Here is a 227,600-nt window from a genome sequence, read left to right as displayed (position 1 = left end):
TGCGCCCGGTCTGATCGGTTCAATGAAGGATGCCATCGCTGCTGCACCAACAGTGCCGGTCGCGTCCATCACGCCCGCGCTGCCTGTGGCCGCCCCAGGAACGATCATCTGCATGGGTCTGAACTATACGGATCACATCAAAGAGGGCGGCTACGACATTCCCGAGTACCCGACGCTCTTTATGCGCGGCAGAAACTCGATTATGGCAGCCGGACAACCGATGGTACGCCCCAGTTGTTCAGAAACGCTCGATTACGAAGCGGAACTGATGCTGATCATCGGCAAACGCGGCAGGCACATCTCCGAGGCCGACGCGCTGGATCACGTTTTCGGATACACCGTTTTCAATGACGGATCGGTGCGCGAATACCAACGCAAGAGTGTGCAGTGGACACCCGGCAAAAACTTTGACGACACCGGTGCTGTCGGCCCCTTTACGGTGACGCCTGATGACCTGCCCGCCGGGGCATCGGGTCTGAAAATTGAGAGCCGTGTGGGCTCGGAAATCCTGCAAAGCTCCAATACGTCCAATATGATCTGGAATGTGGCACAGGTGCTGGCGACCATCTCGGAGTACACCACGCTGGAGCCCGGCGACCTTGTTGCGATGGGCACACCACCCGGTGTGGGCCACGCAAAAGAGCCAGGGCCGCGCTGGCTGATCCCCGGAGAAACCGTCGAAATCGAGATCGAGGGGATCGGCATCTGTGCAAGCCCGGTTGTTGATGAAAAGGTCGCGGCAGAATGAACGCTGCAACCGGCAAAGAGCTGGACGAACTGCGGGCGCAGGCGCAGCAGGCGCACCGCGATCTGCACCAGCGGATTGCCAGACTGTCTGACGATGCGATTGACCTGATCCTGCGGGAAGCCAGATCGCATTACGCCTGGAAGGATACCCCCGTTCCAGAGGCGCTGCTGGAGGAGATCTACGAGATCACGATCAGTGGCGCGACCAGCATGAACAGTCTGCCCGCGCGTTTCGTCTTCGTAAAAAGCGCCGAAGGAAAAGAGCGGCTGGCCAGATCGCTCAAACCCCAGAACGTCCCTAAAATGAAGGACGCGCCGGTCACCGCGATCATCGCGCACGATCTGGATTTCTGGAAAGAGCTGCCCTTCACCTTTCCCCATGACGACCGCAGGCATCTGTTTGAGGGCAAAGACAGCTATATTCAGGACACGGCGTTCCGCAATGGTACGCTGCAGGGCGCGTATTTTATGATTGCCGCCCGGGCCGTCGGGCTGGACGTCGGGGCCATGTCCGGCTTTTCGAATGCTGTCGTGGACGAGGAGTTCTTTGCCGGCACGACCCTGAAATCAAACTTTCTGTGCAACATCGGCTATGCCGACGAAACCGCCCTGTTCCAGAAACTGCCGCGTTTTTCGTTCGCGCAGGCCTGCAGTTACGCCTGAGGAGAGAGTGTCATGGCCATCCGGATGAAATCCGTCGTCACCTATAAAACGACAGCCATCTGCACGTCACATGCCCGCACAGACATTCCTGTACGGGATCTGGAAGTTGTCATCGACGAACCGCTGGAGCGCGGCGGCACCAATATGGGCCCAACCCCGACCGAGGCTGCGATGACAGCCCTGATCGCCTGCACCAATGTCATCGGCCACAAGAACGCGCACCGCCTTGGCGTCGATCTGGGATCCGTCACCATCAGCGCAGACTGCAAATTCGACCGTCGCGGCGTCCTCATGGAGGAAGAGATCGACGTGCCGTTCCCGGCCATTACGCTCACCGTAAACTGCGACACACCCGCCAGTCAGCAAGAGCTGGACCGCGTCGGCGCGGAAACATCAAAATACTGCGCCATCGCAAAGCTGTTTGAGGCAGCAGGCACGGATCTGACCGTCAACTGGGTGAAGAGCGGCTGAATACATTCAATAAAGGCCAAAAGGCCTGACTTTCTGGGAGGAAAAAACATGAAAAACCGGACCAAAGGCAACCTGCTGGGTGCCCTGCTTGCCACTGCATTAACTCTGCCCGCAGCGGCCCAGGAAACGATCTCTGCTGTGGTGATTGATGGCTACCCGGACCGTGCACTGTGGGTAAAGGAATTCACAAATTTCTTTATTCCTGAAGTGGACAGGCGTCTGGCCGAAAGCGGCAACTACAAAATGAGCTGGCAGGAAAACTATGGCGGATCGATCGTCAAACCCAAAGGCGTGCTGGAAGGTGTGCAGCTGGGTCTGGGGGATATCGGGATCGTCACGACCATTTTCCACTCGTCCAAACTGCCCAGCCAGGGGATTTCCGGCTCCACGCCGTTTGTTGCCTCCGATGCCCGCGCCATAGCCAAAGCGGTAGACGAGATTGCGCGTGAATTCCCTGCGATGAACAATGAATTTGCTGCTCAGAACCAGGTATATCTGGCCACGGGCGTTGTGCTGGATACCTATCAGCTTTTCTGCACCGATGAGGTCTCATCCGTTGCGGACCTGGAGGGCAAGAAAATCGCCGGTGCGGGCCTGAACCTGCGCTATCTGGAGGGCATCAAGGATGCGGCAGGGGTCCGCGGTGGTCTGACCGACTTTTACAATATGCTTCAGACCGGTCTGGTGGATTGCGGCATGCTCTGGCCTGAAGCGGCCAAGACTTTCAAAATCGCTGAAGTCGCTCCCTATATGCTGAAGGCAGATCTTGGCGCGGTAAACTCCAAGACAATTACCGTAAACGCGGACTACTGGGCGGGGCTGCCCGACGAGGTCAGGGACGTGCTCAGGGCTGTGGCCATCGATTACCGCGACCACGTGGCCGGCATTGCTATGGACCGTGCCGAAGCATCGCGCGCGGCCTATGTGGAACAGGGTGGCACAGTGGTCGAGGTTTCAGCCGAAGACCGCGCGGCCTGGGCCAACGCCATGCCCAATGTGGCACAGGAATGGGCAGCGAACCTGAATGAACGGGGCGAACAGGGCAGCGAAATGTTGTCTGCCTATCTCGGCAAACTGGAAGCTGCAGGTTTTACCGGGGTCCGTGACTGGACGGCGCAGTAAGATCCTGGTGACCCGGGAAAGGGCAAAGCAATGCTGAAGACCATCGTCTCTGTCCTGTCCCGGGTTGCCAATACGCTGGCCATTGCCGCCAATGCCCTGGGCACTCTGGTTGTTCTCGCCCTTGTGGCCATTCTGAATGTCGACGTGATCGCACGCGGGTTGTTTTCGGCACCGCTCAAAGGCACCTATGAAATCGTGCAGTTTTCGGTGGTGCTGATCGTCTTTTTGCAACTTGCCGACGTGGTGCGTGTGGACAGGTTGACCCGGTCGGACGGTTTTCTCAATCTGTTGCATAGCCGGAGGCCGGGCCTGACGGCTTCATTGCGACGGATCATCAACGCTCTGTCTGCTGTTTTCATGGGCCTGATTGCCTACATCACCTTCCCTGAATTTCTGCATATGTGGCAAACACAGGACTACTTTGGCGTGCCCGGACTGTTCACACTGCCCTGGTGGCCGGTGAAGCTGGTCATTACGGTGGGGACAACGCTGGCCTGTGCGATCTTTGTGCTCAAAGTGATCACCGCCCAGGACCGTCCCCGGCTGATCCGAACGCCAGAACACGACGGGCCGCGCTGATGACGCCGATTGAAATTGGCCTGATCTCGGTCATCGCGATTGTTTTTCTGATCTATTCGGGCGTCTACATTCCCGTCGCGCTGGGGATGGTTTCCTTTGTGTCGATCTGGCTGATGCGCGACAACTTCACCCTGGCGCTGAACCTGCTCAAGGTCGCTGTAGGCGACAGCGCCATGGAGTACAGCTTTGCCACGATACCGCTCTTTACCTTTATGGGGCTGATTGTCTCAAAGGCTGGTCTGGGGCGGGACATTTACGAGGTCATGACCATGCGGTTTCGCAAGGTCAAAGGCGGCATCGGCATGGCGACCGTTGGCGCAAACGCCGTTTTTGCGGCCGTGACAGGCTCCTCGATCGCCTCGGCATCGGTGTTCACCAAAGTGTCCGTACCCCAGATGATGGCACAGGACTATAACCCCCGCTTTGCCGTGGGCGTGGTCGCCGGATCATCGGTTCTGGGGATGATCATCCCACCCTCTGCCATGCTGATCATCTATTCCTTTGTGGCCGAACAATCCGTGGGTGACATGTTCCTTGCGGGTGTGATCCCCGGTATTCTGCTCGCCATTGCCTATGTCGGTGCCATCTGGTTCATGGGACGTTTCACGCCTGCCTTCGTGGGGGGCCGCGTTGTCGGGGACACCGAATGGATGACAGGTCGCGAAATCGCGTCCAAGACCCTGCCCACCGTCTTTCTGATCACGGTGGTTCTGGGCGGCATCTATACCGGCTGGCTCACCGCGGTGGAGGCCGGGGCGGCGGGCGGACTTGTTGCCCTTGTGATTGCGCTTTTTCGCAAATCGATGTCGCCCAGGGCGTTTTGGGAGGCCCTGCTGGAAACCGGCCATATCACGGCGGCCATTCTGTTCCTGATCACTGCCGCATCCATCTACAGCCGCATGCTGGGGCTGGCCGGCCTGCCAAACCAGCTGCAGGATCTGCTGGCAGGCAATGCGGCGTCGTTCTGGTCAATCATGTTGCTGTATGTCCTGCTGATGCTGTTTCTGGGCACGCTTCTGGACACGGCCTCGATCATCCTGATCGTCGTGCCGCTTTTTCTGCCACTGGCCGAGGCGCTGGATATGTCGCTGATCTGGTTTGGCATCATCACTGTTGTTGGCGCAGAGATCGGGCTGCTGACGCCCCCGCTGGGCATTTCGTGTTTCGTGATCAAATCCACGATCAACGACGACCGCATTTCCCTCAAGGACGTTTTCATGGGCGCCCTGCCCTTTGCAATTGTCATGCTCATCGTCCTGTTCATTCTGATTGAATTCCCGATCCTCAGCCTCGCTCTGATCTAAGGAGACGCCCCATGCGCAGCGTAACAAAAGACAACATCACCGATGTTTTCATGAGCTACCTCTCGGCGGACACAGACCCCCGGACGCGCGAGATCATGGGTTCGCTGGTCAGACACATGCACGACTTTGCGCGCGAAACGAACCTGACCCATGACGAATGGCGCGCGGGCATTGCATTTCTCGAAGGCTGTGCCGCGATTGAAAGCGAGGACCGGCACGAATTTGTCCTGGCATCGGACGTGCTGGGGATGTCGTCTCTGGTCGACATGCTGCATTCACGCGATGACGCCACCAGCTCTTCGGTTCTGGGACCGTTCCATGTGTCGGGGGCTCCGGCCCTGCCCTTTGGCGGCGACATGAAACGTCATTTCGGCGGGCCCGTTCTGCTTGCCGAAGGAACAATCCGGGACACAGACGGCGCGCCGATCCCGGGTGCGGAAATCGATATCTGGCAAACAGCACCCAACGGGCTTTATGCCAGTCAGGACGCCGAGCAGGATACGTTTTCGTTCCATGGTCTGATGACGGTCGGCGCGGATGGCCGCTATGCCTTTACCACTGTAAAACCGGTCGAATACACCGTGCCGTCAGACGGCCCCGTGGGCGACATCCTGCGGTCCTGCGGGCGGCATCCATGGCGCCCGTCGCATCTGCACTACATCGTCAAGGCGCCGGGCTTCAGGTCACTGGTCACCGAGATTTTCCCCGATGATGATCCCTATCTGGACGAGGATACGGTCTTTGGTGTGCGGAACGATCTGGTGATGAAATATACCGAACGCGCCCCTTCGGAGTTTCCCGAAGGCATGGCCCTGTCCGGCAGCATCACAGAGCCCTTTCTGCACGTAGAGTTCGACGTGACGCTCGCCCGCGACACCTGATCCCTTTGGCGCGGGCGGCACCGTTTCGTATACATTCCCGGTCACCAGAGCTGCATGGCCTTAATGCAGCACCCGGGCTGGTATGCCCCAGGATGCAATTGTTTTGCTGTGGCACAACACCGGATTTTGCGTGCCGGATGATACTGCGTTAGTCTTTTTCTGAATCAGTTTTTTTGATCCACCCCTTTGTTAATTTTATTTGGAAAGTTCCTTTATGGCCAGGACCACCTCCCGCAAAACCACGCGTAAAAAGACCACAGGGAAGACTGCATCTGAACCCCCCAGAACACTCGATGCAGCGCCGAAACTGGGAGACCGGATTCTGAATGTACAACGGGACGTAACCGACCTGCGCGACCGTCTTTACCAGCCTGCACTGCTTGATCTGTCGCTCACGCTGGAGCCTCCGCAGCCCACCGAAAGCCCCATACGGGATCAGGGTGGCGAAGGTTCGTGCACAGGTTTTGCACTGTCCAGCGCCATTACGCTGATGAATATCCAGCGGCACCGGCGTCTGGACCCGGCAGCAGCTGTGCCGACAACAAGTCCGCGCATGCTGTATGAAATGGCCAAGATACACGACGAATGGCCCGGCGAGGAGTACGAGGGTTCAAGCATTCGCGCCGCGCTCAAGGGGTTTTACCATCACGGTGCCTGCAGTGACGATGTGGCCCCCTACAAAGACGGCGAAAAGAACTGGCACCTGCGTGTCAGCCACGCGAGGGATGCGCGCAAGCTTGGCCTTGGCGCCTATTACCGTCTGCGCCCTGAGATCATCGATTACCACGCGGCGCTGAACGAGGTCGGTGTGATCTATGTCTCTGCAAAAATTCACCGTGGCTGGCAAAAGCCCTCTTATGACGGTGTCAAAGGCGACATCAAACCCTCGCACCTGACCGAGGGTGGCCATGCGTTTATTATTGTGGGCTATGATGCTGCGGGCTTTCTTATTCAGAACTCGTGGGGCGAGGACTGGGGCGGCTTTGACGGACGTCCCGGAATAGCCCGATGGCGGTACGAGGACTGGTCAGCAACGGTCATGGATGCCTGGGTGCTGCGCCTGTCAGTGCCGACGCCCGATGCATTTGATCTGACGGTTGCAGCACCCGCACCCGAAACCGAAAGCCTGTTTGGCAAACACAGCGTCCGGGCCCCAAAGTCAGAAGATATCGTCGGGCATATCATTCATCTGGACGATGGAAAGCTTGTCGGGACAGGGAAATACCCCACGCCGCTGACGACCATCCGGGAAACTGCCGATTTTCTGGCCGATGAAACCCAGACGGCGGACCGTGATTACCGGCATCTGATATTTTACGCGCATGGCGGTCTGAACGGGTCTGCGACATCCGCCAACCGTGTGCGCAAGATGAAGGAAGTCTTCAAGCGCAACGGCATCTACCCTGTGCACATCATGTGGGAGACCGGCTTTTTTGAATCGCTGACGGATGTGATTTTTAATTCCAAACGCCGGGCCGAGGCGCGGGTGGGCAGTGTATCCGACATCTGGGATCGCGCGCTGGAGAGTATTGCGCGGGGTCCGGGTACCGCAATCTGGCGGGACATGAAATGGGATGCGTCCCAGAGCTTCAAACCGGGCGGCGGTGGGCGCAAAGCGATCAGCACTTTGCTGCAGGGCAACGCCAAACGATCGAAGCCGCTGAAGGTTCATCTTGTCGGGCACAGCGCAGGCTCGATCCTGCTGGCCCGTATGCTCGATGCGATGGACAGCATGAACCCTTTGTCAGTGCCGGTCAGTTCCTGCTCGCTCATGGCGCCCGCCTGTACGCACGACCTCTTCCTCAGGAGCATTCTGCCCCGGGTGGGCAAAAACGATGGCGCCGGCAGTGTCTCCATGCTGGAGCAGTATAATCTGATCGATCAGCGCGAACGTGACGACGTCGTCGGACCCTACCGTAAATCGCTGCTCTATTTCGTCTCGAATGCCTTTGAGGATCAGCACAGGATGCCCCTGCTTGGCATGGAGACATTCCAGGACAGGCTGCCGGAGCAAAAAGGCTACTCGGTGCACTATGCAGGACGCGCGGCCTCGGTCACCAACAGCGAGACGCATGGCGGTTTTGACAATGACCGCAAGACGATGAACAGCATCCTGGAAAGTATTCTGGGCGACAAGCCTTCGCCTGCCAAAGGGTTTCAGCCGGAGGACGTCACAGGATACTGACGTTGTTCTGGCAGGCCAGGGCATTTCTGTGCGTCCGGCTCGCCGGGGCACTGAATGGTCATGGCATGCCCCGCGCTGGCGGGGGGCGACTCTGGGATGTTCGCCCGTTGCGGGAAAAATCTGTATCCAAAGCGGAATAGGCTGGTATCGTCCGGGAACAGAACAGACGACCTCTCTGAAAGGAGCCCCCTTTGGCCAGCATTTCCGGTCTCACCCGTTCCGCACTGCAGAGCAGACTACTGCCCCGGCTGATCTCTCTGATTGTTGCTGTGGCCATTGCCACCCCTGCCGTTGCGTGGAAGCCGACAACCCATGTGTTCATCGCTGAGCTTGCAGCGCGGGATGCGCTGGACGACGGGCATGTTGAAATCGCCGACCTGGAGACCGGAGAGGTGCGGAAATATCCCGTATCCGCACAGACACTGGAGGCGCTGGACAAAGGACGCGCTTACTACCGCGCCGGTGTTCTGGGCCCTGACGCCTACCCCGACATGGCCACGGGGCAGCAGTATATTCACCCCGAACAGCGCCTGTCGCTGGTCCGGGACGGCTCTTCGCGGTGGATCAGTTATATCTGGGACCAGTTCAGCAAAAACACCAACGAGCGGGCTTTCCGCCTGGGTTTCATCACACATGTCGCGGGTGACGTTTATGGGCACAGTTTCGTAAACCACTTCTCAGGCGCGCCCTTTACCTTTGATCCCGCGGACAATGCGATCCGCCACGTGGTCCTCGAAGGGTACATCGACAAACGCTTTCCGTCCGACCAGTTTGACACATCGGTCTTCCGGACGTCCATCCGCGGGCTGGAAGGTAAAATCTATAAAACAATGGTCGACGCCCGGCCAGGAACCCGGCTCGACAAAGAGTTGCTGCCAGCCTCCAGCCCGGCCGCCAGGCTCTCTGTGCCGCGCATTTTTTCGACGATGCGGCGGCAGCTGGATAAGGATATCAAGGCCTACTACAGCAAGAAAAAGCGTATCGAGAAAGCGATCAAAGACTGTGACTGGCTGGACTTTTCATGCTCCAAAACCTTTCTGGCCGGACAGCTTACAGCGCATGTGACGGCAAACGCCCTGCAAACGACCTACAAGGAATACTGGGTCCGTGACATTGACAGCGGGCTCAAAGCCTGGCCCGGCGTCAGCCACCAGGTTGCGCTGGCGCTGTTTTTCAATCCGGAGCGCAAAGCAGACACTGACAAGGCGGACGAAATCCTGACCGAGTATGTCGAGCTGCACCTGCTTTCTATGGCAGGCGCCCCTGATTTCATCGGTCTGAGCGCGCGCGCGATCGGCAGGATCATCGATGCAATCACCCCGGAGTTTCTGCTGGCCCCGATCAGAAAACTCAAAGAGAACCTTCTCGACACAATACTTGTCAGCGCCACAGGCATGACGAAAAACGAGCTCAAAGGCTATCTGACCCAACCGGACCGGTATTTTGACACCGCAATGCAATCCGGGAAAACGGGCGAAAAGGTCACGCTGGCCCGCTTCAACCGTGAATACCTGAAGATACAGGACACCGGCTACAATGACCCCGCAGAACGTTTCGCGGTCGACGAAGTACCTGCGATCTACAACACCCTTGTCCTGAACAAGCTGCTTTTGCTGGAGCCCGGCGTGGTCAATCAGGTGATTGCTGATCTGGGGGGGTCTGGCCGGGTGCGCAATGAAAACATCATGCTGGGATGGGTGGGAACGCTCGACGGCTCCCGGCAGTGGCGCAAGGGTATGGTCGCCGGAGACGACTGCGACACCTACAAACGGCTCTTTTACCTGTTGCCCCGCGACAGCTGCGCGCGCTGACATCTGACCGGGGCGTCTCAGTCTTTTTGCTGCGCGTCCCGGATCAGGGCGGCAAGCCGGTAAAATCCGTGCGCCATTTTTGTGTAGGGCATCAACAGGAAAAAACTCAGCACAGACCCCAGATGAAGCGCCAGCAAAACTGTCAGTGCAGGCGTGGCACCAAATGCATAAAGCGCCAGACCGCTGGCGGCCACAAAACCCAGAAGCGCGATAAATGCGGTGTCTGCACCATATGTCGTTTTGTCCGACAGATCGCCCGACGCCAGATGCCTCAGCCGCATCATCCAGACACATCCCGCTGTCAGCAGGACGCCACCCGACACACCAAAGAGCTTGGGCAGCGACAGCGGGCCGTAAGGCGCGGGCATGCTGAAACCATAGTGCATGACGGTCCCCGCACTGGTCGACGCAAAGCACAGCAGAAATCCGTACATCACGGCATGATGCGCCCATCGGCGCGCATGGGTGAACTGTTCTTCCTGCTCAAAGTTGCAGCCGTCGCCGTGCCCGCCTTTGAGGTTTCGCATCCGGCCCGCGTGACCCAGGGCCTCCTGCAGATGTGCAAGGGAAATCCGCGTACCGCCGACGTCATGCCAGTACCTGCGCAACCCAAAGGCCACTGCCATCAGTGGCAGCACAAATGCCGGGGCAAAGACGGCGACCATCGCGTTGTGCGACAGCACCGCATAAAACCCCGCACCGCCCCCGGCAGGCACCGACTTTGCCAGCAGAAAGATCAGCGCGAACCCCAGCACCGTCAGAACAACAGTGGCTGCAGCATGGCGGAAAAAGAGCGATGCGACCGGTGCGGGCCAGGCATATGCTGTCCAGCTTTCCGTGCGGACCTCTGCCAGCGCGCGCGGCAGGTTAAGGGCAAACTCGTGCGGTTCCGTGTACTGGCAGGCATAATAACACCCCCGGCAGTTATGACACAGACTGGCAATCTGCGTGATGTCTGCATCGGCAAAAGCACGCAGTCGCGTGATGGCCGGAAAGGCAGAACAGTAGCCTTCGCAGTAGCGGCATGCATTGCAGATCTGCAACTGCCGACGCGCTTCTTCCATAACCTCAGCTGACATAAGCCGCGGCCTCCCTGCCTGCAATTTGTCCAAAAACCGTGCCGATCGTCATGCCAAAACCCGCCAGATATCCCTGCCCCAGAATAGAGCCCGCCATGATTTCACCAGCGGCCCACAGGTTATCCATCCGCCCTGCTGGCCCTGTGACCCTGGCCGTCTCGTCCACTTTCAGGCCCAGGTACGTAAAGGTGACGCCGGGGCGCAGAGAGTAGCCGTAAAATGGTGGCTCACTGATCGGCCGCGCCCAGTTGCTTTTGGGCGGGACAAGGTCCCGCGTGGACAGACCATCCAGCTCAGTAGGGTGAAAATCGCCTTTCCGGCAGGCCGCGTTAAAGGCCGTGATCGTCTCCTCCAGGCGGTCCGCGGGCAGGCCCATCTGACTGGCCAGGTCTTCTATCGTGTCGGCCTGCACCGGGGGAAACACAGACGGCATAAAGAGCGCGCGCGAGGTCGCATCAATAATGGCATACCCTACCTGATCGGGCTGGGCGGCCACCAGCCGCCCCCAGATCGCATAGCGCTTTGGCCAGACGTCTTCACCTTCGTCATAAAACCGCTCTCCGTGTTTGTTCACCACAACCGAAAACGGAACGCAGTCCAGACGGGTCACAATACCGCCGTCGAATTTTGGCGCGCGTCCGTCGATTGCAACCGCGTGACACTGGGTCGGATCGCCAACGCTTTGGATGCCCTGATCCAGCAGATCGCGCAGCACCACGCCACGGTTATAGGGTGTCCCCCGGATCAGGAAGTTGCGGGCAGCAGGCCCCCAGGCGCGCGCCAGCCAGTCCGTATCTGCCTGAAACCCACCGGACGCCACAACAACTGCACCCGGTGTGAACACCTGTTCCTGGCCCTGCAGGGTCGCGCATACTTCTGTGATGCGGCCGCCGGTAACAGACAGATGGGTGACCTCGGCCTCGTACCCCACGTCGATGCCCGCGGCCTCTGCCCTGCCGTAGTAGGCGTTCACCAGCGCTTTGCCCCCGCCCAGAAAAAACGCGTTTGTGCGCGACAATGACAGCGTACCCGAAAGCGAGGGCTGAAAACGGACACCATGGGCCTGCATCCAGGCATAGGCTTCTTGCGACGCATGGATCGCAAGACGGGCCAGGTCGGCATCCGTATTGCCTGCCGTCACTTTCAGCAGGTCGTCGAAGTACTCCTCTGCGTCATAGGTGCCAGTCAGGACACCCATCGGACCCGCATGCATGCACCGGAAATTCCGTGTGTGCCGGGAGTTTCCGCCGCGGTACGGGCGGGGGGCCGCCTCCAGTACCGTCACCGATGCGCCGGTGGCACGCGCCGTCAGCGCAGCCGTCATGGCCGCATTGCCACCACCGACCACCAGCACATCCGGCTGAAGCAGAGATTTTTCAGTTTTTGACATGTCCGTTCCAAATCGATAGTCTTTCTTGTATCCAATCGGATACAAAAGGCAAGGTTTATGTCAGAAACCACCAGATCCAGCGGCCAGGCGGCATATGACGCCCTGCTTGCGGCACTGCGCAACGGTACTTTCCAGCCCGGGGCGCGGCTGCGTGAAGAAGAAGTGGGCGAGCAACTGGGACTGTCACGTACGCCTGTGCGCGAAGCTCTGCGCAGACTGGAAAGTGACGGGATCGTGGAACACAGGCCCCGGATCGGCGCTGTGATCCGGTCGCTGGGTCATACCGAAATTGTGGAGCTCTATGAAATGCGCCTGGTTCTGGAGCGGACAGCTGCCGAAATGGCCGCAAAACATGGAGCCGATGCAGAATTTGATGCGCTTGATGCACTGAATGACAGGATCGAGGCAGAACGGAGCAATCCCGCCCTGGGTGCCGCCATAAACCAGGATTTTCACCGGGGTCTTTACCTTGCAGGGCGCAACCGGTTCCTGATGGAGGCCGCAAGGGCGCTCAACAATTCTCTGCTTTTGCTCGGGCCAACCACCTATACCGATCCCGAACGGATAGACGTTGTGGTCCGCCAGCACCGTGCCATCATTGATGCCCTGCGCGCCGGAGATGCCGAGGCCGCCGGTGCAGCAGCAGAGGCGCATCTGAAAACATCCCTGCAGCACCGACTGAAAAGCTCTCTGGCGTGATCAGGGTCGGACGTACCTTTCTTATCGCAGCTGCCGGTGTTGCGCTGTTCAAAGTGACGCAGATACCGCTGCCCTGGTTGCTGGGGCCGATCTTTGCATGCCTCGCCGCAGCGCTTGCAGGCGTGCCGCTGGGCGGCGTCAAAATCATGAACGACGGCATGCGCACCGTTCTGGGCGTTGCCGTAGGTGCGACGCTGACGCCGCCGGTTCTGGCCAGTTTTCCGGCCATGTGGCCAACACTTCTCATGGTGCCCGCGATGGTCGCGATGATCGGCCTGATCGGGGTGCCCTATTTTCAGCGGTTCTGCGGCTACAGTTTTCCGACGGCATATTATGCGACAATGCCTGGTGGGCTGCAGGACATGCTTGTGTTCGGCGAGGAGGCCGGCGCGAATGTGCGCACGCTCAGTCTCGTGCACGCGACCCGGGTGCTGGTGATTGTCGTGGCGCTGCCGTTTCTGCTGCGGGGCATCTGGGAGGCAGACCTGTCCAATCCGCCCGGCGCGCCCGCCTCAACGGTTCCGGTGCAGGAGCTTTTGCTGATGGTGTTCTGCGCAATCGCAGGGTGGCGGGGGGCAAAATGGGCCGGCATGTTCGGTGCCTCGATCCTGGGTCCGCTGATCCTGACGGCTGCCGTCACCCTGGCGGGCGGGTTGCACAACCGGCCCCCGGCCGAGGCCATCTGGGCCGCTCAGTTCTTTATCGGAATGGGCATCGGCACCAAATACGCCGGTATCACGATGAACGAGGTGCGCCGCGACATCGTCGCCGGAATCGGCTTCTGCGTTATTCTGATCCTGCTGACCCTCATGTTTGTCGAGGTGATCTATGCCTTTGGTCTGGCGCCGGGGATGGAGGCGATTTTATCCTTTGCACCCGGCGGTCAGGCCGAACTGACAGTGCTTGCCCTGATCGTGGGCGCCGATGTCGCCTTTGTCGTGGCGCACCATGTCCTGCGTATTTTCGTCGTTATTCTGGGTGCACCTCTGGCCGCACGGATGTTCAGTCCAGAACCTCCGGATTGATCATGTGGATCGGCGCACCCTGCGCAAAGGCATTGATCTGCGTGAAGATATCCGTGAACTGCATGTCAAACTCGTCCTCGGTCACATAGCCGATATGGGGTGTTGGCAGGACATTGGCATGGGTCAGCAGCGGGTGTGTGCTGTCTCGCATCGGCTCCGTCTCGAAAACGTCCACAGCTGCAAAAATCCGCCCCAGGGCAATCTCCTCTTCCAGCGCGCCCGGCGCCACCAGACCCGCACGTGATGTATTCACCAGCAACGCCCCCGGCTGCATCGCGGCGAGGTCCGCCGCCGAAATGATCCCCCGCGTTGCAGGTTTCAGGCGCACGTGCAGGCTGACCACATCCGAGGTTGCGAAAAACGTGTCACGGTCTGCCGGGACCGTTTCACCAGCCGCCAGCGCCCGGGCACGCCCATCGTCCGAGCCCCACCACTGCACCTGCATCCCGATCGCCCGCGCATAACCGGCAACTGCCTGGCCGATACGCCCGTACCCATAAAGGCCCAGCGTTCGCCCCCGCAGGGTGCGCCCGACACCCGCCTGCCATGTGCCTGCCCGGACAGAGGCGACCTGCTGCGGGAGCTGGCGAAAACTGGCCAGGATCAGTGCCAGCGTCATTTCGGCAGCGGCAAAAGACGGTGTGTCCGAGTGCATGTTCGAGCACAGCAAAACCCCGTTCCGGGTACAGGCATCCACATCCACATGCGGATAGACCGACCGCTGCGAAATCAGTCTCAGGTTCGGCAACTGATCCAGAAGTGGCGCGCCGATGGTGGTTCTTTCCCGAAAGAGGACAAGCGCCTGCGCCTCCTGAACCCGGGCCGCCAGCCTGTCCGGGTCTGGTTCGTGGTCTGTCCAGACGGTGACATCATGATCTTTGAGCAGGTCAAAACAGGGCAGGTTCCGCAGCGTGTCGAACCAGTCATCCAGAATGTGAACTTTCACCGGCTTTCCGGTCCGATACCGGGTTCCAGGGCGCGCGGTGTTGCGACAAACTGCGGGCTGTCCAGAACACGCAGGGCTTCGGCAACTGATCCGCGCTGCCCGATCAGATAGTTATACTGCGCATCACAGCCCGAAACCGGTGTCGGATAGCTGCGCAACTCGTTTGTGATGGCTGTCCGCGCAGACAACAATGCCTGCCTGGCCTGCTCAAGGGTGACTTCTACACTCATAAAGGTCTCCTTTCGCCATAATTGTATACAACAGTATACCGAATTTCCACTTCTATTTTCCGACCCCTGCTGAGGGTACAAAAACCTCGCCCGACGCCAGTTTTCGGGCCGTGCGGGTCAACCCGGCAGAGATCACCTCAAAGCTGTCCCCGTCGATCCGGTAGTCCATCACAACATCCAGCAGCCCCATCGGGTGTTCGAGGCGCAGATTAACCGGCCCCCGGTCAGGAAAATCTGCAATGCCCGCGCCGACAGTGCCAGGACACAAAAGACATGCGGACAGACACTGGGAACCTGTAACAGCGAGACTGGGGTGACAGTTGGCCGGCATAAAGTAGCGCGTCAGAGCGGTTCCCCCCGCGATGGGCGGTGCGAGCAGTCCGAACTTGGGTGTGACCGATGCCGAGACATCCCCCATGCCCATCATGCGGCCCGCCTGCTGCCGGATTGCCTCCATCCGCGCATAGAATTCCCGGTTTTCGTCGAGCTCCGCTGCAGTCTCTGAGCCGGTCAGCCCAAAGTCTGCCGCACGGGCGATCACCATCGGCATCGCAACGTCCATACAGCTGACGTCGATCCCATCGATGACATCTGTGCGGTTCCCGGTCGGAAAGAGCGCGCCGGTTGCTCCACCCGTTACATCCATAAACATCAGGGCGACCGGGGAGGCTGTGCCTGGCACACCGTCAATAGCAGTCTCGCCATCATAGACCACGCCGCCGGGAGAGGTTCTGACCTTAGAGATGACACGCGCGCCCGTGTTGACGGCCCGGATGCGCACTTCGGTCTCCTCACTGGTTGCCGCAACCAGGCCCATCTCAAGCGCTGCCGGGCCGACTCCCACCAGAATATTCCCGCAGGTCGGCTTAAAGTCCACCTGGCGGTTTTCGACACCGACCTGGGCAAAGAAATAATCCACATCCGCCCAATCGTCCGGGGAGGCAGAGAGCATCGCGACCTTGGTCGTGACAGCCGCACCGCCACCGATGCCGTCGATGTTGAGCGGATGCCCGGAGCCCAGCATCGCCACCAGCACCTCTGCCAGGGCATCGCGGTCCTGGGGCAGATCGGCACGGTTCATGTAGGGGCCGCGCGACGTCCCCCCGCGCATGAACAAAAACGGGATAGCAGCCTGTGTCATGGGCATTCCTTTTCGATCATCCTGGCCTGCAATCTGCCCGCCACCGGACTACCCAAGCGGCCAGGGCAGCGTTGTGACTTCCTGCAGCAGACCTGCCGGGAAATCACGGTTCAGCAGCCCCGCCATAGAGCAGATAAAGGCGATGCCAGCTGCCGTATAGCCCGCCGCAAACACCGTACTGCGACCTGCCCTGAAGCGGATAAAGGCAAAGAGGAAGATCGCCAGTGCAAGCACAAAGCCCATGAGTGCCGTCATGATCAGAAGTGCTGCAAACCAGGCGAGCGTGGACCACAGGCCAAACCGGCTGTCCTCTTCTTGCTCTCTGTCGGCAAACAGCGCGTGGGTTTCGGGCCGGATCATCATCTGCACCAGCAGGATGACACATCCGACAATGGCAACACCGGACACAAAGCGCGGGAAAACCCTGTCTGCCGCGGCGTAGTCCGGGATCATCGCCGCATTGGTGAAGGCCACCAGCAGATAGCCCAGCACAACCAGCAGAAAGATCAGCGGCGCACGTTTCGATCCGCTCTCGACCGCACCCTCTGCCATGATGGTTTTCGCCTGGCGCAAACCAACGACGACAGAAATGACGGTGATGATGATCAGGACAATAACAATGGGCGAAAAGATGTAGTCGATCCCGTCCTCGAAACTCTTGCGGAACCGCGACTGTGCGATCTGAACGGCCTGGTTGGCATAGGTCTCTGCCGGGTTGGACAGAACAAACCCGATAAGAAACGCCGGACGCGACCAGTCAAACCGGCGCATCATGATGCCCAGCAGACCGATTGCGAAAAGAGCGACCAGATCCATGATATCCTGCCCGGACTGGAAGGCCGCAAAGGCGATGATCATAAAGAGAAAAGGTGCCAGCAGCGAGAAAGGGATCGTGGTAAGACGCGCGATACCGCCCGAGGCCGCAATACAGATCAGCGTGCCGACGACATTGGCAAGCGCCAGCAGCCAGACGATGGCATAGGTGATATCGAGGTTGTTTTTGAGCATCGAGGGCCCGACTTCGATGTTGCCCGACCCGAGCAGGGCAATCGCCCCGATAAAGATCGCCATGGAGCCTGAGCCCGGGATGCCGAACAGAAGCGTGGGCACAAGACCACCACCCTCTTTGGCGTTGTTCGAGCTTTCCGGCCCGATCACGCCGCGCACTTCACCCTGGCCGAATTTCGATTTGTCTTTCGTGGTCTGCACCGCGTGGCCATAGGCGATCCAGTCGACGACCGACCCGCCCAGACCGGGAATGACGCCAACGATGACACCGATAATGGAACAGCGCACCGACAGCCAGATATTGGCAAACCAGTCACGCACACCGGCAGACCAGCCGCCGCCCAGCGGTTTGCGGTCAGAAATGGCTCTGTCCTTGCGCAGCAGTGCCACGATTTCGGGAATGGCAAAGATGCCAAGGCCGACGATGACGAGCTTGAGGCCATCGACAAGGTAGGGCATGTCATAGGTCGCCATGCGCAGCTCGCCCGCGCTGTCGCCCTCGCCGATGGTTCCGATCATCATGCCAAGGCCCGCAGCGGCAATGCCTTTGATCGCGACACGGCCTGCAAGAATACCAACCATCGACAGACCGAAAATGGTGATCATCAACAGCTCGGGCGTGCGGAATTCCAGCACAATGGGCCGCGCAATCAGGATGAAAACCGTCAGGAACATGGCCCCGACCAGCCCGCCGAAAAGCGAAGAAGCAAAGGCAGCAGACAATGCCCGGGCAGCCTCGCCTTTTTTGGCCATGGGGAAGCCGTCCAGAACGGTTGCCTGGCTGGCCGATGACCCGGGTATCCCCATGAGAACAGAAGCAAATGTGTCCGAGGTGGGCACAACGGCCACCATACCGATCATCAGGGCCAGACCCAGCACCGGGTCCATACCGAACATGAAGGGCAGCAACAATGACAGCCCCGCAATGCCGCCAAGCCCGGGGAAAACCCCGATACACAGGCCCATGACCACCCCGAGGACCAGATATCCCAGAACGATCGGTTGCAGTATCAGGCCCGCAGCGTCGGACAGCGCAGGCAGGGCGACCGAGATCACTTCCATCACATCAGCTTTCTGTCAGAAAAGAAAACCCCGGCGTCGTTCTGACGCCGGGGATCATTGGCTCAGTTCAGCGAAACGCCATAGCGTTCCTGGAGCCAGCCTGTGACAAAGTCTTTGGCTGCCTGAGGCACCTGAGTGGCCGACGCCAGCGCACCGGTGGCGGCCTCTCCTGTCATCTGCGGGTATTTGCCCAGACGCCCGCCAGAGATTTCTGCGAAATCCGCGCGTGCCTTCACAGCTTCAAAAGCGGCTGTGTAGGTAACTTTGGCATCCTCAGAGGCACCTGCGGGCAGGAACACCATCTTTTGTGCGGGGAAACCTGCAATAAAGAAGGCCTTCCAGGCATCCCACTGCTCGCCGCTTGTTTCGCAGCCTTCTGTCGCCTCGCAAACCTCTTTGAACGTCGGCATGTCCGGGAATGTCGGGTCGCGGACGATGTTACCATCTGCGTCCAGTGCGCCCCATGACATCATCGGCACAGCTGTACCGTCTTCGACCAGAGGCGTCACACCTTTCAGGTACGAAGAAGACGTCTGATAATCGATGTTCGCCTCGCCGCGTTCAAACATCAGACGGCCGTCACCACGACCCTTGATGCCGAACACAGGCTCGACATTCAGACCCAGCATTTCCCAGGCCAGCAGCGGCACAAGGTCAAGACGGGTCGCGCCCTGGCTGCCATAGATGAAATCTGTCTCGCGCAGGGCAGAGGCATCCATCCCATCCATCTGACCGGCCAGATCCGGCGGCAGATAGGCGACACCGCCCGTGCCGGACGCCAGAACCACTTCCCAGTCGTTGTATTCATAACGCACCCGCGGGTCGCCCAGCAGATACGGGAACTGTGTAGAGCCGGAAGATCCGAAAATCAGCGTGCCTTCGCTGTCTTCGTACTTTTGCTCCTGGAACCAGTTCGCACCCTTTGTCGAGCCCGCGCCCGGCATGAACTTGACCACAACGGTCGGATTGCCCGGCAGTGCTTCGCTCAGCAAAGGTGCATAAAAGTTGGCCCATTTGGCGGATCCGCCCGTTTCAGAGAATGGAATGACCCATTCTACTGTCTTGCCGGACAGGTCGATGCCGTGACCGCCTGCGGTGGCGCCTGATGCCAGCCCTGCTGCCGCTGCCGCGACAAGACCCATCGCCACGCGGCGCGTGGTTTTCGAAATTCCCATGTTTTCCTCCCATGTAACGTGAACAGATGTCGTTCACGCCCCGTTTTCTGAGCAGGTGATTCCTGCTTCGGTGCCTCTTTGTGCCCCAGGAAGCTTGCATCAAGCCTTCATCAGGGAAAAAATACCTCATGCGGATCACACTGGTCGAAGACAACACAAGCCTGCGCAAAGGCATTACCTACCGGCTGGAGGACGACGGACATTCTGTCGATGCACTGTCGGACGGTTTGCAGGCGTCCGATTTTCTGCGGCAGGAAGACAGTGATCTGGTCATTCTGGATATTAACCTTCCGGGTCAGAGCGGGCTGGATGTATTGCACGGCATGCGCCGGCGGGATGATCCGCGCCCGGTGATCCTGCTCACAGCCCGGTCGGGCACCGAGGACCGTGTGCGGGGCCTTGATGCCGGCGCAGATGACTATCTGGTCAAACCCTTTGCTATGGATGAACTGGCCGCGCGGGTGCGGGCCCTGGCACGGCGCCGGCAAGCGGCCCCACAGCGCAGCATTCCGCTGGGAGACCTCACGCTGGGGCTGGAACCGCTGCAGCTGACCTCAGGCGAAGGCGCCGTTGAAGTGCCGCGCCGCGAACTCAGTGTTCTGGAGGCGCTGGCCGCGGCACAGGGCAGCGCGGTCAGCAAGGACCAGCTGCTGGATCACGTCTATGGCACGGGCAGCGAGACCGACGAGCGGGTCATCGAGGTCTACGTCTCGCGGCTGCGCAAGCGGCTGGCCAGGTATGATCTGCGGATCTCGGTGCAGCGGGGCATAGGTTACGCGCTCGAGCTGCCCGAATGAACCGCAGTATCTCTCTGCGGGTCCGCCTGACCGCAATCATTCTGCTGCCGCTGATGACCCTCGCCGTTCTCGCCGGTCTGTGGCAGCTCGGGAATGCCCGCCGTACCGCCGCAGAGGTGTTCGACCGCGGGCTTCTGTCCGCAGCGCTTGCCGTGGCCAATGACGTCGCCATCTCTGAGGGGGACGCGCTGTCGCCGCGGACCAGCGACATTCTCGAAAGCACGTCCGGCGGGCCCGTGTTCTATCATGTGTATGCCCCGGATGGCGTCATCGTGGCAGGCTATGCCACCCCGCCGGTGGGCATCCCCACGGACAGAAGTGAGGCCGCCCGGCCCGCATATTTCAACGCGATGTACCTCGGGCGTTCGGTCAGCGGCGTGCGCGTTCAGAACCGTACCGAAATCGATGGGTTCGCGGGTATCTTCACAACAACGGTCTGGCAGGACAGCGCGCTGCGGGCCGCTTTTGTGCGTGATCTCGTCATGCGCTCGTTCATCGCGATCTCGACGCTGATCCTGTCGCTGGGTCTGATCGTCTGGTTTGGCGTCAGACTGGGCCTGCGCCCGCTGCTTGACCTGGAAAATGCCATAGGTGCGCGGTCGGGCAGTGATCTCTCGCCGATCCGCCGGGCGGTCCCGACCGAAGTCGGTGGTATTGTCGCGACCCTGAACCGGTTGCTGGGCCAGGTATCCCAGACGATGGCGGCACAATCGGAATTCATCGGAAACGCTGCGCACCAGCTGCGCAATCCCATTGCCGGTGTGCTGTCGCTGGCAGAGGCCGTGGTTGCGGCCAGTGACAAGCGACAGGCCACCGCCCGGGCCGGGGATCTGCTGGAAGCAACACGTCACCTGGCGGATCTCAGTCAGAAGCTGCTGATGCTGGAGCGTGCTGAATCGCTGACGCCGCAGGCCGCGTTCGAGGAGATTGACCTTGGCGCTGAACTGGCCGGCTGGGTCGAAGCCGCAAAGGCCGGTATGCCGCCGGGGGTCACTCTCAGCTGGGAAGCCGACAAAGATAACCCATGGGTTACCGGTGACGTCACCATGCTGCGCGAGGCTTTGTCCAATCTGGTGGACAACGCCTTGCTGCACGCAGGCCCGGATCTGACCACCATCCGGGTCAGCGTGCGCCGCGAGGACGGGCAGACTGTCTTATCCGTCCACGACAACGGACGGGGGTTGTCTGAGCAGGACCTCTCCCGCGCCATGCAGCGTTTCGTCCAGGTCTCGGAGACCTCCGTCAACGGCCTGGGCCTGTCGATCGCGGAAGCGGTGGCCAAAGGCCATGGCGGGGAATTCAGGCTGTCCACGAGCGGTGGCGGCGGGCTGACGGCGTCCCTGCACCTGCCCACCCGGGGCGCGGGCTGACATCCAGAGGCAGCACCGGCGGCTTTGCGGTCACTTCGTCAGGCTTGACAGTTGCGAGTGATTTGCATTTACAAGAAGCAGCCTTATGTCTTCTGAAAGGAGACTGCTGATGCTGACAAAAACGTTTTCACATTCCATTGCCGCCGGCCTCATCGCTCTGTGCGCGAATACGGCACTGGCGGATGAAAAAATGAAGGTCGTAACGACCTTTACCGTGCTTGCGGATATGGCTGCCAATGTCGCGGGCGATGCGGCCGAGGTTGTGTCGGTCACAAAGCCAGGCGCGGAAATTCATGGCTATGAGCCGACACCGCGCGACATTGTCCGTGCCTCGGACGCTGATCTTATTCTTTGGAACGGGATGAACCTGGAACTGTGGTTCGAGCAGTTTCTGTCCAATATGAAAGACGTGCCCTCTGCCACGCTGACTGAGGGCATCGAGCCCGTTTCCATCGCATCGGGCAGCTATGAGGGTAAACCGAACCCCCATGCCTGGATGGGTCTCGACAATGCGCTGATCTATATCGACAACATCCTGAAGGCGTTCAGCGCACAGGACCCCGATAACGCTGCCATCTATCAAGCCAACGCCGAAGCCTATAAGGCACAGCTGCGCGAAACGATTGCCCCGCTGCGGCAGGCCGTGGCAGCCATCCCGGAGGAAAAGCGCTGGCTTGTGACCTGTGAGGGCGCGTTCAGCTATCTTGCCCGCGACTTCGGCCTCAAAGAACTGTACCTCTGGCCCATGAACGCGGACCGTGTCGGCACACCGCAACAGGTCCGGGCGGTGATTGACGGGGTCCGGGAAAACGATATCCCCGTCGTTTTTTGTGAGAGCACAGTGAACACCGCACCCGCTGAACAGGTCGCGCGTGAGACCGGTGCATCGTTCGGTGGTGTGCTTTATGTAGACAGCCTGAGCGCCGCCGACGGGCCGGTGCCGACCTATCTCGATCTGCTGACTGTGACCGCTCAAACCGTTGCCGACGGCCTGACCGCTGCCGCCGAATGACGCCTGACCCCTGGGAGCCGACATGCACACAGAACCCGATGTGACCACGATGCAGGCGACAGCGGTGCCGCCCGCCCCGGGCATATGTGCACGCGATGTGACGGTCACATACCGCAACGGGCACACGGCCCTGTGGAATGCGAGCTTTGAGATACCGCGTGGCACGGTGACGGCCCTGGTCGGTGTGAATGGTGCCGGCAAGTCGACACTGTTCAAAGCGGTTATGGGATTTGTGCCCGCAGCAAGCGGCCAGATCGAAATCCTTGGCCTGACCGTGCGCGAGGCTTTGCGCCGGAACCTTGTCGCCTATGTCCCCCAGTCCGAAGAGGTTGACTGGGCCTTTCCGGTGCTGGTCGAGGACGTGGTGATGATGGGCCGGTACGGGCACATGGGGTTTCTGCGCAGGCCGGGTCCGGCGGATCACGCCGCCGTCGACGAGGCCCTGGCCCGCGTGAGCATGCAGGAGTTTCGCCACCGGCAGATCGGTGAGTTGTCGGGGGGCCAGCGCAAACGGGTCTTTCTGGCCCGCTCGCTTGCTCAGGATGGCCAGGTCATTCTGCTGGATGAACCGTTCACCGGGGTCGACGTGAAAACCGAAGAACAGATCATCTCCCTGCTGCGTGAATTGCGGGACGAGGGGCGCGTAATGCTGGTGTCGACGCACAACCTCGGTTCGGTGCCTGAATTTTGTGACCGCACGATCCTGGTGAAAGGCACTGTTCTGGGGCATGGCCCGACCGACACCACCTTTACCCGCGAAAACCTGGAAAAGGCCTTTGGCGGTGTGCTGCGCCACTTTACCCTCGGTGGTACAACCCTGCATGACGATGACGATGGTCGTCAGGTCACCATTCTGACCGACGATGAACGGCCCTTTGTGCAATACGGCGAAAAAACACAGCGGACCGAGGACCGGTCGTGATCGAGACGCTGTGGGAGCCGTTCACCTACGGGTACATGACCAGGGCGATGTGGGTCTCTGCCCTGGTTGGCGGGGTCTGCGCCTTTCTCTCTGCCTATCTGATGCTGAAAGGATGGTCGCTGATCGGCGATGCGCTGTCCCATTCGGTCGTACCCGGTGTCGCGGGCGCCTACATCCTGGGGCTGCCCTTTGCGCTGGGTGCTTTCATTGCCGGCGGGCTTGCCGCGGGTGCGATGCTGTTTCTGTCTGAACGGTCCGGGCTGAAACCCGATGTCATTATCGGTCTGATTTTCACGTCCTTCTTCGGGCTGGGACTGTTCATCGTGTCAATCAATCCGATGGCCGTCTCGGTCCAGACGATCACCATGGGCAATATTCTGGCCATCACACCGCAGGACACACTGCAACTGGCCATCATCGGCTTTGTCTCGCTGGCGGTGCTTCTGACGCGCTGGAAAGATCTGATGGTCACCTTTTTTGACGAAAACCACGCCCGGACAATTGGCCTGAACCCGGGCAGGCTCAAGGCGATGTTCTTTGTTCTGCTGTCCGCCAGTGTTGTTGCCGCAATGCAGACGGTCGGGGCTTTTCTTGTCATCGCCATGGTCGTGACGCCGGGGGCCACAGCCTATCTGCTGTGCGACCGGTTTCCGCGCCTGATTGTGGTGTCGGTGATCATCGGATCCGTGACGTCGTTCTTTGGTGCCTATATCAGCTATTTTCTCGATGGTGCGACCGGTGGCATCATCGTCACCCTGCAGACGCTGATCTTTCTGACGGCATTTCTGCTGGCCCCGAAACACGGGCTGCTGGCCAGCCGCCGCCGGGCCCGTTCGGCTGTGACGGCGGATCGCGCGGACGCGCTGCAGGAGGCCGGGTGATGGACGTGCTGCTCCAGCCTTTCACCTTTGCCTTTATGCAGAACGCCTTTCTGATCGGGCTGATCATCTCTGTGCCGACGGCGCTGTTGTCGTGTTTTCTGGTGCTCAAAGGCTGGGCGCTGATGGGGGACGCCGTCAGCCATGCTGTGCTGCCCGGGATCGTTCTGGCGTATATTCTCGGGCTTCCCCTGCTCATCGGAGCCTTTGTCGCGGGAATGATCTGCGCGGTTGCCAGCGGCTGGCTGGCAGACAACAGCCGGGTCAGGCAGGACACGGTGATGGGCGTTGTATTCTCGGGCATGTTCGGGCTTGGGATCGTGCTTTATGTGGCGGTCGAGACGAGCATACATCTCGATCACGTGCTTTTCGGCAACATGCTGGGCATCGAAGGCCACGAAATCAGAACGGCTGGCATTATCTCCATCCTTGTGGGGGGAGCACTTGTTCTGAAATGGAAAGACCTGCTGCTGCACAGTTTTGACCCCGCCCAGGCCCGCGCTGCGGGGTTGCCGGTATACTGGCTGCACTACGGTCTGCTGGCGGCCATGTCTCTCACGATTGTCGCGACACTCTCGGCCACGGGTCTTATTCTCGCCATCGGTCTGCTGATCGCGCCCGGGGCAATCGCCTTCCTGCTGGTGCGGCAGTTCTCGACCATGCTCTGGGTTTCGGTGTTGATCTGTGCGGGTTCAATGGTCGCCGGAACCTACCTGAGCTTTTTTATCGACAGCGCCCCTGCACCCACAATCGTTCTGATCATGACGTTTGTTTTTGTTCTGGCATTTGTGCGCCGCATCCTGCTGACACGGCGCAACTCTGCTCAGAAAGTCGCGGCTGGTCACACCGGCTGACGCCGGGGAGAAAAGGCAACCGCTCGTGGACCCTGGCGCCACTGTCACTGGCCGGTTACCAGAACAGGGGCGATGCAGTCTGTGACGCCGATTTCATAATCAGATGCCGGGCGTGGCCGCCATCCCAGCATTTATCACCAGTGAATCCGCGCAGCCTGCGATGTTCCTGATTGCGCTGCCAGGGCCCGCGCCACAGCCCTTCAAGCCAGCACGACCGCGACGCCCTCCTGCCACGACTGTGTCGCCGCGTCGGCGAGCATCTGGGCGCGCAATCCGTCGTGAATATCCGGCGTCATGGCCGAGCCGTTTGTGACCGCATCCACAAAGCTGGCCATTTCCGCGCGGTATGCGGCTTCGTAGCGTTCCAGGAAGAAATACCGGGCGGGTGCGGTGCGGAAACCCGTCTCTGTCGCGGCTTCGACATTGTTTTCAAGAATGTTTGAAGCCCGCAACAGACCCTTTGCGCCATGCACTTCGACCCGCTGATCATAGCCATAAACCGCACGGCGCGAATTGCTGATCTGACAGATTTTACCGCTGGCCGTGGTCAGGGTGACCGCGGCTGTGTCCACGTCGCCGGCCGCACCGATTTCCGGATTTACCAGCGCGCTGCCAACCGCAAAGACCTGCACCGGCTCTTCGCCCAGCAAAAAGCGCGCCATATCCAGATCGTGGATCATCATGTCGCGGAAAATACCGCCTGAGCTGCGGATATAGCTGATCGGTGGCGGGGCCGGATCGCGCGACAGGATGGTGATCAGTTCCGGCTCTCCGATTTCTCCGGCGGCTAGGCGCGCCTGCAGATCGGCAAAACCGGGATCAAACCGCCGGTTGAACGCCGTCATGAACGGCACGCCTGCGGCCTCGACGGCTCTGATGCAGTCGCGGATGCGGTCTGCAGACATGTCCACCGGCTTTTCACAAAAGATTGCCTTTCCAGCCGCGGCAGCCGCGTGGATGAGATCGTAATGCGTATCCGTAGGGGTGCCTATGACGACGGCGTCGGCATCTCCCGTATCGATCAGCGCTTCACTGCTCATCACTGACGCACCGGTTTCAGCGGCGAGGGCCTCTGCTGCAGCGGGAACGGCGTCTGAGACGGCGGCAACCCTTGCACCACTCAGGCGCAAAATTGTGCGGGCGTGCACCTGACCGATGCGGCCACAGCCCAGCAATCCAATGTTCAGCACTGGTTTTCTCCCTTAAATCCGGCAAGGACCCGGCGCGTGGCCGCAACAAGCGGATCATGCGTGTCCCTGAGAATGGTCACACGGTCAAACCGCGCAGGGTCACTGTTGACCGCATCCCGCAGTGCCGCGCCAAAAGCCATGCGCAGCTCGGTTCCGACGTTGAACTTGCAGATGGCGGAACCACGCGCCAGCGCGCGGCGCTGTTCCAGCGGAACACCGGACCCCCCGTGGATCACCAGAGGCACGTCTGTCAGCTGCTCGATGGCTCGGATGCGCGGCTCATCCAGACCGCCTTCTTTGTTTTCCTGCAGATGCACGTTTCCGGCGGACACTGCCATCGCATCCACACCTGTCCCGGTCGCAAAACGCGCGGCTTCTGCAGGGTCGGTGCCTGCGGATGCCTCGCCACCTGAATACCCGACAAAACCGATCTCGCCCTCGCAGGAGATACCGGCGGCATGCGCCATATCGGCAATCGCCTTTGTCTGCGCGATGTTCTCTTCAAGCGGCAGACGCGAGCCGTCAAACATCAGGGATGTAAACCCGCTGTCCAGCGCCTCTTTGCACTCGTCAAAAGTATAGCCGTGGTCCAGATGGGCTACGACCGGCACGGAGGCGTTTTCCGCCAGGTGGCGGAACATCGCGCCCAGAACCGGCAGAGGTGTGTGCGCCCGACAGGACGGCCCTGCCTGCAGGATCACGGGCACATTCTCAGCCTCGGCAGCGGCGACATAGGCCCGCATATCTTCCCAGCCCAGCGTGACAAGACCTGCCACGGCATATCCGTCCCGCAGAGCGGGTTGCAGCACGTCTGCCAGCGTCGCGATCGTCATTTGAACTTGGCCACCATGTCCTTGATGCCCGGAATGGTTTCGACCTGATACGCATGGGTCGGCTGGAAAAACTGCACCAGGCTGCGTTGTGACAGGCCGCCCAGAATGGTGAAATAATACATCTCGTACCCCGGCATCACCGCGCAGGGGTGATAGCCTTTGTCGATGCAGATCGTGGAGCCGTCCATCAGCTGGTAAGCGTCTCCTGGTTTGCCCTCTTCACGCTGGAGAATCTGGACGCCGGAGCCATGGTTCGGGCGGAACCTGAAGTTATAGGTCTCGTCATGGCGCGTCTCGTGGGGGAGATTGTCGGTATCGTGTTTGTGCGCGGGAAAGCCGGACCAGCCGCCCTGCCCCACAGTAAAGAGTTCCGAGACCAGCAGCCTGCCCACCTTGTCGTGCTGCTTTTGCCCCAGAATATGTTTGATTTTGCGGTGCGTTTTGGTGTCATCGGACCCGTATTGCACTTTGTCGAGCTCTGCCACGCGCACGTCAAAAGGCTCCAGTACCTTATCGTATTTTGCACCGGCGATGAAGGTTTCGGTGTCATCTGAAACACAGGCAATCCGGACTTTGGCGCCCACGGGAACGTAGACGCCCTCCGGCTCGCCGTCCCATACATCCGTGCCCCGGTTGCCGAGTGCCGAAAAGGACACACCTTCGACTTCGACATCTACTGTTCCGGTCGCAGGAACGATGCAGGTCTCATAGCCCGGCACCTGGTATTCAAAGCTCTGACCTTTTGTCAGTTTGACAATGTTGAAGTAGTTCAGCGGGACCGTCGGATCCTCTGCATCCACAATCGGTTTGTTCTGGTTGTCATGGGGCGCGATATGCATTGGGATCTCCTCCTCAGGGCTCTGTTGGGCCGGGATGCGATTTCAGAAACTCTTCCAGTTCATCGGGAAAAGGCATGGCGGGGGCGCAGCCGGGGCGTGCGACAACGATGGAAGCACAGGCGGAACCGCGCAGCACGGCCTCTTTCATGGGGCGGCCCTCGGACAGTGACGCAAGGAATCCGGCCATAAAGCTGTCGCCCGCCCCGGTCGGTTTGACGGCCTCAACCGGATAAATTCCGGTCGGTATCTCATCGCCACCGGCAAAGGTGACAGCACCTTCGGGGCCTTTTTTATAGATCACGATCTGCGCGGACGACCGGGCGAGCGCGCGTGCTTTTGCCAGACCCTTGTCTATGTGCCCGGCCATAAATCCGAATTCTTCATCGTTGCCGACAATGATGTCTGCCATGGCGCCGGCACGGCTCAGAACCTCTTCGGCCACCTGTGGGGACGGCCAGGAATAGGGGCGGTAATCCACGTCGAAAATAATGGGCAGACCAGCTTTGTGCGCCAGTTCAAAGGCACGGAACGCCGCGCTGCGCGACGGCTCGGCGGCAAATACGGTGCCAGCGGTGATCAATGCGCCATATGCGCTGTAATCCACGGCCTCGACATCCGCGACGGACATCTGAAAATCGGCCGCGTTGTTGCGGTAGATGACGGACTGGTGCTCCTCTACCCGCGTCTCATAGACAGCCAGTGACGTGCGGTATTCGCCGGTCACGCGTTTTACATACCGCCGGTCAACACCGTAGTGATCGAGCTGCCCCTCGCAATACCACCCCACCGCGTCATCGGACACGGATGTGACCAGAGCAGCAGAGCAGCCGAATTTGCAAAGACCCGCCGCGATGTTAGCGGACGATCCGCCCATGCCAACGCGCATTTCGGTCGCCTCACGCACACGGGTGCCCGGCGGGTCCGGGAAAAAGTCCATCCCGACACGGCCCACAACGACAAAGTTACGTTTTTCCAGCGCAGCCTGCAGCATCACACGCCTTTCCGCTGGCGCACGCGCGCGCTTTCCCATTCTTCATGCGCGGCGCGGACTTTCTCTGATGTGGAGGTATGCGGCGTGCCGCACTCCCACCAGGTGTGGCCTTCGGTCGTCCAGCCTTCGTAGGCATCAACCTTCATCACGATGACAGAGGTTTTATCCGCAGCCTGCGCCCGTTTAAAGGCCTCGCCCAGCTCTGCCGGGTTGGCAACGGTTTCTGCGTTGGCCCCCATCGCGGCGGCATGGGCCTCAAAGTCTACGCCGAAAGCTTCCGGCACGGTGGGCGCATCCGCGATCAGGTTGTTAAAGCTTTCGTTGCCGGTGTTGTTCTGCAGCTTGTTGATTACGGCAAAACCGCCGTTGTCGAGTACAAGAATGATCAGTTTCTTGCGCGTCAGAACAGATGAATAAATGTCCGAATTCATCATCAGGTATGAGCCGTCTCCGACGAACACGACCGTATCCCTGTCAGGTTCCCGTTCGGACTGTGCAATCCGCGCCCCCCAGGCGCCCGAAATCTCATACCCCATGCAGGAAAACCCGAACTCCACATCAACGGTTCCGGCATCCAGTGTACGCCAGTTCGCAGTGACCTCTGCGGGCAGGCCACCCGCTGCCGCAACCATACGGTCCCGTTTGTGGCAGAGTGCGTTCACAACACCGATGGCCTGCGCGTAAGAGTTGGGGCGGTTGTCTCCATACGAGACGTTTTCAGCAACATAAGAATCCCAGACGGCGCGGTGCGACTGTGCCTTGCTGACCCAGCTTTCCGGCGCGCTGTATCCGGACAAGGCCGCCGCCAGGGCCTGCATCCCCACCTTTGCGTCGCCGACCACAGGCAACGACAGGTGTTTGCCTGCATCGTGGCGCGCCGCATTCAGCGAAACAAACCGCGCCTCTTTGCTGAAGGCGGTCCAGGATCCGGTTGTGAAATCCTGCAGGCGTGTGCCCACGGCCAGGATCACATCAGCTTCTGCCGCTATTGCGTTGGCGCTGTCCGAACCGGTGACCCCGACAGGGCCGATGTTCAGTGGATGCGTGGCAAGCAGATTGGCACGCCCGGCAATAGTTTCCACGACGGGGATGCGGTGCGTTTCTGCGAGGTTTTTCAGCTCGTCCACAGCGCGGGAGTACTGGATGCCGCCGCCTGCGATGATCATCGGTCGCTGCGCGGTCCGAAGAAGGGCCACCGCGTCACTGATCTCGTTTTCATCCGGCATCTGCCGCCGGATACGGTGCACCCGTTTTTCAAAAAACTCATCGGGGTAGTCGTATGTCCAGCCCTGGACATCCTGTGGCAGGCCAATGAACGCAGGGCCGCAGTCTCCGGGGTCGAGCATTGTGGCGAGTGCCGCTGGCAGCGACTGGATCACCTGTGCGGGGTGCATGATCCTGTCCCAGTAACGGCTCACCGGTTTGAAGGCGTCGTTCACACCGAATGTGGGGTCGTTGAAATTCTCCATCTGCTGCAGCACCGGGTCTGGCAGACGCGTGGCATAGGTGTCCCCGCACAAAAGCAACATGGGCAGGCGGTTGGCATGGGCCAGGGCCGCAGAGGTGACCAGGTTCGACGTGCCCGGCCCGGCAGACGCCGTGCAGAACATGAACCGCTGGCGCAGCCACTGCTTTGCATAGCCGGCGGCAGCAAAACCCATGCTCTGCTCGTTCTGTCCCCGGTACAGCGGCAGCGCGTCGCGCACGTTGTAGAGCGCCTCTCCCAGACAGGTCACATTGCCATGACCAAAGATGCCGAAACCGCCGCCGCAAACGCGCAGTTCCTCGCCGTCAATTTCAATATACTGGTTTTCAAGCCACCGGATAATGGCCTGTGCGGTCGTCAGGGTGAGAGTGTTCTGGCTGGTCATTCTCAGAGCGGTCCTTCGGGCGATTTCGGATGAGACCCATTTCGCGTCTTGCGCTGTTCAGAATCCCACGATACAAATTTTGCAACCGGTTGCAAACTGATTTTCCTGAAGGTAGCGGACGTGGCAGAAATCGGAATTGGCATTCTGGGCGGCGGATACATGGGCAAAGCCCATTCTGTCGCCATGTCGGCGGTGGGCGCGGTGTTTAATACAGCTTTGCGTCCACGGCTCGAGATGATTTGCGCCAGCACGCCGCAAAGCGCGGAACGGTACCGCGCAGCCTATGGTTTTGCGCGCGGAACAGACGACTGGCGGATTATGGTGAATGACCCGCATGTTGATGCTATTGTTATTGCCACGCCGCAGGAAACACATCGCGACATCGCTCTGGCCGCCTTTGATCTGGGCAAGCCTGTGTTTTGCGAAAAGCCTCTGGGCGCGTCTCTCGCGGACAGCCGCGACATGACTGCTGCCGCCGAGCAGGCGGGCGTGGCAAACATGACAGGCTTCAACTACATCCGTACGCCGGCAAGTCAGTACGCACGTCAATTGATTGCAAACGGTGACATCGGCGACATCACGTGGTTTCGCGGCGAGCACACCGAAGACTTTCTGGCGGACCCGGAAACGCCGGCAAGCTGGCGCACATCAGGCGACGCCAACGGCACGATGGGGGATCTCGCCCCTCATATGATCAACGCAGCACTTGCCCTGATCGGCCCGGTGACCTGCCTGATCAGTGAGGTCGAAACGGTCCATGCCACGCGGCCCGGCGGCACAGTGGACAACGATGATCATGCGCAGATGATGTGCCGGTTTGAGAATGGCGCAATGGGCCAGATGTATTTCAGCCGGATATCAACGGGGCGTAAGATGGGCTATGCCTATGAAATCACGGGTACAAAGGGCGCCATACGGTTCGATCAGGAAGACCAGAACGCACTCTGGCTGTACCGCGCAGAAGGTCCTGAGGCGACACGCGGATTTGTCAGAATTCTGACCGGGCCTGCGCATCCGGACTATGAACCCTTTTGCCAGGGACCGGGGCACGGCACGGGCTATCAGGACCAGATCATCATTGAGGCACGGGATTTTCTGCAGTCCATCGAGACCGGAGAACCGGTCTGGCCTACGTTCCGCGACGGGATGGAAGTGAACCGCATCGTCGCTGCAGCCATGGCCTCCTCCCGCGATAAAACCTGGAAAGACGTTTCCGCCTTCTGACTCTGTAAAAGGGATCCACTATGACTATCCGTATTGGCAATGCGCCCTGCTCCTGGGGCGTTGAATTTGCGGACGATCCGCGCAATCCCACATGGCAGTCTGTGCTGAATGACTGTGCGGCGGCAGGGTACAAGGGAATCGAACTGGGGCCCGTCGGCTTTATGCCCGAAGATCCGGCTGTACTGGGGGACGCACTCGCGGAAAAAGACCTTGAGCTCATTGGCGGTGTTGTTTTTCGCCCGTTCCACGACCCGAATGCCTGGGACGATGTGATGGATGGTTCGGTGCGCACCTGTAAAGCACTGGCCGCCCATGGCGCAAAGCACCTTGTCCTGATCGATTCCATTTCGGACCGCCGCGCGCCGACGGCCGGGCGGGCGGGTGAAGCCGAACAGATGGACGCATCTGAATGGGCGGCTTACCGTGACCGGATCGCACAGATTGCGCGGATGGGTACCGAAGAATACGGGCTGACGGTTGGCATTCATGCGCATGCTGCGGGCTTCATGGACTTTGAGCCGGAGCTGGAAAGGCTTCTCAACGAAGTGGAGGAGAACATCCTCAGGATCTGCTTTGATACAGGGCATCATTCCTATGCAGGTTTCGACCCCGTCGCCTTTATGAAACGCCACATCGGCCGCATTTCATACATGCACTTCAAGGATATAGATCCGGTGGTAAAGGCAGATGTGATTGCAAAGCGCACCGGGTTTTATGACGCCTGCGGCCAGGGCATTTTCTGCAACCTTGGTCAGGGCGATGTTGATTTCCCGGCTGTGCGCCAGGTTCTGCTGGATGCAGGATTTGAAGGCTGGTGCACTGTGGAGCAGGATTGCGATCCGACGCTTGACCCTGATCCGGTCGGCGACGCGCGCGCGAACCGCGAGTACCTTGAATCCATTGGCTTTAACTAAAGGACTGCTCCCATGGCAAAACTGAACTGGGGTATGATCGGCGGCGGCGAAGGCAGTCAGATCGGGCCGGCGCATCGCCTCGGCGCACAGGCGGACGGCAACTTTGTTCTTGCGGCTGGCGCGCTCGATGTGGATGCCAAAAAAGGCAAAGCCTATGCGCAGTCTCTGGGTGTAGCTGCGGACAGAGCCTATGCAAACTGGCAGGAAATGCTGGAGGGTGAGAAGAACCGCGACGACCGGGTCGATCTGGTAACGGTTGCCACGCCCAACTCGACACATTTCGAGATTACCAAAGCCTTTCTCGAGGCTGGCTTTAACGTGCTGTGCGAAAAGCCGATGACCATGACGGTTGAAGAGGGCGAGGAAATCGTCAGAACCGCCGCGGCATCCGGCAGGATCTGTACGGTCAACTATTGCTATTCCGCCTACCCGATGGTGCGCGAAATGCGCCAGATGGTTGAGACCGGACAGATCGGCAAAGTACGCCTGATCGTGACAAATTTCAGCCACGGGCATCATGGTGACGCCACAGATGCAGACAATCCGCGCGTGCGCTGGCGGTATGATCCTAGCATGGCAGGCGTGTCAGGCCAGTTTGCGGACTGCGGCATTCATGCCCTGCATATGGCAGGCTTTATCGCCGGTGACGAAGTGACAACGCTCTCCGCCGACTTTGCCTCGACCATCCCTGGCCGTGAGCTGGAAGACGATGCGATGGTCAATTTCCGCATGGCCGGCGGCACCGTCGGGCGGCTCTGGTCCTCTTCTGTTGCGATTGGTCGCCAGCATGGCTTTGACATCCAGGTCTTTGGCGAAACCGGCGGGATGCGATGGGCCTCTGAACAACCAAACCAGGTGTTCTACACGCCTTTGGGTGGCCGCACACAGATCATGGAAAAGGGCGAGGCAGGGCTGTCCGATGAAGCCGCACGTCTGAGCCGGGTGGCCATTGCACACCCCGAAGGTTTCCCCCTGGCTGTGGCGAATATCTACGTCGATCTGGCCGCTGCAATCCGGGGAGAGGCACGTCCTGCCCTGCCCACAGCCGAAGACGGCCTGCGGTCCATGGCAGCGGTCTATGCGGCCGTGGAGTCGGCCAGAGCGGACGGTGCCTGGGTGGATGCGCGACCGCCAATGCTGCGGTGATTGCGGGATTGGTTGATCAGCTGTGCGGGACAAAGCGAATTGAATGGACTTTCCGCTGAACGGCGGTTTCTCATACGCACGTAGTCGAAATCGGCTATACCTCGGCACAGCTCAGTTGTTCGGAATGCGGGAGGTTGCCATGGCTAAGAAAGAAATCGCCAACCTGATTGAAACGTATCTCCTTGCGTGGAATTCTCGCGACTTTGAAAAGATGGCTTCGCTCTTCTCTGAGCCTGCCACTTACATTGGTCCAAGCGGCAATCTTCACATTCCAAGCAAGGACGCGCTTATTTCGAAGCTGCGGCAGCAGTTTTTTGCACTCGAAGCTGAAGGTTTCGACCATACCGAGATTGAGGAAGTCGTCGTTACTATTTGCAACGAGCATGCGGCATTGGCGGAACTCAAGAACCTGCGACGACTTAAATCTGATGGCTCGGAAATCGCTGCAATCGACGCTCTGTACATCTGTGTGCTGGTGGAGGGAAGTTGGCGGCTCAGTGTTGCGATGGCTGGAGATTGCGGCTGGAATGACAAAAACGCATTGGCTGTCTGAGCCCGCACGTCTATACGAGGATGCTCCAAAAACAGCCGCTTCAGTCACACTCATGGCATTGATTTGACCGAACGCGTTGTCCTGTACCAGGAAGCTCTGGAAACAACCCAGTTTGAGCTTGGCGCATTTTGAGAGCTGGTAAAGGAATCATGCATTCATACCGGCCGCAGCATCGGACAATTCGGGCTCCAGACGGACATTCAGGCGATCAAAAACCTAACGGCCTGAGCGTCCCGCGCTCGACAATCGAACAGGGGAAAATCCGCGCTTCCGGGTAGCGGTCCGGCTCGTCCAGCATGGCCACCATCAGCTCTATGGATGAGTTTACGATCTGGCGTATCGGCTGGTGTATCGTGGTCAGGTCAATGTTCTGCCACCCGGCCATTTCCATGTCGTTCAGCCCGATCAGACCAATGTCCCCGGGCACCGAGAGACCACTTTCAGAAATCGCAGACAGGACCCCGATAGAAAGAACGTCATCCCCGCAAAAGTAAGCTTCGGCAGGTTTCGATCCAAGCAGCCGCATCATTTCGGCCCGGCCCGCATTGAATGAATACGCTTCGGCAAAACTGTGCGACAGGGTCAGTCCGCGCACCTTTTCCAGCTCGCTCATGAACCCCGAGAACCGGTCCTGCGTGGAGGTTGCGTTCTGCGGCCCGCCCAGAAACCCGATCCGCTTGTACCCTCTTTCGACCAGCGTGCGCGCGGCCATCCGACCGCATTCAACGTTATCAATACCAACAACATGCACCTGCGGCGTACTGGAATGGCGCCCGAAACTGTGCACGACGGGCACACCCGCATCCCGGAAAGCTTTTGCAAACTCGGGCGACAGGGTCGAGGACGCAACAACGGCACCGTCGACAGAATACTGCCGCAACATGCGCACGGAAGCTTCCGGATCTGTTTCGTCCGACAGATTGACCAGCAGTGGCCTCAGGCCCCGGTCCTGCAGGCCACGGGTAAAGAGATCAAAGACCTGCAGAAAAATCGGGTTGTGAAAGTTGTTAGATATCAGACCAATGAGTTTTGTCCGGCCGGTTGTCAGCGAAGACGCAAGTGCGTTTGGGCTGTAGCCCAGATCCCGCGCCGCTTTCTCAACCTTGCGCCGCATCTTTTCGGAAACCGATGCGCCATCTGTAAACGTGCGTGAAACCGCAGATCTTGAGACGCCGGCGCGCTCTGCGACTTCTTTCAGAGTTATGGCCATAGTCAGAAAAATCCCGGCCCGTATGGGCGGCCTCAAAGCACAGTTTGCACAGAGTATGAAATCGACTGAGTATTTTTGCAACCGGTTGCAAAGTAAATTCTACTGTGCTTAAGTCGACTCACAGAGGTGGCACAGGCCACTCTTTTGCCATGAAAACGGTGAAACCCGGGAGGAAACACATGACATCACTGATGAACAAGCTGGTGCTTGCGACGGCCATTGTTGCCGCACCTTTTATGACAGCACAGACCGCTGCGGCCGAAGGTGAGAAGTACATTCTCGTCAGCCACGCGCCTGACAGCGACACATGGTGGAACACCATCAAGAACGGTATTGCGCTGGCAGGCGAGCAGGTTGGCGCCGATGTTGAATACCGCAACCCGCCCACAGGCGACATCGCCGACATGGCGCGCATCATTGACCAGGCCGCGGCTTCGGGGCCCGATGGTATCATCACCACACTGGCTGACTTTGACGTGCTCAAAGGCCCGATCCAGAACGCTGTGGACCAGGGTATCGACGTGATCATCATGAACACCGGCACGCCTGAACAGGCACGTGAGGTCGGCGCTCTGATGTATGTGGGCCAGCCCGAGTATGACGCCGGCTTTGCCGCTGGTCTGCGGGCCAAAGGCGAAGGGGTGACAAACTTCCTTTGTGTGAACCACGCGATCCAGCAGCCGACAGTTGGTGAGCGCTGCCGCGGTTACGCGGATGGGCTTGGCATCGATCTTGGTGATGCAATGATGGACAGCGGCACAGACCCGTCGGAAATCAAAAACAAGGTTCTGGCCTATCTCTCTGCCAACCCTGACGTTGACGGCATCCTGACGCTGGGCCCGGTTTCTGCCGACCCGACAATTGCAGCACTGCAGGAAAACGGTATGGCTGGTGACATCCATTTCGGTACCTTCGACCTGGGTGAAGAAATCGTCAAAGGCATCAAGGCCGGCACCATCAACTGGGGCATCGACCAGCAGCCCTTCCTGCAGGCCTATATGCCTGTGGTAATCCTGGCCAACTGGGACCGCTACGGCGTTCTGCCCGGCAACAACATCAACTCCGGCCCTGGTTTCGTGACCAAGGACGGCCTGACCAAAGTTGAAGAGTTCGCCGGCGAATACCGCTGATATCCGAACTTTAAGGGGCGGCCTTCTCAACATGAGGGCCGCCCTTTTTTTCTCATTCTGCAAGCCGGGGGACACGCTATGGCAGATACAACCGATACCGATGAACGAATAAAGGAGATATCTCCTTTGCGGCAGGCGCTGATACGGCCCGAACTGGGTGGTATCGTTGGCACTGTCGCGGTTTTCACTCTTTTCGCGCTCTTTGCTTTCGACAGCGGCATGTTCAACAGCCAGGGGGTGATGAACTGGACGATCGTTTCAGCTCAGTTCATGATCATTGCCGTCGGTGCCTGTCTGCTGATGATCTCGGGCGAGTTCGACCTGAGCGTGGGATCCATGATCGGCTTCGCCGGGATGATGATCGCGGTCTTTGGCGTTGTTCTGGCCTGGCCCATGTGGATCGCCATCATCATCACGTTTGTGATCTGCTGCGCACTCGGCGCTCTGAACGGCTTTATTGTCGTCCGGACCGGGCTGCCCAGCTTTATTGTCACGCTTGCGTTTCTGTTCATCCTGCGCGGCTTTACGATCTACATCCCACAGACCATCGAACGCAAAACCATCATTGGCGGCATCCGCGATGCAGCCGAGGGCGACTGGCTTGCACCGGTTTTTGGCGGAAAAATCGGTCAGCCGCTGTTTCAGTGGCTCGGCGATGCGGGCATTATCGGTGTCTTTGAGCGTGGCTCCCGCGCCGGGCAACCCGTCGTAGATGGCATTCCCATGCTGATCATCTGGGCGCTTGTTCTGATTGTGTTCGGGCATATTCTGCTGACGCGCACGCGGTTTGGGAACTGGATCTTTGCATCCGGCGGCGATGCAGAAGCTGCACGTAATTCCGGTGTTCCTGTGAACAAGGTCAAGATTCTGATGTTCACGTTCACGGCGTTCTGCGCCACGGTTTTTGCCGTCTGCCAGGTCATGGAGTTCGGCTCTGCCGGGGCCGACCGGGGCTTGCTCAAGGAATTTGAGGCGATCATCGCGGTGGTCATCGGCGGCGCGCTGCTGACCGGCGGATACGGCTCTGTTATCGGTGCCGCTCTGGGTGCACTGATCTTTGGCGTGGTCCAGCAGGGTCTTTTCTTTGCCGGTGTGGAGAGCTCTCTTTTCCGGGTGTTTCTCGGGGTGATCCTTCTCTTTGCGGTGATCCTGAACACCTACATCCGCCGCATCATTACGGGGGAGCGCTGATATGGCTGATCCGATCATTCAGATGAAAGACATCGAAAAACACTTTGGCAGCGTTATCGCGCTGGCAGGTGTTTCGGTCGACGTCTTTGCCGGCGAGTGCCACTGCTTGCTGGGCGACAATGGCGCGGGCAAGTCGACCTTTATCAAAACCATGTCCGGTGTGCACAAACCGACCCACGGGGAGATTATCTTCGAGGGCAGACCACTCGACTTTGCCGACCCCCGGGACGCAATTGCAGCTGGCATCGCGACTGTTCACCAGCACCTGGCGATGATCCCGCTGATGTCTGTCAGCCGCAACTTTTTCATGGGGAACGAACCTTTGAAGAAGGTCGCAGGCATCAGCTTTTTCGACCATGACTATGCCAATCGGGTCACCATGGAAGAGATGCGGAAAATGGGGATTAACCTGCGCGGGCCCGACCAGGCGGTCGGCACACTGTCCGGCGGTGAACGCCAGACCGTCGCGATTGCACGTGCTGTTCATTTCGGTGCCAAGGTTCTGATCCTCGATGAGCCGACATCAGCGCTGGGTGTGCGCCAGACGTCCAACGTTCTGGCCACAATTGACAAGGTGCGCAAACAAGGCATTGCGGTGGTGTTCATCACGCACAATGTTCGTCATGCCATGGCCGTCGGAGACCGCTTTACGGTGCTGAACCGTGGCAAGACCCTGGGCACTGCAGAGCGTGGCGATATCACGCCCGAAGAACTGCAGGACATGATGGCCGGTGGCCAGGAGATGGCGACCCTGGAGGGCAGCCTGGGCGGCACCGTCTGAAAACGTCCCGTCGCCTCACGGCAGGCGGCGGGCATCCATCTGGTCCAGACGGTCGGCAAAAGTATCCGCGTCCAGGTCTTCTTCCAATGCCTGGTGAAAGAATGCCTGCTGCGTCTGCGGCGCGAGCCCGCCTGACGGTGGGTCCAGGTCCAGATTTGTGGGGAAAGAATAACCCTCTGCAACCGCAGCAATCGCCGCAGCACGCTCCGCGACGGACAGCGTACCGTTTACTGCAGCGTTGCTGATGTGCGGATACAAAAGCTTGCACATCGACGTCCGGTCCACCGTCTCCATTGCGCGCCCGAAGGGAGACGATATCTGCAACAGGTTTGCCAGTCTGTGAATATCAGACGAGATGTTTGCGCCCGCCGCATGGAAAAGCGCAGGGCTGAAGAAGAGTGCGTCCCCTTTTTCAAGCGGCAGCTGGACGCTGTTTTCCTCAAAGTACGCCCGGAAGTCTTCCAGTCGCCATGCGGCATAGCCCGGCAGATATGCCTGTGAAAACGGCAGCAGCCTGGTCGGTCCGCTTTCAACCGGCATGTCCATATGCGCGACGGCCCCCTGCAGCGTCAGTACCGGCGACAGTGCGTGTACATGCGCGGGGAACGCCGCACTGACCTCTGATGTCTGAAACCCAAGGTGATAGTCGCGATGTGCAAGCTGTGCTGCACCACCGGGATGAACAAGGTTCACCTGGGCCGTCATCTGGTACCCTTTGCCCAGCCAGGCCTCGCAGACAGCATCAATGCCCGGGCTTGCAAAGCAATGCATGAAGGTTTCGGGGTCGCGCTCACACAGCTTTTGCAGAGCATTCCAGATCCTGTCGTTTGCACCCGAGGCCGCGAAATGATCCGCGCCTTCGCCGCCGGCACTTTTTTCCGCCGCGATAATCTCTTCAAAGACCTGTGACGCCCGATCAAGCGCCCCGCTGTTTCGACAAGCGCCGCGCAAAACCAGCACGCCGGGTCCCGTCAGCAATATCCCGGCCCATTCCGCCATGAGCTGCGCGCGCGTCTTTTCATCCGCCAGATCAGCGGAGATATCATGCATCTGATAGACCGGGATGTTCTTCAGGATTTCCGCGGCGCGCGGGGCCTGTTCCGGTGTCGTTTCCTGAGCTGTCAGCGCTTTGAGATCATCCAGATTGCAGTCTTCCGGCGCGAAGTATCCCGGCTGTGCCGATACGCTGTCTTTCATTTTCAGATCTCCTGTTGCCCACAAGTTTGAACCGGGAAACCGTGACTTGGCAATTGCATAATGACCATTGGGAGTTTTATCTGAGGTGCCGCTTCACAGCACAGAATGTGGGTTGCCTTCTGGCCCTGTGAGGATCGTGATTTCTGCCTGCCCACAGTCTGCAACGGTTAAGCAACCCGAAAGATCGCGCTTTGGCATCCGGGCCGTAAGTGAACCACCGTCAACCAGCTGCCGCCGGCCCCCTCCGCACCGCATCCAGCCGTTGCAGATCATGTTCAGAGGGTTCGGCACCGGAGAGACAGAGCAGATATTGCCGTGCGCGGCCAATACGGGTTTCCCAGTCTTCTTTATGATCCAGGGCATCATACCCGATTTGCGTGAAATACAGGATACGCGCCCGAACCTCGGCCTCTTCGCCGGGATACCCAAAACCTGTAAACATCTTTGTCAGCGCTTCAAGCCGCCGGTTGTCTGACTGATCGAGCAGCGCACGGACAGACCCCGATCTGCGCGCCCAGTCCCGCACCGCGAAATCCAGACGGGTGTCAAAACGCCCCTTGCCAATCCAGGAGGCGAACACATTCACAATAGCCGACGTAATTGTATCCGCAGGTTCTGATGCACTGTCGACAATGGCTTTGGTGTTTGTGCTGCGCCAGTACTCCAGAAGATCGTCCAGAAGGTCTGCGCGGCTTTCAAAGTGCCAGTAGAAACTGGAGCGCGACGTTTCCAGTTTGGCCGACAACACCAGTACTTTCACGTTTTCTTCCCCCTCAGAAATCAGCGTATCCAGGGCAATTCTGATCCAGTCCTCTTTTGTATATCTTCTGGAACCGCGCCCGCTTTCTGATTTCTGGTTGTCGGCCATAATATTCTCCGTGCCTGCGCCGCCGGGCCGTAACGCGGGCTCCGGATGAGTCTCTGACTGGCGTGGAACGCAGGCAAAGAACGTGTCCTTTGCATATCAATCAGGATCGGGAAACTGTGCAACCCCACTCCACAGAGCATTGTTCCAAAGAACGGGCGCGATGATTCTCTAGCCCCGCGTCCCGGGTCGCAAAATTGCCTTATTCCAATTGCGGTTCCGGCGGGCTGCCCGTTGCGGTGTTTCGCGTTGGTTAACAATGAACGCAATTACGGCTGTTCTACAGCGTTCAGGCAACAAGTTCTGGTAAAAAGTGCTTAAAATCATATGGATCATGCTGTGGTGGCAATCCTGAGCGGCCTCACTTTCAACAATTTTCCTGCTTACGTTTCAATCAATCGAATATCGCGGGGGCGGTAGTGAAAGAGAGTTAAGTGATGCTGCGTGCGTGCACAGAAACGAAAGAGCTGAACCGGCAGGCGACTGTTGGCAGGATCTCTGCCTTCCGCAAAGAAGAAGAAGGAACGGTGACGATTTTCGCCACCTTCATGATTATCATGATGCTCATGGTCTGCGGCATTGCTGTTGACCTGATGCAAAATGAAATGATGCGCACCCGGGTTCAGAACACACTCGACCGCGCGATCCTTGCGGCGTCAGACCTTGATCAGCCACTGCCACCAGACGAGGTCGTAGACGACTATTTCGCCAAGGCCGGCATGACAGAATTCCTGGACGATGTTCAGATCACGCCCGGTGCCCATCTGCCTGCGACCAACTACAGAATTGTTGCGGCGACGGCCCGCACGCGGACTCCTGCGATTTATATGGCTATGACGGGGACAGACTCCCTGCCGGTTTACACCACCGGTATGGCCGAGGAAGTCATTGAGAAAACAGAGATTTCACTCGTCCTCGACATCTCGGGCTCCATGCGATTCGACGACCGCATCGGCAAGCTGCGGGTAGCCGCAAATGAGTTCCTCGCTGCCGTTCTGGATGGCCAGGCAGGCACCACAACATCGATCAACGTGATTCCCTATGCCGGACAGACCAACCCCGGGCCCATCGTGTTCAACCGCGCCGGAGGCGTTCAGTTTGCCGATACGATCACCGTGAACGGCGAGGAGCAGCCTTATGGCGGCGACGTGACCAATGAATATACCGACGACAACGGCGATACCGTAACCGAAACCAGCTACGTGTCTTACAACGACCGGTCAGCCTGTCTCGAACTGGACAGCAGCGACTTTAACAACATCGATCTGCCGTCGGGCGGATACGATCAGACTCCGCATTTCATGAACTGGGCAATCGATGCCCCCACGATGGACTGGGGATGGTGCCCGCTGAACAATACCGCCATCCAGTATGCGCAGAACAATCTGGGCAATCTGCAGGCATTCATCAACACCATGCGCCTGCATGATGGCACGGGCACGCACTATGGCATGAAGTATGCCGCCGCGCTGCTCAACCCGACGTCCAACTCGACCTTCCGGGCGCTGGAGACAGCAAACCTGGTGCCACCACAGTTCGCTGACCGGCCTGCACCCTTTACAGACACGGATACCCGCAAATTCATCGTGCTGATGACAGATGGTAAAATCACCAGCCAGCTGCGTCCGAAAGATCCCAATCATGAACTGAACCCGACCAAACACCTTGGTGCACGTTCGTCAGACCGCGAGACGATCTCCAGCGGCAGTACCAATATCAACCGCTTCTATTCGATGTGCGACAAGGCCAAGGCTCAGGGAATTGTAATCTACACCATCGCCTTTGAAGCACCGAGCGCCGCCGTTACCCAGATGCGCAACTGCGCGACGACCCCGGCATTCTCGTACAATGTGCAGGGTGTGGAGATTGCAACGGCGTTCAAGTCCATCGCCCGCCAGATCAACGAACTGAGGCTGACCCAATGATACAGCGAACCCTTACCTTTCTGAGGTCGTTCAGAAAAAAGGAAGACGGTCAGGTAGCGATCGAATTCGTGCTGCTGGTGCCGATCCTCTTCACGGCCTTCCTGTCATCCGTAGAACTTGGCATGTATTCCATGCGTCAGATGTGGCTCGACCGCGGCCTCGATATCGCTGTGCGCCAGGTGCGGCTGAACACAGGGGCAGTGCCTTCGCATGACGCGCTGAAACTGGTGATCTGCAACAATGCCGGGTTCATCCCCGACTGCACCGACAGCCTGAAGCTGGAGATGATCGTCGTTGACCCGCGCAACTACGTTGGTCTGGACGCCGATGTTGACTGCGTTGACCGGTCCGAACCGATCACCAGCGCGGATCCGCCCAACTATCAGACAGGACAGGAGCATGACCTGATGCTGCTGCGCGCCTGCGTGAAATTTGATCCCATCTTTCCGACCACCGGTCTTGGTTTTCACTATGTCAAAGACAACGCCGGACAGGCCAAAATGATGGCAACGTCGGCCTTTGTACAGGAGCCGGGTGTATGATGACCACAGTGAGAACCCTGTCCGCATTCCTTAGACGGTTCCGCCGCGCAGAGGACGGCAACGTGGCCATCGAAGCGATGATCATTCTGCCGCTGGTCTTCTGGGCCTATCTGGGAATGTTCTCGATCTTTGACGCCTACCGCCAATACACAAACAACCAAAAAGCCACATACACGATCTCTGACATGATTTCGCGCCAGGCAACCCCGCTGGATGCAGGCTTCCTGGACGGCGCGCGGGACCTGTTTGACGAACTTACCCGTGCGGTTGGCGACTCGCACATGCGGGTGTCTGTTGTCCAGTACAATGGTAACGCCGGCGATTATGAAATCGTCTGGTCCCAGGTGCGCGGAGACTTCTTCCCGCTGACCACCACCAACGTTGCCGACTGGGACGAACGCCTGCCGGTCATGCCGCACAACGACCAGATTATCGTGGTAGAGACGAGCACAGAGTTCGACCCGCTGTTTGATCTGGGCCTGGCCAACCGTGACATCAACAACTTTGTCTTCACACGGCCACGCTATGCCAAGCAGCTCTGCTATGACGTGACCTGCGGGATTATCACGCCCTATGTTGTGACACAGACTGACATCGATTAAAGCGCCGGGCCGCCTTTGGGCGGCTCCTGGCTTTCCGGTCAGTACACGGCCTCAGGCTCTGGGTTTTTTCCGCTCCGGATCAACAAAGGGTACATCTGCCACGGTCGCGGTCAGCCGTTTCATGTGACCGTCCAGTTGACCGACCTCCAGAACCGTTCCGGTCCCAGCATGCTCGACCGCCAGCCGCGCCATGGCCACAGATGTCTGCAACAGCGGCGACCGTGTGGCTGAGGTAATCACACCGACCTGACGTTCGCCATTGAATACAGGACACCCTGCGGCCGGAACATCATCGCAGTCAAAAATCAACCCTCTGAGACTGCGCCGGGGGTCTTTTGCATTTCTCTCGAGGGCCGCACGTCCGCAGAACTGCTGCTTTCGGAAATCGACCGCGAACCCCAGCCCCGCTTCCAACGCATCAACACCGGGTGCAAACTCTGCGCCCGCGGCTGCCAGCCCCGCTTCAACGCGCAGCATTTCCAATGCGGCAGACCCCATTGGTTTCAGGCCGAACGCCTGCCCGGCATCCGTCAGCGCGTCCCAGATGGTCAACGCATCAGATTCAGCACAGAAAATCTCAAACCCCAGTTCGCCGGTGTACCCAGTACGGGTGAGCAGGAATGGTGCACCGTCGCGATCATTCAGGCGGGCAATTGTCGCGCCGAACCAGCGCAGGTGTTCCAGCCCGGGCACATTCGGTTGCGTAAAGACCAGTTTTTCCAAAAGACTGCGCGAACGGGGCCCCTGCAGCGCAAGGTTTGGCAGGGAATTTCGCAGATCATGTACCCTGACCTGATAGCCTGCCTCCCGGGCCATCCGTGTCAGCCAGCGCCCGCTTTCCTCTGAGCCGCAACACCAGCGGAAGAGCTGCTGGCCGAGGCGGAACAACGTCCCATCATCAATGACTTCGCCACTTTCGTCACAGATAAGCGCATAGGTCCCCCGCCAGACGGCGAGCCTGCTGATGTCACGCGTCAGCGCGCTCTGCATCAGACGTTCCGCATCCGGCCCGATGATGTCAAACTTTCGCAAACCGCTCATGTCCTGCAAGCTTACGGCGTCCCTGCAGGCCCAGTACTCTCCCAAAGTGCCATGGGCCGGAAAGCTGACAGGTGTCCACAGATCGCGGGCTGGTGCAAAGTGTTCTGTTTGCGGCGCCAGACGGGGATGGAAGGCGGACTCGCGGCTGATCAGCATCGGAGCGTCCTCTTTTGGCCTGTAGGCAACCGCCCGCTGGATACGGCTTTCGGGTCGGTAAATCCGCACGTGGACATCGGTCGGGTTCCATCCATTGATCGGGTCAATATCGTCCGGACAGGCGGTTGTGACGCACACCAGATCATCCATCGCTTCCATCGCAACATAGTCACCTGGCCGCGAATAGCTTTCTTCGGTCATCAGGTGGTGGTGCGGGTCAATCCAGGTATTCCAGAAGAAGTTTATCGCAGGCCAGGCCGTGCGTTTTTCCACGCCGAACTGCTCCAGAGCGTGCGAGATATTATCAGAACAGTTTACGTGACCTGGGAAGCCGCGTTCTTCGTATCCGCGCGCCGTACAGGCAAGTCCAAAGGTATCGTGACGCCCGCAGGTGTCCTGAATGACTTTCAGCATCGGCACCATATTCTGGTCAAAAAACTTGTCCGCGAGGCCCGGCCCCGGAAAGGCACGCCTGACCATGCTGCGTGTTGCCGTGGCATCGATCATATGCTCGCGGCCTATATCCAGCGACGCCGCGCGAAATGCCTGAAAATCAGAACACTGCTGTCCTTCCGCATCGATGATCTGCAACACTTCGCCGCGCCGCACCTCGTACCCGATGGCGCTGGCCCGGGGAACGGTGAACTCTTCGCGTATCTCGCCCAGCGGCTCTGGCAGCATCAGCGCTCCGGCTCCGGCAGACTGATGTGATACATGCACCGTTCCGCCACCTTCACCGGAAACCAGCGCATCCGCCTCGGCTGCGTGCAATATCCAGACGGAACAGGGTGCGGTGCACTTCAGCACGACAGGCTCTGGTTGGGGGGGTACATCAGTACAGTGAATGTGGCCGTTCAGACGGCCACCCTGAGACGCTATCCAGGCAACCAGTTCGGCCGTCTGTGTTACATCGGTACTTCTGATGTCCGCGCCAGCCAGTCCCAGAGCGGCGGAGGCATCAGCGCCCGTGTCATCAAAGGCTGCAACGGACACACCATCTCCACCCGTCAGATCCAGACTGAGCAGATCGCCTGTTTTGACGTTGATACGCTGAAGGTTTCGCGGCCCGACCAGGTAACTGCGTTTTCCGGCAGCGAGAGGAAACCCTGGGAAATGACGGCCGCCGCTCAGCTTTCCAACGTTTGAAAAGGCATGGATGATACTGTGATCGCTCACGACCGCTGTCTCCGGACGCCCCTTGCCGGGGCCTGTTTTAATCGTTCGGCCAAGTGGTTTCACATGTCAACAACTGTTGCGACAAAGGCATGCCGGACAGTGATTTTATGCAGTGCAACAGGCTATTCTGTTCCCCTGACAGAAAGGTTCCGCTCGGAACCGGTCAGCCACGCGGCCAGGGTTTTCGGGACATCGCCCGCCGGCAACCGCCCGGGACCTTTCAGGGCGCACTCCCAGACCAGTGCACAACGCCAGCCAGCCTGCTTGAGCGCCGCGAGCTGGCGCGCATCACGCTGTTGATTGCCTTCAATTTTTGATCGCCAGAACTCCGGCCGCGTTGCTGGCCACCTGAACATCGCACAGTCGTGCCCATGCCAGAAACAACCGTGCACGAAAATTACTGCATGATGTTTCGGCAAAACCAGGTCGGGCTTCCCTGGCAGTCTTTTGTCATGCAGCCTGAACCGGAAACCAAGAGCATGAAGCCCGCGCCGCACGATCAGTTCAGGCCGGGTATCGCGGGCACGGATGCGCGACATGTTTTTGCGGCGCACTTCTTTGGAATGGACATCTGCCACAGCAATCAGCTTTCCACCACCAGCGCCGCAACGGCAGGCATGAAATGCGGATGCATCAGTTTTGCAACGTCTGCGAACACCGGGACCGCCACGGAATTACCGAACTGGCGATATGCCTGTGTATCAGAAACTTCGATCCTGAAACTGTCGGGATATCCCATAAGACGCGCGCATTCGCGGGGCGTCAGGCGGCGCGGGTTTTCTCCGGCGGCCCTGCTGACAAGTATCTCGGAACCGTCTTTATAATAGCGCGCCGAAAGTGTGCGCGCGATATCCCCAGGGCCTACAAGCCCAAAGCCAAACCCGTTGCCCGCCGCCCGGTGTTTGGCCGCATAGGCCTGGAGATAAGCCCAGAGCTTGTCACTCAGAACATACTTTTGCGCAACCTGCGCCTGCGATCCTTGGGTAAAGGGGCCCTCGGGGTGTTCGGACCCGTCCTCAGGGTGCAGAATATCCCGCATCCTGTGCTGACCGCGGGGCGGCAATTGCAGATCATCAAAGCTGAAAGCTGTGGCTTCGCGGAAACCCACAATCACAATTCTTTCGCGGTGCTGCGGCAGGTAATGTGCGGCATCGATCACCCGGTAGTGCAGATCATAACCCAACTCGTTTTTCAGTTTGCGTCGAATGACATCGAAAGTTCGGCCACCGTCATGACTGGTCAGATTTTTCACATTCTCCAACAAGAATGCAGCGGGTCGGTGATGTTTCAGAATACGCAGCACATCAAAGAACAATGTTCCCTGGGTTTCATCACTGAACCCGTGCGCGCGCCCCAGGGCATTCTTTTTTGAAACCCCTGCAATCGAAAATGGCTGACAGGGAAACCCGGCAACCAGAACGTCGTGCCGTGGTATCTCATGGGCATCCACGGTCGTGATGTCACCCGCCAGCGGCCGGTTATCCCGGTAATTGGTCTGGTAAGTCTTCTGCGCGAACCGATCCCACTCGGACGTGAAAACGCATCTGCCGCCAACACTCTCCATTGCGCGTCGTAAACCGCCGATGCCTGCGAAAAGGTCAATGAAGGAGAAATCTGTATTCACCGGTTACCCGCCTGTTTGTTCTGAAGTCTTTGACTGGTCCTGCCACGCGGTGGTGCACCCCCGGTCGCCCGGCGCAGCCGCTCTGACCATAATGGGATTTGAGGCCCACGGCCAGGCCGATGCCTGCACTCTCATCTCGTACCACGCGTGTTTTCTGCATGCGCCACGCCCAGACAGCGCAGAAACTCCTGCGTTTTGCGGTCGGGCTCTGGTTGTTTGCGCGTAATGGCCGAAAACCTGCTGGCATAAGCAGAGTGCTCTGGCGCGATTGGCCGGACACTTTTGTTGGCGAGAAACGTTGCCGCAACATGATCCGCCAGGTACCCCAGATAACACCCGGACTGGATCAGCAGGGACAGAGCCTCTTCTTCCTGAACCCGCGCAGCACGGCGTAATCCAAGCTTTTGGCCCGCGATCAGGTTTGGCGAATTGAATCCAAAGCCCGCATATTTCCATGCACTCAGGTCCGGCACCTCATTGTCTGAAGGTGGATTGTCGAACAACGGGTGCCCCCTGCCGCAATAGAGGGTCATGAATTCATCATAAAGCGGCTGGTAAACGAGTGACGCCGACTTGCGATGTATCGGGACAATCGCAAGATCGAGAGATCCCTCCACGACCTGCGCCTCCAAAACGTTCGGCGCATGCAGTGCAATTTCGAGGGTCACTTCAGGTGCAGAACGATCAAACAGGCGGATCGCCTCGTCCAGATGCGCGTCGGGGTTTGTCGTGGACTGATCAAAAAGGCCAAGCCGCAGTGTGCCAGTGAGCGTCTGATGAATTTCATCAACTTCAGTTTGAAATCCGTCCAGGGAGCCGAGCAGTCGGCGCGCAGACAGCAGAACACGCTCTCCTTCCGCCGTCAGCGAAAATCCGGATGGCCCACGGTTGCAAAGCCGCAAACCCAGGCGCTGCTCAAGATCCGCGATATGCCTCGAAATGGTCGAGCGCCCGATGTTCAGCTCCAACTCGGATGCGGCGAAACCACCGCACTCTGTCACAGCGACAAAAATCCGGATCAATCGGATATCAACATCACCCAACCGTCTGAGCAGTGCGCGTTTCGCCAAACCAAGGTTTCCTTTTTATGAAACTATAGTAAGCAAAGTTTCCACTTATCAAACAGGATTAATGATATAGGCTGAATTGAGGAAGCAGTTGTTCCTTTATCAGCGGCGATGTGCTTCACTTGATTAAAAAATCTGCAATCCGGCACCGTACGCTGGGGAACTGTCAGAAAGCCAACAAGGAGAAGATAATAATGGCAATTGAACCACCACTAATGGATCTGCCGATCAAAACCGCCGACAAGGGGTTTTATCGGGGGTTCAGCGTCGACGTAACGGTCGTCAGTAAGGTCATCATCAGCGTACTCGTCGTCTGGTGTATCTTCTGGCCCACGCAATCAGGTCGCGTGCTCAGCGAGCTGAACAGTGTCATCCTCAAAAATGCTGCGGCATGGTACATCTGGACAGTTGCACTTTTCGTGATCGTCTGTATCGGGCTCGCCGTATGGCCTACTTCCGCTCGCATGAAGCTTGGCCTTGATGACGACAAGCCTGAGTTTTCAAATTTCTCGTGGTTTTCCATGATGTTCGGCGCCGGTATCGGCGTGGGCATGCTGACATGGGCCGTCGCGGAACCGGTGGCCCACTTCCAGAATAACCCACAGGTGATCCAGGGACTGGCGACAGCGGCAGGCGAAGACAACGTGCGAAACGCCTATGTCTGGTCCTTCCTGCACTGGGGTGCAGGTGCCTGGGCATGCTATGCTGTTATCGGTCTTGCACTTGCCTTTTTCAGCTACCGCCGTGGTCTTCCGCTGACGATCCGGTCGGCCCTGACACCCCTGTTCGGTCGGGCCCTGTCCGGCAAGCTGGGACACCTGATTGATATCGTAGCGGTCGTTGCCACCATCCTCGGCGTCGCACAGACACTGGGCTTTGGCGTTGATCAGTTTGTTGCGGGTCTGACCCGGATCGGCGTTCCCGGCCTGGTACACGCAGAGGGCGCGGTTGATGCGGCTGGTGCCAGCATCGCAGGTACGGTGAATTTCGTTGGTATCGTTGTCGCGCTGCTCTTTATCATGGGCGCCTCCACACTGTCGGCACTCTCAGGTGTTGGCAAAGGCATCAAGTGGCTGTCGAACATCAACATGGTTCTGTCAATTGTTCTGCTGGGCTTCTTCATCATCTTTGGGGCGACCTGGTTCGGTCTGACCGCGATGTTTGTGGGCCTGTGGGATTACCTGCTGGCGCTGCCGTGGCTGAGCTTTAACGTCTACCGCTCTGACGGCGTCGAAGGTTCAGAAGCCTTCCTGCTGGCACAGTGGCAGGGCTGGTGGCCTGTGTTCTACTGGGCCTGGTGGATTGCATTTGCACCATTTGTTGGTCTGTTCCTTGCGCGTATCTCGCGTGGTCGCAGCATCCGTGAATTCGTTCTGGGTGCGATGATCGTGCCTGGCCTGATGTGCATGGTGTGGTTCTCCTGGGCCGGTGGTACAGCCATCGATCTGGAACTGAACGGCGGTGCGAATGGGGTGATCTTTGATGCCGGAAACGGCGACAAGATTTTTGCGATGACAGAGTTCATGCTCGCGCCGATCGCAGAAATACTCTCCTGGGGTATGGCTGTTCTGATCGTGGTCCTTCTGATGACGTTCCTTGTTACGTCAGCTGACTCGGCTGTTCTGATCGTGAACACGATCAACGCAGCGGGTGATGAAGGCCCAAAAGCCCGTCCACACATCCTCTTCTGGGGTGCAGCACTCGGGCTTGTTGTCGGAGGTCTGCTGTTGTCCGGTGGGACATCCGCCATCCAGACAGCGATGGTGATCGGTGCGCTGCCCTTCTCGGTCGTTATGGTTCTGATGTGCGTGGCACTGATCAAAGCGATCTGGAATGACGGCCGCCGCGAAGCTGCCGGTGTTGCGACGCTTGCAGATGCAGAAGCCACACCTGCCGAGTAATCTCTGGCAGAAAAAAATGGCGGCCCGGGCGATGTTCCCGGGCCGTTTTTCGTGGGGCGTCTAAGACGTTTCGCCAGGACGGATCTGGACCGCCGTTTCGACAACAACGGCGTCTTTGCCAGCCGGATCGGCCAGCACATTGGTGATCAGGCCCCCGGCGGCAACACCGATATCGTAGGCAAACACATCCACGGTTGTCAGTGCAGGACAGGACACCGCCGCAATTTCAAAAGCGCCAAACCCCGTTATGGCAATATCACCCGGGACAGAAACACCGCGTCGCTGACATGCCGTCAATGCGCCGAAAGCCACCGTGTCAGAGACACAGACCAGCGCGTCAAATTCGGGCAAACGGTCGGCCATATCAGCCACCGCCTGTGCGCCTTCGGACATCGAAACCGGCGCAGGTCCGATGCTCAGAACCTCTACCGTGGGAAGACCCAGACGCTGAGCGGCCCCGATCACGCCCCGGCAGCGTTCTGCACCCCGTCGGTCACTCTCGCCTTCGGCACCGAGAAAGGCGAGGCGACGACGCCCTGAGGCGGCCAGTTGTTCCACAATGCCGGTCATGGCATCGGGGTTTGAGAAACCCACAGTGTGCTGCAACGGAGCTTCGGGCAGATCCCACATTTCCACCACGGGAATATCGCGTGCCCGCAACAAGGCACGGGTTCCCGGTGAGTGATGCCCACCGGTGAGGATGATGGCTTCGGGTTTGCGCTCGAGCAGTTGCCGAACGATGCGTTCTTCGGCGTCGACGGAATAGTTCGTACTTCCCAGCAGGATCTGTAGCCCTGTTTCGGACAGCACCTCTGTCAGTCCGCGATGCGTAGCCGCAAAGTTGGCATTGTCGATGGAGGGCAGCGTGACGGCCACAAAACCGCTCTTTTGCGCGCGGAATGCCTGAGCCGTCGTATCGTATACATATCCCAAGCGGTCAGCGGCGGCGCGGATCGTGTCGCGGGTTTTCTGGCTGACGGTACCATCTCCCCGCAAGGCGCGGGACACAGTCATCGGTGAAACCCCGACTTCGCGGGCCACGTCACGCATGGTTACAGGAGCCGTCAAACAGCCGCTCCATTTCCCCTGGCCCGTAAAAGGATCGGCCCCGTCACCCCGTGATCTCCTCTTTTGCGCCGCTGAAGAACTCCATGACGGCGGCCTGATCCTCGCCTCCCAGGCCAGCTGCCGTCAACATCCTGTGCACCTCGGCGCAGAGCGCGGTCATCGGCATTGACGTGCCGGTGGCCCGTGCCAGATCCTGTACTGCATTCAGGTCTTTGACCATATTATCGATCCGGCCGGTACGGCGATAATCTTTTGTTGCAAAGCGCGGCAGGTATTCCTGTAGCAAGGCGCTGTCTGCGCGTCCCCCTTTCAGAGCCTGCGGGATTTTTTCCGCATCCACTCCGGCATCGAGCGCCAGCTGGGTGGCTTCGGCCACCGCCAGAAATCCAAGTCCACAAAGTACCTGATTGATCAGTTTCGTTGTCTGTCCTGCCCCAGGCGGGCCCATATGAGTATAGTTGGATGCGACATGGCGGAGCGCTCGGTGCGCCTTTTCCACTGCCTCTGCCTCCCCGCCCGCCATCAGCGTCAAATCGCCGGTCAGGGCTTTGGGCGCGCCGCCTGACAAGGGGCTGTCCACCCACATCAATCCCTTTTCCGCGGCCCTTTCGGCCAGATCGCGCGTGGCATCCGGTGCGATGGATGACATGTCGATGATTACTGTACCGGGCCGCGCGCCCTCCGAAATACCGCCCGCGCCAAAGACAGCGCGATCCACAATATGTGCCGCATTCAGGCTGGTGATGACAAAGTCGGCCTCTGATGCCGCCACTGACGCGCTCGCCGCGGCAACTGCGCCTTTTTCCACAAGAACGGCGACCTTTTCTGCATCGAGGTCAAACACGGCAAGCTCGTTACCTGTTTCCAGCAACCGCGTGCCGATGGCACCCCCCATCGCGCCGGCACCTATCAGTGCGATCCGTTCGCTCATTCCTGTTCTCCAATTCGTCGATTTGCGGTCAGGTGTCTGCACCTATGGCTTCCAGCGCAGCGCCGGCAACTGCCAGGTCCTGATCCGGACTGCCTGACCCTACGCCGATACCACCCAGCAATACGCCGCCCATGCGAATGGGAAGCCCGCCACCAAGGCCGGTCATTTCACCTTTGGTCGCGGCGGCAATCGCAGGTCTGACCGCTTCGGGAATAGCGGTTGTAGCGCCCCCGATGGAAGCCGCTGTGCGTGCTTTTGAGCGCGCACTTTTTCGGCTGAGAAACTTGGCTCCGGTCATGCGGATTTCACCCAGCACCTCGCCGCTGGCATCAACGATGACGATGCACTGTGGCTGCTCGATCTCTTCGGCTTTGCGCACGCCTGCCTGAAGCATCGCGAGCACCCCGGCGTGGGTCAGAACCGTGCTTTGTGTTGTAAATGCCATCAGCGTGCACCGTTCACATTCAGATACACGGAATAAAGCGAGGTTGTGCCACAGATGAAAAGCCGGTTGAGTTTCGAACCGCCAAAGCAGACGTTTGCCACCATCTCGGGAATGAGAACCTTGCCGATCAGGTCGCCGCTGGCATTCAGGCAGTGCACCCCGTCAGCAGCCGAGGTCCAGATGCGCCCGTCACGATCAAAGCGGAAACCATCAAAAACGCCCGCCGTGCATTCCGCGATGATTTCGCCACCCGACAGCGTGTTGTCAGCCGCCACTGCATGCCGGCGGATATGTTTTGGGCCATCCGCATCATGTGTAATGCCCGTGTCCGCGATATAAAGCGCGCTTTCATCCGGCGAAAACGCCAGCCCGTTCGGTTTTACGTAGTCGTCGGCGACAATGCGGATGTCGCCGGTCGCCGGGTTCACACAATAGACGTGGCAGGCCCCGATTTCACTCTCCGCTCGGTCGCCTTCATAGTCCATGAGGATGCCGTAAGACGGGTCTGTGAACCAGATCGTACCATCCGATCTGACCACCACATCGTTCGGGGAATTCAGGCGTTTGCCTTCAAAACTGTCGGCGATCACTGTAACGCTGCCATCATGCTCTGTGCGCGTGATGCGCCGTGCAAGATGCTCGCAGGTGACCATACGCCCCTGTCCGTCGATGGTATTGCCGTTTGAGTTATTGGAAGGCTGGCGGAATACCGAAACCGATCCGTCGGTTTCGTCCCAGCGCATCATGCGGTTGTTGGGAATGTCTGACCAGACAAGGTATCTTCCGGCTGCAAACCAGACAGGGCCTTCTGACCACCGCGCGCCCGTCCAGAGGCGTTCGACCCTCGCATGACCAATCAGGCATTCGCCAAATTCCGGTGCCAGCTCTTCAAATCCTGTGCCCTCGATCACCCCGAACATCTCACTGTCTCCTTTGGCCGCACCGCGGAAAAACCCGCCGTGCGGCTATCGTTACAATAAAAAAGGCGCCGGTGCGACCGGCGCCTGATCCTGGTTCAGCGTTCAAGCGCGCCGACACCGGAGAAGCGGAAAGCTTCCTGTTCAAGAGCATCGATTTCATCGGCACTCATCTGATCATGTGCAACCGTGATGCGGCCCAGGAAGACGAGCGGAAGCTCTTCTGCACGGCCTTCGAGGTCAGCTTTGATGGCTTCTGCCGTGGCAGCACCAACATCATCGCCCATGCGCATTGGCGTTGCATCCAGCTCGCCGCGACGGATCGCGTCCAGCTCAAGACCGGTGCCGCCCCAGCCGGTGGAGAAGATCTCTTTCTCTTTGCCAACCGATACCTGCGCCTCAACGCTGCCCATCGCCATAGCGGTGTTGGCGTTGTGGATGATCTTGGCTTCGGGATAGGCCTGCAGAATCAGCGATGTGCCTTCAAAACCACCTTCACGCTGGTACTCGCCATAGTGCTCATAGACAGTGGTCCAGCCACCTTTTTCCTCAACACAGGCTTTGAAATCACCTGAACGCTGATTGTCCGTGATACCGGGAATGCCGCGGTTCATGGCCATTGTCACATCGTTGCCCAGACGGCCGAGCATATAGTCACACATGGTCAGCGCACCGGCGGCCGACGAGAAATCAAACCAGGCATCGGGCTGATTTTCCAGTTCTTTCATCGGTGTATGGAATGCCCAGACATAGGTGGCAAAGCCATCATTTCCGGACAGTTTGTCGATGTTGTCAGCCTGAATGGCGAGTTCTGACGGACCAAAGATCACATAGTCATACAGATCCGCGTCCTGTTCGACCTGGTTTGCATAAGTCGACTGCAGAGAATGCTCGATCTGGCGGCTGGCGAATTCTGTCGTCTCATAGGCGATGCCCAGCTGTTCGAGGCGTTTTGTCAGCGCCAGGTAGTTACGTGCCCAGAAATCCGACGTGTCTGCAGACGGATAAATCAAAGCAATCTGAACCGGATTATCCAGCGTCCCCGCATAGGGAACAGCATCTGCGCCGACCACGGCCTGCAGTGCTTCCAGTTTGCCCTCGGCGTTCACTTCGCCCGGTACCCAGTAGTCGCGGTCCGCGATGCCCGGCAGCTCTCTGAGCGGCAGTGTTGCATGGCCGTCGGCCCAGGCAATACCAGTCGCAGAAATCGTGGCGATCAGGCTGGTTGTCAGTAATTTTTTCATTGTAGTTCCTCCCTTTGAAAATTGCGGGGACATTGATGCAGCCGGGCTTGCACGCCCGGTTTGCACCACCCCGCGCGAACCGGATCAGCCGCTGGGTACGGGCTCTCCGGCCAGAAGCGTGCCAAGAGCCAGAAGGGCAATCAGCACACCAATTATCGCTGCAGAAAACCGCAGCATTTTTTGTCCATCCGGGGTCGACAGGCCTGCAAGCAGGCCTTTTGCCCCATCACGGTCTTTCTTTTGCATCCAGGTATACAGCGCGACCGAACTGACAATGACGACACCGGACGCGACCGACTGCCAGAAAAACTCGATGCGCAGTGTCACCAGGGCGTTGATCATCATCGAGAGCAGCAGAACACCAGCAAAGGAGCCGACCATCGAGGCGCGCCCGCCAAAGAGCGAGGTGCCGCCGACGACGACCGCCGCAATGACATGAAGGTTGAAGTAAGGTGCCGAGGTGGCCTGGATCGCATTGAGTTTACCTGTCAGCATCAGCCCCCCCAGCGCGGCGGCGGCACCCATCAGCACATAGGCATAGACCTTGTGACGGTTGACAGAGATGCCCGTCAGTTCCGCGGATTCAGGACTGGAGCCGATTGCGATCGTATACCGGCCAAAGTAGGTGCGCGTCAGCAGAAAGTACCCGCCGACCATCGTGGCAATACCAATGACGACCGGAATGGGTATAAACCCGGGAATCTGCCCGCGTCCGATATCAGTAATCAGATCCGGGAACCGCGCGAGCACGAGACCCTTGGCGATCACAAGCGCCAGCCCGCGATAGACCAGATCCATCGCCAGTGTGCCGATCAGGTCCGGCACCTTGAGGCGTGTAATGATCAGACCGTTGATCAGGCCCATCAGAGCCCCGAGCGTCAGAGCAATGGGCACAGCGACCCAAGCGGGGAAATCATACTGCTTGATCAGGAAAGCCATCAGAATACCCGAAAGCGCCGCAATCGAACCGATAGACAGATCGATGCCACGCTGAGTGATCACGAAGGTCATCGCCATCGCCATCGGCATATAGAGTGCTGCATCCAGCAGAATAAGGTTGAGATTGCTCAGGCGAAAATACCGGGCCGGTTCGACCACACCCATAAACAGCAGGATAGCGAGGATCATCACCATAGGGCCGATGATTGCGATATAGGGTTCCGCCCGGTCGGCAAAACTTCTGGGGCGTTGCGGGGCTGTATCTGTAGCGCTCATTATGCGGCCTCCTCGGCACCGACGATCAGTCCGAGGACTTCCTGCGTGTTGCTGTCTGCTGTTCTGACAACGCCGACCTGCCGGCCCCTGCGCTGAACGTGGATGCGGTCTGACACCTGGAAAACATCATCCAGAGAGTGACTGATCAGAATAACCGCCAGCCCCTGATCCCTCAGCGTTTCAATCAGCTTGAGTGTACGCGCCGTTTCCTGAGGACCAAGTGCGGCTGTCGGCTCGTCCATCACAAGAACGCGCAGCCCTTCCGAGTACACGGCCCGCGCAATTGCCACAGCCTGGCGCTGACCACCCGAGAGGCTTTCTGTTGCCGCGTCCAGTGACTTGAGGCGCACCCCAAGACGGTCCATCAGAACGCGCTCCGTTTCCGTACGCATCCGTTTGTTGTCCAGGATTGTCATGCCGAACACTTTTTTGGTGAGTTCATTACCCAGGAACATATTCGCCGCAGGATCGAGGTGATCCGCCAGAGCCAGGGTCTGATAGACCGCGTCAATGCCCTGCTCGATTGCCTCGGCATGACTGGCAAAGCTCACCTCCTGGCCATCAATCAGAATGCTGCCTTCTGTGGGCTGGTAAACGCCAGTGAGGATCTTGATCAGCGTGGATTTTCCGGCACCGTTGTCACCGACAATGGCCAGAACTTCACCCGCACGGGCGGTCAGGTCCACCTCTGAAAGGGCGGTAACGCCACCGAACCTTTTGGTGATCCTGCGCATCTCGACGAGGGGAGTCTCTGCCATCATGGCCTCCGGTTGGTTGTAAAAATTCGTTTGAAGGTGGGCGGCAGACCAGAAACCGGCCCGCCGCCCGGGGAGGGTTACTTGCCCCAGATGGCCGAATAGGCTTCGCGGTAAGGGCTGTCGGGATCAAAGGCGTTGCTGTCGCCCAGCTTGGCCAGACCTTCCTGCGTCACCAGAGCGGGTGCCGTGACATAACCCGAGCAGGCCTCGCCCTGGATGGCACGGTTCAGTTCGTCCACGAGTTGCCAGCCCTGCAGGTTCAGCGGCTCGGCCACTGTGATCGCCTGGTACTGCGCACCGCGGATCCGCTGGAACGCGGCCTCCGAACCATCACCGGCTGATCCGGCCTTGGGAGAGCCTTCGCCCTTGATACCAGCGGCAGCAAGTGCGGGGCCCATGAAGTCAAAGTACAGGTCATTGATCGCCAGCGCGTGCGTCCAGCTGTCACCATGCTTTTGCAAAAGACTTGTCGTCAGCGGGCCCATACGCGTTGAGGTATCTGCAATCGGCGTATCGACATATTCCAGAACCGTGCCACCCATGGCTTCGATGGTCTCTTTGATCCGGTCCGCCTTGTCGATGGCGATCTGATAGGTGCTGTCAGTAAAGATTACCGCACCGACTTTGTCGCCGCCGTCCTCCATCGCCCATTTGGCGGCAACCTCGGAAACTGTCATCGCGTCTGTTGAGACATTTGCAAATATTCCGCCCGGTGCGTCGCAGCCGATTTTTGGGCCGGAATGCCACGCAACCATTGGAATGTCGGCTGCAACGACACCTTCGAGTGCGGCCTGCTGCTCGACTGCGTCAAAACCGTTGATGATCAGACCGTCAGGCTGCAATGCCAGTGCCTGTCCAATCGCCGCTGTACGACCCTGCACCGACCCTGCTCCGTCGAGCACGCGTACTTCCCAGCCGATTGTTTCTGCGGCTTCTTCAACACCATTGGTCACGCCCAGAATGCCACCGTTTTTCAGGTCCGCCGCCAGTACCACGATCGTTTTGCTTTCGGCGGCTTTGGGCCCCGACGTTGGTCCGTCAAAGGCGGTTTCCGCGCTGACCGGCATGCCAAGAGCTGCCATCATTGCAGTTGCTGCCATTGTGTTCAGGAATGTTCTTTTCAGCATTTTTTCCTCCCAGAAGCTGATGATTTTCATTTCTTTGCAGCACCCTTACGGCGCTGCGCGTAGCCTGCGATGCCGATGGCAACCAACAGGGTAACGCCGTTAAAGAGTGGCTCGACCCAGAAGGATCCACCAAACTGCTGGATCCCGGAGATACCGACAGCAAGAATGGCAACACCAACAATGGTGCCCCAGACATTGACGCGTCCGGGCTTGATGGTTGTCGACCCAAGAAAGGCCCCCACCAGTGCGGGCAGCAGGAATTCAAGCCCGACCGACGCCTGACCAATCCGCAGTTTGGAGGCCAGCAGAACTCCGGCCAGTGCCGTCATTGCGCCGGACGTGGCAAAGGCCGCGATTACATATTTACGGGTCGGAATGCCGTTCAGCTGTGCCGCACGCTGGTTTGCACCGATGGCATAGAGATACCGTCCGACCGGGGTGTACTCGAGCACGATCCACATGATCAGCGTGATTGCGATCAGATAGTAGCCTGTGATCGGTATGCCGAAAACAAAGGTTGTGCTGAGTGCATAAAACCCGTCAGGCAGGACACCCACCATCTGCCGCCCGCCTGTGTGCCAGAGCGCCAGCGCATAAAGCACAGTGCCCGTGCCGAGCGTGGCAATAAAGCTGTCGATCCGCGCCACTTCGACAAGCAGACCGTTAAGAAAACCGGAAAGCGCGCCAAGCATCAGCACAATTGCGACAGCTATCGGCCAGGGCAAACCCATCATGGTCTGCAGGCTGATCGCAAGAATATGCCACAGCACGATCCCGTATCCGACCGTCAGATCAATGCGACCGGCCGCCATGGGGATCATCGCGCCCAGAGAAAGCAGCGCGATAATCGCTTTGTCAGAAATGATCGCCCGCAGGTTCAGCATTGTCGGAAAGGTATTCGGCAGCAGAACAGAGAACAGAATGATCAGAAAGGCCGTCAGAATAACGAGGCCATATACCGGCAAAAGACGCATAAGACGCTTGCCCGTACTCAGCCCTTTCATTTCTGCGCGCGTCGGCTCCAGTGCTCCGGATTCAAGCGATTGCATTTGTTTGCTCCTCCCCGGAGGCGATATTCCCGGCCGAAGCCGACTGGATAAGATTTTCGGTGGTCAGACGGCTGCCGGACAGCTCATCTACTATTGCACCCTGGCTGAACACGATCGCCCGGTGGCAGATCGTTGCGATTTCCTCGAAATCCGTCGAAACAACCAGGATGCCGATGCCTTCGGCAAGAGCGCGGTTGAGAAGCGCATAGATCTCGGCCTTGGCACCGACATCGACGCCTGCGGTAGGATCTTCGCACAGCAGCAGGCGCCTTTTGGTGGCCAGCCATCTTCCGATGACGACCTTTTGCTGATTTCCCCCCGACAGGGCTTCGATGGCCAGTGTCGGATCGTTCGGCGAAAGCCCCAGATCACTGCCGATCTCAGAGGCCTGCGCAGCCTCGCGTGCCGGCATCAGCAGGCTCAGCAGGCCCCGGCCAACTGCGGCAGGGTTCAGGAATGTGTTTTCCCGGATGGACAGGTTCATCGCTACGGATTCTTCGGTCCGGTCGCGCGCAACCAGCCCGATGCCAGACGTCAGTGCCGCCTGCGGGTTGCTCAGGTCCGGCGCGGTACCATTCAGACTGACCTGTCCGGAAAACGCGGCGAGGCCGAAGAGCGCGCGGGAAATTGCCTCGTGCCCCGCGCCGCGAAGCCCGACAAGCCCGACGATCTCATTCCGTTTGAGCGTAAATGAGAGCGGCCCGACAGAGCCCACACTGACGTTCTTCAGCTCAAGAATATCCGCGCCAGGTGCTTCCTCAGATTTCATCGTGGCGCGGGTTTTCCGGCCTACAATTTTCTGGACCAGCTCTTCGGGTGTTGTGTGCGCGATACTGCGCACGCCGACCATTGCGCCATCGCGCAGGACAGCAACACGGTCAGCAATCTGAAAAATCTCATCGAGGCGGTGACTGACATAAATCATCCCGACACCCCGTTCGCGCAAAGGGCGCAGTGCCGTAAAAAGCCGCTCAACCTCATCCGCCGGCAACGAGGCTGTCGGCTCGTCCAGCACCAGAAACTCGCTGTCCACTGCCAGAGCACGGGCAATCGCCACCAGTGATTTTTCCGTCCGCGTCAGGTCCTCCACACGCGTGGTCGGATCAAAAACACAGTCCACCTTTTTCAGGGCATCTGCTGCAAAAGTCTCCACCTCTGACCACCGGATCATGCCGCCTTTGCGCGAATAGCCTAGTGCCAGAGCAATGTTTTCCGCTACGGTCATCCATTCGATCAGACCGAGGTCCTGGTGGATAAACGCAACCTTCTGGCGCTCACCAAATCCTGCGGGGCGATGTGTATAGGGCCGGCCGTCAATCAGCACCTGCCCGCCGTCCGGTGCGTGAATGCCACCCAGCACTTTGATCAGCGTCGATTTGCCCGCGCCGTTCTCTCCCAGCAGCGCGACGATTTCGCCACGACCCACCGACAAAGACACATCTCTCAGGGCATAAGTGCCCCCAAAATGTTTGTCGATGCTGTCAAAGAACAGGCCCTGTTGCAGGTGGTCTGCCATGTTTCCTCCCCATGTGGCATTTGCCGCACCCCACGCCACAGGAGACTTGATGAAAATCTGCGTTACCCGTAACGTACGCCTATCGTCGTTCTGAAGAGCGGCATAAGTCAAGAAAAAAGTTACCGGTAACGCAACTCGCAGTAGTATGGTCGATAAACTGAATAAAAACAACAAAGTAAGCCTGGCAAAAGTGGCTCAGGCGGCGGGTGTTTCCAAGATGACCGCCAGCCGGGTTCTGCGCGGCGAAGGGGGGTACTCCGAAAAAACCAGGGTAAAGGTCATGACCCAGGTGGATGAGCTCGGGTACCTTCCGAATCGACTGGCCACTGTCTTTGCAGGCGACCAGTCTTCGACTTTTATCGGCGTTTCGATCCCCGATCTGGGCAATGAGGTTTTCGCCCAGGTACTCGAGGCCATCGACCGGAAACTGGGAAGCTTTGGCCATCAGACCGTACTTGGTCTGACCCAGCACACACAGGAAGAAGAAGAAAACTGGATCCGCACAGTTTTGTCATGGCAGCCGGCAGGACTCATCCTGACCGGACGTTATCATTCCGCCCGTGCGCTGGAAATGCTGCGAAACTCGGGCATACCGGTGGTTGAAATCTGGGATCTGAACTCCAGCCCGCTCGATATGAGCGTGGGCATCAACCACTTTGACTGCGGCTTTGAGATGGGGCGTTTTCTGGTGGGCTGCGGGTACCGGTCGCTGGGGTTTGTAGGTACATCCCACGACACCGCCAACGCGGCGACAGCCCGGCTCGAAGGTTTCACCAAAGCCGTGGAAAACGGGGGCGGAAAGGTTGTTCGCCAGCTTTGCCTTCATGATACAGCCGGGTTCTATCCCGGGTTTTATGGCACCGAGCAGTTGCTGGCGTCACAGCGCGACGTGGAATGTATCTTTTATCAGAACGACTCCATGGCTTTTGGCGGTCTGCAGTATTGCGACCAGCGAGGCATGCAGGTTCCGGACGATATCGGTATCGCTGGCTGGGGTGATCTGCCTGTCGCATCCGTTCTGAAAAAAAGACTGACGTCGATGCATGTTCCACATATCCGGCTGGGTCAGGCCGCAGCAGAACAGATGATCGCACGTTTGTCCGGTGAGCCGGTCGCCAGCACGCGGGACATCGGGTATCGCCTGATCCCGGGATCAACCGTCAGGCAGCGCTAGCGTTTGTACCGGTCTTCCGCCCGATAGTAATCCTCGAACCCCACCCGTCTGCGCAGCTCATCAAAAGGCATCAGGCCAGCGGTGTGATCCCGCCCTGCCTTCAGATCAGCCAGCGTTTCTGTCATTGCGCGCATTGCCGCAGACAGGCAGGCCAGCGGATAGGCTGCGACGGCAAATCCCAGCTTTTCTAGCTCTGACGGGGGCAGTATCGGCGTCTGCCCGCCCTCCAGCATATTCGCGACAGTGGGCACCGGCACTTCGGCACAGATTGTCCGCATCTCATCAACGTCAAAAGGTTCTTCGATAAACACGATGTCCGCGCCAAGCTCGGCAAAGGTCTGTGCCCGCGCGATGGCCTCGCCCAGACCGTGGTCGCGGCGTGCATCGGTCCTGGCCTTGATGAGAATGTCTGCCCTGCCCCGCGCCACGACCGCTGCCCGTATTCTGTCAAAGGCCTCTTCGCGATCGACCACAGCCTTGCGCGCCGTGTGACCACAGCGCTTGGGCGCAACCTGGTCCTCGATCATCACGCCTGCACAGCCTGCCCGGGCAAAGCCCTCGACTGTACGCTCGACATTCATCGGATTGCCGTAGCCCGTGTCACCGTCCACCATCATCGGAATGGTAATGCCTTCCATGACATTGCGGGCCTGGTCCAGAACCTCACCATAGCTCATCAGGCCAACGTCAGGCGCGCCGATCCGGCTCACCGAAGCAGAGAAGCCGGACAGAAATGTCAGCTCAAAACCAGCCTGCTCGACGAGCCGTGCAGAGATGCCATCAAAACAACAGGGCATCATGATCATCCCATCGCGGCGCAGCAGTTTTCTCAGCTGATCCGCCTGCGGGTTTGGGTGCTGTTGGGTCAAAGTCGGCTCCCTTTGGAAAATATCGCCCTTGTCTGCACTGCGGTAGCTTCAGGCGCTTTGTCATCCTGGCAGTAAAAATCCCGAATGTCAGTGCTGGCATGACGCGGGTATTGGCCCATACCGGGTTTACATCCGGACTGCTTCTGACGGACTGTACCGGTGAACAAGACACCCACAGGCATCCTATGCATCTTTTGCCCGGCACTCAGTTGCCTTCAGGGACAACAGCACCGCAATACAACCCGGAAAATCACGGGATTGGCATTGTCCATTTCGGACCCGGCGCGTTTCACAGAGCGCATCAGGCTGTGTACACCGACGATGTTCTGGCCCGGCACGGTGGAGACTGGCGGATCTGCGGTGTCAGCCTGCAAAGCACGCAGGGCGCAGATATTCTGAACCGTCAAAAGGGGCGGTACAGCCTGACAATCCGCGGGACGGAAAAGACAGAACGGCGGATCATTGCCAGTATTTCCCATGCGCTCGCCGCAACGCGCGGAAGTGAAGCTGCTCTGGATCTCCTGGCCGGCCCGTCGATCAGAATTGTCAGCATGACCGTCACAGAAAAGGCCTATGGTATCCTGGGCACCAGCGGAAAGGTCGATACGTCGCATCCTGCTGTCGCCGCAGACCTTCGGAACCCAAAGGACCCCCGCGGTCTGCTGGGCCTGCTCGTCGCGGGGTTTGCCCGGCGCAAGGCAGCCGGATTGCCACCCTTCACCGTACTGTGTTGTGACAATCTGCCGGAAAACGGTCGCCTGATTCGGGCCGGCGTGTTGGACTTTGCAAATCGCACTGATCCAAATCTCGCAGGCTGGATTGCTGAAAACGGTGCCTTCCCATCAACAATGGTAGACCGGATAACCCCAGCCGCGACCGATGCGTTTCTGGCCGAAACCGAAAAGCAGCTGGGGGCCCGCGATAGCGCGGCTACGCAAACCGAAGCTTTCACGCAGTGGGTTGTCGAAGACACCTTCTGCAACAGTCGCCCGCGCTGGGAAGATGCAGGCGTCCTGTTTGTTCCAGACGTCGCCCCGTATGAAAACATGAAGCTTCGGATGCTGAACGGTACGCACTCGCTTATTGCCTACACCGGGTTTCTGACCGGGAAAAAATACGTTCGCGATGTCATGCAGGATCCGGTGCTGCGGGCTTTGGCCCTGGCTCATATGAAAAACGCCGCCCTCACGCTGGCTGATCTGCCCGCTGTTGACTTTAAAACATACGCTGCCGAACTGTCGGATCGTTTTGATAATTCTGCCATTGCCCATGAAACCTGGCAGATCGCGATGGATGGCAGCCAGAAGATGCCTCAACGCATTTTCGCGCCGGCCACAGATGCACTGGAGGCCGGGCGGGCGTCTGCCACTTTCGCCGTCGCGACGGCTGCCTGGATGCGGTACTGTTTGGGCCATGCAAACGGCAGGGACCACGATCTGCGCGACCCGTTGGAAGCGGACCTGCTGACCATCACCAGAAAGGCCGGCAGCGACGCTGCACAGATATTCGATGGAATTGCCGGAATACCCCGACTGATGCCCAAAGTACTGGCCGGTTCGTCAGAATGGCGCGCAGATGTGGTCAGATATCTTGGCGCAATGCTTTCGGAAGGATGCGAACCGGCACTGGCGTCAGCGCTCAAAAATATTCGTACCTGATCCGATAAGCCGCTGCTGTTTGCAGCCAAGGGCTGAACCTTTTCCGCGCTGCGCGAGGCGGTTCAGGTCAACGCAATGGGCGACTTGCAAAAAATCGGCGCAGACATCACTGAATATCGGGCACCTTCTCTGTGAGCCAGGCGATAATCTCAGCTTCGCTTTGGTCAATATCCACTGTCAGTGCCTGTTCATCTGCCTGGGGCGGCTCGAGCGTGGCGAACTGGCTGTCCAATAAAGACAGTGGCATAAAATGCCCCTCCCGCGCTGACATGCGCGACGCGATCAGGTCACGGCTTCCCTCAAGGTGCAGGAAAACCACATCACCACCGGCCCCGTTGCGGATGATATCACGGTAGCTTCGTTTCAGCGCGGAACAGCCGATAACAACCGTATTCGGACCTTCCTGCATCCGTGCTGCAACAGCTTTCAGCCAGGGGGCGCGATCCTCATCCCGCAAGGGTTCCCCCCTGGCCATTTTTGCCACGTTTTCAGGCGGATGAAGATCATCACCATCCACAAAAAATGCCCCGATGGCTTCGGCAAAGCCCATCCCGACCGATGTTTTACCACAGCCCGAAACACCCATGACCACATAGTGGCGCATCGTCACAGAGAGGCCGTGATGCCACCGTCAACAAAAACGGTGGTTCCATTCACAAAGGACGAAGCGTCAGACGACAGGAAGATGCAGGTGCCCACCAGTTCCTCCACATTGCCCCAGCGTCCCGCGGGAGTGCGCTTTTCCAGCCAGGCAGAGAATTCAGGGTCGGCGACCAGTGCTGCGTTCAGCGGCGTGTCAAAATATCCCGGTGCCAGCCCGTTACACTGCAACCCGTATTTGGCCCAGTCCGTGGCCATACCTTTGGTCAGATTTGCCACAGCCCCTTTGGTCATGGTGTAGGGCGCAATACCCGGCCTGGCGAGAGCGGTCTGAACGGAGGCGATATTCACAATCTTACCCTTGCCACGGCTGATCATGTGCCGCGCACAGGCCTGCCCCACATGGAATACGCTGGCAATGTTGGTCTGCATGAGTCGCTCGAACGCATCCGCCGGGAAATCCTCAAGCGGCGTGCGGTGCTGCATGCCCGCGTTGTTCACCAGAATGTCGATGGCGCCAGTCTCTGCCTCGAAGCCGTCCACTGCCGCACGCACCGCGTCGTGATCTGTGGCATCAAACGGCAACCGATGAACGCCTTCACCCAGCGCATCAGCGGCGTCTGCGAGTTTCTTTTCGTCCCGGCCGTTCAGAACAATCTCGGCGCCCGCATCGCGAAGCCCGCGTGCAAGCGCATGGCCAATGCCCTGCGAAGAGCCGGTAATGAGCGCGCGGCGCCCGGTCAGATCAAACAAGCTCAGGCTCATATCAGGTCTCTTTCTGCTCGACTTTCAGGGTAGGGTCAATTTATGTTACCGTTAACAAAGCTTGTCAAGTGACCCGCCCGGGTCGCGCGCTGCAGCAAAGGAACTCTCATGAAATCGGTCGTCATCCATGCCCCGAAAGACCTGCGCATCGAAGAACAGAAAGCGCCGGAGCCGGGTCCGGGCGAGGTCGGCATTGCGGTCGCAGCGGGCGGGATCTGTGGCTCTGATCTGCACTATTATAATCACGGCGGTTTCGGCGCGATCCGCGTCAAGGAACCCATGGTTCTTGGTCACGAAGTCTCAGGGCATGTTTCTGCTTTGGGTGCTGGTGTCACCGGCCTCAGCATCGGCGATCTGGTGGCCGTATCCCCCTCCCGGCCTTGTTACATCTGCAAATTCTGTATCGAAGGCACCCACAATCACTGCCTGAACATGCGGTTTTATGGATCTGCCATGCCATTTCCACACATCCAAGGCGCTTTCAGCCAGCATCTGGTCGCGGACCCGCGGCAGTGCGCGCCCGCCGGGGACCTGAGTGCCGGAGAGGCCGCCATGGCGGAACCACTGGCCGTTTGCCTGCATGCGGCCGGCCAGGCCGGTGATCTGCTGGGCAAACGCGTTCTGGTCACCGGATGCGGGCCAATTGGTCTGCTGTGTATTCTGGTCGCACGGCGTGCCGGTGCCGCAGAGATTGTGGCAACGGATCTGACGGATTTCACACTTGGGATGGCCGCGCAGAACGGAGCCGACCGGGCGATCAATTCTGGCAGCGACCCTGAAGCACTGGCAGCATATGAAGCAGGCAAGGGGCATTTTGACGTTCTTTTTGAATGTACAGGCGTCGCGCAAGCCCTTGCAGCGGCGATCCCTGCCATGCGACCGCGCGGTGTAATTGTCCAGCTTGGGCTGGGGGGTGATATGACGCTGCCGGTCCAGGCACTGACAGCCAAAGAGCTGCAGTTGCGCGGATCTTTCCGCTTTCATGAAGAGTTCTTCACCGGTGTGGAGCTGATGCGCAAAGGACTAATCGATGTGAAACCGCTCATCACCCAGAGCATCGCGCTGGAAGATGCCGTTACCGCATTTGAGCTGGCCAGCGACCGCACCAAAGCCATGAAGGCCCAGATCACCTTTGCCTGACCACGCACAGTTCTGCGCTTCCCTCTTTCCCTTTTCTACTCCCGGCGCTTAAGGTCGGATAAATGCCCGAAACGCGTGACACAACGCGCGGAAAACACAGGAGACACCCTTTCATGACAAGCGAAATCGGCCTTATCGGCCTTGGAACAATGGGTGCGGCCCTGGCTCTGAATATTGCCGAAAAAGGGTTTGATATCGCCGTGTGGAACCGCACGACCCAGGTCACGCGCGACTTCGCGGACGGGGCGGGCGATCTGGCCAGTAAAATCACGCCAACCGAAAGCCTTGAGGATCTGGTGGCAGCTATTGCAGAGCCGCGCGCGATCATCCTCATGGTGCCCGCAGGCGATCCTGTCGATGCACAGATTGATGCGCTGCGGCCTCTGCTTGGTCCGGATGATCTGATTATTGACTGCGGCAACGCGAATTTTCATGACACAAACCGGCGCGCGCGCGAGGCCACCGGCCCCTTCCTTGGCGTCGGTGTGTCGGGTGGCGAAGAAGGGGCACGGCATGGCCCCGCTATCATGGGCGGCGGCAAACGGGCATACTGGGACCGTGTGGCGCATATTCTCGAAGCCATCAGTGCAAAATACGAAGGTACCCCCTGCGCCACCTGGATGGGCGAAGAAGGGGCGGGCCACTTTGTAAAAGCCGTGCACAACGGGATTGAATATGCCGATATGCAGATGATTGCCGAAGTTTACGGCATTCTGCGCGACGGTATGGGTATGCAGGCGGCTGAAACAGGCGCTGTTTTCGACCGCTGGAACGAAGGCGTTCTGCGCTCCTATCTGATCGAGATTTCAGGCAGGGTTGCCGGTGCTGTGGACGCGGCCACAGGTGGTCCGCTGCTTGATGTTATTGTGGATGCTGCCGGTCAGAAGGGCACAGGGCGCTGGACAGTTATTGAGGCGCAGCACCTCGCGGCGCCGATCCCCGCGATTGAGGCCGCCGTGGTTGCCCGCAATCTGTCGTCGCAACGCGACGCCCGTGCGGCGGGGGAGGCGCTTTTCGGCGCGGCACCCAATCCGCTGCCGGATGGTGCGCTCAGCGAGGAAACGCTTGAAAAGGCGATGATCGCCGGCAAAATTCTCTGCTATGCGCAGGGGTTCGCGATGATATCTGCGGCGTCAGAGGCCTTTGGCTGGGAACTGGCGTTGCCCGGCATTGCACGGGTCTGGCGCGAAGGGTGCATCATCCGCTCGGACATGCTGAACGATATGGCCGAGGCGCTGACCGAAGACCCCGCGCGGAATCTTATGTTCGCACCGCGCTTTGCCGGTCACCTTAAAGACAGCCATGACGCCCTGCGTCAGGTCGTGGCGCAGTCTGCGCTGCATGGTTTGCCGACACCCGCGCTGAGCTCGGGTCTGACCTATTTCGATGCCATGCGCACACACCGCGGCACAGCAAACATGATCCAGGGTCAGCGCGATTTCTTTGGCCTGCACGGGTTTGCCCGTCTGGATGATGGCAGCACGGGTCAGCACGGACCCTGGGCGCAGGGCTGAGCGGTCCGGCCCGGTGGATATCTGGGCACTGGTGGTGATGGCTTCAGCCGCTTTTCTGATGGCCGGCTGGATCAAGGGCATCGCGGGTATCGGGCTGCCAACCGCGGCCATTGCTTTTATGACGCTGTTCACCGACCCGCGCACCGCCATTGCCCTGGTGATGTTCCCGATGATCGGGTCCAATGCCTGGCAGCTGTGGCGGGGAGGCGAAATTCTCCGCACTGCCCAAAGATACTGGCTGTTCTCGGCGGTCCTGTTCTCGGGCGTGCTGGCAACAGCCTGGCTCACACAGGATGCGGGGGACCGGTTCCTGCTGGCCGCACTCGGGATTGTGATCCTCATTTTCGTCGGTGTCAGCTGGCGCAATATGGTCCCGCCCCTGCCCGACCGCTATGACCGGGCGGCCCAGTTCGTCTTTGGCATCTTTTCGGGTGTCATCGGAGGCATGACGGCAGCCTGGGGCCCACCGATGGCTATGTATCTGGCAACCCGTCAGGTTGATAAAGACGAGTTCATCCGGGCGACCGGCTTCATGATTTTCGTCGGCAGTCTTCCGCTGTGCTACGCGTATGCGCAGCTGGGCTTTCTGACTGGCCCTCTCAGCGGTGTGTCCATTGCCATGCTGGTGCCCGCAATCGCCGGTTTTTCACTGGGCGAAATTCTGCGACGCCGGCTGACGGGGCAGGGTTTTCGCAATGCGATCCTGATCATGTTCGTCTTTTTCGGGCTTAACCTTCTCAGACGTGCCATCTGGTACGATTGACGGGTCAGAAACAGGCCTGCAGCAGTTTGGTGGTGTTCCCGCGTGACATCTGTACCGGGTTTCCACCACAGCTGGGATCTTTCAGTGCGGCCTCAACCAGCACATCAATTTCCGGATCAGTTACCCCCAGCTCTGTCAGATTGGCCGGAATACCCAGCGCGGCGTTCAACTCGCCCACGTAAGCATAAAACCCATCAAACCCGCCCGAGATGCTCAGATAGTTCGCCGCCCGCGCAAGATGCCGCCGCACTTTTGGTTTGTTGAACATCAGGACCGGCTGCATCACCACCGCATTTGTCGTTCCGTGATGCGTGTGATGTACAGCGCCGATCGGGTGGCTGAGCGCGTGGATCGCACCCAGTCCTTTCTGGAAGGCGGTCGCCCCCATGGCTGCCGCAGACATCATATGCGCGCGGGCTTCGATGTCGGACCCGTCATTGAAGGCCCGCAGCAGGTTGTCCTTGACCAGCCGCATGCCTTCGAGGGCGATACCCTGTGACATCGGGTGATAGTGTGGCGAGCAGTAGGCTTCCAGGCAGTGCGCAAAGGCGTCCATACCCGTTCCGCCGGTGATCGCAGCGGGCATCCCAACGGTCAGTTCCGGATCGCAGATGACGACAACCGGCAGCATTTTCGGGTGGAATATGATTTTCTTTTCGTGGGTTTGAGAATTGGTGATGACACCCGCGCGACCCACTTCGGAGCCTGTCCCGGCCGTCGTTGGCACGGCAACCACCGGGGCGATGGCATCTGCATCGGCCCGCGTCCACCAGTCACCGATATCCTCAAAATCCCACAGCGGGCGCGACTGGCCGGCCATAAAGGCAATCACTTTCCCGGCATCCAGGCCAGAGCCCCCGCCAAAGGCGACAACACCGTCACATCCGCCTTCTTGATATGCGGCCACACCTTCATCGACATTCTGTTCTGTCGGATTTGGATCAACAGCAGAAAAGACCGCGCGACCAAGTCCGGCGGTCTCCAGCAAATCCAGCGTCTGTGCGGTGATCGGCAGACCAGCAAGTCCGCGGTCTGTGACCAGCAGCGGGCGGCTGATCCCGGCAACGGAACAGGCTTCCGCAATTTCAGATATACGATCTGCGCCAAAACGCACGGCAGTAGGATAAGACCAGTTGGCTGTCAGGGTCATTGGTGTTCTTTCCGCATTAAACAGGCGCGTCGCCCGGGGGGTGCCATGACCGATCTGTGACATCAGCCGCTGGCGCAGTACCTCTGGCATACTGCTCTGCCCGGGTGTCGGCAAGTGGGGTGCCACTGGGAAAATCCCGCATCGGTGCAGGCTTGCGCTTTGGCACAGCGTTGTAGTTAATGTCAGGCCACAACTGCACGGGAGGATACGAGGGGTGGACCACGCGGATCAAAGACCCATCAACGGTTTGTCGCATGTCAAAGGCGCAACGGATGAGCCTTTGCTGAACCTGACCCTTCCAGGTCTTTTGGCGCAGACGGCGGGGACGTACCCTGATCACCCTGCGGCAGTTTTCAGGGAGCAGAACATCCGCTGGAGTTACCGCGAGCTGGCCGCCCGGGTCGATCAGCTGGCTGCGGGCTTCAGGACACTCGGTATTGAAAAAGGCGACCGTGTGGGTATCTGGTCGCAGAACCGCGCAGAGTGGCTGCTGACCCAGTTTGCAACGGCGCGTATCGGTGCGATCCTTGTCTGTATCAATCCCGCATACCGCCTGTCAGAGCTGGAATACGCGCTGAACAAGGCCGGATGCTGTGCAATCATCACGGCCCGTCGTTTCCGCTCGTCCGACTACACAGGTATGATCGCGCAACTGGCACCAGAGCTTGCAGACGCCGAACCCGGCAGGCTGCGGTCCGAAAAGTTGCCTGCGCTGCGCAGCGTCATCGTGATGGGCGCCGATATACCGGCGGGTATGATTGGATTTGACCGGCTGTGCCGCGAAAACTCGGATGCCTCCGCCAGCGCGCTCGATGCGGTGACGGTCACTTTGGATCCACATGACCCCATCAATATTCAGTACACCTCCGGCACCACCGGCAGCCCCAAGGGCGCTTGTCTGACCCACCATAACATCGTCAACAACGCGCATTTCGTGACCCGCGCGCTGAAACTCACGCATCAGGACAGGTTGTGCATTCCTGTCCCCTTTTATCACTGCTTTGGCATGGTTATGGGCACCCTTGGCTGCGTAACCAAAGGGGCCACTATTGTTGTCCCGGGAGAGGCATTTGATCCGCGCGAAACACTGCACGCCGTATCAGAAGAAGCATGCACCGCCCTCTATGGCGTGCCCACCATGTTCGTGAACCAGCTGGCGTTGCCAGACTTCGCTGACTTCGATCTGTCGTCTCTGCGCACCGGTATCATGGCTGGCGCCCCCTGCCCGATGGAAGTCATGCGCCAGGTGCAGTCCCAAATGAACATGACCGGCGTCACCATCGCATACGGTATGACAGAGACGAGCCCCGTTTCCTTTCAGAGCAGCACTGATGATCCGCTGGAACAGCGCGTGTCGTCTGTCGGACGCATTCATCCGCATGTCGAAGTCCGCATTGTGGATGACGATGGCAACGTCGTTCCGGCGGGTGTTCAGGGTGAGCTGCAGACCCGTGGTTATTCCGTCATGACCGGATACTGGAACGACCCGGAAAAAACCGGACAAAGCATCGACGGCGAGGGCTGGATGCATACCGGGGATCTCGCCGTCATCGACCCCGATGGCTACTGTGCGATCACAGGCAGGCTCAAGGATATGATCCTCAGGGGCGGCGAAAATATCTACCCGCGCGAGATTGAAGAGTTCCTGTACACATATCCCGGTATCGCGCAGGCCCAGGTGTTCGGCATTCCGGATGACACATATGGCGAGATTGTCTGCGCCTGGATCGTCCCGCATAACGGCGCCGGAATTACCCCGGATGAGATCAGATCATGGTGTCGCGAGAACATCGCGCATTTCAAAGTACCGGCCCATATCTGCTTCCGGGACAGCCTGCCCATGACAGTCACGGGCAAACCGCAGAAATTTATCATGCGCGATCAGATGCTCGCAGAACTGTCAGCGCAATAAGGGCATTTTCCTGCGCGGCAGGGTCAGCCGCCTCATGCTCGTAGGGGATGAGGCGGGAATGACGTGCGGCACAACCGCGCCTCAGGATCCTGTGCGTCAGACAGCACCTTCGTATTCGCCACGTGCCGGGTATGCATTGGCGATCGCAAAGTCCAAGGCACCGACGAGTTCCGAAAAATGCGGGCGCACAAAGGGCATGGTCTGCACAGACCCGTAATAGAGCGTCTGTTCCGGTGTGATCATGAACAGACCAGGCTCGGAAAAAAGAGCGGGCTCTTCGATTCCAATCGATGTTTTGCCCCGGCTGGTCGAGATGTAGAGCCCGTATTCCCGTGCTTTCGCCAGAGACAGATCATAGGCCAACCGAAGCTCTTTGGCGCCTGTCTTGTCCGCCATCTCACGCGCACGTTCTTCGCCGTCTGAACTGACCGCGATGGTTTTGACACCACGTTCGGCGAAATCCGCTGTCCGCTTTTCCAGCTCCGCCAGATAGGTCGCGCAAAGCGGGCAATGCAGGCCACGATAAAAGCAGACCACTGTGCCCTTTTCCGATCCGTCCGCAGACAGATCAAAATCACCATGGTCGAGCGTGGGCAATTTCAGGTCGGGCACTTTCTGGCGCGGCATCAGCATGAGGTATTCCTTTGTTTTAATTGATGGGCGATGTGTGACACAGGCCCGGCGGCGAGGCCAGAGACGGCGTTTCACAAACCGTTGTGCAATGTGACACCCGGAGGATGTCGCGAACAGACATGCGGCGGGGCGTTTCTGCGCATCAGATGGCGGAAACCCGGCCCCGGAAAGGCTTTCTCTATGTCGTCCCAGTTCAGCAAAATCGCGCAGTTCATCTGTAACCCCGAAGTGCCGGACAGCGCGCGCGACAGGGTGGCTCTTTTGCTGACGGACACGCTCGGCGTGGCTGCGGGCGCAACGCATCTGCCTCCGTCGCGGATCGCCCGCACCGCTGCCGCGCGGTTCCACAGCGCAGGAACAACAGACGACAGCGCGCCCATGCTTTTTGACGGCCGGCGGGTTTCCGTTCCCGGGGCCGCCTATGCCGCAGCTACGCAGATCGACAACCTTGACGCCCATGACGGTTTTAACCCGGTCAAGGGCCACATCGGATGTGCCGTGGTGCCCGCGCTTTTTGCATTTGCCGAGGCACGGCCCGATCTGACCGTGCGCGCGGCGCTCGACATTCTGGCAATGTCTTACGAAATCAGCGCGCGGGCCGGATTGTCTCTGCATGCCAGTGTCACGGACTATCATACCTCCGGCGCATGGAACGCCCTTGGTGTGGCCGCTATCGGGTGCCGGCTGCGCGATGCCGGCGAAAAGCAGTTGCGCGAAGCACTGGGCATTGCCGAATTCCATGGCCCCCGCAGCCAGATGATGCGCGAAATCGCCACCCCAACGATGCTGCATGACGGCTCAGGTATGGGGGCTCTGACCGGTTCCATGGCCGCCTTTCTGGCGCTGGACGGTTTCGAGGGCGCGCCTGCGATCACATTAGAATCGCCGCAGGCAGCACCGTTCTGGACGGATTTGGGTGAGGTATGGACGCTGGAGCAGAACTATATCAAACCCTATCCTGTATGCCGCTGGGCTCATGCGCCGCTGGACGCGCTGCGCAGCATGATGCGTGCCAGGAACCTGTCGTCAGACGATATCCGTCATGTCACAGTGCGCACCTTTGCCGAAGGTGCCGCGCTGTTTTCTGGTGTGCCGGACACCACCGGCCAGGCGCAGTACTCCATGCATTTCGCGCTGTGTACACTCATGCGGTATGGCCATGTCGGGCCGGAACATATCTCCGGCGATGCGTTGCGGGATCATGATGTGATCTCTTTGATGGACCGCATAACCGTGCAGGAGGACGACGCGCACAATGCCCTGTTCCCCGCGCAGCGCACAGCCGAAGCTGAACTGACACTGTCCGATGGCACTATTCTGCACTCCGGGTTTACAGAAGCGCGCGGCGGACCGGACACCTGGATGAGCGAAGCAGAACATGAAGAAAAATTCATGGCCTTCTGCGCCCCGGTTACAGGTGACGGCCGCGCCCGCGACATCTGGAAAATGCGCACGGCGATGCTGGACGACAGCGACATGCCTTTCAGCCATCTTTCCGGGCTGGTGACACCAGCGGTGCCGGAAAGCATGTGACTGCCTGTATGCGCAAACCGGTTCTCGCGCCATTGGTCTGTCCCTGACGGCCAGGGCTGCGAACCTGCTTGCCCCGGTGCCTCTGGCACGGATATAGCCAAGGCAGCTTTCTCTGACACAGGCGCCTCGCTATGACCTTCGACCGTTCGATCAAAATTGCCCCTTCCATCCTCTCAGCTGATTTCGCAAATTTCGGTGCCGAATGTGAGGCGATCGAAGCCCAGGGGGCCGACTGGGTACATGTGGATGTCATGGACGGCCATTTTGTGCCGAACATCACATTCGGACCGGCCACATGCGCGGCGATCAGACCCCATATCAAAGGCGTCATGGACGTCCACCTGATGATTGCCCCGGTGGATCCCTACATCGAGGCCTTTGCCAGCGTCGGGGCAGACGTCATCACCGCACATGTCGAGGCCGGACCGCATATTCACCGCACCTTGCAGGCCATCCGGGGCGCAGGAGCAAAGGCGGGCATCGCCCTGAACCCCGGAACACCTGCCGAAGCAGTGTCCGAACTGCTTGAACTGACCGATCTGATCTGTGTGATGACTGTGAACCCTGGCTTCGGCGGGCAGAAATTTATCGCGTCACAGGTGGCGAAAGTGCAGCGCCTGCGCGCGATGATCGGCGACAGGCCGATCCACATTGAAATCGACGGCGGTGTCGATCCGGATACCGCACCGCTTGTTGCGCGCGCCGGTGCAGATGTCCTTGTCGCCGGGTCAGCTGTTTTCAGAGGCGGTTCTGTCAGCGACCCCGCACCTTACGGCCAGAACATCCGCGCCATTCGCGAGGCCGCAAACGGGGTCTGGACCTGAAGCCATCAGCGCAGACGGTCACCGAGTTCCTTCAGCAGCAGATGTTTCAGCAGTTTGCCTGTCGGCGCGGCAGGCAACTGTCGGGCGAACACGATCTGCGCCGGGCGCTTGTATCCGGACAGTCGCTGCCTGAGAAACTCCAGCAACTCAGCTTCGGTCAGCGTACTGCCCGACCCGGTCTGGACAAATGCGAGCACTTCCTCATCCCCTGCTGCGGCCCGACCGATCACTGCTGATTGCATAACCTCCGGGTGCTCATTGATCGCGGCTTCCACTTCCGGCGGGTACACGTTGAACCCGCCGTGGATGATCAGCTCTTTTGAACGGCTCAGAATATGAAGGCGTCCCTGGTCGTCCAGATGTCCAAGATCGCCGGTATGCAGCCAGCCTGCGCTGTCGATTACCCGGGCCGTTTCCTCGGGCAGACGATAATACCCGGGCGTCACATTCGGCCCGCGTACCAGAACTTCGCCCAGACCGTCGCCGCCGCCTGGCACAGTTTCGTCGATACGCACCTGTACGCCGGGCAAAGGCGGGCCGGTCGAAGTGTCGGCAGAGCCCGCCGGGTTGTCCGTGATGCTTACCCCCGCAGAGGTTTCTGTCATGCCATAGCCGTTCTGCAACGCCATGCCATAAAAGGCCTCGGCCTGGCGCTTCCAGTCCGGGTCCAGCGGTGCAGCACCGCTCGACGCGTAGCGCAGGGTGTCCGATCCCAGCCGGGTGTATCCCTGTCTGGCGGTGTAATGCATCAACAGCCCGTGCATCTGCGGCACCGCCGACAACAGGGTGATCCCCTCACCCAGCGCGCGGTACAGCCTGTCCACCTCAAAACGCGGTTCCAGCCGGACAGCAGCGCCAGCCGTGACGGCAGCCACAATGACAGACGTCAGACCAAACACATGTGTCACAGGCAGAACCCCGTAAATCAGGTCATCCGGCACCATTCTGCGGAGCCTCGCAGAGGCACCTCCGCCAAAAAGCAGGTTTTCATGGGTCAGCATCACCGCCTTGGGATCACCGGTCGTGCCCGTTGTGTAAAGAAGCACCGCCAGATCCGGATAATCATCCGGCGCACCCGGATGCATTCTTGCCAGATGCATCCCGCCAAAGGGTGATGGTGCTGGGACCGCGCCCAGATGCCCGGCATGTGCGCGGGCGTTTTCTGACACTGCCGTACTGAATAGAACGAGAGCCGGATCCGCGTGCGCCAGTACACGGGAAATCTCAGAGGCTGACTGCCGCGCGTTGACGGGCACCGCCGTGACACCACTGCACCAGCAGGAAAACAAAAGCGCTACGGCTTCGGCACAGTTTTCGATGATCAGCAGGGCCCTGTCGCCCCGGCGCACCCCCTGATCGCGCAACAGCGCGCATCCGGCGAGACTGAGCGCATCGAGATCGGCCCAGGTGAGTTTTGCGCCGGTGCTGTCCGTCAGCGCAATCGCATGCGGGCGCGCGGTGACCTGACTGGCCAGCAAATGTTCCAGCCGTTCCGTCACGCAAGGCGCTCTTGTGGCACGCGCCGGAAAACGCCGGTCGCTGTAGCAATCAGCCCGCCCTCCGCATCCGTCAGCGCGCCGGAGACAAACAGCAGTTTCCGCCCCCCGCCGGCAATCTGCCCGCGTGCCGTGACCCGGCCGCTGCGCGCGGGCGCCAAAAACTGCGTATTCAGTGACACAGTCAGAAAAGGGGCTTTGCCAGTATGGTCCACGGTCAGCGACGCCGTGGCACCACAGGCACTGTCCAGCAGCATGGTGGCAATACCTCCGTGCAGAACGGCATGGCGGTTCAGATGCTGCGGTCCGATATCAAGCCAGCAATGCGCCGAGGCGGGATCGGAAACATCAATGGCGTAGCCGGCCAGCCGTTGCGTGCCGGTTTCATCGAGGATCAGGGTTTCAGGCGGCGGTAAGGGCAATGAACCGCTCCAGATGATGATCTGTGTCCCCAAACCGGTGATCGGCCATGACGATTTGTCTGGCGAGGTGACCCAGACCATATTCTGCAGTCATGCCAATACCGCCGTGCATCTGAATGCTCTCTTCCGCGATCAGACGTCCGGTGCGCCCGATCAGGTTTTTGGCAGCAGAGGCATGAAGTTCACGGACATCCCGCGATGCTTCCAGATGACCCGCCGCGAGGATGACAGCCGAGCGGGCCTGTTCCAGTGCAATCATCATATCCGCCATGCGGTGTGCCAGCGCCTGAAAACTGCCAATGGGCCTGCCAAACTGTTTGCGCGTTGCCAGGTAGTCACGGGTGAGATCGGCTGCGCTGATCATCGCGCCCAGCGTTGCCGCACAGGTGGCCGTGATCGCAGCCGCCGTGACTTCCTCAAGCACCGGGAAGGCGGCTCCGGCGGGTCCCAGGCGTGCCGCTTCACTCACGAGCAGGTTTTCGATGCTGATTTCTGCCGCGCGCCCGCCCCCGACCAGGGCAAAATCGCGCATCACAATTCCGTCTGCGCCCGAGGGCACAAGAAACAGCGAGATCCCCTCTGATGCGTCAGCTGCGCCGTCTTCACGGGCAGAGATGATCAGAAAATCTGCTGCCTGCGCGTTGACCACAACCGATTTCTGTCCGTTCAGAACAATGCCGTCGCTTTGCGGGACGGCCCGAGCGGATACAAAGGACAGATCATACCGGCCGTCCGGTTCGGCATGCGCCAGCGCGATCTGGCAGGAGCCCTCCATAATCCCGGTAATCAGCTCTTTCTGGTTGCTGTCACCCAGACGGGACAGGAGCCCGCCACCCAGGATGCAGGTTTCAGTAACCGGAGCCGTCACCCCGGCGCGGCCAAGCTCCTCAAAAACGACGGCGATATCCGCACCCAGCCCGCCGAAACCACCGTCTTTCTCGGAAAAAAGAGCGGCAAAAACGCCCAGTTCCGCCAGACCTGACCATAGACCCGCATCATATCCCGGCGGGTATTGCGCCGCATTCTGCATCTGCGGTGAATGCCGGTCGCGCAGAAAACGCCGCAGACTGTCCTGCAGCATGACCCTTTCCTGGCTGAGGTCAAAATTCACTGTCCCGGCCCCTCAAGCGACTTTGCGATGATCTGCCGCTGAATTTCATTGCTGCCACCAAAGATCGACAGTTTGCGATTGTTGAAATACTGCGCCGCGACCGGTCCCGCATCGACCGGATCCGGCAGGCCAGAGTTGCTGCCGTCTAGCGCTTCAGACCCAAAGGGCATGGCATATACACCCGCCGCGCGGCGCGCGAGATCGTTGATCTCCTGGCGGATGATCGTTCCCTGCACTTTGAGCATCGAGCTTTCAACACCCGGTGCCTGCCCTGCTGCGGCACGCGAAACAATGCGCAGGCTGGTCGTGGCCATGGCCATCAGATCGATCTCTGCCTGCGCGACCCGTGCCGCAAAATGCGGGTTCTCGGACAGCGGTCTCCCGCCAGACCGGCTGTGCCGGGCAATGCGTTTCACTGCTTCGAGGCCTGCCTTGCTGAAGCCGACACCGGCAATATTGGTACGCTCATGGGTGAGCAGGAATTTCGCACAGGTCCAGCCCTTGTTCTCTTCACCCACCAGATTTTCAACCGGCACCCCGACGTCCCGGAACCAGACCTCGTTCACCTCGGCACTGCCATCCAGCAAAACAATAGGCCGCACCTCGACGCCCGGGCTGTTCATATCGATCAGCAGAAACGAAATACCTTCCTGCTGCTTGGCCGATCTGTCGGTGCGCACAAGGCAGAAAATCATGTTGGCGTGCTGCCCGAGGGTCGTCCAGGTTTTCTGGCCGTTTACGATGTACCTGTCCCCGTCCCGCTCCGCCGTTGTCCGGAGCGAGGCCAGATCAGACCCCGCGCCCGGCTCTGAATACCCCTGACACCACCAGTCTTCGCCGCTGAGGATACGCGGCAGCCAAAAGGCCTGCTGTTCGGGTGATCCGAATTTCTGCAGCACCGGCCCCAGCATCGACAACCCGAACGGAACGACGCGCGGTGCATGTGCCAGTGCGCATTCTTCTTCGAAAATATGACGCCGGACCGCATCCCAGGCGGCCCCGCCGTGTTCTTCCGGCCAGTTCGGCGCCAGCCAGCCGCGGGCGTTCAGTTTTGCATGCCACCCTTCGTGGTCCTGCTTTGACAGCTGTTTCCCAAGCCGCACATTTTCTGCCAGAGCGGGATCCAGTTCAGCGGCCAGAAACCCACGGACTTCGCTGCGAAAATTCTCTTCGTGCTCAGAGTAATTCAGATCCATCACTGTCTCTCCCGGGCGTTCATCCGCCCTCTTCAGCCTGCCTTGTTCAGATCATCAAAAGACCGGCCTTCGCGCACCAGTTTTTCCAGAAGCGGCGCGGGTTGCCAGAAGAAGTCATCCTCCCGGGCAAAGGTTTCGATATCCGCCAGAACGCTTTTCAGTCCTGTCATATCTGCCCATTTCAGCGGCCCGCCCCGGTACCGGGGAAAGCCGTAGCCCGCCAGCAAGACCATATCCACGTCCAGCGGGCGGCGCGCGATGCCTTCGCCCACAACTTTCGCCGCTTCATTGACCATCGCGGCCATGTACCGCCTTACGATTTCCTCTTCGGTAAAGGCGCGTGGGCGTATGCCGCGCTCCGCCCGCTCCGCCGCGATGATCTGCTCCAGATTCCTGTTGGGCGCACCGGCTCTCGACCCGGCCTCATAAACGTAGAAACCAGTTCCGGTTTTCTGGCCGAAATGCCCCGCCTCGCAGAGCACATCCGGATACCGGCCTACCCGTTCGCGTGCATCACGATCCGGCGCGCGCCGCTTCCGCATCGCCCAGCCGATATCCAGCCCCGCAAGGTCCGCCACGGCAAACGGACCCATCGCAAAACCAAAGCCTGTCAGCGCCTTGTCGATCTGCCAGGGGCTGGCGCCATCCAGCACCATGTGATCCGCTGCTGTCCGGTAGGTATTCAAAATCCGGTTTCCGATGAACCCATCACAGACGCCCGCCCGCACTGACGTCTTGCCCAGCGCCTTGCCCAGCGCAAATCCGGTCGCAACCACTTCGGGCGCTGTCTGATCAGTGACAACAACCTCCAGCAGCTTCATGACATGTGCGGGAGAGAAAAAATGCAGGCCGATCACGTCACCTGGCCGGTCTGTTACCGTCGCAATTTCGTCGATGTCGAGATAGGAGGTATTCGTCGCCAGTACCGCGCCCGGGCGACACACAGCTTCGAGCTGCGAAAACACCTGCTTTTTCACCTGCATATCTTCAAAAACAGCTTCGATCACCAGATCAACGTCAGAAAGATCGTCATAGGATGTTGTCAGCACCAGCCGGTCCTGAAGCATCCCGTCATACGCTGCCTCGCTGATTTTGCCGCGTTTCAGCGCGCCGGCCAGATTACCGGCGATACGCTCCTTTGCCGCAACAGCTGCCTGTTGTGACATCTCCAGTAGTGTAACCGTCAGCCCTGCAAGAAGCACCGCTGTCGCAATACCGGCCCCCATCGTCCCGCCGCCGATAACCGCAACGTGCCGGACATCGCGGGGTTCAACGCCTTTGAGTTCCGGCAGACTGCTGACCGCGCGTTCCGAGAAAAAAGCGTGGATCATGCCCTGGCGCTGATCCGTTTCCATCAGCTCACGGAACATACGCCGCTCTTCCTTCAGACCCTCGGCAAAGGGCAGTTCGGCACTCGCCTGAATGGCCCGCACAGCCTGCGCAGGAGAAATCTGCCCCCGTCCTTTGCGCAGTGTGGCAGCATATACGGCGTCCCAGTCCAGCGCGTCATGGGGAGGCATCCTGCTCACAGGGCGCGGGCCAAGACCTGCGGCAAGCAATTCGGTGATATAAGCGAGCCCCACAGCTTCCGGATCGCCTTCCCGGACTTCGTCCAGAATACCGAGCGTTCTGGCTTCATCAGCTCCAACATGACGCCCGGAAGTGATCAGATCGACCGCTGCAGCAGCGCCGGCAACGCGGGGCAGACGCTGTGTACCGCCAGCGCCGGGCAGCAGGCCCAGATGCACCTCAGGCAGGCCAACACGGGCTCCGGGCTGTGCGATGCGGTAATGCGCAGAAAGTGCGACTTCGAGGCCGCCGCCAAGACTGACCCCATGCATTGACGCAACAACCAGCAGCGCAGAGGCTTCTATCCGGTTGCACACATCCGGCAGATGCGGGGCCTGCGGCGGCTTGCCAAACTCTCTGATGTCAGCACCTGCGATGAACGTGCGACCATCCCCCACCAACAGCACAGCGCGCACGCCTTCATCTTTTTCTGCCTTTTCAAGACAGTCCAGCATACCCGCACGCACGGCCTGCCCCAGCGCGTTTACAGGCGGGTTGCAGATCCGGATGACTGCGGTGTCACCCTGGCGGTTGTATTGTACTTCTGCGGGCATCTGGTTTTCTCCCCTCTTCTACTTCCGGCCGGCGATCAGCGCAGCGCGCTGTCCCAACCGTCTTTCCAGCGCCTGAACGATGTCGCACAGGGCGGGTCCGATCTCTTTTTCCAGCCGGTCCTGCACAACACCCGACAACCCACCGCTGGCAAAGACCACAGGCGCGCCAAAAGCCTGAGCAAAAAACGGAACCCCGACCGCCCGGACAGGTCCGGAGCGGCGGTGCTCGCGCGGTGCAATGGTGAAGCCGCGCCGCAAAAGCTGCAAATGGCCATTTTCGCGAAAACCCCTCATCCCCGGCGTCGGTGCCATCGCCTCAAAACAGTCCTGGTTCAGCGCGGACAAAAAAGCCAGACCTGACGATGTACCCATCACGGGGATCCGATGTCCGGGACGCAGGCTGAGCACGGGGCCGGGAGACGGCTGCCAGATATGGGTCAGAACCATTTCCGCCCCATCGCAGACAGCAATTGCCGTCATCGTCTCCGTCTCGTCCGCCAGGAATTGCATCGCGCCCGCGACGGACTGAACAAAGGGCATAGACAGCGATGCCGCAGCCCCCAGAGCAACTGCAGCGGGTCCCGGAAAAAAGGGGCCGTTCCGTTCAGGCTGGCTCAGATATCCCAGTTTGCACAGCGTATAAGTCAGCCGGGAAACAGTTGGTTTGGGCAGCCCTGTGCGCTGCGCGATATCCGCGTGGTAGAGCGGATCATGCGACGTGTTAAATGCCTGTAGTACAGTGAGGCCCCGCGCCAGTGTGTTCGCGAACTTACGATCTGTGCCGTGCTCTTTCAATTATGCCACGCGCATCGCAGCAGCCCGGCGCGCGTCCTTGCGGCACATGCGCTGTCAGTCTTGCTGCAATGGATGTTCGCCCACATATGTTTCGCACAGTAAAACAGCCTGTGCGTCCGGACAAGCCTCTCACCGGCGGTAGATGAAACAGCGCCCGGGCACAGCGTCCTCTGGCAGATCAATCTCGGCCAGACTGTCAAAATACATCCGATCACTCGACACCATCAGACCACCCGGCGCCAGCAAAGGCTCGATCACCGGAGAAATGCGGCGCGCAAAGTCGTCGTTTTTCTGCGCATTGTGCCCGCCGAGGTCCGCATGGATCAGCGATGCACCATCCGGGAACCGCTGCGCGGCGGCAGGCAGCGTTTCAAAGACATCACCCAGCATCACCATGTCCTGAGGCGGCGTACTGTCAGGATGCGAAGCGATGGCGCGTTCAAATACAAATATTTTCCGGTCGGGCATGATTTGGCACATGTGGTGGTATGTCCGCCCGTTCCCCAACCCCAGTTCAAAAGCAGGCCCCGCAATGTTTTCAGTCAGGCGGGCGGCATGGTTCAGGCAGGCCCGCTGCGACACCATTCGGTTGATAAACAGGTCAAGACGGCTCATTTCCGGTCCTTTTTCAAATATTCATTCTTCAGATGCATGTTTCGGGCGAAAATTAACAGCACAAAGGTTCTCACGCTTCTGTGTGCTGGACCTCAGCGCCGGAATCGCGTTGACTGTCCCGAGGCGGGTTCAACACCCGCTTTTGTGTAACGCAAAAAGGAAGTGGCCGCCCTGTGAATACCCCACTGCTTGATGTCAAAAATCTGAGCATCGGCTTCGGGTCCGCAGCACCGGTGGTCCGGGATGTGAGCTTTTCGGTAATGCCCGGTGAAACGCTGGCGCTCGTCGGGGAAAGCGGTTCCGGGAAAACAATAACCTGCCGGTCTGTGCTGCGCATTCTGCCGGACGCGGCCCGCATCTCCACCGGTGAAATCACATTCGACTGTCAGGGAAAACCCCTTGATCTGCTGACATTGCCCGAACGGGGCATGCGCGGTATCCGGGGCAATCGCATATCGATGATTTTCCAGGAGCCCATGCGGTCGCTGTCACCGCTGCACAGGCTGGGCGACCAGGTGTCTGAGGTGTTGCGGCTGCACAGGGGCATGGCGGTCACCGAGGCAAAGGGCGAAGTGCTGGAGACGTTCGAACGCGTGGGCTTTCCCGACCCCGAACGGGTCTGGCGTTCGTATCCGTTCGAGATGTCCGGCGGCATGCGCCAGCGCGCCATGATTGCGATGGCCATGGTCGCCAGACCGGATCTGCTGATCGCGGACGAGCCGACAACAGCGCTTGATGTCACCACTCAGGCGCAGGTGCTGGGTCTGATCAAAGATCTGCAGCAGGACACTGGCATGGCCGTGATCCTTGTCACCCATGATCTGGGTGTTGTGGCAAACATGGCCGAAAGCGTCGTTGTGATGAACAAGGGCCAGGTGATGGAGCGCGGCCCCGCGGCGGCGGTTCTGGGCGACCCGGCACATGGGTACACCCAAAAGCTGTTTGCGGCCGCCCCGATGATCCCGGAAGTCGCAGCCCCTGCGCGGGCCGAAAACCATGATGATCTGATCCTGGACATGCGCAGCGTGACCAAGACCTACACCATGCGCGCCGGTGGCTGGCGTGCGCCGACGGTGATAACAGCCTGTCATGAGGTGGATCTGTCGCTGCAACGGGGCAAAACGCTGGCTGTTGTCGGCGAAAGCGGGTCGGGCAAAACAACATGCGCGCGCATCGCGCTCGGGGCAGAGGTGCCGGATGCTGGCAGCGAAGTGCTTTTCCGGGCCACAACCGACGCCGAACCGCTGAAAGTCCACGCGATGTCGCAAGGCGACCGTATTGCTTTTCAGCGCCAGGCCCAGATGGTGTTTCAGGACCCTTACTCCTCGCTGTCGCCGCGCATGCGTATCCAGCAGGCGCTGACCGAACCGATGGAAATTCACAAAATGGGCTCGCGGGCAGAGCGCCGTGAAAAAGCGGCCGAAATGCTGCGCTGGGTCGGATTGAACCCATCCATGCTGGGCCGCTATCCGCATGCTTTTTCGGGCGGGCAACGGCAGCGTCTTTCCATCGCGCGCGCGCTGACACTCGATCCGGTGTTGCTGGTCTGCGATGAGCCGACGTCTGCCCTCGATGTCTCCGTGCAGGAACAGATCCTCTCGCTGCTGGAGGATATCCGTGACGGGATGGGCCTGAGCTATCTGTTCATCAGCCACGATCTGGCGGTTGTTGCGCGCATTGCCGACGAGGTTGCCGTGATGCGGCAGGGTGTCGTCGTCGAACAGGCTCCGCCCGACACGCTGTTTTATAACCCGCGCCACCCCTACACGCGCGCGCTAATTGCCGCACAGCCCGAACCTGATGTGAACCGCCCGATCGATCTCGGTCTCGTCGCAAAGGGCGCAGGCTCACCCGCCTCGTGGCCGGAAGCTTTCCGGTTTGAAGGGGTGGCGGCTCCCGCGTTGACAGAGCTTGAACCCGGCCACAAGGTAAGGTGTCATGTATAAAACACTTCTGATCCCTCTGCTGTCCCTTTTGGTCAGTCTTGCGCCCCTGAACGCCTTTGCGGCTGCCCCCGAAGTACAGGAAAGCTCATTCTGGAGCAGCGAGGTGAACAACGGCAATATGCCGCCTGTCACCGAACGTCTGCCGCTCGATCCGCTGGTCGTTGATCTCGAAGCCAAGGGACGCAGCTATGGCATCCAGGGCGGCACGCTGCGCACGCTGGTTTCGCGGTCCAAGGACGTCCGCCAGATGGTTGTCTATGGCTATGCGCGGCTGGTGGGATATGATCACAACTACGACCTCTATCCGGATATTCTGCGGGATGTCACCGTTGAGGAGGGACGCAAATTCACCCTTCACCTCAGACGGGGTCACCGCTGGTCGGACGGCCATCCTTTTACCTCAGAGGACTTCCGCTACTACTGGGAAAACGTCGCTCTGAACCCCGAGCTGAGCCCTTCCGGCCCCTCGCAGAACCTGATTGTTGATGGCGTTCTGGCCGATGTGACGTTTCCGGACGCTCATACTGTTGTCATCGAATGGCCGACACCCAATGCGCAGTTTCTGCAACTGCTGGCACAGGCCAGCCCGTTCATTATTTATCGCCCTGCGCACTATCTCAAACAGTTCCATGCAGATTTCACCGACGCCAAAACGCTGAAAAAAGCGATCAAAAAGGCGCGTGTTCGGGGCTGGGCCGCACTGCACAATTCCAAAGACAACATGTACAAATTCGATAATCCGGCGCTGCCGACGCTGCAGCCCTGGCTGAACGCGTCGAATGCGAAATCGAGCCGGCACCTGTTTGTACGCAACCCCTATTATCACCGCATTGACGCCAATGGCGTGCAGCTGCCCTATATCGATGTGGTGGAAATGACGATCGTCGGGGGCGGGCTGATCGCGGCCAAGGCCAATGCCGGCGAGGTAGACCTCCAGGCGCGCGGCCTCGACTTTCCCGATATTTCCATTCTGAAAAAGGGCGAAACCGATGGTGCCGGTTATCGCACTCTGCTCTGGGCCAACGGCGCGGCCAATCAGATTACGATTTATCCAAACCTGAACTTTGCCGACCCGGTCTGGCAGGAGATCATCCGTGACCCCCGGTTCCGACGGGCGCTGAGCCTCGGGATCGACCGGCGGATGATCAACCGCGCGCTTTATTTCGGACTTGCCAAGGAGGGCGGCATGACCGCTCTGGCCAACAGCCCCTTCTTTGATCCGGCGAACCTGTTCAGGTGGTCGATTTACTACCCGGCCAAGGCCAACGCTCTGTTGGACGAGATGGGCCTGACCGAACGCACGCCGACGGGAATCCGCAAACTGCCGGATGGGCGGCCCATGGAATTCGTTATCGAAACCGCGGGCGAGCGGCAGGAAGTGGAAAACGCTCTGGCGATTGTCACCGACACATGGCGCGAGATCGGGATTAAACTGGTCATGCGGCCACTGGACCGCGACATTCTGCGCAACCGCGTCTATTCAGGCCTGAGCATGGCCGCAATCTGGTATGGCTGGGACAACGGTCTGCCCCAGGCCTATACACCACCTGAATATCTGGCACCCACACACCAGGAGTTCTTTGCCTGGCCGAAATGGGGTCAATACTATCAGACCGGCGGGGAACTGGGTGAGGCACCGGACATGCCAGCCGCAGAACGACTGATGCAGCTGAGCTGGGACTGGGACCATACAGACGACATTGCCCGGCGCGAAGACATCTGGCGGGAAATGCTGGAAATTCATGCAGACCAGCAGTTTGGCATAGGCATCCTGGCGGAAGCGCCTCAGCCGGTTGTTGTCTCGGACCGGCTGAGGAATGTACCGGAAGTTGCCAAATGGGCCTGGGATCCGGGCGCACATTTCGGAATTCACCGGATTGATGAGTTCTACTACGAAGACCCGTTCCAGCAGCTCACCCAATGATGTTTCTCAGATACGCCATCTACAGATTTATCACGATGCTGCTCACGCTCTGGGTCGTATCGATCCTGATATTTGTGATCATCAATCTGCCCCCGGGCGACTATCTGTCTAACCAGATCGCCGAGTTGCGCGCGACAGGCCAGGCCGAAGGTGTCGCAAAGGCGGAATTCCTGCGCACCGAATATGCGCTCGACCGCCCGATATGGGAACAATACCTGATTTGGGTTGGCATGGCGCCGGGTCCCCAGGGCTGGTACGGCCTCATCCAGGGCAATTTCGGCTGGTCCTTCGAATTTGACCGGCCCGTCAGTGAAATCGTCGGTGACGCCCTGTGGCTGACTGTTCTGGTCAACCTGGCGGCGGTTCTTTTTGTCTACATGGTCGCCCTGCCGCTTGGGGTAATCGCTGCTGCTAAATCCGAGACCTGGGTGGACTATACAGCCGCTTTCGTAGGCTATCTGGGTCTGGCGACGCCGAACTTCCTGCTCGCGCTGATCCTGTTTTACTATGGCAACAAATACTTTGATCTGCCCATCGGTGGCCTGATGTCACCCGAGTACGAGGGCGAGCCGATGTCCTGGGAAAAGGTCAGGTCAATTCTGGTGCATCTGATCGTACCCACCTTTGTGATCGGCACTTCGGGTGCGGCGGCAATGATGCAGCGTCTGCGGGCGAATATGCTGGATGAGCTGAGCAAACCCTATGTGGAAACGGCCAGGGCCAAGGGGCTTGGCCCCGCAAAGCTGCTGGCAAAGTACCCGCTGCGCATGGCCTTCAACCCCTTTGTTGCCGATATCGGCAACCTGCTGCCGGCGATGGTCTCTGGCTCTGTTCTGGTCTCTGTTGTTCTGGGTTTGCAGACGATCGGACCATCCCTGCTGACCGCTCTCAAATCGCAGGACCAGTTCCTTGCCGGCTTTGTTCTGATGTTCGTGGCGCTTCTGACACTGATTGGCACAATGATCTCTGACCTGCTGCTCGTTCTGCTGGATCCGCGCATCCGATACGGGGCCAGAGGATCATGAAGAAACTCCCCGATGGGCGCTGGGTCGATGAGGCCCCATGGTCTGATGATCAGGATCTGTCCGCTCTGGAACGCTCCGACATGGATGCCCCGAACTGGGTGCTCGTCTGGCGTAAATTCAAACGCCACCGGCTCGGGCTGATCTCGGGCATCTTCCTGTTTCTGAGTTACCTGATGCTGCCGGTTGCAGGGTTTATCGCCCCCTACACACCGAACGAGCGCAGCGCAGATTACCTTTACGCGCCACCCCAGTCGATCAACCTGTGGCACGAGGGCGAATTTGTCGGCCCCTTTGTCTATCCGACCACAGCCACGGCTGATCTGGTGAATTTCCGATGGTCCTACGAGACCGACACCACAAGGCCCGTGCCATTGCAGTTTTTCTGTGAAGGCGGCCAGTACAAACTCTTTGGTTTTATTCCCTCTGACACGCATCTTTTCTGCGCGTCCGAAGGGACAACGGTTTTCCTCTGGGGCTCCGACAGGCTGGGGCGGGATGTTTTCAGTCGCATTCTCTATGGTGCGCAACTGTCACTGACCGTCGGGCTGATCGGGATCAGCGTATCCTTTGTGCTGGGCATCTTTTTTGGGTCAATCGCAGGATATTTCGGCGGTAAAACCGACTGGCTCATCAACCGCGTGATCGAGATCCTGCGCTCGCTGCCGGAACTGCCGCTGTGGCTGGCACTCTCTGCCGCCGTGCCGTCCAACTGGGGTCCCGTCGCCGTTTTCTTTATCATTTCCATCATTCTGGGGATTCTCGACTGGCCGGGACTGGCAAGGGCGGTCCGAAGTAAGTTCCTCTCGCTCAGAGAGGAGGAATACGTACGCGCTGCTGAAATGATGGGGGCCAGACCAGGACGTGTGATCCGGCGGCATCTGCTGCCCAATTTCATGAGCCACCTGATCGCGTCAGCAACCCTGTCGATACCCGCGATGATCCTGGGCGAGACTGCGCTCAGCTTCCTCGGTCTTGGACTGCGCGCGCCTGCCGTGAGCTGGGGCGTGATGCTGAACGACGCGCAGAACCTGGCCAGCATCGAGATCTACCCCTGGACGGCAATCCCGATGCTGCCGATCATCTTTGTGGTTCTTGCTTTCAACTTCCTGGGCGATGGCCTGCGCGCCTCGCTTGATCCCTACAAGGACTGAGTGCGCAGGGACCCCGGTGTGTCATGTCCGGTGCACAAGGCGGCGCGCGAAGACCTGTCTGAGCTTTTCTCTCAGACCGGAAAGGACGGAAGAGAGCAGCGGATTTGCGCTTTTGCGTTTTTGCAATCCGACTTGCAATTCTGCAAAGTGTTCGCGTTCCTTTTGATATTCCGTGAGGGTCCCGTATGGGTTAGGCAGAGGCTGGATGAGGGGCATCATGGGCGTTCTCCTTTCAGGTATGTCCGGAACTTACTGCGCGGTGCCCCGGCTCATCAGTCCCTAAAATCACAGGTGGACTTTCAAAAATGAAAAGCGGCCCCGACTGGAATGACCTTGCCTACTTTTCTGCGGTTGCGCGGACCGGCGGGCTGACCCGCGCGGCTGCAGAACTTGGGGTCAGCGCTGCGACCCTCAGCCGCCGGATGAAGGCTTTTGAGGCGCGTCTGGGGCGCAGGCTCTTTCTGCATGGAAGTGACGGGTACAGGCTGGCGCCCGACGGGCACGCACTGGCACAGCAGACCCGCACAATGGAAGACGTCGCACGCCAGATCGATCTGTGGCAGGGCCAGGCCCAGGGGCCTGTCTGCGTGCGGATTTCAGCAGGGACATGGACGGCACATGACCTTGCAGAACATCTTTCAGACTTCTGGCAGGCCAGAGATCCCTGGTTGCCCGAGTTCATGTATTGTGATCGTGATCTGGACATCGCCCGGCGCGAGGTCGACATCGGCATCCGGAACCGTCGTCCGGATCAGCCATGGGTCGCCCGGCAGCAGATCGGAGAGGTCGATTATGTCGTTTATTCCGCCAGCGAAAACGTAACAGGCTGGATCGGCCCTGCATGGGATACAGCCGTAACACCCTCTCTGCGCTGGGTGCAGGGCCATCACGGCGCAGAGATCGTCACCAAGGTGAACAGCCCGCATCTGGCCTGTGCGCTCGCACGGGCCGGGGTCGGCCGTGTCGTTCTGCCGGTGTTCGTCGGTGACCGGTTGCCCGGGCTTGTCCGCCTGTCCGACCCGATTGACGAATTGCGCAGCGAACAGTGGCTGGTTTCCCATCATGAAGCCCGCAACCAGCCGCCCATCCGCGCAGCGCTCGACGCCATCGCCGGGTACCTGCACCAGCGACCCTAGGCTGCGTCAGCGGTCGTCACCGCCCTCATCGCCATCCAGCAGGTCTTCTTCGATCTGCGCCTGAGCCGCTGCGGTAACCGTCTTTTTGTCTTCTTCGGACAATTCATCGACCTTGCCGTCCGCCAGACGCACCGTGACTTCCTTGTGGGCAAATCTGATCCCTTCACGTTCAAAGAGGGCTCGGATTTCCTCGTAGACCTTTTTGCGCACCAGCCACTGGTCACCGGGCTTTGTCATGAATTTCACGCGGATGATCATCGCAGAATCCTGCATCTCGATCACGCCCTGCGATTTAAGCGGCTGAATGAAGTTATCTCCGATCACCGGATCGTCGAGCAGTTGCACGCCAAGCTTTTTGATAAGTTTGCGCACATGCTCAACATCCGTGTCGTAGGTCACCCGCAACGGCAGCTTCATGATGACCCAGTCGCGCGAATAGTTCGTCATCACCTGGATCTCGCCAAAGGGAATGGTGTGCAGCGCGCCCAGGTGGTGCCGCAGCTGGAACGAGCGAACCGAGATTTTCTCGACCGTACCTTTGACGCCGCCAATATCCAGGTATTCCCCTTTGCGGAACGCATCATCGAACAGAAAGAAACCGCCTGAAAAGATATCGCGTACCAGCGCCTGACTGCCGAAACCAACAGCAACACCGACAACACCCGCACCCGCAAAAAGCGGGCCGACATTCACGCCAAGCTCCAGCAGGATAATCAGCAGGATCGTTACCAGCAGCACAATCAGGATGAAGTTCCGGAACAACGGCAGCAGCGTCGCGAGCCGGCTGGCGCTGCTGCCGCCGCCCTCGTCGCCCAGCTCACCCTCTTCCATATCGCCCTGCTCTTCGCGGATCTTATTGTCGATCCAGATGCGGAAAACGTGATAGACAATATAGCCGAGGAACAGAATGACCATGATATCCAGCGCCTGGGTTGCCGCCGTTTCGACCATCTGCGCGCTGTCATTGTCCCAGATGTAGAAAAACGCATAGACGCCTGCGACAAAGGCGAGAATACCCGCAACCCTGCGCGCCAGCCCTTCGAAAGTGGTCAGCTCCTGGCGTGGCCTGATATCCTGTATCTGCGCAAAACCGGTATCCGTATGATCGGACGCTTCCGCCTCATCAGCGCCGGCGGGCCCATTGGCCTCGGCCTCGTTAAGGGCTCGCAACGCCCTGGCCCGGGCAAAACTGCGCTCAATCAGAAAGTTGATGACCCCATAGACAACAATGATCGACAACAGGATGAGGTATGCGCCACCGATGAGCGGAATGGAGGACGGATTGCCCAGAACCAGATCATAAGTCAGCTCTCCCCAGGCGAAGAGTACGTAAAATATCACCGCCGGTGCCCAGACCGTCGAGAGCGTCCTGACAAGCCAGCTGAGCTCGGTCACAGGTTTACCCTGCCGGATCGCGCTGGAGATCGCACGGCGGTTGACCAGCACCATCAGAATGTTCAGCAACACCACGGCCGCAGACAGAAGCGAGGACAGGAACGCATAGACATCATAGTTCAGCCCCAGTTCTCCGATCCACACACCGAACAGAATGGCGCAGATGTCGAATCCCGCCAGAGTGTAGAGCCAGCGGTGCAGGCTCTTTGCGTCCCGCGTGGTCAGTACAGGGATACGGTACTGAGCCATGTAGGGAGACAGAATCATCCGCCACAGCACTGCAGCAAACCGGCTCATGAAATAGGCCGCATTCACAATACTGGCCGTAAACTGGATTGCCGGGTCCTTGATCGGACCCCAGATTATGGCGCCAAGCACGTATGCGACTGCCATGGAGATCAGAATACCCACAACGCCCAGGACAAAGCGGAACACCAGCCAGGGCATCTTTTCAGAGTATCCCTGCGGATTTTCACGCGTGCGGGCCACCACCCAGCTCTTGGCGATCTTTGGCCCGTAGATGTAGCGCTCTACCGCGACACCGACCCCGAACAGCATCAGGGAAAAGATGACAACTTCGGCAAACACCCAGATTTCCCCGGTGGGGCTGGTTGCACGCAGAATATAGACGACCTCGTTAAAGGCATTCGGCAGATCAAGGATCCGTTCCACCAGCGCGGTACGGAACCGCACCACAGAGTCCTGCATTTTCATAAGGCCTGCGCCTTCAGGGGTTTCAGGCACTTCACTGGTTTTGTCGGGGGCAGATGTCAGAACGATTTCGCCGTCGGGTCCGATGACCACGACCCCGACACCGGCTTCTGCGGCCTGACGCATGATCTCGGACACACGTTCCGTTTCAGCTGTATCCGCACTGCCGCCACCTGCCACAGAAAAGAGAGAGCCGACACCCTGCGCCTGTGCCGTCCCACCGCCCGGCACTGCCCCCATGAGCAACGTCATCATGGTCAGGACAAGCAGGATGAAACGCATGTGTCTTACTTTCGGAAAACGGAGTGTCGCCCGGACGGTAGGCGAGCCCGGGAACCATTGCAATCGGACATCAATCGGCAACGTTCAACTCAGTCGTGTTTTGCACCCGCCGGAAATTTATGCCAGGAAGCTGAAAACGCGGCGCTGACCGTAGACGAACTACCCGGGGAACGGCCTATGCGCCCGACATTCAATCCGACAGCTGCGGAACTTACGGCTCCGTCAGGGCGATGCCAGTCATGAATATGCATGACACATCAGGCGCGCCTTCTGAGACAGGCAGAGCCCATAACAGCGACCGGCCGCGCCGCATTATGTTCTACAGCCACGACACCTTTGGTCTCGGGCATCTGCGGCGGTCGAGAGCGCTGGCCTCTGCACTGACGGCATCAGACCCCGGTACATCGGCGATTATTCTCACCGGCTCGCCGATTGCAGGGCGGTTCACCTTTCCCGAGCGCGTGGACCACGTGCGTCTGCCGGGCGTGTCAAAACTGCCGGACGGATCTTACGTCAGCCAGACGCTTGGGCTGAACATCGACGAGACGACAGCGCTGCGGTCCGGCCTTATCCAGACCGCGATTGAACAATATGACCCCGACCTGCTGATCGTGGACAAGGAACCAACAGGGTTTCGTGGCGAACTGCTTCCCACGCTCGAATGGCTTGCCGCACGGGGCACGACACGTTGCGTGCTGGGCCTGCGCGATGTTCTGGACGAGGCCGTTGTGCTGCGTGCCGAATGGGACCGGAAAGGCGCGATCGAGGCCACCGAACAGTTTTATGATGAGATCTGGGTGTATGGCCCCCGGTCCGTTTATGACCCGACACAGGGGCTGGACCTGTCGCCGGCAACACGAGCGCGCATCCACTGGACCGGATATCTGCGCCGCGAAATTACCGATGCTGCAGATACACCGGACAACCCCTATGTTCTGATCACGCCGGGCGGTGGCGGCGACGGCGAGGCCATGGTTGATCTGGTTCTTTCTGCATATGAAGCCGACCCGACGCTGCACCCCAACGCCATTCTGGTCTACGGCCCGTTTCTGTCGGGTGAAGTGCGCGATGCATTTGACGCGCGGGTCGCGGCATTGAACGGGCGCGTGGACGCCGTGGGTTTCGATGCCCGCATTGAAACGCTTTTTGCCGGTGCTCAGGGTGTTGTCTGCATGGGTGGCTACAATACTTTCTGCGAAGTCCTGTCTTTTGATCAGCGCGCTGTGATCGTGCCCCGTACTGTGCCACGGCTCGAGCAGTGGATCCGTGCTTCGCGCGCAGAAGAGCTTGGACTGGTACGGATGCTGGACGAAAACCGCGACGGCATGACCCCGGCATCCATGGTCCGGGCGATACGCAGACTGCCCTCGCAGAACAAACCTTCTGAGGCGGGCGCTGACGGCCTGCTGGACGGCCTTGAAGTGGTGGTGCGCCGTGCCGGAGCGCTGGTGACCAGCAAATGACACAAACCACAGGCGCGCCGCTCGCAGTGGTGGTGAAAGGCTGGCCACGTCTGTCCGAGACCTTCATTGCCCAGGAACTGGTTGCCCTTGAGGAAGCCGGTCTCTCCTTCGAGATCTGGTCCCTGCGCCACCCGACCGACACGAAAACCCATCCGCTGCACGACCGCTTGCAGGCACCGGTGCATTATCTGCCGGAATACCTGCGCGACGCGCCCCTGCGGGTGCTGCGTGGCTTTCTGAGTGCCACCCGTGCGCCGGGTTTCGCGGCTGCCTGGCGCATGATCCGTGCGGATTATGCACGGGACAAAACACCCAATCGTCTGCGCCGGTTCGGCCAGGCCTGCGTCATGGCGCGCGAGCTGCCCGACAGCACACTGGCGCTCTACGCACATTTTCTGCACACGCCATCGTCTGTCGCGCGCTATGCCGCCATCCTGCGCGGTCTGCCATGGTCCTTTTCTGCGCATGCCAAGGATATCTGGACCTCGCCGGACTGGGAGCTGCGCGAAAAGCTGTCAGCGCAGAGTTTCGGCGCGGCCTTTGGCGCGACCTGCACCGGTTTTGGCGCGGAACACCTCAAAGACCTGGCCGATACACCCGACCGGGTGGATCTGGTGTATCATGGTCTCGATCTGCAGCGGTTTCCCGATCCGCCCGATCGCAGCCATCGCTCGGCAGACGCGCCGCTGGCGCTGATGTCTGTCGGGCGTCTGGTCGAGAAAAAGGGTTTTGATCGCCTGATCGACGCTCTGGCACAGCTGCCGCCCGGGCTGAACTGGCACTGGACCCATATTGGTGGCGGCACTCTGGGGGAGGCGCTGCAAAAACAGGCGCAGGAACGCGGCGTTGCAGACCGGATCACCTGGCAGGGTGCCCGCGACCAGCCAGAGGTTATTGCGGCGATGCGCGCCGCTGATCTTTTTGTGCTGCCGAGCCGGATTGCAGAAGACGGGGACCGCGACGGCCTGCCCAATGTCCTGATGGAGGCGGCCAGCCAGAAACTGCCCATCCTGTCCACACCGGTTTCGGCCATACCGGAATTCATCCGGTCAGGTGTGCATGGCATTCTGACGGATGACGCGCCCGAGAGCATCGCCACAGCGATCAGAGCATTCGCAGAAGACCCACTGATGGGCCCCACACTGGCAGATAAAGCCTATGAACGGCTGGTACAGGATTTTCGCATGGAGCCCGGCATTGCGCATCTGGTGCGGCGTCTGCGCGCCATCATGGAACCGGGCGCGTGACACCCGTCGCCTTTTACGCGCCGATGAAACCGCCGACGCATCCTGTCGCGTCCGGCGACCGGACAATGGCACAGGGCCTGATGCGCGCGCTGGATCATGGCGGATACCGTGCCGGGCTGGCGTCAGATTTTCAGAGCCGGGACGGAAAGGGCTGCACGGATACGCAGATAGCCGTCATCGCCGCCGCCGAACGTGAGGCCGAACAGCTGGTTGCCAAAGGGCGGCGCGCAGGCTGGCAGGCCTGGGTCACATATCACAACTACTATAAAGCGCCGGATTTGCTGGGGCCGGTGGTCAGCCGCGCGCTGTCGATCCCCTATGTCCTGATCGAGGCGACACGCGCGCGCAAGCGGTTGGGTGGCCCGTGGGATCTTTTTGCGCGCAAGGCCGAGGCCGCCAGCGATACGGCTCATACCATTTGCTATCTGACCGCGCGCGATGCCGAAGCGCTCCGCGCCTATGCCCCGGCCGGTCAGAAACTGGTGCACCTGCGCCCGTTCCTTGCCATCACTGAACTGCCCGATGCGTCTGATTGTACAGGCCCTCTTCTGAGTGTGGGCATGCTGCGGGAGGGCGACAAGCTGGCGTCTTATGATCTTGTCGCGCAGTCACTCGGGCGGGTGCGGCACAGCGACTGGCAGATGCAGATTGTCGGAGATGGTCCGGCCCGCGTACAGATCGAGCGAATGATGGCCCCCTTTGGCACGCGCGTTTCGTTTGCCGGTGCCCTGAGCGGTTCTGAGTTGCAAAAGGCTTACACCAGAGCGGGGCTGTTTTTCTGGCCCGGTGTCAACGAAGCCTTTGGGATGACCTATCTGGAGGCACAGGCTGCAGGCCTGGCGGTTGTCGCCCAGGATCGTCCCGGAGTGCGGGATGTGCTGGCCCCAGGCGACTATCCTGCGCAATCGGATGGCGCCCAGGCACTGGCGGACATGCTGGATCTGTATCTCGCTGACACCGCGCACAGGCTGGAACATGGCAGGCAGGCGCGCGCGCATATCGCGGAGCACCATCTGCTGCCCGCCGCCGCACGGACTCTTTCCGGGGTCCTCAGAGACGCCATAGCATGACCCGTCTTGCGATCATCCGACACGGTCACACCGCCTGGAACCGCGCAGGCCGCATACAGGGCCGCAGCGATATCCCGCTGGACGCCGAGGCTGAAGCTGCTCTCGCCGGACGGACACTGCCCGCGCCGTGGGACGAGGCCGATCTCTGTGCCAGCCCGCTGATGCGCGCGCGCCGGACAGCAGAACTGATCAGCGGGCGGGTGCCCCTTTGCACCGATGCGCTGATGGAGATGGACTGGGGCACGTGGGAAGGTCAGCAAGGGTCCGTACTGCGTGCGGATCCGGCCAGTGGTTTCAGGGATATCGAGCACTGGGGCTGGGATTACCGCCCGCCGGGTGGCGAAAGCCCGGCAGACTTGCGCGCCCGGCTCATCCCCTGGGCGGAAGCGCTGGAGACAGACACTGTTGCCGTCTGCCATATCGGCGTCATGCGGGTGCTGATGGCTGTGGCAACCGGCTGGGAATTTCAGGGGGCGGCACCCTTTCGCATCAAGCGCGACCGGCTTTATGTGATCAATATTGCTCCCGGCACCTGGTCGGCCACACCGGAACCCGTCAGACTGAACGGGCCCCAGGTATGAGAGTTCAGATCCTCGTCACACATCTGCTTGGCTCAGGGCATCTGTCCCGCGCGCTTACCGTCGCGCGCGCTTTCGCCGGGGCGGGTCATGAAACCCAGGTCGTGTCAGGTGGAATGCCTGCACCGCATCTGGACACCACCGGAACGGACCTTGTTCAACTGCCGCCGGTCAGGTCAGACGGCATCAACTTTACAACCCTGCTGAACGCGCGTGGCGAGATCGCAGACAGCGACACCTTGGCCACCAGACGGGCGACACTGGCCCACGCCCTCACCGCGTTTAAACCCGGGGTTCTGATCACAGAGCTTTATCCCTTTGGGCGCCGCGTATTGCGCGAGGAATTCCAGTCTGCGCTGACGCGGGCTGCGGAACTCGACCCGCGGCCGCTGATCCTGTCCTCTGTACGCGATATCCTGTCGCCCCCATCCACCACTGCCAAAGCCGACGCAACACACGAGGTGCTTGAGCGGTTCTATGACGGTGTTCTTGTTCATTCGGATGCGGGCGTGATGCCGCTTGAAGCGAGCTGGCCGGTGACGCCCGGACTGAACACACGACTGCACTACACAGGATTTGTCACCGGTGCGCGGCGGCCTGGACGTCACACAAACCCTTCCGGGGAAATCATCATCAGCACGGGTGGCAGCGCGGCAGCAGACCGCCTCTTTTCCACCGTCCTCACCACCGCCGAACGGATGCCCGCGCATCTTTTCAGATTGCTTGTGGCCGGGGACAGGAGCGAAGACCGCATGGTTGACCTGCGCCGCAGCGCCGCGCGAAACGTCATTGTGGAACCGGCGCGCCAGGACTTCACTGCTCTGCTGTCCGGTGCCGCTGCATCTGTTTCTCTTTGCGGATATAATACCGCGCTGGACGTGCTGCAAACCGGCGTTCCGGCTGTCTTTGTACCTTTTGATGCTGGTGGCGAGACCGAACAGACCCTGCGGGCAACGACACTCGCCCGACAAAGTAACATCCGCACACTCAAAGATGCCGAGATGACGGGTGATACGCTCGCAAAAGCCTTGCAGGACGTGATCGCGGCCCCTGCCCGCCCATTGCCTGCCGAGAATACCTTTGACGGTGCCCGAGAAACGGTCAGGCTTTGTGAAAAGCTCCGGAGCGAAAAGACATGAGTGCTGACTGGGCAGACCTGCGCAATGAACTCAGAAAACATAGCGAGATGGGCCTGACACTGCCATTGTGGTGGCGGGATGATGATGCGACAGCACAGACGCCCGCGCTCGACCAGCTTGCGCAACTGGCGGATCGCTCAGGTCTGCCTGTCCATATAGCAGTCATTCCAAAGCCTGCAGACAGCACTCTGGCGCAGGCCGTTGCAGAGCGTCCTTGCCTCATCCCGCTGGTGCACGGCTGGCAACATGTCAGCCACAGCCCGCAAGGTGCCAAAAAAGCGGAATTCGGGCACCCGCGCGCTGGTGCCGAAACGGAGTTGCACGATGGGTTGTCCCGGCTTCGTGCGCTGTTCGGGCCCCGGCTCAGACCGGTTTTCGTTCCGCCCTGGAACCGTTTTGATCCGGCCTTTGCGCCCGTGCTGGCCCGGGCCGGGTACACCTGCCTGTCAACCTTTCTGCAACGCGACGCACGCGACGCCGCCCCGGGTATCCGCCAGGTCAACACCCACATTGATCCCATCAACTGGCGCGGCGACCGCGGACTGGTCCTTGTGGAAACACTGATTGGTCAAACGCTTCAGGTCCTCCGGGACAGGCGTGACGGCAAGGCTGATGCGACCGAACCGCTGGGCCTGCTGACGCACCACCTTGTGCATACCCCCGGGGTCTGGCACTTCTCAGAGCGCTGGCTGCGCGAAATGCTCGATGGTGGTGCCGTTCCGACACCGCCTGATCAACAGGGAGATCCGGATGAGCCGTCTTGAATCCATGCGGCGCAGGCTGACCGCGCAGATCGATGGTCTGAACTGGGCTGCGGGTGAAATTTCCACTCTGGCCGGTGACGTGCTTGAACTTGGTCTGGGAAACGGCCGGACTTATGACCATCTGCGCGAAAACCTGCCTGACCGGCGCATCTGGGTGATCGACCGTGTGCTGAAACCTCACCCGTCCTGCATCCCGCCGGCAGAAGACTTTTTGCAGGGCGAAGCAGAGGCGATGCTGGCGGAACTGGCCGAGCGGGGCGCGCAGATGTCCCTGGCGCATTATGATTTTGGCTATGGTGACAAGGCCCGCGACGTCGAAGAGGGGGCACGTCTGTCGCCTCTGATTGCTCCGCTGATGCTGTCTGGCGGTCTGGTGGTGAGCCAGCAGCCATTGATAAGTTTTGAGCAGGTGCGCGGCCCCGACACCATTGATCCCGAGCGGTATCTCTTTTACCGCGTGCCCTGATGTAACGCGTGCAGGCTGTCATCATTTTTCGCGTGAACAGCCTGCGACAAAAGTGTAGAATCGCAACAGAATGCACGCTTGAAAGGACCTTCAGATGCTGAGAGCCACCCTCCTCCTGACCGTTGTACTGAGCCTCGCCGCCTGCGAGACAACCAAAGGCATCGGTCGCGACGTCCAGAACGCCGGTGAAGCGCTCGACGAACAGTTCTGAAGCTGACGCGGTCCGCCCGGCTCAGCCGTTGCGTGCCGCACAGTTCCGGCACAAAGCGGTTTCCGGCAATACGTCAAGCCGGGCGTCAGAAATGGGTTCGGCGCAGTTGAGGCACAGACCGTAAGTGCCATCATTTACGCGTCCGAGTGCCGCGTCTATGCGTGTGACCTCATCGAGTTCTGCCTGGCCAAGTGCCTCAAGCACCTCGTCGCCCTGCCGTTCTGTTGCAAAATCCTCAAGGTCTCGTGTGGGTGTCTCGTCCAGGGCCTGCCCGACCTCTACCAGGTGCCCGACCAGCTCACGCCGGCGGGACAGCAGGATGGCTTTTTGTCTCTCCGTATCCATTGCGTGTCTCCTTGTTGGACGCTGCAAACCTGACACAGGCACCGGTGTCGTGCATTGATCTGGATCAGCAACGGGGAGGCTTGGAAAAGGCGAAAGGCGCCAGGGGATCGGACCGAAATCCAGACCCGTGCCCTGCGGCACAACCTGACGCCTTCTTGAACCTTATCATCCCCCCAGAGGGCGACAGCAGGCCCAGCTTGCGAAAAGCGTTACCGCCCGTCGCCGAAACCGCCTGCATTGCTGCTGACCGTTCCCCGCATCACCCCTCCCGGCGCTGCCTTCCAACCTAACCCCTTGCGGAGTAGCAGTTTTTCGACCTGCTCCGGCGCCTGCGGTCCGTTCGTCACAACCCTTTCGGGTTCACACGATGCGACCGGTTTCCAGTGTCCGTTCCTGCTGGGAGCTGCATCATTGATCCGTCTCTCAGCGCTTGCGGCCACCGGGGCCTCTGCGTCCGCCTCTTTGTTCCGAAGACCTCTGAAGCGGTGAGACACACGATGCGCGATAAAGGGGTGTTCACGCAACATAAAAATCAGGCTTTCGCGAAATTTCTTGTGGATAAGCTGTTGATTTATATGGGGTTTTATCATGTGGATAAGGTGGGGATAAGCCGGGAATTCCCTTTGTTCCGGCCCACTTGCCGCAGCGCGGAAAAGCTGTGGACAGGCGGTTGAAACGGGTGCTGTTTTTCTACCCCTGCGCGAAGTTCTGAGCGGCCAAACGGGGCCCGGGGCCCCGGGGAGAGACTGTGCCGCAGAGAGAATCAGGGCCCATTCGAGGGGGTCGGTGGGCTGTCGGTATCACGTCGGTTTAACGTCGGTATTACGTCGGTGCGCAGCGCGCGGTGCGGTGAGAGGGTGTTAAGGGGATTGGCACCGGTCCGCGCGCAGCCCCGGGGGAAGGGGGCTTTTGAAGCTGGCGGTGATGGTTTGTGAGCGCCGGTCGACTCCGCAAAGGCTGCGCCTTCGCTCTGTCTCCCCCGCAGGTGCTACGCACCCACGCGCCCGGACCGAGGGGGTGAGTGGCGTCCCGGAAACTGTCCGGGGGACAGTTTCAGCCGCGAACGGGCGGAGCCCCGGGGGATGCTTCCAAAATGCGGCATCTTTTGTGCGGAGTGCCGCGCCCGCCCCGTGGGGGTGGGTGAGGCCTGGTCCGGCGCAGCCGGATCAAATGATCCGGGGGATCATTTGAAAGGCCGAACGCACGATCCGCAAGGATCGGGCCGGACGGAAATCAAGCGAACACTTTGTATTTGAATCGCCAGCGCCCGGACCGAGGGGTGGGACGCGAAGCGCCCGCCCCGTGGGGTGGGTGAGGCCTGGTCCGGCGCAGCCGGATTAAATGATCCGGGGGATCATTTGAAAGGCCGAACGCACGATCCAAAAGGATCGGGCCGGACGGAAATCAAGCGGACACTTAGAATTTGAATCGCCAGCGCCCGGACCGAGGGGTGGGAAGCGAAGCGCTCGCCCCGTGGGGGCGGTTCGGGCGCTGCAAATCTGAAGGATTTGCATGGAGTAACTTTTTACAGGTGCAGGCATTCAATGCTTCTTACTTCGAGGACAAATACAGCTCAACACGCGCTTTCAATTGACACTTCCACACTACCTACTTTGCCCTTAGGGAAGTTCGCGAGCGTTGCCTCAATTATTGGTCTCGCAACGCCAGCAAATGAACTACACGATCCCCGGCTTACCGAGATTGCTTCAAATACTTTCGAATTGTTCCGCGCGTCAACGATATCCACTGCCATGCCACGGGTATAAATTACACTTGTTTTAGTTCCTGTTGAGTATCCCGTTACTCCATAGGTTGGAGTGTAAGTTGTATTTGCTGAATACGAGCTTCCATAAATTGATCCAGTGGTCTGGGAACCAGAATAGCCGGTAACTCCGTATTGAGGAATGGAATATGTCGATTGGACGGTTTCACCCTCGTCGACAGCAAAGCCCAAATAGGCGATAGAACTAGCTTCGCTTCTACGTTCAGCGATAGCGATACCTTTTTCTTCCAAAACGGACCTAAAAATTCCGGCATTTGTTAGCCATTGGAGCGAACTTGCATCTTCACGGTTGTATGGGGCTATAAATACCTTCCCGACTTGTTCTATCTCTGAAATTGTAGAGTATGCTTCCACGTCGGTACGGACAGTCGTGCAGCCAGCCAAAGCCACGGCAAATAAAACTGAAAACAGCGCTTTCATGCCGCAAGCTCCTATATCCAATAAAAAAATACGAATCTGACAAGAGCTGCGAATATGCATGACCCTTGGCGCAATGATCAAGTCAATACTTTCGCTAACGCGATCTGGAGCAGGCATTTCAACCTGGTGGTCAGCAGATTGGTAGCGCAAAGCTGAAGCAGTTTCCCCCAGCCCCGCAGGGGCAGCGCCCGACCGCCCCCCCGGGCGGGCGCTTATCAGCGCGACGCCCGCGGCCGGTCGCCGCCCCTGCTCGGTTTGCAGGTGGTTGAGCGGAGGAAAGTGTTGGGGTGCCGTGTGGCGCTTGATTGATCGGCGCCGGCAGGTGATTTTGACGGGTAACAGTGCGGGATTATTGCGCCGGGTGCGCTCCATATCCCCTGTGCGGGAACGCGCATTGCTGCGCAATACGCTGCCTCCCGCCGTCTTTCATCTCAGCCCTGATGGACGGCTGTCAGCCGTCCATTTTTAACGCGGAAATAAACGCTTCTTGCGGTATATCCACCTTCCCGAACTGGCGCATCTTCTTCTTGCCGGCCTTCTGCTTGTCCAGCAGTTTGCGTTTGCGCGTCGCATCGCCACCATAACACTTGGCGGTCACGTCCTTGCGCATGGCGGACAGGGTTTCGCGGGCGATGACCTTGCCGCCAATCGCGGCCTGGATCGGGATTTTGAACATGTGGCGGGGGATCAGGTCTTTGAGCTTTTCGACCATGGCGCGGCCCCGCTGTTCGGCGCGGTCGCGGTGGACCATGGTGGAGAGCGCGTCCACCGGCTCGTCATTGACCAGGATCGACATTTTCACCAGCTGGTCCTGGCGGTAGCCGATCATCTGATAGTCGAAGGAGGCGTAGCCTTTGGTCACGCTTTTCAGCCGGTCGTAGAAATCAAACACCACCTCGTTGAGCGGCAGGTCATAGACGACCATGGCGCGCGAGCCTGCATAGGTGAGGTCAAGCTGGATGCCGCGGCGGTCCTGGCAGAGTTTGAGCACGTCGCCGAGGTAGTCGTCGGGTACGAGGATGGTGGCCTTGATGCGCGGCTCCTCCAGGTGGTCGACGAGGGTGAGGTCGGGCATGTCGGCGGGGTTGTGCAGTTCCATCATCGTGCCATCCTTCATGTGGATGTGGTAGATGACGGAGGGCGCGGTGGTGATCAGTTCGATGTTGTATTCGCGTTCGATCCGGTCGCGGATCACCTCGAGGTGCAGCAGCCCCAGAAAGCCGCAGCGGAAGCCAAAGCCAAGGGCTGCGGAGGTTTCCATTTCATAAGAGAAAGAGGCGTCGTTGAGGGCCAGTTTCTCGATGGCGTCACGCAGGTCCTCGAATTCGGCGGAATCGACGGGAAAGAGGCCGCAGAAGACCACCGGCTGGGAAGGTTTGAAGCCCGGCAGCGCGTTTTCGGTGCCCTTTTTCTCGTGGGTGATGGTGTCGCCGACGCGGGTGTCGCGCACCTGTTTGATCGAGGCGGTCAGAAAGCCGATCTCTCCGGGGCCGAGCGCGTCGATTTCGGTCATAGCAGGGCGGAAGACACCGATGCGGTCCACGTGGTGGGTGGAGTTGTTGGAGAGCATGCGGATGCGCTCGCCCTTTTTCAGCTGGCCGTCCATGATGCGCACCAGGACGATGACGCCGAGGTAGCTGTCGTACCAGCTGTCCACCAGCATGGCTTTGAGCGGCGCGTCGGGGTTGCCGGTGGGGGCGGGCAGTTTCTGCACGATGGCTTCGAGCGTTTCCATGATGCCCTGGCCGGTTTTGGCAGAGACCCGGATGGCGTCGGTGGCGTCGATGCCAATGACGTCCTCGATCTGTTCGGCCACGCGGTCACAGTCAGAAGCGGGCAGGTCGATCTTGTTCAGGACGGGCACGATTTCGTGGTCGGCCTCGATGGCGTGATAGACATTGGCCAGGGTCTGCGCCTCGACGCCCTGCGTGCTGTCGACCACCAGAAGCGAGCCTTCGACCGCGCGCATGGAGCGGGAGACCTCGTAGGCAAAGTCGACATGTCCGGGCGTATCGATTAAATTCAGGACATAGTCTTCACCGTTTTGCGCGGTATAGTTGATCCGGACGGTCTGGGCCTTGATGGTGATGCCGCGCTCGCGTTCAATGTCCATACTGTCGAGCATCTGCTCTTTCATATCCCGGTCAGCCACCGTGTTGGTGGACTGAATGAGGCGGTCAGCGAGCGTGGATTTCCCATGATCGATGTGCGCGACGATAGAGAAATTGCGGATATGTGAAAGCGGTGTCATGGTGGGGATATGGAGCGGATTGCGGGGACGGTCAAGGTGAGTTGCGAGGTTGGCCGCGCAGGGGAAATCGGCGCGGTACTGTGGGGGAAATCGTGAGAACGGGTCTTTTTGCTGCTGCCTTCGGGCTGGCGGCGTTGCTGGTTGTTCTGCTGGCAGCACTTGCGGGGCAGAACAGTCTGGCCGCGGCCCTGGCAGGCAGCGGTGAAACAGCGCGCAAACTGGTGCTGCTGACAGGGGCGGTGTACCTGATTTCGGTTGTCGTCGCCGCCAGCGGCATCAACCACCAGACGCGCTCGGCTGAAATCCTGCACACCCTGCAGCTGAAGAGCTGCCGGGCGCATTACACCCGCGCGCTGGAGCACATGCTGACCCGCGCGCGCCGCTGGGTCCGGATCCCAAAGCCCGCCACGGACCGCACACCTGTGTCCGAACTGCTGCGCACGGCCTTTACCTTTCGCCTGCTGAACCGGGCGCTGCTCTTTGCGGTGATCTACCCGCTGACCAGTATGCTGATCTACTGGGGCACCAGCGGCCAGGATGGTGTGCTGGGCCAGACAATCCTGATCCCCGCGGCCGCGTCCTGGTGGCACGGGCTGCTGGCGCTGGCGGTGATCCTGCTGATCGCGGGCGGGCCCCAATACATCCGGATGGGCAACAGATACCTGACCGGGCGGCTGGAGCCGCTGGGCGATTACATGGACCTTGCCGCCTTTGCCCTGGGGGGCACCATCCTGATGGTGATGGATTTCCCCTGGTTCACCACCACCGCAATTCTGGCCATCGGCTTTGCCCTGCTTTGGACACTGGCAGGCCATTTCGCCGGGCTCTCCGCGATCGCCGTCTCGGCGGTGATCTCGCTGGCGCCGCCGCTGGGCTTTGGCCTGCAGTGGCTGCTGCCTGGTGCGGGTGCCTTTTTCCTGGCCGCCATTGCCGCCATGATCGCAGCACTGATCTATGTGATCACGATTGACGTTCTGCGCACAGGCAACCGGCCCGGAGTGGCCGCAGGCCTGGCCCTGGGCATCCCTGCTGCTGCGGTGGTGCTGATGCTGCTGCTGGCACCCTGGAACGCGGCGGGCGAATGGCTGCCTGTGCTGCGGGTGACACTGCTCTTTCTTGTGGTGGCCCCGCTGGTCAACGCGCTCTTTGACGTGGCCAGCTATGCCGTCACCCTGGCCCTGGCCGAACGGGGCCGGCAGGGCCAGCCGCTGATCTGGGGCGCGCTGGATGCGCTGGTGGCGGTGCTGCTTTTCCTGGCCACGGGCAGCACGCTGGTCTGCGTCAGCGCGCTGATGGAAGTGCTGTCGGGCATCCGCTTTGTCAACCTGGAGCGCCTGCTGGAATCGACCTGGAACCTGAGCAAATACTGGTGGCTCTACCTCATGCTTGCCTCCACCCTGCTGCCGACGGCGGTCCATATCGGGCTGGGCGCGCTGAGCCTGCAACCGCTGCTGCCCAAGGGTCTGCGCGACACGCTGTGCACCCGCATTACCGCTGCGCGCAGGGGCGATACCCGCGCCTCGGTCACTGCCCCGTTCCGGCTGGGGGCGGTCTGGACCGCCTGCCTGGTGCTGGTTTTTGGCGGGCTGGCCCTGCTCCTGCGGCTTCTGTGGGATCTGGGGCTCGCATGGGTCGTCGTCTGGTACCGCCAGTGGCTGGACGCGCTGGTTGTCTGGGCCGGGGTTGTCGGCGGATGACCGGATTTCCGGACTGCGATTCCGTTCGTGATTGGATAAAGCGACAGGATCACCGGGCGCAGACCTGGCTGGCCTGTCGCTGCGCGATGAGGGTTCTGCCCAGAGCGAACGACCGACCCGCTCTGTGACGCAGATCACAGTCCCGCCCGGGGAATCATCCTAAACTCCCGTCACAGTTGCAACCAACAGAGGGAGGAAACCATGCCACTTACCGGTTATCTGAAGATTGACGACATCCCCGGCGAGAGCCAGCGGGTGGATCACGAAGACGAGATCGACGTCTGGGGCGTCAGCTGGGGGATTGAACAGCAGTCATCCGCTGTCACCAGCAGGCTGCGCCGCCGCGGGCGGGCCGAAATTGACCCCGTGGTCGTGCACAAACAGATCGATGCCGCCACGCCCTATCTGGCGGATGCGGTCGAGCGCGGGCGCGTGTTCCGCGAGATGACGCTGGCGGTGCGCAAGGACAGTGGCGAGGCGCATCTGGATTATCTGGTGATCACCATGGAGAACGTTCTGATCACCAGCTTCAGCTTTGCCGAGGAAACGCGCGATGGTGGCTCCGTTGTGCCCGCCGAACGGGTCGCCCTGGAGGCCGATCGCATGACGGTGAAATACGTCCGTTTGAACGACGATCATTCGGCGCATTCCGAGCATGAGGTGGAAATCGGGCGCTGAGCCCCGGGCTGTCTCCGGTTTCTGACGGGAGGTCTGTGCGTCAGCGCGCGGGCCTCCTGGAAATGTGAGTTTGCGTTCACAGGGCACACGCGTAAGGTGTATTCAGACGCCGCACCGGCGCCGCTTCCCGAAAGGCCCTCCCATGACGACATCCCTTTTCCGCACAACAGCACTCCTGCCCGCAGGGCTTTGCGCGCTGGCGCTGCCCACACTGGCCACTGCCCAGTCCGCCGGACCGGAGGTGGACTTTTACGGACACCTCAACCTTGGTGTGATCAGCGTGGACAATGGCGCCACATCCAACACCAGCATTACAGACAACGACAACTCAAACAGCCGTATCGGCCTGATTTACAAGCAGGGCACCGGCAACGGCGGCGAGTTCCGGCTGCACTTTGAAACCGCCCTGGGGTTCACCGGGTCCAGCTCGATCAGCGACACCAACGACAGTTTTGACCAGGAATACCGGCGCACGGAGATCCGCAAGTTCGAGGCGATTTACCGGTCCCCCACCTGGGGCACACTGTCCTTTGGTCAGGGCAGCATCGCAACCGACGGGCTGGCAGAGGCGGACTTTTCCGGCACCTCGGTCATCGCCTATTCCAGCCTGCAGGACCAGGCGGGCAATCAGGAGTTCCAGCTGGCTTCGGGCGGCGGTTCAGGCACAACCGTCGGTGACGGGTTCAACGCCTTTGACGGCGGGCGGCGGTTCCGTATTCACTATGAAACGCCGCAGTACAATGGCTTCTGGCTGATTGTGTCCGCCGGTGAGGAAGTCCTGACCAGCGGCAACGACGATGAGTTCTATGACATCGGCCTGAAATACGACAAGGACTATGGCGCTTATCATGTGGCCGGGCGTGTCGGGTATTCGATCCGCGATTCCGACGAGGAACTGCTCCTGGGCTCCTTTGCTGTTCTGCACAAGGCGACGGGCCTGAACCTGGCGGTGGCCACAGGACGTCAGCAGGAAGGCGATGACAGCTATTACTACATCAAGGGCGGGATCAAACGGGACTGGATCGCCGCGGGCGAGACACGGATCACGCTGGACTATTATTCGGGCGAGGATTTTGCCGTTACCGGGTCCGAATCCGAATCTGTGGGTCTGGCGGTCGTCCAGAAGATCGACAGCATCAATACCGAGGTCTACGCCAGCTACCGGACCTTCAGCCTGGATGGCACCGGCGCCGACCTGCTGGACCAGGATGTGTTCTTTGTAGGCGCGCGCTGGCGGTTCTGATTTCGGAGCGGTCCGCGCAAGATTGCAGAGCGCGGACCGTTGCGCCATAGTCACGGGGTCTTTTAACGAATCCGCGGAGCGCTGTTATGGCCCGATTTCCTGCCCTGCTGGGCCTTATGGTGCTGACCGCCGCGTGCAGCGGTGCCAATGAACCACCGGCCACCAGCCCGTTCCTGCCTGCCTCGCTTGAGGCCAGCACAGCACCACAGTTTGCCAGCGGCAAAATCAGCAATGCCTGTATGGCGCACCGCCGCAAGGCCGCGAGCCAGGCGCGGTGCGGATGCATTCAGGCAGTGGCCAACCGGACCCTGACCATCTCAGAACAGGCGCGTGGCGTGCGCTTTTTCGAAGAGCCCGACCTGGCCCAGGCGATCCGCACGTCGGATGCATCGGGCAACGAACAGTTCTGGGCAACCTGGAGCCGGTTCGCTGATCTGGCGGCGCGGACCTGCGAAGGGACCTGACGCCGGATGCAGGCTGCGTGTCCGGAGCGCATGATCAGACGCCTGCCAGCAGTCTGAGGGCCCTCCGCCACCCGCGTGGCGAAGGGTCTGTTCAGTCACAGGGCCTTGCGAAAGGTCACCTTGTCATCCCCCGCTGCCCAGAAATCGCGGATGCGGGCCGCCTCTTTATAGCCCTGGCGGGCATAGAACTGCCGGGCGCGCGCAAAAGCTGCGGTGCCTGAGGTATCGACGATCAGCAACCGCTGGTTGCCTGCGCGCAGATGCTGCTCTGCCGCCGCGACCAGAGCGGACCCCAGGCCTCTGCACTGCAGATCAGGGCGGACCGCCAGGGCCAGCATGTTCCATGTCCCGTCCGCGAATGCCTCGGGCACGGTATAGCTCAGGCCCACGGGAGCCCCGCCCAGATGACAGGTCAGCCAGAGGGCGGGGCTTTGCCCGGTAAGGGCCGGTGCGGCCATGTCCGGCAGCATATCGCCCGGGAAAAGCCCGGTCTGATCCAGCACGGCCTGCAGCGCCGGAATGTCGCCCCGGGTCGTTGGTTTTACAATTGGTTCTTTCATATGTCTGCTCCTCAGCGGTTGTCCTGCTGTGCGTTGACCGAACTGATCCCGAGCCGCGTGGCACGGTAGGGGCGTCCGCCTGTTGATTTGATGAACCGCCGTTTTTTCAGACGATCAAAAAGCCGCAGATCACAGTCGGTCAGAACATGGCCGTCCCGTGTGATGCAGCGGATGTCACGGATTTTGCCGTTCGGCAGGCGCTCAAAATGGATGGCTCCGCCCTGCGCCAGAACGTGCAAAACACGCTGTTCGTGTTTTGAGATATTCACTGGAGTGTCTCTTGAGTTGATGTCAGCCGACAAGGCTTCCGGCATCACGCGCGGAAGACCTGTGTTTCAGTGCGGCTCACCTGAGTGAACCTCAGCCGTTGGCTGCATTCTCAGACATTAAAACTCCATCGCCCCGCCTGTGCGGAACGTGGCCACCGGATAGCCCGTCTGCCGGATTTTTTCAAGATCGGGCCACGCGGCGCGCAGCCGATGTGGCACCGGCACCACGGTACGCCCCGGGGTCAGAGCGCGCGGATCCAGAATTGCAGGGGTTTTTCGGTCTCGGAGGCTTCGCCGATGTCTTTCCAGGCGAAACGCGCGGTGACACCGGCAAGCGGGCTGTAGCCGCGTGCCTGCCAGAAGCCGTCGAGGCTGCGGTAGCCTGCCGGGCGGGCCGGATGCGTGTCCGGGCGCACAACGGCGCAAAAGCAGCTGTGGGCAAAGCCCAGATCGCGTGCCCGGGCCTCGCGCAGGTCAAAAAACCGATGCCCGGCCCCCTGCCCGCGATACGCCGGCAACAGCACGCTTTCCGCGCAGTACCACAGACGGGACAGATCATAGCCCGTGCCCGCAAAGGCGGCACTGAAATCATCCGAATGCGCGCTCAGCGGCAGCGCCGTGGCCGCGCCCACAAGCCGATCTGCATCAAAGGCACCGATCACCGTGGCGGCATCGCTTTTCAGATAGGGGGCCAGGTACTGCCGTTCATAGGCCGGATCGCCATCATAGAGATAGGGCCAGTCGCGAAAGACGGCGATACGCAGCGCCGCAACATCCTCCAGCGCGGCGGCAAGCGCCGGTCCGGAGAGCTGCCGGAATGCCAGTGGCAAGGCGCGCCTCAGGAGACCTGCCGGATCCAGTCCGACAGGTTGTATCTGGTGGTGACCCGCGAAATCAGACCGTCCGTGATATCAAAGAACGATCCTGCGGGCAGTTTGTATGTCTGGCCCGTGGCCTCTGGCAGGCCCTCATCCGTGTGCACGTAGGTGCCGTTGACGGTGTATTCCGCCGCCGCGCGTTTGCCGTCAGGTGTCGAAAACACAACCACATCTGTGAGGTTCTCCCTGTAGCAGCGCGCCATATGCCCGCAAAACTCTGCAAAGGCCGCCCGTCCGTGGCGCACCGTGCCCTCGTTGACGTGATGGGCGACATCCTCGCTCACGCATTCCAGCATGCCGGGCAGATCGCCGGTGTTGAAGGCCTCGAAATACCGTTTCACGACATCAGTCATAGGATCCTCATATCATTTCAGTGGGTGGGCCGAACCGGCCGATCAGCCGGTCGCGGATCTGGTCGCGCGCCTGGCGGTAGCTGACAAGTTTGGCCTCGCGTGTCTCGCCGAGGCCCGTGGGGTCCAGGATGGGCCAGTATTCCACCTCGAGGCTGTAATAGCGCGTCAGTTCAAGCGCGCGGCGCTGGCTGGCAGGGCTGAGGGCGATGACCAGATCGAAAGAGCCCAGATCGTCGCCCCAGTTTTCCATTTCGTCAAAGCTGCGCGAGCGGTGCCGCGACAGTTCCACATCCATTTCCTGGCAGACCGCGATGGAAAAGCCGTCGATCTCCATGTCGTTGGTCACCCCGGCGGACTGCACATAGGTGCCGGTGCCATAGAGCTTTTTCATGATGCCTTCGGCCATGGGCGAGCGCACAGCGTTGTGATCGCAACAGAACAGAACCGATTGTGGCATCGTTTCCGTCATTCAGCCTCCGAAATGCAGCACGCAGATCAGCGTAAAGAGACGGCGGGCGGTGTCGGTATCCACCTCTGCCTTGCCCTCCAGGCGTTCCTGCAGCACGCGGCTGCCTTCGTTGTGAATGCCGCGGCGGGCCATGTCGATGGTCTCGATCTGGCTGGGCGGCAGTTTTTTCACGGCCTCGAAATAGCTTTCGCAGATCTGGAAATAATCTTTGACCACCTGCCGGAACGGGCCCAGCGACAGGTGGAATTCTGCCGCCTTTTCCGCGTTTTCGGTATTCACGTCAAAGACCAGCCGCTTGTCGCGGATCGCCAGACCCACACGGTAGGGGCCATCGGGAACGGCGCGCCCGTCGCGCTGTGGCAGCACAAAGGTGTTGTCCTCCAGCAGATCGAACATCGCGACCTTGCGCTCCTGCTCGATTTCCGGTGTGGGCGGCGGCAGGCCGGAATCGTCAAGGTCAATCTGGGATATACGGGACATGGGTCAGAACTCTTCGGGCAACAGGAAACCGCCACTGGATAGCGCGCGCCCTGCCCCGGGGCAAGCGCTCCCCGCCTGCTCAGTCGTTTAGTTTGCGCAGCCGTGCCGTGACCGACAGACCATGGGCCTCCAGGCTTTCGGTGGTGGCGAGCGTTTCAGCGGCCGGACCAATGGCGCGCAGTGCAGCCGGTGTCATCTGCGCAAGGGTCGTGCGTTTCATGAAGTCGAGCACCGACAGGCCTGAGGAGAAACGCGCGGACCGTGCTGTGGGCAGCACGTGATTGGGCCCGCCCACATAGTCGCCGATCGCCTCGGGCGTCCACTGGCCCAGGAATATCGCGCCCGCATGGGTGATCTTTTCCGAGAGCGCCTGCGGATCGGCCACGCAAAGCTCCAGGTGTTCCGGGGCAATCCGGTCCGACAGGGCGGCGGCGGCGTCCAGGTCGGGCACGGTGATGATGGCCCCGAAATCGCGCCAGGAGGCCCCCGCGATGGCCCGCCGCTCCAGTGTTTCGAGCCGTTTGTCCACAGCGGCGGCGACCGCCTGCCCGAAGTGCGCATCGGTGGTGATCAGAATGGACTGCGCGCTTTCGTCGTGTTCGGCCTGGCTGAGCAGGTCGAGGGCGATCCAGTCGGGGTCATTGTCCGCATCTGCGATGACGAGGATCTCGGACGGGCCCGCGATCATGTCGATGCCGACCTTGCCAAAGACGCGGCGTTTGGCGGCGGCCACAAAGGCGTTGCCGGGGCCTGTGATCTTGTCCACCGGTGCGATTGTGTCGGTGCCATATGCCAGCGCCGCAATGGCCTGGGCGCCACCGATTCGGTAGACCTCATCCACCCCGGCAAGCTCTGCTGCAGCCAGGACCAGCGGGTTGAGCACCCCATCCGGCGCGGGCACCACCATCGCCAGGCGCGGCACACCCGCCACCCGCGCCGGGATGGCGTTCATCAGAACCGATGACGGATAGGAGGCTAGACCGCCGGGCACATAGAGACCGGCGGCACTGACCGGCGTCCAGCGCCAGCCCAGCGTGGCCCCGGTGCCATCCTGCCACGAGGCGTCCTGAGGCAGCTGGCGTTCGTGATAGGCACGGATGCGCTCCGCCGCCAGGGCCAGAGCTGCGCGCTCGGCCCCGGGCACCGAGGCGGTGGCTGCCGCGATCTCTTCTGCGCTGATGCGCAGGCTGTCTGCTGTCAGGGTCAGCCGGTCGAACCTTGCGGTCAGCTCCAGCAGGGCGGCATCGCCGCGGGCGCGCACATCGGCGATGATCCCCGCGACGGTATCGTCCACGTCCGGGCTGTCCTCGCGCTTGGCAGAGAGCAGTTTTGCAAAGGCTGTTCCGAAACCGGGATCGTCTGCGTTCAGAAAAACGGGCATGTTTGACCTTTTTGTTCAGCGCCGCAGGATTTCATGCCTCCGGCGGGGATATTTCCAGCCAGAAGAAGCGGGGTTATTCCGGGTGGCCGGGCCGCGCGCGGGAAGGGGCCTGGTACGGGCGGGTGACGTCTTTGAGGGAGACTTCCAGGGCTTCGACGCGCAGCCGGATGGCACCGTCTCCGGCCAGCGTGAGCAGCACATGGCCTGCAGGCGCGTCAGTCTGCTCGAAAGTGACCGAAAGCAGCGACAGGATGGTGTCGGCGTCACGCCGGTCGATGCCGCTGGTGGAGACACCCTGCACGGTGTCGATGGCCAGCACCGTCCGGACCCGCTCGGGTGCGACGCTGTGGGCGGCCCCCTCTTCCCAGCGGAACCGGTTGAGCAGCAGACCAAAGCGGTTGCGGCGGCGGTCCCATGTCATTTCGGTTGCGGGAAACACCGCGTCCTGGCAGAGCGAGGAGATCACCTGCAGATCATCCGCGTCCAGCGCCCCGAGGTTCAGCGGTGCCTCGCGTCCGTCCTCAAACCGTGCATCTGTCATGTGTCGCTGATCCGTTCAATGCTGGCGCCCACGCCGGAGAGTTTGCTGACCACATGTTCATAGCCGCGGTCAAGGTGATAGACGCGGGAGACCCGGGTTTCGCCTTCGGCCGCCAGACCTGCGAGAATGAGCGAGACGGAGGCGCGCAGATCGGTGGCCATCACCGGTGCGCCCTTGAGCCTGCTCACGCCCGTTACGGTTGCCGTGCCGCCCTGGACATCGATCTCTGCCCCCATGCGCATCAGCTCCGGGGCATGCATGAACCGGTTCTCAAAGATTTTTTCCTCCAGCACCGATGTGCCCTCGGCCGTGCAGAGCAGGGCCATCATCTGGGCCTGCAGATCGGTCGGAAATCCGGGAAAGGGCTCGGTCGTGACATTCACGGCCTGAATGACGTCGCTGCGGCGCGTTACCGTCAGGCCACTGGCTGTCTCGGACACGCTGATGCCTGCCGCATCCAGCTTCTCGCAAAAGGCCTCGACCAGTTCGATCCGCCCCCCCAGCAATTCGACCTCGCCGCCGCAGATGGCCGGTGCCAGCATATAGGTGCCCAGTTCAATCCGGTCGGTCACGACGGTATGGGTGGCCCCGCCCAGACGGTCGACGCCGTCAATGGTGATCTCAGAGGTGCCCTCGCCGCTGATCTGCGCGCCCATCGCCCGCAAACAGCGCGCAAGATCGACGATCTCCGGCTCGCGGGCTGCATTGCTGATGACGGTTGTGCCTTTGGCCAGCGTTGCGGCCATCAGGGCGTTTTCGGTGGCGCCTACGGAGGCAAAATCAAAGTCGATTGTCCCGCCGCGCAGCCCGCCGGGGGCTGCCGCATGCACATAGCCGTCTTTGAGTTCCAGCTCGGCCCCCATGGCCTCCAGCGCTTTGAGGTGCAGATCCACGGGGCGCGCGCCGATGGCACAGCCCCCCGGCAGAGATACGACCGCCTCGCCATAGCGCGCCAGCAGCGGGCCCAGCACCAGGATCGAGGCCCGCATTTTGCGCACGATGTCATAGTCCGCCGTCCTGCTGGTGATGTCATGGCTGGACAGTGCGAGCACCTGTCCGCCCTGCAGCGAGGTCACCTCTGCCCCCAGCGAGCGCAGCAGCTCAGACATGGTCCGGATGTCCGACAGGCGCGGCGCATTGATCAGGGTCAGCGGCTCGTCTGACAAAAGCGTCGCCGGCATCAGGGTAAGACAGGCGTTTTTCGCCCCGGCAATCGGGATCTGCCCGCTGAGAGGGCCATTGCCCGTGACCAGAATTGAATCCATCGGTTTACGCGTCCTTTTTCTGCCCGGTGGGTGCCGGTGTGCCTGCCTCGTTCCCCTGTCCGTCCGCGCGCGCCCGGCTTTGTGCCTTGCGCCGGGCCAGATTCGCTTTGAGCGCCGCTTTAAGCCGGTCTTCGCGCGACTGGGCGGTTTTTACCGCGCCTTTTGATGGGGATTTATCTGCCATGCCGCCTGTCTACAGCAGGGCTCCGGAAGGGTCCAGATTAGGCTTGCACCAATGACCGATTGCGTCTAATCACGCGCCACACCGGCGCTGCTGTAGCTCAGAGGTAGAGCACTCCCTTGGTAAGGGAGAGGTCGAGAGTTCAATTCTCTCCAGCAGCACCATTTCCCAATATAGACATGTCTTGACCTCCTAACATATTGAATGGCATGGAGAATTTGGTGTTCAAAAAGCCATTTTCACGGCAGTACAGAGCTGGCTCTGCAAACACCAGACGCAGCACTATCTTCTGCAAGTTAAACCGCTTAGAATTCCATACTTTACAAGGGCTTGATAGAAATCGCATGGAGAGTTCAAACAACTCACTATAGCTGTAGCCTGTCTTGCCCGGATTCTTCAGTTTTTCACGCAGTGCGAGCTTGTCGTTTTCGAGTTTTTCGATCTTTTTCTCGTAAGCCGCCAGCACAACGGGACTCGATGCGTTCACAGCCATATCGACCAAATTCGCGATCTCTTTGTCGGCTTTCTTGATACGAGTATTCACATCGGCTGTGAGCGCTTGCGATTGCTCATTCAGCATGTCCCAACAGTGCTTGAACATCGCTTGCGCCATTGCGAATGCGCCATGCGATGGCTGAACACTTGCGAGTAGTTTTTCAAAGTCTGCCTCAATCTGATCCTTACGAATAGACTTGCCAAATAGGTCGCACTCCTTGTTTCGGCAGCGATAATAAGGGAAGCTCTTGTACTTCCCTCTCGACCAGCCCGCAGTCAGAGGCTTCTCGCAACAGGCACATGATACAGCGCCGCGCAGAGGGAAGTCGCGATTGATGTCTTTGCGCGCAGACGCATAGACGGGCGTGTTAAGGCGATTTTGAATCTTTTGGTGAGTTTCTAGTGTGATTATGCCGACGTGGTTGCCTGGGCGGGGAGATATCCCCCATTTTGGGGCTTCGACAAATCCCGCATAGACAACCTTGCTCAACAACCGAACGATAGTCTGTGGACGGATACCGCCATTAGGCATGTCTTTTGGGTATGCAGGTTGGCTTTCCAAAAAGCGACGAACTTCGGTTTGTGATGCAAACCGCCCAAAAGCATATCCTTCGAGTGCCTCGCGGACGATTGGGGCCAGAACTTCGTCCAAGACAAGCTCTTTCCCACCCCGACTGGATTTGACGTACTTGTAGCCTAGGGGCGCGCGAAACACCCAAAATCCCTGCTCAATGCGAGCAATGCTCTTTTGACGGTTTTGACGCCCCATTTGGAGGCGTTCAAGCTCGCCCGCTGCAGCGGAAATAATCTCGTTGAATTTTCCTTCCGGCGTATCTTCAAAGTTGTAGTTCAAGCACTCACGCGTGGCATTTCTTTCGGCCATCAAGCGCCGCAGTTTCAGATGGAACTCAACGTCGCGCGAATAGCGCTTAAGATCATCGAATATCACAACAAATTTTTCATGCGGGCGCGCATCCAGGTAGTCAAGTAGCGCCACCATACCTGGACGGTTCATGAAATCTCCGCCCCCCGATACATCATCAGGAAAAACAGCTTCTACGCTGTAAGATTTGGCCTCGGCGTATTGCCTGCAGCGGTGTTCTTGACTGTCGAGGCCGCTTCCTTCCACCTTCTGTTTCTTGCTGGATACTCGGCAGTAAATTATTGCCTTCTTTTGTTTTGTTTGATCGAAATTATGGTTCATATATTTTTCCTTTGCCCGCCCTATAAAGTGAGCGCACACTGGTGTTTTCTTGGGCTTGAGCGCAATTTTAGCTTAACATTTTTCGGGTTCTTTTGCCGTTTGCCGCCTCCTTAAAATCACGCTTTCCACAGATTTTCTCGACGATTTGGATTGGGTGAGATTGGAAGCCAAGCGAAGCAACAGCAAAGACGATATTCCAAACGGTCTGAACAAACTCACGTTTTTCTGCCTCAGACGCATCGAGGCCGTCCAGAAAGTGAGCAAAGCGCTCATAGTCCGCTTCGATCAGCGATCTTTCAGTCAAACGATCCGTGTCGATTTCATCAAAACTCAACCCGTCGCGCTTCTTTTCCTTCAGGTTGGCTATGATTGTGTCGTTGTTGGGAGCGTCTGTCATGATCGCTATACCTCCTTATTTAGCCGCTTGAATATCTCCTTCTCTGATTGCTCATATCGGAACAAAAGAAGAACATTCTACTTAAATTTGTTTCCCGTCAAGAAGAATCTTTGAACGACTACGGAGTGCGAGAGTGTTCATGCCCCGGAGTCGGTTGAGCTTCTTGCTTTTGACGCTGAATGTATTTTTCTCGTTCTTTTTGGCGCATCAGCTGAATACTCTCATATGCACGTTCGTCGAGCTTCGCCGCCTTTAAAAGGTCGCGTTCAGGTATGGAGTGAGTCTTCCTCCATTTGCCCTCCTTGTCCTGATACGACCGTGTTCGTTCCGTATTAAATACAGGACCGTTTTCGGTCTCATGCCGCCAAATTGCGGTTTCAAGAACGCCATCTCGATGGGACTTGACTGGACGTTTATTTTGGCTGTGCTTCTTCTGTTCTGACATGGAACATCCCCTTTTTTTGAACCTATCGTGCTGGTGAGTATTTTCGGATTTTCTGCGGCTTTGACCCGCGCGCCGCATTTAATTGCTGGCGAATGTACTCCGTTCTGGCATCGGGTTTTGTGGCACCAAACTCTTTCTTGGCTTGCTCCGAGGTCTGCAGGAGACGTCGCGCCCCAGCAGCAATTGCCGCTTCCCGTTCGGCAGCCAAGTTGGTGTGAACACTTGCTTTTACATCCCCACCAAACGTGTAATGCAAGGCCTCATTTAAGACGGGTCGCTCACGTTCAAGCCGTTTGATTGCTTCCACAGTCACTGGTTCGTTCATGCCTTCGCGGGGGAAATTATTTGGGCGCTTCATGGCCGATATCCCCTCACATACGACCACAACCCGCTGTCGCGATACTGTGGCCAGTCCGCATATCGACTGGGAGCGGGTTCGGTGATGATCTTACGGTTGCTCTGTCCGAGCCACGTTGCGACTTCCACCCGCCCAGGTTTTGAATGGAATGGATCGCGGTTGTATCTTCCGGCGTTGGATTTGGAGCGCCAGTATTGAGGAACAAAGGCGTAAAACGGACGCTCAAGCACTCCCGGCATAAAAACATATGCTCGTTCATTGGCCTCATTGATAACTTCATCAATGGTTCGCAAATCCCTCGCCATCTTGCTTTTGTGATTTGCAAGGCGGTCTTGGTGCTGCGCTGTCATAATCGCCTGCACCGGATTACCGTGACCAAATATCAGGTCGGCCATGGCCTTGGACTTTGCGGCACGCGCTCGTTCCTGTTGAACAAAATCGTCGTAGTGAAGCGTTTGGCGACCCAATTGGCGACTGACCAACGAAGCTTGCTGCACTGAGCGGATGCCCATGTAAATGATCGTTCCACAAGAATTGGGGATCACGTTGCTTGCGCCTTTTTTGAGGCGCTCAAACTGTTCAGTGGACTGCACCACGTAGGCGGTGCGAATATTGTAACCTGCTGAAATCGTTGCGAGTGACTCTGCCAATGGCCACGCACCCATCGCCGCGACCTCATTAAGAAGCCAAAATTGCGGCCTCGCAGAAACAGCGCGACGCTTGAAGACTAGCGCGCAGGTAAACAGCGCTTTCACAACGCTGTTGTTCTCCGCATATTCGAGGTCTTCCATGATCGAAACCATGGTCGGGTGAGAGTTCCCTTCGCAGAGTTGGGAAAAACAAAAATCAAAAGGCGGCGACAACGCTTCCCTTACCTGCGGGTCCATCATGCAAGCGTAGCGCCTCGCAAGTTCGTTTTTGATGCCAGCGAAACCGCCCGCGTCGGAATTGCCCTCACGCAGCTTTCGAAGATCGGCTGCGACCTGATTTATCTCGGGCTCAGGTTGTTGTGAGATTTCAAATTCGAAACTGAGCCACTCTTCGGACGTATCGCCCAGAGCCGCAATTTTTTCAGCCACTTCAGGAACTGTGACAGAGCCGTTCGCTCGTACCAATGTTACCAGCACTGCAGTGTTGATGGTTTGCGCCATGCCCTCGAAATACTGTGCCTTCGGGTCAGTGAACGGTATCCAACTTGCCGAAGACAAGAAGGCATCTGGAACCAATGTTGGAGAGGCAGCAATCAAGTGCGCATATGGGTTGATCTTACTGGAATGAAGTCCGCCACGACCTCGTGGATTGTAGCAATAGTGATGACGCCCTTGGACAACCTGCAAAGACGCGACGGGGGTATCTTGCGACTTGAAGTCAAGGTTGATGATATGGTGTGGCCCGTCTTCGTCCCCCATTGAAGCGTCAATCAACCATTTCAGTCCAAAATTGCCTTTGCCGCTGCGAGCGCCACCTACTAGACAGAGCGCGCTCTGCTGGCTACTGCGACATTCGCGACCAGCGGCATCCGCCCCGATGAATGCGCCGAAGCGACCATAGAGCCCAGCATCTTTCCTGCCACGAAAGTCTGTGAATTCAGCTGAACCGTGAGGCGCAGCGTGCGGATCAAACATGATGTTTTCTTTGCGTTTCGTCCCAAATTTTGGGAGTTAGCGCTGGGATTGGTGTTGCAGCACCAAGCCCAGCCAGGTCTTTGGTTGAAGACTGGGGCGGTCTCGCAAGTTGCTTGCGAGACCGTTCTTCGCAGCTAGATCGACTGTTTTCCGACCAATGCGCCGTAGAACCCACCGAGCGAGCAAAGACCAAACAAGGCGATCCCAAATTGGAACATGCCGCTTCCGTCGTAATTGGCCAGTCCCACGAGTGTTATGTGGCCAAACCCGAGACCAGCGATGAACATGCCAACCCGTTGCAGGGCAGAATAGTGTTTTGTAACTTTTGCCATGGTTTTTCCTTTCCTAATGGCTGGAGTTAGACTTCGTCGAAACCGAACACGCCGCGAAATATGCCGCCTGCAGCAATCAGTCCGATTACAAATGCGGCAGTGCCGCTGAACTCAAAGTCGCCATACCGGGCGATCACGACCGCGATGATCATGCCAACGACGCCGTATCCAAGGTTGGAAAAACGCTGACTTGCGGTGAGACCTTTTCTTACTCTCATGAGTATTTCCTACTCTATTGAACGAAAGACGGGGTGTGGCCAAAGAATGCGGCCACGACAAACCCGAAGATGATGAGGATCGCTATTCCGGTTCCAAAATCCGGTCCCAGTTTTCGGACGGTTACGTGTGTTAGTCGTGCCATTTTGTTTCCTTTCATGGCTTGGGAGAATGGCTCACATGAGCCGACGCGCGGCCCATGCAGACAGGGAAAAGAGCCCAGCCATAATTGCGAGCCGCAGGATGACATAGGTAGCGGGCCAGACCGCTATCTTGATGGCAAATGCCATCCACGATGCGGTCTGATGGTCATATCGGGAAACAAGCGCTTGCCAGACAGTCGGTTCTAAGACTGGATGAACCTCTGGTGCTAAGAAAACTGTCAGGCAAAGCGACGCGAGAGTGGCAACGGGGCCGAAAGCGGACTGAAGTCCACTGCTGCGATTATGGGATGCAGGATACATTGCCGACGCCTCAGTGCGCCGCAGCCAGCATCGCCACGCCTGCTGCTACAACGGCGATCATCATGGCAGAGCCCTGCAACATGCTGACCTTTTCGTCGAAGTACCAGACAGACAGCGAGATCATTAGGCCAAGCTGCAAGGTCGAGGACGCCACGGCCATGACTGCAAGACTGTTGTGCTTCAAAAGGTTCACGTAGAAAACCGCCCCAATGACATAGGCGATTATGCCAGCCGCAAAATACTCTTGTTTGTTGGGATCAGATGAAGCTCTCAGAAGCAGCGTGCCCGTCACATTAACTAGTGACATTGAAAACGTCATGACAGTAGTCGCAAGCATAGAGGTCATCATGCACTCCCTTGATTGGATCAACTCGTTGTCGAAACGAATCGATACTCCTTAGGTCATGCACTTTTGGTATATACGCTTTTTTGTGACGTCAAGTGTTAGTATATACCACTTTACTCCAGACGCTTTTCCAACCATTCGGCGAAAGCCTCTTCGAACGCCTCGCGCTTTGTCATTCCTCTACGTTCGATCTCTTTATCAACCTTCTGCGCTAGGTCAGGATCGACGCGCGAGCCAAAAGCTTTGGTAAGGCGTGGTTTGGCCCGGTTCTTTTCATGATTTGCTGGAAGGTCCGGAAAGGGTAGCTCATCGCGATTTCTGTATATTCTTTTCAACTCGTACTCAAAATAACTGGCTAATTCTTTACTATAATTGTCAAGATTACCAGATTTTATAAATTCGTCCAAGCTTGCGTCGCTAACCAATTGTAATATATATCGAAAACCTTTTTCGTCCGACGACGAAACCGAGGAAACGGTCAGATTGTTTTCTGTTCCAAATTCTTGAACCTTTGCAACAAGTGTATCAATGAACGCCTTGCCTTCTAAAGTATCTCCTGAGGTTGCAACATGAAGTGTTCCCTTTAAGCAATGCCCATCCACGCTCCACGATGACGAAAAATCGACACCGCGGGTTGTCGCAATACCTTCAAAAATCTCTACTATTTTTGAGAACGCTCGATGCATGGTTGTTGGGTTGCCTTGTATGATCCTGACTGAATATCACGCAAAACACGCAAGGAGCCAAGTTTACCATGTAAATTTTGATGCCTTTGCAAGGTACAGGCGACTTTGGTTCGCGCCCCAAAGTCGAAACGCTCACCCTGCTAGATGACTCAGGGTACTGTTGCGTTAATGCAGGCTATGCAGGAAGAGCTCGAAACGTCCTTGACGCGTCTTGGTTTTACAAAAACCTGTCTAGTTTTGGCCAAGCTCGATGGTTCGTACAAATTTCATTGTTTCTCACGGCGTTGATTGTCTATCAGTCTTAAACGACTAGGGTTTAGGGGGGTCGCCATGCAGAAAATGACAATCACAGCTGAAAAAGATTATGACCTGAGAGAAGTCTATGACCGCATTCTTGATGGCGAACTAGAAAATCTGGTTGATCTCGATGGCGTGCACGCAGGAAGCGGTGGAACGACAGTTTTTGCTGCAGGTAGCGGTCGACTGCCAGAGATCACAATATCTCTCAAAGAGCACAAATCGGATGCCGAGATCGCTAAAATCCAGGCAGCACTAAGGGAAATGTTTGGGACGCAAGCTCACATCCATATATCCACTTGATGCGTTCGAATATTGCAAGGACACCCCAGCAAGCCATAGATGGCCTTGCGACGGCATTGTTCACCCCGATCTTAGTGATATCGCTTCCCGCCATTGCAAATACGAGCGTTGCCATTGCGGCAGCAGTCGTCTTGCTTCCCCTTGTATGGTATATCAAGACGGTAGTTTATGATCCGCTGAGTATGTCAAAACCGATTGTACGCCAGGATTTTTCTGAAATTATTGGCGATGATAAAGTGAGGTTTCGAGTCGGTTCGAGAGTTGCAACCTGCTCAATCGACCTAGGTTTTCGAAGATACATAGTTTTTAATTCACAAGACTTAACAGGGCAATATCAGGACTGGAAAGCGCTGATTGGGCACGAGTACGCCCATATCAAAAATGGAGACGCCAAGTTCTTTCATTTTGTTGGCATACTCGGCGGCGTAACGTTTTTAGCAGTTTTATACTCTCTGTTCTTGGCGACACTTTTTCTATTGGACGGCTTAACTGGGCAAGCAGAACAGTTTTCGCCGCGCGGCACGATAACACTGGTTCTTGGGCTGATCGGTTTCCCAATTTTTTGCCTCTTGTGGATAAGGCAAAGCCTTCACGAGAGAGAATTTAGAGCGGACCGGGAAAGCCGCGATCTTGACGAAAAACACTTCAACGATTGGATGCGACGATACCTGCGACATGAGGTTCGAGAGAGGGTCCGCCTAAACTTAGCTATTGCTTTTCGTTGGTTCACGCACCCCAGTTTCAAAAAGCGCTCGGAAGTGCTGCAACTCCGCAACAAGGAAGTTAAGTTCCGTTTCTGGCCAGAAACACTTCGCTCATTGGCTTTTGTCTATGGCGGTTCCGCACTGAGCTATCTGGTCTTCATGAGCATTTCTTCGTACTTCGCACACAACCCCGATCTTCCAATCTGGTTCATAGCGCTGGTCTTCGCGACAATAATGATGCCAGTCCTATCCTCCTTTGGCGCCATAAGCGTCTCAGCCATGTCCGCGTACGAGCAAGGAGGTTGGCGGGCAAGCCTGAAGTATTGCGTCGCCATTGCTGGAGCTAACTGGCTGCTGCTGACGGCATTCTTTTATGCAATTGTGGGTTTGGGGCAATTTGATGCCATCACTGTTGGTGTTCCAGCAGCGCCGCCTGAACTTCGATCCGACGGCATATGGCCGTTTTTTGTCATTTTTCTCAATTTCGGACTACTTCTGTCGATGTTTACGATGGCGGCGTTTTGGCTGTTTGGACGTCTTCGCTTCAGCTTGCTTGTTCACATTGCTATTGGAACTCTGTCACTGGTTGGCGCTTTCTTGGCGACCAAACTAGAGTGGTGGTTGTTCAGTTAGTGGGCAACAGCGCTGCATACAAATGCCAAAATGTGCTACGTTAGCATCCTATGCTGCCGACCCACACGACCCGAATTGAAATCCCCAAAGACACCTTGGAAATACTCGCTGCCGAGAAATCTCGCACAGGTCTTGGCCCTGCCGCGATCTACAAATATGCAAAAGCGCTTGGTTTGATCAAACCTACCACGCGTCTCGACGCGGCGATGATCAAGGCCTGGATGCAGGGGAAGTCGCGGTCAGCTTATTCAGAAGGCCTCGAAGCTGTTATACATGCTTATCTAAGCGTGGGTTTCGAAAGCGAGTTGCCAGAAGGTGCTCACCCTAAGCAGCTTGTTCTGCTGACGGATGGCACAGGCCATGAGCTGGCAAATTTCCTTAAACAGCGCTCGTCTTCTGTCAGAGCATTGATGCTCACAGATGAAGATGCCCCCGAAGGATTAACCGCCTACAAGCTGAAGCGTTTGGCGGAAGGCAAAGAAACGCGTATTGAACTTGCCCATCTGCTCTTCTTACGAAGGATCGCACTCAGATGGGCAAACAGCAACATGATCCAGAAAGATCGCGAAAGAACCGCTGATAGAATTGAAAAAAGTAATTGTGAATAAAAGCTTTAGCGAGAGCATTGATCCTTTAATAATGATATATCAAGGTTCAAAATACGGTATGCGTGTGTTTTTCTTAAAAGCTCTCCAACTACTAATTATTGCAATCTGCGCACTTATTTTTCTACTCGATATTGCACTAGTTCTTGGCTACGAAATTAAAATTTCGGCAATCAATTTTGCCCACCTCACATGCTTCTTAACTTTAATATTGGCGTCGGTCTATGAACTATTCAAACTAGATTCAAAGCTGCTCACTTTGCCAAAACTTGCTTCAACTTATTCTCTGGGTGCCTACACCAGTTTAATGATCGTTTTTGGGTAAAAGAACCAAAGCTTACCAAACCAAAAAGAGCAAGCAAAAGCTGTAAAGCCGAGGCGGGTAGAGGAACTGCAGCGACAAGATTAGCTTCTGGGATGAAGACGCTGATTTGCCTTAACTGAACCGATGCGCCCTGAAAGCCAAGCGGATTCAACTCCCAACGTAGCTCTCTGTCTTGGCCTGAAAAATAGCTTATTGGCACGAGCGCTTGTTGCCATACTCCAGGCATTTCATAGTCGCTGATCATTGACCACAGCAAGCTGTCATCAACGTATAGTTCAAATAATGAACTTGCAGAACTTTCAAACATGTAGTCGAAACTTAGGTACTTATCCAGCTCAGCAAAATTTACGTCAGCGCCTAAAATGGCGGGTGATTGAGTAACTAGTCTAAATTCTCCTGACCCTGGAGCCACCTCATTCGCAAGCCCTTCAACGCTATAAAAACGGGTTGAGCGGTTGTTAATATTCGTCTTGCGTAGTTTCGGCAATGTTTTATTGTCGGCGGCCTCAAGCGGATCCCATTGTATGTCTGGCGACCATGTACTCAGGATCGGCGAGTTCCACTCCAAGCCTTCGCTGCCATTGAGATCATCACTAACTAAGCTGGGATAAAATTCACTTGCGATACTCGAATGACCAACATCTGCGATCCCAACCCCATTGCAAAACACGCCAACTGTACTTTTCTGGCAGGGGCCAGTACCGGATATTGGTTGACCAAATTTGAGGCCATCAAGCGGGCTCTTGACGAAAAAATTTTCTACGTATTGAACTGATCCCAGTGGTAGCTTGTTGTAAAAAAAATCACTGTGATCGTTGACCTGCTGACCAGGTTCAAGCGGTGTGTCGAGCATCGTAACTTGCTCTACCGTAACGCCAACTAAGCGATTTATTGCCTCGGCGTTCACCATTGTACCCAGGCTGTGACCGATAAAATGAATTTGTGGGTCAAACGTAGGATTGTTTGTAAGTTGCCTCGCATCAACTACAATTTTTTGAAGTTCCTCTTGGAGTCTAGCACCTGCAATTGCTGTCTGCGCTTGAGCTGCAAAGTAGTTATCAAATATTAATTTTCCAGCCAAAGGCGTTACTGCCTCGTCCCACTTATACTCAATTACTAAGGTCTCAGAGCTATTCAGTCCTAGGTCTCTTGTTTTTTGTTCAATAGCGCGGCTAATTTCTGGTAGCCCATTTGCCCGATCTTCACCTGGTTGCCAGCCATGAGTCACGACTATAATGTTTTTTGGGATAACTGGCGTTGATGAAATAGTGCCTAGCGCGAACGCACTTGTGCCACTGCTTTGGAAAGCTGCACTATACTCGTCTATTGGTCCTGGTGAACCGTCAAAACCAACCCCTAAGCGCAAGGAGGACTGTGGAAGGAAATCGTTTGTTACGTTAACTAAAGGTATGGTTATGCCGCTCGTGTCGAAAGGTGATGAGTCAAATTTGTCGTTGTAAACTGCCGCTGAGCGTGGGTTCAAAAGAAAAGATAGCAGGGGGGCGTCACGGTAATCTGACTGTTTTTTCTCAGCAAACGTTGCTAGCACTCTTCCACGAACAAATGGCTGAATTACTCCATAGGTAAACTGTTGGCCGTTGAAATTTATGTTTGCGTTTGAAACCTCTTGCTTGTCTGAAAACCTGTTGAATGCCGTTCTACGTACATTGAATGAACCGGAGACGGTTCCAATTGTTTGATTTGAGGAATCGCGCACTTCTCCTTCAACAACCCAGTGAACGGGAGAGGATTGGACAGCAAGCGTCGAAGCAAGCCAAATGACAGCAGCAGCAGTTCCGCGTTTGATCAGCATAAGTTCGTTTCCATCTACGGGCTAAAATCGCATGAACAAACGTTATTCCAAGGTTCTGACACTGTAAATGTACCATCGGAGTGATGTTTGAGCCGATAGTTGTACAGCGAATAAGATCGCATTTGATGTAAATTTTATCATTTATTTCCATAATATTAACCATATTCACACATACTTATCGCGTGACATACCGATCCGTCCCGAATGAACGAGGCACCGGACGTGTATGGGGGAGTAGTAAATGGTTGGCTTTGATGAGCATGGGGCGCTCAAACAGCAATTCAGATCGACATTGACGCTTGGAGACTTCCAAGGCGCGGCAAAGGCCTTGCTGACGCCCGCTGACGCACAAGACTACAAGCAGCACGCGACGATTTCAGACGCCATTTTCAGGAAGACCGACGACTACAACCAAGCAGGCCTCAAAGGCGGCTCGGTTGAAAACATCCATAAGACATCGGCGCTCGCGAGCAAGGATGCTCGAAACTCGCCAGAGCAAGAAGCCGTTCGCAAATCCAAACGCCAATATGATGACACCCTGTTCCTTGCGCTCCTTCAGCGCGGCGATCTCGATAACTTCGTTGCGGAGAACACTTTTAGCGGCATGTCAGACGCTGAGATCAATGATGTGGTTGCGCAAATCGAAACGGAATCCGGCCAAAGCTTCGAAGACTATGCCAAGGATATTCTTGGGGAGAACATGCCGGAGCGTCGTCCGGGCGAGTCCGATGCAGACTATAATCGCCGTGTGCTAACAGCGGTGGCCGAAGAGGTGTTGAATGATGATCTGACCTTCAAGCCTGGGTATGAGAATGACCCGATTGCAAGGATCATCCGCCGTAGCGAAGTATACAAAGAGGCGCAGGAGTTCGTAGATCGCACGAATGCTGCTGTGCCTGAAAACGCAATGGCGAATGCTGAAGCACAAGACGCCGTATCCGCAAAGGCCAATGAAGGCTATACAACCAGCCGCATTTTGGGCGAGAAGCTCGACAACCAAGAACTCTCGGGAACAAGCCGGGACGTTCAAGACGAGAAGAGAGATGCACGTATTGCTACTTCCACAAGCGGACTGGCAGGATTGGCAGCACTAAAATCTGGTTTCAACAGTCTTGCAGATGCAGAAGTTGCGGCTGCAGCTCCAGCAGCCGATGGCGCAAAAACGCCAGATGCTGCTCCCGTAGTACCAATGCAAAGTTAGCGACTAGCCTTGTGACGGCTCGATTGGCTTGTTGGTTTGGTCGCTCGCGATTTCCTTGATCAATTGCAGCTGTTTTACAACGTCAGGCATGGCCTCATAGGCCTCAAGCACTGTCTTGACCTCTGTGCCTGCATTGGTTCCGTGTATTTGATCCCCAATGTGATACGTTACACCTGTCCATTCCGAACCGGGATTTGGGCTCATGAAGTACTGTGCAGACGTGCCATGTTGTTGTTGGAAGATCGCGACAAAGGCTTGGGCGGCCTCTTCAGCCGAATTGAAGTATTCATTCGGGAAATCCTCGCCAACATGCAGCAAGATTCCGACGCCGTTATTGTTTTTAGCGTACTCGGTTGCGGCTAGGTCCGCTTCATCCAGAGCGCGCAATTCATCTGTCCAAACCGTGTCGCTGGGTTGCGCAACCGGAGTTGCTTCTTGCGCGAATGAGGCCGATGGGTTCAAGGCAGCAGCAACCGACAACAACGCACCCGTTGCTGCAGCGAAAAGTCTGCTTGTTTGTTTGGCTTGAGCCATTTGTGTCCTCGAATTCAAGTTCGTTTCGGACACACACCAACGCAGCATGTTGTTGTTCTTATGTGCTGCAAGACAAAATGTAGACAAAATCTTGCGTTTTTGCAAGTTTTTTGAAACATTCTTTCCTGTCAAGCCATCATCTATGCATTTTGATCTATCAAAAATAGCATAACGAAACGGAGCGACCCGTTTGACGCCGCGCCGCGTCAGACGACTCGCAAAAATCAGTGGAAAACCATCACGATCACACCAATGAAACTTGGTGTTCTTACTGGGATTTGTTCCAATCAAATCCGTTGGTTATTGACTATGGTATGCCTGATGAAAGTTATGAAAATACGAAGGTTTCGAGAAGCGCGTGATTTCAAAGCGTTAGCTTGTCGGAGTGTGAGCGGGAGAAAGCAAAATGCTCGACGGTCAAAACCGAAGGTTTTTGCCAGCCCCGAAAGGACGGCCCGATGAGTATTTGGCCAAGCCCGCTCTCACCCTCGACTGAACTTGGACGCCTCATTGGATACGCACGCGTGTCCACACAGGAACAAAACCTTGATCTTCAACTGGATGCACTCAAACGCGCCAATTGCGACAAGGTTTATCATGATCACGGCGTTTCAGGCGGGAAAGCCGCAAGACCTGGGCTCGATGAAATGCTGAAAGACCTGATCGAAGGAGACACGCTCGTTGTCTACAGACTTGATCGGCTCGGGCGATCCGTACAGCATTTGTCTGACCTGCTGGTTCGGCTCGACAATTCCGGCATCCAGTTTTGTGCGTTGAGCGAGGGGATCAATACCAACACATATGGCGGCAAACTAATCTATCATGTCTTTGCCGCGATTGCCGAGTTTGAAAGGGCTATGATCCGGGAACGCACTTGCGCCGGACTGCTCGCCGCCAAGGAGCGCGGCATTCGCATTGGGCGACCGCCTATCCTGAACGAAGATGCCATCATTGAAGCCCATCGCTGCATTCACCAAGACGGCAAGACATACGCGCAGACAGCCAGTAAGTTCGGCGTGTCGGAAAGCACACTCCAAAGAGGTCTGCGGCGGCTTCAGATGAACTCCCAACCATGGGTCTAATGAGTTGCGGCGACGTTTTGAGGCGAACTCCAGAGAATACCATAGTATGTTTTTATCGCTTTTTCTTGCAATTATGGGTTGAGTTTGTCCATTGTGCCGCTTCGAACTGATGCGGACAACGACATCAGACAAACAAGGCTCAAACGGTTTCGTGGGGAGGAGGTGGGCAACATGCTCACCTCTTTTTTGTGGGTGTTTCAGTCTTGGCGTAGGATACGAATACGCGTGATGGTCACGGGCTGGTATGACCAGAGGGTAGTTCCCGACTAAAGAGTTTTTGGCTTACGCAAGATGTGCGCGGCGGTAGTACCGCGCATCTTGGCGCTCGGCGTGGCCTCGCTCTAGGGGTGCGTGCCGCCCCCCGTTTCACCCCCCTGCCCAGGAAAAATAAAGGGAAAACTCTGGCTTATTATCAGGCTTTACTGTTCTTTCTGCGGCTGCAGGCCTAGGGTGGTATGAATCACCTATATGTAGTAGTTTCAGACGATGCTGAGAGACCCAAAATACAGAATATTGATACCGCTCAACAAGGCGAATGATAGCTACAGAAGCGACAAGGGCCAACTCTTTGAGAGGATCGTCAACCAGTTTCTTAGACTGCAAAACTACACAGTGAACGAACGGGTTCGCGACGTCGGAACTGAAATCGATTTGCTGTGCAAAAATGACCTGTCTGGCGACTTGGCAATCGTCGAATGCAAAACACAGTCGGAAGCATTGCCATCTGCAGTAATCAACAAGCTGCACACAGATGTCTCACTTTATGATGCGCATGTGGGGTGGATCTTTTCGATATCGGACTTGGGCAAAGAAGCAGAAGGTCGATTAACAAAACTAAACCAAAAGGAACAAAGGGAAATCTACAAGCACTTCTCGCCAAACAAGCTGGTTGAGTACCTCGTCGAAATGAATGCTCTTGTGGAACCCGCGGTCGCAACTGAAGAGACTCCGAACGAAAAGTATCTGTGCATTTTTGAGAGCCGATACATCTGGATTTTTCCAGCCTATGACAAGACCTCAGGTCAGCCTACGGCACTTCGAGCATGGGACGCAGAAACGGGACAAACAATCAATCCAAGTGACACACCTGACTTGACCGGAACTGACTTTCCTTTTCCAGAACTGGGTTGGCTGGATCACGAAACACATGACGAGGCTGTGAGCAAACAGTCTCAACCGGTTGTCGAGGTTATACCCGGTGAGGAGTGGAGTGACTACAGGCCGTCACGTCCAGACGACTTCGTGGGACGAAAGCGCGTATTGGAGGAGATAGGTGAGTTCTTTGAGCGAGTGCGCAAGGGGCAAACCAGTTCTAGGCTATTCGGAGTCAAAGGCCAGTCCGGTTGGGGCAAAAGCAGCTTAGCACTAAAAATAGCGGCGGAATTTGGTAGGCAAAATTCCATTATTGTGCCTGTTGATTGCAGAGCTGCGAAGACTTCCATTTACCCGAACTTAGTTCTGGATAGAGCTTTAAGGTTGGCCGCGAACCAGCTCTACCCAGGTCCGCTCTTCAGGCTGAATACAAAGTTTGAAGCTAACCCATTTGAGGAAGAGAGCATTGTCGAGCTCTTAGAAATGGCCAAGCAACAAGGAGTAGTGATTTGTGTGATCTTTGATCAGTTTGAAGAGATCATTCATCGCGCTGAACTCTCCCCCGTATTTGCACGGATGAAAGAGCTGGCCTTGGCTGCGGACGAATGTCGGTCGAATTTTGTGATTGGGTTTTCATGGAAGACCGATGGAACTGTGGGCTCTGATTATCCTGGATACCATCTTTGGCATTCCTTGTCGGATCGTCGGAGGGATTTTCAGATCGACAAATTCTCACGCGAGGATGCGGATCATTTCATTTTACATGCCCAGAAGGAGAGCAAAGCTACTCTCAATAAAACACTGACAAAGTTCATTATCGAAAACTATGCAGGGTTCCCTTGGTTGCTTAAAAAACTGGTGCGGCATTATCTTTCGGAGACAGTAGAACAAGGTAATACAAGAGGGGTTGGGAGCTTGTTCTCTCTCGAGAATTTGTTCCTGAACGATCTCCAAGAGGTTTCAGAACCTGAAAGAAGGGCGATCAAGTTTATTGCGCAGCATTCACCCGTTGATTTTGGGTCGACAGCTGATCGTTTTGGTGCACAAACAGTTGATGCACTTATTAGCCGACGACTGGTCATCAACACCGGCGGTCAACTTAACCTCTATTGGGATATTTTTCGTGAGTACATCCTGTTCGAAGAGTTACCACATCTTCCCAATACCTATGCTCTGACGATGTCGGCGCGGCGCATTGGCGGTATCATCAAGCTACTTCTCGAAAACTCCTCAATGACCTACTCCGAGTTGTCGGAAAGGCTCAATGTTAGCCTGTCAACTGCCGACAATACCGTACGAGACTTGGTTAACATGGGGTTGGTACGTGCCAACAGAGTTGACCAAATCATTGAAACGAGTTTCGGCAACTCAGTTGAAGCCACGTCAAAGATAAAGGAATTTTTGACAAGCCACGCGGTCATAGTACGGGCGATGGAGCTTATCTCTGCGCAACGTAAGGCAACCTTCGATGAGATTTGCTCTGCATCGAAGGAAGATTACGAGTTCATCGCGATTGATGATAAAACTCTAGATACCTACAATCGAAAAATTTTGATCTACGCGATTCACTTTGGTGTCTTAAAGAAAACGGGCAACTACTTCACCTTGAGTGATCCAGTCGACGATATCTTGAGGTCTTCTGAGAGAGTCACGAGAATCTCAGAAGTGGAACTATTTCGAGCGGCGGCTCCGCCCGAACGAGTGATAGAGCTCGTCGAAAGCCTTAGGGCTGGCGAACTAAGTGAAAAATCAGAAGCAGAAGCTTTGGGTCTCAGAAACGCCGTTTTCGCTGCAAGTACTCTCGGTCTCATATCCAGTCACAATGGCAAACTTTTACTCTCAGAAAGTGCGTCTGGACGACAGAGCGCAGCAGAAGCCGTGCGCGCTGCCACTGAAACAATTGAACCCTTTAGGAACTGCTTGCCAAACATGGCTCAGAAAGATTTGTCCGCCGATGAAATTGGGAGCTACATCGCAGATTACTTTCATCTCAATTGGTCCCCAGGTTCTTGCAGACGTCATGGTTCATCATTCAAGCGTTGGATATCGTGGCTGTCTGAAGGCTAGAAAGTGTAAACAGTACCTTTTCCAACACCTTGTTTTGAAATATGACTGTTTGCAACCAGCTCACCCAAATGCTTCTTCACAGTGTTTCGGTTGGCTCCTGTTAGCTCGACAATCTGCGCGATCTTGAGTTGACCATGCTTTTTGACGAGATCGACGATTTCGACGCTGAGCGGCGGCAATTGCTGCATAAGCAGCTTCTCTCGGTTCATCTTGATCTCCAAGCGCGCTTTTTGCTGTTGCAGCGCGCGCAGGAAGAAGATGAGCCAAGGTTGCCAGTCAGGAGCATCAGTTCGGATCGTGCCTTGTGTGCGGCGCAAGGCGAGATAGTACCCTTCCTTACTTTGTTCGATCACGGACTCAAGCGAGCTGTAAGGCACATACTCATAGCCGCTTCGGATCAGCAGCAGTGTTGTTAGGATGCGTGACAGCCTGCCATTGCCATCTTGAAATGGATGAATTTCCAAAAACACGACTGTGAAAATCGCAGCCACCATAAGCGGGTGAAGCGTTTTCTTTTCTAGTGACGCGTTTGTCCATTCCACCAGGCCAGTCATCAAGCGTGGTGTTTCGAATGGTGTGGCAGTCTCAAAAACTACCCCCACCTCATTGCCATCCGCATCAAACGCGCTCACATGGTTGGTCTGCGTTTTGTATTCGCCGCGATGCCGCTCGTCTTTTGAAGAATGGCGCAAAAGATCACGGTGAAGTTGCTTGATGTGATTCTCAGTGAGCGTGATCACGCTTGCGCTTGCAAAGACCGTTTCAATCGCTTCGGCGTATCCCGCCACTTCCTGTTCATCGCGTGTATCGAATTGTTTGATCTCGATGTTGGATAGCAATTTGTCTACATCGCTGTCAGAGAGCTTGCTGCCCTCGATCCGTGTTGAAGAGCCAATGCTTTCGATGGTGGCCACACGGCGTAGCGCAGATAAGCGCTCCGGCGCGAGTGTTCCGAGAGCCTTCCATGCGCCCTTGAATTCATCAATCTCAGCGATGATAGCAAGGATTTCGGGCGTGATATTGATCGTTTCTATGTTCAAGCTCATACCCAAAAATATATCCAAAAATACCCATAAAGGCAAGTTTAGGAAGAAAATATCCAAAACTATACCCATAAGCATCCATAAGTGGGCGCACCTACCTTGCAGGTCGGGCTTTCGTGAACCGGGCCTGTAGTCCCGGCCATCCGGCTTCAATCCCTTGCGCAAAAGGATGAGGCGGCACGCATGCCGCCACTTTGAAAGCGCATGCCCTGGCATGCTTGGAACCTGTTCTCCCAGCTTACATCAAATCCGGGAACGCCCACGGGCTGTGCGTCAATCATCTTCCGCCGCAAGCGGTCTCCCGAGAAGATAATTGACCCATTCCCGAAAAGTTTGATCGAGACGTCCCAGCCGCGCCTAAGCGCGGCTTTTTTTGGGACGCTCGCCGCTGGGCAGAGGTTCAAGCGCGGGGCTGATGGTCGGCTCTGCCTTTGATCCAAAATGAAAGCGAGATCACCATGACAACTACCCTCTACGCACAGCCTTATGACATCACAGCTCAGGGTTTCTACTTTGACACAACGGACGAGTTTGATGAGAAGGCCGCAAAACTGGTCAACAGCTCAGGCGATCCTGTCGAAGAATTTGAAATCCAGTTTATTGACGGAGAGCAGATTGACTGTGAGTTGGCAAACGCCATCAACATAAATCAAGGCAACTTTCGCGACTTTTTGCCCTGCATCGAAGCATGGCAAGACTGGCAGAAAATACTGGTAATCATTGCCGTTGGCGAATGCGGCTATGATTTTGACCCCGATGTAGAACCAGACCATCACGGCATAGACATCTACTACGTCAGAAGCATGCAAGAACTGGCGGAGCAATTTGTCGACGAAGGCCTGTTTGGCGACATCCCCGAAAGTCTGCAATTCTACATCGACTATGACGCAATCGCCCGTGATTTGTCTGTGGAATATAGCGAGACCGTTATTGCGGGTGAAAACCTAATCTATCGAGCATCTTAAGGGAGGGCGACATGACACAACTCTCTCACCAAGGATACAGCGCAGGGCACCCGTGGTACTATTTTCTCGGCGGTGCCGTCCCAACGCTCAAAGACATCAGGGACTCCGTTCTTTCTGACAATTACGAGGGCTATCTGGCAGCAGACATAAAGGCCATCGGGCGCAAATCTGAACCGCAGCGTACACGCGCCATCCGCGCCATGCGCTCTAAGCTCATCGCTGACTTAAAACGTGATGTTTCAATTTACCGCCGCTGCGTGTGGGAATTGCGGAAACATAGACGCAACCACCCCGCACCGAATGGTGCATGTTGTGCAGACATACACACATCCATGAGCCTCAAGCACAACCACATCTACAACGGCTTTGCGAACCTCAAGACATTGGACGGGTTGCCTGCACAGCAGTTGGATTTGTTTGGACGTTAGGCAGAAGGGTTGATCGCTGATTTGAACCAGACCTATTTGTATGGCCAATCGTCCTCAATCTCTTGCGGCAAGGAAATCTCGTAGCCAGCTATCTCCTTGCTTTCAAACGAATAGAAGAGCCTGACCTCAAACTCCGTGTCCACATATGTGCTGACCGCCATAACATGATTGTTCCAGTCAGCATCATCGACAGAAACGTGCACTCCGCCTTCCGTCTCACGATAAAAATCGTACTTATCCATGAAACCAGAAACTTCGATTCCGATGGTTCCACTCACTTTGATGAAAACTTCGTCGTCAGCCTTCACAAGTTCTATGTTTCCAATTTCCGCTTCGCCGACGCTTGTGATCATGACATCGTTGCTGAAGGGTACACCTTCGAAACCGAACGCAGAGTGATGAGGCAAATCATCAAGCAAGCACTTGTCTACAAAGGCCTGAACTTCGTCCGTTCCAATGTCGGGAATGTCTTCTAGCGTAGCGCCCTGTAATTGCGGCGCGAGCACATTGTCAAAGGCGTTTCTTAGCGAAGTTTGGATACTCGGCACTCGTGCTTCGACGTTGATTTGCTCTACCAGATCAGGATGCAAGACAAACTCTCCGTCGTCTCCCTTCGCACAAAAATCCTTTGTATTATTGGTCAAAAAGAGATTCGGCGCGTCATTCTCTTGTGCATTGATGCGCGCGGCAACGGTCTTCCAGACAAGGTAGTCCTTGTGACCTTCGCCACCGTCTTTGAATGGCTTTGCCCCTTCATAGGATTTTGAAACCAATTCCTTTGCAGAGACATCTGGGTACGGCGCGACTATGATCCCATTGTCTTCGATCAACTCCAAGAGCCAGTCTTCATAGGCTGAAGCTTCTGCCTCGACATCTGGTGGAGAATGTTCGAGTTCGACAAGCTGCTTTAATTCTCTGCTAGCCTTCTGATAAGCATTCGCCTTATCTTGCAGTCTTGTCGAAAAATTTCCCAATAACTCATCAAACACAACATCGGGAATAACGACTTGGACGCCTAAGAAAGAACACGCTTTCAAGAACGCTTTGGCCGAGGATGAACGGAAAAAGCGGTCATTCATCAGAATGTTCGTATCAATGAAAATCGTGGTCATAAGCACGCCACCCAAAGTGTTAAGTCTCGAAACTAGCCATAACAGCCTGTCATGGCACAGATATCAACACCACCGTGAATGCAAGAGAATGCACAGGACAATTCGTGTGACCGCCATCGACGACCGATGCTCACCCAATTTGCAAGAGGCGACTAGATCACCGATCAAAACTCGGGCCGTCTCTGTTGCGTGCTCGCCGTTTTGGTCTGGGCGATGATTGCCGCCTGCGGGCCGACCTATCGCTTTCAGAACTGAGTTCCTTAAACCGCTCTTCTAGTTGTCTCGTGTCCTTGGCAAGCTCGCGACGAATATAGGCCGCGCGCGTCAGTTCTTCTTTCTTGCGTTCGGCGACTGCTTCTTGCGCCGACATGTATTGAGCGCGCAAGCGTTCGTGCTGCGCCTTTGCCTGTTGTTCAGCTTGCGCATTTTCAAGATGGTTTTGCTGAAGAGTTTTCTTTCGCTTGCCCGTCACACGATCTAGCAGTCCCATCAAGCCTTTGCGCAAACGGGCTTCTAGTTCTCGTTTGCGCTTATCAGTGTCTGAGGCCACACGCTTCTTGAGTTCTTCCTGAGCCAAAGACTGACGTTTCTTGTTCTCTGCGTTCTGCCGCGTAAGCTGTTCAACACGTTGACGCGCGCGCAGCTTTTCTTGCTCGCGCAGTACAGCAAGACGTTTGATGGTGCGATCTGAAGCTATGCGATGAGCTTCGTTTTTAGCAGGTAGCTTCGATGGATCACCCAGCCTGTCTCGCACCTGCTTGGCTTTGATGCCAACATATTTTGAAATAGCAAAAGCTTCACCGTTTCGATCAACGGCGATGTGTCCTCTCCGATCACCTTTGGCCAAAACGAAACCGTGAGCTTCAAGCGCATTGCCAAAGGCAGCGCGGCTATCCGAGATTGCCCAGGCATCCTGAAAAATCTCCTTGGTCTTGGTCGGATCGCGCCCAGCTCGCTTGCATTGCTGCCACTCAGCTAATGTAAAGTTACGAGGATCACGTTCTTCATGCCGCACAAACCCGCGCGGCATCGTCCAGCCATGTTCGCGATACAATTCTCGCGACAAATCCTGCATCTTTCTTTTGGAAAATGACATCTGAACCGCACGCATGCTTTCGCTGTCGATACGAGACCAGACAGCATGCGCGTGTTGCCGTCCATTTTTGGTGTGAATGACAATGGCGCGAGGCTGGCCTTCCAGCCCAAGTTGTTTTTCTGCGCGATCAACGGTGTTCTCAAAATCCTGAGCAGTCAGGCTAGCTTCATGAGGTGGATTCAAGCTTAAACTGAATAAGTGCTGTTTGCACTTTGTCGCTCGCGCCATGGCGTATGACTCGCGAAACGCGGACTCGAGATCGTTGGACGCAAACCCTCGAATCTGATGAATCTGCACCTGTTCATTTTCATTCTTCATCAAGTGAAGAGCGAGGTTAGTGGCACCCCCGCGCTGGTTGCCAACGAGGATCATTGATCAATCCTTACGGAGACCAAGCGCGCGCAGCAGGTCAGACCGCATCGAAACGACTGCATCACAGGCATCAAGAATTGCGCTCTTTGTGCGTCTGTCTGTGACCAAACGCTGCTCTTCCAGTGCCAGAGAAATTGCAGCAAGACTGGTGAACACGTCACTACGTCCCAAGGCACCAAGAACACGAGCCAGCGCTTCGTGATCGTCTGAGGCAGGCTTTGATAGCCGTACAGCCGTCGCATTGCCGAAAAGTCGCTCTCGGATGTAGCCGTTCATAGATCGACCAGCCGATGCCTTGCGCAGAGCGGCAAGCTCGGCTTCGTTCAAGCGGAGGGAAATCGGGGAAGGCCGCTTTCCTTCTCTACTTTTCTTGATGGGGGCACTTTCCGCAGCAGCGGTTGTGAATTTTGAGGTGAGATAATCTGTGAGCTTTGGGCGTTTCATGGCTGCGGCTCCTCGTGATCAAGTGCCGCTTGTTCCCCCGCCCAAGCCTCAAACTCGCTGTTTCTCAGTTGATGGTTCCAGTCCTCAAAAGTGCTGAAAAGCGCTTCGATTTTTTCCCAGTCCGGCTGCTCAAAGTTTTTCTCATTGGCAGCACCATGAACCACCGAAACCGCAGCAGATCGTACCCGGGCACTGGCGAAGCGTGCCGTTTGTCCGCGCCGCCGTGCAGCGTCGCTTCGCAGCACGCATCAGACGGGCGCGCCCGGGCGGTGTTCTCACCCGGTGCGGGCGGTTGCGCGGCATCTGATCGTGCCGCGGATGCTCTGCTCCGTAAACCGTAATCCGGTCAATCGGATCGTGCGATATGTGCGCGTTGGCCGTGATACATCCGCCTGTGGCACCGCCCGCACAACGCGGCTGGCGGTTCAAAAGGGCTCCTGCGCTCCGATTGCGTCAACAGAACGTGAGCATACTTATTCTTCGCCTCCGGCTTTGGTACAGGTCGGTGGAGGAATGGTGACCCAAAATGAACTTGCGAGACCTTGAATACGTCACGGCGGTTGCGCGGCTGGGGAATTTCAGCGCGGCGGCAGGCATCTGCCATGTCTCTCAGCCCGCCCTGTCAAACCAGATCAGAAAGCTGGAAAAAGAGCTGGGGACTGACCTTTTCATCCGCATGAGCGGGGAGACACGGCTGACGGTCTTTGGCGAAAGGGTGGTCGCTCTCGCAGAAGACATGCTGACCAGCGCCCAGAGCATCAGGGATGCCGCAACCGAGTTCCGCGACCCCGAGGCGGTGCCGTTCCAGATCGGTCTGACCCCGACGCTTGCACCCTATCTGACAAAATACTTCTCGACGCTCTTCAGCGACCTCTTTCCGAATATGCAGGTCACGATGATCGAGGACCTGCCGCAGAACATGCTGCGCCAGGTCGAGGATCACACGCTGGATGTGGCGCTGGTGGCGCAGCTCAATCATAACCCGACGCTGGATTTTACCTCCATCTGGTCCGAGCCGCTGTTTCTGGCGATGCGGCGCGGGCACCCGCTGGAAACCCTGAGGTCCATCCGACCCGAAGAGGTGCCTGTTCACGATTTTATCCGCCTGCCGCATTCGTTTGGATATGAGCTGGAGACCCGTCTGCCGACCCCTGACAGGCAATCCCGTGCGCGCAAACGCTTTGATCTGACCGCACTGCGGTTCGAGACAATCTGCCGGCATATCTGCCACTCAGACGACTGCACCATCGTCTCCGCACTGGCCGCCGAGCAGTTCCGTCAGGATGCCTGGCCCCTGTCCTTTGTCCCGTTTGAGGCACCGGGCCACCTGCGAAACCTCGGGGCGGCGTCGCGGCTGAACTGTCCGCGCAAACCGCTGCTGGCAAAGATCGGGGCCTATATTCAGCGCAACCCACCCAAAGGCGTCACGCCTACATTCGAGGCGTGACGTGATGTTCATTCGATGAACGTGCGCGCCAGACGATTGCTCAGCGGCTGGGCCAGATAGCTCAATGCCGTGCGTTCGCCGGTGTTGACAAAGAGGTCCGCGGGCATGCCCGGCACCAGGTCCAGCTCTGTGATCTGATCGGGCTGATCCTGATCCAGACGCACCCGCGCCACATAATAGAACTCGCCTGTGCGCGCGTCTTCCAGACTGTCCGCCGAGAGGCTGACAACCCGGCCTGTGGCCTCGGGAACCTCGCCCTGATCAAAGGCTGACAGACGCACGCGCGATGCCTGCCCGACATGCAGCTTTTCGATATCAGCCGTGCTTACCCGTGCCTCGACAATCAGCGGCTGATCCACCGGCACGATGTCCATGATCGGGTCACCCGGACGGACCACGCCGCCCGCGGTAAACACCGTCATCCCGACCACGCGCCCGCTGACAGGGGCGGTGATGGCCACCCGCTTCAGCCGCTCCGTTGCGCCGAGATACTGCGGCACGAGCGTGGCCTGCAGGGCTTCGACCCGGGCAAGTTCGGAGGAGGCGCTCTCATCGCGCAGGCTCTGGGTGCCGATGGCGGCGAGCTGCAATTCGCTGATCTGGTTGCGGGCCTGGATTTCCTGGGTCGCAAGCGTGGCATCAACACCGTTGAGCCGCTCGGCCTCGACCCGCCGGGAATTGACACGCGCGGCGGCAACAAGGCCCTTGTCGAGCAGGGTCTGAAGGTTCGCCACTTCCTGCAGGGTGATGTCCAGCTGGCGCGTGTTGGAGGCGCGCTGCGCCTGCAGGCCGCTCACCTGATCTTCAAGGTTCGACACCCTTTGCGCCGTCAGCGCGGTTTCCGCTGTGCGCGAGCGCCGTTCCACATCAAAGAGCAGCTTTTGCGTCCGGTAAGCCTCGGCCCAGTCGGACGGCTCCATCGCCACACTCAGCGACGCGGCCACATCCTGGCGGGTAAAACTGTCACGGCCTTCCAGCTGCGCCAGCAGGCGCGCGCGGCGCACCATCAGGTCGCCCAGCTGGCTTTTGATCACATCCAGATCGACGCCCAGATCAGTGCTGTCCAGTTCCAGCAGGGTCTGCCCTGCCTCGACCAGATCACCGTCGCGCACAGCAATGGTTCTGACGATACCGCCTTCCAGATGTTCGACCGTCTTGCGGTTTCCTTCGACCACGAAAGACGCAGGGGCAACAACCGCCCCGTCGAGTTTTGAGGCCGTGGCCCAATAGACGGATCCGCCGATGAAACCGGTGACCGTCAGCACGCCAAGGACAATAAACCCCAGGATGCCCGTGCGGGCGGTTTTTGTCTGAACGCGGTTGTAATCTTCGAGGCGCAGAGTGCTTTGAAGGGACGGGTTGGAGAGTGCGGGGGTCATTGAGGCGCTCCTTGTTCCATAGGCTGCTGAGGCGTACGCGCAGCGAGTTGTGGGGATTTTGTCGGGGCAACCTGGCCCGGCTGACGCGGGCGCAGGATGTCTTCCTTGTCGCCAAAGCCGGATTGCATGCCCTTGTTCAGGGTGAGCACCTTGTTGACTGCCTCCAGCGTGCTGGGGCGATGGGTCATCACAAAGGTGATGGCACCCCGCGCGCTGGCAGCACGGATCGCATTGCGCAGGGCAAGCTCGCCCTGCCCGTCGAGATCCGAGTTGGGCTCGTCCAGCACCAGGACAAACGGGTCATTGTAAAGCGCGCGGGCCAGTGCGATGCGCTGGCGCTGACCACCCGACAGGTGAAAGCCGTTGCCGATCTCGGTGGCATACCCGTCGGGCAGGCTGCTGATCAGACCATGCACATCCGCCGATACGGCAGCAGCCAAAACTTTGGCATCGTCGATCGAGGTCGAGAACCGCGCGATGTTTTCGCGGATCGTACCGTCAAAGAGCTGCACGTCCTGCGGCAGATAGCCGATCAGCTGCCCCAGCTCTTCGGGGTCCCATTTGTCCATGGGCGTGCCATCGAGGCGGATCGCCCCGCGCTGCGGCGCCCAGATACCCGCCAGCATACGCGCGAGCGTCGATTTGCCCGACCCGCTGTGCCCGATGACCGCCACGACGTCGCCGGCAGAGAGGCCAAACTCGATCCCGCCGATGGTCGCGTTCTTTGCCAGAGGTGGCCCCGCCTGGGCAATCGCCGCGGTCAGGGAAATCTGCGGGCGCGGCATGGCCAGGCGCTTGTCCGGCGCAGGATAGGTCTCTGACAGGGCGCGCAGGCTTTTGTAAGAACCACGGGCTGCCAGAAACGTCCGCCATTGTCCGATCAGCTGGTCAATGGGGGCCAGTGCACGGGCCAGCACAATGGTCGCGGCGATCATCACACCGGCGGTGGCCTCTCCGGCCACGGCCAGCGCGGCCCCGAGACCCAGCATGCCCGATTGCAGCGCCATCCGGATGGTTTTGGACATCACCGAAAAACCGGCCAGCCCGTCGGCCACGCGGGATTTCAGGTGATGCGCATCATGTTGCAGAGCTGTCCAGCGACGGGCGAGATCACCAGTCATACCCATCGCATGGACGAGCTCTGCATTCTGCTCACTGGAGGTGAACAAACTGTCGGACCTGGCGCGCGCGCGGGATGCATCCTGCATCACGTCCGAAGACCGCGCATTGTTGATCAGGGCCATAAGTGTGAGAAGCAGCGCACCGGCAAGGCCGAGCGCGCCGAGGTAGGGGTGCAGCAGGTAAAGCACCCCGAGATAGAGCGGAATCCAGGGCGCATCAAAAAAGGCAATCAGCGCAGGGCCCGAGATAAAGTCGCGCAGACCGTTCACGTCCGCTGCCGGATTTTCGGCGGGCGGTTTGCCCTGCACACGGCGGCGCACAGAGGCCTGCAGGATGGGCGCGCCGATCTGCAGCTCAAAGCGTGCGCCCAGACGGCCAAGGATGCGCATGCGGATCAGATCGAGCAGGCCGGTGACGACAAAGACACCCCCCAGAAGGACAGTGAGGGCGATAAGTGTATCGACATTCTGGCTGGTCAGGACCCGGTCATAGACCTGCAGCATGTACAGCGGTCCGGCGAGCATCAGGACATTCAGAATCAGGCTGAAGAACCCGATGGCGGTAAATCCGGGGCGCAGCGCGCGCCAGGCGGAAGTGACGGTGGATTTTTTCTGAAACATGGGGGTGATCTCTTTTCAGGGTGAAGAGGTGGCGACACGTGCCGCCACCCCGGGGATTTTACGATTAAGCGATGAAGTCGTCGTCGAGCAGGTCGGCCTGGCTGACCCCCTCAAGCCGCACAGAGGCGTCCGAGGAGAAGCTCAGCACCGCGTCGTCACCGTCCTGGGTGACCTGCAGGCTGTCTGCAAAGTCCGGGCCAAAGTCGGAGAAATCCAACCGGTCCACGCCCACTTCGAAGTCAGCGATGGTGTCGGTGCCAAAGAGCCCTTCGAAGACGAAGGTGTCCGCTCCTTCGCCGCCCAGCAGCAGATCATCACCGCCCTGGCCGTTCAGCAGGTCATCCCCGTCCTCACCGCGCAGGGTGTTGGACTGGTCCGAGCCATTGATGACATCGCCATCGTCCGAGCCGATCACGTTCTCGATGGAGCTGAGCACATCGACCTCGATCTGGTTGTCGATGACATCCGGGCCGACGATGCCCGTGGGCGCGCCTGCATCAAGGATACCACCAGCATCCACCAGTGTGTCCTGCAGGATCGGGCCGTTCACGCCAGCCGGTGCATTGTGCACGTGGATGGCCGATGCCCCGCCGGGAACAGGCGTCTGCAGGTCAGCTTCGTTCAGACCCACAACGCTCAGCTCGGAGGAATAGAGCACCTCACCCGCCTCGTTGAAGGAGATCGTGATGGTCCCTTCACCGGTGGCCGCACTGTCGGACGTTGGCCCCGGCTCCTGGCTGGCATCAAGCGATCCGGCAAGCTCGATCACCCGGTTATGGCCCGTCCCGGTATCGCTGACAATCGTCAGCTGACCGCGGATTTCACCGCCCGGGAACTCGCTTGTGTGGACGTTAAAATAGAGATTGCCTGCCTCAGCCGCCGCAACAAACGCAGCACCGTTGCTGACAGCCTGATCCCTGACCGACACGTTGAACCCTGTGTCACGGGTGGCCGTACCATTCCCGTTTGCACCAAGGTCGACCCTGACCGCCACGTCCAGATCCGAGAAATCCGCCGTGTCGATACCGTCGCCGCCTTCGATGAAGTCATTGCCCAGGCCACCGACGAGCACATTGTCGCCGCTGCCTGCGATCAGAACATCATCGCCCGCGCCGCCATCGACGACACCGTTGATCTGACCGAGGTCCACAACGATGTCGTCTCCGGCACCAAGTAACACATTACCATTTACAACACCCTCGTCGTCGTTGACGAAAGTCACATCACCTGCTTCGCGCGCATCGATGGCATTCACCGTACCGGTGATCTCGCCCTCGTTGATAATCGCACCCAGCAGGTTCAACCCACCATCGATCCGGATACCGGCGGCGGCATCACTGTCCGAAGACCCGGCAATGACGCCTTCGTTCTGGACCAGACCGGCAAAGTTCGCGTCTTCCTGGTTGCTGAAGAGACGCAGGCCGTCACCAACTGTGTTGCCCTGGGCCGCGTCGCCGCGCCCCTCGAAAACACCCTGGTTAAAGATGGCCGCCGATACGACATCACCTGCCACATCACCGGTCTGCAGTGCCACGGCAGAACCGTTGTTGCCGGTTCCCGCATCCACAAGCCCGGTGTTGGTGAACGTGTAGTTGTCCGCGGTACCATCGGCATAGACGGTGCCGTTGCGCTGATCGCCGGTGCCCAGAATGGCGCCGGAGTTCTCGACCGAGAGACCAAAGCCATCGATGTTGAGCGCACGGCTGTCTGAGGACACGATACCGGAGTTGACGAACGAACCGCCCGTGTGGTCACCGGTGCCAAAGTACACACCGTTCTGCACACCCGCGATGGTGCCCGCGTTGGTCAGCGTGCCCTGGAAGTTCACGCCATTGACGACGCGCAGACCGGCAACAGTGCCATTGGCCCCTTCGGACAGAATTGCGCCGGAGTTCGTGATGGTCGCATCCGTCGTACCGGTATTGCCGACATTGCCGATGCGCACACCGTCGCCTGCAAGACCTGTGCCAGCGGCGGCATTACCACGGCCCTGGATCAGACCGGCGTTCTCCAGCGCAAAGCTGTTTGCACCATCCGCGGCCCCCCCGATCTCTGCACCAAAGCCCGAGCCCTGGTTGCCTTCGCCGGCATCGATTGTGCCGTTCGCCAGGTTGGAGACCGAGAAGTCATCCGCCGTGCCATCTGCATAGACAGTACCGTTGCGCTGATCACCTGTACCCAGGATGTCGCCACCGTTGATCAGGTCAACGCCAGTGCCGTCGATGTTCACCGCGCGGCTGCCGGACTGGATCGTGCCAAAGTTCAGAACGTCCAGATCGTGCTCGCCCTCGCCAATGTAAAGACCGTTGCGCACGCCCTCGATTGTACCCGTCGAGGTGTTGAGAATGCGGCCCTCGGCAGCAACACCATCCGCGATGCGGATACCGCCCGCCGTGCCCTGATTGCTCTCAGAGGAGATCAGGCCGCTGTTGACGATGTCTGTGTCGGAAACAGCGCCCTCAGCACCGTCGTCGATGCGGATACCGTCACCGGCACCGCCTGTGTTTGCAGCTGCCTGGCCACGGCCCTGAATGGTTGCGCCAAAACCATTGAAGATGGTGTTGGAAACCACATCACCGGCCTCGTCACCGACCTGCAGCGAGATACCGGCACCGTTGTTGCCGTCGCCCGCGTCAATCGTGCCGCCGGTGAAGTTGGAGATGCTGACGTCTTCGGCCGTCGCGTTGGTATAGATCGTGCCATTGCGCTGATCGTCGGTGCCGACAATGTCGCCAAAGTTGCGGACACTGATGCCCTCGCCTTCGATCTCGACGGCCCGGCTGTCAGAGGAAATCACGCCGCCCCGGAAATTATCAAGCGTGCCCGAGCTGTTCGCGCCGCTGAATTCGACACCGTTCAGTTCACCGGCGATGCTGCCAAAGTTGCGGATGTCCGCACTGGCGCCGTCGGTCACTTCGATGCCGGTCGCGACGGCACCATTGGCGTCAATGTCGCCCGAGCGAAAGTTAAAGACCTGCGCGTCTGCGCCCTCTACGGATACAGCCGCATCGGCGTTGTTGGTCTCGACCTGGCCAAAGTTCAGGAACCGGGCAAAGTCATTGTCCAGAATAAACGCAGGTGTGTTTTCGACCACGACACTTTGAAAAAAGCTGTTGGTCAGGGTTTGTCCGTCACGGACGGTTTCCTGGGCCAGTGACGATGTCGTCAGCAATCTGGCGCGCAGGCTGGCAAGAATTTCGGAAAGCATTTTTTTGAGCTCCGCATAGGGTTGATCTGCAGCGGAGATCAAACCGGACTGTCGGTCTCTCCGCCGCTTAACCATGTGCGCAGGCTGGCCGGCCTTTGAAATTCTTGCTCTGAATGGGGTCTATAACCTTTGGAAATACTCACGGGTTGTGTGATCACCGGGCGCGCGACGGGCCTGAAAACAAGGCTTTCCGGCGCTGAAAACCCGGGGCGCGGTTTTATGCGATGACGCCGTTTCACGAAACCGTGGCGCATCGTCATCGAAACTGCAGCGCGCGGACGGTTTTTACATCCCGGGCGGCGGCGCATATCCACGGGCGAGGCCGTTGGCCGCGGCAGAGCCGATTCTGCGGGCTGGTTTCTACCCCCGCGCCCATGGCCTTTTGGCATAGTGTCCGTCAACCTCATCGACCCCGCGGCCACCGGCGGCATAGCCCATGCTGTGGCCCCGGGGTCCGGAACCAGACCTGTTTCGCGGCCTGGGTCATCTGGTGACCCTTGTCTGGCCTCGCCCATGCCTGATCGGACACCTTCAGACCCGGTTATGGTCGTTGTCAGTTCACGGTGGCGCATTCACAGAGCACAGAAGCCTGACAAGTTGTGCCTCCAGCCCGGAAACCCGGCAATCCGTCGGTTTTGGCAAGGGGTATGACACGGCAGGGTCTCAATGTGCGGCCTGATCATCGGCAGCGCCCTTTTTGGGGTCATTTGCTACACGGGGCGAAAAAACGCCCTATCTGCCGCCCATGCGCTTTCTCCTTGCCCTGTGCCTGTTTGCGGCCCCCGCCACCGCCTGGGAATTTACCCCCGGTCTGCCCTGTGTGCTCAGCCACCGGACCCCGGCAGCAGAGATCGAGCTGACCTATGATCCGACAGGGCCGCTTTATACCGTGACAGTGCGGCAGGCGGATCCGTTTGATTCAGCACCCGTCTTTGCGATGCAGTTTGACGGCGCACTCCCCATCAGCATCGCCACAGACCGCCACATGCCCTCGCGCGACGGTCGCTCGGTGACAGTCACGGACCGTGGGTTCGGAAATGTGCTGAACGGGCTGCAGTATAATGAAACGGTGACCGCCACGCTGGGATCAGCGCGGCTGGACTTTGCGCTCGACGGGGCGGCAGAACCGGTCGCCGCGTTCCGTGCCTGCCAGCCAGAGGCCGGTGTCTGACCGCTCAGAAATCAAAAATGTCTTCGAGAAAGCTGCTGGCACGCTTTTTCTTTTTGTAGCCGCCGCGGTATTCGCCGCGCGGTTGCTGCTGAACGGGCGGCGGCGCACTGCCCGCGCTGCGGTCAATGATCTTGTCCAGCTCGCCCCGGTCCAGCCAGACACCACGGCATTGCGGACAATAGTCAATCTCCACGCCGCTGCGTTCGGCAATGACAAGTGTGGATCCGTCAACGGGGCATTTCATGGCTGGTTCTCCTCGGGCTGTGTGACCGTGGAGATAGGGTCGCGCGCCGCCTTTTTCATCCCTGATAACGATAAAATCCCACCTGTTCCGGTAACCATTTATTAACGCCCGTTAACCATGTTGTCCGGCGGAAAGGACTGCGATGAAACCTCTGCTGATGGCTCTGGTGATCTGCCTTGTGGGCGGGCAGTCTGCCCGGGCCGGAGCCTGGCTGCGCGAGGAAGGGCGCGGGTTTTCGTCGACCTCTGTCACGGCCACGCAGGACCGCGATTTCTCCGGCAGTATCTATCTGGAATACGGGCTGACGGCGCGGCACACCCTGGGCGCGGATATCAGCCTGGGTCTCGACCGAACGGGGCAGCAGAACGGTTCGGGCGTGGTGTTTTTGCGCTTTCCCATCGGCCCCACCGATGGCACCCACCGCTTTGCAGGCGAGGCGGGCCTTGGGGCACGCTATACCAACGGGATATTCTCACCGGCACTGGAGGCCGGGCTGAGCTGGGGACGCGGGATCAAATGGCGCGACAGCTGGGGCTGGGCAGCTGTGGATGCGAGCATCAATATCCCCCGCGCGCCCGCAAAAACCCGCACCAAGATCGACGCCACATTTGGCATGCCCATCGCGAAAACAGTCAAAGGCATGATCCAGTTGTTCAACACTCTTGAGGATGGTCAGGTCTTTTCAGATCTCGCGCCCTCATTGCTGTGGCAACCGCGCGGCGGGGCCTATACGCTCCAGATCGGCGCGGAATTTACTGTTTCCGGCGGGGGCGATGATGCGCTGAAAATCGGGATCTGGCGCGACTTCTGAGGCTCAGGCGTTCATCTCCGAGCTGTCGAGGATCTGCACGCCGTTGATGCGCCAGCCCTCCGCCGTTTCCAGCATCCTGTAATCCAGTATATGCACCGTGCCCTGTTCGTCCGTGATCATCACACGCTGCCAGAAGGCGCCACTCTCCTCGCGCAGCTCCAGAAACCGGAACTCAGAAAACCGCCAGACCATGGGATAGCCCTGGGTGACCATACGCTGGAAATTCTGCGGTGACTGGAACAGGCGCTGCAGGTTCGGGCTGGCAAAGGTAAAGGCGCGGTCGAAATCATCCGCCTGAAACGCCTGCAACTGCCGGTCAATCGTGGCCTCGATATCCGCAGGTTCGGCCTGGGCCGAAAAGGCCATGATAACACTGGCGATGACCGCAAAGATCCCTGAACGCATGGCATATCTCCCCTGATGCACCTCTCAGGGTAAGTCACGGCAGGCGCGCGGCAAGAGTTTCAGGCGTCTTTTACCAGCTCACCGGCCAGTGCGGCATCAATCAGCGCCACCGTTTCGGCCACACCGTAAAGCGCGATAAAACCACCGAACCGGGGCCCCTGGCTCGCGCCCAGCAGCACCTCATAAAGGGCCGTGAACCAGCCGCGCAGCGGGTCAAACCGCTCGCGCCCGCAGGCATAGACAATGGATTGCAACGCTTCGTCATCAACCGGGCCATCACAGGCCGCCAGCAGCGCGCGCAGATCCTGCAGCGCCGCGCGCTCGGTGTCATCAGGCAGCCGGTATACCTTGCCGGGCTTCACGAAATCGTTGAAATAGCGCACGGCAAAACCCGCCGCCGCGTCCATGTCCGGATTGTTTTCCGGATTGGTTTCAGGGGCATAGCGCTGAATAAAGCCCCAGAGCTGTGATTTGTCCTCGGCCGCTGACACGCTCGCCAGATTGAGCAGCATCGAAAACGGCACCACCATATTCGACGCAGGCACGTCGCCCGAATGAATGTGCCAGACCGGATTATTCAACTGTTGAACTATATCCTGTCCGGGGTAGGCGCGCAGCTGCTGGTGGTATTCATCCACCGCTTTGGGGATGACATCAAAATACATCCGCTTGGCGGTTTTGGGCTTTTGGAACATGAAATACGACAGGCTCTCAGTGCTGGCATAGCTGAGCCACTGATCGATTGAAATTCCGTTGCCGGAGGATTTGGAAATCTTCTGTCCGTTTTCATCAAGAAACAGCTCATAGCTGAAATGCTCAGGCTTTTTGCCGCCCAGGATCTCGCAGATCCGGTCGTAAATCGCAGTGTTGGTGGCGTGTTCCTTGCCATACATCTCGAAATCAACGCCAAGTGCTGCCCAGCGCGCGCCGAAATCGGGCTTCCACTGCAGCTTGACGTTTCCGCCAGTCACCGGCAGCGTCCATTCGCGCCCGTCCTCATCATCAAAGGTGATGGTGTAATTGACCGCATCGACGTTTTTCATCGGCACATAAAGCACCCGGCCGGTTTCCGGATGGATCGGCAGGAAAATCGAATAGGTCTGCTGACGCTCCTCGCGCAGCGACTTCAGCATCACCTTCATCACGTCATCATAACGCTCGACCGCGCGTTTCAGCACCTCATCGAACTGCCCGGAGCGGTAAAATTCGCGCGCGGAATAGAACTCATAGTCAAACCCGAAAGTATCCAGAAACCGCCGCAGCATGGCGTTGTTGTGATGGCCAAAGCTCTCATGCGTGCCGAAAGGGTCCGGCACGTCCGTCAGCGGCTTGTGCATATGTCCGGCCAGCATCTCCTGTTGCGGCACGTTGCCCGGCACCTTGCGCATCCCGTCCAGATCGTCCGAAAAACAGATCAGCTTTGTGGGGATGTCGGAAATCTGCTCGAACGCGCGGCGCACCATGGTGGTGCGCAGCACCTCGCCAAAGGTGCCGATATGCGGCAGACCACTGGGGCCGTAGCCGGTCGAGAAGAGCACATAGCCCTTTTCAGGCGGCGCCTTGGCATAGCGTTTGAGCACCCGGCGTGCTTCCTCAAAAGGCCATGCTTTGCTGGTCATCGCGGCGTCACGGGTCTCAGACATCATCCACTCCGGGGTTTTGCCCTGCGCCCCATGCGCAGGGTTTTGCCCGTCCCTATTGCCTTGGCCCGGTGGCGTCAATAAATTGGCTGCATTCCTGACCAGTGAAAGCAAACCCCCGTGCCCGACAGCCCAGCCCACGCGTTTAACGCGCAAGACAGTCTTGTTGCCCTGATGATCGCCGTCTCCGCCTCTGATGCGGATATCCGCACGGCGGAACTGGTCAAGATCGAGGCGGCGGTCCAGATGCTGCCGATCTTTGCAGAATACGATCCCGACCGGATGAGCGTCGTCAGCCAGGTGGTCTTTGATCTCTTTGAGCAGGAAGACGGGCTGGACGCGCTTTTCGGCCTGATCCGCGAAGCCCTGCCCGAGCGCCTGTTTGAAACCGCCTATGCGCTGGCCTGCGACGTGGCCGCCGCCGACGGCACCCTGGGCGAGGCGGAACTGCGCCTGCTGGAGGAAATCCGCTATGAACTGGCGCTCGACCGTCTGCACGCTGCTGCCATCGAACGCGGTGCGCGCGCGCGTCACCTGACCTGACGCCCGGCCTGCGGATATGAAGCCAAAGTACAGCCCCGTATTTTCACTGAGCTGGCTGTACTACGCACCTCCTGCCCTGCATGTGATCGGGCAGGTTTATCTGGGGTTTCTCTATCCGGGCGTGATCACGCTGATCGCCGTCTACTGGACAGAAATCACCCGCGCGCTCTGGCAGTATCTCGCGGGTTTTATCCACCTGGACGTGACAGGATACGAGCGGATGCTGGATTCGCTCACGATGTCCGTGCTGTTGCTGACAGCCGCGCTCGGGGCGCATCTGCGGCGCGATCATATCAAAGACGACGACCCGCTGCGCGCACGGTTGCGGCGCGGCGACTGGCCTGGCTGGTGGGCCATTCTGCGCGTGTCTTTCTTTCTGGCCGTTATGATTCTGGTCTTTTCTTATCAGACGGGGAGCAACTGGCGTTTTCTGTTCTTTGCATCCGCTGTGGTCTTTGTGTTTTCCTGCCTGGTTCTGTCGCTGTATTTCTCCTACCGGCGCACGACGGCGGCGAACGATGCGTTTTTTGCCCGTCTGCAACGAAATCTGGTCTTTCTGTGTGGCTTTCTGGCCCGGGCCATTCTGTACTGGGGCGTGCTGTTCGGGCTCGGTGTCGTTTGGCTTTCGTTTTCCGGCAGCGTTATCAGCGAGGCGCTCTTTATAAATCTGCTGTTCGGTTCCCTGGCGGCCTGCATTCTGATTGCGCCCGCACTTTATTTTACAATCGGCTATCCAAAAAAGCAGATCATGCTGTCGGATGGCGAGAAAATCGCGGCCTTTGCGCTCATGGTCGCCATGATGATCGGCATGCTGTTTCCCTTTATGTCAGGCTTCCAGGTTCCCCAGGACGAACGGGGCAGGTTGTACAGCTATCTGATTTTCGCGATGCTCATCGTTTTCCCCGTCTCGGTGATCGTCTGCATCCGCACCAACTGGAATATCATCCCGCATATCCTGATGCTGGCTGCGGTCCTGATCCTGATTGATCAGACGCTTGGTTTTGCAAAAACCCTGATCGAAACCCACACGACCGTGCCTGCCGGCTGATGACCCGACGGACATCTGACCGGCCCTTGCGGACCGTCGCGGTCAGTCTGCGACTTCCGCCGTCCGTTCGTTGAATTCCGCCCCCCAGCGCATGATCAGCTGTCGCTGCAGACGGCGCGCGCGGCTGGCCCAAGTGCGTCCGCCAGGCGGGCGTTCGCGCTGTGCCCGTGTCAGGCCCGCGCGGATTTCCTCATCTGCGGAAAAGAAGGCAAAGACCAGTTCGCGCCCGCCGGTCGAGGTAACATAGCCCGCAAGGCCCGAGACAAAATTCAGCGTGCCGGTCTTGGCATCGGCCTGCACCGGGTGGTCGTTGATGGTGCGGCCCTGCGCATCGAGCAGTTTCACCGGTTTGAGCAGCGGGCGCAGCAGCGCCGCATGACCCACCGCGCCAAGGCCGCGCACCATATCCGCGGCACTCACCCGGCTGGTACTGCCCAGGCCCGAATGATCGGCAAACCCCGGGACCTGCATGCCCAGCACATCGCGCGCCCAGGTGTTCATTTCACTCGCCGATGCGGCCAGCGTCCCGACCCGGCCCACGCGGGCATGAGTTGCGGCCAGTCCGACCATCTCTGCCGTCAGGTTGGTCGAGAACTTCAGCATCGACTGCAGCACATCGCTCAGTGGTGCGCTTTCCACCGCTGCCAGTTCGCGCGCCTCCGGCAGGCTTTGCAGCACAGCGGCCGGTTTCAGGACAATCCCGTTAGCGCGGGCCAGCGTGGCAAAAACCTCTGCCGCATAGAGCCCTGGACGGCGCACCGGCAGCCAGCGCGCACCCTCCCGGCCCAGCGCGCCGCGCGCCACGGTCCAGTTGTCGCGCCCGCCCGCGTCCTCATAGGTATAGACGGGCTGCGCGCGGTCCTGAACGGCCATGCGGGCAATCATCACCTCGGGGCGGTATTTGCCGGCCCGCGCATCCATCGTGATGGTGTAATCACCGGAGGCCCGCTTCCATTCAAAATGCACCCGGTTGAAATTCAGCGCGATGCCCGAAACCGCCGGGTTGTAGCCCACGTGATCCGGCTGTGCGGGGTCAATCGAACGCACCGACAGCACCGGCCCTTCGTGCACGACAAAACCGCCGCGCACCTCGCGGATACCGGCCTCTTTCAGCCGGGTGGCCAGCAGCGCCAGATCGCGGGTATCAAGCGTGGGATCACAGCCGCCCGCAAGGATCAGATTGCCCTCCAGCATGCCGTTTTCGACCGGGCCGGTGCCCAGCAGACGCGTGCGGAACCGGTGATCCGGCCCCAGCGTATCCAGCGCATAAAGCGCGGTAATGGCCTTGGTCACACTGGCCGGAGCAATGCCCGTGGCAGGTGCGCGGGATTCCAGGATCTCGCCGGTGGCGGCATCCGCCACGGCAAAGGCAATCTCACCACTCAGCCGCGCTTCGCGCACCAGCACATCCGCTGCGGGCAGCTTTGGCCCGCCGCGCAGCACCGGACGCGGCGAGGTCAGCAACTCGCCCGCAAGGCCCGGCGCGCCAAACCCGGCAAGGGCTCCGGCCAGCAGGCTGCGTCGTGTCAGGTGGGGGGCAGGTCTGTGTCGCATCGCGCCGAGTAAACCCCACCGCCTGCCCGGGCACAAGCACCCGCAGCTTCACATAAAGTTCGAATTTGTGATCAATCCGTCCAGCCGCCCGCCGCCCGGATCGCAGAAGACGACTGGCTGCGCATCGGCACATTCACAAAACACCAGGCCGGGGCCTCTGCCCGGGCCAGCAGATGGCTGGCATGGCCCGCTATCCGGCAGGACCGGTAGCGCCGCGCGGCCGGGCTGGTACGGGCCGAAATCCTGTCGCCCGGACGGGCCAGAACACCCACGGGCACCGATTGCATGATATCGTGCCAGTCCTGCCAGCGGTGCAGCTGCGCCAGGTTATCCGCCCCCATCAGCCAGACGAACCGCACCCCGGGACAGCGCGCCTGCAACCGTTTCAGCGTCTGCGCGGTATAACGCGTGCCCAGTGCGGCCTCGATATCTGTGACCGTAACACGCGGATGATCCATCAGTGCGCGCGCGCGCGCCATGCGCTGGTCCAGCGGGGCGGGGCCACGGGCTTTCAGCGGATTGCCCGGGCTGACCAGCCACCACACACGGGTCAGGCCAAAGCGTTTCATCGCCTCCAGCGTGATGTGCACATGCCCGCCGTGCGCCGGATCGAACGACCCGCCCAAAAGCCCGATGACCTGCCCGGGCCGCGCATATGGCATCACACGCTGCATGGCCCCCGTTTGACGGCAAATACCGCGTTCTTTCAATGCAAATCAGCCATGCAGATCAAAACAGGCAGGCCCTGCGGCACCTCGCGGGGTCAGTGACCCGGCGCAACGGCTCAGCGTTCCTCGCGCCGGCTTGCGGCATCCGACAGGTCCGGCAAACGCTCCAGCGGATAATTCGGATGCAGCTGCCAGAACCCGTCTGCCCCCTGTTCCAGCGGGCGCAGCGTGCCGCCGGGAAAGGCGCGGGTGCGCAGTGTCAGCACAATATCCGACAGCACCGCCGGGTTGTTGCGGAAATAGGAATGCCCCGTTCCGGCAATGTTTTCCGCACGGATGAAAAACACCAGCTCCGCTTTGCCCAGGCGCGCGATATCCTGTGGCGTCAGAGTCTCTGCCGTGGCCGAGCCCAGCCGGGGCACATTGCCCAGAAAAGACGACAGCCGCAGCGCCCCGTCCGTGGGGTTGATGTAGATATTGATCTGCTCAAAGGCTTCGGAAAACCGCTCGGCCTGCAAGCGCTGGCGCACCACGCCGGTGTCCAGATCGGCAGCGGCCAGGATCAGCGTGCCGGTCTTCATTGCGGTTTTGGGCAGCTTTCCGCGCCCCCGGTGGTAAATCACCAGCTCCCGCAGCGCCTTGGCCATCACATCGGTCCCGCGCGAATGGGCCACGATGTCGATATCCTCAACCTCGGGCATTTCGGCCAGCAGACGCAGCATTTCCTTGGCATGAAAAACGCTGAAATCACCTGCCTCGCGGTCGCGGAAATAGCCCAGCAGGCCCGCATTGCCCGCAGGCCAGGTAAAGGCGATGGGGATGCTGCCCCGCCCGGTAAAATGCCACAGGTTCGCCAGCGAGGTGACCGAACTGGTAAAATCATTGCGCACGCCGTGGGTGAAAATCAGGATGCGCCGGTTGCCCGTCCGGGCAATTTCCGCGCGCACAGCAGCCTTAAAGGCCTCGCCGCCTGCGTCGTACTCCGCCTTTTGCTCCGGATCAAAGATCAGCTCACCATCGGTGCGCTCTGTGGCCAGGGGTACCTCGCGGAACCGCACGACCTCGTCGATGCGTTCAACTTCCAGGCTGGACAGGCTGCGCTTGCCGTCCTGGTGGGTCCGCGCCACCAGATCGTCCCAGTCCGCGGCACCGAAACGCACGCGGGCCGTACCAAAGGCCATCGATTCCGACCGCTCCAGCCCATAGCTGACAGTGCCATCCGGCCCGGGCTCCGGGTTGCGCCCGGTGACATAGAAAATACGCGGCGCGGTGTTGCGCAGCGGTACAGGCACCGTGTCGGTGGGATAGTTTTTACCGGTGGCATAGAGGTTCGGCGGCGGGGCCAGAACCGCATCGCGGATCCCGCAGGCGGACAGCACCAGCACCAGCCCCAGAACGAGCGCTGTCAGACCATTCATACATCCCCCCGGTATCACATCGCGACAACCGCTAACATGCTCTGCCCCTTTTGCAAAATCACATTCCGGCCCTGTGGCGGGTCCGGCGGGTCCGCGCGCGGCACTACTGGTTGTTATAGAAATCCGACTGCCCGTCGTAGTAGCTCATATCGACCTGATGGTTGTCGTACTGCTGGCGGTAATACGCCTGGTCGTTCAGGCTCTGCTCATAGTCCAGGTGGTCCTGTTCGACAAAAGCATCATGGTCGGCACAGGCACCGCAGATGCCCCCGGCTGTCGCCGCCCCGCAGCGCGCGCAATCGGTTGCCCCGGTGATCACCTGCCCTGCGGGCATCACCTGCGGGCCGGCCTTTTCTGCCATGCCGGTGGGGTTGCCTTCCTCTGCACTGGCCGTCTGCAGCTGCGCGTAGACCGTCTTCATGCTGTCCCAGACGGTCAGCAGCTGGCCGAGATAGACTTTGTTGCCCTCGACAAACACCGCCTCGACCATATCCGGCAGCCAGGCGCTCAGACCGCGCTTTTCGCCTCGGATATAGGCCTCCGTGGCATCGATCTGGCTCTGAACATAGGCGATGAACCCCTCCGAGAAAGCATCGCGCCAGTGCGCCCGCATCAGCCTGCGCCGCTCGCCCTCGGGCAGTATCAGCACCGAGGTCAGCATTTCCTGATAGGTCATTCCCCTCTCCCCCCTGTCCGTGTCTTTGTGCCGGTCATCCCCCGGCACCTGCCCGCGCCGCCCGGGCTACAGGCTGGCATAGACCGCCTTTTCATACGCCAGATAGGTCTGCGCAAAACGCTCTTCGGCAAAGGGCAGCGACTGGGTCATGATCACGGCGGCAACGCCCGTGGCGGGATCAATCCAGTAATGCGTATTGCACACCCCTGCCCAGCTCAGCGTACCGGCGCGCCGCGCCTCCGCAATGTCATCCTCAAAACGCACAAAGGCAAAACTGTGGGTGGTGCCTGCGGGCAGCTCCACATCCGCCGTCAGCGGCGGGGCCTCGGACACCATGGTCCGGAACGTCAGCCCCTGCATCTGGTCGGCAGTCATCAGCGTCCAGGCCTCCTCTGACAGAATACGCGCACCATCCAGCGCGCCCCGGTTCAGCACCATGCGGATAAACGTCAGATAATCGGGTGCGGTGGAATAGAGCGCATGCCCCATCCCGTAAACCTCCGGTTCGGGCGGTGGCGCGATGTCAAAGGGTGCGAATGTGCCGTCCTCGCCCCGGATAGACACCTGCGCCAGACGCGCCGCCAGCGCGCCGGGTTCAAAGGCGGTGTCCGACATGCCCAGCGGATCAAAGATCTCCTCCTGACAAAAGGCATCGATCCGGCGGCCATCCACAGCCTCGACCACCTGCCCCAGCCAGTCAATCCCGGGCCCGTAGCCCCAGCGCGTGCCCGGATCGCTCATCAGCGGGTTCATCAGACCCGCGTGCAGCCCCGACAGGATGGGGGCTGCGCCGGTCACCTCCAGATACTTCGCCATATCCGCGTTCCAGAATTCATACTCCAGCCCGCTGGTATGGGTCGCCAGATGGCGCAGCGTCGCGGTGGTTTTCGGCGCGCGCAGACGGGGCGTATCGCCGTCCCAGCCCTCCAGCACCTGCAAATCGTTCCAGGCGGGCAGAATATCCGCCACCGGCGTGTCCATCGACATTTTGCCGCGATCGATCAGGATCATCGCCGCCACCGATCCCACCGCCTTGGTCATGGAGAAAATGCGAAACGCCGTATCCTCTGCCGCCGCGCGCCCCGGCGCGGCCTCGCCCGCCGCACCCGAATAGGTCACACCGCTGGCATCGGCCGCCATCGCCACGGCAAAGGGAACATCCCCCGCCGCCACTGCATTCTGCAGCACTGCATCCATCTTTGACATTCTGTCCTCCCACCGTCTGTTCCCACCAGTCTCCACCGGCGGTTGCACTGCGTCAACAGCGCAGAACGGGCGGGCATCCGCTGTGCCGCCCGCCCGCTCTGTGGGATCAGACCTTTGGCGCGCGCGTTGGCGCACCCGTTGCCAGCCCCCGTCACCCGGCCCGCCGGAGCCGCCCGGTCATCCGCAGGCCGTCACGGATGTTCAGCCCCATCATGATCAGATTGGCACCACCGGCGATCAGCTCAACCACCTGAACCGTATAGAATGCACCATCAAACGCCCCTGCTGCGGCCTTACCCGCCAGAAACCAGGCAGAGGGTAGCAGAACAATCAGACCGTTGAGCGCGATGACCGGCATCCGTGTTTTCTTGGCCCGCGTCAGCCGGTCTTTGCGCCGGCGCCCGAGGGACATGCCCGAAGCACCGGCAATGATCATCGCCGGTATCAGAATATACATCCCCCGCAGGATCAGCGCTTTGACCCCGGCAACGGTCTCATGGCCTGCAAAAAGCTCGGTGGCGACGGTCGATGTCCAGAAAGCGAGGATCATCAGAAATCCGATGCTGCCTGCTGCGGCGTGAAGTTTTGTTTTCATGGTTTTCCTCCAACCTGTCTTTGACTGACAGGGTCTTCAGGCCGTGCAGCAGTTCGGCACAGCGATCTTTTCAAACAGATGGGGCGATGTCACAGCGCTCGACGGATAGTGGCCCAGATGCTGCTGAAACTCCGGGTTTGCAAAGGCGGTGCGAAAATCCGCAATACTGTCCCAGACGGCGTAATTCAGGTACATGCTGCCATCACCGACAGCCCTGTGCAGCTGGGTGCTGATATAGCCCGGCTGCTTTTTCATCCACTGCGCATCGCCCGCCCAGGCCTCGACCAGAGCTTCCTGGTCAGCAGGATCGACCGTAAAGAGATTGACAAGAACAACGGGCCCGGCATCGGTGCCCAGCTGCTGTTCGATGGGAAATTCAGGGTCAAGTGGTTTGATGTTGACCATTTTCGGTGCTCCTTGCGTGGCGCTGCAATTTGGTGTCATGTTGTCATAATTCGGGACCACAAACCATATTGACAACACGTTGTCAATTAAAAGGAGGCGCTATGGCAGCTGAAAAACGGACCAGAGAGGGCGAGGCCGTCACCGCGCTGATCCTGGAGGTGTTCCGGCTGAACGGGCGTCTGCTGCTTGCGGGGGACCGGCTCGTCTCCGACCTTGGGCTGACCAGCGCACGCTGGCAGATCCTCGGTGCGATTGCCTATGCGGAGCAGCCGGAATCCGTCGCCTGGCATGCCCGAAGCCTCGGTGTTCACAGACAGGGCGTGCAGCGGATCGTCAACGAGATGCGCAAAGAGGGCATCGTTGATTTCCAACCAAACCCGCAGCACAAACGCGCCCACCTCGTTGTCCTGACAGCGCAGGGGCAAAAGCTCTACGAGGCCGCCATTGCCCGGCAGAACCCCTGGGTGAATGACCTGTCACAGGGGCTGTCCGCCGCAGAGATCGCGGCCGCGCACAAAGTGATCGGTCTTCTCAGGGCCCGTCTGCAGCAAGCATCGGCACAGCAGGAGGAAAACCCGGGCCAGGGCTGAGCCGCGCGCAGCCCGCAGCAGCCCTCTTTCCAGTCCCGCACGTACCACAACACCCCACAGGCGCTTCGTGGATTGCTCCCCTGCCCGCCTCCCGGTATCAGAGGGCAAAACAGACACATCCGCACCAGGAGCATCCCCATGGCCGCATATCAGTACGTTTATCACATGTCCGGCGTCTCAAAGACCTACCCGGGTGGCAAGAAATGCTTTGAGAACATCCACCTGAATTTTCTGCCGGGGGTGAAAATCGGCGTCGTGGGCGTCAACGGCGCGGGTAAATCCACGCTGATGAAGATCATGGCCGGTCTCGACACCGAATTCCAGGGCGAGGCCTGGCACGCCGAGGGCGCGACTGTGGGCTACCTGCCGCAGGAACCCAAACTCGACGAGAGCCTCACCGTGCGCGAAAACGTCATGCTGGCCGTGGCCGACAAAAAGGCCATCCTGGACCGCTATAACGAGCTGGCGATGAACTACTCGGACGAGACCGCCGACGAGATGGCCGAGCTGCAGGACAAGATCGACGCCGAAAACCTCTGGGATCTCGACAGCCAGATCGACGTCTCGCTCGAGGCGCTGCGCTGCCCGCCCGATGACGCCAGCATCAGCGATCTGTCCGGTGGTGAGGCCCGCCGTGTCGCGCTGTGCAAACTGCTGATCGAGGCGCCCGATATGCTGCTCCTCGACGAGCCGACCAACCACCTCGATGCCGAAACCATCGCCTGGCTGCAACAGCACCTCATCGACTACAAGGGCACGATCCTGATCGTCACCCACGACCGCTACTTCCTCGATGACATCACCGGCTGGATTCTCGAACTCGACCGCGGCCGCGGCATTCCCTACGAAGGCAACTATTCCGCCTGGCTCGAACAAAAAGCCAAGCGTCTGGAGCAGGAAGCCCGCGAGGACAAGAGCCGCCAGAAAACCCTCGAACGCGAGCTGGAATGGATGCGCCAGGGCGCCAAGGCCCGCCAGGCCAAATCCAAGGCCCGGATCAACGCCTATAACGACATGGCCGAACAGTCCGAACGCGAAAAACTCACCCGCGCGCAGATCGTCATCCCCACCGGCCAGCGTCTGGGCTCCAAGGTGATCGACGTGACGGGCCTCTCCAAGGCCATGGGCGACAAGCTGCTGGTCGAAGGGCTCGACTTCTCCCTGCCCCCCGGCGGCATCGTCGGCGTGATCGGCCCCAACGGTGCGGGTAAATCCACCCTGTTCAAAATGCTCACCGGCCAGGAACAGCCCGACGCGGGCACCATCGAAATGGGCGACACGGTGGATCTGTCCTATGTCGACCAGTCCCGCGATGATCTGAGCGCGGACGAGACCGTCTGGCAGGCGATCTCGGGCGGGGCCGAACTGATCCAGCTGGGCGATGCAGAGGTCAACTCCCGCGCCTATTGCTCGTCCTTCAACTTCAAGGGCGGCGACCAGCAGAAAAAGGTGGGCCTGCTGTCGGGCGGTGAACGCAACCGCGTGCATATGGCGCGCCTGCTGAAATCAGGCGGCAACGTGCTCCTGCTGGATGAGCCGACCAACGATCTCGACGTCGAAACCCTGCGCGCACTGGAAGACGCCCTGGTGGATTTCGCCGGCTGCGCCGTGGTCATCTCCCACGACCGTTTCTTTCTGGACCGGATCTGCACGCACATCCTGGCCTTTGAGGGCGAGGCCCATGTCGAATGGTTCGAAGGCAACTTCGAGGACTATGAGGAAGACAAGAAGCGGAGACTGGGGGACGTTGAGCCGAAGCGTATGAAGCATAAGAAGTTTGTGCGGTAGGCAATCGAGTGTAACATCCCAAAATGGAGATTCTGCTCAAAATCTTTGATCTAGTTGGCTCAATACTTCCGTCACTTTTTCAACGGTTCTCGGACGAAAAATTGAACCGACGAGTGCTTCAGCGGCTAAAGGAAATGCTCGACGACGAAGATCATTCACTAAGACGATTTGATACTTTGTTACATGCGGTAGCAGTGTACGACGATGAGCCAAAGAAGCTGCGCGAGGCCCTAATTATGGCTGGAGCTAGGCGCTACAAGAATACCAAAAATGAAGAACTATGGGGATTTCCACATCGCAACAAAAGCGCACCATCTTTGGAGCGCTATCCATTCGCAAAGATGGGCGCCGTCGTTTCGGCCGTTGGCGTGGTTGGAGTCACTGTTGCCACTTTTCTGAATTTGTCTGGGTTTGAACCCGACATAGCAGCCGACAAAACTGAACCGACTTTAGACTATTTATGCATGGAAGACGGCAGTGAGGTTTCGCCCGGCAGATGCTTTCCAGCAAAAAACCAGACCTCCATTCCACGCGACGTGAGAATTGCTTTGTATATTCACTGTAGGGTAACCAGCAATGGGGTGGATCAATACACCTCAAATTGCTGCGACCATCTGACTCAAAATGATGGATTGCAACTAGCAGTTTGTAACGGAAGAGAAGCACTGCCATCCGGTTTAGAAGCTGCGATTGTATTATCGAATTTCGCAAGTATAGAGGATCTCATCGCCGAGTATGCTCGCTAAGGAATGAAAACCTAGCCGCAGGTCGGAGGCCGTCTTGCAAACTGTCCGGTGGACAGCTTGAGGCCGCAGAAGGCGACAGCCCCGGGGGAGACGCAGTCGCCCCCGCCGTCGCACCAAAGGTGCGCCAGCTTTTGACGGCACGCCTTCGGCGTGATGGGGCACTGAGGGGCGGCGAAAACGCGGGGCGTTTGCGCGGTGCCCACCCACAACCCTATTGAACCCCCGGCACTTTCCCGCCACGCTCTGCTCTATGAAACCAACACCTCTCCTGCTCGCCCTGCCCCTCATCGCTGCCTGCGCCACCGGGTCCGGCCTTTCAGGCACCTGGAACTTCACGGCACAGTGCACCGCCGACAGCCCGACCGGCGCGGGCACCGTGACAGCTGTCGCCCACCTGCGGGAAACAACGCCGAACGAATTCACGGGCACCTACCGCAATGACCTGGGTCAGACCGGGCAGATCACCGCCAAACAGGACGGCCCCCGCATCTTTGGGCTGATCGACTGGGACAACGGCGGGCGCACACGGGCAACGCTGACCCGGGCGGACACAGCGGAAATCTACACCAACCCTGATGTCGAAGGATGCAGCGTCACCGCCACCCGCTGAGCCCTCTCCCGCCTCTCCCTCCAGCATACCGGGAACACACCCCCGGCACTCGCCTCAGGGGTCAGCCAACTGCACAAAATTTACGCATCATTTCAGATTGCTACAGCCTGTTTACCAGCAAATGGCCATCCGGTTGCACCCGGCGCCGCAACATGAAATGACGCTTAACATAATATTAACAAGGGGAAGAAACGTTATGAAGTTTGTGACAACACTTATGGCCGGCGCACTGTTTGCCGTGTCCTCCATCGCCGCCTCGGCTGCAACGCTCGATATCGATCTGGGCGACGCGACCATGGGTGCCGCAGGTGCGGGCACTGCCACGCCCCGGGAACTGGATTACATCGGCTTCAGCCTGGACACGCCCGAAGGCTATTTCCTGGCCGAGATCGACATCACCTTTTTCAGCAATGTCGGCAGCAACCTGGACGAGACATTCGGTCTTTACTCCGATGGTATCCTGATCGCGCGCACATCCAACTTTCCGCTGAACCGCAGCGGCCAGGGCGCGGTGCTGTCCTTTGACAGCCTGCCGCTCGAAAACGCGCTCGGCAACGGCGACTATGTGCTGGCCTTTGGCGGCGCCAAGTCGAACTTCACGACGAACCTGTCGGAGGCGACCTCCTCGGCCAACTTCGGGGACGGATCCTACACGGTGAGCATCGACACGCGTCTGGCCCCTGTGCCGCTGCCTGCGGGCGGTCTGCTGGTGATCAGCGGTCTTGGTGCTCTGGCCGTCGCACGCCGGAAAAAGCGCCTGTCCTAATGCGCATCACCAACGCGTCACGCGAAAAACCGGGGTCACACAACGCTGCCTGAAATCACAGATTTCAAAGCATCACTTGACGCGCGATCTTTTGGGTTTTCGTCAGACGCTGTGGGTGACACAGTCAAAACGGCGGGCAGATGTCCGCCGTTTTTCGTTTGTGGCGCTGCAGCAGGGTCACTCATTGCCCACATGTTCGCCCCAGCCGGGGCGCTCGCCCGTGACCTTTTCCTCGGCCAGCAGATCCGCGCGCCGCTCGGCCAGGGCGCGCTCCTCTTCCATCAGCCCGGCCATTTTCATCGCCAGCCAGGTGTCCAGAATGCGGTTGATGCGCTGCTGATAGCCTTTGCCCATCGCGCGAAAGAGCCTGGCCACAGACCGGTCCAGATAGAGCGAAACCTTCACCTTCGGCTCATGGGTGTCGATATCCGCCTCGATCGTGTGCCAGGCCTCGGGCGCCTCGGCGCGCAGCCGGTGCAGCGGCACGGCGTCCCCATCGGCACGCCACAGGTGATAGATCAGGCGCTGGCGGGCCAGCAGTTCGGATTTGGTCATGGTGGCCATCGGCGGGGCTCCTGTCGTGTCGCAGTGCGCGCCCGACCCCGGGGCCCCATGCTCCCCCGGGATGCGACCGGTTCCGGGGCACGCCAGGGTCAGGTCAGCGCGAAAGCCCAGTCTGCCACAGGCCCGTTACAATCCTCTGACCGTTGCGTACGCCGCGCACCGACGTAATACCGACGTTTTACCGACGTAATGCCGACAGGCCCCGGGGCCCCGCTCAGAGCAGCGCACCGGCCCAGAGCCCGAGGCCGAAAACCGTATGCGCAATCAGCCCCAGCGCCCTTGCTTTACCCGGGTTCGGCGTGCGCGACGCGGCCATGCCCAGCCCCAGCCCGGGTTGCAACAGGAACCACCCGAACCCCAGCATCAGGATCGAAAACACCCAGGCCGGCACCAACGTCGGTGCCGCCGTCCAGGCCGGTCCCATCAGCAGGGCGAGCGCGATGCCATAAGCCACGCCCACCGCATAGTGAAAGCCCCAGCCCAGCGCCTTTTCTGCTGTCACCGGGGCCGCCCGGGCGATGTCATCATGGAACAGAGTGCCGCGCGGAAGATGCGCCACCCAGCGGCCCACCATCGCCCAGTTCGTCACCGGCAGGCCCGCCACACGCGCCAGCAGCAGCGCCCAGAGATCCAGCGCCACCGTCGCCACCAGACCCATCACCACACCCGTTATCACCAGACTGTCCACTGCACCCGCTCCCCTGTCCGCTGGCCGGAAACTGACACCCTGTGGCACAAACCACAAGGCATCTGAAAACCGGCTGCAGCACATAAAAAGACGGGCCGGTATGCGTCACCGGCCCGCCAAGGATACAGGTCATGCGCAGGAAGAGATACGCGTGACCGTCTTCAGAGTGCGTCCCCTCCGGGTGTCACCAGGCACCGGGAGCCGGAATGCGGGAGTAATCACATCCATGGACAGGTTCAGTTAACCACGATCCCACCTGCCGATCTGTAACCCAGGTCACATATCGGTCGAATTTTATCAATCTGTGAGAGCCCGTAACTGTCTGATCAGAAAGCGTTCTGCAATCATGACCCCGTGTTTGTCAGAGTGGAGGCCGTGCTCTGTGGCAGACCTGTCGGAGTCCCGCCACATTTGTGACACCGTTCCCCCTTTCTTTCCGCATCAGCAGGACGCAAAGGAGTGATTTCAGATGGCAACAGTCTCGGCTCTCATCGGCGGCATTCTGGGCTTTTTCTCATTCGCTGCGGCCCTGATTTTTACGGACGCGGGCTTCATGCAGGCGCTGACCATCTATCTCTTTGTCGGGATGGGCGTAACCTTTACCCTGATCACTGTGGCAACGCTGACAGCCCGCGGAGACAGGCGTGCCGACACCGCCCGTCTGCAGCCTGTGCGCGCCACCGCCGGAGCATCATCTCTTCCAGCAGAATAAGCCAGGTCGCCGCCGCAACGCGGTGCTGCACCACAAACTGAAAACGCCGCACACGGGGGCGCGGCGTTACATCATTTCACCCGGCAAGAGTTCGGTTCAGAGCAGAACCCGCCAGATCAGCAGGCTTGGCACCAGCATCGCAAAAAGGATGCAGAACAGCTTTGCGCCATGGCTGATTTTGCCAAACGCCCCTCCGCCCATCGCGCCTTCTCCGTAGTTCAGCGCACTGCCCATCACGGCATAGCCGCGGGCCTCGCGCCGTATGCGCTGTGCCTGGACAGAGGCCATCGCGCGGCGGTTCACCTCTGCCTGGCGTTCCTTTTCGGTAAGCTGGCTGTCCAGATTTTCCATATTACTCATGTTGTCCCTCAAACTCCCTTGGCTGGGAGTCCAGATGGGGTCTGAAAGCTTAAAGTCCAGTGTACAGGGAATAAAAAAGGCCGGCGCAGCGGCCGGCCTCTCTCAGAACGCCTGAATATTGCTCAGTTCAGCGCCTTGTCAGTGATGGCATGCGTCCAGGCGCCCTCAGGTGCCTTCGAGATCACAGGGTCAGAGCCGCCGGACAACAGCGATGCAACGGTCCGCTCGTAGTCCGCCGGGTCCAGCGCGCCGTTGCTGCCCGCCGTCAGTTTCGCAATCTCGCCCATCATACGCTTCTGGTGCTTTTCGGTCTGCGCCCCGCTGGCATCGTTGTCCAGAACGATTTCCGCTGCCTCGTCAGGGTTCGCCTCGGCATATTTCCAGCCCTTCATCGACGCCCGAACGAACCGGACCATCTTGTCCTCAAACGCCGGATCAGCAAGGTTTTCCTCAAGCGCATAGAGACCATCCTCCAGCGTTGCCACACCCTGGTCCTCATACTTGAAAACGGTCAGATCATCAGGTGTCAGACCTGCATCAATCACCTGCCAGTATTCGTTGTAGGTCATGGTCGACACACAGGCCGCCTGGCCCTGCAACAGCGGGTCCACGTTAAAGCCCTGCTTGAGAACGGTGACGCCGCCATCACTGCCATCTGTGGCAATGTCGAGCTTGCTCATCCAGCTGAGGAACGGGAATTCATTGCCGAAAAACCAGACGCCCAGCGTTTTGTCTGCAAAGTCATCTGTACTGGTCACGCCTGCATCCTTGCGGCAGGTCAGCATCATGCCGGACGACTTAAAAGGCTGCGCGATATTGACCATGCCGAGCCCCTTCTCGCGCGCGGCCAGCGCTGCGGGCATCCACTCAACGGTCACATCCGCGCCGCCACCGGCCAGCACCTGTGTCGGTGCAATATCCGGGCCACCCGGCTTGATGGTCACGTTCAGGTCCTCTTCCTCGTAAAACCCTTTGTCCAGTGCCACATAGTAGCCTGCGAACTGTGCCTGGGTGACCCACTTCAGCTGCAGTGTTACATCATCCGCCGCCTGGGCTGTTGCGCCCCAGAGACCCAGCGCCGCACCTGCGGCCAGTGTTGTTATGGTTTTCATCATACTCTCCTTTGTTGTCGTATTCTGGTTTTTGTTATCGTCTCTGCGACGGGTGCCAGAATGTCACCGCCCGTTCCAGAAGGGCAATACTGCCGTAAAACGCCGATCCCGCAATCGCGGCCACAACAATCTCGGCCCATACGAGATCAAGCGCAAGCTGTCCGACAGATGTCGATATCCGAAAGCCCATGCCCCGGATCGGGGAGCCGAAAAACTCGGCCACAATCGCCCCGATCAGCGCAAGAGTACTGGCGATCTTCAGCCCGTTGAACACAAAGGGCATCGCCGCAGGCAACCGCAGTTTGAGCAGTGTCGTCCAGTATCCGGCACCGTACGTCCGCATCAGATCCCGCTGCATCGCGGAGGTGTCGCTCAGACCCTGCACCGTGTTCACCAGCATGGGGAAAAAGACCATCACCACGACAACGGCCGCCTTGGACTGCCAGTCAAAACCGAACCACATGACGAGAATAGGTGCCATGCCAATCACCGGCAGCGCTGCCACAAAATTCCCTACAGGCAGCAGACCGCGGCGCAGAAAGTCGTACCGGTCCACCAGAATGGCCACCAGAAAAGCCGATCCACAGCCGATGGCGTAGCCGCTCAGCGCGCCCCTGATCACTGTCTGCACAAAGTCCTGCCAGAGAATGTCTGTCGAGGCGGCAAAGCGCGCGGCAATGGCCGACGGAGCAGGCAGCAGGACCGGACTGATCTCAAAACCATGCACAATCCCTTCCCAGACCGCCACCAGCGTCAGGCCGAATACGACCGGTATGGCCAGCGACACAGCCCGCGTCGGCGGCAGCGCTGCCAGACGGGTGTTCAGCCACCAACCCCCTGCCCAGACCGCAAAAGCAAAGACCAGCCAGCCCATCACAGCATCCCCATGCGCCGCAGGGTGATGCGCTGGATCAGACCAATCAGCCCGACCAGAACCGCCGCCAGCGCTGCCGCCATCAGCAGGGCCGACCAGATCTGGATCGTCTGCCCGTAATAGCTGCCCGCCAGCAGCCGCGCGCCCAGCCCCGCCACTGCACCTGTGGGCAGTTCACCCACAATCGCCCCCACCAGAGACGCCGCCATGGCAATCTTCAGCGAGGTGAAAAGGTACGGCATCGAGGAGGGCAGCCGCAGCCGCCAGAAGGTCTGCTGCGGGCTCGCATTCCATGTGCGCATCTGATCGAGCTGCATTGCATCCGGACTGCGCAGCCCCTTCACCATGCCCACCACGACCGGAAAGAACGACAGATACATCGAAATCATCGCCTTGGGCAGCAACCCCGATATGCCCACCGCATTCAGCACCACAATGATCATCGGCGCAATCGCCAGGATGGGGATCGTCTGGCTCGCGATGACCCAGGGCATAATGCTCTTGTCCATCGTCCGGTTGTAGACAATGCCCACAGCCAGCGCGATCCCGAGCCCGGTGCCCAGGGCAAACCCCAAAAGCGTCGCGCTCAGCGTGACCCATGAATGATAGATCAGCGACCGTTTGGACGTGATCTTCTTTTCCACCGTGGTTTTCCAGATTTCTGCCCCCACCTGATGCGGCGCGGGCAGTTTTGGCTTCTCCTGGCTCCAGGTATCTGCCACCAGGGTCTGCGTTGTCAGTACCTCGCCCGACCGCGTCGCCTTGTCCCAGGCCCAGGGCGCATTCAGCCAGACCGCCGCCGCGTACCACAGCACGAAGATGCCCAGAACCACTGTCAAAACGGGTACAACGCTACGCATGCGCCCTTCCTCTCCACCAAAGCCAGCGGGCCACCGCAACTGATCCCGGGAACACCAGCGCGACCCTCCGCATGCGTCCGGCAGCATCCGCGCGTTGGTTTGCGGGCCTCTCCCAGCAGCGCAGGTTGCGATCATCACCCAATGCCGCAAGACACACGACAGCCGCCAGTGATCCAACCACGGCAAACAAAAAGGAAACGCAGCGCATGATCACCCGCGCCCATCCCGCTTCACCCTTCGGCAAATACTCCCCCCGGAGGGCCGGGCTGCCACAGATCCAGGCTCAGTCATCAATATGCCCCGCCCGCAGCCCTTCGCGCACACGGTGCGCCACCTCCAGAAACGCCGGCGTGTCGCGGATCTCCAGCGGGCGTTCCTTTGGCAGCGGGCTGTCGATCACATCCGTGATCCGGCCGGGGCGCGGGCTCATCACAACGATCTTCGTGCTCAGATAAACCGCCTCGGGGATCGAATGGGTCACAAAGGCAATGGTCTTTTCTGTACGGGCCCAAAGCTGCAGCAACTGCTCATTCAGATGGTCCCGCACAATCTCATCCAGCGCCCCAAAGGGCTCATCCATCAGCAGAATATCCGCATCAAAGGCCAGCGCACGGGCAATCGACGCCCGCTGCTGCATGCCGCCTGAAAGCTGCCAGGGAAACTTCTTCTCAAACCCGGCCAGCTCCACCAGCTCCAGAACCCGCGCCACCCGCGCATCCATCTCCGCGCGGTCATAGCCCATAATCTCCAGCGGCAGCCTTATGTTGCCACCAATCGTCCTCCAGGGGTAAAGCCCTGCCGCCTGGAACACATAGCCATAGGCCCGCGCGCGGCGTGCCTCCCCGGCACTTACCCCGTTTACGGTGATCGACCCACCGGTCGGATGCTCCAGATCCGCCATACAGCGCAGAAAAGTCGTCTTGCCACAGCCCGACGGCCCGATGAAACTGACAAACTCGCCTTTGCCGATCTCCAGACTGACGTCTTTCAGCGCATGCACCGGCCCGTCATTGGTCTGGAACGTCAGGTCCAGCGAGTTGGCCAGAATGACCGGTGGCGACACAGAACTGATCAATTCAGGTATACGATCATGGCGTCGCCTTCCGCATGAATGTCAGCAACAAAAGATTTCAGTTCGGCCAGATATTCACTGACATAGTTTTTTTCATCCTCTCCGAACGCCTCATCGAAAAATGGGTAAACATCCGCCTCCAAAAGCGCAGCGGGATTGATGCTATCCACCCATTCGCCCGCTGTTTTCAAAGAAAGGAATTGGTGGATTTCAAAGACGTCACGCACTCCAAAACCGCGAGCAGGCCCATAACCTACGTCGATCTCGCCGATCTCTGCACCGTTTAAAATGAAACCGGCAGGCAGGTCTTCTTTCCCATTGCTATCGGTAAATGCAAAGTGAATGGCACCCCAAGATTTGTCGAGGTCAAGGAATGCAGATTCCGGCGCAGGCTTCAAAATACGCTCGGAATGACCAGGCGCAGACATCGTTTTATTTCTTAAAAACCGGGCAATCCAACCCTGCTTCTCCGGTTCTTGCTGTGTCAGGTCTTCACCATAAATCACCATGCCGATTTGTCCCGGAGATCTGAATAGCAATTCAAGGTCTTTCGGGGCAACTCGCAGAACACTTCCAATCATGCTCACTGAATGCGCTTTCTTTTTTGAACCAACTAAATACCCGCCGGTATGTTCAGCGGATCACGCTGGATCATCTTCGGCGCGTTCAGCGCTTTCCACTTGCTCAGCGCCGCGGCAGCGGACGAAAACGCAGGCCGCGGAATAAACCGCCCGCGCCCCGGATTGGGTTGCGAATTCTGCCCCCAGGCCCAGATCACCTCGCCCCGGTTCAGCGTATAGCGGCTTTGCGCCTTCACCTCAAAACCCTCAAATACATTGTAGTCCAGCACGGAATGATGATTGGCCGGACTGATCGTCCTGGTAATCTTCGGATCCCACACCACGATATCCGCATCTGCGCCTTCAACCAGCGCTCCCTTGCGCGGGTAGATGTTCAGGATCTTCGCCACATTGGTCGAGGTGGCCGCGACAAACTCATTGGGCGTGAGCCGCCCGGTCTCGACCCCTTCCGTCCAGAGCACCGCCAGACGCTCTTCCAGGCCATTCGAACCATTGGGAATGATCCGGAAATCATCCCGGCCCGCGCGCTTCTGCTCGGTGTTAAAGGCCGCATGATCCGTGGCCACAACCTGCAATGATCCCGCCTGCAACCCGGCCCAGAGGCTGTCCTGATGGTCCTTTGAGCGGAACGGTGGCGACATCACCCGCCGCGCCGCGTGGTCCCAGTCCTTGTTGAAATACTCGGATTCGTCCAGCGTCAGGAACTGAATGAGCGGCTCGCCATAGACCCGCATGCCCTTCTGCCGCGCGCGCCGGATCGCCTCATGCGCCTGCTCACAGGACACATGCACAATATAGAGCGGCGTACCGGCCGCATCCGCAATCATTATGGCCCGGTTCGCGGCCTCACCTTCAACCTCCGGCGGACGCGAATAGGCGTGCCCCTCAGGACCGGTGATCCCCTCGTTGAAATATTTCTCCTGCAGCGCTGCCACCACATCGCCGTTCTCCGCATGCACCATCGGCAATGCACCCAGCTCCGCACAGCGCTGGAAAGAGGCAAACATCTCATCGTCCTCCACCATCAGCGCGCCTTTATAGGCCATGAAATGCTTGAACGAGTTCACGCCCATATCTACGGCGTCCTTCATCTCGTTAAAGACAGTCTCGTTCCAGCCGGTGATCGCCATGTGATAGCCGACATCCGAACAGATCTGCGGCGCGGACTTGCGGTGCCACTCGTTAATCGCATTTTTGATCGACCCGTCAGCCCCCGGCAGACAGAAATCCACGACCATTGTGGTCCCGCCTGCTGCCGCAGCCCAGGTCCCACTCTCGAAGGTTTCCGCCGCCGTGGTCCCCATGAACGGCATTTCCAGATGCGTATGCGGATCAATCCCGCCCGGGATCACATAGGCCCCTTCCGCATCGATATACTCATCGCCCGACAGGTCTTCGCCGATCTGGCTGATTGTCTCGCCCTCAATCAGCACATCGGCCTTCCAGGTCCGGTCCGCCGTGCAGACCATCCCGCCTTTGATTACCTTGCTCATCTTACATCTCCCATCTCAGCGGCCGGTTTCTTCTGGCCTGTAAATATCCCGGGTGAGGCCGCAGGCCGAGGGCAGAGCCCTCCTCAGACCGACGAAAAACACCCCAGCGCGGACCCGTGCACACCAATGTCCAAAGGTCCGAAACCGCTCTCCACACAGAGCGAGAAATACCCCGCAAGCGGCATGTAGATCACCCTGTAATCCCCGTCTCCGTGTGTCACCGACCAGCACTTCCGCGTAAGCCCCCCCGAAAAACTGACGGTTACTTCTTTGGGTGATCTCAGCATCTTCCGCATGTCACCTGCTGTCTGGCGCAGTACCGGATCATCCGTGGCCTCTGCCTCCGCAAGCTCTGCCTCAATCAGCGCGGATATCCGCTCCGCCAGCGACAGACCGGCATCGATCACCCGACAATCTCCGCTGTCTCCACCACAGCATGCAACAGAACATCCGCGCCCGCCATGGCCCAGTCCTTTGATATCTCTTCGGCCTCGTTGTGGCTCAGCCCGTCCACGCAAGGACACATGACCATCGCCGTGGGCGCCACCCGGTTGATCCAGCAGGCGTCATGCCCGGCACCCGAAATCAGGTTCATGTGACTGTACCCCAGCCGTTCCGCCGCAGTGCGCACCGCCGTGACACACCCTTCGTCAAAGGCAACCGGATCAAACCCGCCGACCTTCTCAAACTCAACGGCCAGTTCCATCTCATCACAGATTTTCTGCGCCTCAACCCGCAACCGCGCCTCCATGTCCTCAATCACGCTCAGCTCCGGCGAGCGGAAATCGACGGTAAAAACAACCCTGCCCGGGATCACATTGCGCGAATTAGGGTAGACATCGATATGCCCCGCCGCCCCCACCGCATGTGGCGCGTGGCTCCAGGCGATCTCATCCACTTTCTCCAGCACGCGCGCCATGCCGAGACCTGCGTTCCGGCGCATGGGCATCGGCGTCGAACCGGTGTGGCTGTCTTTGCCTGTGATCGTCACTTCGGTCCACGAAAGTCCCTGACCATGGGTGACAACGCCGATATCTTTGCCTTCGGCTTCCAGGATCGGTCCCTGTTCGATGTGCAGCTCGAAAAACGCATGCATTTTCCGCGCACCAACCTCTTCGTCGCCCCGCCACCCGATGCGTTTTAACTCGTCGCCGAATTTCCTGCCCTCGGCATCCTCGCGCGCGTAGGCCCAGTCCTGCGTATGAATGCCCGCGAAAACGCCTGATGAGAGCATCGCGGGGGCATAACGCGTGCCCTCTTCATTGGTGAAATTGGTGACGACGATGGGGTGTTTTGTGCGGATGTTCAGATCATTCAGCGTGCGGATGATTTCCAGACCGCCCAGAACCCCCAGAACGCCATCATACTTTCCGCCCGTGGGCTGTGTATCAAGGTGGCTGCCGACATAGACCGGCAGGGCCTCAGGATCCGTACCTTCGCGCCGGGCAAACATGTTGCCCATCTGATCCAGCCCCATGTCGCACCCGGCGGCTTCGCACCAGCTCTGGAACAGGGCGCGGCCCTCGCCGTCCTCGTCGGTCAGCGTCTGGCGGTTGTTTCCGCCCGCCACGCCAGGCCCGATCTGCGCCATGTCCATCAGGCTGTCCCAGAGCCGGTCGGGATTGATTTTCAGGTTCTGTCCTGGCGCCGTCATGGCCGGGCCCCTCCCTTGATTGTACTTGCCTTTCCGGCAAGAAATTTTACCATTTGGTAAAGCTACGATTGCGGCTGAGGTGGTCCAAGTCAAGACTTCCTTTTGCACGGCGATGCTGTGATGCTTGGCCTATTGAAAGCGCTGCCCTTTTTTGCGGCAGGGCGGGAACCGGAGGACCTGTTGACCGTCAGTACCGACAGAAAACCAAGCCGCATCCAGATGCGCAACCGGCGTCGCATTCTGGATGCCGCCCTCGAGGTCTTTTCACAGCACGGGTACCGGGGCGCGACCCTGGACCAGATCGCCGAGAGCGCCGGGTTAAGCAAACCGAACATTCTTTACTACTTCGAAGGCAAGGAAGAGATTCATATCACCCTGCTCAACCAGTTAATGGAAACCTGGCTTGATCCTTTGGTAACACTTGACCCGCAGGGCGATCCGCTGACCGAGATCCTGAACTATGTGCACCGCAAGCTGGATATGGCACATGAGTTCCCCCGCGAAAGCCGGCTTTTCGCAGGAGAAATCCTGCAGGGCGCGCCGCGTATGGCGCCGCACCTTCAGGCCGGTTTACAACCGCTTTTCGACGAAAAATGCGATGTTATTCAGAAATGGATGGACGCCGGGCATCTCAACTCCGTGGATCCCAGGCACCTGATTTTCTCGATCTGGGCCACAACCCAGCACTATGCGGATTTTGCAGCCCAGGTGCGTGTTCTGCTGCACGACGACCCCGGCGCACAGGCGGGAGCGGCTGAATACCTCACGGCGCTGTTCACGCGGCTGCTGAAACCTTAGGTTCTGTTAACCAACAATAAATTCAGCTGCGTTCATTAACTCCCCGGTAACATTTACACCCTTTTAATGGTTATCGGTGGCGGGCTTCGAATTTGAGAGATGATCGGAGCAAGAAATGACAGCAATTTCCCTGATTAATCCCTATGCCCCGCAGCCCGTGCAGGGCCAGGGATCAGACAGCGCCTACGCGCTGGCTTCCTCGCAGCCTGTATCGCAGTCCAGCGCGGGCCGCGAAGCAGGCACATCGTCGGATCAGTCCGGATATGGTGCAGGTAACGGCACAGGCACAGGTGGTGCCCAGCTTGAGGCGCTTCTGGCACGCGGACGGGACCGCATGGAAAGCACGGATGCAACATCTGAGTCCGTGGTCGAGGCTCAGGCCAAGGCCGATGGTGCAACTGAGTTCCTCGAACGCCAGGCACGCCAGCAGATCGAAGCCCGCGCGGCCGAGGCTGCCCGTGCAGCAGACAAGGCCGCTGCGCGCGCTGCTGAGGCAAAAGCCGAGGCGGATGCAGCCGCAGAGCCGGAATATGTCATGCCCAATCCGCTGCCCACCGCGCCTATCCTCAGGAGTGAGGACGTCTGAAACCGGCGTTATTCGGCCGCACGTGCCGCCGGATTATTGGGATGCGTCGTCCAGTTGGCATAGTCCGCATCGACCACACTGCCGGTGCGCGGGTCGATCTGACCGGCAGCCATCGGCTCCATGGTGATGCAGCCTTCGACGGGGCAGACATTGACGCAAAGATTACACGCCACGCATTCATTGTCTTTGACGGTGAAAACGCGGTCGTCTGACATAGCAATCGCCTGGTGGGAAGTATCCTCGCAGGCCGCGAAACAACGGCCGCAGGAAATACACAGGTCCTGACTGATCTTCGCTTTGGCGACGTAATTCAGGTTGAGGTACTGCCAGTCGGTCACGTTCGGCACAGCCGCACCCCGGAAATCATCGATACTGGTGTGACCCTTTTCATCCATCCATTCGGACAGGCCGCTGATCATTTCCTGAACGATCTTAAAGCCATAGGTCATCGCCGCCGTGCAGACCTGCACATTACCACAGCCCAGCGTTATAAACTCTGCCGCGTCCCGCCAGTTCGTGATGCCACCTATGCCTGAAATGGCAATGCCGCGCGTCTCGTCTCCACGCGCGATCTCGGACACCATCGACATGGCAATCGGCTTGACGGCCGGACCGCAATACCCGCCATGAGAGCCCTTGCCGTCAATCGAGGGTTCCGGAGACATGGTGTCCAGATCAACCGAGGTGATTGAGTTGATCGTGTTGATCAGGCTGACCGCATCCGCACCACCCGCTTTGGCCGCAGCCGCCGGTTTGCGGATATCGGTGATATTGGGTGTCAGCTTCACGATCACAGGTTTGGAATAATACTGTTTGCACCAGCGCGTGACCATTTCGATGTATTCCGGTACCTGGCCCACAGCAGCGCCCATGCCCCGTTCGCTCATCCCGTGCGGGCATCCGAAGTTCAGCTCAATCCCATCCGCGCCGGTCTTCTCGACCAGCGGCAGGATCGCCTTCCACGCCGCTTCCTCGCAGGGCACCATGATCGACACCACGACCGCCCGGTCGGGGTAGTCAGCCTTGACGCGTTTGATCTCCTCCAGATTGGTAAAGAGATCGCGGTCCGTGATCAGCTCGATATTGTTCAGCCCCAGCAGGCGCCGGTCCGCACCGTAAACCGCTCCATAGCGCGGCCCGTTCACATTTACGACCGGTGGCCCTTCAGAGCCGAGGGTCTTCCAGACCACACCACCCCACCCGGCCTCAAAAGCACGGCGGACGTTGTATTCCTTGTCTGTCGGCGGCGCCGAAGCCAGCCAGAACGGGTTGGGGGATTTGATCCCGATGAAATCGCTTGTCAGATCGGCCATTTTGGTCCTCCGTCAGTCCGGCGCTCAGGCCATCAGTTTCGCGTGAATGTCCAAGGCGGCGTCGCGCCCCTCGGCCACGGCTGTGACGGTCAGATCATCACCCCCCGCCGCACAGTCGCCCCCGGCCCAGACACCATCGAGCGAGGTGCGTCCCTGCGCGTCCACGCCGATCTTGCGCCCGTCAAGCGCGGGCAGGTCATCGCCATCCAGTGTTTGCCCGATCGCGCGAAAAACCTGGTCGGCGGCCAGACGCAATGTCTCGCCCGTCGGCGCCATGTCATCATCCACATAGTCAAATTCAATCTCCCGCACCGCACCGTTGCCATGAATGGCCTTAGGTACCGCATGGGTGACAATCCGCACACCTTTGCTGGCGGCCAGATCCTGCTCAAAGACACTGGCATTCATCCGGTCCTGGCCGCGCCGGTAGACCAGTGTCACATTCAGCGCGCCCAGCAGTTTGGCCTGAACGGCTGCGTCAACAGCCGTCATGCCCCCGCCGATGACCACCACATCACGGCCAACGGGCACGCGGGCCACGTCCCCCGCCTGGCGCAGATCTGCAATAAAATCAACAGCATCCAGAACGCCGTCTTTGCCGTCGCCGTCAAGACCCAGCGTATTCACACCGCCCAGCCCCATGCCCAGAAAAACCGCGTCATAGTCAGCGCGCAGCTCCTCCAGCGTCACATCGCGCACCAGGGCCTGATCATTGCGGATTTCAATCCCGCCGATCTGCAACAGCCAGTCCACTTCGTCCTGTGCATAGCCGTCCACGGTTTTGTAGGTGGCGATACCATATTCGTTCAGACCGCCCGCTTTGGGCCGTGCATCAAAGACCACTACATCGTGGCCATGCATGGCCAGCCTGTGGGCGCAGGACAGACCCGCAGGTCCCGCCCCCACCACGGCCACTGTTTTACCAGTGACCGCAGCACGGGAGAAAGGATGCACCCCCTGCGCCTGCAGGTGGTCGGTCGCATAGCGTTGCAACTGTCCGATCAGCACCGGCTTGCCTTCGGCCATTTCACGCACGCAGGCCTCTTCGCATAGCTGTTCGGTCGGACAGACACGGGCGCACATACCGCCCATGATGTTCTGGCTCAGAATGGTTTTTGCTGCCGCATCCGGCGTGCCCGTGGCGATCTGTCGGATAAAGAGCGGGATATCGATGTCTGTCGGACAGGCGGTAATGCAGGGCGCGTCGTGGCAGAAGTAACATCTGTCCGCAGCGACCAGCGCCTCATGGGCATCCAGCGCCGGGTGAAGGTCTGAAAACCGGCTTTCATACGCATCGGGTGCAAGCCGTCCAGCGGCAACGCCCGGTGTATAAGCATTCTGCGACATAGCGGATCCCTGATTTATCTGTTTTCAGGAAAACGCTCTCACGTATTTATTTTTTTATCAACTGGTAAAATTTATTTCGGGCGAATGCACCGGTGCGGTGATCAGAAAACAGGCAACTCGCCGTTGGCGGGAATTTGCCGAAGCCTGCTCAACAATGACGGTTACATTAATTTCACTTGATTTTGACGTAACGCGACCCAAAGTAAAACGCGCGACGAGAAGACTTTCGACCACTGCTCCCTACGGCTCAGTACCTCGATCTTATTCCACCGGGCCACGCTGCCGCATTCCGCGGGCAGGCATTTTAAGGGAGACACGGATATGGCTTCTGGCACCGTGAAATGGTTTAATTCAACTAAAGGCTACGGATTTATTGCGCCCGACGGCGGCGGCAAAGACGTTTTTGTGCACATCTCGGCTGTGGAACGCGCAGGCCTCACAGGTCTGGCGGACAACCAGAAAGTGACATTTGACATCGAAGCCGGCCGCGATGGCCGCGAAAGCGCGGGCAACCTCGCACTGGCGTAACTGCCACGAATACTCCACGACCTGACGGGCGCACTCTGCGCCCGTTTTTTATGGGGCGGTCTTCTCCACGAGGGACAGCACCCGCGGGCCAAGCGCTTCAACAATCCGCGCGACGCCTTCCGCATTCGGATGAATCCCATCGGGCTGCATAAACGCCCGGACAGAGGCCGGATCACCGTCCGCAACCTGCAGGCCCTCAAAGAAATCCGGCGCATAGAGCGCCCCCGTCTCGCGGGCCAGTTCCGGATAGATCGCGTCAAACGCTTCTTTGAATGCAGGTCCGTAATTGCCGGGCGCCTGCATGCCCACCAGCAGCACCTCGACCCCCGCACTGTCAGCCGCCGTCAGAATGCCCTCAAGGTTGGCGCGGCTGACACCCGGATCAATCCCCCGGAGCAGGTCATTGCCCCCAAGCGCCACAATCATCGCGTCCACCTCCGGTGTCAGCGTCCAGGCCGCGCGTGACAGACCGCCCGCGGTAGTGTCCCCCGACACGCCCGCATTGATCAGCCGCACGTCAGCCCCCTGCGCATCCAGCCAGGCCTGCAGCTGCGGCACAAACCCCTGTTCAGCGGGCAGACCGTACCCCTGGGTCAGGCTGTCACCCAGAGCTGCAATCACCGTCTCTTCGGCCTGCGCTGCCGTAGCCGTCAGAAAAGCGGCCAGAACCATTACCTTGCGCATCTTGATCCAGTCTCCATATGCCACAGGTATACCGCTCAGAGGCGCCAACGCATGACTGATCAGATTTTCTCTCTTAAAGATGCGGCTTTGTCGCTGGATGGCAATGCGGGCCGGGTAGATATCCTGCACGGCATCTCGCTTGAGGTTCACAAAGGCGAGAGTGTCGGGCTGGTTGGCCCGTCGGGGTCCGGTAAATCCTCTCTTCTGATGCTGATGGGGGGCCTTGAGCAGGCCACCTCCGGTCAGGTACTGGCCCTCGGACAGGATCTCACCGCGATGAACGAAGATGCCCTGGCCCGATTCCGGCGGGATCACATGGGCGTGGTGTTCCAGTCCTTTCATCTGATTCCGACGATGACAGCACTGGAAAACGTCGCCACCCAGCTGGAGCTGGCAGGCGACCGCGATGCCTTTGACAAAGCCGCCGCTGAACTGGAACACGTGGGTCTTGCGCACCGCGCTGATCACTATCCCGCCCAGATGTCCGGCGGTGAACAGCAGCGGGTGGCTCTGGCACGCGCCGCAGCACCCCGGCCTGCGATCCTGCTCGCAGATGAGCCGACCGGCAATCTGGACGGCGCCAACGGCACGGCGATCATCGACATGCTGTTCGGGCTGCGTGACCGCCACGGCGCGACCCTCGTTCTGGTCACCCATGCCCGCGATCTGGCACAGCGCTGCGACCGGGTGATCCGTCTGGCTGACGGACGCATCGCGCCGCTGGAACAGGCCGCCGAATGAGCCTGCGCCTGGCTGCAACCTTTGCCCGGCGGGAACTGCGCGGCGGTCTGCGCGGGTTTCGCATCCTTCTGGCCTGCCTGGCGCTTGGCGTTGCGGCAATCGCCGCCGTCGGCACCGTCCGCACCAGCATCGAGGCTGGTCTGGCGCGCGAGGGCGCGGCCCTGCTGGGCGGTGATGCCGAGCTTGACTTCACCTATCGTTTTGCCAGCCCGGAAGAGCGCGCCTGGATGGAGGGCATCGCCACCACCGTCTCTGAAATCGCGGATTTCCGCTCGATGGCTGTGGTGGGTGACGTTCGCGGTCTGACCCAGATCAAGGCCGTCGATGACGCCTATCCGCTGGTGGGCCGTGTGCTTTTGTCGCCCGATATCCCTCTGGATGCGGCCATCGCCGACCAGAACGGACTGCCCGGTGCCGTGACAGAACGCGTCCTGGCGGATCGTCTCGGGCTTGATGTCGGCGACCGCTTCCGTCTGGGCACGCAGGAGTTTGTTCTGACCGCTCTGCTGGAACGGGAGCCGGACAGTGCGGCAGGCGGCTTTGCGCTGGGGCCCCGGACCATTCTGCGCACCGAAAGCCTCGCACAGTCCTCTCTTCTGGAGCCGGGCACACTTTTTTCGACAAAATATCGTCTGATCCTGCCGCCCGGGACTGACCTCGCCGCACTTGAGGCAGAGGCAAACGGCCGCTTTGCCCAGACCGGCATGCGCTGGACCGATGCCCGCAACGGCGCGCCAGGCGTGTCTGAATTCGTAGACCGTCTGGGCGCCTTTCTGATCCTGGTGGGCCTGTCGGGCCTCGCTGTGGGCGGTGTCGGCGTCTCCTCTGCCGTGCGAGCTTATCTGGCCGGAAAGACCGAAGTGATCGCGACCCTGCGCACGCTGGGCGCCGACCGGCACACGGTGTTTCTGACCTATTTCATCCAGATCGGTGTGCTGTCTGTGGCCGGGATCGCGGTGGGCCTGACACTCGGGGCGCTGGCGCCGCTCGTTCTGTCACCGCTGATCGAAGCGCGCCTGCCCATCCCGGCAGCCTTTGCCATCTACCCGCAGCCCCTGTTCGAAGCCGCGCTTTACGGCATCCTCACTGCCTTTATCTTCACGCTCTGGCCGCTCGCCCGCACCGGAGAAATCCGCGCGGCAACGCTCTTTCGTGACGCACTTTCCGGCGGGCGGCTCCTGCCCGCGCCAGAGTACCTGTTGACGACAATTCTGGCTCTGGCCTGTCTGCTGGGGCTGGCCGGGTTCTTTTCCGGCACCTGGTGGCTGACCCTCTGGACCGCCGGTGGCATTGCAGGTGCCCTGGCCCTGCTGACCGGTGCCGCACTGCTCATCCGCCTGTTGTCCCGGCATGGCGCGCGCTACACCCGTGGCCGCCCGGCACTGCGGTGGGCACTGGCGGCGATCTCGGGTCCGCGGGAAGGTGCCACATCCGTCGTGCTGTCGCTGGGTCTGGGCCTTTCCGTCCTCGCCGCCGTCGGGCAGATCGACGGCAACCTGCGCAATGCCATCACCGGCAATCTGCCAGACGTGGCCCCCAGCTACTTTTTTGTCGACATCCAGAAAGACCAGATGCAGGGCTATACCGCGCGTCTGGAAAAGGATCCGGCCGTCAGCCGCGTTCAGTCCGCACCCATGCTGCGCGGTATCATAACACGTATCAACGACCAGCCTGCGCGTGATGTTGCAGGTGACCACTGGGTCCTCGATGGTGACCGTGGTGTGACCTATTCAGGACCGATGCCCGAGGGCACCAGACTGACAGCGGGCACCTGGTGGGACGAGGACTACACCGGACCACCCCTGATCAGTTTCGCCGCCGAGGAGGCCGCCGAGATGGGACTCATCCTCGGGGACGCGCTGACCGTGAACATCCTGGGGCGCGACATCACCGGCACCATCACCAGCTTCCGCGAAGTGGATTTCTCCACTGCAGGCATCGGCTTTATCCTGGCAATGAATCCTTCAGCCCTGGCAGGCGCACCCCACAGTTTCATCTCCACCGTCTATGCAGAAGAAAGCGCAGAGGCGCAGATCCTGCGCGATCTTGCAGGCGCATACCCCAACATCACGGCGATCCGGGTGCGGGACGCGATTGACCGGGTAGCAGGTGTTCTGGCCGGTCTTGCCGCAGCCACATCATACGGCGCGGCAGCAACCCTTCTGACCGGATTTCTGGTCCTGATCGGCGCTGCCGCCGCCGGAACCCGTGCGCGGGTTTTCGAGGCCGCCGTGCTGCGAACCCTCGGCGCAGAAAGGCGGCATATCCTGACCAGTTTTGCCCTCCGCTCCGCTATCCTCGGCCTGTGCGCCGGTCTGGTTGCTCTGACGGCAGGCATCGCGGGCGGCTGGGCCGTCAGCCGGTACATCCTAGATACTGATTTCCACATAATCTGGTCATCCGCCCTGGCTGTTATCGCCGGCGGCGTCGTCGCAACACTGCTTGCCGGTCTGCTTTTTGCTGCAGGGCCCCTGAATGCGCGTCCGGCACAGGTTCTGCGCGACCGCGAGTAATTTTTTTCATGCCTCCGGCGGGGATATTTATCGCCAGAAGAAACAACCCTTCGTTAACCATATAACGTTACCGCAAAACTGCGGTACAGGCGGGGACGCCGATGGCCGTGCCAGGAGAAGCGCAGGCTTTTCTCAACGGGATGTGGTCGAAACCGCATCCCGTTTTCTTCTGGCCGAAAGTATCCCGGGGGAGGCCTGAAAGGCCGGGGGCAGCGCCCCCTATTCAGCAGCCTCCGCATAGTCTTCCATCGGCGGGCAGGTGCAGACGAGGTGCCGGTCACCGAACACATTGTCCACGCGGTTCACAGGGGGCCAGTATTTGTCCACCCGGAAGGCGCCCGGCGGAAAACACCCCTGGTCCCGGCTGTAAGGACGATCCCAGTCGCTCACCAGGTCTTCGACAGTGTGGGGCGCATTCTTAAGCGGGTTGTTCGCCTCGTCCATACGGCCTGCTTCGATCTCGGCAATCTCGGCACGGATCGCCAGCATCGCATCACAGAACCTGTCCAGCTCTGCACATGTTTCGCTCTCGGTCGGCTCAACCATCAGCGTCCCGGCCACAGGCCAGCTCATGGTTGGTGCGTGGAACCCACAGTCGATCAGGCGTTTGGCGATATCTTCGACAGTCACGCCGGCGCTTTGCTCAAACGGGCGTACATCAATGATACACTCATGCGCCACGCGTCCTGTTGGCCCTTTGTAAAGCACATCAAACGCCCCTTCGAGCCGCTTTGCGATGTAGTTCGCATTCAGGATCGCCACACGCGTCGCCTGGGTCAGGCCCTCGCCCCCCATCATCAGGCAATAGGCCCAGCTGATCGGCAGCAGAGAGGGAGAGCCATAGGGCGCCGCGGAAACCGGCCCTTCGCCGCCACCCGTTTCATCATGTCCCGGCAGATGCGCAACCAGGTGTTCTTTCACCCCGATAGGGCCCATGCCCGGCCCCCCGCCGCCATGGGGAATGCAGAACGTCTTGTGCAGGTTCAGGTGGCTCACATCCCCCCCAAGATCGCCGGGCCGGGACAGGCCCACCATGGCGTTCATATTGGCCCCGTCGATATAGACCTGGCCGCCATGCTCATGGGTGATCCGGGTCACATCGGTCACAGTCTCTTCAAACACGCCATGGGTCGACGGATAGGTGATCATACAGCCTGCAAGGTTTTCGCTGTGCTCTGCCGCTTTCGCGCTGAAATCCTCCAGATCGATATCGCCGTTTGCGGCGGATTTCACCGGCACCACTTTCCAGCCCACCATCTGGGCGGAGGCGGGGTTCGTCCCATGTGCGCTCATCGGAATGAGGCAGATGTTGCGATGACCCTGCCCCTGGCTGCGATGCCAGGCAGCAATCGTCAGCAGCCCGGCGTATTCACCCTGAGCACCGGAATTCGGCTGCATCGAAATCGCGTCATACCCTGTGATATCGCAGAGTTTCGCGCTCAGATCCGCGATCAGCTCGGCATAACCCTCTGCCTGATCAGCGGGCGCGAAAGGATGCAGCAGGGAAAACTCCCGCCAGCTCACCGGCATCATCTCGGCGGCTGAGTTCAGCTTCATTGTGCAGGATCCCAGCGGAATCATCGCACGGTCCAGCGCCAGATCCCTGTCCGCAAGACGGCGCATATAACGCATCATCTCAGTCTCAGCCCGGTTCATATGGAAAATCGGATGCGTCAGGTAGTCAGACGTACGCAGCATCTCCTCGGGGAACCGGTAATCCGGTTTGAAATCCCGGTCCTGCTTTACGATCCCAAACGCGCGCCAGACCGCCTCGATCGTGTCGGGGCGGCAGCGTTCATGCATGCTGATGCCCACGCGCGTTTCACCGACCCGGCGCAGATTGATCCCCTCATCCACTGCAGATTTCATCACAGCCGCCTGCAGCGGGCCCACATCCACGGTGATCGTGTCAAAGAAAGCCTGCGGATCGACACGAAACCCGGCCTCTTCCAGCCCGCGCGCCAGCCGCACCGTCTTGCGGTGAATGCGCTGTGCAATCGCGCGTAACCCGTCGGGGCCGTGAAAGACCGCATACATCGAAGCCATGACCGCCAGCAGCGCCTGCGCTGTACAGACATTCGAGGTCGCCTTTTCGCGCCTAATATGCTGCTCGCGCGTCTGCAGCGACAGCCGGTATGCGCGGTGCCCGTGGCTGTCCACCGACACGCCCACAATCCGGCCCGGCATTGCGCGTTTTATGGCATCCCGGCAGGCCATGTAGGCCGCATGCGGTCCGCCATAGCCCTCGGGCACACCAAACCGCTGGGTCGAGCCCACAGCAATATCCGCCCCCATCGCGCCCGGCTCCTTGAGCAGGGTCAGCGCCAGCGGGTCTGCAGAGACGATCCCGACAGCCTTGTGCTCGTGCAGCGCGCGCATCAGATCCGTGAAATCATGCACATGCCCATAGGTGCCGGGATACTGAAAAATAGCGCCGAACACGGCCGAGGCATCCATCTTCACCGGGTTCCCGACAATCACCTCGATCCCCAGAGGGGCCGCGCGCGTTTTCATCACCGCGATATTCTGCGGATGACAGTCCCGGTCCACAAAAAACGCCTTTGCCTTCGATTTCGCGGTGCGCATCGCCATGGTCATCGCCTCGGCACAGGCGGTCGCCTCATCCAGCAACGAGGCATTTGCCACATCCAGCCCGGTCAGATCAGTAATCATCGTCTGAAAATTCAGCAGTGCTTCCAGCCGCCCCTGACTGATCTCAGGCTGATAGGGCGTATAGGCCGTGTACCAGGCCGGGTTTTCCAGAATGTTCCGCTGGATCGCCGGTGGCGTGACCGTCCCGTGATACCCCTGACCGATCAGCGAGGTCAGCACCCGGTTCCTGCCGGCTGTCTTGCGCATATGCTCCAGCACTTCGCGCTCGGATTTTGCCTTGCCGAAATCCAGCGGCTCTTTCTGCCGGATCGCCGCCGGAACCGTATCGTCGATCAGCGCCTCAAGGCTGTCTGCCCCCACCGTTTTCAGCATCGCCGCCATTTCATCGGGCGAGGGGCCGATATGCCGGCGGTTGGCAAAATCATAGGGCAGATACTCGGTCGGTTTATACACCATGGGTCACAGTCCTTTGCGCACGTCAGTTTCTTCTGGCCGGAAATATCCCCGCCGGAGGCTCCCCGGCAGGCAACACCCGCTAACTGATGAATTTTTTATAGCCAGCCTCATCCATGAATTCGTCCATCTGCGACGGATCGCTGACTGTCATCCTGAAAAACCACGCCTCCCCCTGCGGGTCGTCATTGACCATGGCCGGGTTGTCGGTCAGCGCTTCATTCACCTCGGTGATCTCACCGTCCACCGGTGCCAGAATGTCACTTGCGGCCTTGACGGATTCAATGACAACAACCTCGTCGTCCCTGCTCACCATGGTGCCCACATCAGGCAGTTCCACAAACACCACGTCGCCCATCTGTTCGGCTGCATGGATGGTAATACCCACCACCATTTCGCCGTCCTCTTCGCGCAGCCATTCGTGCTCTTCCGTGAATTTCATCTGTTGTCTCCTGTCGGTTATCTTTTGAAATTTGCCGCCACAAAAGGCAGCTCTGCAATGCGCACGGGCAGACGCCTGCCGCGCACCTCGCCCCAGAGCGGTGTTTCCGGCTGCGCATGGGCGCTCTGCACATAGCCCATGGCCACAGGCCCCCCAACGGTCGGGCCAAACCCACCCGAAGTGACCTGACCTACCTGCACACCGCCCTCAGCGGCATCGAATATCTCAACCCCGCCACGCATAGGCGCGCGGCCCTCGGGAAGGATACCAACCCGCAGCGTGGCAGAGCCTGACGCAAGCCGCTCCAGAACCACCTCAGCGCCCGGGAACCCGCGCGCGCGGGCACCCCCCGCACGGCGTGCTTTCTGAATGGCCCACGGCAAACCGGCAGATACCGGATCGGTGCCGCTGTCGATATCATTGCCGTAAAGACACAGGCCCGCCTCCAGCCGCAGACTGTCCCGCGCGCCAAGACCAATGGGCATCACCGCGTCCTGCGCCAGCAACAGACGCGCCAGCGCTTCCGCCTGATCTGCCGCCACCGAAATCTCGAACCCGTCCTCGCCGGTGTACCCGGAGCGCGAGGCCCAGACCGCGATCCCCCCCAGCGCCAGATCCGCCACATCCATGAACCGCATGCCCTCTGCCCGGGCGTCCAGACCGGCCATCACAGCGCCCGCCGCGGGCCCCTGCAGGGCAATCAGCGCCCGGTCCTCCAGCACCTCGACGGAAACTCCCTCAAGATGCGCCTGCATATGCGCAATATCAGCCGTTTTGCAGGCCGCATTGACCACCACCAGCAGATCATCCCCACGCCGGGCAAACATCAGATCGTCCTCGATCCCGCCCGCATCATTTGTGAAAAATCCATAGCGCTGACGCCCGTCACCAAGGCCCAGCACATCCATCGGCACCAGCGCCTCAAACGCCAGTGCCACGGCCTCCCAGGACGCGCCCGACAACACCACCTGACCCATATGGCTGACGTCAAACAATCCCGCCGCACGGCGCGTGTGCTGATGTTCCCCCATCACGCCCATGGGGTACTGCACGGGCATGTCATAGCCTGCAAACGGCACCATCTTTGCCCCCAGCTCCACATGCAGCGCATGCAGCGGTGTTCTGGCCAAATCGCCCATCAGGCATCTCCCCGTTTCCGGCCGATCTGGTCTGCTGAGACACACCGGCATTCCCGGCACGGCCCCCGGCCGCGCGCTGAATGCCCCCTCTGTCACTTGGCCTGAGATCGTTATCCCTTCGGCGGATGCATCCTGCATCACTCTCCAGAGTTCGTTGCCCGCACGGTCCTTGCGCCTGAGAGTTTCCGGGGCGGTTGCTCCTTCGGCACCGGGTCGGACCCGGTTCTCCCATGCAGGCAGGCTGACCCTATGCCAGTGACAACGCAGCGGTCAAGCGCCCTTGTGATCGTCAACACTTAATGCTTGATTGAGCGCGATCCGATCAGAGAGGCAGGCATGAGCGATCCGTTTTTCTTTGGCTATGGCAGCCTGGTGAACACTAAAACACACAGCTATCCCGATCCGCTGCCCGCGACCCTCAGGGGCTGGCGCCGTGCCTGGGTGGCAACGCCGCGATTCGGCGTTGTGCTGCTGACCGGCGTGCCCGCACCGGGGCATGCCATCGACGGGCTGATCGCCGCCGTCCCAAATGCAGACTGGGCAGCACTTGATGCGCGCGAAGCCGGCTACAGACGTCTCAGCGCACAGGAAAACATCCATCACGCACACCCGGCTGATCCGGAAATTGCCGTCTATGCGGTACCGCGCGAAAACATCCTGCCCGGGAACAACCACATGATCTTGCTCAGCTATCTGGACGTCGTGGTTCAGGGCTTTGACGAGGTTTACGGCGAGGACGGTGTGACCCGGTTCTTTGAAACCACCGACGGGTGGGATACCCCCGTCATAAATGACCGGGCCTCACCGGTCTATCCGCGCGCCCAGTTGCTGACCCCGCGCCAGACCGCCCTGGTGGATCATCATCTCGACCGCCTAGCGGCGCAGGTGAAGCAGCGACATCAGACGGCCCTGTCGCCCGAATTCTGACGGGGACACACCGGCTGCGGCCACGTCGCGTGGCGCGTCCTGCATCAGACGGCGTGCCAGACCCCAGGCCAGCAGGCCAAAGATGACCCCCGCCAGCGCCTGGCCGATCAGCACGCCCGCCGCCCCCATCGTGGCCGAGCCCAGCCAGACCAGCGGCACCATACCGATCGTGTTGCGCCCCCAGTTCAGAAAGGTCGACCAGAACGGATGGCCCAGGTTGTTGAACCCGGCGTTTGCAACAAAAAGCACCCCGTTGAAAAAGAACAAAAGCGAGAGCGGCCCGCAAAACAGATACACCAGCTCGCGCGTGATCCCCGTGGCCGCAAAAAGATCGGCAATCGGCGCGCGCAGCACAAAAAGCAGCGCAGAAACACCCAGCACAACAATCGCCGAAAACTGAATGGCGGCACGAAACCCACCCCGCACACGTTCCATATCGCGTGCGCCGAAATTCTGCCCCAGTATGGGGCCCACCGCCCCCGACAGCGCAAAGATCACAGCAAAGGCCAGCATGCTCAGCCGCCCGGTGATCGCCATGCCCGCCACCGCCGCCTCGCCATAAACCGCCATGGCGCGGGTGACGATGGCCTGACCCACCGGTGTGGCCAGCTGCGTCAGAATGGCAGGCACGCCGATGGCCGCAAAAGGCACCATATCGCGCAGCATCGGGCCCGGGCGCGGCACCGTGATCCCGCCATAATGCCGCAGGATCGGCACCATCGCGGCCCAGGCCATAACCACCCGCGCGGCAACAGAAGCCAGCGCCGCACCGGTCAGATCAAGGCCCAGCCCGAAAATCAGAATGGGATCCAGCACCGCATTGGCAACGCCGCCCCAGATCGTGGCCATCATCGACCGGCGCGCATCCCCGTGCGCCCGCAGGATCGTCCCGGCCATAATCCCGATCACCAGCAGGGGCAGACTGGGCACAATAATCTGCAGATACCCCACCGCCAGATCGGCAATATCGCCCCGGGCACCCAGCAGCCCCACCAGAAAATCAAGATGCAGCCAGACCGGCACGGCAAACAGGATGCTCAGCAACGTGCCGGCCACCAGCGTATTGGTCCGGCGCTGCTCTGCCAGCCCGGCATCCCCCTGTCCCAGGGCCCGCGCCACCAGCGCGCCCGCGGCAATCGACAGCCCGATGCCAAAGGAGGTTGTGAAAAACAGGATCGTGGCCGCATAGCCCACAGCCGCGGCCAGCTCCGCCTTGCCCAGCATGGCAATGAAAATCATGTCAATGAAATCAACCGCAAAGATCGCCAGCAAGCCCAGCGAGGCTGTCAGCGACATCACCGTCACATGCCCGAAAAGGCTGCCCGTCAGAAATTTCGCCGCAGGCTCAGCCACAGCCGCACGCCCGTTTCACCCTTCCCAAAATACTCCCGCCGGAGGCGTCCCGGACACATCCTGCTGCGGACAGGCGCGTCATTCCCGCGCCCGGACCACCTGCAACAGCGGCATCAGCGCCGACATATCAGGCCCATGCGCCTGGCCCGTAAGCGCCTTGCGCAGCGGCATAAAGAGCCCGCGCCCCTTGCGCCCCGTGGCCTCTTTTACCGCCGCCGTCCAGGTGCCCCAGGTCTCCCCGTCAAAGGGGCCATCGGTCAGCAGCGCCATGGCCTCGGCCACAAAGGCCGCATCCTCATCGTCAATCACCGGGTCCGCTCCGTCGCGCATCATTTCCCACCAGGGGCCCAGATCGCCCAGCGTGCTGATGTTTTCGCGGGTCACGGCCCAGAACTGTTCTGCCATGTCGTCGGGCACGCCCGCGTCCCGCACCGCCTCTGCCACATCGGCCAGCGGCAGACCGGCCAGATAGCGCGCGGTCAGCGGGAACAGGTCGTTCACATCAAACTTGGTCGGCGCAGAGCCGAACCGCCCGATGTCGAACCCGTCGATCAGATCGGCCATCTCTGTCTGCAGCTCAACCGGATCGCCTGATCCCAGCCGCGCCATCAGGCTCAGCAGGGCCGCAGGCTGCACGCCTTGCGCGCGCAGATCACGCAGCGCCAGCGTGCCGAGCCGTTTGCTCAGCGCCTCGCCCTGCGGGCCGGTCAGCAGCGAATGGTGGGCAAATGTCGGCACATTGCCCCCCAGCGCTTCGATGATCTGGATCTGCGTCGCCGTATTGGTCACATGGTCAGAGCCACGCACAACGGCTGTGACACCCATCTCGGTATCATCCACGACACTGGCCAGGGTATAAAGGATCTGCCCGTCACCCCGGATCAGCACCGGATCAGAGACAGAGGCCGCATCAATCGAGATGTCACCCAGAATACCGTCGTTCCACTCAATCCGCTCCTGATCGAGCTTAAACCGCCAGACACCGTTGCCGCGCCCGGCGCGCAGCGCCTCCCGCTCAGCCTCTGACAGCGCCAGTGCCGCACGGTCATAAACCGGTGGCTTGCCCATGTTGAGCTGTTTTTTGCGCTTCAGGTCCAGCTCGGTCGGCGTCTCAAAGGCTTCATAGAACCGGCCCATCTCCCGCAGCCTGTCGGCTGCCGCGTGATAGCGCTCCAGCCGTTCGGACTGACGCTCGGTACGGTCCCAGTGCAGGCCCAGCCATTCCAGATCACGTTTGATCCCGTCAACATATTCCTCTTTCGAGCGTTCCGGGTCGGTGTCATCGATCCGCAGGATGAAGGTACCCCCTGCCTTGCGCGCGATGAGGTAGTTCATCAGCGCCGTGCGCAGGTTGCCGATGTGGATATAACCGGTGGGCGACGGGGCAAAACGGGTGGTGGTCATCTGGGATCTCCTGTTGGCGCGGTGTTGTCACAGGGGGGGGCGATTGTCCAGTAATCCCCTCAGGTCGCTGACACCGGCCATGTGGCGGCCAGATCCTCTGTACCGGCCTGGATCAGCTCACCCAGTACGTCCATGTCGACATCCTCCAGCCGCTTCAGATAAAGGCAGGATTTGCCTTTGGTGTGTCTGCCCAACCGGGCCAGAACCGGGCTGAAATCAGTGTAACCCGGCATGATGTATATGGTCAGCTTTGCCCTGCGCGGCGCAAAACCTGTCGCCAGCCAGCTGCCGGTGCGGCCTGATTTATACGTATAATCATACCTGCCATACCCCAGAATATCGCCTCTCCAGAGCTGCGCTGCCCAGCCCGTCCGTCTGCGAAAGAGCGCATCCAGCCGGTGCGCTTCATCCCGGCGGGCGTCCGGCCGGACCGCTTCCAGAAACGCCGCCGGTGTCAGGTCAGCTCCCGTCAAAATGCCCTCCTCGCGGAAAAATGAACGTCCTGGCACAGGAAATCGATGGGCAATCCCGTGCCGCAGCCTATCTCAGCGACAGTCTTACAGGAAAGGATACCAGAAATGTCTGATCAGTTCAGCTTGTCCCGCCGCGCAGCCCTCACCGGGGCTGCCGCTCTGCCACTTGCCGCCGCTACCGCCGGCATCAGCCGCGCCGCAGCCCCGATGATGGGTGCCACCATGGCCCCGTTCCAGCGTCTGAAGGTCGGCGAATTCGACGTGACAACCCTGCTGGCGGGCTCCCGCGCGGTTGAAGGGCCACAAAACATCTTTGGCATGAACGTCGATGCCGAGACCTTCAACGCGGTCTCTGCCGAAAACAACCTGCCCGCCGACAAAACCCAGTTCTTCTTTACACCCACCGTGGTGAACACCGGGTCCGAGCTGGTGCTCTTTGACACCGGCCTTTCCGGTGCGGGCACAACCGCAGCCCTTGAGGCCGCAGGCTATACCGCGGATCAGGTGGATGTGGTCGTGATCACACACATGCACGGCGACCATATCGGCGGCATGACAGGGGAAGACGGCACGCTGACCTACTCCAATGCGCGCTATGTGACCGGACGCGTGGAATTTGATACCTGGGCCAAACAGGACAACGATAATTTCAAAGCCAAGATCCAGCCCTTTGCCGACCAGTTCACCTTTCTTGAAGACGGCGGCGATGTCGCCTCCGGCCTGACAGCCATGGCAGCCTTTGGTCACACGCCGGGTCACATGGTCTATATGGTTGAAAACGGCGGTACCCAGCTGGTGCTGGGCGCTGATTTCGCCAACCACTATGTCTGGTCACTGGGCTATCCCGACTGGGAAGTGAAGTTTGACATGGACAAGGCCGCTGCTGCCGCCACACGCCGCCGCATCCTGGACATGCTGGCCGCCGACAAGACCGCCTTTGTGGGCTATCACATGCCCTGGCCCGGCGTGGGTTACGTCGAAACCCGCGATGACGGTTTCAAATATGCGCCGCACAGCTACCAGCTGATGCTGTAACGCACCCTGGGGCGGCTCGCTCTCAGAGCCGCCCTGACTGCCGGAACTGCTCCCAGGCAAAACGCACAAATTCCGTGCGGAACGAATGCCCGCCGTCAAAGAGGCAGAACTTCATCATATCCCCCGACGGATTATCCGCCTCTTCGCAGGCCAGATCGCCATAGCGCACAGGGCTGCTGAACGCGCCATACGCGCCATATCCCTGATACATCGCCAGCGCCTCGTCGACCTCCCCCTGTTTGGTCGGACCGATAGCGCGGCCTTCCAGCGGCACCGTGCGGTCGCTGCTGCCGTGAATGTGGATGATGCTGGCCACCGGTCCCGCACAGGTCTCCGGCGGCTCCAGCCAGAAGGTACCCGCAATCGGCGCAAAGGCGGCAAAGCTGTCACTGCGCGCACAGGCCAGGTTCCACACCAGCATGCCCCCCGCACTGAACCCTGTGACCATGATCCGCGCGTCATCTATGGCGAATTGCTGTGCGGCATCCGCCAGCACGCTGTCCACATAGGCGAACTCTGACGCGCCATCATTGTCCATGTCCCGCGGATGGTTCGGCAGCATCCAGCTGCCCCCGTCCGCGTTCAGCGCAATCAGGGCCGCACCCAGATCAGAGACCGCGCGCCGCAGGGAGCCGTTGCGCATCACCCCCGCTGCCGTGCCGCGATAGCCATGGGCAAAGACGACCACCGGCACCTTACTGGTACCGTCATGCCCCTCGGGCATCGCCAGGCGGTAGCTGCGCTCACCGACCATACAATCGCTGTCCTGCCCGCAGGCAAGGGCACTTCCGGCGGTCAGGGACAGGGCCAGAGCGGCAATGGTTAAACGGAACATGAGATCTCCTGACAGCGGGGTTTTCTGCAACCTGGAGTGATGGCGCGCCCGCGCCAACTCACAATCCCGTGCTCAGAGCGGTCAGGACGGATCGCGCCAGCGGTTCACAATCGGATAGCGCCGGTCGAGCCAGAAAGCCTCCTTGGTCAGGCGCGCACCCGGTGCGGACTGAAACCGTTTGTATTCAGAGATATAGATCAGATGCTCGACCTTTTTGGCCACGTCGCGGTCAAAGCCTGCCGCCACGCAGTCCTCAATGGACCCCGCCCTGTCCACCAGGATTTCCAGCATCGCATCCAGTTCCGGGTAATCGGGCAGGCTGTCACTGTCTTTCTGGTCTTCGCGCAGTTCGGCAGAGGGCGGCTTGTCGATGATCTGCTGCGGGATCACCGCGCCCGCAGGGCCCATCATCCAGTCGCGGTGATTGGCATTGCGCCAGCGACAGGTCTCGAACACGCGGGTCTTATAGAGATCCTTGATCGGGTTATAACCGCCCGCCATGTCGCCATAGATCGTGGCATAGCCCACCGCCACCTCGGATTTGTTGCCGGTGGTCAGCAACATTTCGCCGAACTTGTTGGACATGGCCATCAGCAGCAGACCGCGCAGACGCGACTGGATGTTTTCCTCTGTCAGGTCCGCGTCGCGGCCTTCAAAAAGCGGCGCCAGCGTCTTTGTGATCGCCTCGCGCCCCTCCGAGATCGGCACATAGTCGTAGTGGCACCCAAGCGCTTTGGCGAGCGCTTCGGCATCGTCCAGTGAGCCCTGGCTGGTGTATTCCGACGGCAGCATCACACAGCGCACGTTTTCCGGGCCCAGCGCATCTGCGGCAATGGTCGCGACAATGGCGGAATCAATCCCGCCCGACAGGCCCAGCAGCACCTTTTTGAAACCTGTCTTGCGCATGTAATCGCGCAGCGACTGCACCATGACGCGGTAATCCTGCTCATAAGGCTCAGGGCGTGACGCTTTTTCACCCTCGACAATCCGCCAGCCTTCGGGCCTGCGCTCCAGATCCACATGGGCAATCTGCGCGTCAAACACCGGCATTTTGAACGCCAGCTGCCCGCCGGGATTCAGACCAAAACTCGCGCCATCAAACACCTGATCGTCCTGCCCCCCCACCATGTTGAGGTAAATGAGCGGCAGTTCCGTCTCGACCACGCGGGCCACCATGTGATTGAGCCGCGTGTCAAATTTGCCCCGGTAATAAGGCGAGCCGTTGGGCACCAGCAGAAACTCCGCGCCGGTTTCCGCCAGGGTCTCGGCCACGTCCTCGTGCCAGGCGTCCTCGCAGATCGGGCTGCCCACGCGCGAATTGCCCACCGAATACGGCCCGCCCAGCGGCCCGGCGTCAAAAATGCGGACCTCATCAAACACCGTCTCATTGGGCAGGTGATGTTTCAGCACGGTGGACGCAATGCGCCCGCCCTTGAGAATATGATAGGCGTTATAAAGCTTTGTGCCCTCGACCCAGGGCGCACCAATGGCCAGCGCGGGGCCGTCGGCACAATCTGCTGCCAGCGCCTCCAGATGTGTCGTGACATCCAGCTGAAAGGCCCGGCGCATCACCAGATCCTGCGCGTTATACCCTGTCAGAAACATCTCTGGCAGGGCAACCAGATCGGCCCCTGCCGCCTTGCCCTCTGCCCAGGCCTTGCGGGCCTGATCCGCATTGCCGGCCAGATCGCCGACTGTCGGGTTCAGCTGACCCAGGGTGATACGAAAACGATCTGCCATAGTTCCCGGCCTTTTGTGCATGAAAGCGTCATGTAGCAGATCACACCGCAGAGAAAAGCCCCGGCACCGCCGATGCGGCAAAAGGGCGTTGCGACTGACCGGCCCAGCGATTAGGTTTGGCACCGTGACGCGCGGGGGCCAACCCCGCCGAATTCAACCTGTTGAGGTGAGCCATGACACTGCGCCGACTGAGCCTTTGCCTTGCACTGCTGCCCCTGCCTGCCCTCGCGCAGGAAGGTGAGGTCCTGACCAAGCAATATGATGACGGGGGCGTCTACGAGGGCACCTTCCGCGGCGGCGTCCAGCACGGCACAGGCACCTACAAGCTGCCCAACGGATATGAATACACCGGCCAGTGGATCGACGGCGAGATCAAAGGCGAGGGCATTGCCCGGTTCCCCAACGGCTCGGTCTACGAGGGCAGCTTTGCCAAGGGCAAACCCGAGGGCTTTGGCAAGATCACCTTTGCAGACGGCGGCACCTACGAGGGCCAGTGGGCCGGCGGCGCGATCATGGGCGAGGGCGTGGCGCTCTATGCCAACGGCGTGCGCTATGAGGGCGGCTTCCGCGACGCGCGCCATCATGGCAAGGGCACCATGCAGAGCCCGGGCGGCTATGAATATACCGGCGACTGGGTCGAAGGCGCCAAACAGGGCAGCGGCAAAATCACCTATCCCGACGGGGCCGTCTACGAAGGCCAGATCGCGGACGGCAAACGCGAAGGACAGGGCACGCTCACCATGCCGGACGGTCTGGTCTATGTGGGTCTGTGGCGCGACGGCCAGATCGACGGCTCGGGCCGTCTGACCCAGGCCAACGGCGACATCTACGAGGGCCAGCTGGTCTCGGGCCGCCGCGAGGGCACGGGCCGTGTAACCTATGCCAACGGCGACACCTACGAGGGGCAGTTCAAGGGCGATCTGCGCAACGGCCAGGGCACCTTTACGGCAGGCGACGGCTATACCTACACCGGCTCGTGGGTCGAAGGGAAAATCGAAGGCGAGGGCCGCGTCACCTACCCGGACGGATCGGTCTACGCGGGCACCTTCTCTGACGGGCTGGCGGATGGCACGGGCATGATCACCTATCCCGACGGATCAACCTATGACGGCACCTGGAAGGCCGGTGTGATCGAAGGAAACGGCAAGGCCACCTATACCAACGGCGTGGTCTATGAGGGCGGTTTCCGCGATGCCCGCAACCACGGCCAGGGTGTGATGACCTATGCCGACGGCTACCGCTATGACGGGCAATGGGTCGACGGACAGCGCCAGGGCACCGGCACCGCCACCTATCCGGACGGCACCGTCTATACCGGCGGCTTTGATCAGGGCCAGCGTCACGGCACCGGCAAAATCACCATGCCAGGCGGGTTTACCTACGAGGGACAATGGATCCAGGGCGAGATCGAGGGCCAGGGCATTGCGACCTATGAAAACGGCGATGTCTACGAAGGCACCTTCAAAGCGGGCAAACGCCAGGGCACGGGCACAATGCGCTATGCCACCGGCGAAGAGGCCACGGGCGACTGGGAGAACGGTGCGCTGACCGAAGGCGGCTGAACGCTCAGACCCGCCGCGCCTGCTCCAGAAAATCCGACAACAGATCGAACACCAGCCTGATCCGGCGGCTGGTGTGCAGCTCGCGGTGGGTCACCAGCCAGGTGGGAAAGGTCACCGGGTCCATCTCCGGCAGGACCGGCACGACCTCCGGTGTCATCGCCCCCACATCCTCTGACATGATCGTCACGCCAAATCCCTGCCGGACCAGTTCCCAGGCCACGATGCCACTGGCTGACCCATAGCGGAAATTGCCGCGCGTCAGTTCCAGGCCAATTCCCTTCATATACCCGATCATCTGGTCGGTGTCGGTAAAGCTGATGAACCGGTGCTGCGAGAGCGCCTCCAGCGTGCCGGGCGTGCCGTGACGCGCCAGATAGCCCGGGGCCGCATAGAACCGCGCCGTCGAGGTTCGGACCTTTTTGGCAATCAGATCAGGCTGTTCCGGGCGCACATGCCGCACCGCGATATCCGCCTCGCGCCGGATCAGATCGCGCACTTCGTTCGAGGCCACAAGATCGATCTCCAGATGCGGAGCTGCCGCCTCAATCCGCTTCAGGGCGCGGGGCATCAGATAGGCCGAAAAGATATCACTCGCCGTGATCCGCACCAGCCCCTCCACCGCCTGGGACTGACCAGAGGCTGCAAGCGCCACGCGGTTGGCCGCCACCTCCATGGCGCGCGCATGTTCCACCAGATCAAGCCCGGCCCGCGTCAGCGCCAGCGTCCGGCCACCCCGCTCAAACAGCAAAAGCCCCAGATCCGCCTCCAGGGCTGAAATCTGCCGCCCCACGGTCGGCTGCGTCAGGCCAAGAGCCCTCGCAGCACCCGACAGGGAGCCCGCATCCACCGTCGCCAGAAAGGCGCGGGTCTGATTCCAGTCAAAACTGTAGGGCGGTTTTTCCATGCATTTATGCATACCACCTGGTCACATTAACGCAATTTCTTTCACCATTCGCATATGTCAGTTTGTGGATATCCAAGGAGATCCGCCATGACACAGACCGCTTTCTGGGACAGAATCGCCCCCAAATACGCCCGTCAGCCCATCCGCGACGTGGAATCCTATGAATATACCCTGGGCCGCACACGCAGCTATCTGGGCCCGCAGGACCGCGTGCTGGAGCTTGGCTGCGGCACCGGGGCCACCGCCATTCTCCTGGCAGAGAGTGTGGCGCGCTATACCGCCACCGATGTGTCCGCAGGCATGATCGCCGAGGCACAGGTCAGACAGAGCCCGGACACCCTGGACTTTGTGACCGCCGCCTGGTCCTCGCCGCGCCTGCTGGACCGCGAGTATGACGCCGTGCTGGCGCTCAACCTGCTGCACCTGCTCCCGGACCTCGCGACAGTTCTGCGCCGCGTGCACACCCTGCTGGAACCGGGTGGGCTGTTTATCTCCAAGACAACCGTCGCGCCCGCGGGCAGGGCACCGCTCTGGTTCCCGCTGCTGCGCGCCGCCCTGCCGGTTCTGCGCCTCTTTGGCCGCGTGCCCTGGGTGGCCTTCCGTCCGGCGGCAGAACATGACGCGCTGATCGAGGCCGCAGGGTTCCGCATTGTCGAAACCTTCGACGGCACCGGCCAGATCCCCAGCCGCTACATCGTCGCGCGTAAAATCTGAGCCGCTTTTCCCTGCGGGACGGCGGGCGGGGCGTCGGCGCAGCCGCGCGTCGTCCCGCTGGCCCGCAAAGGTTAACAGACACGCGCCGCCCCCGGCCCGGCCGGGCATGATACCGACCTGTGCACCGACGTAATACCGACAAAATACCGACGTTATACCGACGTTGGGTTTTGAACAAAAACAACGGCTTACAGAAAAACGTCCAAAAACGCACCGACGCGGGCGTGCGGTGCACCAGGAAACCGGCGCAACACCCGCTCCTCCGCGCGGCCACACCTGCGCTCAGACGGTCTCCCCCGCCTCAAGACGTTTCAGGAAATCATCCGCCTCGCGCAGCACCGTTTCGCGCCGTTCCGCGTCCATCCTGTCCCAGGTCCGGTACATGTTCCCCATGCGTGGATTGCCCTCGAACCGGTCCCGGTGCCGGTCCAGAAAATGCCAGTAGAGCAGGTTAAACGGACAGGCTCCCGCGCCCGTCTTTTTGCTCACCGAATAGCTGCAGTGTTTGCAGTAATCCGACATCCGGTTGATATAGGCCCCGCTGGAGACATAGGGCTTGGAGGCGATCACACCGCCATCGGCAAACTGGCTCATCCCCACCGTGTTGGGCGCCTCGACCCATTCAAAGGCATCGGCATAAACAGCCAGATACCATTCGTGCAATTCGGTCGGGCTGACCCCGGCCAGCAGGCCGAAATTCCCTGTCACCATAAGGCGTTGGATGTGATGGGCATAGGCCTCCGCGCGGGTCTGCTCCACCGCTTTTGACAGACAGTTCATGCCCGTCTCCCCGCCCCAGTACAGCGGGGGCAACGCCCGGTCATGCCCCAGACCGTTACGCGCAGCGTAATCCGGCCCCTCCAGGAAATAGATGCCCCGCACATATTCCCGCCAGCCGATGATCTGGCGGATAAACCCTTCGGCGGCGTTGATCGGCACATCGCCCGCCGCCCAGGCTTCTGCCGCCGCCTCGCAGACCTCCAGCGGGTCCAGCAACCCGATGTTCATGTAGGGAGAGATCACCGCATGATAGAGAAACCGGTTGTCGTTCAGCATCGCATCCTGAAAGTCCCCGAACTTCGGCAGCGCGTGTTTGATGAAACGGGTCAGTGCCCGTCGGGCCTCGCCCCGGGTTGTGGCAAAGTGAAAGGGTCGCAACGCCCCGAAATGATTGCCAAAACGCGCTTCCACCAGGTCCAGGACCTCCTCCGTCACCGCGTCCGGCGTGAACTGCATCGGCCCGCCGAAATCCACCTCGTCAGGTGCGGGTTTGCGGTTGTCGTGATCATAGTTCCACTTGCCCCCGGCGGGTTTGTCACCCTCCATCAGCAGGCCGGTTTTGCCCCGCATATCGCGATAGAAATACTCCATCCGCAGCTGCTTACGCCCCTCCGCCCAGGCCTCAAACTCCTGATGTGTCGCAATAAATCTGTCGTCCTGCAGAATGCGCACTTTGAGGGGTGCGTGTTTCAGTGCCGTGATCAGCCGCCATTCACCGGGCTCGGTGGCCAGCACTTCATCCGCGCCCGTCTGTTCCGCACGCCGCAGCAACTCTCCCACGATAGAGCCCGCGTTGTCCGTATCGTCCAGCTCCGTGTAGGCGACCTGCCAGCCCGCCTCCCGCAACGCACTGGCAAACTTACGCATGGCCGCAAAGATCAGCGCGATCTTTTTGGGGTGGTGCCTGACGTAAGAGGTCTCATCCGCAACCTCTGCCATAACGACCGTATCGCTGTCCCGGTCGGCCGCACCCAGCGCGCTCAGGCCTTCCGACAGCTGATCGCCCAGGACCAGAACAAGACGGATCACCAGGGCACCTCTTTTCCCGCCCAGTCATAAAACCCACCCGTCTGAGCAGGCGTCAGCCCCTCCATGACGCGGATCAGGTTTTCTGCAGCTTCATCTGCCGGGACTGCCGGATGACGGCCCAGGTATTTCTCGGTAAAGGGCGTCGCGACCGTGCCCGGATGCAGCGCCACGCAAATGCTGTGTCTGTGGCTGCGCGCCAGCTCAATCGCCGCCGTATGTACGATCTGGTTCACAGCAGCCTTGGCGCTGCGATAGCTGATCCAGCCACCCATCCGGTTGTCCCCGATTGATCCGACCCGCGCCGACAGGACCGCCACCATGGCAACACGGTCGCGCGGCAGCAGGTCAGCGGCATGGCGCAGCACCAGCGCCGGACCCAGCGCATTCAGCGCGAACTGACCCATCATGGCTTTTGATGTTACTGATTTAACGCTCTTTTCCGGGACGGCGCCATCTGTCTCCAGCGCACCGGTCGCCACAAAAATCAGATCAAACGGCCCCTGCTGCGCGCCCACCAGCGCTGCGACCGAAGCCTCATCCGTCACATCCAGCCCGTCCCGGGAACGCGACAGCGTCACCACCTCATCGCCCCGCGCACGCAGGGCCGCTGTCAGCGCAGCGCCGATCCCGCCTGAGGCACCAATCATCAGAATACGTCTCATCCCCGGCCACCTAGCCGCCGGACCCACAGGTTCAAGTCGCAACACCAGAAGGCCGCGAAAAGCCTCTTTCCATTTATGGAGCCTGCGGTATAACTGCGGGCATGAGACCAGCTGCTGAACATATGTTCCCCGCGCGCACTCTGCCCGCCGCTGCAGCGCTGCTGCTAACGCGCCTCTGAGCGTGCCCTTCGGCGCGCCCGCTCAGAGGGATCGCCCGCGCGCCAGGACATCAAAGCAGATAACGAAAGAATTCCGAAATGACTGATACAGCCGGACAGGACCGCGTCCTCATTTTTGACACCACCCTGCGCGATGGCGAACAATCGCCCGGCGCAACCATGACCCACGCCGAAAAGCTTGAGATCGCCGGGCTGCTGGACGAGATGGGCGTCGACATCATCGAAGCCGGGTTTCCCATCGCCTCTGAGGGTGATTTCGCCGCCGTCAGCGAGATTGCAAAGCAGGCAAAAAACAGCGTAATCTGCGGGCTGGCCCGCGCACAGCTGGGCGATATCGACCGCTGCTGGGACGCCGTGAAACACGCGGAAAAACCCCGCATTCACACCTTTATCGGCACATCGCCGCTGCACCGCGCGATCCCCAATCTGGACATGGGTCAGATGGCCGAGCGCATCGAGCAGACCGTGACCCATGCCCGCAACCTGTGTGACAATGTGCAGTGGTCGCCGATGGATGCCACCCGCACAGAAGAGGATTATCTCTGCCGGGTTGTGGAAATTGCGATCAAATGCGGCGCCACCACGATCAATATCCCCGATACCGTCGGCTACACAGCGCCGCGCGAATCCGCGGAACTGATCCGCATGCTGCTGGAGCGGGTGCCCGGCGCCGACACCATCACCTTTGCCACGCACTGTCACAATGATCTTGGCATGGCCACGGCGAACAGCCTGGCGGCGGTCGAGGCGGGCGCGCGGCAGATCGAATGCACCATCAACGGGCTGGGCGAACGGGCAGGCAACACCGCACTGGAAGAGGTCGTGATGGCCCTCAAAGTGCGCAACGACATTATGCCCTATCAGACGCGCATCGATGCCACCAAAATTATGAACATCTCGCGCCGGGTTGCGACGGTGTCCGGTTTTCCGGTTCAGTTTAACAAGGCGATCGTGGGCAAGAACGCTTTTGCCCATGAAAGCGGTATCCACCAGGACGGGATGCTCAAGAACGCCGAAACCTTCGAGATCATGCGCCCCGAGGACGTGGGCCTGACCGAGACCAATATCGTCATGGGCAAACACTCCGGGCGCGCGGCGTTGCGGTCCAAACTGGAAAATCTCGGGTTCGAACTGGGGGACAACCAGCTCAAGGACGTGTTTGTGCGGTTCAAGGAACTGGCAGACCGGAAAAAGGAAATCTACGACGATGACTTGATCGCGCTGATGCGCACCTCGTCTGACCCTGAAAACGACCGGATCCAGCTGAAATCCCTGCGTGTGGTCTGCGGCACCGACGGCCCCCAGCAAGCCGATATGACGCTCGTGGTTGATGGCGCTGAAAAGTCGACGACACAGACCGGTGACGGCCCTGTGGACGCCTCGTTCAACGCGATCAAGGCGCTGGTCGAGCACAGCGCACGTCTGCAGCTTTACCAGGTGCAGGCCGTGACCGAAGGAACAGACGCTCAGGCGACCGTTTCGGTACGCATGGAAGAGGAAGGCCGCATCGTGACCGGTCAGTCGGCGCATACGGATACGGTGGTTGCCTCTGCGCTCGCCTATATCCACGCGCTGAACCGCCTGCTGGTGCGACGCGAAAAGGGCGGCAGCGACCGGCCCGAAATCAGCTACAAAGACGTCAGCTGACGGTGAATCACCCCTCTGACCGGCCCGTTACCGGTCAGAGGAACTCTCGAAAATCTGCTGCCGAGACGTGCAGGACTGTTTCTGGCTGCGATACAATCGCAACGAAACAGCAAGATGATGCCCAGATCATCGTTAACGCCTCTTTCACCATGTCGCGCCTAAGCATATAACACCTGGCAACCGGGCCTTTCAGGGCCAGGACCAATGACATTCGGGCAAGGCTGACACCTCATGGCACTATTCGACAGTTTTCGGGGTCTGTTTTCATCAGACATGGCGATTGACCTCGGCACAGCGAACACGCTGGTTTACGTCAAAGGCAAAGGGGTGGTTCTGTCGGAACCTTCCGTTGTGGCCTACCATATAAAGGACGGCGTCAAAAAGGTTCTGGCGGTGGGCGAGGATGCCAAACTGATGCTGGGCCGGACGCCCGGCAGCATCGAGGCGATCCGCCCGATGCGCGAAGGTGTTATCGCGGATTTCGACACCGCCGAAGAGATGATCAAACACTTCATCCGCAAGGTGCACAAGCGCTCGACCTTTTTCGGCAAGCCCAAGATCATTGTCTGCGTGCCCCATGGTGCCACACCTGTTGAAAAACGCGCGATCCGCCAATCGGTCATGAGTGCCGGGGCCCGCCGGGCGGGGCTGATCGCCGAGCCCATTGCCGCCGCTATCGGGGCCGGCATGCCAATCACCGACCCCACCGGCAATATGGTTGTGGACATTGGTGGTGGTACGACCGAGGTCGCGGTCCTGTCGCTGGGTGACATCGTTTACGCCCGCTCTGTCCGCGTCGGCGGTGACCGGATGGACGAAGCGATCATCAGCTACCTGCGCCGGCAGCAGAACCTGCTGGTGGGGGAAACCACGGCCGAGCGGATCAAAACCTCTATCGGCACCGCGCGGATGCCCGATGACGGCCGTGGCACATCGATGCAGATCCGTGGACGTGACCTGCTCAACGGCGTGCCGAAAGAAATCGAAGTGACCCAGGCGCAGATCGCCGAGGCGCTGGCAGAGCCCGTCCAGCAGATTTGCGAAGCTGTGATGACCGCGCTGGAAACAACGCCCCCGGATCTGGCTGCTGATATCGTTGACCGTGGCGTGATGCTGACCGGTGGCGGTGCCCTGCTGGGTGATCTGGATCTGGCACTGCGCGAACAGACCGGTCTTGCGGTCTCTATCGCAGATGAATCGCTGAATTGTGTGGCGCTTGGCACCGGCAAAGCGCTTGAATACGAAAAACAGCTGCGCCACGCGATCGACTACGAGAGCTGAGCAGCCCCCGACCAACACCCCCGACAGCGGCAGGACTGCCCTGCCTGAAACGGGGCAGGAGACCCGCCGCTGATGGCCCGCGACCGCACCCAGAGCAGTGATTTCACCGGCCCGCTGCGCCGGCTGCTGATCGCAGTGCTCGTGCTGTGCCTGCTTGGCATTTTTCTGCTGTGGCGGATCGACAGCCCGCGTGTTGAACGCTTTCGCGCGCAGATCACTGACCGGTTTGTGCCCGGTTTTGACTGGGCCATGGCGCCGGTGACCGGTGTTGTCAGCCTGCTCCGGGATTTTCAGAGCTACCAGCGCCTTGCAGAGCAGAACCAGGAGCTGCGCTCCGAACTGCGCCGGATGCAGGCCTGGAAAGAGGCCGCCGTGCAGCTGGAGCAGGAAAACGCCCGCCTGCTCGATCTGAACAATGTCCGTCTGGACCCGCGCCTGACGGTGATATCCGGCGTCGTGCTGGCCGACAGTGGCTCGCCCTTCCGGCAATCGGTGTTGCTGAACGTGGGCGCACGCGACGGCATCGTAGAAGGCTGGGCAACGATGGACGGGATCGGGGTCGTGGGGCGGATTTCCGGCGTCGGTCGGAACACATCGCGCGTGATCCTGCTGACAGACGCCTCGAGCCGCATTCCGGCTGCCATCCAGCCGTCCGGCCAGCGCACGATCGTCGCGGGCGACAACACCCCTGCCCCGCTGGTCGACTTTCTGGAAAACCCCGATCAGGTGCGCCCCGGCGACCGGGTTGTCACCACCGGCGACGGGGGCGTTTTCCCTTCCGGTCTGCTTATCGGACAGGTCGCGGCGGATCCCGGCGGCACGCTGCGCGTACGTCTGGCGGCAGATTACGAACGTCTCGAATTTCTGCGGGTGTTGCGACACCATGGGAATGAACCCATCGATGACAATCCGCAGGTCATTGGCCCCCAGCTGCCCGTGATCGTAACAGAGGAGGTCATCCAGTGACCGACGCCCCTGTTACAAAACTGTGGAGCATGCGGCTGACCTTTGCCTTTCTGGTCTGTGTGATCCTGTTCTTTCAGTTGCTGCCACTGAACCTGACGCCATCGCGATGGGCCGGGCCTGACCTGCTGCTGGCCTTCGCCTGTGCCTGGTCTGTCAGGCGGCCTGAATATGTGCCGGCCCTGGGCCTCGCGCTGCTTTTTCTGCTTGCCGATCTGTTGCTGCAGCGGCCACCCGGTCTCTGGGCGCTGCTCGCACTGCTGGGGTGCGAAAACCTGAAATCCCGCGCGCGCGCCGTGCGGGATGGGACCTTTCCCGGCGAGTGGCTGACCGTTTGCGTTATGATTGCCGCCATCAGCATCGCGTACAGGCTCGGGCTGATGATCACGCTGGTTGACCCGCCCGCGCTTGGCCTGTCATTTTCACAACTGGCCATGACGCTGATCTGCTATCCTGCTGTTGTGGCGGTGACCCATACGCTTCTGGGCGTTCGCAAATCAGCGCCGGGAGATCCTGATACAGCCGGAGGGTTAAGATGATTACGACAGACCCGGGCGGAGACAGATCATGAAACGCACCCGCGCTGAAACGGATGACACTCATCGTAAACTGTCGCGCCGTGCCGCATTGCTCGGTGGTGCGCAGCTTGCTTTTGTTGGCGGTCTGGCTGCCCGGATGCAGTTTCTCCAGGTCGATCAGGCCGATCAGTTCCGCCTGCTGGCCGAGGAGAACAGGATCAACATCCGGCTGATACCGCCGTCCCGGGGAGAGGTGTTCGACCGGAACGGTCTGAGCCTTGCCCGCAACGCGCCTTCTTACCGTATTGTCATCGTGCGCGAAGACGCGGGCGACGTTGACGCCGTGCTGGAACGCCTTTCGCAGATCATCAAACTGGACGCAGAAACCATCACCCGCGTGAAAGAAGAGATGCGCCGTTCCGCGCCGTTTCTGCCGGTCACGATTGCATCGGATGTCACCTGGGATGACATCAGCCGGGTGTCTGTCAACGCACCTGCTCTGCCAGGGGTCACGCCGGAGGTCGGGCTGAGCCGGATTTACCCGCAGGGTTCTGATTTTGCACATGTTCTGGGCTATGTCGGGCCGGTATCCGACTATGACCTTTCCAAGATCGAGGACCCCGAACCGGTTCTGATGATCCCGCGTTTCCAGATCGGCAAGGTTGGTGTGGAAACCAAGCTGGAGCCTTTGCTGCGGGGCAAGGCCGGTGCCAAACGGGTCGAGGTAAATGCCACCGGCCGCGTGATGCGCGAACTGGACAGGCGCGAAGGCATCCCCGGGTCTGATCTGCAACTGACCATCGATGCCAAGCTTCAGGGCTATGTTCAGGCGCGCCTCGATGGCGAAAGCGCCAGCGCTGTGGTCATGGATTGCGAAAGCGGTGACCTGGTGGCCTGCTCCTCGGCACCAACATTTGATCCGAACCTTTTCGTACGCGGCATCTCCTCCAGGGACTACGGCGAACTGACCGCCAACAAATACCGCCCTCTTGCGAGCAAAACCGTACAGGGCGTTTATCCGCCCGGCTCGACGTTCAAGATGATCACAGCCATGGCCGGGCTGGAGGCCGGGCTGATTGGCCCCGATGACACCGCCTATTGCCCGGGGCATCTGGAGGTCTCCGGTCGCCGGTTCCACTGTTGGAAGCGCGCAGGCCACGGCTGGGTTGATCTGGAAACGTCTTTGAAACGGTCCTGCGATGTTTACTACTACGATCTGGCTGTGAAGGTCGGTATCGAGCGCATTTCGGATATGGCCCGCAAATTCGGCCTGGGCATCAAACATGATGTACCGATGTCTGCAGTGGCCAAAGGCCTGGCTCCAGATATGGAGTGGAAGGCCCAGACCTACGGTCAGAGCTGGCGCGTGGGCGATACCGTCAACGTGTCCATCGGCCAGGGCTTTATGCTGGCGTCACCTATGCAACTTGCCGTGATGACGGCCCGGATCGCGACCGGACGTGCGGTGGAGCCACGTCTGATCAAATCCGTAGATGGTGTCGAGGAACCGCTGAAAGGGGGGGAGCCACTGGGGATCAACGACAATAACCTGCGCAAAATGCGCAAAGCGATGTTCGAGGTTGTGAACGACCGGCGCGGTACGGCCTATGGCTCCCGGATCATAGAGGAAGAAATGCGCATGGCCGGCAAAACAGGCACCAGCCAGGTCCGCAACATCACCGCAGCAGAGCGGCGTGCCGGGGTTATCCGGAACGAGGACCTGCCCTGGGAGCGGCGCGACCATGCGCTGTTTGTAAACTTCGCGCCTTACGACAAGCCGAAATATGCGGTTGCGGTGATTGTCGAACATGGCGGCGGCGGATCCAAAGCAGCTGCCCCGATCGCGCGCGACATCACCCTGCAGGCGCTTTATGGCGGGCCACCCCCGGTCGAGGCCTATCCTGCCAAGGACCGCGAACGCATCACAGAACAACAGGAGCGTCTGCGCGACGCCCAGCCTCTGGTCTCGGTACCCGGACAGGATCAGGCATGAGCTATCTCGAGTATGCCGTCAAAACCGCGCCCACAGGGTTTCGCAAGATTTTCCATCTGAACTGGGCGGTGGCGCTGTTGCTGGCCTCTGTGGCCGGGGTCGGATTTCTGATGCTCTATTCCGTTGCAGGCGGCTCCTTCAGCCCCTGGGCGGAACCACAGATGAAACGCTTTGCCGTGGGCTTTGTGATGATGATCATGGTGGCTATGGTGCCGATCTGGTTCTGGCGCAGCCTGTCGGGGCTCGCGTACCTTGGCACTCTGGTTCTGCTGGTCGCGGTTGAGCTTTTCGGCACGGTCGGGATGGGCGCACAGCGCTGGATTGACCTTGGATTTATGCGCCTTCAACCCTCTGAGCTGATGAAAATCACCCTTGTGATGTTTCTTGCTGCTTACTACGACTGGCTGCCTGCCAGGCGCATTTCGCACCCCTTCTGGGTGTTGCTGCCGGTCATTCTCATCCTGATACCTGTCTTTCTGGTCCTGCGACAACCGGATCTGGGGACGTCTATCCTGCTGCTCGCAGCGGGCGGCGGGCTGATGTTTCTGGCTGGCGTGCACTGGGCGTATTTCGGCGCGGTCATCGCCAGCGGGATTGGTCTGGTTACAGCTGTTTTTCAGTCGCGGGGGACATCCTGGCAACTCCTGAAAGACTATCAGTACAGGCGCATCGATACGTTCCTTGATCCCAGCTCCGACCCGCTTGGCGCGGGCTATCACATTACACAGTCCAAGATCGCACTGGGCTCTGGTGGCTGGACCGGACGCGGCTTTATGCAGGGCACGCAAAGCCGTCTGAACTTTTTGCCGGAAAAACACACCGATTTCATCTTTACCACCCTGGCAGAGGAATTCGGTTTTGTCGGCGGGCTGTCGCTGCTGGCGCTCTACGCGCTGATTATCGTGTTCTGTGTCTGGTCTGCCCTGACAAACAAGGATCGTTTCTCCTCGCTGCTCACCCTGGGCATCGCGCTGAACTTCTTTCTGTTCTTTGCAGTGAACATGTCGATGGTCATGGGGCTGGCCCCGGTCGTCGGCGTGCCTCTGCCGCTTGTGAGTTTCGGCGGCTCTGCGATGCTGGTTCTGCTGCTGGCTTTTGGCCTGATGCAGAGCGCACATGTTCACAGACCCAGATAGGACCGCCATGCCCCTGAACGTTCTTTTCGCGGCCACAGAGGACCGCTGGTCCACCTACGAGCCGACCCTGCTTGCCGCCTTTCGGGATGCTGGTCTGGACGCGAGGCTTGCGCTGGATATCCCACCGCAGGATGTTGACTATATCGTCTATGCCCCGAATTCGGAACTGCAGGATTTCACGCCCTACACCCGCACCAAGGCAGTGCTGAACCTCTGGGCGGGTGTCGAGGCCATCGTGGGCAACAAAACCCTGACGCAGCCGCTGGCGCGGATGGTGGACCCGGGCATGACGCGGTCGATGACCGAATGGGTAACCGGGCATGTGCTGCGCCATCACCTTGGCATGGACCGGCATATCCTGGATCAGAGCGGCGCGTGGGAGCCTGTTGTACCACCGCTGGCAGAAGAGCGCCGCGTCTGCATTCTCGGGCTTGGCGCGCTCGGAACATCTGTGGCCCGCACACTTGTTTCGCTGGGGTTCGACGTCAGCGGCTGGAGCCGCAGTCCCAAAAGCATACCCGGCATCGACACCTTTCATGGCGACACCGGTCTGGACGCCGAGCTTTGCCGGGCTGAGATACTTGTCCTGCTTCTGCCGGATACGCCTGCGACCGAGAACACGCTGGATGCACGCAGGCTGTCCCTCATGCCCAAGGGTGCTTTCATCATTAATCCGGGCCGCGGGCCGCTGATCGATGATGATGCACTCATCGGGGCTTTGGACAACGGTAGCATTGCCCATGCTACGCTGGACGTTTTCCGGGTGGAGCCGCTGCCTGTGGAGCATCCTTTCTGGGCGCACCCGAGAATCACAGTGACCCCGCATATCGCCGCGGAGACACGGGCCAGAACGGCCTCGGAAGTGATCGCTGAAAACATACGCCGGGGCGAAGCAGGTGAGCCCTTTGTTAATCTGGTGGACCGGGAACGCGGCTACTGAGCACCTATTCTGCCGCCAGGCCCCGCCCTTTCAAAAGCGCGTCGACACCGGGCAACCGCCCGCGGAAGGCCGTATAAAGCTCGGCTGCGTCACGGCTTCCGCCGGTGGACAGGATATGCTTTTCAAGCGCTTCTGCGCGCCCGGGATCAAAGGCTGATCCGGCCTCCTCAAAAGCAGCAAAGGCGTCGGCGTCCATCACCTCGGACCACATGTAGCTGTAGTACCCGCTCGAATATCCGTCCCCGGCAAAGACATGCGCAAAATGCGGTGTTGCGTGTCGCATGGTTATGGCGGCGGGCATTCCGAGCTCCTCAAGGATCTCGCGCTGTCGCTCCATCGGGTCGGACGGGGCCGGGCCATCGTGGAACGCCAGATCCACCAGGGCGGAGGCCACGTATTCCACCGTCTGGAACCCCATATCAAAATTGGCGGCCCCCAGAACCTTGTCCAGCATATCGGCTGGCATCGGCGCGCCGGTCTGTGCATGGGTGGCAAACTCTCCCAGCACTTCAGGCACCTCCAGCCAGTGTTCGTACAGCTGGCTGGGCAATTCGACAAAGTCGCGTGCAACAGAGGTGCCAGAGACGCTTTCATAGGTCACGTCAGACAGCATCTGGTGCAGCGCATGGCCAAACTCGTGAAAAAGCGTGCGCGCGTCGTCATAGGACAAAAGCGCCGGATCGCCCTTGGCAAAGTTACAGACGTTGATCACGACCGGGCGCTGCACATCCGGGAAACGGGACTGTGAGCGCATGGCCGAACACCAGGCACCCGAACGCTTTGATCCGCGCGCGAAATAGTCGCCGATGAAAACCGCGATGTGCTCGCCGTTGCGCGTGACCTCCCAGGCGCGGCAGTCGGGGTGATACAGGGGGACATCCAGCGGGCTGAACTCCACGCCAAAGAGGCGCGACGCACAGGCAAAGGAGGCATCTATCATCCGGTCCAGCTGGAAATAGGGTTTCAGCGCAGCCTCATCAAGATCGTGTTCGGCGGCGCGTCTTTTTTCCGCATAGTAGCGCCAGTCCCAGGGGGCCAGCGCGTCGTTCACACCATCGGCTTTCATCATATCCGTCAGTACGGCCGCGTCCGCCTCTGCCTGTGCACGGGCCGGCTCCCAGACCGCCATAAGCAGATCGCGTACGGCGCCGGGCGTTTTGGCCATTTCCGTTTCCAGCTTGTAGGCCGCAAAGGAGTCGTACCCCAACAGCCGCGCCCGCTCCTCCCGGAGCGACAGGATTTCAGCCGCGATGCCACGGTTGTCTGTCCTGCCGCCGTTTGCGCCTCTTGCGGCCCAGGCGCGAAAGGCTGCTTCTCTCAGATCGCGGCGGGGAGAAAACTGCAAAAACGGCACGATCAGCGAACGTGACAGCGTAACTACAGGCCCATCGGCACCCTTTTCGGACCCGGCAGCGCGCGCAGCGCTTACAACAAAATCGGGAAGTCCCTCCAGATCGGCCTCTTGCAGCCGCATGAACCAGTCCCGCTCGTCGGCGAGCAGGTTCTGGATGAACTCCGTACCCAGGACGGCCAGACGACCTTTGATCTCTTTCATACGCGCGTCGGCATTTCCGGTCAGCGCGGCACCCGCACGCACGAAACCACGGTGGCTCAGCATCAGAACGCGCGCCTGTTCGTCTGTCAGCGCCAGACTGTCGCGCTGTTCCCAAACAGCCGCCACCCGGGCAAAAAGCTGTTTGTTGCCGGAGATTTCTGAAAAATGCGCAGACAGCATGGGCGAAAACTGTCTTTGCAGCTCTTCGCGGTCCGGGTTGCTGTCCGCGCCTGCGACGGTAAAGAACACGGACAGGACACGGTCCAGGTCACGCCCGGCAGCTTCCAGCGCTTCGATAGTATTGGCAAAACCCGGCGCTTCCGGGGACGCAGCAATGGCATCGGTCTCCGCCTTATGTGCGGCCAGCGCCTGCTCCAGAGCAGGGGCAAAATCCGCATCGGAAATACGGTCAAAGGGAGCGATCTGAAAAGGCGTTTTCCAGTCGGCGAGCAGTGGATTGGTCATCGTGCAGGTCTCCTTTGAAGGTCTGGTCAAGAGTGCAGTATACCCGCGGCAACCGCCATGCGGAAATTGAGTGCGCGCCCCGTCAGCCGGTGCCACAGACAGGGCAGGTTGCCCGGCGTTTGACAGCAATCTGGCGGCTCTCGCCATAGAGCGCATCATAGATCAGCATCTGGCCGCGCAGCGCCGTCCCTGCACCGGTGATCAGCTTGACGGCCTCGACCGCCATCATTGCGCCGATCACGCCAGGCAGCGGGCCGATCACACCGGCCTCGGCACAGGACGGGGCCAGTTCCGGCGCAGGTGCGGTGTCAAAGATGCAGCGGTAACATGGCGCATTCTGTGCCGGATCAAAGACGCTCAGCTGTCCTTCCCACTGGCTCAGCGCACCGGATACCAGCGGAATGCCTGCACCCATGGCTGCTTCATTGACCAGATACCGCGTCTTAAAATTGTCTGTTCCATCCAGCACCAGATCATATTCTCCAAACAGATCGGTCGCGATGTCGGCGCTCAGACGCCTGTGATAGGGGCGCACGGTCACAAAGGGGTTCTGCGCCTCCATTTCTGCCTGTGCAGAAAACACCTTGGGCATGCCAATGGACGCGTCTTTGTGGATGACCTGGCGTTGCAGATTGGCGTTTTCCACCACATCGTCGTCAATGACACCGATGGTGCCGACACCTGCTGCGGCCAGATACTGCAAAGCCGGTGCGCCAAGGCCGCCCGCACCTATCACAAGAACCCGCGCCTCTTTCAGCCGTTTCTGCCCCGCGCCACCGATTTCCCGCAACACGATATGGCGGGCATACCGGTTCAGTTCTGTTTCACTGAACAGTGGTGCGCGGCCCTGCGCGGGCTTCTCTGCCTCTTCCGCGACCGCAGCCCGGGACCGCAGACGCCCCAGAACCCTGCGGTATCCATATACAATCAGAGCAAACCCACCGACGATCAGCCAAAGAGCGGCACTTTCCCCGGTGGCCGCGCGCAGCGGATGTCCATCGGGCAGAACAAGATGCAATGCCAGAACTGCCACGTACAACAGACCGATCATCGTGAACCGCGCCTGACGCGGTGCACCCATCAGGTGACCGATTCCCCACAGGGTTGCCGCAAGTGACAGAACAAGGACCATCAGCTGCCTCCGGTCGAACCGAAACCGCCCTGGCCGCGCGCGGTATCCGACAGGCTGTCGCTGAGCACAAACTCCGCCTGCACCACCGGAGCCACCACCATCTGAGCGATCCGCATGCCATGGGTAATCTCAAAATCCGCATTGCCTGAATTCATCACGATAATGCCGACCTCGCCGCGATAGTCACTGTCGATTGTCCCAGGGCTGTTGGGCAGCGTAACACCGTGTTTCAGCGCAAGACCGGAACGCGGGCGGATCTGCACCTCATAACCCGTCGGGATTTCCATACGAAAGCCTGTAGGGATCAATTGCCGCGCGCCGGGCTGCAGCAGGACCGGACCCTGCGGCAGACACGCGCGCAGATCGGCACCGGCGGAACCAGCGGTCTCATAGGCAGGCAGGGGCATGTCCGCACCAGCAGCGGACGCAGTCGAAATACGGATCACGGTCACTGGCAGGCTTTCCACATAGTGTCAGGTCCGGTCTGCCAGGGCATCAGCAATGCGGTCAGCCAGACGGTTTGCAACGGCGGTTTTATCCATACGCGGCCAGGTTTCCGCGCCGGCTGCGTCAATAACAGTGACTGCGTTTTCCGACCCGCCCATAATGCCGGTTTCCGGTGAGACATCATTCGCGACGATCCAGTCACAGCCTTTGCGCGCGCGTTTTGCCGTGGCATTTTCCACCACATCGTTTGTTTCCGCGGCAAAGCCGACAACCAGCTCCGGGCGTCCGTCCTGCAAATGCGCCACCTCGCGCAGGATGTCGGGGTTTTCCGTAAACACCAGCACGGGCAGGCCATCCTTCGATTTTTTGAGCTTTCGGTCACTGGCTTCGGCCATACGCCAGTCCGCCACTGCGGCGGCAAATATCGCAACATCAGCGGGCAGCGCTGCGGTGACAGCCTGCTGCATTTCCAGTGCGGTTGTGACCTTTATAACCTCAGCGCCATCGGGGGGGGCCACATCCGCCGGGCCGGTCACAAAGACGACCGAAGCACCACGTGCCATCAGCGCACGCGCAATCGCCGCGCCCTGCGCGCCCGAGGACCTGTTGGCAATGTAGCGCACCGGATCGATTGGCTCATGCGTGGGCCCGGACGTCACCAGGATGCGCTTGCCTTTCAGCGGGCCCACCGCGAGGCGGGTGCTGATCGCATCAACAATTTCCAGTGGCTCAGACATGCGGCCCGGCCCAAACTCGCCGCAGGCCATGTCGCCCTCTGCCGGGCCCGACACCGCGATACCATCCGCCTGCAACTGCACCAGATTGCGCTGTGTGGCGGGGTGTTCCCACATCCGGACATTCATCGCCGGTGCAATCAGTACCGGTGTGTCCGTTGCCAGCAAAAGCGTGCTGGCCAGGTCACCCGCCAGGCCATGGGTCATTTTCGCCATCAGATCCGCCGTTGCCGGCGCAACGACAACCAGATCCGCCACCCGGCTGAGCTGAATATGACCCATCTCCGCTTCATCGGTCAGGTCAAACAGATCGCGGTACACCCGGTTTCCGGCGAGCGCAGAGACCGACAAGGGTGTCACGAACTGTTCCGCCGCTTTGGTCAGGACAGGAGTGACTTCTGCCCCGCGCTCGCGCAACCGCCGGATCAGATCCAGGGATTTGAAGGCTGCGATACCACCACCGATGATCAGCAGGATGTGTTTTCCGGCCAGCATAAGACGCCTGCTCCTGAATGCTCCTGCGGGACCTTAAAACGACAGACCAGGGACCGCCAGCCCTGGCGACATCATCTGAAGGCCTCGCAGGGATCTCCCCGCTCGACGGAGGGCGCGTAACGGATCACGTCAAAATCGCCCGGCGGCGGGGCCGAGCCCTCTTCGCCCTGCCCGAGTGATACGATACGGGCCTCCGGTTTCACCCGCTCCAGGTACACCGGCATGCCACGGTCGCGCCGCGCATGGCCGTTGCCGGTGATGACCACAACCGGGCCACCGGTCAGTTCCAGAGCGCGCACCGTTTTCTGGGCGAGGCGGGCATCGCGGAGCCGCTGAAAGTCCACCATAAAGGGCAGCATCGTTTCGGGCAGGGCGTCGCAATGCGCGGCCATCTGCTCGGCTTCGCGGCTTGCCTGTTCCTCTGATGGCAGGGGATCAGTCAGACCGTATGCGCCCGCCCCAATGCCAAAAACAAAGGCGATCCCACTTTCTCTGACCTGACGGGCCTCGTCACGCGGCACACCCGCTCCAAAAACCCGCGCATCAGGGGCAGCGGCAAAGATTGGATAATAGAGCGAAAACGAAGGCCAGCCGCTGTCCTCCCAGCCGAACAGGGCGGACAGCCGGTCTTGATCTGCGCCAGGTTTGTGCCGCGCGGCCTGATTGGTGGTCAGCATTTCGAAAACGATTGCACGCGGCGCGACCTCTGCCACAATCTCGGCCTGGCGGGCATGGTGATGCGGGTTGTCGTGATACTCGCCCAGAATGATCACGTCGCCCACAAATGAGCCCGCTGCCAGAGGCAACGGGCTGAGAGACAAAAACGCCAGTAAAGTCAGCAATCTCATGCGAGGAAGTGGAAGACTTCCCGCGACTGCCCCTCGAGCGATTTGCGCATTTTGCCAAATGCTGCGGCTTCGAGCTGACGCACGCGCTCTTTGCTCAGGCTGAGTTCCTGACCGAGGCTTTCCAGGGTGCGCGGCGCGTCGCGCAGTTTACGCTCCCGCACGATAAACCGCTCACGCTCATTAAGGTCGTTCATAGCGTTAAGAAGCCACGAGCGCAGTTGCTCTGTGTCATGGCGGTGCTCAACCGTTTCGGCGGCCTGCTCGCTGTCGTCTTCCAGCGCGTCGATCCATTCCCGGCCTTCGTCCTCGGTCGACTGGGTCGCGTTCAGTGAATAATCTGACCCGGAAAGCCGACCTTCCATCATCTCAACATCATGCAAAGGGACCCCGATCTCGGTCGAAATCATCTGGCGCAACTGGTGACGATCCAGCGTTTCGCCCGCAGCGGCGGTTTCCCGCTCCAGTCTCGCCTGCACCCGGCGCATGTTGAAAAACAGCGACTTTTGCGAGGACGTCGATCCGGTGCGTACCATGGACCAGTTGCGCATCACATAGTCCTGTATAGATGCTTTGATCCACCACACCGCATATGTTGAAAAGCGGACGCCCCTGTCGGGATCGAATTTATCCGCTGCCTTCATCAGACCCAGACCTGCTTCCTGAATCAGGTCGTTCATCGGTGCGCCGTATCGTTTGAATTTGGACGCCATCGAGATCGCAAGCCGCATGTAGGCCGTGATCAGTCTGTGAAGTGATTGTTCGCAGCGCTCGTCGCGCCACGCATAGGCAAGACGCAGTTCAGTTTCCGCGTCCAGAAGTTCTGCTTTCATCGCAATGCGGGAAAGAGACATATCCCTTGCAGTATCCAAAGCCATAGCGACATCTCCCAGTCAGATGAAGCACACCTTGCCGTGTACAATTGATATAGATACGCACCATACACGCGATTGGTTCACCGCAAAGGTTTATAAAATGTTGCCAAAACTGACATTCGTCCTAGGCGGTGCAGCCTCCGGAAAATCTGTCTGGGCTGAAAACCTTTTGTTAACCAGCGGTTTAGAACCTGTTTACCTTGCAACGTCGCGCGTTTTTGACGACGAAATAAAATTGCGAATTAATGCCCATAAATCGCGAAGACGTGATGAATGGCGCAATTTTGAGCAGGATATTTACCCCGGAGAGGTCCTGGCCACCTGCGATCGGGGTCAGGGCGTGCTGATCGACTGTGCCACGATGTGGCTGACAAATGTGATTCTCGACGACATGGATATCCTGGCAGAACGAGACCGGCTGCTCCGGGACATCGCATCATGTTCTGCATCCGTTATCGTCGTCTCAAACGAGGTTGGCCACGGCATTGTGCCCGAAAACGCCCTTGCCCGGCAGTTCCGCGAAGAACAGGGCCGGCTGAACATCGCACTTGCCGCAGCGGCTGATCTGGCAGTTCTGGTGACGGCCGGGCTGCCGCAGGTTCTCAGGGGAACACTGCCATGACCACCTGGCACTGGGTGCGCCACGGGCCGACACATCAGAAGAGTTTTGTCGGATGGCGTGATGTGCCCGCCGATCTCTCCGACACAGCACAGATCAGCAGGCTGAGCCGCCACCTGCCGGACAACGCACTGATCGTATCCTCTGACCTGGTGCGCGCATCCGCAACAGCAGACGCCGTTCAGACCGAGCGCCGGCGCCGGCTGCCGCATGAGCCTGATCTGCGCGAGATGCATTTTGGTGTCTGGGATGGCATGCACTTTTCAGATGTGGCCGACCGAGACCCTGATCTGAGCCGGCGTTTTTGGGAAGAACCGGGTGATATCGCAGCACCAGAGGGTGAAAGCTGGAACCAGACGGCACGTCGCGTCGATGCTGTGGTCAGGCGCCTGAATGCGGCACACCCCGGCGCGCAGATCATCGCGGTGGCCCATTTCGGCGTTATTCTGACCCAGCTTCAGCGTGCGCTGCGCGTTGATCCATACGACGCCTTGGCCCAAACGATCGATAACCTTTCGGTGACGAGCATCACCTGGGACGGAGAAAACGGTAAGACAGGTGTGATCAATCACCTTCCGTGATCTGACAGCGCACAATTGAGCATTTGCAGCTGACGAAACGACCGTATTAGCCTGAGTGCATGACATATGACCTTTATATCGGTGATCGCACTTTCTCCAGCTGGTCGCTGCGCGGCTGGATGATGCTCGAAAAATTCGGACTGAGCTTCAACACACATCTCGTCGGGCTGTACACCGGGACGATGGCCCACGACCTTGCCCCACTGGCACCGGCACGGTTGGTTCCTGTCCTGCGAACCCCCGAAGGGGACGTGGTTACAGAAACTATGGCAATGGCGGAAACGCTCGCGGAAAGGCATCCCGAGGCGCAGATGTGGCCCGGCGATGCGGTCGCGCGCTCAAAGGCGCGCTCCCTCTGCGCGGAAATGGCAACAGGTTTCCACGCTCTGCGCACAGCCTGTCCGATGCAGCTGGAGCACGTCTGGGACGGTTTCCAGCCCGATCAGGCAGTTCTCCGAGATCTGGAGAGGATCCAGACCCTGTGGGCCTGGGCCGGTGGCGGCGATGTCTCAGAAACGGACTGGCTGTTTGGCCGTTACAGTCTTGCAGACGTCTTCTATGCACCGGTTGCCGCAAGAATTGTCGGCTATGACCTTCCTGTGTCTGATGGCGCACGGGCGTATTGTGACCGCGTGGTCGAGGATCCGGCATTCAGGGCCTGGCGGGCCGAGGGGCTGCAGAAAACATATGACCCGCATCCCTATCCCATGGACCTGCAAAAGCGCGCATGGCCTGTCTGAGCCTGGCTGTTAACCCTTCCGTAACGGTGGTGACAGTAGCGTTAACCACGAATTGCCGGTTGCGGGGGTCACATGATTACGCACACACATTCTGCGGCTTTCCGCGGTGTCGAGGCCTGCCTCGTACAGGTTCAGTGTTCGCTGACGCCCGGATTGCCGGGCTTCAGTATTGTCGGTCTGCCTGACAAAGCCGTCTCAGAGGCGCGCGACAGGGTGCGTTCAGCGCTTGCCAGTATGGCCATCGCCTTTCCGGCAAAAAAGATCACCATTAACCTCAGCCCCGCGGATCTGCCAAAAGAAGGCAGCCATTTCGATCTGCCGATTGCCCTGTCTCTTCTTGCCGCGATGGAAATTGTGCCTGCAGACACGGTCAGGACCGTGATTGCTCTGGGAGAAATGTCGCTGGACGGCACGCTGGTGCCGGTGGCTGGCAGCCTTCCAACCGCCATGACAGCATCGGAACACGAGCTGACGCTCCTGTGTCCGGCGGCGTGCGGTCGCGAAGCGGCCTGGGTCAGCGGTGCCACAGTCATCGCGCCGAAATCGCTGGGTGATGTTGTGCGTCATTTCAGTGGTCAGGTGCCGATCAGCCCTTCTGTACCGGGCGAAGTGCTGGAACCGGGCACCGATCTGGACCTGCGGGACGTCAAAGGGCAGGAACGCGCGAAACGCGCGCTCGAGATTGCTGCTGCGGGACGCCATCACCTGCTGTTTGTCGGGCCGCCTGGCTCCGGCAAATCCATGCTCTCGCGTCGCTTGCACGGCATTCTGCCGCCCCTGACACCGCAGGAGGCGCTGGAGACCTCGATGATCCATTCGGTTGCCGGGCTTCTGGATGCAGGCGGCATCTCCCGCGCACGGCCTTTCCGGGATCCGCATCATACGTCGTCTATGGCGGCCATCATTGGCGGCGGACGTGTCGCCCGACCGGGAGAAGTCTCGCTGGCGCATAACGGTGTTCTGTTTATGGATGAATTCCCCGAGTTTCAGCGGAACGTTCTGGAAACCCTGCGTCAGCCACTGGAAACCGGTGAAGTGATGATTTCCCGTGCAAATGCGCATGTCCGTTACCCCTGCAGATTTATGCTCGTGGCAGCGGCCAACCCCTGCCGCTGTGGATACATGACCGATCCCGAACAAGCCTGTGCCCGGGTTCCGGAATGCGGCGCCGATTACCTGGGGCGCATCTCCGGCCCGCTGATGGACCGTTTCGACCTGCGTGTTGAGGTGCCCCCTGTGAGCTACACCGATCTCAATCTGGCCAACACCGGGGACAGCTCTGCCGACGTGGCCGCGAGGGTCGCAACGGCTCAGGCGGTACAGGCGGACCGCTTTTCGCAAAGATCAGACATGCGCTGCAATGCCGATGCCGCAGGCGAGGCCCTCGAAGAGATCGCAACGCCCGACAGCGAAGGGCGTGATCTGCTGGTGCGCGTCGCCGAAAAGTTCCGGCTGACAGCACGCGGTTACCACCGTGTGATGCGCGTGGCCCGAACAATTGCGGATCTGGACCGGTCAGCAGAAGTGCGACAACCTCATATTGCCGAAGCGGTCGGTTTCAGGCTCATCACCCCTGTCAGAACCTGAAACCCCGCATCACCCGGCAGCCCGGCGTTCAATCGCTTCCCAGATCCTTGCCGCAATATTTGTACCGTCAAAACGCTCAAGCTCCTGGATGCCCGTTGGCGAGGTAACGTTTATCTCTGTCAGATAGTCGCCGATCACATCGATCCCCACAAAGACCTGGCCCTTTTCCTTCAGCAACGGGCCAATGGCGGCGCAGATTTCCAGATCGCGTTCGGTCAGCCCGGTTTTTTCAGGCCTTCCGCCCACATGCATATTCGACCGTGTTTCTCCCGCAGCAGGCACCCGGTTGATGGCACCAACCGGTTCGCCATCCACCAGAATGACGCGTTTGTCGCCGTTGGAAACATCCGGCAGGAACTTCTGCACGATCAGCGGTTCTCGCGAAAAACCCGTAAAGAGCTCATGCAGCGATGTCAGGTTCCGGTCATTTGCGTCCAGCCGGAAAACGCCGGCCCCGCCGTTGCCATAGAGCGGCTTCAGAATGACGTCCCCATGCTTTTCCTTGAAGGCTTTGATCGTGTTCAGGTCGCGCGCAATCGTCGTTGGTGGCGTCAGATCAGGGAAATCAAGCACCAGCAGTTTTTCCGGATAATTCCGCACCCAGAATGGATCGTTCACCACCAGCGTCTGCGGTGCCAGCCGGTCCAAAAGGTGCGTTGAGGTGATATAATGCATGTCAAAGGGCGGGTCCTGACGCAGCCAGACCACATCGAAATCGGCCAGATCAACTTCCTTTTCAGGTCCAAGCTCAGCGTGGGATCCCTGAACACGCTGAACGCGCAGGTCGTGGCCGCGCGCCGTGACCCTGCCTTCCTGCCAGGCCAGATGATCCGGCGTGTAGAAAAACAATGTGTGGCCGCGCGCCTGCGCTTCCTCTGCGAGGCGGAACGAGCTGTCCGCGTTGATGTCCACATCTGCGATGGGATCCATCTGAAAGGCGATTTTCATTGCCGCTCCCCTTTGTTGCCGCACCTAAATGGGGCAGGAAACGCGCCAGCGCAATGGGCCGTCCTGAAAACTCAGTCTGCGCCGAAAGCGTTGGGAATAATTCTCACACCGCCCCGGCTGTCCACAAGGGCCGCATCAAATCGCATATCCGAAAGAAGTCCATCCGGTTCGCGCGCGGCAAACTCCTGTGCCGCCGACATGATACGGCACATCTGGGCTGCGTTTATCCGCAGGGCTGCAGTGTCAAAAGACCGGCTTTTCTTTACTTCCGCAAAAACAAGAACACCGTTGCGGCGCAGGATCAGGTCAATCTCACCAGCTTTTCCCCGCCAGCGTTTCGCGACCACATCCCATCCACGTTTCTGATACACCCTGGCGACAGCATCTTCGGCGGACAGGCCCGCTTCGTACCGCGTCCGGCCTTTCGCATTTTCTGCCACAGCTGCGGGCATCGGCTATTCCTTTGAGAGGGCCAGCGCCATCTGATAGACCTGACGGCGGGGCTGATCATGGGCCTGCGAGACCATGTCGACCGCGTCGCGCATCGACATTTTCTGCAAAGCCGCTTTGAGATCTGCTTCTAAGCCCAAAGTACTAACAGGACCCGAACGGCTGCGGTCCACCAACACAACAATCTCGCCCTTGACCTTTGCGTCGGCATAGTCAGTTGCCAGCGCCCCAAGCGTGCCCCGGCGTACTTCTTCGAACTTTTTGGTGAGTTCACGGCAAACAGCAGCCTCACGCGCCTCTCCCAGAACCGACGCCGCATCTGCGAGCATGGCAGACAGCCGTTTGGGGGATTCGTAGAATGCCAGCGTCCCTGGCACCGTGCTGAGGTTTTCCAGCGCTGTGCGGCGGGCCGCCGCTGCGGCGGGCAGAAACCCGGCAAAGAAGAATGCATCCGTGGGCAGACCTGCCAGAACAAGGGCCGTCAGAACAGCCGAAGGACCCGGCGCTGCCGTAACAGCCAGACCGGCAGAAACCGCGTCGCGGGCCAGACCAAACCCAGGGTCTGCAATCAGCGGCATCCCCGCCTCGGAGGCATAGGCAACAGACTTTCCGTCGCGCACCGCCTCGAGCAGCGTTGCCGGCACGCCACTACTGCTGTGATCATGCAGAGCCACGATGCGCCGCCCTTCCAGAGGCACGCCGTGAATGTCCATCAGACGACGCAGACTGCGCGTGTCCTCAGCAGCGAGCACATCTGCCGAAGCCAGCACATCCAGTGCGCGCAGCGTAATGTCACGTGCCGTTCCGATCGGCACGCCGACAAACCAGACACCCGCGGACAGGGTCACTTTTTGGAAATTCAACGCTGGACCCGCCTTTCGTGACGTCTATGATTGCCGGAAATCTGTGCAGAACGCACAAAGACCGGAGTATTGCTTATGTTTGCTGTTTTCCCTGCCACCCGCAAGCTGTTGGCGCGGCTGTTTCTGCCGCTTGCCGCTCTTGCCCTTGCCGCCTGTGAGCCCATTCCCGGCGGGTTGAACAGCGGCGCGTCGATAAACACGTCCAAACCTGTCCCGGTAGCACTTCTGGTACCGGCCGGTTCAGGCAACTCCACAAACGATATTCTTGCGCAAAGCCTTGAAAACGCGGCCCGCCTGGCGATGCGTGATCTCAACGGCGTGCAGATCGACCTCAGGGTGTATCCGACAGCCGCTGATGCGGGCACTGCCGCAGCGGCAGCCGAACAGGCCGTGGACGACGGGGCAAAAATAATCCTCGGTCCGGTCTTTGCCGGACCCGCCAATGCCGTGGGGGTTGCGGTCGCGGATGACAATGTCAACGTGCTGGCCTTTTCCAACAACGCAGCAATCGCCGGGGGAAATGTCTTTATCCTCGGTCAGACCTTTCAGAACACCGCCAACCGGATGACAGCCTTTGCGCGGGCTCAAGGCAAGAGCCGTTTTGTGATCGTGCATGGGCAGGACTCCGCCGGTAATCAGGGCCGCGCTGCGGTTCAGAGCGCAGTTACAGCCCAGGGAGCAACCGTAGCGGGCAACGTCAGCTACGCCCTGTCCCAGCAGGACGTGATTGCCTCTATCCCGACCATCCGCGACACCGTGCAGTCGACAGGTGCCGACGCCATCTTTATGACGACCGACACTGCAACCGCTCTGCCACTGTTGTCACAGCTTCTGCCAGAGGCGGGAGTTTCCAGCGCAACGGCACAGTTCATCGGCCTGACACGCTGGGACATTCCGCCCCAGACGCTGAGCCTGCCCGGTGTCCAGGGCGGCTGGTTTGCCGTGCCGGATCCAGGTGCTGCCAGCCTGTTCAGTGGCCAGTATCAGTCGGCGTATGGGTCCACACCGCACCCGATCGGCGGTCTCGCGTTTGATGGAATTGCAGCCATCGGTGCATTGGTCAGCCAGGGCAAAAGCGACGCCCTGACCCGCTCGGCCCTGACACAGGGCGCAGGGTATCGTGGCGCCAGCGGTGTTTTCCGCCTGATGCCCGACGGGACAAACCAACGCGGACTGGCCGTGGCAACAATAACCGATGCGCAGGTGCAGATCCTGAGCCCTGCGCCCCAGAATTTCGGTGGTGCCGGATTTTAAGGCAGACCCATGAGCCTCACTGAACCGCAGCCAAGTCCTGCGGAGAACCCGGAACTGATCTGCCCGCCGGAGGCGGTGTTCGACAGCGCGCGCATTCATGCGGCTCTGCAGGCCGCTTTTGAAGAAGGACAGTCTCCCGCTGATGTCAGATCAGCGACGGTCGCCCTGCTGCGCGAGGCGCAGAAAAACGGGCGCGACGCAATCGCTGAGGCCTTCGCGGCCCGACCCTTCGACGCGCGGCCAATGACACGGGCCTATACCTGGCTGACGGATGAGCTGGTGCGCATGGTGCTATGGGTAGCGACAGATATTCTGAACGCCAAACCCAACCCTACGTCCGGTGAGCGGCTTTCTGTCATCGCGGTTGGCGGATACGGGCGCGGTGAAATGGCGCCTTTTTCGGATGTGGATCTGCTGTTTCTGACGCCGTACAAAATGACGGCCTGGGCCGAGAGCGTCATTGAAACCATGCTCTATATGCTGTGGGATCTGAAGCTCAAAGTGGGCCACGCCAGCCGGACAACCCGCGAGTGTCTGCGCCTGGCGGGCGAAGATTTCACCATTCGCACCGCGTTGTTGGAACTGCGGTATCTCGCCGGTGATCGCGCGCTCGCTGATGAGTTGTCGCAGCGCCTGCGCGATGACCTGTTCAAGGGGTCCGAGCGTGCCTTTGTTGAGGCCAAGCTCGAAGAGCGGGAAGCGCGTCACAAACGACACGGCCAGCGCTATGTGGTTGAGCCGAACGTCAAAGAGGGCAAAGGCGGGCTGCGCGATCTTCAGTCCCTTTACTGGATCGCCAAATACGTGCACGGGGTCGAAAACGCAGCCGACCTGGTCGATCTGGGCGTCTTCAGCGCCGACGAGTTCAGAACTTTTGTGCTGGCAGAGGATTTTCTGTGGGCAGTGCGCGGGCATCTGCATCTGGCCAGCGGACGCCCCACAGAACAACTCACCTTTGACATGCAGGTACAGATTGCAGACGCCATGGGCTACAGCGATACGTCCGGCAGGCGCGGGGTGGAGGTCTTTATGCAGGCCTTTTTCCTGCACGCCACCGAAGTCGGTGATCTGACCCGTATTTTCCTGACCAAGATGGAAGCCGATCACGTTAAGGCCGATCCGCTGCTGGAGCGGATTTTCCGCCGCCGGCCGCGCACGCGCGCAGGCTACAAGGTCGTGCACAACAGACTGGCCATTGCCGACGATGCCGCGTTTCTTTCAGACAAACTGAACCTGCTGCGCGTCTTCGAGGAAGCTTTGCGAACAGGTATGCTGATCCACCCGGACGCCATGCGGCTGGTCAAGGCGAACCTTGATCTGATTGATGACGACATGCGCACTGACCCGGAGGCACGCCGCATTTTCTTTGAGCTGCTGCTGCGGCACGGCAATCCGGAACGTGCGTTGCGGCGAATGAATGAACTGGGGGTTCTGGGGACATTCATTCCCGAATTTGAACCCATCGTCGCAATGATGCAGTTCAACATGTACCACGCCTATACCGTGGACGAGCACACGATCCAGTGCATCAAAACCCTGAGCCAGATCGAGCGGGGCGACCTCGAAGAGGATCTCCCGGTCGCATCGTCTATCCTCAAAGATGGCGTGAACCGCAAAGTGCTCTACACTGCGCTGTTGCTGCATGACATCGCCAAGGGCCGCCCGGAGGACCATTCGATCCTCGGCGCACAGATGGCCCGCAAAATTGCGCCCCGTCTTGGCCTGAACAAGTCAGATACGGACACTGTTGAGTGGCTGATCCGCTACCACTTGCTCATGTCGGACATGGCACAGAAACGGGATATCGCAGATCCGCGCACAGTACGGGAGTTTGCCAAGGCTGTTCAGACGGTGAAACGTCTGGACCTGCTCTGCGTGCTGACCGTCTGCGATATCCGGGGCGTCGGGCCCGATACCTGGAACAACTGGAAAGCTGTTCTGATCCGCGCGCTCTACCGGCAGACCCGCAAAGCGCTGGAGACGGGGCTCGAAGACCTCAACCGCGAGAACCGCGGTGCCGAGGCCAAACGTGCCCTGCGCGAGGCCCTGACCGACTGGCCGCGCAAAGACATCATGGCGGAAACAGCCCGTCACTATGATCCGTACTGGCAGGGTCTGCACGTCACGGCCCACGAAACCTTTGCCCGTATGCTGCGCGACATCAAAGAAGACGAGATCGCGATTGATCTGCACCCGGACGAAGACAGGGATGCGACACGGGCGAGCTTTGTCATGGCGGACCACCCCGGCATCTTTACCCGGCTTGCCGGGGCGCTGGCGCTGGTCGGCGCCAATGTCGTGGACGCGCGCAGCTACACCACCAAAGACGGCTACGTCACGGACGCCTATTGGATCCAGGACGCTGACGGTAACCCCTATGACGCCTCGCGCCTGCCCCGTTTGCGCAAGATGATTGAGCGCACATTGCATGGTGAGGTTGTCGCCCGTGACGCGCTCAAAGACCGTGACAAGGTCAAAAAGCGCGAGCGCGCCTTCCGTGTTCCGACCCATATCACCTTTGATAATGAAGGATCGGAAATCTATACGATCATCGAAGTTGATACCCGCGACCGTCCCGGCCTGCTCTACGATCTGGCCCGGACGCTTGCAGCATCGAACGTCTATATCGCCAATGCCGTAATCGCGACCTACGGCGAGCAGGTCGTCGACACTTTCTACGTCAAAGACATGTTCGGCCTGAAATACCATTCTGAGAGCAAACAGCGCACCCTCGAAAAGCGGCTGCGCGCGGCCATTGACGAAGGCGTTGAGAGGGCAAAACGGTGAAACCGATCCGCCTGATGTCGGGTTTTTTCACTGTGGGTGGCTGGACGCTGATGTCCCGCGTTCTGGGATTTGTCCGGGATGCGATGATCCTGGCCTTTCTGGGCACGGGCCCGTTGTACCAGGCCTATGTAGTTGCCTTTCGCCTGCCTAACATGTTCCGCCGCTTCTTTGCAGAAGGCGCGTTCAACATGGCCTTTGTGCCGATGTTCTCCAAAAGGCTGGAAGGAGATGAGAATCCCGATGGCTTTGCCTCGGAGGCCTTTTCCGGGCTGGCCGCTGTCCTGATCGGGCTGACCCTGCTGGCCCTTGCGGCAATGCCCTGGCTGGTCTTCGGTATCGCGTCGGGATTTGCCGGGCAGAAAGAATTTGATCTTTCCGTGAAATTCGGACGGATCGCCTTTCCATACGTGCTGTTTATCTCGCTGGCCGCACTGCTGTCGGGCATGCTCAATGCATCCGGTAGGTTTGCCGCAGCGGCAGCAGCACCTGTGTTGCTGAACATCCTTCTGATCGCCGCCATGGCTGGTGCGGCCTGGTTCGGGGGAGATGTCGCGCGCGCTCTGATATGGACCATACCGCTGGCCGGTGTTGCACAATTTCTGCTGCTCTGGCGCGCTGTACGTCGTGCCGGGTTTACAATCTCGCCACGTCGCCCGCGTCTCAGCCCCGACATGCGCAACCTCATCCGCGTTGCCGTCCCTGCGGCCCTGGCGGGGGGTGTGGTTCAGATCAACCTGCTGGTTGGCCAGCAGGTCGCCAGTTATTTTGACAAGGCCGTCGGCTGGCTCTTTGCTGCAGACCGCCTGTACCAGCTGCCACTGGGTGTTGTCGGCATTGCGGTTGGTGTGGTGCTGCTGCCGGATCTGTCGCGCAAACTGCGCGCAGATGATGACGCCGGCGCACGCATCGCTCTGAGCCGCGCGGGAGAGATTTCACTCGCGTTGACCATTCCGGCCGCGTTCGCCCTGGTGGTGATCCCCCTGCCCCTCGTGTCCGTGCTGTTTGAGCGGGGGGCTGCCACAACAGACGACAGTGCCGCGATCGCCAGTGCAGTTGCCATCTATGGCCTCGGGCTTCCTGCCTTTGTGCTGCAGAAAATCCTGCAACCGCTCTACTTTGCGCGCGAGGACACCCGCAGGCCGTTTCACTATGCTGTGGTCTCCATGGTCATCAACGCGGTAATGGCCATCGGGCTCGCTCCTGTGATTGGCTGGCTCGCCCCTGCGATTGCTACCACCTGTGCTGCCTGGGTTATGGTGCTGTTGCTGCATACCGGTGCCCGCCAGTATGGTGACGTTGCCCGCTTTGATGACCGTTTCCGGCGACGGATCTGGCGTATGGTTGTAGCCTCTGTGGTGATGGCAGTGGTTTTGTGGGTCTCGGCGGCAGCGCTTAACCCGTTTTTGGGCATGGCCTGGTGGCGTGCGCTTGCGCTGGCCGTGCTGATCGGAATTGGCATGCTGGCGTACTTTGGCACAGGCCAGCTGATGGGCGCTTTCCGCCTGTCGGAATTCCGTCAGGCGTTTCGTCGCGGCTGATCAGTCCCGCCGCAATGCACGGATCAGACGGGTCATTCCGCCTGGGACGAGCAGCGCAGAGGCAACAAAACCAAAGGCAAATCCCGCCAGATCCGCAACCCATTCCGTCGATGGCCCAAAGAACACACCCCAGATCAGTTGCAGGCCCATCAGCATGGCAATCAGACTGAAGGCCCTGAGCTGCTGTTCTCCTGCAATGCTGAGGCTGAGCCACATGACAAAGGAATATCCGCCGATCAGACCGTAGACCGCCGGAAAGCCCCCGACGATCCAGGCCGGATCATTCAGCAGCAGCCCATAAATCAGCGCCCCAAAAACCGCACCGCCAAAAAACAAAACGACAACGGCAGGCTGGCCCAGCGTTTCCCCCACCATTTTGCCCAGTGCCAGTGTCAGCACGATGGCGAAAAGAGCCGACGTAAAACCCGAATGCACAAAGCTGTAGGTGATGAACCGCAGCATATGTTCTGGCAGCCAGCGACCGTTCAGGACCATCCAGTCAAAGATATCGCCGGAAAATGCATACTGTTGCACGTAGGCCAGCCGCCAGCCCACAGCCTCCGGCCCGCCGATCAGTCCGGCCGCGCCAAGCGAGAAAAGCGCTTCGGGTATGGCCATCGCCAGAAACAGCAGCACAACGACCGGCGGCAGTGGATTTACAGGAGGGGCTTCGCGGTGGTCATCCATAGGTCCGGCATTCCTTGACGATACTGTGCCTCATGGGTAAGCCACGCCAACGCTTTATGCCAGCCGAGAACGGAGTCCGATCATGACCACCCCGCAATTCACCCCGCGTGTCTTTTCCGGCATTCAGCCGTCGGGCGGTCTGACGCTGGGCAATTACCTTGGTGCGATCAAAAGGTTCGTACAGATGCAGGAAGAGGGTATGGAGACCGTCTATTGCATGGTCGACCTGCATGCCGTCACCGTCTGGCAGGATCCGGCCGATCTGGCAAAGAACACGCGTGAGCTGGCGGCCGGGTTTATTGCCAGCGGGATCAGCCCGGAGAAATCTATTCTGATCAACCAGAGCCAGGTGCCGGAACACGCGCAGCTGGGCTGGGTGTTTTCCTGTGTCGCGCGCATGGGCTGGATGCAGCGTATGACCCAGTTCAAGGACAAAGCCGGCAAAAATGCGCAGAACGTATCTCTGGGCCTTTTCGGGTATCCGGCGCTGATGGCAGCCGACATTCTGATATACCACGCAACACATGTGCCGGTGGGCGAGGATCAGAAACAACACCTTGAGCTGACACGTGACATCGCGACCAAGTTCAACCATGACTACGGCGTAGATTTTTTTCCGATCACAGAGCCGGTGATCGAGGGCGCCGCCACGCGCGTTATGAGCCTGCGCGACGGATCCAAAAAGATGTCCAAGTCTGATCCGTCAGATGCCAGCCGCATCAACATGACCGATGGTGCAGACACCATCGCGAAAAAAATCCGCAAGGCCAAAACCGATCCCGATGCATTGCCTTCCGAGGCGG

General features: G+C 59.4%; 215 protein-coding genes, 1 tRNA gene and 2 riboswitches (2 of these 218 cut by a window edge). Of the genes, 97 read left to right on the top strand and 119 right to left on the bottom strand.

Going from position 1 to position 227,600, the window contains the following annotated elements:
* The 9 genes from Q1A34_RS17910 to Q1A34_RS17870 all read left to right on the top strand — a co-directional run.
* Window positions 1–748 carry the 3' portion of a fumarylacetoacetate hydrolase family protein gene (locus Q1A34_RS17910; RefSeq protein WP_300037538.1) on the top strand. Its footprint begins 122 nt before the window's first position, so the window shows 748 of its 870 coding nt (coding positions 123–870); the start codon falls outside the window, past its left edge; its stop codon occupies window positions 746–748.
* Window positions 745–1,410 (top strand): malonic semialdehyde reductase, encoded by a 666-nt coding sequence (locus Q1A34_RS17905; protein ID WP_300037533.1) that lies wholly within the window; start codon window positions 745–747, stop codon window positions 1,408–1,410. Before Q1A34_RS17910 ends, Q1A34_RS17905 begins: the two co-directional genes overlap by 4 nt.
* Before the next feature lie 12 nt (window positions 1,411–1,422).
* On the top strand, window positions 1,423–1,881 hold the full coding sequence (locus tag Q1A34_RS17900; RefSeq protein WP_300037530.1) for an OsmC family protein: 459 nt from the start codon (window positions 1,423–1,425) through the stop codon (window positions 1,879–1,881).
* A gap of 48 nt (window positions 1,882–1,929) precedes the next feature.
* On the top strand, window positions 1,930–3,003 hold the full coding sequence (locus tag Q1A34_RS17895; protein ID WP_300037527.1) for a C4-dicarboxylate TRAP transporter substrate-binding protein: 1,074 nt from the start codon (window positions 1,930–1,932) through the stop codon (window positions 3,001–3,003).
* A 30-nt stretch (window positions 3,004–3,033) separates the two neighbouring features.
* A complete protein-coding gene (locus Q1A34_RS17890; RefSeq protein ID WP_300037525.1) occupies window positions 3,034–3,582 on the top strand; it encodes a TRAP transporter small permease subunit in 549 nt (182 codons plus the stop codon).
* Window positions 3,582–4,886 (top strand): TRAP transporter large permease subunit, encoded by a 1,305-nt coding sequence (locus tag Q1A34_RS17885; protein WP_300037522.1) that lies wholly within the window; start codon window positions 3,582–3,584, stop codon window positions 4,884–4,886. Before Q1A34_RS17890 ends, Q1A34_RS17885 begins: the two co-directional genes overlap by 1 nt.
* Window positions 4,887–4,897: 11 nt before the next feature.
* The gene (locus Q1A34_RS17880; RefSeq protein WP_300037519.1) at window positions 4,898–5,767 is read left to right on the top strand and encodes a dioxygenase; all 870 of its coding nucleotides are present in this window, start codon (window positions 4,898–4,900) and stop codon (window positions 5,765–5,767) included.
* Between the two features lie 214 nt (window positions 5,768–5,981).
* The gene (locus Q1A34_RS17875; RefSeq protein WP_300037516.1) at window positions 5,982–7,952 is read left to right on the top strand and encodes a C1 family peptidase; all 1,971 of its coding nucleotides are present in this window, start codon (window positions 5,982–5,984) and stop codon (window positions 7,950–7,952) included.
* Between the two features lie 191 nt (window positions 7,953–8,143).
* Window positions 8,144–9,763: a zinc dependent phospholipase C family protein gene (locus Q1A34_RS17870; protein WP_300037512.1), complete on the top strand. Its 1,620-nt coding sequence runs from the start codon at window positions 8,144–8,146 to the stop codon at window positions 9,761–9,763.
* 17 nt (window positions 9,764–9,780) lie between these two features.
* On the opposite strand, the gene tcuB is transcribed toward Q1A34_RS17870, so the two are convergent.
* Both tcuB and tcuA read right to left on the bottom strand, forming a co-directional pair.
* The gene (gene tcuB / locus Q1A34_RS17865) at window positions 9,781–10,842 is read right to left on the bottom strand and encodes a tricarballylate utilization 4Fe-4S protein TcuB (protein ID WP_300037509.1); all 1,062 of its coding nucleotides are present in this window, start codon (window positions 10,840–10,842) and stop codon (window positions 9,781–9,783) included.
* Complete coding sequence (gene tcuA, locus Q1A34_RS17860; protein WP_300037506.1) at window positions 10,832–12,232, bottom strand: FAD-dependent tricarballylate dehydrogenase TcuA; 1,401 nt, start codon at window positions 12,230–12,232, stop codon at window positions 10,832–10,834. The genes tcuB and tcuA overlap by 11 nt, the downstream gene beginning before the upstream one ends.
* A 57-nt stretch (window positions 12,233–12,289) precedes the next feature.
* Between tcuA and Q1A34_RS17855 the strand changes: the two genes are divergently transcribed.
* The gene (locus tag Q1A34_RS17855) at window positions 12,290–12,931 is read left to right on the top strand and encodes a GntR family transcriptional regulator (RefSeq protein WP_300037503.1); all 642 of its coding nucleotides are present in this window, start codon (window positions 12,290–12,292) and stop codon (window positions 12,929–12,931) included.
* Window positions 12,928–13,956 (top strand): AbrB family transcriptional regulator, encoded by a 1,029-nt coding sequence (locus Q1A34_RS17850; protein ID WP_300037500.1) that lies wholly within the window; start codon window positions 12,928–12,930, stop codon window positions 13,954–13,956. The genes Q1A34_RS17855 and Q1A34_RS17850 overlap by 4 nt, the downstream gene beginning before the upstream one ends.
* Here the strand turns inward: Q1A34_RS17850 and Q1A34_RS17845 are convergent.
* From Q1A34_RS17845 to Q1A34_RS17825, 5 genes are all read right to left on the bottom strand, one after another.
* Window positions 13,934–14,902: a D-2-hydroxyacid dehydrogenase family protein gene (locus Q1A34_RS17845; protein WP_300037497.1), complete on the bottom strand. Its 969-nt coding sequence runs from the start codon at window positions 14,900–14,902 to the stop codon at window positions 13,934–13,936. The two genes, Q1A34_RS17850 and Q1A34_RS17845, sit on opposite strands and share 23 nt — an antisense overlap.
* Entirely contained in the window at window positions 14,899–15,132 is a 234-nt protein-coding gene (locus Q1A34_RS17840) for a hypothetical protein (protein WP_300037494.1), read from the bottom strand. The genes Q1A34_RS17845 and Q1A34_RS17840 overlap by 4 nt, the downstream gene beginning before the upstream one ends.
* A 52-nt stretch (window positions 15,133–15,184) precedes the next feature.
* Complete coding sequence (locus Q1A34_RS17835) at window positions 15,185–16,273, bottom strand: 4-oxalomesaconate tautomerase (protein ID WP_300037491.1); 1,089 nt, start codon at window positions 16,271–16,273, stop codon at window positions 15,185–15,187.
* Window positions 16,274–16,321: 48 nt separating this feature from the next.
* Window positions 16,322–18,343: a tripartite tricarboxylate transporter permease gene (locus Q1A34_RS17830; RefSeq protein WP_300037488.1), complete on the bottom strand. Its 2,022-nt coding sequence runs from the start codon at window positions 18,341–18,343 to the stop codon at window positions 16,322–16,324.
* 62 nt (window positions 18,344–18,405) lie between these two features.
* Complete coding sequence (locus tag Q1A34_RS17825; protein ID WP_300037485.1) at window positions 18,406–19,518, bottom strand: tricarboxylate transporter; 1,113 nt, start codon at window positions 19,516–19,518, stop codon at window positions 18,406–18,408.
* Window positions 19,519–19,646: 128 nt separating this feature from the next.
* Between Q1A34_RS17825 and Q1A34_RS17820 the strand changes: the two genes are divergently transcribed.
* The 6 genes from Q1A34_RS17820 (at window position 19,647) to Q1A34_RS17795 (ending at window position 25,351) form a co-directional block, all read left to right on the top strand.
* Window positions 19,647–20,315 carry a response regulator transcription factor gene (locus Q1A34_RS17820; protein WP_300037483.1) on the top strand — a complete coding sequence of 223 codons (669 nt, stop codon included), beginning with the start codon at window positions 19,647–19,649 and terminating at the stop codon, window positions 20,313–20,315.
* The gene (locus tag Q1A34_RS17815) at window positions 20,312–21,685 is read left to right on the top strand and encodes a sensor histidine kinase (RefSeq protein WP_300037480.1); all 1,374 of its coding nucleotides are present in this window, start codon (window positions 20,312–20,314) and stop codon (window positions 21,683–21,685) included. Before Q1A34_RS17820 ends, Q1A34_RS17815 begins: the two co-directional genes overlap by 4 nt.
* A 109-nt stretch (window positions 21,686–21,794) precedes the next feature.
* Window positions 21,795–22,697 (top strand): metal ABC transporter substrate-binding protein, encoded by a 903-nt coding sequence (locus Q1A34_RS17810; protein WP_300037477.1) that lies wholly within the window; start codon window positions 21,795–21,797, stop codon window positions 22,695–22,697.
* A gap of 49 nt (window positions 22,698–22,746) precedes the next feature.
* Window positions 22,747–23,619, top strand: coding sequence for a manganese/iron ABC transporter ATP-binding protein (locus Q1A34_RS17805; protein ID WP_300037582.1), 873 nt, complete (start codon window positions 22,747–22,749; stop codon window positions 23,617–23,619).
* The gene (locus tag Q1A34_RS17800; RefSeq protein ID WP_300037579.1) at window positions 23,619–24,500 is read left to right on the top strand and encodes a metal ABC transporter permease; all 882 of its coding nucleotides are present in this window, start codon (window positions 23,619–23,621) and stop codon (window positions 24,498–24,500) included. Before Q1A34_RS17805 ends, Q1A34_RS17800 begins: the two co-directional genes overlap by 1 nt.
* On the top strand, window positions 24,500–25,351 hold the full coding sequence (locus tag Q1A34_RS17795; protein WP_300037474.1) for a metal ABC transporter permease: 852 nt from the start codon (window positions 24,500–24,502) through the stop codon (window positions 25,349–25,351). Before Q1A34_RS17800 ends, Q1A34_RS17795 begins: the two co-directional genes overlap by 1 nt.
* Before the next feature lie 200 nt (window positions 25,352–25,551).
* Here the strand turns inward: Q1A34_RS17795 and iolG are convergent, their stop codons facing one another.
* The 5 genes from iolG to iolD are packed head-to-tail and all read right to left on the bottom strand — an operon-like array spanning window position 25,552 to window position 31,075.
* Window positions 25,552–26,541, bottom strand: coding sequence for an inositol 2-dehydrogenase (gene iolG, locus Q1A34_RS17790; RefSeq protein ID WP_300037471.1), 990 nt, complete (start codon window positions 26,539–26,541; stop codon window positions 25,552–25,554).
* Window positions 26,535–27,374, bottom strand: a complete 840-nt coding sequence (locus tag Q1A34_RS17785) for a class II fructose-bisphosphate aldolase (RefSeq protein WP_300037468.1) — start codon at window positions 27,372–27,374, stop codon at window positions 26,535–26,537. Before Q1A34_RS17785 ends, iolG begins: the two co-directional genes overlap by 7 nt.
* Entirely contained in the window at window positions 27,371–28,213 is an 843-nt protein-coding gene (locus Q1A34_RS17780; RefSeq protein WP_300037465.1) for a 5-deoxy-glucuronate isomerase, read from the bottom strand. Before Q1A34_RS17780 ends, Q1A34_RS17785 begins: the two co-directional genes overlap by 4 nt.
* Window positions 28,214–28,226: 13 nt before the next feature.
* Window positions 28,227–29,204, bottom strand: coding sequence for a 5-dehydro-2-deoxygluconokinase (gene iolC / locus Q1A34_RS17775; protein WP_300037462.1), 978 nt, complete (start codon window positions 29,202–29,204; stop codon window positions 28,227–28,229).
* Window positions 29,204–31,075: a 3D-(3,5/4)-trihydroxycyclohexane-1,2-dione acylhydrolase (decyclizing) gene (gene iolD / locus Q1A34_RS17770; protein WP_300037459.1), complete on the bottom strand. Its 1,872-nt coding sequence runs from the start codon at window positions 31,073–31,075 to the stop codon at window positions 29,204–29,206. The genes iolC and iolD overlap by 1 nt, the downstream gene beginning before the upstream one ends.
* Window positions 31,076–31,195: 120 nt before the next feature.
* Between iolD and Q1A34_RS17765 the strand changes: the two genes are divergently transcribed.
* From Q1A34_RS17765 to Q1A34_RS17750, 4 genes are all read left to right on the top strand, one after another.
* Window positions 31,196–32,299 (top strand): Gfo/Idh/MocA family oxidoreductase, encoded by a 1,104-nt coding sequence (locus tag Q1A34_RS17765; protein ID WP_300037456.1) that lies wholly within the window; start codon window positions 31,196–31,198, stop codon window positions 32,297–32,299.
* 20 nt (window positions 32,300–32,319) lie between these two features.
* Window positions 32,320–33,213, top strand: coding sequence for a TIM barrel protein (locus Q1A34_RS17760; RefSeq protein WP_300037453.1), 894 nt, complete (start codon window positions 32,320–32,322; stop codon window positions 33,211–33,213).
* A gap of 12 nt (window positions 33,214–33,225) precedes the next feature.
* Complete coding sequence (locus Q1A34_RS17755; protein ID WP_300037450.1) at window positions 33,226–34,359, top strand: Gfo/Idh/MocA family oxidoreductase; 1,134 nt, start codon at window positions 33,226–33,228, stop codon at window positions 34,357–34,359.
* A 139-nt stretch (window positions 34,360–34,498) separates the two neighbouring features.
* The gene (locus Q1A34_RS17750; protein WP_300037447.1) at window positions 34,499–34,912 is read left to right on the top strand and encodes a DUF4440 domain-containing protein; all 414 of its coding nucleotides are present in this window, start codon (window positions 34,499–34,501) and stop codon (window positions 34,910–34,912) included.
* A 208-nt stretch (window positions 34,913–35,120) separates the two neighbouring features.
* On the opposite strand, the gene Q1A34_RS17745 is transcribed toward Q1A34_RS17750, so the two are convergent.
* A complete protein-coding gene (locus Q1A34_RS17745; RefSeq protein WP_300037444.1) occupies window positions 35,121–36,122 on the bottom strand; it encodes a LacI family DNA-binding transcriptional regulator in 1,002 nt (333 codons plus the stop codon).
* Between the two features lie 179 nt (window positions 36,123–36,301).
* On the opposite strand from Q1A34_RS17745, the gene Q1A34_RS17740 reads away from it, so the two are divergent.
* The 3 genes from Q1A34_RS17740 (at window position 36,302) to Q1A34_RS17730 (ending at window position 39,224) form a co-directional block, all read left to right on the top strand.
* Window positions 36,302–37,252, top strand: a complete 951-nt coding sequence (locus Q1A34_RS17740; protein WP_300037441.1) for a sugar ABC transporter substrate-binding protein — start codon at window positions 36,302–36,304, stop codon at window positions 37,250–37,252.
* A 78-nt stretch (window positions 37,253–37,330) separates the two neighbouring features.
* A complete protein-coding gene (locus Q1A34_RS17735) occupies window positions 37,331–38,443 on the top strand; it encodes an ABC transporter permease (protein WP_300037438.1) in 1,113 nt (370 codons plus the stop codon).
* Window position 38,444: 1 nt separating this feature from the next.
* The gene (locus Q1A34_RS17730) at window positions 38,445–39,224 is read left to right on the top strand and encodes an ATP-binding cassette domain-containing protein (protein ID WP_300037435.1); all 780 of its coding nucleotides are present in this window, start codon (window positions 38,445–38,447) and stop codon (window positions 39,222–39,224) included.
* Between the two features lie 15 nt (window positions 39,225–39,239).
* Here the strand turns inward: Q1A34_RS17730 and Q1A34_RS17725 are convergent, their stop codons facing one another.
* Both Q1A34_RS17725 and Q1A34_RS17720 read right to left on the bottom strand, forming a co-directional pair.
* The gene (locus Q1A34_RS17725) at window positions 39,240–40,421 is read right to left on the bottom strand and encodes a phytanoyl-CoA dioxygenase family protein (protein WP_300037433.1); all 1,182 of its coding nucleotides are present in this window, start codon (window positions 40,419–40,421) and stop codon (window positions 39,240–39,242) included.
* A gap of 220 nt (window positions 40,422–40,641) precedes the next feature.
* Window positions 40,642–41,289: a TetR/AcrR family transcriptional regulator gene (locus Q1A34_RS17720; RefSeq protein ID WP_300037428.1), complete on the bottom strand. Its 648-nt coding sequence runs from the start codon at window positions 41,287–41,289 to the stop codon at window positions 40,642–40,644.
* A 434-nt stretch (window positions 41,290–41,723) separates the two neighbouring features.
* On the opposite strand from Q1A34_RS17720, the gene Q1A34_RS17715 reads away from it, so the two are divergent.
* From Q1A34_RS17715 to Q1A34_RS17705, 3 genes are read left to right on the top strand one after another with little or no spacing between them, the layout of a single operon-like run.
* A complete protein-coding gene (locus Q1A34_RS17715; RefSeq protein WP_300037576.1) occupies window positions 41,724–43,211 on the top strand; it encodes a TadE/TadG family type IV pilus assembly protein in 1,488 nt (495 codons plus the stop codon).
* Complete coding sequence (locus Q1A34_RS17710; RefSeq protein ID WP_300037425.1) at window positions 43,208–43,753, top strand: TadE family protein; 546 nt, start codon at window positions 43,208–43,210, stop codon at window positions 43,751–43,753. The genes Q1A34_RS17715 and Q1A34_RS17710 overlap by 4 nt, the downstream gene beginning before the upstream one ends.
* Entirely contained in the window at window positions 43,750–44,355 is a 606-nt protein-coding gene (locus Q1A34_RS17705) for a TadE/TadG family type IV pilus assembly protein (RefSeq protein WP_300037422.1), read from the top strand. The genes Q1A34_RS17710 and Q1A34_RS17705 overlap by 4 nt, the downstream gene beginning before the upstream one ends.
* Before the next feature lie 51 nt (window positions 44,356–44,406).
* Here Q1A34_RS17705 and Q1A34_RS17700 read toward each other — a convergent pair whose 3' ends face one another.
* The 4 genes from Q1A34_RS17700 to Q1A34_RS17685 form a co-directional block, all read right to left on the bottom strand.
* Window positions 44,407–46,728 carry a DUF1989 domain-containing protein gene (locus Q1A34_RS17700; RefSeq protein WP_300037419.1) on the bottom strand — a complete coding sequence of 774 codons (2,322 nt, stop codon included), beginning with the start codon at window positions 46,726–46,728 and terminating at the stop codon, window positions 44,407–44,409.
* Window positions 46,729–46,850: 122 nt separating this feature from the next.
* Window positions 46,851–47,306 (bottom strand): very short patch repair endonuclease, encoded by a 456-nt coding sequence (locus Q1A34_RS17695; protein ID WP_300037416.1) that lies wholly within the window; start codon window positions 47,304–47,306, stop codon window positions 46,851–46,853.
* 5 nt (window positions 47,307–47,311) lie between these two features.
* Complete coding sequence (gene dcm, locus Q1A34_RS17690) at window positions 47,312–48,352, bottom strand: DNA (cytosine-5-)-methyltransferase (RefSeq protein ID WP_300037413.1); 1,041 nt, start codon at window positions 48,350–48,352, stop codon at window positions 47,312–47,314.
* Between the two features lie 131 nt (window positions 48,353–48,483).
* Window positions 48,484–49,422, bottom strand: coding sequence for a LysR family transcriptional regulator (locus tag Q1A34_RS17685; RefSeq protein WP_300037410.1), 939 nt, complete (start codon window positions 49,420–49,422; stop codon window positions 48,484–48,486).
* Between the two features lie 191 nt (window positions 49,423–49,613).
* On the opposite strand from Q1A34_RS17685, the gene Q1A34_RS17680 reads away from it, so the two are divergent.
* Entirely contained in the window at window positions 49,614–51,320 is a 1,707-nt protein-coding gene (locus Q1A34_RS17680) for a BCCT family transporter (protein WP_300037407.1), read from the top strand.
* 60 nt (window positions 51,321–51,380) lie between these two features.
* On the opposite strand, the gene Q1A34_RS17675 is transcribed toward Q1A34_RS17680, so the two are convergent.
* From Q1A34_RS17675 to Q1A34_RS17630, 10 genes are all read right to left on the bottom strand, one after another.
* The gene (locus Q1A34_RS17675) at window positions 51,381–52,388 is read right to left on the bottom strand and encodes a LacI family DNA-binding transcriptional regulator (protein WP_300037404.1); all 1,008 of its coding nucleotides are present in this window, start codon (window positions 52,386–52,388) and stop codon (window positions 51,381–51,383) included.
* Between the two features lie 43 nt (window positions 52,389–52,431).
* The gene (locus Q1A34_RS17670) at window positions 52,432–53,319 is read right to left on the bottom strand and encodes an NAD(P)-dependent oxidoreductase (RefSeq protein WP_300037401.1); all 888 of its coding nucleotides are present in this window, start codon (window positions 53,317–53,319) and stop codon (window positions 52,432–52,434) included.
* A 28-nt stretch (window positions 53,320–53,347) separates the two neighbouring features.
* On the bottom strand, window positions 53,348–53,764 hold the full coding sequence (locus Q1A34_RS17665; RefSeq protein ID WP_300037398.1) for a heme-binding protein: 417 nt from the start codon (window positions 53,762–53,764) through the stop codon (window positions 53,348–53,350).
* Window positions 53,764–54,684, bottom strand: a complete 921-nt coding sequence (locus Q1A34_RS17660; RefSeq protein WP_300037395.1) for an SMP-30/gluconolactonase/LRE family protein — start codon at window positions 54,682–54,684, stop codon at window positions 53,764–53,766. Before Q1A34_RS17660 ends, Q1A34_RS17665 begins: the two co-directional genes overlap by 1 nt.
* Window positions 54,685–54,779: 95 nt before the next feature.
* Window positions 54,780–55,925, bottom strand: a complete 1,146-nt coding sequence (locus tag Q1A34_RS17655) for a substrate-binding domain-containing protein (protein WP_300037392.1) — start codon at window positions 55,923–55,925, stop codon at window positions 54,780–54,782.
* Window positions 55,926–56,009: 84 nt separating this feature from the next.
* The gene (locus Q1A34_RS17650) at window positions 56,010–57,140 is read right to left on the bottom strand and encodes an ABC transporter permease (protein WP_300037389.1); all 1,131 of its coding nucleotides are present in this window, start codon (window positions 57,138–57,140) and stop codon (window positions 56,010–56,012) included.
* A complete protein-coding gene (locus tag Q1A34_RS17645; RefSeq protein ID WP_300037386.1) occupies window positions 57,140–57,898 on the bottom strand; it encodes an ATP-binding cassette domain-containing protein in 759 nt (252 codons plus the stop codon). The genes Q1A34_RS17650 and Q1A34_RS17645 overlap by 1 nt, the downstream gene beginning before the upstream one ends.
* A 77-nt stretch (window positions 57,899–57,975) precedes the next feature.
* Window positions 57,976–58,998: a substrate-binding domain-containing protein gene (locus Q1A34_RS17640; protein ID WP_300037383.1), complete on the bottom strand. Its 1,023-nt coding sequence runs from the start codon at window positions 58,996–58,998 to the stop codon at window positions 57,976–57,978.
* Between the two features lie 53 nt (window positions 58,999–59,051).
* Window positions 59,052–60,074 (bottom strand): ABC transporter permease, encoded by a 1,023-nt coding sequence (locus tag Q1A34_RS17635; protein WP_300037380.1) that lies wholly within the window; start codon window positions 60,072–60,074, stop codon window positions 59,052–59,054.
* Window positions 60,061–61,590 (bottom strand): sugar ABC transporter ATP-binding protein, encoded by a 1,530-nt coding sequence (locus tag Q1A34_RS17630; protein WP_300037377.1) that lies wholly within the window; start codon window positions 61,588–61,590, stop codon window positions 60,061–60,063. The genes Q1A34_RS17635 and Q1A34_RS17630 overlap by 14 nt, the downstream gene beginning before the upstream one ends.
* Before the next feature lie 145 nt (window positions 61,591–61,735).
* On the opposite strand from Q1A34_RS17630, the gene Q1A34_RS17625 reads away from it, so the two are divergent.
* Entirely contained in the window at window positions 61,736–62,764 is a 1,029-nt protein-coding gene (locus tag Q1A34_RS17625) for a LacI family DNA-binding transcriptional regulator (protein WP_300037374.1), read from the top strand.
* On the opposite strand, the gene Q1A34_RS17620 is transcribed toward Q1A34_RS17625, so the two are convergent.
* Window positions 62,761–63,633 carry an isocitrate lyase/PEP mutase family protein gene (locus tag Q1A34_RS17620; protein ID WP_300037371.1) on the bottom strand — a complete coding sequence of 291 codons (873 nt, stop codon included), beginning with the start codon at window positions 63,631–63,633 and terminating at the stop codon, window positions 62,761–62,763. The genes Q1A34_RS17625 and Q1A34_RS17620 overlap by 4 nt on opposite strands.
* 98 nt (window positions 63,634–63,731) lie before the next feature.
* Between Q1A34_RS17620 and Q1A34_RS17615 the strand changes: the two genes are divergently transcribed.
* Window positions 63,732–65,291, top strand: a complete 1,560-nt coding sequence (locus Q1A34_RS17615; RefSeq protein ID WP_300037368.1) for a mannitol dehydrogenase family protein — start codon at window positions 63,732–63,734, stop codon at window positions 65,289–65,291.
* 106 nt (window positions 65,292–65,397) lie between these two features.
* Here the strand turns inward: Q1A34_RS17615 and Q1A34_RS17610 are convergent, their stop codons facing one another.
* Window positions 65,398–65,895 carry a gluconokinase gene (locus Q1A34_RS17610; RefSeq protein ID WP_300037572.1) on the bottom strand — a complete coding sequence of 166 codons (498 nt, stop codon included), beginning with the start codon at window positions 65,893–65,895 and terminating at the stop codon, window positions 65,398–65,400.
* A gap of 2 nt (window positions 65,896–65,897) precedes the next feature.
* A complete protein-coding gene (locus Q1A34_RS17605) occupies window positions 65,898–66,656 on the bottom strand; it encodes an SDR family oxidoreductase (protein WP_300037365.1) in 759 nt (252 codons plus the stop codon).
* Between the two features lie 108 nt (window positions 66,657–66,764).
* On the opposite strand from Q1A34_RS17605, the gene Q1A34_RS17600 reads away from it, so the two are divergent.
* The 3 genes from Q1A34_RS17600 to Q1A34_RS17590 all read left to right on the top strand — a co-directional run bounded on the left by Q1A34_RS17600 (window position 66,765) and on the right by Q1A34_RS17590 (window position 70,073).
* On the top strand, window positions 66,765–67,796 hold the full coding sequence (locus Q1A34_RS17600; RefSeq protein ID WP_300037362.1) for an L-idonate 5-dehydrogenase: 1,032 nt from the start codon (window positions 66,765–66,767) through the stop codon (window positions 67,794–67,796).
* A gap of 113 nt (window positions 67,797–67,909) precedes the next feature.
* Window positions 67,910–69,310, top strand: a complete 1,401-nt coding sequence (gene gndA / locus Q1A34_RS17595) for an NADP-dependent phosphogluconate dehydrogenase (RefSeq protein WP_300037359.1) — start codon at window positions 67,910–67,912, stop codon at window positions 69,308–69,310.
* A 13-nt stretch (window positions 69,311–69,323) separates the two neighbouring features.
* Window positions 69,324–70,073, top strand: coding sequence for a sulfite exporter TauE/SafE family protein (locus Q1A34_RS17590; RefSeq protein ID WP_300037356.1), 750 nt, complete (start codon window positions 69,324–69,326; stop codon window positions 70,071–70,073).
* A gap of 4 nt (window positions 70,074–70,077) precedes the next feature.
* Here the strand turns inward: Q1A34_RS17590 and Q1A34_RS17585 are convergent, their stop codons facing one another.
* Window positions 70,078–71,223 carry an iron-containing alcohol dehydrogenase gene (locus Q1A34_RS17585; protein ID WP_300037353.1) on the bottom strand — a complete coding sequence of 382 codons (1,146 nt, stop codon included), beginning with the start codon at window positions 71,221–71,223 and terminating at the stop codon, window positions 70,078–70,080.
* A gap of 214 nt (window positions 71,224–71,437) precedes the next feature.
* Here Q1A34_RS17585 and Q1A34_RS17580 point away from each other — a divergent pair, with 214 nt between their 5' ends.
* On the top strand, window positions 71,438–73,135 hold the full coding sequence (locus tag Q1A34_RS17580; protein ID WP_300037348.1) for an AMP-binding protein: 1,698 nt from the start codon (window positions 71,438–71,440) through the stop codon (window positions 73,133–73,135).
* Between the two features lie 96 nt (window positions 73,136–73,231).
* Here Q1A34_RS17580 and Q1A34_RS17575 read toward each other — a convergent pair whose 3' ends face one another.
* The gene (locus Q1A34_RS17575) at window positions 73,232–73,768 is read right to left on the bottom strand and encodes a peroxiredoxin-like family protein (protein WP_300037345.1); all 537 of its coding nucleotides are present in this window, start codon (window positions 73,766–73,768) and stop codon (window positions 73,232–73,234) included.
* Window positions 73,769–73,948: 180 nt separating this feature from the next.
* Between Q1A34_RS17575 and Q1A34_RS17570 the strand changes: the two genes are divergently transcribed.
* Together Q1A34_RS17570 and rpe are read left to right on the top strand one after the other, a co-directional pair.
* Entirely contained in the window at window positions 73,949–75,301 is a 1,353-nt protein-coding gene (locus Q1A34_RS17570; protein ID WP_300037341.1) for an MmgE/PrpD family protein, read from the top strand.
* Window positions 75,302–75,432: 131 nt separating this feature from the next.
* Window positions 75,433–76,125: a ribulose-phosphate 3-epimerase gene (rpe, locus tag Q1A34_RS17565; protein ID WP_300037338.1), complete on the top strand. Its 693-nt coding sequence runs from the start codon at window positions 75,433–75,435 to the stop codon at window positions 76,123–76,125.
* Window positions 76,126–76,130: 5 nt separating this feature from the next.
* Here the strand turns inward: rpe and Q1A34_RS17560 are convergent, their stop codons facing one another.
* The 7 genes from Q1A34_RS17560 to Q1A34_RS17530 all read right to left on the bottom strand — a co-directional run bounded on the left by Q1A34_RS17560 (window position 76,131) and on the right by Q1A34_RS17530 (window position 83,883).
* Window positions 76,131–77,624: a class I adenylate-forming enzyme family protein gene (locus tag Q1A34_RS17560; protein WP_300037335.1), complete on the bottom strand. Its 1,494-nt coding sequence runs from the start codon at window positions 77,622–77,624 to the stop codon at window positions 76,131–76,133.
* Window positions 77,621–78,043, bottom strand: coding sequence for a PaaI family thioesterase (locus Q1A34_RS17555; RefSeq protein WP_300037332.1), 423 nt, complete (start codon window positions 78,041–78,043; stop codon window positions 77,621–77,623). Before Q1A34_RS17555 ends, Q1A34_RS17560 begins: the two co-directional genes overlap by 4 nt.
* Window positions 78,024–79,154 (bottom strand): acyl-CoA dehydrogenase family protein, encoded by a 1,131-nt coding sequence (locus tag Q1A34_RS17550; protein ID WP_300037329.1) that lies wholly within the window; start codon window positions 79,152–79,154, stop codon window positions 78,024–78,026. The genes Q1A34_RS17555 and Q1A34_RS17550 overlap by 20 nt, the downstream gene beginning before the upstream one ends.
* Entirely contained in the window at window positions 79,151–80,350 is a 1,200-nt protein-coding gene (locus tag Q1A34_RS17545; RefSeq protein WP_300037326.1) for an acyl-CoA dehydrogenase family protein, read from the bottom strand. The genes Q1A34_RS17550 and Q1A34_RS17545 overlap by 4 nt, the downstream gene beginning before the upstream one ends.
* Before the next feature lie 32 nt (window positions 80,351–80,382).
* A complete protein-coding gene (locus tag Q1A34_RS17540; protein ID WP_300037323.1) occupies window positions 80,383–82,473 on the bottom strand; it encodes a 3-hydroxyacyl-CoA dehydrogenase NAD-binding domain-containing protein in 2,091 nt (696 codons plus the stop codon).
* Between the two features lie 18 nt (window positions 82,474–82,491).
* Window positions 82,492–83,268, bottom strand: coding sequence for a helix-turn-helix domain-containing protein (locus Q1A34_RS17535; protein WP_300037320.1), 777 nt, complete (start codon window positions 83,266–83,268; stop codon window positions 82,492–82,494).
* 129 nt (window positions 83,269–83,397) lie between these two features.
* Window positions 83,398–83,883 (bottom strand): class I SAM-dependent methyltransferase, encoded by a 486-nt coding sequence (locus Q1A34_RS17530; protein WP_300037316.1) that lies wholly within the window; start codon window positions 83,881–83,883, stop codon window positions 83,398–83,400.
* Window positions 83,884–84,056: 173 nt separating this feature from the next.
* Here Q1A34_RS17530 and Q1A34_RS17525 point away from each other — a divergent pair, with 173 nt between their 5' ends.
* The 5 genes from Q1A34_RS17525 to Q1A34_RS17505 all read left to right on the top strand — a co-directional run bounded on the left by Q1A34_RS17525 (window position 84,057) and on the right by Q1A34_RS17505 (window position 91,065).
* Entirely contained in the window at window positions 84,057–85,829 is a 1,773-nt protein-coding gene (locus Q1A34_RS17525; protein ID WP_300037313.1) for an ABC transporter ATP-binding protein, read from the top strand.
* Window positions 85,822–87,753, top strand: a complete 1,932-nt coding sequence (locus Q1A34_RS17520) for an ABC transporter substrate-binding protein (protein WP_300037310.1) — start codon at window positions 85,822–85,824, stop codon at window positions 87,751–87,753. The genes Q1A34_RS17525 and Q1A34_RS17520 overlap by 8 nt, the downstream gene beginning before the upstream one ends.
* Window positions 87,750–88,778 (top strand): ABC transporter permease, encoded by a 1,029-nt coding sequence (locus Q1A34_RS17515; RefSeq protein ID WP_300037308.1) that lies wholly within the window; start codon window positions 87,750–87,752, stop codon window positions 88,776–88,778. Before Q1A34_RS17520 ends, Q1A34_RS17515 begins: the two co-directional genes overlap by 4 nt.
* A complete protein-coding gene (locus Q1A34_RS17510) occupies window positions 88,775–89,929 on the top strand; it encodes an ABC transporter permease (protein WP_300037305.1) in 1,155 nt (384 codons plus the stop codon). Before Q1A34_RS17515 ends, Q1A34_RS17510 begins: the two co-directional genes overlap by 4 nt.
* 305 nt (window positions 89,930–90,234) lie before the next feature.
* On the top strand, window positions 90,235–91,065 hold the full coding sequence (locus Q1A34_RS17505) for a LysR family transcriptional regulator (protein ID WP_300037302.1): 831 nt from the start codon (window positions 90,235–90,237) through the stop codon (window positions 91,063–91,065).
* A 6-nt stretch (window positions 91,066–91,071) separates the two neighbouring features.
* Here the strand turns inward: Q1A34_RS17505 and Q1A34_RS17500 are convergent, their stop codons facing one another.
* Window positions 91,072–93,453 (bottom strand): mechanosensitive ion channel family protein, encoded by a 2,382-nt coding sequence (locus Q1A34_RS17500; protein WP_300037299.1) that lies wholly within the window; start codon window positions 93,451–93,453, stop codon window positions 91,072–91,074.
* A gap of 245 nt (window positions 93,454–93,698) precedes the next feature.
* Here Q1A34_RS17500 and Q1A34_RS17495 point away from each other — a divergent pair, with 245 nt between their 5' ends.
* The 8 genes from Q1A34_RS17495 to Q1A34_RS17460 all read left to right on the top strand — a co-directional run bounded on the left by Q1A34_RS17495 (window position 93,699) and on the right by Q1A34_RS17460 (window position 100,391).
* The gene (locus Q1A34_RS17495; RefSeq protein ID WP_300037570.1) at window positions 93,699–94,916 is read left to right on the top strand and encodes a hypothetical protein; all 1,218 of its coding nucleotides are present in this window, start codon (window positions 93,699–93,701) and stop codon (window positions 94,914–94,916) included.
* The gene (locus Q1A34_RS17490; protein WP_300037296.1) at window positions 94,913–96,163 is read left to right on the top strand and encodes a glycosyltransferase family 4 protein; all 1,251 of its coding nucleotides are present in this window, start codon (window positions 94,913–94,915) and stop codon (window positions 96,161–96,163) included. The genes Q1A34_RS17495 and Q1A34_RS17490 overlap by 4 nt, the downstream gene beginning before the upstream one ends.
* Window positions 96,160–97,233: a glycosyltransferase family 4 protein gene (locus Q1A34_RS17485; RefSeq protein WP_300037293.1), complete on the top strand. Its 1,074-nt coding sequence runs from the start codon at window positions 96,160–96,162 to the stop codon at window positions 97,231–97,233. Before Q1A34_RS17490 ends, Q1A34_RS17485 begins: the two co-directional genes overlap by 4 nt.
* Window positions 97,230–97,814, top strand: coding sequence for a histidine phosphatase family protein (locus tag Q1A34_RS17480; RefSeq protein ID WP_300037290.1), 585 nt, complete (start codon window positions 97,230–97,232; stop codon window positions 97,812–97,814). Before Q1A34_RS17485 ends, Q1A34_RS17480 begins: the two co-directional genes overlap by 4 nt.
* Window positions 97,811–98,950 carry a glycosyltransferase gene (locus Q1A34_RS17475; protein WP_300037288.1) on the top strand — a complete coding sequence of 380 codons (1,140 nt, stop codon included), beginning with the start codon at window positions 97,811–97,813 and terminating at the stop codon, window positions 98,948–98,950. Before Q1A34_RS17480 ends, Q1A34_RS17475 begins: the two co-directional genes overlap by 4 nt.
* The gene (locus tag Q1A34_RS17470) at window positions 98,947–99,714 is read left to right on the top strand and encodes a polysaccharide deacetylase (RefSeq protein WP_300037286.1); all 768 of its coding nucleotides are present in this window, start codon (window positions 98,947–98,949) and stop codon (window positions 99,712–99,714) included. The genes Q1A34_RS17475 and Q1A34_RS17470 overlap by 4 nt, the downstream gene beginning before the upstream one ends.
* Window positions 99,701–100,180: a class I SAM-dependent methyltransferase gene (locus Q1A34_RS17465; RefSeq protein WP_300037283.1), complete on the top strand. Its 480-nt coding sequence runs from the start codon at window positions 99,701–99,703 to the stop codon at window positions 100,178–100,180. The genes Q1A34_RS17470 and Q1A34_RS17465 overlap by 14 nt, the downstream gene beginning before the upstream one ends.
* Before the next feature lie 94 nt (window positions 100,181–100,274).
* Complete coding sequence (locus tag Q1A34_RS17460) at window positions 100,275–100,391, top strand: entericidin A/B family lipoprotein (protein WP_300037280.1); 117 nt, start codon at window positions 100,275–100,277, stop codon at window positions 100,389–100,391.
* Between the two features lie 21 nt (window positions 100,392–100,412).
* On the opposite strand, the gene Q1A34_RS17455 is transcribed toward Q1A34_RS17460, so the two are convergent.
* The 3 genes from Q1A34_RS17455 to lepA form a co-directional block, all read right to left on the bottom strand.
* Window positions 100,413–100,736 (bottom strand): TraR/DksA family transcriptional regulator, encoded by a 324-nt coding sequence (locus tag Q1A34_RS17455; protein ID WP_300037277.1) that lies wholly within the window; start codon window positions 100,734–100,736, stop codon window positions 100,413–100,415.
* A gap of 1,573 nt (window positions 100,737–102,309) precedes the next feature.
* On the bottom strand, window positions 102,310–103,056 hold the full coding sequence (locus Q1A34_RS17450) for a hypothetical protein (protein ID WP_300037274.1): 747 nt from the start codon (window positions 103,054–103,056) through the stop codon (window positions 102,310–102,312).
* 334 nt (window positions 103,057–103,390) lie between these two features.
* Window positions 103,391–105,190 carry a translation elongation factor 4 gene (lepA, locus tag Q1A34_RS17445; protein WP_300037271.1) on the bottom strand — a complete coding sequence of 600 codons (1,800 nt, stop codon included), beginning with the start codon at window positions 105,188–105,190 and terminating at the stop codon, window positions 103,391–103,393.
* 92 nt (window positions 105,191–105,282) lie between these two features.
* Between lepA and Q1A34_RS17440 the strand changes: the two genes are divergently transcribed.
* The 4 genes from Q1A34_RS17440 to Q1A34_RS17425 all read left to right on the top strand — a co-directional run bounded on the left by Q1A34_RS17440 (window position 105,283) and on the right by Q1A34_RS17425 (window position 109,272).
* Window positions 105,283–106,887: a hypothetical protein gene (locus Q1A34_RS17440; RefSeq protein WP_300037268.1), complete on the top strand. Its 1,605-nt coding sequence runs from the start codon at window positions 105,283–105,285 to the stop codon at window positions 106,885–106,887.
* Window positions 106,888–107,088: 201 nt separating this feature from the next.
* Window positions 107,089–107,565: a type VI secretion system tube protein Hcp gene (locus Q1A34_RS17435; protein ID WP_300037265.1), complete on the top strand. Its 477-nt coding sequence runs from the start codon at window positions 107,089–107,091 to the stop codon at window positions 107,563–107,565.
* A 142-nt stretch (window positions 107,566–107,707) separates the two neighbouring features.
* On the top strand, window positions 107,708–108,808 hold the full coding sequence (locus Q1A34_RS17430) for a porin (RefSeq protein WP_300037262.1): 1,101 nt from the start codon (window positions 107,708–107,710) through the stop codon (window positions 108,806–108,808).
* Window positions 108,809–108,894: 86 nt separating this feature from the next.
* Window positions 108,895–109,272, top strand: a complete 378-nt coding sequence (locus tag Q1A34_RS17425) for a hypothetical protein (RefSeq protein WP_300037259.1) — start codon at window positions 108,895–108,897, stop codon at window positions 109,270–109,272.
* Between the two features lie 95 nt (window positions 109,273–109,367).
* On the opposite strand, the gene Q1A34_RS17420 is transcribed toward Q1A34_RS17425, so the two are convergent.
* The 10 genes from Q1A34_RS17420 to Q1A34_RS17375 form a co-directional block, all read right to left on the bottom strand.
* Complete coding sequence (locus Q1A34_RS17420; RefSeq protein ID WP_300037256.1) at window positions 109,368–109,832, bottom strand: GNAT family N-acetyltransferase; 465 nt, start codon at window positions 109,830–109,832, stop codon at window positions 109,368–109,370.
* A gap of 11 nt (window positions 109,833–109,843) precedes the next feature.
* Window positions 109,844–110,101 (bottom strand): YjhX family toxin, encoded by a 258-nt coding sequence (locus tag Q1A34_RS17415; protein WP_300037254.1) that lies wholly within the window; start codon window positions 110,099–110,101, stop codon window positions 109,844–109,846.
* 242 nt (window positions 110,102–110,343) lie between these two features.
* Window positions 110,344–110,931 carry a GNAT family N-acetyltransferase gene (locus Q1A34_RS17410; protein WP_300037251.1) on the bottom strand — a complete coding sequence of 196 codons (588 nt, stop codon included), beginning with the start codon at window positions 110,929–110,931 and terminating at the stop codon, window positions 110,344–110,346.
* 8 nt (window positions 110,932–110,939) lie between these two features.
* Window positions 110,940–111,332 (bottom strand): ketosteroid isomerase-related protein, encoded by a 393-nt coding sequence (locus Q1A34_RS17405; RefSeq protein ID WP_300037248.1) that lies wholly within the window; start codon window positions 111,330–111,332, stop codon window positions 110,940–110,942.
* Between the two features lie 7 nt (window positions 111,333–111,339).
* Entirely contained in the window at window positions 111,340–111,801 is a 462-nt protein-coding gene (locus Q1A34_RS17400) for a low molecular weight phosphatase family protein (protein WP_300037245.1), read from the bottom strand.
* Window positions 111,802–112,281 carry a UPF0262 family protein gene (locus tag Q1A34_RS17395; RefSeq protein ID WP_300037242.1) on the bottom strand — a complete coding sequence of 160 codons (480 nt, stop codon included), beginning with the start codon at window positions 112,279–112,281 and terminating at the stop codon, window positions 111,802–111,804.
* A gap of 79 nt (window positions 112,282–112,360) precedes the next feature.
* Window positions 112,361–113,662, bottom strand: a complete 1,302-nt coding sequence (hisD, locus tag Q1A34_RS17390) for a histidinol dehydrogenase (RefSeq protein WP_300037239.1) — start codon at window positions 113,660–113,662, stop codon at window positions 112,361–112,363.
* A 73-nt stretch (window positions 113,663–113,735) separates the two neighbouring features.
* The gene (locus Q1A34_RS17385; protein ID WP_300037236.1) at window positions 113,736–114,203 is read right to left on the bottom strand and encodes a DUF2948 family protein; all 468 of its coding nucleotides are present in this window, start codon (window positions 114,201–114,203) and stop codon (window positions 113,736–113,738) included.
* Window positions 114,200–115,468: a UDP-N-acetylglucosamine 1-carboxyvinyltransferase gene (murA, locus tag Q1A34_RS17380; protein WP_300037232.1), complete on the bottom strand. Its 1,269-nt coding sequence runs from the start codon at window positions 115,466–115,468 to the stop codon at window positions 114,200–114,202. Before murA ends, Q1A34_RS17385 begins: the two co-directional genes overlap by 4 nt.
* 4 nt (window positions 115,469–115,472) lie before the next feature.
* The gene (locus Q1A34_RS17375; RefSeq protein ID WP_300037229.1) at window positions 115,473–115,652 is read right to left on the bottom strand and encodes a hypothetical protein; all 180 of its coding nucleotides are present in this window, start codon (window positions 115,650–115,652) and stop codon (window positions 115,473–115,475) included.
* A gap of 86 nt (window positions 115,653–115,738) precedes the next feature.
* Between Q1A34_RS17375 and Q1A34_RS17370 the strand changes: the two genes are divergently transcribed.
* Window positions 115,739–115,813 (top strand) — tRNA-Thr (locus tag Q1A34_RS17370).
* On the opposite strand, the gene Q1A34_RS17365 is transcribed toward Q1A34_RS17370, so the two are convergent.
* The 10 genes from Q1A34_RS17365 to Q1A34_RS17320 all read right to left on the bottom strand — a co-directional run bounded on the left by Q1A34_RS17365 (window position 115,792) and on the right by Q1A34_RS17320 (window position 122,217).
* Window positions 115,792–117,348 carry a recombinase family protein gene (locus tag Q1A34_RS17365; RefSeq protein WP_300037226.1) on the bottom strand — a complete coding sequence of 519 codons (1,557 nt, stop codon included), beginning with the start codon at window positions 117,346–117,348 and terminating at the stop codon, window positions 115,792–115,794. The genes Q1A34_RS17370 and Q1A34_RS17365 overlap by 22 nt on opposite strands.
* Window positions 117,349–117,415: 67 nt before the next feature.
* Window positions 117,416–117,745, bottom strand: coding sequence for a hypothetical protein (locus tag Q1A34_RS17360; protein ID WP_300037223.1), 330 nt, complete (start codon window positions 117,743–117,745; stop codon window positions 117,416–117,418).
* Between the two features lie 118 nt (window positions 117,746–117,863).
* Window positions 117,864–118,190, bottom strand: a complete 327-nt coding sequence (locus Q1A34_RS17355) for a hypothetical protein (protein WP_300037220.1) — start codon at window positions 118,188–118,190, stop codon at window positions 117,864–117,866.
* 22 nt (window positions 118,191–118,212) lie between these two features.
* Window positions 118,213–118,548, bottom strand: a complete 336-nt coding sequence (locus tag Q1A34_RS17350) for a hypothetical protein (RefSeq protein WP_300037218.1) — start codon at window positions 118,546–118,548, stop codon at window positions 118,213–118,215.
* Window positions 118,545–120,173 (bottom strand): type IV secretory system conjugative DNA transfer family protein, encoded by a 1,629-nt coding sequence (locus Q1A34_RS17345; protein ID WP_300037215.1) that lies wholly within the window; start codon window positions 120,171–120,173, stop codon window positions 118,545–118,547. The genes Q1A34_RS17350 and Q1A34_RS17345 overlap by 4 nt, the downstream gene beginning before the upstream one ends.
* A 134-nt stretch (window positions 120,174–120,307) precedes the next feature.
* Complete coding sequence (locus tag Q1A34_RS17340) at window positions 120,308–120,505, bottom strand: hypothetical protein (RefSeq protein ID WP_300037212.1); 198 nt, start codon at window positions 120,503–120,505, stop codon at window positions 120,308–120,310.
* 26 nt (window positions 120,506–120,531) lie between these two features.
* On the bottom strand, window positions 120,532–120,723 hold the full coding sequence (locus Q1A34_RS17335) for a hypothetical protein (protein WP_300037209.1): 192 nt from the start codon (window positions 120,721–120,723) through the stop codon (window positions 120,532–120,534).
* 14 nt (window positions 120,724–120,737) lie between these two features.
* Window positions 120,738–120,866, bottom strand: coding sequence for a hypothetical protein (locus tag Q1A34_RS17330; RefSeq protein WP_300037205.1), 129 nt, complete (start codon window positions 120,864–120,866; stop codon window positions 120,738–120,740).
* A gap of 329 nt (window positions 120,867–121,195) precedes the next feature.
* Window positions 121,196–121,492 carry a hypothetical protein gene (locus Q1A34_RS17325; protein ID WP_300037202.1) on the bottom strand — a complete coding sequence of 99 codons (297 nt, stop codon included), beginning with the start codon at window positions 121,490–121,492 and terminating at the stop codon, window positions 121,196–121,198.
* A gap of 152 nt (window positions 121,493–121,644) precedes the next feature.
* Window positions 121,645–122,217, bottom strand: coding sequence for a ribbon-helix-helix domain-containing protein (locus Q1A34_RS17320; protein WP_300037199.1), 573 nt, complete (start codon window positions 122,215–122,217; stop codon window positions 121,645–121,647).
* Window positions 122,218–122,547: 330 nt separating this feature from the next.
* On the opposite strand from Q1A34_RS17320, the gene Q1A34_RS17315 reads away from it, so the two are divergent.
* The 3 genes from Q1A34_RS17315 to Q1A34_RS17305 are packed head-to-tail and all read left to right on the top strand — an operon-like array spanning window position 122,548 to window position 124,762.
* Complete coding sequence (locus tag Q1A34_RS17315) at window positions 122,548–122,817, top strand: hypothetical protein (RefSeq protein WP_300037196.1); 270 nt, start codon at window positions 122,548–122,550, stop codon at window positions 122,815–122,817.
* Between the two features lie 56 nt (window positions 122,818–122,873).
* Window positions 122,874–124,154, top strand: coding sequence for a M48 family metalloprotease (locus tag Q1A34_RS17310; RefSeq protein WP_300037193.1), 1,281 nt, complete (start codon window positions 122,874–122,876; stop codon window positions 124,152–124,154).
* 50 nt (window positions 124,155–124,204) lie between these two features.
* The gene (locus Q1A34_RS17305) at window positions 124,205–124,762 is read left to right on the top strand and encodes a hypothetical protein (RefSeq protein WP_300037190.1); all 558 of its coding nucleotides are present in this window, start codon (window positions 124,205–124,207) and stop codon (window positions 124,760–124,762) included.
* Between the two features lie 251 nt (window positions 124,763–125,013).
* On the opposite strand, the gene Q1A34_RS17300 is transcribed toward Q1A34_RS17305, so the two are convergent.
* Window positions 125,014–126,897: a hypothetical protein gene (locus Q1A34_RS17300; RefSeq protein ID WP_300037187.1), complete on the bottom strand. Its 1,884-nt coding sequence runs from the start codon at window positions 126,895–126,897 to the stop codon at window positions 125,014–125,016.
* A gap of 241 nt (window positions 126,898–127,138) precedes the next feature.
* Between Q1A34_RS17300 and Q1A34_RS17295 the strand changes: the two genes are divergently transcribed.
* Window positions 127,139–128,098 carry a hypothetical protein gene (locus Q1A34_RS17295; RefSeq protein ID WP_300037185.1) on the top strand — a complete coding sequence of 320 codons (960 nt, stop codon included), beginning with the start codon at window positions 127,139–127,141 and terminating at the stop codon, window positions 128,096–128,098.
* A 3-nt stretch (window positions 128,099–128,101) separates the two neighbouring features.
* Here the strand turns inward: Q1A34_RS17295 and Q1A34_RS17290 are convergent, their stop codons facing one another.
* Window positions 128,102–128,923 carry a hypothetical protein gene (locus Q1A34_RS17290; RefSeq protein ID WP_300037182.1) on the bottom strand — a complete coding sequence of 274 codons (822 nt, stop codon included), beginning with the start codon at window positions 128,921–128,923 and terminating at the stop codon, window positions 128,102–128,104.
* 167 nt (window positions 128,924–129,090) lie between these two features.
* Between Q1A34_RS17290 and Q1A34_RS17285 the strand changes: the two genes are divergently transcribed.
* Complete coding sequence (locus Q1A34_RS17285) at window positions 129,091–129,714, top strand: recombinase family protein (protein ID WP_300037179.1); 624 nt, start codon at window positions 129,091–129,093, stop codon at window positions 129,712–129,714.
* Between the two features lie 486 nt (window positions 129,715–130,200).
* A complete protein-coding gene (locus Q1A34_RS17280) occupies window positions 130,201–132,873 on the top strand; it encodes a restriction endonuclease (protein WP_300037176.1) in 2,673 nt (890 codons plus the stop codon).
* On the opposite strand, the gene Q1A34_RS17275 is transcribed toward Q1A34_RS17280, so the two are convergent.
* The gene (locus Q1A34_RS17275) at window positions 132,870–133,976 is read right to left on the bottom strand and encodes a Fic family protein (RefSeq protein ID WP_300037174.1); all 1,107 of its coding nucleotides are present in this window, start codon (window positions 133,974–133,976) and stop codon (window positions 132,870–132,872) included. The genes Q1A34_RS17280 and Q1A34_RS17275 overlap by 4 nt on opposite strands.
* Before the next feature lie 398 nt (window positions 133,977–134,374).
* Here Q1A34_RS17275 and Q1A34_RS17270 point away from each other — a divergent pair, with 398 nt between their 5' ends.
* Window positions 134,375–134,881 carry an antirestriction protein ArdA gene (locus tag Q1A34_RS17270; RefSeq protein WP_300037169.1) on the top strand — a complete coding sequence of 169 codons (507 nt, stop codon included), beginning with the start codon at window positions 134,375–134,377 and terminating at the stop codon, window positions 134,879–134,881.
* 11 nt (window positions 134,882–134,892) lie between these two features.
* On the top strand, window positions 134,893–135,309 hold the full coding sequence (locus Q1A34_RS17265) for a hypothetical protein (RefSeq protein WP_300037166.1): 417 nt from the start codon (window positions 134,893–134,895) through the stop codon (window positions 135,307–135,309).
* 32 nt (window positions 135,310–135,341) lie between these two features.
* Here the strand turns inward: Q1A34_RS17265 and Q1A34_RS17260 are convergent, their stop codons facing one another.
* From Q1A34_RS17260 to Q1A34_RS17250, 3 genes are all read right to left on the bottom strand, one after another.
* Window positions 135,342–136,421 (bottom strand): PIN domain-containing protein, encoded by a 1,080-nt coding sequence (locus Q1A34_RS17260; protein ID WP_300037163.1) that lies wholly within the window; start codon window positions 136,419–136,421, stop codon window positions 135,342–135,344.
* A gap of 157 nt (window positions 136,422–136,578) precedes the next feature.
* Complete coding sequence (locus tag Q1A34_RS17255; protein ID WP_300037160.1) at window positions 136,579–137,889, bottom strand: relaxase/mobilization nuclease domain-containing protein; 1,311 nt, start codon at window positions 137,887–137,889, stop codon at window positions 136,579–136,581.
* 3 nt (window positions 137,890–137,892) lie between these two features.
* Window positions 137,893–138,333 (bottom strand): hypothetical protein, encoded by a 441-nt coding sequence (locus Q1A34_RS17250; RefSeq protein ID WP_300037157.1) that lies wholly within the window; start codon window positions 138,331–138,333, stop codon window positions 137,893–137,895.
* 526 nt (window positions 138,334–138,859) lie between these two features.
* On the opposite strand from Q1A34_RS17250, the gene Q1A34_RS17245 reads away from it, so the two are divergent.
* Window positions 138,860–139,780 carry a LysR family transcriptional regulator gene (locus Q1A34_RS17245; protein ID WP_300037154.1) on the top strand — a complete coding sequence of 307 codons (921 nt, stop codon included), beginning with the start codon at window positions 138,860–138,862 and terminating at the stop codon, window positions 139,778–139,780.
* An 8-nt stretch (window positions 139,781–139,788) separates the two neighbouring features.
* Here Q1A34_RS17245 and Q1A34_RS17240 read toward each other — a convergent pair whose 3' ends face one another.
* From Q1A34_RS17240 to Q1A34_RS17230, 3 genes are all read right to left on the bottom strand, one after another.
* Complete coding sequence (locus Q1A34_RS17240; protein ID WP_300037151.1) at window positions 139,789–141,159, bottom strand: HlyD family type I secretion periplasmic adaptor subunit; 1,371 nt, start codon at window positions 141,157–141,159, stop codon at window positions 139,789–139,791.
* Window positions 141,156–142,901: a type I secretion system permease/ATPase gene (locus Q1A34_RS17235; protein ID WP_300037148.1), complete on the bottom strand. Its 1,746-nt coding sequence runs from the start codon at window positions 142,899–142,901 to the stop codon at window positions 141,156–141,158. The genes Q1A34_RS17240 and Q1A34_RS17235 overlap by 4 nt, the downstream gene beginning before the upstream one ends.
* Before the next feature lie 64 nt (window positions 142,902–142,965).
* The gene (locus Q1A34_RS17230) at window positions 142,966–146,109 is read right to left on the bottom strand and encodes a CHRD domain-containing protein (RefSeq protein WP_300037145.1); all 3,144 of its coding nucleotides are present in this window, start codon (window positions 146,107–146,109) and stop codon (window positions 142,966–142,968) included.
* A gap of 745 nt (window positions 146,110–146,854) precedes the next feature.
* On the opposite strand from Q1A34_RS17230, the gene Q1A34_RS17225 reads away from it, so the two are divergent.
* A complete protein-coding gene (locus Q1A34_RS17225) occupies window positions 146,855–147,280 on the top strand; it encodes a hypothetical protein (protein ID WP_300037142.1) in 426 nt (141 codons plus the stop codon).
* A gap of 4 nt (window positions 147,281–147,284) precedes the next feature.
* Here Q1A34_RS17225 and Q1A34_RS17220 read toward each other — a convergent pair whose 3' ends face one another.
* Window positions 147,285–147,524, bottom strand: a complete 240-nt coding sequence (locus tag Q1A34_RS17220; RefSeq protein ID WP_300037140.1) for a zf-TFIIB domain-containing protein — start codon at window positions 147,522–147,524, stop codon at window positions 147,285–147,287.
* Window positions 147,525–147,666: 142 nt separating this feature from the next.
* Between Q1A34_RS17220 and Q1A34_RS17215 the strand changes: the two genes are divergently transcribed.
* A complete protein-coding gene (locus tag Q1A34_RS17215; RefSeq protein WP_300037137.1) occupies window positions 147,667–148,335 on the top strand; it encodes a hypothetical protein in 669 nt (222 codons plus the stop codon).
* Window positions 148,336–148,338: 3 nt separating this feature from the next.
* On the opposite strand, the gene Q1A34_RS17210 is transcribed toward Q1A34_RS17215, so the two are convergent.
* Both Q1A34_RS17210 and Q1A34_RS17205 read right to left on the bottom strand, forming a co-directional pair.
* Entirely contained in the window at window positions 148,339–148,740 is a 402-nt protein-coding gene (locus Q1A34_RS17210) for a DUF4864 domain-containing protein (RefSeq protein WP_300037134.1), read from the bottom strand.
* Window positions 148,741–148,799: 59 nt separating this feature from the next.
* Window positions 148,800–150,383 (bottom strand): lysine--tRNA ligase, encoded by a 1,584-nt coding sequence (locus Q1A34_RS17205; RefSeq protein ID WP_300037131.1) that lies wholly within the window; start codon window positions 150,381–150,383, stop codon window positions 148,800–148,802.
* Window positions 150,384–150,554: 171 nt separating this feature from the next.
* Between Q1A34_RS17205 and Q1A34_RS17200 the strand changes: the two genes are divergently transcribed.
* On the top strand, window positions 150,555–150,923 hold the full coding sequence (locus Q1A34_RS17200; RefSeq protein ID WP_300037567.1) for a tellurite resistance TerB family protein: 369 nt from the start codon (window positions 150,555–150,557) through the stop codon (window positions 150,921–150,923).
* Window positions 150,924–150,939: 16 nt separating this feature from the next.
* On the top strand, window positions 150,940–151,971 hold the full coding sequence (locus Q1A34_RS17195; protein WP_300037128.1) for a hypothetical protein: 1,032 nt from the start codon (window positions 150,940–150,942) through the stop codon (window positions 151,969–151,971).
* Between the two features lie 42 nt (window positions 151,972–152,013).
* On the opposite strand, the gene dacB is transcribed toward Q1A34_RS17195, so the two are convergent.
* From dacB to Q1A34_RS17160, 7 genes are all read right to left on the bottom strand, one after another.
* Window positions 152,014–153,525 (bottom strand): D-alanyl-D-alanine carboxypeptidase/D-alanyl-D-alanine-endopeptidase, encoded by a 1,512-nt coding sequence (dacB, locus tag Q1A34_RS17190; protein WP_300037125.1) that lies wholly within the window; start codon window positions 153,523–153,525, stop codon window positions 152,014–152,016.
* Window positions 153,526–153,596: 71 nt separating this feature from the next.
* Entirely contained in the window at window positions 153,597–154,199 is a 603-nt protein-coding gene (locus tag Q1A34_RS17185; protein ID WP_300037122.1) for a nicotinate-nucleotide adenylyltransferase, read from the bottom strand.
* 110 nt (window positions 154,200–154,309) lie between these two features.
* The gene (locus tag Q1A34_RS17180) at window positions 154,310–155,611 is read right to left on the bottom strand and encodes an alpha/beta hydrolase (RefSeq protein ID WP_300037119.1); all 1,302 of its coding nucleotides are present in this window, start codon (window positions 155,609–155,611) and stop codon (window positions 154,310–154,312) included.
* Between the two features lie 103 nt (window positions 155,612–155,714).
* Window positions 155,715–156,287 carry a hypothetical protein gene (locus Q1A34_RS17175; protein ID WP_300037115.1) on the bottom strand — a complete coding sequence of 191 codons (573 nt, stop codon included), beginning with the start codon at window positions 156,285–156,287 and terminating at the stop codon, window positions 155,715–155,717.
* Between the two features lie 66 nt (window positions 156,288–156,353).
* On the bottom strand, window positions 156,354–157,493 hold the full coding sequence (locus tag Q1A34_RS17170; RefSeq protein ID WP_300037112.1) for a serine hydrolase: 1,140 nt from the start codon (window positions 157,491–157,493) through the stop codon (window positions 156,354–156,356).
* A 151-nt stretch (window positions 157,494–157,644) separates the two neighbouring features.
* A complete protein-coding gene (locus Q1A34_RS17165) occupies window positions 157,645–158,088 on the bottom strand; it encodes a hypothetical protein (RefSeq protein WP_300037109.1) in 444 nt (147 codons plus the stop codon).
* A 36-nt stretch (window positions 158,089–158,124) separates the two neighbouring features.
* Window positions 158,125–158,493: an antibiotic biosynthesis monooxygenase family protein gene (locus Q1A34_RS17160; protein ID WP_300037106.1), complete on the bottom strand. Its 369-nt coding sequence runs from the start codon at window positions 158,491–158,493 to the stop codon at window positions 158,125–158,127.
* Between the two features lie 101 nt (window positions 158,494–158,594).
* On the opposite strand from Q1A34_RS17160, the gene Q1A34_RS17155 reads away from it, so the two are divergent.
* The 5 genes from Q1A34_RS17155 (at window position 158,595) to Q1A34_RS17135 (ending at window position 162,993) form a co-directional block, all read left to right on the top strand.
* On the top strand, window positions 158,595–159,083 hold the full coding sequence (locus Q1A34_RS17155) for a MarR family transcriptional regulator (RefSeq protein WP_300037103.1): 489 nt from the start codon (window positions 158,595–158,597) through the stop codon (window positions 159,081–159,083).
* A 138-nt stretch (window positions 159,084–159,221) separates the two neighbouring features.
* Window positions 159,222–160,871 (top strand): energy-dependent translational throttle protein EttA, encoded by a 1,650-nt coding sequence (gene ettA, locus Q1A34_RS17150; RefSeq protein ID WP_300037100.1) that lies wholly within the window; start codon window positions 159,222–159,224, stop codon window positions 160,869–160,871.
* A 23-nt stretch (window positions 160,872–160,894) separates the two neighbouring features.
* Window positions 160,895–161,617, top strand: coding sequence for a hypothetical protein (locus Q1A34_RS17145; RefSeq protein WP_300037098.1), 723 nt, complete (start codon window positions 160,895–160,897; stop codon window positions 161,615–161,617).
* Between the two features lie 250 nt (window positions 161,618–161,867).
* Window positions 161,868–162,227: a hypothetical protein gene (locus Q1A34_RS17140; RefSeq protein ID WP_300037095.1), complete on the top strand. Its 360-nt coding sequence runs from the start codon at window positions 161,868–161,870 to the stop codon at window positions 162,225–162,227.
* Window positions 162,228–162,423: 196 nt separating this feature from the next.
* On the top strand, window positions 162,424–162,993 hold the full coding sequence (locus Q1A34_RS17135; protein WP_300037092.1) for a VPLPA-CTERM sorting domain-containing protein: 570 nt from the start codon (window positions 162,424–162,426) through the stop codon (window positions 162,991–162,993).
* 177 nt (window positions 162,994–163,170) lie between these two features.
* On the opposite strand, the gene Q1A34_RS17130 is transcribed toward Q1A34_RS17135, so the two are convergent.
* Window positions 163,171–163,557, bottom strand: a complete 387-nt coding sequence (locus Q1A34_RS17130; RefSeq protein ID WP_300037089.1) for a BrnA antitoxin family protein — start codon at window positions 163,555–163,557, stop codon at window positions 163,171–163,173.
* A 214-nt stretch (window positions 163,558–163,771) separates the two neighbouring features.
* A complete protein-coding gene (locus Q1A34_RS17125) occupies window positions 163,772–164,245 on the bottom strand; it encodes a DUF2938 domain-containing protein (RefSeq protein WP_300037086.1) in 474 nt (157 codons plus the stop codon).
* Window positions 164,246–164,714: 469 nt separating this feature from the next.
* Between Q1A34_RS17125 and Q1A34_RS17120 the strand changes: the two genes are divergently transcribed.
* The gene (locus Q1A34_RS17120; RefSeq protein ID WP_300037083.1) at window positions 164,715–164,957 is read left to right on the top strand and encodes a hypothetical protein; all 243 of its coding nucleotides are present in this window, start codon (window positions 164,715–164,717) and stop codon (window positions 164,955–164,957) included.
* 96 nt (window positions 164,958–165,053) lie between these two features.
* On the opposite strand, the gene Q1A34_RS17115 is transcribed toward Q1A34_RS17120, so the two are convergent.
* From Q1A34_RS17115 to Q1A34_RS17075, 9 genes are all read right to left on the bottom strand, one after another.
* A complete protein-coding gene (locus tag Q1A34_RS17115; RefSeq protein ID WP_300037080.1) occupies window positions 165,054–165,317 on the bottom strand; it encodes a hypothetical protein in 264 nt (87 codons plus the stop codon).
* 122 nt (window positions 165,318–165,439) lie between these two features.
* Entirely contained in the window at window positions 165,440–166,429 is a 990-nt protein-coding gene (locus Q1A34_RS17110; RefSeq protein ID WP_300037077.1) for an ABC transporter substrate-binding protein, read from the bottom strand.
* Between the two features lie 34 nt (window positions 166,430–166,463).
* Window positions 166,464–167,303, bottom strand: a complete 840-nt coding sequence (locus tag Q1A34_RS17105; RefSeq protein ID WP_300037074.1) for an ABC transporter permease — start codon at window positions 167,301–167,303, stop codon at window positions 166,464–166,466.
* Window positions 167,303–168,163: an ABC transporter permease gene (locus Q1A34_RS17100; RefSeq protein ID WP_300037071.1), complete on the bottom strand. Its 861-nt coding sequence runs from the start codon at window positions 168,161–168,163 to the stop codon at window positions 167,303–167,305. Before Q1A34_RS17100 ends, Q1A34_RS17105 begins: the two co-directional genes overlap by 1 nt.
* Before the next feature lie 283 nt (window positions 168,164–168,446).
* Window positions 168,447–169,226, bottom strand: a complete 780-nt coding sequence (locus tag Q1A34_RS17095; RefSeq protein WP_300037068.1) for an ABC transporter ATP-binding protein — start codon at window positions 169,224–169,226, stop codon at window positions 168,447–168,449.
* 8 nt (window positions 169,227–169,234) lie between these two features.
* Window positions 169,235–169,816: a DUF1877 family protein gene (locus tag Q1A34_RS17090; RefSeq protein WP_300037564.1), complete on the bottom strand. Its 582-nt coding sequence runs from the start codon at window positions 169,814–169,816 to the stop codon at window positions 169,235–169,237.
* A 32-nt stretch (window positions 169,817–169,848) separates the two neighbouring features.
* Window positions 169,849–171,309 (bottom strand): dihydropyrimidinase, encoded by a 1,461-nt coding sequence (hydA, locus tag Q1A34_RS17085; protein WP_300037065.1) that lies wholly within the window; start codon window positions 171,307–171,309, stop codon window positions 169,849–169,851.
* An 83-nt stretch (window positions 171,310–171,392) separates the two neighbouring features.
* Window positions 171,393–171,716, bottom strand: a complete 324-nt coding sequence (locus Q1A34_RS17080; protein ID WP_300037062.1) for a hypothetical protein — start codon at window positions 171,714–171,716, stop codon at window positions 171,393–171,395.
* On the bottom strand, window positions 171,713–172,963 hold the full coding sequence (locus Q1A34_RS17075; RefSeq protein ID WP_300037060.1) for a Zn-dependent hydrolase: 1,251 nt from the start codon (window positions 172,961–172,963) through the stop codon (window positions 171,713–171,715). Before Q1A34_RS17075 ends, Q1A34_RS17080 begins: the two co-directional genes overlap by 4 nt.
* 219 nt (window positions 172,964–173,182) lie before the next feature.
* On the opposite strand from Q1A34_RS17075, the gene Q1A34_RS17070 reads away from it, so the two are divergent.
* Complete coding sequence (locus Q1A34_RS17070; protein WP_300037561.1) at window positions 173,183–173,761, top strand: TetR family transcriptional regulator C-terminal domain-containing protein; 579 nt, start codon at window positions 173,183–173,185, stop codon at window positions 173,759–173,761.
* A 115-nt stretch (window positions 173,762–173,876) separates the two neighbouring features.
* Window positions 173,877–174,347, top strand: a complete 471-nt coding sequence (locus Q1A34_RS17065; protein WP_300037057.1) for a hypothetical protein — start codon at window positions 173,877–173,879, stop codon at window positions 174,345–174,347.
* 8 nt (window positions 174,348–174,355) lie between these two features.
* On the opposite strand, the gene preA is transcribed toward Q1A34_RS17065, so the two are convergent.
* Window positions 174,356–175,660, bottom strand: a complete 1,305-nt coding sequence (gene preA / locus Q1A34_RS17060; RefSeq protein WP_300037054.1) for an NAD-dependent dihydropyrimidine dehydrogenase subunit PreA — start codon at window positions 175,658–175,660, stop codon at window positions 174,356–174,358.
* A gap of 24 nt (window positions 175,661–175,684) precedes the next feature.
* Window positions 175,685–177,007: an NAD(P)-dependent oxidoreductase gene (locus tag Q1A34_RS17055; protein ID WP_300037051.1), complete on the bottom strand. Its 1,323-nt coding sequence runs from the start codon at window positions 177,005–177,007 to the stop codon at window positions 175,685–175,687.
* A 321-nt stretch (window positions 177,008–177,328) separates the two neighbouring features.
* Here Q1A34_RS17055 and Q1A34_RS17050 point away from each other — a divergent pair, with 321 nt between their 5' ends.
* Window positions 177,329–177,535 (top strand): cold-shock protein, encoded by a 207-nt coding sequence (locus Q1A34_RS17050; protein WP_300037048.1) that lies wholly within the window; start codon window positions 177,329–177,331, stop codon window positions 177,533–177,535.
* A gap of 48 nt (window positions 177,536–177,583) precedes the next feature.
* Here the strand turns inward: Q1A34_RS17050 and Q1A34_RS17045 are convergent, their stop codons facing one another.
* Window positions 177,584–178,219, bottom strand: coding sequence for an arylesterase (locus Q1A34_RS17045; protein WP_300037045.1), 636 nt, complete (start codon window positions 178,217–178,219; stop codon window positions 177,584–177,586).
* 51 nt (window positions 178,220–178,270) lie between these two features.
* On the opposite strand from Q1A34_RS17045, the gene Q1A34_RS17040 reads away from it, so the two are divergent.
* Both Q1A34_RS17040 and Q1A34_RS17035 read left to right on the top strand, forming a co-directional pair.
* A complete protein-coding gene (locus Q1A34_RS17040) occupies window positions 178,271–178,960 on the top strand; it encodes an ATP-binding cassette domain-containing protein (protein WP_300037042.1) in 690 nt (229 codons plus the stop codon).
* Window positions 178,957–181,473: an FtsX-like permease family protein gene (locus tag Q1A34_RS17035; RefSeq protein WP_300037039.1), complete on the top strand. Its 2,517-nt coding sequence runs from the start codon at window positions 178,957–178,959 to the stop codon at window positions 181,471–181,473. Before Q1A34_RS17040 ends, Q1A34_RS17035 begins: the two co-directional genes overlap by 4 nt.
* A 219-nt stretch (window positions 181,474–181,692) precedes the next feature.
* Here the strand turns inward: Q1A34_RS17035 and gcvP are convergent, their stop codons facing one another.
* The 3 genes from gcvP to gcvT all read right to left on the bottom strand — a co-directional run bounded on the left by gcvP (window position 181,693) and on the right by gcvT (window position 186,120).
* Window positions 181,693–184,542, bottom strand: coding sequence for an aminomethyl-transferring glycine dehydrogenase (gcvP, locus tag Q1A34_RS17030; protein WP_300037036.1), 2,850 nt, complete (start codon window positions 184,540–184,542; stop codon window positions 181,693–181,695).
* Window positions 184,543–184,621: 79 nt separating this feature from the next.
* Window positions 184,622–184,981, bottom strand: coding sequence for a glycine cleavage system protein GcvH (gene gcvH / locus Q1A34_RS17025; protein ID WP_300037033.1), 360 nt, complete (start codon window positions 184,979–184,981; stop codon window positions 184,622–184,624).
* A gap of 17 nt (window positions 184,982–184,998) precedes the next feature.
* Window positions 184,999–186,120 (bottom strand): glycine cleavage system aminomethyltransferase GcvT, encoded by a 1,122-nt coding sequence (gene gcvT, locus Q1A34_RS17020; protein ID WP_300037030.1) that lies wholly within the window; start codon window positions 186,118–186,120, stop codon window positions 184,999–185,001.
* An 87-nt stretch (window positions 186,121–186,207) separates the two neighbouring features.
* Window positions 186,208–186,270: riboswitch (glycine riboswitch) on the bottom strand.
* A gap of 3 nt (window positions 186,271–186,273) precedes the next feature.
* Window positions 186,274–186,361: riboswitch (glycine riboswitch) on the bottom strand.
* Between the two features lie 95 nt (window positions 186,362–186,456).
* Here gcvT and Q1A34_RS17015 point away from each other — a divergent pair.
* Window positions 186,457–187,047: a gamma-glutamylcyclotransferase family protein gene (locus tag Q1A34_RS17015; protein ID WP_300037027.1), complete on the top strand. Its 591-nt coding sequence runs from the start codon at window positions 186,457–186,459 to the stop codon at window positions 187,045–187,047.
* On the opposite strand, the gene Q1A34_RS17010 is transcribed toward Q1A34_RS17015, so the two are convergent.
* The 3 genes from Q1A34_RS17010 to Q1A34_RS17000 all read right to left on the bottom strand — a co-directional run bounded on the left by Q1A34_RS17010 (window position 186,994) and on the right by Q1A34_RS17000 (window position 190,277).
* A complete protein-coding gene (locus Q1A34_RS17010; protein ID WP_300037024.1) occupies window positions 186,994–188,400 on the bottom strand; it encodes an MATE family efflux transporter in 1,407 nt (468 codons plus the stop codon). The genes Q1A34_RS17015 and Q1A34_RS17010 overlap by 54 nt on opposite strands.
* A 78-nt stretch (window positions 188,401–188,478) precedes the next feature.
* On the bottom strand, window positions 188,479–189,804 hold the full coding sequence (gene gltX / locus Q1A34_RS17005; RefSeq protein ID WP_300037021.1) for a glutamate--tRNA ligase: 1,326 nt from the start codon (window positions 189,802–189,804) through the stop codon (window positions 188,479–188,481).
* A gap of 59 nt (window positions 189,805–189,863) precedes the next feature.
* Window positions 189,864–190,277 carry a DUF1801 domain-containing protein gene (locus Q1A34_RS17000; protein WP_366942865.1) on the bottom strand — a complete coding sequence of 138 codons (414 nt, stop codon included), beginning with the start codon at window positions 190,275–190,277 and terminating at the stop codon, window positions 189,864–189,866.
* 105 nt (window positions 190,278–190,382) lie between these two features.
* Here Q1A34_RS17000 and Q1A34_RS16995 point away from each other — a divergent pair, with 105 nt between their 5' ends.
* Entirely contained in the window at window positions 190,383–191,312 is a 930-nt protein-coding gene (locus Q1A34_RS16995; RefSeq protein WP_300037018.1) for an MBL fold metallo-hydrolase, read from the top strand.
* A 22-nt stretch (window positions 191,313–191,334) separates the two neighbouring features.
* Here the strand turns inward: Q1A34_RS16995 and Q1A34_RS16990 are convergent, their stop codons facing one another.
* Both Q1A34_RS16990 and Q1A34_RS16985 read right to left on the bottom strand, forming a co-directional pair.
* Window positions 191,335–192,147 (bottom strand): prolyl oligopeptidase family serine peptidase, encoded by an 813-nt coding sequence (locus Q1A34_RS16990; protein WP_300037015.1) that lies wholly within the window; start codon window positions 192,145–192,147, stop codon window positions 191,335–191,337.
* An 81-nt stretch (window positions 192,148–192,228) separates the two neighbouring features.
* Entirely contained in the window at window positions 192,229–193,887 is a 1,659-nt protein-coding gene (locus Q1A34_RS16985; RefSeq protein ID WP_300037012.1) for an NAD+ synthase, read from the bottom strand.
* A 173-nt stretch (window positions 193,888–194,060) separates the two neighbouring features.
* Here Q1A34_RS16985 and Q1A34_RS16980 point away from each other — a divergent pair, with 173 nt between their 5' ends.
* Window positions 194,061–195,449, top strand: coding sequence for a 2-isopropylmalate synthase (locus Q1A34_RS16980; RefSeq protein WP_300037009.1), 1,389 nt, complete (start codon window positions 194,061–194,063; stop codon window positions 195,447–195,449).
* A 4-nt stretch (window positions 195,450–195,453) separates the two neighbouring features.
* On the opposite strand, the gene Q1A34_RS16975 is transcribed toward Q1A34_RS16980, so the two are convergent.
* Window positions 195,454–196,353, bottom strand: a complete 900-nt coding sequence (locus Q1A34_RS16975) for a LysR family transcriptional regulator (protein ID WP_300037006.1) — start codon at window positions 196,351–196,353, stop codon at window positions 195,454–195,456.
* A gap of 87 nt (window positions 196,354–196,440) precedes the next feature.
* Between Q1A34_RS16975 and Q1A34_RS16970 the strand changes: the two genes are divergently transcribed.
* Window positions 196,441–197,067 carry a class I SAM-dependent methyltransferase gene (locus Q1A34_RS16970; protein WP_300037004.1) on the top strand — a complete coding sequence of 209 codons (627 nt, stop codon included), beginning with the start codon at window positions 196,441–196,443 and terminating at the stop codon, window positions 197,065–197,067.
* Between the two features lie 282 nt (window positions 197,068–197,349).
* On the opposite strand, the gene Q1A34_RS16965 is transcribed toward Q1A34_RS16970, so the two are convergent.
* Both Q1A34_RS16965 and Q1A34_RS16960 read right to left on the bottom strand, forming a co-directional pair.
* Window positions 197,350–198,876 (bottom strand): cryptochrome/photolyase family protein, encoded by a 1,527-nt coding sequence (locus Q1A34_RS16965; protein ID WP_300036999.1) that lies wholly within the window; start codon window positions 198,874–198,876, stop codon window positions 197,350–197,352.
* Window positions 198,873–199,538 carry an SDR family NAD(P)-dependent oxidoreductase gene (locus Q1A34_RS16960; protein ID WP_300036996.1) on the bottom strand — a complete coding sequence of 222 codons (666 nt, stop codon included), beginning with the start codon at window positions 199,536–199,538 and terminating at the stop codon, window positions 198,873–198,875. The genes Q1A34_RS16965 and Q1A34_RS16960 overlap by 4 nt, the downstream gene beginning before the upstream one ends.
* Window positions 199,539–199,795: 257 nt before the next feature.
* Here Q1A34_RS16960 and Q1A34_RS16955 point away from each other — a divergent pair, with 257 nt between their 5' ends.
* The 7 genes from Q1A34_RS16955 to Q1A34_RS16925 all read left to right on the top strand — a co-directional run bounded on the left by Q1A34_RS16955 (window position 199,796) and on the right by Q1A34_RS16925 (window position 208,195).
* Window positions 199,796–201,364, top strand: coding sequence for a 2-isopropylmalate synthase (locus tag Q1A34_RS16955; protein WP_300036993.1), 1,569 nt, complete (start codon window positions 199,796–199,798; stop codon window positions 201,362–201,364).
* 231 nt (window positions 201,365–201,595) lie between these two features.
* Window positions 201,596–202,645 carry a rod shape-determining protein gene (locus Q1A34_RS16950; RefSeq protein ID WP_300036990.1) on the top strand — a complete coding sequence of 350 codons (1,050 nt, stop codon included), beginning with the start codon at window positions 201,596–201,598 and terminating at the stop codon, window positions 202,643–202,645.
* A 72-nt stretch (window positions 202,646–202,717) separates the two neighbouring features.
* A complete protein-coding gene (mreC, locus tag Q1A34_RS16945; RefSeq protein ID WP_300036987.1) occupies window positions 202,718–203,611 on the top strand; it encodes a rod shape-determining protein MreC in 894 nt (297 codons plus the stop codon).
* Window positions 203,608–204,147: a rod shape-determining protein MreD gene (locus Q1A34_RS16940; RefSeq protein ID WP_300036984.1), complete on the top strand. Its 540-nt coding sequence runs from the start codon at window positions 203,608–203,610 to the stop codon at window positions 204,145–204,147. The genes mreC and Q1A34_RS16940 overlap by 4 nt, the downstream gene beginning before the upstream one ends.
* Before the next feature lie 28 nt (window positions 204,148–204,175).
* Window positions 204,176–206,119 (top strand): penicillin-binding protein 2, encoded by a 1,944-nt coding sequence (gene mrdA, locus Q1A34_RS16935; RefSeq protein WP_300036981.1) that lies wholly within the window; start codon window positions 204,176–204,178, stop codon window positions 206,117–206,119.
* Entirely contained in the window at window positions 206,116–207,255 is a 1,140-nt protein-coding gene (gene rodA, locus Q1A34_RS16930; protein WP_300036978.1) for a rod shape-determining protein RodA, read from the top strand. Before mrdA ends, rodA begins: the two co-directional genes overlap by 4 nt.
* Before the next feature lie 7 nt (window positions 207,256–207,262).
* Entirely contained in the window at window positions 207,263–208,195 is a 933-nt protein-coding gene (locus tag Q1A34_RS16925; protein WP_300036975.1) for a glyoxylate/hydroxypyruvate reductase A, read from the top strand.
* A 4-nt stretch (window positions 208,196–208,199) separates the two neighbouring features.
* Here Q1A34_RS16925 and Q1A34_RS16920 read toward each other — a convergent pair whose 3' ends face one another.
* The 6 genes from Q1A34_RS16920 to Q1A34_RS16895 form a co-directional block, all read right to left on the bottom strand.
* Entirely contained in the window at window positions 208,200–210,215 is a 2,016-nt protein-coding gene (locus tag Q1A34_RS16920; protein WP_300036972.1) for a M3 family metallopeptidase, read from the bottom strand.
* Window positions 210,216–210,297: 82 nt separating this feature from the next.
* Window positions 210,298–211,347 carry a molybdopterin-synthase adenylyltransferase MoeB gene (moeB, locus tag Q1A34_RS16915; RefSeq protein WP_300036969.1) on the bottom strand — a complete coding sequence of 350 codons (1,050 nt, stop codon included), beginning with the start codon at window positions 211,345–211,347 and terminating at the stop codon, window positions 210,298–210,300.
* Complete coding sequence (gene dut, locus Q1A34_RS16910; protein WP_300036966.1) at window positions 211,347–211,799, bottom strand: dUTP diphosphatase; 453 nt, start codon at window positions 211,797–211,799, stop codon at window positions 211,347–211,349. The genes moeB and dut overlap by 1 nt, the downstream gene beginning before the upstream one ends.
* A 21-nt stretch (window positions 211,800–211,820) precedes the next feature.
* On the bottom strand, window positions 211,821–213,023 hold the full coding sequence (gene coaBC, locus Q1A34_RS16905) for a bifunctional phosphopantothenoylcysteine decarboxylase/phosphopantothenate--cysteine ligase CoaBC (protein ID WP_300036963.1): 1,203 nt from the start codon (window positions 213,021–213,023) through the stop codon (window positions 211,821–211,823).
* A 71-nt stretch (window positions 213,024–213,094) separates the two neighbouring features.
* Window positions 213,095–213,871 carry a ChaN family lipoprotein gene (locus tag Q1A34_RS16900; RefSeq protein WP_300036960.1) on the bottom strand — a complete coding sequence of 259 codons (777 nt, stop codon included), beginning with the start codon at window positions 213,869–213,871 and terminating at the stop codon, window positions 213,095–213,097.
* Complete coding sequence (locus Q1A34_RS16895; RefSeq protein ID WP_300036957.1) at window positions 213,868–214,746, bottom strand: RNA polymerase factor sigma-32; 879 nt, start codon at window positions 214,744–214,746, stop codon at window positions 213,868–213,870. Before Q1A34_RS16895 ends, Q1A34_RS16900 begins: the two co-directional genes overlap by 4 nt.
* Here Q1A34_RS16895 and cobU point away from each other — a divergent pair.
* The 4 genes from cobU (at window position 214,706) to Q1A34_RS16875 (ending at window position 218,270) form a co-directional block, all read left to right on the top strand.
* Window positions 214,706–215,365 carry a bifunctional adenosylcobinamide kinase/adenosylcobinamide-phosphate guanylyltransferase gene (gene cobU / locus Q1A34_RS16890; RefSeq protein ID WP_366942864.1) on the top strand — a complete coding sequence of 220 codons (660 nt, stop codon included), beginning with the start codon at window positions 214,706–214,708 and terminating at the stop codon, window positions 215,363–215,365. The genes Q1A34_RS16895 and cobU overlap by 41 nt on opposite strands.
* Window positions 215,362–215,943, top strand: a complete 582-nt coding sequence (locus Q1A34_RS16885; RefSeq protein WP_300036950.1) for a histidine phosphatase family protein — start codon at window positions 215,362–215,364, stop codon at window positions 215,941–215,943. The genes cobU and Q1A34_RS16885 overlap by 4 nt, the downstream gene beginning before the upstream one ends.
* Window positions 215,944–216,002: 59 nt before the next feature.
* Window positions 216,003–216,683: a glutathione S-transferase gene (locus Q1A34_RS16880; protein ID WP_300036947.1), complete on the top strand. Its 681-nt coding sequence runs from the start codon at window positions 216,003–216,005 to the stop codon at window positions 216,681–216,683.
* 72 nt (window positions 216,684–216,755) lie between these two features.
* Complete coding sequence (locus Q1A34_RS16875; RefSeq protein ID WP_300036944.1) at window positions 216,756–218,270, top strand: YifB family Mg chelatase-like AAA ATPase; 1,515 nt, start codon at window positions 216,756–216,758, stop codon at window positions 218,268–218,270.
* A gap of 9 nt (window positions 218,271–218,279) precedes the next feature.
* Here Q1A34_RS16875 and gshB read toward each other — a convergent pair whose 3' ends face one another.
* The 3 genes from gshB to rsmI form a co-directional block, all read right to left on the bottom strand.
* Window positions 218,280–219,218 (bottom strand): glutathione synthase, encoded by a 939-nt coding sequence (gshB, locus tag Q1A34_RS16870; RefSeq protein WP_300036941.1) that lies wholly within the window; start codon window positions 219,216–219,218, stop codon window positions 218,280–218,282.
* A 71-nt stretch (window positions 219,219–219,289) separates the two neighbouring features.
* Window positions 219,290–219,670 carry a YraN family protein gene (locus Q1A34_RS16865; RefSeq protein ID WP_300036937.1) on the bottom strand — a complete coding sequence of 127 codons (381 nt, stop codon included), beginning with the start codon at window positions 219,668–219,670 and terminating at the stop codon, window positions 219,290–219,292.
* A 3-nt stretch (window positions 219,671–219,673) separates the two neighbouring features.
* The gene (gene rsmI, locus Q1A34_RS16860; protein ID WP_300036934.1) at window positions 219,674–220,531 is read right to left on the bottom strand and encodes a 16S rRNA (cytidine(1402)-2'-O)-methyltransferase; all 858 of its coding nucleotides are present in this window, start codon (window positions 220,529–220,531) and stop codon (window positions 219,674–219,676) included.
* A gap of 75 nt (window positions 220,532–220,606) precedes the next feature.
* Between rsmI and Q1A34_RS16855 the strand changes: the two genes are divergently transcribed.
* From Q1A34_RS16855 to murJ, 3 genes are read left to right on the top strand one after another with little or no spacing between them, the layout of a single operon-like run.
* Window positions 220,607–221,785 (top strand): penicillin-binding protein activator, encoded by a 1,179-nt coding sequence (locus tag Q1A34_RS16855; RefSeq protein WP_300036931.1) that lies wholly within the window; start codon window positions 220,607–220,609, stop codon window positions 221,783–221,785.
* A 9-nt stretch (window positions 221,786–221,794) separates the two neighbouring features.
* Window positions 221,795–224,572 (top strand): [protein-PII] uridylyltransferase, encoded by a 2,778-nt coding sequence (locus tag Q1A34_RS16850; RefSeq protein ID WP_300036929.1) that lies wholly within the window; start codon window positions 221,795–221,797, stop codon window positions 224,570–224,572.
* The gene (gene murJ, locus Q1A34_RS16845; RefSeq protein WP_300036926.1) at window positions 224,569–226,110 is read left to right on the top strand and encodes a murein biosynthesis integral membrane protein MurJ; all 1,542 of its coding nucleotides are present in this window, start codon (window positions 224,569–224,571) and stop codon (window positions 226,108–226,110) included. Before Q1A34_RS16850 ends, murJ begins: the two co-directional genes overlap by 4 nt.
* Here murJ and Q1A34_RS16840 read toward each other — a convergent pair whose 3' ends face one another.
* Window positions 226,111–226,797, bottom strand: a complete 687-nt coding sequence (locus tag Q1A34_RS16840; protein WP_300036924.1) for a rhomboid family intramembrane serine protease — start codon at window positions 226,795–226,797, stop codon at window positions 226,111–226,113.
* Between the two features lie 82 nt (window positions 226,798–226,879).
* Here Q1A34_RS16840 and trpS point away from each other — a divergent pair, with 82 nt between their 5' ends.
* Window positions 226,880–227,600: the 5' portion of a tryptophan--tRNA ligase gene (trpS, locus tag Q1A34_RS16835; protein ID WP_300036921.1), read on the top strand. 296 nt of this gene lie beyond the right edge of the window; the window shows 721 of its 1,017 coding nt (coding positions 1–721); its start codon is at window positions 226,880–226,882; the stop codon falls past the right edge of the window.

It is taken from the genome of uncultured Roseobacter sp., assembly GCF_947491795.1.
In the GTDB taxonomy this organism is placed as follows: domain Bacteria; phylum Pseudomonadota; class Alphaproteobacteria; order Rhodobacterales; family Rhodobacteraceae; genus Roseobacter.
Note: the sequence above shows the minus strand (reverse complement) of the source record. Positions and strands in the feature narration are given on the sequence as shown.

What these genes read in the sequence shown, in the direction of transcription:
- Q1A34_RS17905 (WP_300037533.1), top strand. Translation starts at nt 745, where the DNA reads ATGAACGCTGCAACCGGCAAAGAGCTGGACGAACTGCGGGCGCAGGCG.
- Q1A34_RS17900 (WP_300037530.1), top strand. Translation starts at nt 1,423, where the DNA reads ATGGCCATCCGGATGAAATCCGTCGTCACCTATAAAACGACAGCCATC.
- Q1A34_RS17895 (WP_300037527.1), top strand. Translation starts at nt 1,930, where the DNA reads ATGAAAAACCGGACCAAAGGCAACCTGCTGGGTGCCCTGCTTGCCACT.
- Q1A34_RS17890 (WP_300037525.1), top strand. Translation starts at nt 3,034, where the DNA reads ATGCTGAAGACCATCGTCTCTGTCCTGTCCCGGGTTGCCAATACGCTG.
- Q1A34_RS17885 (WP_300037522.1), top strand. Translation starts at nt 3,582, where the DNA reads ATGACGCCGATTGAAATTGGCCTGATCTCGGTCATCGCGATTGTTTTT.
- Q1A34_RS17880 (WP_300037519.1), top strand. Translation starts at nt 4,898, where the DNA reads ATGCGCAGCGTAACAAAAGACAACATCACCGATGTTTTCATGAGCTAC.
- Q1A34_RS17875 (WP_300037516.1), top strand. Translation starts at nt 5,982, where the DNA reads ATGGCCAGGACCACCTCCCGCAAAACCACGCGTAAAAAGACCACAGGG.
- tcuB (WP_300037509.1), bottom strand. Translation starts at nt 10,842, where the DNA reads ATGTCAGCTGAGGTTATGGAAGAAGCGCGTCGGCAGTTGCAGATCTGC.
- tcuA (WP_300037506.1), bottom strand. Translation starts at nt 12,232, where the DNA reads ATGTCAAAAACTGAAAAATCTCTGCTTCAGCCGGATGTGCTGGTGGTC.
- Q1A34_RS17855 (WP_300037503.1), top strand. Translation starts at nt 12,290, where the DNA reads ATGTCAGAAACCACCAGATCCAGCGGCCAGGCGGCATATGACGCCCTG.
- Q1A34_RS17840 (WP_300037494.1), bottom strand. Translation starts at nt 15,132, where the DNA reads ATGAGTGTAGAAGTCACCCTTGAGCAGGCCAGGCAGGCATTGTTGTCT.
- Q1A34_RS17835 (WP_300037491.1), bottom strand. Translation starts at nt 16,273, where the DNA reads ATGACACAGGCTGCTATCCCGTTTTTGTTCATGCGCGGGGGGACGTCG.
- Q1A34_RS17830 (WP_300037488.1), bottom strand. Translation starts at nt 18,343, where the DNA reads ATGGAAGTGATCTCGGTCGCCCTGCCTGCGCTGTCCGACGCTGCGGGC.
- Q1A34_RS17825 (WP_300037485.1), bottom strand. Translation starts at nt 19,518, where the DNA reads ATGGGAATTTCGAAAACCACGCGCCGCGTGGCGATGGGTCTTGTCGCG.
- Q1A34_RS17820 (WP_300037483.1), top strand. Translation starts at nt 19,647, where the DNA reads ATGCGGATCACACTGGTCGAAGACAACACAAGCCTGCGCAAAGGCATT.
- Q1A34_RS17815 (WP_300037480.1), top strand. Translation starts at nt 20,312, where the DNA reads ATGAACCGCAGTATCTCTCTGCGGGTCCGCCTGACCGCAATCATTCTG.
- Q1A34_RS17810 (WP_300037477.1), top strand. Translation starts at nt 21,795, where the DNA reads ATGCTGACAAAAACGTTTTCACATTCCATTGCCGCCGGCCTCATCGCT.
- Q1A34_RS17805 (WP_300037582.1), top strand. Translation starts at nt 22,747, where the DNA reads ATGCAGGCGACAGCGGTGCCGCCCGCCCCGGGCATATGTGCACGCGAT.
- Q1A34_RS17795 (WP_300037474.1), top strand. Translation starts at nt 24,500, where the DNA reads ATGGACGTGCTGCTCCAGCCTTTCACCTTTGCCTTTATGCAGAACGCC.
- Q1A34_RS17785 (WP_300037468.1), bottom strand. Translation starts at nt 27,374, where the DNA reads ATGACGATCGCGACGCTGGCAGACGTGCTGCAACCCGCTCTGCGGGAC.
- Q1A34_RS17780 (WP_300037465.1), bottom strand. Translation starts at nt 28,213, where the DNA reads ATGCATATCGCGCCCCATGACAACCAGAACAAACCGATTGTGGATGCA.
- iolC (WP_300037462.1), bottom strand. Translation starts at nt 29,204, where the DNA reads ATGCTGCAGGCTGCGCTGGAAAAACGTAACTTTGTCGTTGTGGGCCGT.
- iolD (WP_300037459.1), bottom strand. Translation starts at nt 31,075, where the DNA reads ATGACCAGCCAGAACACTCTCACCCTGACGACCGCACAGGCCATTATC.
- Q1A34_RS17760 (WP_300037453.1), top strand. Translation starts at nt 32,320, where the DNA reads ATGACTATCCGTATTGGCAATGCGCCCTGCTCCTGGGGCGTTGAATTT.
- Q1A34_RS17755 (WP_300037450.1), top strand. Translation starts at nt 33,226, where the DNA reads ATGGCAAAACTGAACTGGGGTATGATCGGCGGCGGCGAAGGCAGTCAG.
- Q1A34_RS17750 (WP_300037447.1), top strand. Translation starts at nt 34,499, where the DNA reads ATGGCTAAGAAAGAAATCGCCAACCTGATTGAAACGTATCTCCTTGCG.
- Q1A34_RS17745 (WP_300037444.1), bottom strand. Translation starts at nt 36,122, where the DNA reads ATGGCCATAACTCTGAAAGAAGTCGCAGAGCGCGCCGGCGTCTCAAGA.
- Q1A34_RS17740 (WP_300037441.1), top strand. Translation starts at nt 36,302, where the DNA reads ATGACATCACTGATGAACAAGCTGGTGCTTGCGACGGCCATTGTTGCC.
- Q1A34_RS17735 (WP_300037438.1), top strand. Translation starts at nt 37,331, where the DNA reads ATGGCAGATACAACCGATACCGATGAACGAATAAAGGAGATATCTCCT.
- Q1A34_RS17730 (WP_300037435.1), top strand. Translation starts at nt 38,445, where the DNA reads ATGGCTGATCCGATCATTCAGATGAAAGACATCGAAAAACACTTTGGC.
- Q1A34_RS17725 (WP_300037433.1), bottom strand. Translation starts at nt 40,421, where the DNA reads ATGAAAGACAGCGTATCGGCACAGCCGGGATACTTCGCGCCGGAAGAC.
- Q1A34_RS17720 (WP_300037428.1), bottom strand. Translation starts at nt 41,289, where the DNA reads ATGGCCGACAACCAGAAATCAGAAAGCGGGCGCGGTTCCAGAAGATAT.
- Q1A34_RS17715 (WP_300037576.1), top strand. Translation starts at nt 41,724, where the DNA reads ATGCTGCGTGCGTGCACAGAAACGAAAGAGCTGAACCGGCAGGCGACT.
- Q1A34_RS17710 (WP_300037425.1), top strand. Translation starts at nt 43,208, where the DNA reads ATGATACAGCGAACCCTTACCTTTCTGAGGTCGTTCAGAAAAAAGGAA.
- Q1A34_RS17705 (WP_300037422.1), top strand. Translation starts at nt 43,750, where the DNA reads ATGATGACCACAGTGAGAACCCTGTCCGCATTCCTTAGACGGTTCCGC.
- Q1A34_RS17680 (WP_300037407.1), top strand. Translation starts at nt 49,614, where the DNA reads ATGGCAATTGAACCACCACTAATGGATCTGCCGATCAAAACCGCCGAC.
- Q1A34_RS17670 (WP_300037401.1), bottom strand. Translation starts at nt 53,319, where the DNA reads ATGAGCGAACGGATCGCACTGATAGGTGCCGGCGCGATGGGGGGTGCC.
- Q1A34_RS17665 (WP_300037398.1), bottom strand. Translation starts at nt 53,764, where the DNA reads ATGGCATTTACAACACAAAGCACGGTTCTGACCCACGCCGGGGTGCTC.
- Q1A34_RS17660 (WP_300037395.1), bottom strand. Translation starts at nt 54,684, where the DNA reads ATGTTCGGGGTGATCGAGGGCACAGGATTTGAAGAGCTGGCACCGGAA.
- Q1A34_RS17655 (WP_300037392.1), bottom strand. Translation starts at nt 55,925, where the DNA reads ATGAAAAAATTACTGACAACCAGCCTGATCGCCACGATTTCTGCGACT.
- Q1A34_RS17650 (WP_300037389.1), bottom strand. Translation starts at nt 57,140, where the DNA reads ATGAGCGCTACAGATACAGCCCCGCAACGCCCCAGAAGTTTTGCCGAC.
- Q1A34_RS17645 (WP_300037386.1), bottom strand. Translation starts at nt 57,898, where the DNA reads ATGGCAGAGACTCCCCTCGTCGAGATGCGCAGGATCACCAAAAGGTTC.
- Q1A34_RS17640 (WP_300037383.1), bottom strand. Translation starts at nt 58,998, where the DNA reads ATGGCAGCAACTGCAATGATGGCAGCTCTTGGCATGCCGGTCAGCGCG.
- Q1A34_RS17635 (WP_300037380.1), bottom strand. Translation starts at nt 60,074, where the DNA reads ATGCAATCGCTTGAATCCGGAGCACTGGAGCCGACGCGCGCAGAAATG.
- Q1A34_RS17630 (WP_300037377.1), bottom strand. Translation starts at nt 61,590, where the DNA reads ATGGCAGACCACCTGCAACAGGGCCTGTTCTTTGACAGCATCGACAAA.
- Q1A34_RS17625 (WP_300037374.1), top strand. Translation starts at nt 61,736, where the DNA reads ATGGTCGATAAACTGAATAAAAACAACAAAGTAAGCCTGGCAAAAGTG.
- Q1A34_RS17615 (WP_300037368.1), top strand. Translation starts at nt 63,732, where the DNA reads ATGACGCGGGTATTGGCCCATACCGGGTTTACATCCGGACTGCTTCTG.
- Q1A34_RS17610 (WP_300037572.1), bottom strand. Translation starts at nt 65,895, where the DNA reads ATGCGCCACTATGTGGTCATGGGTGTTTCGGGCTGTGGTAAAACATCG.
- Q1A34_RS17605 (WP_300037365.1), bottom strand. Translation starts at nt 66,656, where the DNA reads ATGAGCCTGAGCTTGTTTGATCTGACCGGGCGCCGCGCGCTCATTACC.
- Q1A34_RS17600 (WP_300037362.1), top strand. Translation starts at nt 66,765, where the DNA reads ATGAAATCGGTCGTCATCCATGCCCCGAAAGACCTGCGCATCGAAGAA.
- gndA (WP_300037359.1), top strand. Translation starts at nt 67,910, where the DNA reads ATGACAAGCGAAATCGGCCTTATCGGCCTTGGAACAATGGGTGCGGCC.
- Q1A34_RS17585 (WP_300037353.1), bottom strand. Translation starts at nt 71,223, where the DNA reads ATGACCCTGACAGCCAACTGGTCTTATCCTACTGCCGTGCGTTTTGGC.
- Q1A34_RS17575 (WP_300037345.1), bottom strand. Translation starts at nt 73,768, where the DNA reads ATGCTGATGCCGCGCCAGAAAGTGCCCGACCTGAAATTGCCCACGCTC.
- Q1A34_RS17570 (WP_300037341.1), top strand. Translation starts at nt 73,949, where the DNA reads ATGTCGTCCCAGTTCAGCAAAATCGCGCAGTTCATCTGTAACCCCGAA.
- rpe (WP_300037338.1), top strand. Translation starts at nt 75,433, where the DNA reads ATGACCTTCGACCGTTCGATCAAAATTGCCCCTTCCATCCTCTCAGCT.
- Q1A34_RS17545 (WP_300037326.1), bottom strand. Translation starts at nt 80,350, where the DNA reads ATGGATCTGAATTACTCTGAGCACGAAGAGAATTTTCGCAGCGAAGTC.
- Q1A34_RS17540 (WP_300037323.1), bottom strand. Translation starts at nt 82,473, where the DNA reads ATGCCCGCAGAAGTACAATACAACCGCCAGGGTGACACCGCAGTCATC.
- Q1A34_RS17530 (WP_300037316.1), bottom strand. Translation starts at nt 83,883, where the DNA reads ATGAGCCGTCTTGACCTGTTTATCAACCGAATGGTGTCGCAGCGGGCC.
- Q1A34_RS17520 (WP_300037310.1), top strand. Translation starts at nt 85,822, where the DNA reads ATGTATAAAACACTTCTGATCCCTCTGCTGTCCCTTTTGGTCAGTCTT.
- Q1A34_RS17515 (WP_300037308.1), top strand. Translation starts at nt 87,750, where the DNA reads ATGATGTTTCTCAGATACGCCATCTACAGATTTATCACGATGCTGCTC.
- Q1A34_RS17510 (WP_300037305.1), top strand. Translation starts at nt 88,775, where the DNA reads ATGAAGAAACTCCCCGATGGGCGCTGGGTCGATGAGGCCCCATGGTCT.
- Q1A34_RS17505 (WP_300037302.1), top strand. Translation starts at nt 90,235, where the DNA reads ATGAAAAGCGGCCCCGACTGGAATGACCTTGCCTACTTTTCTGCGGTT.
- Q1A34_RS17500 (WP_300037299.1), bottom strand. Translation starts at nt 93,453, where the DNA reads ATGCGTTTCATCCTGCTTGTCCTGACCATGATGACGTTGCTCATGGGG.
- Q1A34_RS17495 (WP_300037570.1), top strand. Translation starts at nt 93,699, where the DNA reads ATGCATGACACATCAGGCGCGCCTTCTGAGACAGGCAGAGCCCATAAC.
- Q1A34_RS17490 (WP_300037296.1), top strand. Translation starts at nt 94,913, where the DNA reads ATGACACAAACCACAGGCGCGCCGCTCGCAGTGGTGGTGAAAGGCTGG.
- Q1A34_RS17480 (WP_300037290.1), top strand. Translation starts at nt 97,230, where the DNA reads ATGACCCGTCTTGCGATCATCCGACACGGTCACACCGCCTGGAACCGC.
- Q1A34_RS17475 (WP_300037288.1), top strand. Translation starts at nt 97,811, where the DNA reads ATGAGAGTTCAGATCCTCGTCACACATCTGCTTGGCTCAGGGCATCTG.
- Q1A34_RS17470 (WP_300037286.1), top strand. Translation starts at nt 98,947, where the DNA reads ATGAGTGCTGACTGGGCAGACCTGCGCAATGAACTCAGAAAACATAGC.
- Q1A34_RS17465 (WP_300037283.1), top strand. Translation starts at nt 99,701, where the DNA reads ATGAGCCGTCTTGAATCCATGCGGCGCAGGCTGACCGCGCAGATCGAT.
- Q1A34_RS17460 (WP_300037280.1), top strand. Translation starts at nt 100,275, where the DNA reads ATGCTGAGAGCCACCCTCCTCCTGACCGTTGTACTGAGCCTCGCCGCC.
- Q1A34_RS17455 (WP_300037277.1), bottom strand. Translation starts at nt 100,736, where the DNA reads ATGGATACGGAGAGACAAAAAGCCATCCTGCTGTCCCGCCGGCGTGAG.
- Q1A34_RS17450 (WP_300037274.1), bottom strand. Translation starts at nt 103,056, where the DNA reads ATGCCTGCTCCAGATCGCGTTAGCGAAAGTATTGACTTGATCATTGCG.
- lepA (WP_300037271.1), bottom strand. Translation starts at nt 105,190, where the DNA reads ATGACACCGCTTTCACATATCCGCAATTTCTCTATCGTCGCGCACATC.
- Q1A34_RS17435 (WP_300037265.1), top strand. Translation starts at nt 107,089, where the DNA reads ATGCCACTTACCGGTTATCTGAAGATTGACGACATCCCCGGCGAGAGC.
- Q1A34_RS17430 (WP_300037262.1), top strand. Translation starts at nt 107,708, where the DNA reads ATGACGACATCCCTTTTCCGCACAACAGCACTCCTGCCCGCAGGGCTT.
- Q1A34_RS17425 (WP_300037259.1), top strand. Translation starts at nt 108,895, where the DNA reads ATGGCCCGATTTCCTGCCCTGCTGGGCCTTATGGTGCTGACCGCCGCG.
- Q1A34_RS17420 (WP_300037256.1), bottom strand. Translation starts at nt 109,832, where the DNA reads ATGAAAGAACCAATTGTAAAACCAACGACCCGGGGCGACATTCCGGCG.
- Q1A34_RS17405 (WP_300037248.1), bottom strand. Translation starts at nt 111,332, where the DNA reads ATGACTGATGTCGTGAAACGGTATTTCGAGGCCTTCAACACCGGCGAT.
- Q1A34_RS17400 (WP_300037245.1), bottom strand. Translation starts at nt 111,801, where the DNA reads ATGACGGAAACGATGCCACAATCGGTTCTGTTCTGTTGCGATCACAAC.
- Q1A34_RS17395 (WP_300037242.1), bottom strand. Translation starts at nt 112,281, where the DNA reads ATGTCCCGTATATCCCAGATTGACCTTGACGATTCCGGCCTGCCGCCG.
- hisD (WP_300037239.1), bottom strand. Translation starts at nt 113,662, where the DNA reads ATGCCCGTTTTTCTGAACGCAGACGATCCCGGTTTCGGAACAGCCTTT.
- Q1A34_RS17385 (WP_300037236.1), bottom strand. Translation starts at nt 114,203, where the DNA reads ATGACAGATGCACGGTTTGAGGACGGACGCGAGGCACCGCTGAACCTC.
- murA (WP_300037232.1), bottom strand. Translation starts at nt 115,468, where the DNA reads ATGGATTCAATTCTGGTCACGGGCAATGGCCCTCTCAGCGGGCAGATC.
- Q1A34_RS17375 (WP_300037229.1), bottom strand. Translation starts at nt 115,652, where the DNA reads ATGGCAGATAAATCCCCATCAAAAGGCGCGGTAAAAACCGCCCAGTCG.
- Q1A34_RS17365 (WP_300037226.1), bottom strand. Translation starts at nt 117,348, where the DNA reads ATGAACCATAATTTCGATCAAACAAAACAAAAGAAGGCAATAATTTAC.
- Q1A34_RS17360 (WP_300037223.1), bottom strand. Translation starts at nt 117,745, where the DNA reads ATGACAGACGCTCCCAACAACGACACAATCATAGCCAACCTGAAGGAA.
- Q1A34_RS17355 (WP_300037220.1), bottom strand. Translation starts at nt 118,190, where the DNA reads ATGTCAGAACAGAAGAAGCACAGCCAAAATAAACGTCCAGTCAAGTCC.
- Q1A34_RS17350 (WP_300037218.1), bottom strand. Translation starts at nt 118,548, where the DNA reads ATGAAGCGCCCAAATAATTTCCCCCGCGAAGGCATGAACGAACCAGTG.
- Q1A34_RS17345 (WP_300037215.1), bottom strand. Translation starts at nt 120,173, where the DNA reads ATGTTTGATCCGCACGCTGCGCCTCACGGTTCAGCTGAATTCACAGAC.
- Q1A34_RS17340 (WP_300037212.1), bottom strand. Translation starts at nt 120,505, where the DNA reads ATGGCAAAAGTTACAAAACACTATTCTGCCCTGCAACGGGTTGGCATG.
- Q1A34_RS17335 (WP_300037209.1), bottom strand. Translation starts at nt 120,723, where the DNA reads ATGAGAGTAAGAAAAGGTCTCACCGCAAGTCAGCGTTTTTCCAACCTT.
- Q1A34_RS17330 (WP_300037205.1), bottom strand. Translation starts at nt 120,866, where the DNA reads ATGGCACGACTAACACACGTAACCGTCCGAAAACTGGGACCGGATTTT.
- Q1A34_RS17325 (WP_300037202.1), bottom strand. Translation starts at nt 121,492, where the DNA reads ATGTCACTAGTTAATGTGACGGGCACGCTGCTTCTGAGAGCTTCATCT.
- Q1A34_RS17320 (WP_300037199.1), bottom strand. Translation starts at nt 122,217, where the DNA reads ATGCATCGAGCGTTCTCAAAAATAGTAGAGATTTTTGAAGGTATTGCG.
- Q1A34_RS17315 (WP_300037196.1), top strand. Translation starts at nt 122,548, where the DNA reads ATGCAGAAAATGACAATCACAGCTGAAAAAGATTATGACCTGAGAGAA.
- Q1A34_RS17305 (WP_300037190.1), top strand. Translation starts at nt 124,205, where the DNA reads ATGCTGCCGACCCACACGACCCGAATTGAAATCCCCAAAGACACCTTG.
- Q1A34_RS17300 (WP_300037187.1), bottom strand. Translation starts at nt 126,897, where the DNA reads ATGCTGATCAAACGCGGAACTGCTGCTGCTGTCATTTGGCTTGCTTCG.
- Q1A34_RS17295 (WP_300037185.1), top strand. Translation starts at nt 127,139, where the DNA reads ATGGTTGGCTTTGATGAGCATGGGGCGCTCAAACAGCAATTCAGATCG.
- Q1A34_RS17285 (WP_300037179.1), top strand. Translation starts at nt 129,091, where the DNA reads ATGAGTATTTGGCCAAGCCCGCTCTCACCCTCGACTGAACTTGGACGC.
- Q1A34_RS17280 (WP_300037176.1), top strand. Translation starts at nt 130,201, where the DNA reads ATGCTGAGAGACCCAAAATACAGAATATTGATACCGCTCAACAAGGCG.
- Q1A34_RS17270 (WP_300037169.1), top strand. Translation starts at nt 134,375, where the DNA reads ATGACAACTACCCTCTACGCACAGCCTTATGACATCACAGCTCAGGGT.
- Q1A34_RS17265 (WP_300037166.1), top strand. Translation starts at nt 134,893, where the DNA reads ATGACACAACTCTCTCACCAAGGATACAGCGCAGGGCACCCGTGGTAC.
- Q1A34_RS17260 (WP_300037163.1), bottom strand. Translation starts at nt 136,421, where the DNA reads ATGACCACGATTTTCATTGATACGAACATTCTGATGAATGACCGCTTT.
- Q1A34_RS17255 (WP_300037160.1), bottom strand. Translation starts at nt 137,889, where the DNA reads ATGATCCTCGTTGGCAACCAGCGCGGGGGTGCCACTAACCTCGCTCTT.
- Q1A34_RS17250 (WP_300037157.1), bottom strand. Translation starts at nt 138,333, where the DNA reads ATGAAACGCCCAAAGCTCACAGATTATCTCACCTCAAAATTCACAACC.
- Q1A34_RS17245 (WP_300037154.1), top strand. Translation starts at nt 138,860, where the DNA reads ATGAACTTGCGAGACCTTGAATACGTCACGGCGGTTGCGCGGCTGGGG.
- Q1A34_RS17240 (WP_300037151.1), bottom strand. Translation starts at nt 141,159, where the DNA reads ATGACCCCCGCACTCTCCAACCCGTCCCTTCAAAGCACTCTGCGCCTC.
- Q1A34_RS17235 (WP_300037148.1), bottom strand. Translation starts at nt 142,901, where the DNA reads ATGTTTCAGAAAAAATCCACCGTCACTTCCGCCTGGCGCGCGCTGCGC.
- Q1A34_RS17230 (WP_300037145.1), bottom strand. Translation starts at nt 146,109, where the DNA reads ATGCTTTCCGAAATTCTTGCCAGCCTGCGCGCCAGATTGCTGACGACA.
- Q1A34_RS17225 (WP_300037142.1), top strand. Translation starts at nt 146,855, where the DNA reads ATGCGCTTTCTCCTTGCCCTGTGCCTGTTTGCGGCCCCCGCCACCGCC.
- Q1A34_RS17220 (WP_300037140.1), bottom strand. Translation starts at nt 147,524, where the DNA reads ATGAAATGCCCCGTTGACGGATCCACACTTGTCATTGCCGAACGCAGC.
- Q1A34_RS17215 (WP_300037137.1), top strand. Translation starts at nt 147,667, where the DNA reads ATGAAACCTCTGCTGATGGCTCTGGTGATCTGCCTTGTGGGCGGGCAG.
- Q1A34_RS17210 (WP_300037134.1), bottom strand. Translation starts at nt 148,740, where the DNA reads ATGCGTTCAGGGATCTTTGCGGTCATCGCCAGTGTTATCATGGCCTTT.
- Q1A34_RS17205 (WP_300037131.1), bottom strand. Translation starts at nt 150,383, where the DNA reads ATGTCTGAGACCCGTGACGCCGCGATGACCAGCAAAGCATGGCCTTTT.
- Q1A34_RS17200 (WP_300037567.1), top strand. Translation starts at nt 150,555, where the DNA reads ATGATCGCCGTCTCCGCCTCTGATGCGGATATCCGCACGGCGGAACTG.
- Q1A34_RS17195 (WP_300037128.1), top strand. Translation starts at nt 150,940, where the DNA reads ATGAAGCCAAAGTACAGCCCCGTATTTTCACTGAGCTGGCTGTACTAC.
- dacB (WP_300037125.1), bottom strand. Translation starts at nt 153,525, where the DNA reads ATGCGACACAGACCTGCCCCCCACCTGACACGACGCAGCCTGCTGGCC.
- Q1A34_RS17185 (WP_300037122.1), bottom strand. Translation starts at nt 154,199, where the DNA reads ATGCAGCGTGTGATGCCATATGCGCGGCCCGGGCAGGTCATCGGGCTT.
- Q1A34_RS17180 (WP_300037119.1), bottom strand. Translation starts at nt 155,611, where the DNA reads ATGAATGGTCTGACAGCGCTCGTTCTGGGGCTGGTGCTGGTGCTGTCC.
- Q1A34_RS17175 (WP_300037115.1), bottom strand. Translation starts at nt 156,287, where the DNA reads ATGACCTATCAGGAAATGCTGACCTCGGTGCTGATACTGCCCGAGGGC.
- Q1A34_RS17170 (WP_300037112.1), bottom strand. Translation starts at nt 157,493, where the DNA reads ATGTCAAAGATGGATGCAGTGCTGCAGAATGCAGTGGCGGCGGGGGAT.
- Q1A34_RS17165 (WP_300037109.1), bottom strand. Translation starts at nt 158,088, where the DNA reads ATGAAAACAAAACTTCACGCCGCAGCAGGCAGCATCGGATTTCTGATG.
- Q1A34_RS17160 (WP_300037106.1), bottom strand. Translation starts at nt 158,493, where the DNA reads ATGGTCAACATCAAACCACTTGACCCTGAATTTCCCATCGAACAGCAG.
- Q1A34_RS17155 (WP_300037103.1), top strand. Translation starts at nt 158,595, where the DNA reads ATGGCAGCTGAAAAACGGACCAGAGAGGGCGAGGCCGTCACCGCGCTG.
- ettA (WP_300037100.1), top strand. Translation starts at nt 159,222, where the DNA reads ATGGCCGCATATCAGTACGTTTATCACATGTCCGGCGTCTCAAAGACC.
- Q1A34_RS17145 (WP_300037098.1), top strand. Translation starts at nt 160,895, where the DNA reads ATGGAGATTCTGCTCAAAATCTTTGATCTAGTTGGCTCAATACTTCCG.
- Q1A34_RS17140 (WP_300037095.1), top strand. Translation starts at nt 161,868, where the DNA reads ATGAAACCAACACCTCTCCTGCTCGCCCTGCCCCTCATCGCTGCCTGC.
- Q1A34_RS17135 (WP_300037092.1), top strand. Translation starts at nt 162,424, where the DNA reads ATGAAGTTTGTGACAACACTTATGGCCGGCGCACTGTTTGCCGTGTCC.
- Q1A34_RS17130 (WP_300037089.1), bottom strand. Translation starts at nt 163,557, where the DNA reads ATGGCCACCATGACCAAATCCGAACTGCTGGCCCGCCAGCGCCTGATC.
- Q1A34_RS17120 (WP_300037083.1), top strand. Translation starts at nt 164,715, where the DNA reads ATGGCAACAGTCTCGGCTCTCATCGGCGGCATTCTGGGCTTTTTCTCA.
- Q1A34_RS17115 (WP_300037080.1), bottom strand. Translation starts at nt 165,317, where the DNA reads ATGAGTAATATGGAAAATCTGGACAGCCAGCTTACCGAAAAGGAACGC.
- Q1A34_RS17110 (WP_300037077.1), bottom strand. Translation starts at nt 166,429, where the DNA reads ATGAAAACCATAACAACACTGGCCGCAGGTGCGGCGCTGGGTCTCTGG.
- Q1A34_RS17105 (WP_300037074.1), bottom strand. Translation starts at nt 167,303, where the DNA reads ATGGGCTGGCTGGTCTTTGCTTTTGCGGTCTGGGCAGGGGGTTGGTGG.
- Q1A34_RS17100 (WP_300037071.1), bottom strand. Translation starts at nt 168,163, where the DNA reads ATGCGTAGCGTTGTACCCGTTTTGACAGTGGTTCTGGGCATCTTCGTG.
- Q1A34_RS17090 (WP_300037564.1), bottom strand. Translation starts at nt 169,816, where the DNA reads ATGATTGGAAGTGTTCTGCGAGTTGCCCCGAAAGACCTTGAATTGCTA.
- hydA (WP_300037065.1), bottom strand. Translation starts at nt 171,309, where the DNA reads ATGAGCAAGGTAATCAAAGGCGGGATGGTCTGCACGGCGGACCGGACC.
- Q1A34_RS17075 (WP_300037060.1), bottom strand. Translation starts at nt 172,963, where the DNA reads ATGACGGCGCCAGGACAGAACCTGAAAATCAATCCCGACCGGCTCTGG.
- Q1A34_RS17070 (WP_300037561.1), top strand. Translation starts at nt 173,183, where the DNA reads ATGCGCAACCGGCGTCGCATTCTGGATGCCGCCCTCGAGGTCTTTTCA.
- Q1A34_RS17065 (WP_300037057.1), top strand. Translation starts at nt 173,877, where the DNA reads ATGACAGCAATTTCCCTGATTAATCCCTATGCCCCGCAGCCCGTGCAG.
- preA (WP_300037054.1), bottom strand. Translation starts at nt 175,660, where the DNA reads ATGGCCGATCTGACAAGCGATTTCATCGGGATCAAATCCCCCAACCCG.
- Q1A34_RS17055 (WP_300037051.1), bottom strand. Translation starts at nt 177,007, where the DNA reads ATGTCGCAGAATGCTTATACACCGGGCGTTGCCGCTGGACGGCTTGCA.
- Q1A34_RS17050 (WP_300037048.1), top strand. Translation starts at nt 177,329, where the DNA reads ATGGCTTCTGGCACCGTGAAATGGTTTAATTCAACTAAAGGCTACGGA.
- Q1A34_RS17045 (WP_300037045.1), bottom strand. Translation starts at nt 178,219, where the DNA reads ATGCGCAAGGTAATGGTTCTGGCCGCTTTTCTGACGGCTACGGCAGCG.
- Q1A34_RS17040 (WP_300037042.1), top strand. Translation starts at nt 178,271, where the DNA reads ATGACTGATCAGATTTTCTCTCTTAAAGATGCGGCTTTGTCGCTGGAT.
- Q1A34_RS17035 (WP_300037039.1), top strand. Translation starts at nt 178,957, where the DNA reads ATGAGCCTGCGCCTGGCTGCAACCTTTGCCCGGCGGGAACTGCGCGGC.
- gcvP (WP_300037036.1), bottom strand. Translation starts at nt 184,542, where the DNA reads ATGGTGTATAAACCGACCGAGTATCTGCCCTATGATTTTGCCAACCGC.
- gcvH (WP_300037033.1), bottom strand. Translation starts at nt 184,981, where the DNA reads ATGAAATTCACGGAAGAGCACGAATGGCTGCGCGAAGAGGACGGCGAA.
- gcvT (WP_300037030.1), bottom strand. Translation starts at nt 186,120, where the DNA reads ATGGGCGATTTGGCCAGAACACCGCTGCATGCGCTGCATGTGGAGCTG.
- Q1A34_RS17015 (WP_300037027.1), top strand. Translation starts at nt 186,457, where the DNA reads ATGAGCGATCCGTTTTTCTTTGGCTATGGCAGCCTGGTGAACACTAAA.
- gltX (WP_300037021.1), bottom strand. Translation starts at nt 189,804, where the DNA reads ATGACCACCACCCGTTTTGCCCCGTCGCCCACCGGTTATATCCACATC.
- Q1A34_RS16995 (WP_300037018.1), top strand. Translation starts at nt 190,383, where the DNA reads ATGTCTGATCAGTTCAGCTTGTCCCGCCGCGCAGCCCTCACCGGGGCT.
- Q1A34_RS16990 (WP_300037015.1), bottom strand. Translation starts at nt 192,147, where the DNA reads ATGTTCCGTTTAACCATTGCCGCTCTGGCCCTGTCCCTGACCGCCGGA.
- Q1A34_RS16985 (WP_300037012.1), bottom strand. Translation starts at nt 193,887, where the DNA reads ATGGCAGATCGTTTTCGTATCACCCTGGGTCAGCTGAACCCGACAGTC.
- Q1A34_RS16980 (WP_300037009.1), top strand. Translation starts at nt 194,061, where the DNA reads ATGACACTGCGCCGACTGAGCCTTTGCCTTGCACTGCTGCCCCTGCCT.
- Q1A34_RS16975 (WP_300037006.1), bottom strand. Translation starts at nt 196,353, where the DNA reads ATGGAAAAACCGCCCTACAGTTTTGACTGGAATCAGACCCGCGCCTTT.
- Q1A34_RS16970 (WP_300037004.1), top strand. Translation starts at nt 196,441, where the DNA reads ATGACACAGACCGCTTTCTGGGACAGAATCGCCCCCAAATACGCCCGT.
- Q1A34_RS16960 (WP_300036996.1), bottom strand. Translation starts at nt 199,538, where the DNA reads ATGAGACGTATTCTGATGATTGGTGCCTCAGGCGGGATCGGCGCTGCG.
- Q1A34_RS16955 (WP_300036993.1), top strand. Translation starts at nt 199,796, where the DNA reads ATGACTGATACAGCCGGACAGGACCGCGTCCTCATTTTTGACACCACC.
- Q1A34_RS16950 (WP_300036990.1), top strand. Translation starts at nt 201,596, where the DNA reads ATGGCACTATTCGACAGTTTTCGGGGTCTGTTTTCATCAGACATGGCG.
- mreC (WP_300036987.1), top strand. Translation starts at nt 202,718, where the DNA reads ATGGCCCGCGACCGCACCCAGAGCAGTGATTTCACCGGCCCGCTGCGC.
- mrdA (WP_300036981.1), top strand. Translation starts at nt 204,176, where the DNA reads ATGAAACGCACCCGCGCTGAAACGGATGACACTCATCGTAAACTGTCG.
- rodA (WP_300036978.1), top strand. Translation starts at nt 206,116, where the DNA reads ATGAGCTATCTCGAGTATGCCGTCAAAACCGCGCCCACAGGGTTTCGC.
- Q1A34_RS16925 (WP_300036975.1), top strand. Translation starts at nt 207,263, where the DNA reads ATGCCCCTGAACGTTCTTTTCGCGGCCACAGAGGACCGCTGGTCCACC.
- Q1A34_RS16920 (WP_300036972.1), bottom strand. Translation starts at nt 210,215, where the DNA reads ATGACCAATCCACTGCTCGCCGACTGGAAAACGCCTTTTCAGATCGCT.
- moeB (WP_300036969.1), bottom strand. Translation starts at nt 211,347, where the DNA reads ATGGTCCTTGTTCTGTCACTTGCGGCAACCCTGTGGGGAATCGGTCAC.
- coaBC (WP_300036963.1), bottom strand. Translation starts at nt 213,023, where the DNA reads ATGCTGGCCGGAAAACACATCCTGCTGATCATCGGTGGTGGTATCGCA.
- Q1A34_RS16900 (WP_300036960.1), bottom strand. Translation starts at nt 213,871, where the DNA reads ATGAGATTGCTGACTTTACTGGCGTTTTTGTCTCTCAGCCCGTTGCCT.
- cobU (WP_366942864.1), top strand. Translation starts at nt 214,706, where the DNA reads ATGCGGGAAAGAGACATATCCCTTGCAGTATCCAAAGCCATAGCGACA.
- Q1A34_RS16895 (WP_300036957.1), bottom strand. Translation starts at nt 214,746, where the DNA reads ATGGCTTTGGATACTGCAAGGGATATGTCTCTTTCCCGCATTGCGATG.
- Q1A34_RS16885 (WP_300036950.1), top strand. Translation starts at nt 215,362, where the DNA reads ATGACCACCTGGCACTGGGTGCGCCACGGGCCGACACATCAGAAGAGT.
- Q1A34_RS16880 (WP_300036947.1), top strand. Translation starts at nt 216,003, where the DNA reads ATGACATATGACCTTTATATCGGTGATCGCACTTTCTCCAGCTGGTCG.
- Q1A34_RS16875 (WP_300036944.1), top strand. Translation starts at nt 216,756, where the DNA reads ATGATTACGCACACACATTCTGCGGCTTTCCGCGGTGTCGAGGCCTGC.
- gshB (WP_300036941.1), bottom strand. Translation starts at nt 219,218, where the DNA reads ATGAAAATCGCCTTTCAGATGGATCCCATCGCAGATGTGGACATCAAC.
- Q1A34_RS16865 (WP_300036937.1), bottom strand. Translation starts at nt 219,670, where the DNA reads ATGCCCGCAGCTGTGGCAGAAAATGCGAAAGGCCGGACGCGGTACGAA.
- Q1A34_RS16855 (WP_300036931.1), top strand. Translation starts at nt 220,607, where the DNA reads ATGTTTGCTGTTTTCCCTGCCACCCGCAAGCTGTTGGCGCGGCTGTTT.
- Q1A34_RS16850 (WP_300036929.1), top strand. Translation starts at nt 221,795, where the DNA reads ATGAGCCTCACTGAACCGCAGCCAAGTCCTGCGGAGAACCCGGAACTG.
- Q1A34_RS16840 (WP_300036924.1), bottom strand. Translation starts at nt 226,797, where the DNA reads ATGGATGACCACCGCGAAGCCCCTCCTGTAAATCCACTGCCGCCGGTC.